The following is a 167,500-nucleotide window of genomic DNA, read 5'->3' on the forward strand; positions in this document are numbered from 1 at the left end:
CCCTGTCACGGCGGAGGTCGTGGGTTCGAACCCCATCCGGGTCGTTTAGATACGACTATTTCAATTCTTTGAAAAATGAATATGGACTGGTGCAGTATCGTAGATGGGGTCTTAGCTCAGCTGGGAGAGCATCTGCCTTACAAGCAGAGGGTCACAGGTTCGAGCCCTGTAGGCCCCATTGTTACCAATGTTTTATGCCGATGTGGCTCAATTGGCAGAGCAGCTGATTTGTAATCAGCAGGTTATCGGTTCGAGTCCGATCATCGGCTTTTTAAAATGGATGGGTTCCCGAGTGGCCAAAGGGGGCAGACTGTAAATCTGTTGCGTCTCGCTTCGGTGGTTCGAATCCACCTCCATCCATTATTATTTTTACAATAATGGTTGTATTTTTCCAGAAATTGTATATAATAATAGAGTAAGAATTAGCGCGGGGTGGAGCAGTCTGGAAGCTCGTCGGGCTCATAACCCGAAGGTCGCAGGTTCAAATCCTGCCCCCGCAATTTTTTTATGCAATGAGAAGTGCACAGATAAAAATATAGAAGTTAAAAACATGCTTGCATGTTTTTTAACAGATATATTTTTAGATGTATACGGCGAATGCCGTAAGCGAAAGACCGCAGGTCTTGAGCTGAGCACTTCGGACTAAAAAAAAGCGACAAGCAAACTTTTAATCCGCATAAAACCAAATAACCATTACGCCCAGATAGCTCAGTTGGTAGAGCAGAGGACTGAAAATCCTCGTGTCACTGGTTCGATTCCGGTTCTGGGCATATGGGGTATTAGCTCAGTCGGTAGAGCACTTGACTTTTAATCAAGTTGTCCGGGGTTCGAATCCCCGATGCCTCATGAAGATGAGAAGCCGTCACACTGGAGACAGTGTGGCGGTTTTTTGTGTAATAGCGAATTCCAAGGAATTTCCTATTACACAAAAAGGCACTAACGTGCCAATGATGCGCACTCACGCGAAGAAGAAATAGGAAATTTCGTTTAACATTCATGTTAAGTAAAAAAGCCATTCAGACAGGAGTCTTTCTTGAATATATAATTTCTTGTTTTCGGATATGGCAGCTGTTATAATTGATTGAAAACAGAAGCAAATAGAAAACCAAAATGGAAGTAAGAATAGAAATAGGCAAATGCAGAAATTTTAAAATGGAGAAGAAAAATGGAGCCAAACAAGATGAAACAGAAACGCCGGAAATATTTATATGCAGCGGCGGCGCTTGGCATGACGTTCCTTTTGAACTTGAGCGGATGCAGCCGCCGGTTCACGAACTATCCGGAGACAGCCGGAACGGTAGCAATCGTGGACAGTACAGAGCGGGAGGCTGTCCGAGATGAAAATGGAGAAAATCCAGATCAGCCGATTGATTTAGATAACCTGGGGGAACAGCAGTCGGCGGCAGAAATGGAAGCGTTAGCTGCGGCGGAGGCGGCGGAGCCGGGCGTGGAGGAGCCGTATCTGGACGGGGGAGAGCTTCGGCTTTTAGCGTGTGCGGATATCTGGCAGAACCTCTCCTGCGTTATGAAGACGAAGGAAGGCGCGGTGATCGTGGTAGACGGCGGTCGTGATGTCGATGCACCGCATTTGATTGAGGTTATTCAGGAGTTGGGCGGTCATGTGGATGCATGGCTTTTAACTCATCCGCACAGCGATCATGTGGGGGCGATCACGGAGATTTTAAACATGGATCCGATGCCGATCTCGATCGGTAAGGTGTATTATTCATTTCTGAATAAAGAATTTTTAGGTCAGGAGCAGGTTTCAAGACGGGATTCAGATTTGGAGTGTTATGATCGGATCACGGAAGCGATTGCGAAACTGCCGGAAGCAGAAAAATGCGGGACGCTTACGAAAGGGCAGAAGATTTCAGTGGCGGGCGCGGAGATCACAGTGATGAACGAGCCATTTGCCTGCACGGAAAATAGTTTTAATAACAGCTCGGTCGCGTACCGCGTGGAGATGGGCGGAAAACGGATCCTGTTTTTGGGTGATATGGGCTGGCAGGCAGGGGAAGATTTTCTTGCCAATCATACGCAGGAGGAACTGAAATCGGATGTGCTACAGATGGCGCACCATGGGCAGAGAGGCGTAGAAGAGGAGCTCTATCAGGAGATTTCACCGGAGGTCTGCTTATGGCCGACGCCGGACTGGCTCTGGGATAATGTGCAGGATGGCGTCGCGGGCGCTGGTTCGTATAAGACGCCGATTGTCCGTGGATGGATGGTAACATTAGGTGTGAAGAAAAATCTTTGTGTCAAGGATGGCGATCAGATACTGCGGTAGTTTTTTATAAAAGATTAAAATAAAATTTTAAAAAGTTGTTTTCAGGGAAATGAAATGCTTTTGGGATGCGGTGCAGCGGATAGAAATAAGACATGAACGAAAAAAGAGAGAAACAGAAGGAAGAAGAAAAAGTGAATAAAGACAGGAAAATGCGGTCGGAAACAATCATCCTACGTCCGGAAGTGCCGCTTTTAGAACGTTTATCCACCTATGCGGCGTCGGATGCCTACCCGTTCCACATGCCGGGCCACAAACGCCAGGTGAAAATGGGGATAACTTCCGTCCCGAATCCATTTTCGGTGGATATCACGGAGATTGATGGATTTGACAACCTGCATCATGCGGAAGATATTTTGAAAGAGTCGATGAATTCGGCGGCTGCGGTGTACGGAGCAGACCGGAGCTGGTATCTGGTGAATGGCAGTACGTGCGGGATTCTGGCGGCGATCGCGGCGGCGGTGAAGCCGGGGGAAAAAATCCTCATGGCTCGAAATTCCCACAAATCAGCGTATCACGCGGTGGTTTTAAACCAGCTGGAACCGGTATATTTATATCCGGAGGAGGTGCCGGAGTTTCAGATTCCGGGAGAGATCGAGCCAGAGCAGGTGGAACGAGCACTTTTGGAGCATCCGGAGATCCGGGCGGTGTTTGTGACTTCCCCGACCTATGAGGGGATCGTGTCGGATATCCAGGGGATTGCAGCGACGGCGCACCGGCATGGAGCGGCGCTGATTGTGGATGAGGCGCACGGCGCGCATCTGCCGTTTGGGGATGGGAACTATTTCCCGGATGGGGCGTTACAGGAGGGGGCGGACCTGGTGATCCAGAGTCTTCACAAGACGCTTCCATCTCTGACACAGACGGCGATTCTGCATCTGAAAAGCCAGATTCTGGATGCGAAGAAGGTGGAACAGTATTTATCGGTTTACCAGAGTTCCAGCCCGTCGTATATTCTGATTGCGTCGATGGAGAACTGCGTCCGGTATATGGCAGAAAAAGGAGCCGGGGAGATGGCGCGGTATGGCGCGCGATTGCGGGAACTCCGGGAAAAATTGGCGAAGCTAAAACATTTCCGGCTTCTGAAAGAGGAAATCTGTGGTGCGGCAGGTGTATATGGATATGATCCGTCAAAACTGGTGCTATTTCCAGATTTTATGACGGGAACCAGACTGGCAGAGGTTTTGCGGACAGAGTACCATCTGGAGGCGGAGATGTCGAGCGGGCGGTATGTGCTTCTGATGACTTCGTTTATGGATACGGAGGAAGGATTTTCGCGTCTGGAGCGGGCACTTTTGGAGCTGGATGCGCGGGTGGAAAAGCTGGAGGCGGAAAGTGTTGGGCTGAAAGATGCAAAACAAGGCAGGCAGGAACCGTTTTCGGGAGCACAATTGAATCAGAAACCGAACCAAGAAAATGATTCAGAAAACTATCCGCAGCAGATGTGTCTCCCCTGGCAGGCATGGCATGGGGATGGCATGCTGGTGCCGCTTGAGGAGGCGGAAGGAAGGGCGGCGCGGACATGCGTTACCATTTATCCGCCGGGGGTGCCGATGCTGATGCCGGGAGAGCGGATTGGAACAAGGGAGATCGCGCGGATCCGTGAGGATTGGAAGCTGGGACTTACGGTGGAAGGAATTTGTGAAAAATCAGACAAATTGGATTTGTGGATAGAGGTTGTTATTTAGGAAATATCAGGTATTGATTCACCAGGTTCGCACATTTACTGTGCGAACCGTACGAAAACCTTGGCTTACAAGGCAAAAATCCTTTGTTGAAGACAAATTCGCACATTTGACATAAGAAACAGAGAAAAATCGGATTTATATATACGATGGAATGCGTGTGAAAATACTGGCTGGAAAGGCATAATAGGAAGATGGGACATATATTTTACGTGATGGGAAAGAGCGCGTCCGGGAAGGACACGATCTATAAGATATTGAGAGAGCGGCTGCCGCAGATCCGGACGGTGGTGCCGTATACGACCAGACCGATCCGGGCAGGCGAGCGGGACGGTGTGGAGTATTATTTTGTGACCGGAAAAAGGCTTGCGGATTTGGAGAAACAGGGAAAGATCATTGAAAAGAGAACCTACCAGACTGTTTATGGACCGTGGAGTTATGCAACGGTGGACGATGGGCAGATCGATCTGGGATCGCATGATTATTTCATGATCGGGACGCTGGAATCGTATGAGGGAACGCGGAATTATTTCGGTGCGGATGTGCTGGTGCCGCTTTACATTGAGGTGGAGGACGGTGAACGCCTTCAGCGTGCGCTTGACCGGGAACGGCAGCAGACAGAGCCAAAGTATGCGGAGCTGTGCCGCCGTTTCCTGGCGGATGAGGCAGATTTCAGTGCCGAAAATATGGAAAAATGTGGGATCCGGGCGGAAAACCGGTTTGAAAACCGCGAGCTGGAAGCGTGTGTGGATACGTTGGTAAGGGAAATTCGGGCTCAGGGATTGGCACTTTTGGAACCGAAAGTGCCGTAAGAAAACGTGGTGGCAGCAGGAATTTGCCGTATTTAAATGCGAAGCCACGGCAAATTCCGTTACTGGGCACGTATGCGTGAACAGTAACAAATTCGGAATTTCATCGTACTAGGCAGAGGTTAAATCTTGTGTTATACTAAGATGATAGAGATTTACAAATAATAAAAGAAGGGCATGATAGAAGGGATCCCAACCGATCCATACGATTGAAACGATTTTAGAATTAAAATCCAGAGTCCAGCCCTGAAAGGAGCATCAAGATGGCAGGTTTTCACGATATTATTGGACATGAGAAGATAAAAGAGCACCTTCAGAAGGCGATCGGGTATCAGAGAGTTTCACATGCCTACATATTGTCGGGCGAGGAAGGAATGGGACGCAAGACGATCGCGAAGGCATTTGCCATGACGCTTTTGTGCGAGAAACATGGGACGGAGCCGTGCATGGAATGCCATTCCTGTAAGCAGTTTTTGTCGGGCAACCATCCGGATGTGATCTGGGTGACACATGAGAAACCGGCGAGCATTGGTGTCGATGATGTCCGGATTCAGATCAATGATACGGTTTCGATCCGCCCGTACAGCAGTCCATATAAGATATATCTGGTCGATGAGGCGGAGAAAATGACGGTGCAGGCGCAGAACGCTCTTTTAAAGACGATTGAGGAGCCGCCGGCCTATGCGGTGCTGGTGCTTATCACGACGAACCCGGAGGTATTTCTGCCGACGATCCTGTCCCGCTGTATCCAGTTGAAACTTCGTCCGCTCAAGGATTCGGTGGTAAGCGATTACCTGACGGAGAAAATGGGCGTTTCGGATGGTCAGGCAGATATTTATGCGGCGTTTGCGAGAGGAAATTTAGGAAAAGCGATTCATCTCGCCTCTTCGGAGGAGTTTGCACTTTTGTACCGAGAGGTGCTGACGCTGCTTAAAAATATCAAGGACATGGATATTCCGATGCTTCTGGATTATATCCGCAAGCTGCAGGAGGACAATCTGGATCTGTATGAGTGCCTGGATTTCATGCAGCTCTGGTACAGGGATATTCTGATGTTTAAGGTCACAAAGGACATGAATTCGCTGATCTTTAAGGAGGAGTATTCAGCGGTCAGCAGTTGCTGCCAGAAGAGTTCCTATGAGGGGCTGGAAGAGATATTGAGTGCGATTGAAAAGGCAAAAGTCCGGCTGAATGCTAACGTCAACACCGATTTGGCGCTGGAGCTGATGCTTTTGACGATGAAGGAGAATTAAATTTATGATAAAGGTAATCGGAGTCCGGTTCCGCAAGGCCGGAAAGGTATATTACTTCGATCCGGCGCAGATGGAAATCAAGATGGGCGACCATGTGATCGTGGAGACCGCCCGCGGAATCGAGTTCGGAGAGGTGGTTCTTGGCGTCCGCGAGGTGGATGAGAAGAAGGTGATCCAGCCGCTGAAATCGGTCATTCGTATGGCGACGAAGAATGACGAGGAGCTGGAACGGAAGAATAAAGAAAAAGAGCATGAGGCATTCCAGATCTGTCAGGAAAAGATCCGCAAGCATGAATTGCAGATGAAGCTGATCGATGCAGAATACACCTTTGATAACAATAAGCTGCTGTTTTATTTTACGGCGGATGGAAGAATCGATTTCCGTGAGCTTGTCAAGGATCTGGCGGCGGTCTTTAAGACGCGGATCGAGCTGCGCCAGATTGGCGTCCGGGATGAGACGAAGATTTTGGGTGGCGTCGGTATCTGTGGTCGTCCGCTCTGTTGTCATTCATATTTATCGGAGTTTATTCCGGTTTCAATTAAGATGGCAAAAGAGCAGAACCTGTCCTTAAATCCGACGAAGATTTCGGGTGTGTGCGGTCGTCTGATGTGCTGCCTGAAATACGAGGAAGAGACGTATGAGGATCTGAACAGCCATCTGCCGAGTGTCGGCGATTACGTCACAACGGATGACGGGCTGAAAGGCGAGGTTCACAGCGTCAGCGTCCTGCGCCAGCAGGTAAAGGTGGTTGTGACGGTAGGACGGGATGAGAAGGAGATCCGTGATTACCGTGTGGATCAGCTCAAGTTTAAGCCGAAGCGCCGCCGTGACAGGGGAAATGTCAACGATGCGGAGCTGAAAGCGCTGGAGGCACTGGAGAAAAAGGAAGGAAAGTCGAAGCTGGATGATAATTAAAGAGGGCGAGCGGATCGATGAACTGCAGCGGAACGGATACCGGATCATCCAGAAGACGAACGGGTTCTGTTTTGGCATGGACGCGGTGCTTTTGTCCGGGTTTGCATCGGTGAAGCCGGGCGAGAAAGCGCTTGATCTGGGAACGGGAACTGGTATTATCCCGATTCTTCTGGAGGCAAAGACGGAAGGAAGCCATTTTACAGGTCTGGAGATCCAGGCGGAGATGGCGGAGATGGCATCCCGGAGTGTGGCGCTCAACAGGCTGGAAGAGAAGGTTTCGATCGTGCAGGGTGATATCAAGGAGGTTCCGACGCTGTTTGAGAAGGCATCCTTTGATGTGGTAACGACGAACCCGCCGTACATGAACGACAGCCACGGGCTGAAAAATCCCGATCTTCCCAAGGCGATTGCCCGCCATGAGGTTCTCTGCAATCTGGAGGATGTCGTGCGCGCGGCGGCTTCGGCACTTCGTCCCGGCGGACGACTCTATATGGTGCACCGTCCGAGACGGCTCATTGAGATTCTGATGGCGATGAAAAGTCAGAAATTGGAGCCGAAGCGGATGAAATTTGTCCATCCGTTTGCAGATAAAGAGGCAAATATGGTTCTCATCGAGGCGGTGCGCGGCGGCGGCGCGCTGATGACAGTGGAAAAGCCGATCATTGTGTACAAAGAGCCGGGCGTGTATACGGATGAGATTTATGATATTTACGGGTATTAATGGAATAGGAGAACGATGGAAGGAACATTATATTTGTGTGCCACGCCGATCGGCAACCTGGATGACATTACATTCCGGGTGCTGGAGACGTTAAAGCAGGTGGATCTGATTGCGGCGGAGGACACGCGGCACAGTATTAAGCTTCTGAATCATTTTGATATTCATACACCGATGACGAGCTACCATGAGTACAATAAGGTCGAGAAGGCGCGTGTGCTGGTGGAGAAGCTGAAATCGGGCATGAATATTGCCTGCATCACGGACGCCGGGACGCCGGGTATTTCGGATCCGGGCGAGGAGCTGGTGCGCCAGTGCTGCGAGGCGGGAATTAAAGTAACCGCGCTTCCAGGAGCGGTGGCGTGTGTTACGGCGCTGATTATTTCGGGACTTCCGACGAGACGGTTCTGTTTTGAGGCATTTCTTCCGACGGACAAGAAGGAGCACCAGCGGGTGCTTGCAGAGCTTCAGAATGAGACGCGCACGATTGTGCTTTACGAGGCGCCGCACCACCTTCTGCGGACGCTCACGGAGCTTTACGAGGCGCTGGGGGATAGAAAGGCGTCTATCTGCCGGGAGCTGACGAAGAAATACGAGACGGCGTTTCGGACGACGCTTTCGCAGGCGGTGGCGTATTATACGGAAAATGAGCCGAAGGGCGAGTGCGTGATCGTCATCGAGGGCAAATCCGTCCAGGAGATCGAGGCGGAGGATCAGGCGCGCTGGCAGCAGATGTCCCTGGAAGAGCATATGGAACATTATGAATCACAGGGAAACAGCCGCAAGGAAGCGATGAAGCTGGTGGCGAAGGACCGCGGGGTTTCGAAGCGGGATGTGTACCAGGCGCTGCTGGAGGCGGAAGAGGCGTAGACACAAACGGAAAGCTGAAAAATGGGTAAGTGGAGTGGCGTTGGTGGAATGCCGGGGCGCTCCGGTTTGTGCAGATAAAAGAAAAATAGAATAAGATTTGAGAAAAGAACAAACTGTACTGGTTAAAATATTTAAAAGTGTATATTTTAATCAGTACAGTTTTTGCTATAATTCCTACTAAGTTGATGCGGAAATGAATGTAAAAATACAGAATGTCAGTGAATTGTTTTTCGCAAGGCAGAATAGAAAGGCAGAAGAGGCGCTTGCCTGTGAATGATTCAGTGGATTCGGGTATTGATTGCAAGGATCGTAAGGACGCTTGGCTTACAAAGAAAAATCATATTCAACCACGGGAGGAATAAAAATGGCAGAGAATCGTTATGAACTGAATAAACAGCTGGCACAGATGTTAAAGGGCGGCGTTATCATGGATGTCACAACCCCGGAGCAGGCGAAGATCGCGGAGGCGGCAGGCGCGTGTGCGGTTATGGCGCTGGAGCGGATTCCGGCGGATATCCGGGCAGCGGGCGGTGTGTCCCGTATGAGTGACCCGAAGATGATTCGCGGCATTCAGGAGGCAGTTTCGATTCCGGTTATGGCGAAGTGCCGGATCGGTCATTTTGTGGAGGCGCAGATTCTGGAAGCGATCGAGATTGATTATATCGATGAGAGCGAGGTATTATCTCCGGCGGATGATGTGTACCATATTGACAAGACACAGTTCAAGGTTCCGTTTGTCTGCGGTGCGAGAGACCTGGGAGAGGCGCTGCGCCGGATCGAGGAAGGTGCTTCGATGATCCGTACCAAGGGCGAGCCGGGAACGGGCGATGTCGTACAGGCAGTCCGCCATATGCGTGCGATGAATTCGGAGATCCGCCGGGTTCAGAACCTGCGTGAGGATGAGCTTTACGAGGCAGCAAAACAGTTAAAAGTTCCGGTTCATCTGCTCCGCTATGTACATGACAATGGACGTCTCCCGGTTGTCAATTTCGCGGCAGGCGGCGTGGCCACCCCGGCGGATGCGGCTCTGATGATGCAGCTGGGCGCAGAGGGAGTCTTTGTTGGATCTGGTATCTTCAAGTCAGGCAATCCGGAGAAACGTGCGTCGGCGATCGTGCAGGCAGTAACGAATTACAAGGATGCAAAATTACTTGCTGCGATTTCTGAGGATCTGGGCGAGGCGATGGTTGGTATCAATGAGAATGAGATTGCGATTTTGATGGCAGAGCGGGGACAGTAAGATGGAGAAAAAACAGATAGGCGTGCTGGCGGTGCAGGGCGCGTTTGCCGAACACATTGCCATGGTACGGAGACTGGGCGCAGAGGCGTTTGAGATCCGGCAGCTTCCGGATCTGGAGCGGCCGATGGACGGACTGATTCTGCCGGGCGGCGAGAGTACCGCGATGCGTAAGCTCCTGGATGAGCTGGGGCTTTATGAGCCGCTTCGGGCAAAGATTGCGGCAGGGCTTCCGGTGTATGGAACGTGCGCGGGGCTTCTGCTTCTGGCCAAGGAGATCGAGGGCGGAACGCCGTGCTTTGCGACGATGGATGTGTCGGCGGTGCGGAATGCCTACGGGCGTCAGCTCGGAAGTTTTTACACGGAGGCTGAATTTGCCGGTCTGGGGACGATTCCGATGACTTTTATCCGCGCGCCGTACATCGCTTCGGTTCAGAAAAATGTTAAGGTGCTGGCGACAGTGGACGAAAAGATAGTCGCAGCCAGACAGGGAAACCAGTTTGCGACGGCATTTCATCCGGAATTGAATGAGGATGTGACAGTGCACCGGTATTTTCTAGAAGAAGTCTGCAAAGGAAATTAAGAGTGTAATTTGGTAGAAATTAGCGTGTGGTTGATGAAAAGTGAAACCTACTGGTAAGGGGAGCGAGAACTGCAGCCATTTAAAGCGGTCAGAATGGATGATATATTTCTGAAATGTGGGAAGATGTCATTGATTCTGACCGTTTTTTTATCTCAGTCGAGAAGACTCCCACCTCTTCAGGTGGTGAGTAATAGCAAATTTGTCTCAGTGGGAGTCCATTCTCCGACTGAGATAAACGCTCCGCGAGGATGCGCAGTGATTCTGTAAAGAATATGTCAGCTTCGCTGACCAGAATCACGCGCCAAGTCTCACGGACGTTCGACTTGAATTGTTTGGAAGGTGCGTTCTGTGAAAAAACAAAAAATGTACCTTGATAGGTTTCTGCGCTGAGGAAGGAAAACGCCCGGGAAAATGGCGGACTGCATGGAATTCCTATTGACAAAGTAGGAATTCCGCATTACAATCACTGATAAACCAATTAAAACAATATGAAATAAGAAAATTATATAAAAAACAAATTTGCTGATATAGCAAATAGACACAGGAGGGTGACATCGTGGCTTATCAGATAGAGACAACTTGTATTTGCGGAGATCCGGAAACTTCTAAAAACCATTCTTTTGGCGCTGTTTCAGTACCGATTTACCAGACGGCGACTTTTGCCCACCCGGGTATTGGGGAATCGACCGGTCATAATTATACGCGTGAGAGCAACCCGACCAGAGATGAGCTGGAAAAGACTGTTTCGGCGCTGGAAGGAGCGGTTGATACCGTTGCCTGCACATCCGGTATGGCGGCGATCTCGCTGATGATGGAGCTGTTTGACAGTGGCAGCCATTTTGTATGTACCGAGGATCTGTATGGCGGTTCCGTCCGTATTTTTGAGGCACTGGAAAAGAAGCGCGGTTTTTCATTTTCCTATATAAATACAGCCGATGTGGAGGCGGTTGAGAAGGCGATCACGGATCAGACGAAGGCACTCTACATCGAGACACCGAGCAACCCGACGATGCAGGTGACCGATCTGGCGGAAATGAGCCGTCTGGCGACGAAGCACGGACTGCTTCTGATCGTGGACAATACCTTCCTGTCCCCGTATCTGCAGAATCCGATCGCGCAGGGCGCGGATCTGGTTGTCCACAGCGGTACGAAGTTTTTAGGCGGTCACAATGATACGCTGGCTGGATTTTTATGTACGCCGATCAAGGCGCTGGCAGAGCAGATCCGGTATCTGTTCAAGACGATCGGAAGCGGACTTTCTCCGTTTGATTCTTTCTTAGTCCTGCGCGGCATCAAGACTCTGTCAGTGCGTGTGGAACGGCAGCAGGAGAATGCGATGAAGATCGCGATCTGGCTGAAAGAGCAGAAAAAAGTAACGGATGTCTACTATGTAGGACTTCCGGAGCATCCGGGTTATGAGATCAACCAAAAACAGAGCCGCGGCGCGGGCAGCATGATTTCGTTCCGCACTGATACAGAGGAGACGGCGAGAAAGGTGCTGGAGCGCGTGAAGCTTATTTCCTATGCGGAGAGTCTGGGCGGCGTGGAGTCCCTGATTACCTATCCGATGCTGCAGACACACGGCGATGTGCCGGTTGAGATCCGGGAACGTCTTGGAATTACGGAGACATTTTTACGTCTGTCTGTCGGTATTGAAAATGTGGATGATCTGATTGCGGATCTGGAGCAGGCGTTAGCGTAAAAAGAGGGTAACTGTTCAGTAGGTCTGCGCATTTACTGCGCTGACCGTACGAAAACATGGGCCAGCAGGCAAAAATCCCATTGCCGTAGGCAATTTTTAATGGATTTTTGCGCGTGACTGTGAAGGTACTGAACAGTTACAAAAGAGGATAGATATGTTTGGTATCGGTCTTGCATGGGCAGTGGGATATGGGCATGGATGACAGGATGCCAGAGTGAAAACCGTTCATTGACAGGAACGATGGATTGTGAGGAAAATGCATGAAATACGATTTTGACAAAGTGGTGGACCGGCATGGTACCAACTGTTTAAAATATGATTTTGCCATCGAGCGAGGAAAACCAGCGGATATTTTACCGCTTTGGGTGGCTGATATGGATTTTCAGACGGCTCCGGCGATTTTAGAGCGGCTGGAAGAGACAGTAAAACATGGTATTTTCGGCTACAGTGATGGAAAAGAGGGCTATTTTGCGGCAGTCCAGAACTGGTACCGGGAGCGCTTTGGCTGGGAGACGAAGCCGGAGTGGCTGGTGAAAACTCCGGGCGTTGTATTCGCGCTGGCGGCGGCTGTCCGGGCGTATACAAAGGAAGGTGACGGCGTACTGCTTCAGCAGCCGGTGTACTATCCGTTTTCGGAAGTAATTACGGACAATGGGCGTAAGATTGTCAACAGCCCGCTGAAAATCACGGATGGCTATTACACGATGGATTTTGACGACCTGGAAACGAAGATCGTCGAAAATAAGGTAAAATTGTTCCTGCTTTGCAGTCCGCACAACCCGGTCGGACGTGTCTGGAGCGAGGAAGAACTGCGCCGGGTTGGCGAGATTTGCCTGCGTCACGGTGTGCTCGTGGTCAGTGATGAGATCCACAGTGATTTTACCCGCGAGGGACATCCACACACAGTATTTGCGAAGCTGGGTGCAGAGTTTGAGCAGAACTGCCTGATCTGCACGGCACCGTCCAAGACGTTCAATCTGGCGGGACTGCAGATTTCCAATATCTTTGTGCCGAACCCAGAGCTTCGGAAGAAACTCTTAAAGGAGATCACGGCGGCAGGCTACAGCCAGGTCGGTCTGATGGGACTGGTAGCATGCCAGGCGGCGTATGAAGAGGGAGCGGAGTGGCTTGCACAGCTAAAAGCGTATCTGGAGGAGAACCGGAAGTTTGTGAAGGCGTATCTGGAAGAGCATCTGCCGGAAATCCGTCTGATCGAGCCGGAGGGAACCTACCTTCTGTGGCTGGATTTTAAGGCGCTTCATTTGAATGAAAAAGAGCTGGAACATCTGATCGTGGACAAGGCACATCTGTGGCTGGACAGCGGCGCGATGTTCGGACCGGACGGCGAGGGCTTCGAGCGGATCAATATCGCATGCCCGCGGGCGACGGTGGAGAAAGCGCTGAAGCAGCTGGAAGCGGCGATCCGCGGATAAAATTGATTGGGTCACGAATCAGAACCCGTATAAATAAAACCTGCCGCAGGCAGACTGTATCCCCCCCATATAAACAGTCTGTCTGCGGCAGGTTTTTTGACTTCATAGGAACATTATTTTATGAGAACCGGAACACCGCAGTTCCATACGCCGGAAGCGGGTACGCGAAGGAGTATGGCTGTCCGTCACATTCGCTCTTGATGGAGCGGTAATGGCTGATCTTATCGCCGCGCTTGTAGTAGCCGTGTTCCTGGTCAAGCAGCAGCGTGTAGGTGCCGCGTTTCGGAACACCGACGCGGTAATCGTCGCGGTCTACCGGGGTGAAGTTGCAGATGAAGAGAAGATTCTTTTTCTGTGTTTCATCGCGGCGGATAAAGCTGAAAATACTGCGGTCTCCGTCGTTGGCGTTGATCCACTGGAAGCCGTCATACTCCTCGTCCAGGCGGTAGAGCGCCGGATATTTGTGGTAGAGCGTCAAAAGCCCTTTCACATAATTCTGGAGGTCGGCATGGAACGGCTCTTTCGTAAGGTACCAGTCGAGGGAGACTTTTTCATCCCATTCATGGAACTGACCGAAATCCTGTCCCATGAAGAGAAGTTTCTTGCCCGGATGTCCGAGCATGAAAGTGTAGCCGACTTTCAGGTTGGCAAATTTATCCTCGTATTCGCCCGGCATTTTGTTGATCATCGAGCATTTGAGGTGGACGACCTCGTCGTGCGAGAGCACCAGAATGAAGTTTTCGCTGGTGCAGTAGGTGATGCCGAAGGTCATTTTGTTGTGGTTAAATTTACGGAAATACGGGTCGAGCTTCATGTATTCGAGGAAGTCATGCATCCAGCCCATATTCCATTTGAAGGTAAATCCAAGACCGTCCTCCTCCGGGCTCTTGGTAACGTTCGGCCAGGCGGTGGATTCCTCGGCAATGATGATGGCGCCGTCCTTCCGGCCGCGGATCACGCTGTTTAAATGTTTGAAAAACTCGATGGCTTCGAGGTTTTTGTTGTCGCCATATTTATTTGGTACCCACTGTCCGTCCTGGCGCCCATAGTCTAAGTAAAGCATGGAAGCGACGGCGTCCACGCGCAGACCGTCGATGTGGTATTCATCGAGCCAGTAGAGCGCGTTGGCGATCAGAAAATTGGATACCTCGTTTTTGGCATAATCAAAGACCTTGGTACCCCAGTCCGGGTGCTCGCCTTTGCGCGGGTCGGCATACTCATAGAGCGCCTGTCCGTCGAAATCGGCAAGTCCATGTGCATCCTTCGGAAAATGCGCCGGAACCCAGTCTAGGATGACACCGATGCCTTTTTTATGTAAGTAATTGACGAAATACATAAATTCCGTCGGGGTTCCGTAGCGGGAGGTCGGGGCAAAATAGCCGGTTACCTGATATCCCCAGGAGCCGTCATACGGATGTTCGGCGATTCCCATGAGCTCTACATGGGTGTAGCCCATTTCCAGGACATAGTCAGCCAGCTCATGCGCGGCTTCCATGTAAGTGTAATAACCGTCCTTTTCCGGGCGGTTTTTCTTTTTCCAGGATCCTAAGTGAACCTCGTAGATAGAGATTGGCGCCTTGACCGGATCGGTGCCCGCGCGCGATTCCATCCATTTGGAATCGTTCCATTTGAAGCCGCGGATATCGGCGGTCACGGAAGCGGTTCCCGGACGGTATTCTGCCGAAAATGCATATGGATCTGCCTTAAATAAAATCGTTCCCGTGTGCGTGGTGATGGCGAATTTGTAGAGCTGTCCCACGCCAAGTCCCGGTACGAAGAGCTCGTAAATGCCGCTGTCTGCGACCGGCTTCATCGGGGTTGCATCCGGATTCCAGGCGTTGAAGTCGCCGACCAGGCTGACGGCGGCTGCGTGCGGCGCCCAGACCGCGAAATAGTAGCCGTCCTGTCCGCGATATGTATAAGGGTGTGCGCCCAGCTTGTGGTAGAGCTGGTAGTGGCGGCCTTCTCCGAAGAGATACCGGTCAAGCTCGCCGATCACGCCAAGTCCCTCTGTCTTTGGTTTTTTCGATGTGGTTCGTTTAGTAGTGGAAGCTGCTTTTTTCATAAGGTTACCCCTCCGTGATTCCGAGAATAACAGCGCTGTTACCCTCTAATTCTATCTGAATTTTGTTTGTATTCTTATCGATCAAAAACGATTTTCCGGTAATCAGATCCGTAGCTTGTTCCGCTGTCGTGTGGAATGGAAGTGGAACTTGTAAATAAGCGGCGTTGTCATCGTTGTTGGCAGCGGTAAGGATCGCCTGGTGGTCACCGTGTCTGGCAAATGCGTACTGCCGGTTTGTCAGCAGAAGTTCCTGATAACGCCCACCGTGAAGCGCCGGTTCGGCGGCGTGGATGGCGGCGAGTTTCTGGATCAGAAGTGTAAGCGGTGTCACGGTGCCTGCGCTGGTATCTGTGTTTGAGCCTGTGGTGCTTGAAGTGGTCTGGCAGCAGGTGTTTGCGCCTGCGTGTATGTTTGGGCCTGTGGCGCTCGAAAAGCTCTGGCAGTTGCCATCTGTGCGGATGCCGGTGTTTTGTCCGTCGCTGGTCTGCATTTCTTCTGCAAGCGGTCTCGGCGGCAGGATTCTCGGACGGAGTTCCGTATCAGAGTTGTGTCCGCGGCGTCCCTGAATGCCCCATTCACTTCCATAATAGATGGACGGAATGCCCGGAAGAGTGAACAGCAGCGTATAAAGCGGCGCAAGATGTGCCGGATTTAACAGTTTGCTTGCGATCCGGTCTTCGTCGTGGTTGTCCACAAAGGTGTAGAGATCCCGCCCCACCGCTTCGAGGCGGCGGACATTGTGTGCCAGTTCGAAATAATTGTGGTCGTTGTGCGCGGAATAGATACTTTTGTGCATCTCGTAGTTGGTGACGGAATGAAGCATCTGCGGATTGACCCAGCGGGCGTATTCGCCGTGGATGACTTCGCCCATCAGCCAGAATTCCGGCTTGATTTCATTTGCCAGCCGGCGCAGTTCCTGCATAAATTCAAAGGAAAGATCGCCCGCGCAGTCGAGGCGGATACCGTCGATGTCAAATTCCTGCACCCAGAAACGGACAGTGTCAAGCAGATAGTTCCGCACTTCCGGGTTTCGATGGTTTAAGCAGGGAAGCTCCCAGATGCCGTGCCAGGATTCATAGCCGAAGGAATCGCCCGGCGGGCTGCCCCAGCCGAAATTGACGTTCCTGTACCATCCGGCGTAAGGGGACTGGTCACGGTGCGCCTGCAGGTCGCGGAAGGCGAAAAATTCGCGACCGGTGTGGTTGAACACGCCGTCCACGACGACGCGGATGCCATGCTCATGGCAGCAGTCCACGAAAGATCGGAACGAAACGTTGGTTCCCAGCCGCCGGTCGATGAGCCGGAAATCGCGGGTATCATAGCCGTGCGTGGATGATTCAAACAGCGGTCCGATGTAAATCGCGGAAATATGCAGGCTCTCTAAATAGGGAATCCACTGCATCAGTTCGTCCATGCGGGAATCGGAGGAAACGTCCCTGGTGCCATCCGCTGTCCCATCGGAGACAGGATAGGGATTGGCAAACGGTGCTCCGGTCATTCCCAGAGGATACATATGGTAAAAGATAGCTTTGTCGTACCAGGCTGTCATGAGAAAGGTCCTCCTTGTGTCGGTTAAATGGTATTTTCCTGTTGTTTAATATGTCGTAAAAGGAACTGATACCGGAGGTGTGCGGCTTTCAGTTCGTAGATATAGCAGTCAATCAGAGTCGGATCGACGACCTCTTCAAAATGGTTGAAAACGGTGTTGATCGTGCTCATGGTCTGTCGCAGTTCTGTCAGCAGCTCCGGGTCAGGGTGGGCGGAAAAAATGTCCGTGCTGGTGCTCCCGGAGCAGTGGGTGCGGTTGTGCTTCATGGTTTGATGCTCTCTTTCTGAATCCTATAAATTGGTACAACGATCAGTATATTCAGAAAATGGAAAGATATGCATCCTGGTTCAGGCGTTCATGGAAAGCACGGATTCCAGCAGATGTCCGAGCTGCATCAATTTCCGGGTGCTGTCTTCGATCGAGAGGTAATAATAATTGCAGGTTCCCTCCCGGTGGACGTCGATCAGCCCGGCTGTCTTTAAGATCTTCAAATGGTGGGAAACTGCCGGGCGCGACAGGCTGGTCCGTTCGGTGATTTCCCGGACATTTAAGCCGTGCGGACGGGGCTGGGTGGGCAGGCTGATTGGACGGTCATCGTTTTTATCCGGCTGATTTGTGTTCATAGGGGTGTTTTTTGTGCGTCCCGTGAGGGCTTCGTCCGTCAGTGCTTCGATGATCGTCAGCCGTATTTCATCACCCAGTGCGATAAAAAGAGGCATACAGGTATGAAAATGCTGTTTAAGTTCTATTCCTTTTTTCATCGCGGCTCCTCCTTCTATAATGGTTTAAAAATTTAAACTAATAGTATTTTACCATTTTTTGTTTCGTCAGTCAATGGAAAGGAAAATGCTGGAATGGGTATTTATAGATAAAAAATAAAGAGATATTTTGGCAATTATTTTCAAATAACGAAATTGTCTAGCTAAAATAATGGGTTCAGATGCACAAAGTTTTTGAGATGTTTTTGGCGCATATTTCGGGTGTTTTGGGATTGACTTTTGACCCAAAACTGTTCATAATGGAGGAACATTCATGGATGGGTTCTTCCATCTGTCACGGGAATCCGGATTTCCCGTTGATCTATTATTAAGATTCTAAAAGTTAAGTTCAGAGAAATGTTCGATAATTTTTCAGGAATGTTTGAAGTGCATACAGGAAATGAATGGAAAAAGGTGGCGGTAAAAGCTGGCGCAGGACTGGCAGCTATCGTTTGCGGCAGGAGTTTTGACAAGAGGACATACTGTGCAGAAATTGTTCGTTTCATGTATGCGAAAGAGAAGGAGGGGATGGATTGACCTTTTTGCTGCTGTTGTTTACTGGCGGCTGTGCGTTTTGGGATTTGAAAAAACGCCGTATTCCCAATGGGATGCTTCTGATTGGCGGCCTGTTGTTTCTTTTGATTCGGTTTGATCTGGGGATGAAGATGGGATATACGGCCGGATGGGGAGGGCGGCTGCCGGGATATGGGGCGGCGCTTATGATGGGGATTGGCGAGACTTGTGGATATTTGATTCGTATCGGGAGTTTACTGATTGTCCTGTTCCCTCTGTATCTGTTTCGCATGATAGGTGCGGGGGACATCAAAATGGCAGCCGTCCTGTTTGGTGCCGCCGGGCTGCGGCAGGGCGGGCGGATTTTCCTGTGCGGGCTGGCAGCTGCCGGAATATGGTCGCTCGTATTACTTATCCGGCGTGGGATTGCCAGGCAGCGGCTTACATATCTTGTGTTTTATTTGTACCGGTCCGCGCTTGGGGGAAGCGTCGAGCCGTACTATCTGGAAGCGCGGGATGGAAAAGAGGCATCTTTTTGTCTGGCACCGTGCCTGTTTTTGGGAGTGATTGGGGCGGAGCTGATTCGGTATCTGTAAGGAAAATGGCTTGTGATTAGGGAGGTGGCGGTGCGATGAAGCATATTCTGGCGGTGTATGATGTGGATCCGGTCTATGCGGCGCGGTTTGCAGAGGTAGTTAACCAGAAGGAAAAAATACCGTTTGAGGTGGTGGCGTTCAGCTCGATCGAGCGGCTGCGGGCATTTGCGGCGGAACATCCGGTAAAGCTTCTGTTGTTGGGCGAGCATGTTCCGGCGGAAGAAAAGGAGTCCATCCGGGCGGAAAAGGTTATTCTTTTATCGGATAATGGGGGAAAACCGGTCAGCCCGTCAGTTCCCTGTGTCTACAAATACCAGTCCAGCGATGCGATTGTGCGCGACGTGATGACCTGGTATGGGGAAAGCCCGGGGGAGCTGCCGGAGGTGTCCGGGCGGGGGCTGGCGAAGGTCTTGGGAGTGTATTCGCCGGTTGGACGGTGTTTAAAGACCTCGTTTGCCCTGACAATGGGAAAACTTTTGGCACAGGAGGAGCGGGTGCTGTATCTGAACCTGGAGGAATTTTCCGGTCTGTCGGTTTTGATGAAAGAAGAATATAAGAGTGATTTGTCGGATCTGTTGTATTTTTACAACGGTGGAAGCTATAATTCGCTTCGTTTGAGCAGCGTTGTCCACACGATGGGGGAGCTGGACTATATTCCGCCGGTGCGCTATCCGGAGGATCTGGATCAGGCGGGAGAGGAGGCAATCGCGGGGCTTATACGGGCAATTGCCGGGGAGAGTGCGTATGATACGCTGGTAGTGGATATAGGAAGCGGGCGCAGGACGGCGCTTTCGGTAATGAAGCTGTGCCGGGTAATTTATATGCCGATCCGGGAAGATCCGGTGTCTTTGGCAAAGCTTAAGGAGCTGGAGCAGTATTTTTCACAGACAGGAAATGGCATGCTAAGGGAACGTATTAAACGCCTGAAGCTTCCGTATCACGGCAGTTTTGGACGGGGCGATTATATTGACCAGCTCTTATGGGGAGAACTGGGTGATTATGTACGGCAGCTGCTGCGGGGAAGCAGTGTGGGCGGATAATGTTCATTGTGGGTTAAATTAGAAGGGGCAAAGTCTTTTGACAGGGATAAATTGAGCGGGATTTTGCCAGTCATTCTAAAGAGTAAACGGTTGTGAGAGAAACAACTGGCAGGGGGAAGTATGCAGGAGCAGAAAATGGTTTTGAGGCAGCGTCTGATGGAGCAGATGGAGAGTCGTATGCAGGTGGAGGATGAGGAGCTGCGCGACCTGATCGACATGGCGATTCTGGAAGCGGCAGAAGGGGCGTATCTGCCGTTAAAAGAGCGGCTTTGTTTGAGAAAAGAGCTGTTTGATTCATTCAGACGGCTGGATATTTTGCAGGAGCTGGTCGATGATCCGACGATCACGGAGATCATGGTAAATGGCACGGAGCACATTTTTGTCGAGCGGCAGGGGCGTGTGGAAGAATTAGAAAAGCACTTTGATTCGGTAGGGCAGCTAGAGGATCTGATTCAGCAGATTGTAAGCCGTGTCAACCGGACGGTCAATCTGGCGTCTCCGATTGCGGATGCGAGACTGGAAGATGGTTCGCGTGTTCACGTGGTGCTGGCACCGGTGGCGTTAAATGGTCCGATTTTAACGATCCGGAAGTTCCCGGAACCGATCACGATGGAACGTCTGATTGAGTTAAAAAGTATCAGCCGGGAGGCAGCGGCATTTTTGCAGAAAGCGGTCGAGCGGGGGCTCAATATCTTCATCAGCGGCGGAACCGGATCGGGAAAAACGACGATCTTAAACGCCATGTCCGGCTATATTCCACAGGAGGAACGCATCATCACGATCGAGGATTCGGCAGAGCTTCAAATCCGCCATGTAAAGAATCTTGTCAGCCTGGAAACAAGGGTGGAGAACCGGGATGGCTCGCAGGAGATTTCCATGCGCGATCTGATCCGGGCGAGTCTCCGAATGCGTCCGGACCGCATCATTGTTGGAGAGGTCCGGGGCGGCGAGGCACTGGAAATGCTGCAGGCGATGAATACGGGGCACGATGGCTCGCTCTCAACCGGACATGCCAACAGCGCAAAAGACATGCTCTCAAGACTGGAGACAATGGTTCTGATGGCGGCAGAGCTGCCGCTTGCGGCGGTCCGGAGCCAGATTGGTTCAGCGCTCGATCTGATGGTCCATGTCGGGCGGATGCGTGACCGGAGCCGGAAGGTGCTGGAGATCACGGAGGTGATAGGCTATGAAAATGGGGAAATCCGCCTTTCTCCCATCTATCAGTTTCAGGAAAGCGGGGAGGCTGGTTCCGGACAGGTGGAAGGAGCACTTGTCCAGGTTGGCAGATTTGAAGGGCGGCGCAGGTTCGCGGGAGGAAGTGCTTTCTGATTACCGGGTTTACCACCTGACGGGGCAGGAGTGGATACGTTACCTTCTGGAGGGAACAGCGGTGTGCGCCGTGACGGCGTATGTATTCTACCGTTCATTTCTGGCGTTCGTTCTGATGCTTCCGGCGGGGATGCTGCGGCCGTTTTTTAAGAGGCGGGAGCTCTGCCGCCGGAGAAAAGAGGAGCTGCGGCTCCAGTTTAAGGAAGCGATTCAGATCGTGGCTTCGGCGCTGGCTGCAGGCTATTCAGTGGAAAATGCGTTTATTGCGAGCGTGCGCGATCTGGAAGAACAATACGGAAAAGAAGGGATGATTACCCGTGAGTTTTCATATCTGGCAAGCCAGCTTAAAATGAACCGGACCGTGGAGGCGCTGCTTTCTTCCTTTGCGAAGAGGAGCGGTCTGGATGAGGTGGAAAATTTCTCTGTTATTTTTACTGTATCCAAACGGAGCCGGGGCGAGCTGGCAAGCGTGGTTCACCATGTCGTTCACGTGATTTCGGATCGCATTCAGGTGCGGGAGGAAATTCTCACGATGACGGCAGAAAAGCAGTTTGAACAGAGAATTATGAACCTGATGCCGTACCTGATCGTGCTCTACGTGGATTTGTCATCGCCGGGCTTTTTCTCACAGATGTATGAGACAGCGGTGGGGCGGGTGGTGATGACCGGGTGTCTGGTGGTCTATCTGCTGGCATGGAGGGTATCGGGAAAAATTCTTCAGATTGAGGTGTGAAACAGCATGGGAAAAATGGGGAAAAAGCAGGTTTTATGCATTCTTTTGGGGATAATTCTGGCAGTTGCGGGATATCTGGTGGAAAAACGGGATGGGGCGCTGGAAGATGGGAACCGGCTGAACCGCTATGCATACGGAGAAGGAGAACGGCAGCAGGAAGTGTGGGTGCGCGGACTGTGCGAGAAGGAGATTCCGGTGGAGATTGCGCTCGGAGAGCGGGAATATGCGGAAGAGGATGCAAAAAAAGCATTGCTGGAGGCGGGAGGTAAACTGGCGGATTTAATTCGGGGAAACAATCTGTCCCTGCAGGAGGTAAGGGAAGATCTACATCTCGTCGGCTGGCTGGAAGAAGAGGGCATCCGGGTCCGCTGGACACCGGAGGATGCGGAATGGATTCAGACGGATGGGACAGTTTTAAATGAAGAATGCCCGGAGAAGGGGATTCAGACAGAACTGACCGCATCCCTGCAGGCGGGGGTATTCAGCCGGGAGTACCGGTTTCCGGTCACGCTATATCCGCCGCTTCGGACGAAGCAGCAGGAAAAAGAGGCTGGTTTTAAGCGGCTGTTAAAGCAGATGGATGAGGCGCAGAGAACGGAAGGGCAGCTGGTTCTGCCAAAGATGTATGAGGGGAAGAATTTATCTTACCGGGTGCGCGGAGACAGGGAATATCTGCTGTTTCCGGTGCTGGGGATTGCGGCGGCAATTCTGCTTCCTCTTTATGAAAAACAGAAGGAGAGTGAGGTGAAAAAGAAGAAAAAGCGGGAGCTGATGGAAGATTATCCGGAGATTGTGTCAAAGCTGACTGTATTTTCCGGGGCGGGGCTTCCGGTCCGCCGGGCATGGGAGCGGATTGTACTGGAATACGAGGCGGCATGCCGGGCGGGAACACAGACGGAGCGGGCGGCATACCGGGAAATGGCAGCGGCATATCACCGGATGCAGCGCGGTGTCCCGGAACTACAGGCATATGCGGAATTTGGTGCGGGCTGCCGTCTGAGACCGTACCGGAAGCTTTCCGGGCTTTTGGAGCAGAATGTCAGAAATGGGGCAGAAGGACTTCGAAAGGCGCTGGAGGCAGAGATGGAGTCGGCGTTTGAAGAAGAGAAAGCACTGGCAAGACGCCGGGGGGAAGAGGCGTCCACAAAGCTGATGCTTCCATTGTTTCTGATGTTGATGATTATTATGGTGATGGTTTCAGTCCCGGCGTTTCTGGCGTTTGGGATCTGAAAAATGGGGAGAAAGGAGAAAAAGTATATGGATAAAGCGTATCTGGTAAGAGAAGTAAAATCGTTTCTGATGGACGAGGATGGCGTGGGGGTCATTGAATTAGTGCTGATTCTGGTGGTGCTGATAGGTCTGGTCATTGTCTTTAAAAAGCAGATTAATACTCTTCTTACAAATATCTTTAAACAGATCAACAGCAAGTCGAAGGAGGTATATTGATCCGGGCAGAACGGCACGTTGAAGCAGAAATGGACGTTTGCGGGGGGATCACAGTTTTCCTAAGTTTGATTCTGACCTGTATCTGTGCGCTGATGGGCGGGCTGTTTGAGTCCGCCCGGGCAGCCGGAAGCGGCTGGTATATGCAGATGGCGCTCAATTCCTCCCTGGATTCGCTGATGAGCTGTTATCACCGGGAGATTTGGGATAAATACCGGATTTTTGTGCTGGAATGTGCGGATAAAGAGCGCCTGGCGGCGGAGATGGAGCCGCAGATGGAAACATATCTGGCGGCAGCGCCCTTTTATCCGGTCAGCGGCGGCAAGGTACAGATCGAAGCGATGGATGCGATCACCGGGCATAATGGGGATTTCTTTGCGAAGGAAGTTACCGATTATATGAAAGTGGGTGTCTGGACGCTGGAAAGTGAGGAGTCTGAACTGCCTGAGATGGAAAAACGGATGACGGAAGCAAGGGCGGTTCATGGGATTGCGGAAGGATATCAGGAAAATGGCAGAAAAGTGCTGCGTCTGGAAGAGTCGATCGAGGCGATCGGAGCCTGCCTGCAAAAACAGGAGAAACATCTGGAGGAGATGGAGGCAGCGGTTCGCCAGGCGGATGGAAGCTCGTTCTTTCAATCGGCGGAAAGCTTAGAGAAAGAATTAAAGCAGATTCCGGGGCTGGTTGCGGCGTATGAAAAACAGGCGGACCGGCTTGCGAAAGAACTGCAGGGATCGGAGCAGGAGGCGCAGGAAGCCCAGCCGGATCTGGAAGAAGGCTCCTGGGGCATGGTACAGGAGGAGATGCGGGGGTATCGTTCGTATTTGGATGCGGATGGAGCGCGCCGCCAGGAGGTAAAAAAGACAGAAGAGACGGCTCACGGAAATGAAGAGGTGGTTGCAGAAGCAGTCCGGAAAGGAAAGGAGATACAGGATTATATCGATGATTGGGAGCCTGACGATGAGGACGATGAGCTGGACGAGGAAGCGCTGTGGGCGCCGGTTCTGACGATCACAGCGGGTTTTCAGAAGGATGGACGTTTCCGGGTTCCGGCAGTCCGAGACAAGAAAAAAATGAATGTGCTGGAAGCAGTCAGCCGCCTGTCGGGGACGGATCTGCTGAGTCTTTGTGTGCCGGCGGGAACTGTGATTTCAGAAAACTGGATTTCGACCGCGGCATTTCCGTCGGTATTGTATGCAGGCGGAGAGAGCGGAAAGCGGGGGACAGCTGGGGATGTCTGGACGGCGGGGCTTGAACGGGCTCTTTTAGATGCGTATGCGGCGCATTTTTTTACCCGGTTCGGGCAGGAAAAGACGGGAAGTGTCCATTATGAGCAGGAATATCTCTTACAGGGAAATGCGTCGGAGCGGGAAAATTTAAAACGCACCGTCAATGAACTTCTGGCTGTGCGCGAGGCGGTGAATCTGGCAGCTTTATATGCGGATTCTGAAAAACGGTCGGAGGCGGAAGCATTGGCGCTGGCAATCACGGGGCTGGCGGGAATCACACCGATCACGGCGGCGGCATCCTTCTTTATCATGACAGTCTGGGCGTTTGCAGAGTCGATGGCAGATGTGAAGGTTCTGCTGGCGGGCGGAAAAATTCCTTTTTTCAAACAGCCGGGGGAGTGGCAGATTTCGCTTTCTGCTCTGACGGAAAAGGGCGCGTCCATCTTTCTGGAAACGGGGACGGATCCTTCATTGAAAAACGGGACAGACGACAGAGGGCTGGACTACCAGGACTGGCTGAAACTCTTTTTCCTGATACAGGGAAAGAGCCGTTTCTGTTACCGGATGATGGATATGATTCAGAACCGCATTTCAGAAAAAGAGCCGGGATTTCGGATGGATCAGTGCCAGTATGGGGTAAGTGTGTCCTATGCGGCACAGGGAACGTTGATACCGCTTCGTAGAACGTCCCAGAAGGAATATTAAACACAATTACAGGGGAGTGGAGGACAGTGTCCTTTTTCAGGAGATGATGCAAGTGAATGTGCCTCTCCAAGTACATAAAGAAAGCCAGTAAAAAAGATGATGACAACTAACCTAACAAAACGAATAAATGAAAGTATCTGTGCGGTCGGGATACCCGTCCTTCGGCGGCATAGAGCCCAAGTAACAAAACGACCCTGGAAAAGGGCATTGTCCTCTGCTTCCCTGTGTGCGAGCCTGACGATTGAGGCGGCGCTTAGTCTGACATTGTTTATGTTTACGGTGATTCTCCTGTCAGTTCCGATGGAAATACTGGATACTCAGAGAAAGGTGCAGACGGTGCTGGAAGTGACGGGGCGGGAACTGGGATGGCAGGTGTATCGGACATCCCATACGGTGCATCCGGCAGAAATGGAGGCGGGAAAAGCGGCAGAGGCAGAAGAAAAGGGAACGGGGGGCTGGTCAGAACTTCCGTCCGGGCTTATCCTGCAGGGATATTTAAAGGAGAAGATTCAGACAGCGGGCGGGAACAAAGTGTCCAATATCCAGTGTGGTGCCAGCCGCGTATCGGAAGATGGAGAATGGATTGACCTGCGCGCCTCCTATCAGGTGCGGCTGCCGTTCTCGGTATTTGCGCTTGACCATGTGACGCTTACTTCCCGGAGCCGGAAGCGGGGATGGATTGGGGCGGAAGGCGGGTATTTCTCAGAGAAAAACGCTTCAGAACCGGAGGAAAAATGGGTCTATGTGGGGCGGGACAGTACGCGCTACCATCTCTCACCTTCGTGCCATTATATATCGAATCAGATCACCGCGGCTGCGTATGCAGATGTAATTTCGGAGGTGCTTAGAAACAGCGGGGGATGCCGTTATAAGGCTTGCAGATACTGTGGAAAGACGGTGTCGGCGGGAGGTCTGGTGTATATTCTTCCGTCCGGCGAGGTTTACCATGGAAAGCAGGACTGTTCGTCATTGGCATATTATGTGCAGAAGGTGCGGCGATCAGAGGTGGAATATATGGGGGTGTGTTCATACTGTGGAAGTGGATAGGTGCGGATGGCGGAAAGAATCAAGGAGGGGTGAGAGGGCGGAGTGATGGAAAACAGTGCAGAGATAAGTTTCATGGGATTTACGCGGATGGATTTGGAAAGTGCAGTATGTTTCCTCTGTGCGGTTGTTTTTTCACTTTTTCTGATGGTCTTTTCCTGGCAGGATTTTCATAGAAAACGGATACGCGTAAGCTGGCTATATGGATTTGGAACGGCAGGAATGGCGCTTACGATGATACGGTGTGTGCTGTCGGTTATAAAAGATGGATGGGATTGGAAAAAAAGTGTGTTGCAGATAACGGTATGGCTTTTGGGAATGCTGCCGGGGATTTTTTTGTTCTGGATGGAGCGGCAGACGAAAGGTGCGGTCGGACTGGGAGATGGCTGCTTTTTTCTGATCACTGGGTGCTATCTGGGGGGATGGCGGACGCTTGAACTTTTGATGGGAGCTGTATTTGTGAGCAGTCTGGCAGGAGGTGTCTGGATGCTTACGGCACTGCTTGGCGGAAAGGGGAATGGTCTATGGGAGAAAATGCGGAAAAAGAAGTTGCCATTTCTGCCGTGTGTGCTTCCGGTGTGGATTTGGATGCTGATAGCATCTCTTGGATGAAGCGGGAGGTTTCTGCCAGTTATACGGTGGAAGCCTCGTTTGTGATGGCGGTTGCATTCTTTTTTATCGCGGCACTGTTAAATGGAGTGTTTGAGGTGCATGGCAGGATTACGGGGCGTTTTGTCCTGCAGGAGGCGATGGAATGGTGCCTGTATCGGGAGGAAAAAACGTTGCGGGGAGATGGAATGACTGTGGGGGAGATAAGCAGCAGAGCTGGACAGCGCCTGCATGGATTCTTCCGGTGCGGAGATGCAGTTTTGACGATCCGGGAAGATGGGGGAGACTTGGACGGAAGGGTAAAGAGCAGTACAGAGACGGAGATATCCCTGCGCGGACAGGAGCCGGAGCGGGCGATCCGTTTGCTGACAGTGTTGGAAAATGCAGAGTGATGGAGGATACGGGATGGAGATTCGGTACAGCCGGGAAATGAATCATAATTATATGATAATCGAAGCGCCGGAGGAAGAAACGGGCTATGCGGTACAGATGCTGTCGGCGAATGCCATCGAAGGGCTTTTGAAGTTCCGGGTCCGCCAGACGGAGGAGGCGAGAGAATATTATTATGAGATAACGTCGAGACAGCCACTTAGACGGGTGTTGGAAAAGCGGACCTTGTCGGGACAAGAACTCCGGTCGATTCTGCTTGGTGTGTTGGCGGTTCTGAAGCGGGTGGAAGAGTACCTGTTAAAAGAGGAACAGCTTTTGCTGGATCCGGAATATCTGTATCTGGAACCCGATCATTTTACTGTGGAATTATGTCTGGTTCCGGGGCATCGGGAAGAGGCGCCGCAGGCGCTCTCAAAACTGCTGGGGTATCTTCTGGAACGTGCGGATCATCAGGATCGGGAGGCTGTTGTATTAGCTTATAATCTGTACCAGATTAGTCTGCGGGAGAATTACGGAACGGCAGATCTGCTGCGCCAGCTTTCGGGGGAAGATCGGATCTTTTCGGCAGAAAAACGAAACGAGGATGAGGGGGATCCTGAGACGGCGGGAGTGTGGGCGGATCGGCAGGAGTGGCTTGAAGCGGAGCAAAATCGGAGGGATACGTTGGAATCTGGATCTGGGAAAATGGCTTTTGACACTCAAACGCCAGCCAGGAAGGATTGGAAATATAGGCAGGAAGCGTTGTATCAGGAGAAAACGACGAAAAAGAACCTGGAGTCGGTAGAGAATTCAGATGAAGTGGGGGAAAAGTCTGAAAGGGCAGGTGGAAAACAAAAGGGACAATGGCAGAACAGGTGGATAAAGGTACTTGGAAGCGCGGTGGCAGCTGGCATTGTGTATTGGTACGTGACGGGAGAAATGGATGTATGGCTGTATGCAATCAGCGGCGGCATCGGGGGAATCGTGTTTTTGAGGGAGATGTTGGCAGCCCGCAGAAAATGGCAGGTATATGGTGGCAGGAAGAAAAATCGAGGTCAGGGAGAGGATAGAGAGGAAAGCACGGAAGTGGATCAGGCGAATGAAGCTGGACGAGGTGGAAAGAGTAGTCGTGTGCGGAATGGTGAGAGGAAAGTGATCCAGAAAAAGAAAGAACGGTCTGGGATAGAAGGGACTCTATCATATCAAGACTGGCAGCAGACAACGCCTGAAAACCGCTGGCAGGTCTATCCGGAGAGTGAAGAAGCTTATCGGCAGGAACTTCGAAGAGAAGAAGAAGCACAGATAGAGCGGGCGAGAGAAGCGGGGACTACGCTTCTGTCTGCCTCAAAGAATGGGGAAGGAACGGTGCGCTTAGAGCCGGTGGAAGCCGGAGGAACAGTGATTCAGATTTCCTATATTCCATTTACACTTGGAAAACATCCGGGGCTGTCGGACGCATGTATTGACCGTCCGACCGTCAGCCGTCTTCATGCGCGGATCGATCAGAAGGAGGGCGTATACATTCTGACAGATCTCAATTCAACCAATGGAACATCGGTCAATGGCTATCCGCTTCAGGCAAATGAAACAGTCAGTTTGGGGAATGGGGATTCCATTTATTTGGCGGATGTCGGATATAAATTTTGGGAACACCGATAAATTGTCTGAAAATATGAAATAATAACCAAAAACACGAAATTGATGTGAATTATTTTGCAAGTACATCAATTTCGCGTTTCTGCAAATTTACATAGAACAAGCCATGGGGATATGCTATAATAAAGGCACTTGACATGGAAGTTTCAAGCCAAGTGACAAAAGAAAATACCGCTTTTCCAGTGAATGGAGAAGCATAGAGAGAAGGAGAGACCGACATGACAGACAAAGAATGTATTTTTTGTAAGATCGCTGGCGGAGAGATTCCATCCTCAACGGTTTATGAAGATGAAGATTTTCGTGTGATTCTGGATTTAGGACCGGCATCGAAGGGACATGCGCTGATTCTGCCGAAGCAGCATTTCAAAGATTTATGTGAGCTGGATCCGGCGATTGCGGCCAAAGCTCTTCCATTAGCTGGAAAGATTGGTGCGGCGATGAAGAAAGCACTGGGCTGCACGGGTTTCAATGTGGTTCAGAACAATGGCATATCCGCAGGACAGACTGTTTTTCATTTCCATGTACACATTATTCCGAGATATGAAAATGGACCGGATATGGTGACATGGGCGCCAGGAAAAGCAACGCCGGAAGAGCTGGCAGAAATTAGCAGCTCCATCCGCGAAGAACTGACGCGATAGGAGTTTGGATATGCACCATGAGAATGAAAAAATGGCGCTTTTTGAAGCGCTTTACAGAGAGTACCTGGTACCGCTGAAGAAATATGCGTATAGAATTGGAGTAGGGTACGATGACATTGAGGATATGGTGCATGAAGCTTTCATTGAATATTACAAGCGCTATTCGTTAGATCTGGATCATAAAGTAAAGTTGGTTTTACTGATCCGCATTTTACGGAGCAAGTGGATCGATAACCGGAGGCAGATGCGGCGCCGCGAGATGCTGCATCTGGAAGATCCGGATGCGGAAGAAGAGATTATGAACCTTCTTTTGGAAGGGGAGATAGGAATTCAGCTTCTGGATCAGGAGGTTATCGATAGGGATATCTATTGGAACGTATGGAAGATTGTCAAATCTATGAAGAAGGACTGGCGGGATGTTTTGATTCTCCGTGTTTTGGAGGGCTTGACGGCGGAAGAAGCCTGTGCGGTTTTGAAAATCAAATCAACGGTATGCTGTACACGTCTTTACAGGGCAAAAGCAGAATTGCAGAAGCGCGTGTTGAGGGCAAAGCTGTTTGATATTTAAAAATCACATCGAAGCAGAGCCGTTTCGAATCTGTCCGATGTGATGATAAGCTTACATATTCAGTGTTTTAGTCTTGTACTATACAAACGTAGCAATGCTACTAACTGCGTGCGCAATCATGAATCAGCCCCATGATGGTTTTGACAGCATTGTTTAAGTGGCTTTCAGACATTTTATCAATGAACTGCTGGCGATTTTTATAGGTCTCTTCGATTGCCTGGCTGAGAGTATCTGCGGTTAAAACTTCTTCTTCCAGAACGGTGCTGAATCCCTGTTTTGCAAAGGAGTTGGCATTTAAGATCTGGTCGCCGCGGCTGGCAGCAGCCGACAGAGGGATCAAAATGTTCGGTTTGCGGAGTGCCAGAATTTCGCAGATGGAATTTGCGCCCGCGCGGGAGATGATCAGATCTGCCGCTGCAAAGAGATGGCGGAGTGGTTTATCCACATACTCATACTGAACATATCCTTCGGTGCCGATGAGAGACTCATCCAGATTGCCTTTTCCGCAGATATGTATTACCTGATAGGTTTTCAGAAGCTGCGGAAGAATGCCGCGGACAGCCTGATTGACCGTGACGGAGCCGAGACTTCCGCCGATGATCAGAATTACTGGGCGATCGGCAGAAAGATGGGCGTACTGGAGTCCCGCCAGACGATCCCCGTGCAGAAGCTCTTCACGGATCGGGGAACCGGTCAGAACCGCCTTATCTTCCGGAAGATATTTAAGTGTTTCCGGAAAGTTGCAGCATACCTTGGAAGCGGCTGGAATACAGATTTTATTTGCCAGTCCTGGGGTCATATCGGATTCATGGATGATGACAGGCACTTTATAATGCTTGGCAGCCAGAACGACCGGAACAGCGACAAAACCGCCTTTGGAAAAGACGATATCCGGTTTGTATTTTTTCATAAGCTTGCGAGCCTCAAAGTATCCTTTCAGAACGCGAAGCGGATCTGAAAAATTCTTAAGGTCAAAATAACGGCGCAGTTTTCCAGATGAGATTCCATCGTAAGGGATGCTGGCTGCCTCGATCAGGCGGCGCTCAATGCCGTTATAAGAACCAATATAGTGAATCTCAAAGTCTTCCTCGCGCAGTGCCGGAAGCAGGGCGAGATTCGGTGTAACATGACCTGCAGTACCACCGCCGGTCAGAATGATTTTTTTCATAGTAGTTTCCTCCACACATCAGCCGCTGGTTACGGTGTGAGGGGACAACCATAACCTGAAAACAACTGTTTTTATGCTTTATCATACCCGCAAAGGGTTACATTTAGTATAGTAAACGGAAAAAAAGAAAAGTCAACCTAAAAGTTAGGACGAGGACAGAGAGGAGGGATAAAAAGTGAGCAGAAGCCGGCGCGGAAAAAAAGCTGGAGAAGATGCAGAGCGCCTGCTGCAGGAAGCGTTTGGAGTCAGCGAAGATCAGCTGTTGAAGGATTTTATCCTTGCACAGACGGAAGTAAAAGACAGCGACATACCTCCAGGATCAGAAGATGGCTTTGAGAGGTTGATGGCAAAGTTAGAAGCGGAGGTGGGAACAAGCCCGGAAAGTGAAAAAGAATCATCCAGCGAGAACATTGTCAAACTGCACGAAGAAGCTCGCAAACCACGCCGGTTGAAATCGATTGTAAAAGTCTCTGTAGCTGCCGCCGCTATCGCAGTGATGGTTGTGGCGATGGGGATTTCGGTTGGGGCGAAGAGGGAGTATCGGTATGTGGTGCGGGAGAAGGACAGTGTACGGAATGAGATTGTCTTAAATAATGTTGAGGCTATTCCTGGAGAGGATGAATTAGATAAAGCATATATAGAAATAACTAAAAAAACAAAGGTTCGTCCGTTGAAACTTGCGTATATGCCTAAAAAGATGAAGTATGTAAAAGCAGATATAGGAGAAACGTGGGTTATAATGTATTTTTCTTATGAAAAATATCGTGTAAAGATATTAGAAGAAGTAGGTGGTACTGGTAATTCTACAAATGTTATATCTGATAGAAAAAAAGAAGAGTATATTTATAATGATTTGTTAAAAGAAAATATTTATTTTGAAAAATCAGAGCTTTCAGATGGGAAATTTGAATATAGTGCTAATATTGTAAAAGGGGATACATACTATCAAATTTCGGGGATAATTCCTAAAAAAGAGTTTAAAAAGATTGTTGAAAATTTATTTTTAGAAAATTATTAGGGGGAAATTTTATATGAGAAAAAAATTATATACACTGATATGTGCAGGAATGATTATAGCTGCAAGTATGATGCAAGTTTATGCAGCAGACACACAGTATATTAATGGAGTTTCGGTTGAAGAGGCGGATTATAGCAATGCTTGTTTATTAAATGAAAATGTTTCGGAGGGAATTGCGAGGGGGATAGAACCAAGGGGAAGTATTATTGATACGGCATTAACAAGAATTAGTAATTTAGGAAAAGGAGATATTGGAATCCTTATTCAGACAGTAGCTCATGTAGAGTGTGATAAAATAAAAAATATTGCAGTTCTGCAAAGAGAAGAGGATGGTAAATGGGTAGAAGTTTCTAGATATATATATGATGCTAGCAAAGAGGATTTTCCAACGGAAGATTTATCAGGAATGTCGAATGATTTTACAGTGAAAAACCAGAAAACAGGATATTATTATAGAGTAGTTGGCGTTCATTATGTAGAGTCAAATGGAAAGGGACAGTCCTTTATGACAAAAACAGAGGGAATCAAAATCACCGAATACGGCGACTAATTCTAAACGGGGACAGTGTTACTAAATTTATATTTGCAACACGAAATAGTATGAAAAAAGCGATCACATAAATACCCCCACCTGCAACCATCCAGGAATTTCTGATTCAAAATTCCAGATGTTTTCAGGTGGGGGTTCTTAAACGGTTTTTCATTATGCCAACAGGCGTGAAAGAATCTCCTCAAAAATTCCTATTTCACGTTCGCTTTATACTCCTTCAACGCCTGTGCCAGCTGATCCGGGCAGGAAGTTGGGCGGAAGCCGCACTGGATGCCTTCGATGCGGGAGATTGCCTCGTCAATATCCATGCCATCGATCAGGCGGGCAACGCCCTGTGTGTTGCCGGAGCAGCCGCCGACGAACTGCACATTCTTTACTTTATTATCTTCTACTTCAAAATTAATCTCACGGGAACAGACTCCCTTTGTCTTGTATGTCATGGTAAAACCTCCTCAAAATGGTATGTGTTTTAATCTGCTGTGGCGGGAATCCACCGCAGTAAAATGATTATAGTCTGCCAGTAAAGGTGTTGTCAAGATAACAAAAATCCAGTATACTTTCTTTTGAGAAGATACGGTGTAACTGTTCATAGGTAGGCACTTTTGGAATCGAAAGTGCCGTAAGAAAACATGGTGGCAGCAGGAATTTGTACAACGTGTGAACTGTGACGATACGGTCGTGTTAAAAAGAATAGAAGGATGAATAATAGAATGTACACTCGGAGTCTTTTCTGCACTTGCTTTTGCGGCTTATTTTCCGCCAGCTGCACCCGAATTTCAGAGGCGGACGCAACGCCAACGCTTCAGAAATTTGGGCGCAACTGACAAAAAATTATCTCACAAAATCAAGCACAGAAAGATTCCGAGAGTACATTTAGAAAAAACAGGAGGATAAACAGATGTTAGGAATCATCGGAGCGATGGATGAAGAGGTGGCTCAGATCAAGGAGAAAATGACGGATGTTACCGTGACAAGCGTAGCCGGTATGGATTTTTATCAAGGCAAACTGGGCGGAAAGGACGCAGTTGTGGTTCGCTCTGGTATCGGTAAGGTAAATGCAGGTATGTGCAGTCAGATTCTGGCGGATCGGTTCCATATCAGCGCGATTGTGAACACAGGTATCGCCGGTTCCCTGCGTGCAGAGATCAACATTGGCGATATCGTTGTATCGACGGATGCGGTGCAGCATGATATGGATGCGAGCGGATTTGGATACCGGATCGGACAGATTCCGCGAGTAGATACCTTTGCATTTGAGGCGGATGAGAAGCTGCGCGAGCTGGCGATTGAGTGCAACCAGAAGGTCAATCCGGAGATTCAGGCATTTCCGGGACGCGTGGTAAGCGGCGATCAGTTTATCTCGGATAAGGCAAAAAAGGAGTGGCTGATCGAGCAGTTTAGCGCAAGCTGTACCGAGATGGAGGGCGCAGCGATCGCACAGGCGGCATATTTAAACGGAATCCCGTTCCTGATTATCCGTGCCATTTCAGATAAGGCGGATGACAGCGCAGGTATGGACTATGCGGCGTTTGAGGCGCAGGCGATCAAGCATTCGGTAAACCTACTGCTTGAAATGGCGTCCCGGTATGAGGCGTAATGAGTCATAGATATGATTCACAGACAGAATTTTTAATAACCCGAAATTTTGCATGATACGCATTATTAATACCTATTTAAAATCGAATTAAGGCAGAATTTGACGAACGATTTTCCCCTTTCTCATCTTCACAAAGACTCTTTCGGCGGCTATAATAAAGCCACGATGCAGGCGGGATTTGACAGGGCGCAAAAAGCAGAATGTGAAAAGCAGAATGTGAAAAGCAGATTGTAAAAAGCAAATTGCAAGAGACAAACTGCGAAGCGCCTAAACCTGACCTGTGGCAAGCCATCCGGAAGTGATCCGGAAGTAGAGAAAGGGGAGCTTTTTTATGCTGGAATTTTTACAAACTGGAAAAGCGCTGTCCGTTCTTGCGGCGATCGGAATGATCGGATTTGTCAGCAAGTTGATTACACGGAGCCTCTACAAAAGATTATTAAAAGAAACTGACAACATGGCGATGACCCGGAACAAGAATCTTCAAAATCTGAAGCAGCGGTTGGAAAATACCTGCCGCCTGGGACAGAACATCGTGAACACGCAGGCATATCTGGACAAGCAGATTGACGGATTTTCATTTTTACATATTTCGCTGGATGCGTGGAACGGCGTGTCAATGGAAATGGTGCTTTTAGGGCTTCTGACCGGAGCAGCGGAGGCATTTCTGGCGTACTGGTATGAGCTGGATGCAAGCTATATTGTGCTGTATGCATCGGCAGCTGTCATGAGTGGTCTGTTTCTGGCATTTATCGAGAGCTGTTTCCAGATTGACCAGAAACAGCAGCGGCTGGAAACGGCGCTTTTGGAGTATGTGGATAATTCGGTGTTCCTTCGGGCGGCACGTGAGAAGGAGACGCGCGGACAGGAAATGTCAGGAGTTTCTGGAGTATCCGGCGGAATTGCTGGCGCGGACTCGAATGTGCGGGAAATGCCGAAACGGCTGCAGAGTGCTTTGCGGGCAGAGCGCGGTGTGAGCAGTCGGGATGGCGCAGAAACGAATAATCGGGATCTGGGAGAAACGGAGTTTGAAAAAGGAAAATCGCGGACAGCGATGAGAGTGAATCCGTTCCGTGAGCGGGATGCACGGGCACAGAATCTGATGCGGGCAGTTCGCACTGCACCGTGCGAATCGGAGGAACGGGACAAGCATGAGACAGATGGGCATCTTGCGGATCGCCGGATGGTATCAGGAAATGAAACGGGAAACAATACGGGTCCCAGGCAGGAAGCAAAGGAGCGTCCCAGCGACAAGGAAATGGAGTATTTGAAGCAGAGCCTCGCTCAGATTGCAGCAAGCCGGGATACGCGGGAAACACGAAATGGAGAGGCAAATGCAGGTGACTGGATGAAAGGTTTGAGCCGCGAGGAGGCGCAGGTCCTAGGAGATATTATGAGGGAGTATTTATCGGGATTGTAAATGATGAATCCAACTGAAAACCGGTTGCACATGGGTGTCCAGATTGCTATAATAAGGATAAGTTAAGTTTTTGACAAAGTAATCACGCCGCCTGCGGACGGCTGAAATGCAAAGGAGAGAAAACGTATGGAAAAAGATGTGATCTTTGATTATTCAAAAGCAGCTGCATTTATTCATGAGGAAGAGATCGCCGGTATCAAGGCGGGCGTGCAGGCGGCAAGAGAGACGCTGGTAGAAAAGACCGGCGCGGGCAATGATTTTCTTGGATGGATCGACCTTCCGGTGGACTATGATAAGGAAGAGTTCGGACGCATCAAAAAAGCTGCGGAGAAGATTCAGAAGGATTCCGATGTCCTGCTGGTAATCGGTATCGGCGGTTCGTATCTGGGCGCAAGAGCGGCGATCGAGTTCCTGTCCCATAGTTTTTACAATAATCTTCCGAAAGAAAAAAGAAAAACACCGGAGATTTACTTTGTTGGCAACAGCATTAGCAGCAAATACATCCATGATCTGATGGATTTGGTCGATGGAAAAGATTTCTCTATCAATATTATTTCCAAGTCCGGTACGACAACGGAGCCGGCGATCGCATTCCGTGTATTTAAGGAGATGCTGATTGAGAAATATGGTAAAGAAGAGGCAAACAAGCGAATCTACGCGACGACAGACCGGGCGCGGGGCGCACTCAAGAATCTGGCAAATGAAGAGGGCTACGAGTCCTTCGTGGTTCCGGATGATGTTGGCGGTCGTTTCTCCGTCCTGACGGCAGTCGGTCTGCTTCCGATCGCGGTCAGCGGCGCGGATATAGATGCGTTGATGCAGGGCGCGGCAGACGCGAGAAAGAATGCACTGGAGACTCCGTTTGAGAAGAATTCTGCTCTGTTATATGCGGCGGTCCGCAACATTCTGCTCCGGAAGGGCAAACAGGTCGAGATTGTGGCAAACTATGAGCCGAGCCTGCACTATGTATCGGAGTGGTGGAAACAGCTCTACGGCGAGAGCGAGGGCAAGGATCAGAAAGGTATTTTCCCGGCAGCGGTTGATTTAACGACCGATCTTCATTCGATGGGTCAGTTCATCCAGGATGGCGCGAGAATCATGTTTGAGACAGTTCTGGAAGTGGCTGAATCTCCGGCGGAGATCATTTTGAAGAAAGAAGATGTTGACACGGACGGTATGAACTATCTGGCTGGCAAGAGCGTGGATTTCGTCAACAAGAGTGCGATGAACGGCACGATTCTGGCACATACCGACGGCAGTGTGCCGAACCTGAAAGTGACGATCCCGGCGATGGATGCATACAGCTTGGGACAGCTCTTCTATTTCTTTGAATTTGCCTGCGGCGTCAGCGGATACCTTCTGGGTGTCAATCCATTCAACCAGCCGGGCGTAGAGAGCTATAAGAAAAATATGTTTGCACTGCTTGGCAAACCGGGCTATGAGGAAGCGAGAGAGGCGCTGCTTAAGAGACTGTAGGGGGCGGACATATAAAAAAGTATGCGTTCTGCGGCATTCTCTCCGGCATGTTCCATGAAGGAAACTGCAGCCCGGATATAAACATAGAAAACGGAACATAGAATAAAAAACGCTTTTATCAGCAAAAACTGATAGAGGCGTTTTTTTGTGTAATAGGAAATTCCTTGGAATTCCCCATTACACAAAAAGGCACATTCTTTTATGCCGCAGAACCTCGAAAAAACAATTTTCAAAAATTATAGATAATTTTTACATAAATCACCTCCTGCATTTTACAAACCATCTTTAAGATAGAATCTGGACACAGCACAAGTGATTTGACAGAAGAGAAGCGCGGCAAAGGACTCCCGATCACGATTTTGACATAGATGGCTGGTTCCAAGGTAAGACAGACTGGGAGATGGGACACCGCAGCAGGAGGAGAACGAATGAAGGTAAGTATGAGACGTCTGATGGCGCTTGCGATGGCAGGCACGATGACATTGATGGCAGGATGCAGCCAGGCATCCAGCTCGGCGACAGGAAGCAGCGACACACAGAGCGCGTCCGGAGAGAGCGGGGCAGAGAAGGCGGCATCCGGCGATAAAACGGTGATTGAATACTGGCACTGTAACGCAGAAACCCAGGGAGGTCTGGTCGTAGACGATCTGGTAAAGAAATTTAATGAGGAAAATGATCACATCGAGGTAGTAGCGAAATACAACCCGGATATGTACAAAGGTCTGATGCAGAATCTGCAGGCGGAAGCGGCGACCGGAAATACACCGGCGCTTGTTCAGATTGGCTGGGCATTTCTGGATTATTTCTCCAATAACTTTGACTATGTGGCGCCGCAGGATGCGATTGATAAATTCGACAGCGAGGATGCAAATTTCTTAACCGACAATTTCCTTCCAAATGTCTTAGACCTGGCGGTCAACAGCAACGGCGAGCAGGTCGGAATCCCGTACTCCTTAAGCAGCCCGGTTCTCTACATCAATAAAGATCTCTTAAAAGAAGCGGGCCTTTCCGAAGATGGACCGGAGACCTGGCAGGAAGTACAGGAATTTGCCGAGGCAGTCAAAGAGAAGACAGGAAAATATGGTTTCTATATGCAGGAACCGGCAGACTTCTGGGCGCAGCAGGCATTGGTTGAGAGCGCGGGAGCGGATATGTTGACTGCGGATGCATCCGGCAAGAAAAAAGCAAGCTTTGCAACCGAGGACGGCATTGCGGCAATGCAGATGATGCAGGATATGGTAAAAGATGGTTCTGCCCTTCATGTTTCATGGGAAGAGGGCTGCCAGAGCTTTATCGACGGCAACTGCGCGATGCTCTACACCACCATTGCGAGACGCGCTTCCGTACAGAAGGGGGCACAGTTTGACGTAGCAACCGTGAAATCCCCGCTGTGGAACGACAAGGAGCGCAAGGTTCCGGCAGGCGGCTGTTTCTTAGCCATCACCGCGCAGAGCGACGAGCAGATTCAGGCGGCATGGGAGTTTGAAAAGTATCTTTACAGCGTAGAATCAATGGCAGCATGGACCGAGGGAACCGGTTATGTACCGCCGAGAAAAGATGTGGCAGAGGCAGAAAATGGATTGAAAGATTTTCTGGCTGAGAACACAATGATGAATGCAGCGATTGAGCAGATGGACGGCGTTGTATCATGGACCGCATTCCCGGGCGATGCAGGCCTTGAGGCAGAGCAGCTTCTTCTGGATATGAGAGACCAGATTCTGGGCGGTCAGGTATCTGCGAAAGATGGTATGACGAGCACACAGGATGCGATCAACCAGCTGCTGGATGCACAGTAGGGACAGGCAGCCTGACGCTTGGAACGGCTTTCGGGTGGCAGAAAAATCATTACAAAATTTAGGACAGAAATGAGAATGGGGTTGTTGCGGAATAGCAGAACGTGTTTTGGCAGAATGGACTGCGTGCAGATAAGACGCAGGAAGCGGCCGGAGCGCGAAAGAGCTGTTTGGCGGCAGCCCCTTCATAAAATGCATTGGAATGGAGGAAATAGTTTGAATCGGGAGGACAAAAAACAGGCAGCGCTTGGATATGTTTTTTTGCTGCCGTCGCTCGTCATGTTTGCGGTATTTATGTTTTATCCGCTTTTTTACACGCTGTATTTGAGTTTTTTTGAGTGGAACATGGTAAAGCCGGTCAAGAAGTTTGTGGGACTGGGGAATTATATTTCCGTTTTGAAGGATCCGAATACATGGAAAATCTTTGGCAATACATTCTGGTACATCGTGATTCTTCTGGTGTTTAACTTTGTGATGCCGTACATTTTATCATTCATTCTTTCGTGCGTCATCAAAAAGGGACAGAGTTTTTACAAGGCGGTCTTTTTCCTGCCGAGTGTGATTTCGCTGGTCGTCGGCTCGATTCTGTATACATGGATTCTGAATCCGATTTCGGGTCCGGTCGCGATTGTGGCAGGCTGGTTTGGGCTGAAACTGCCGTTTTGGTCGAAAACGGAGGGCTGGGTCATCGCGGTACTCTGTATTATCACGACCTGGAAGACGTTTGGCTACAATTTCATCAACATCCTAGCGGGCGTCTCCGGTGTCTCAATGGAGGTCATCGAGGCGGCGCGTCTGGAAAATGTGCCGATGTGGAAGATTTTTAAGGATATCGTCGTGCCGATGAGTTCTGCAACTGGAATCTATGTGTTTATTACGACGATCGTGCAGGGACTCCAGTATGTGTTCACGCCGATCAAGGTCGTCACACAGGGAGGACCGAACTATGCCAGTTCGAACCTGATTTATATGTCGTACCATGAGGCGTTTACACTCTATAAAACAGGAACTTCCTCGGCGGTATCGGTCATGACGATGGCACTCTTTATCATTCTTTTGGTGCTGGAATTCCGGTTTGTAGAAAAGGGGGTTTACTATGAAAACTAAAGACAGACAGATCGGCTGGCATCTGTTTCTGGTGGTGGTCGTTTTCCTCCTTCTGATGCCGATCGTATTTGCAATTTCCAACTCTTTCAAGACGATGCAGGAGGCGTTCAACACGGTTTTTCAGGTGATTCCGCTGCATCCGACGCTGGAAAATTATCGGCATGTATTTGACAAACTGCCGTTTGTGAAAATCACGCTGAATACGTTTCTGATCGCATCGACGGTCACGATTTTTAAGACAATCACGGGACTTCTGGCGGCGTATGCGTTCGTCTATTTCCGGTTTAAGGGAAAAGGATTTTTGTATTTTATTATGTTAAGTACGCTGTTCATCCCGTTTACGGTCACGATGATTCCAAATTATCTTCTGATCTCTAAAATCGGTCTGCGCGATCGTATCTGGGGCGTCGCACTGCCGCAGCTGGCGGATGTGCTGGGAATTTTCCTGCTGCGCCAGGCAATGCGTGGAATCCCGCTGGCACTCATTGAGGCGGCACGGATGGAAAATATCCGGCACATGAAAATCATGCGCGACATTGTGATTCCGCTGGTGCGTCCGTCCATCATTTCCACCGGCATCATTTTCTTTATCAATTCGTGGAATGAATATGTGTGGCCGGTGCTGATCTTAAAATCCAAGGAAAATTATACGCTGTCGCTGGCATTGCAGATGTACATCAGCGCCGAGGGCGGTACGGAATTTACGATGGCGATGGCGGTGTCGGTGCTCACGATGCTGATTCCGCTGGTACTGTATATCATTTTCCAGCGCTATATCATCAATACATTTGCGGCGTCTGGATTGAAGGGATAATGGGAGATTGCGCTGGACATAAGAAAGGGATAGATTAATTCAATGAAAAATATTGTATTTGAAAATGTTAAAAAAGCGTATGGCAAAAATGTGGTCGTGGAGGACCTCTGCATGGAGGTAAAGGAGGGCGAACGCCTGATTTTATTAGGTCCGTCCGGCTGTGGAAAATCGACGACACTTCGCATGATTGCGGGACTGGAAAATGTGACCGCCGGAAACCTGTGGATGCGCGACCAGGTGGTAAATGATGTGCCGTGCGGCGAGCGCGGTGTCTCGATGGTGTTTCAAAACTATGCGCTGTTTCCGCATATGAGCGTCAAGAATAATATCATATATGGTTTAAAAGCGCACAAGATGGATGAGAACGAGATCGATGCGCGCTTAAAAGAAGTCCTCAAAATGCTGGAACTGGAAGGGCTGGAGGATCGGAAGCCGAAGGAGCTTTCCGGCGGACAGCGCCAGAGAGTGGCATTGGCGAGAGCCGTGGTAAAGCGCGCCGACTATTTCCTTCTGGACGAGCCGCTGTCAAACCTGGATGCACAGCTTAGGATGCGTGCGAGAAAAGAACTGGTAAAAATCCATGAAATGTACCACCCGACGTTAGTCTACGTTACGCACGACCAGATCGAGGCGATGACGGTTGGCGATCGGATCGCGCTCATGTACCGGGGCAAGATGGAAATGCTCGATACCCCGTCACACGTGTACAATCGTCCGGCAAGCGTGTTCTGTGCGAAGTTTATCGGTTCGCCGTCCATGAATATCGTGGAGGCGGAATATCATAACGGGGCGCTTGTCATCGGGAAGCAGAAGGTAGAACTTCCGGGTATCTGGCAGCGGATCGCCGCGCAGTGCCCGTCGGGACTGCTGTACGCCGGTGTCCGCCCGGAACACGTGATGATGAGCCGCACCCCGCAGGAGCGGTCGATCGAGGGCATGGTCCGTTACGTGGAGGATTACGGAAACCGGTACGGTGTTTATATTCAGGTCGAGGGAGACAAGAACGAGCTGATTGCCATCCGCGAGGGCGAGATTCCACAGCCGGGTGAGAAGGTATACATCCATGTGGAGACGGAAAAGCTGCATCTGTTTGACCGCGGGACGGAGAAATCGCTCGGTTACCCGGAGATGGTGATCCGCGCACAGGAAAAGCTGGCGGTGCCGAAATTGGAAAAGGCGATCGCCCAGTAAGAATAGAGATAATAGAGCGAAAAAAGTGTTTTCAAAACAAGATTATGAACGTATATTTTGAAGAGGAGACATGCAATCATGAGAAAAATTCTTATCAGCACTAATATGTATAAAGGCAGCGAGTTCGGTCAGGTTCTTCCGTATCTCAAACGGTTTCCTGGACAGGTGGGAGTCGAGGTGTTTCCGATGTTTCATGAGGAATGCTTTGAGAAGAACCTGCGGGACGCCATGCCGCTCTTAAAGGAAGTCCCGGTCAGCTTCCATGGTCCATATTATCAGGCAGAGCATTCGGCAGCGGAGGGGACTGTAGAGTATGCGCGCACGATGGAGCTGCTTGAAAAGACGCTTTCGTATGCGAAAGAGCTTTCAAGCAAATATCTCGTTTATCATCACAACAACTGCCGCATCATACCGGGCGAGAAGGAAGACCGCGTCCGTGTTTCCTGTGAAAATTATTACACCGTGAAACAGCTGTGTGAGGAGGCGGGAACCCAGGTGGTCGTGGAGAATGCCGGAGTTCTGGAGCGCGGAAACCGTCTCTTCGATGAGCAGGAATTTATCGATCTGTGCCGCCGGGAACAGTATGCGGTGCTCATCGACATCGGGCACGCCTGGGCGAACGGCTGGTCGCTTAAGCGGGTCGTAAACGCGCTGGCGGACCAGATTGTGGCGTACCATCTCCACAACAACGACGGTGTCCACGACAGCCATCAGAGGATTCATGAGGGAACACTTGATTTTGACTGCTTTTTAAAATTGGCAAAGCAGGCGACGCCGGATGCCGAGTGGGTCATGGAGTATGCGATGGACGTTTCTGGAAATGTGCGGGGGATTGAGGAAGATCTGCAGTTTCTTTTGAAAATGGGAAGTGCTGCACGATGACACAGTGGCAGTGAATTTTGCCGAAAAGCCCCGCCTTGTCAACTCTTAAAAAAGCTGATATACTGGACATAAGATTGTGAGAAAAGATGTCCGGAGAGAACATCCGGACACGGTAAAAATGAAATTTGACAGCGGGAAAGGAACGGCAGGATGTTTCGTCTTTGGGGAAAAATGATGAAGGAAAACCGGATGCTTAGGGATATTGTGATCAGCAACGGTGATTATACAATGTCGAGAACGGCGATGGTGTTTGACGCGAACGACCAGATTTGCTATGCCTTTGATCTGGGGCATCCGGTCTGGCTGGATAAGACGATCGAGGAGTTCAAACGTCACGATAAGGCGCGTTTTACCCAGGACAACTTTATCGAGAGCATCGATTTCGATTATCTGGAGATACAGGTGCTGGAAGAATAAAGGGCAGGCAGCCGTTACAAAAAGACAAAGACCGGGAGGGGCGAGATGGCACAGGCGATAACGGATGTGAAAACATTTCTGGAAGACGCCAGACAGGCAGTGGTGGAGCTGGCGGAGTTTGAAAAACAGGAGGAGACGCTTGCTCAGGAAGAGAAAAAGCGTCTGCGCGTGCTGGAGACGGAGCGGAAAGCGGTGGCGGATGCCGTGAATTCGACCGTGAAAAAGCGCCGGGATGAGATTGAAAAAAGCTATGACGATGAGCTTGGGAAGCTGCAGGATAAGCTGAAACGCACGCGGACACGCCGCGAAAAGGCGAAAAACCAGGGCATCAAGGAGCGGATTAAGGAAGAAACGCAGGAGCTTCACGCGCACAACCGAGAGCTTGCCGTGCGGATGCGGACGCTGTTCCAGTCGGATCGTGTTCCATTTGTCTGCAAAAGCCCACTGTACTATGCGCTGTATTTTCCGAGGGGATTCAAAGAATTTCTGACGGTGTTGATTACCTTTGCGATCTGTTTCCTGTTGATCCCGTGCGGCATCTACAAGCTGCTTCCAGAACAGAAGACTTTATACCTGGCGATGATCTACGGCGTGGATGTGGTTGTTTTTGGCGGACTGTATATCCTGATTGGAAACTGGACGAAGGATCGCCATCTGGCGGCGCTGCAGGAAGGACGTTCGATCCGCAGTCTGATCGCGGCGAACAACCGCAAGATCGCGGTGATCACCTCCTCGATCCGTCGGGATCGCAGTGAAGCGCTCTACGATCTGGAAAAATACGACGATGAGATCTCCCAGATGGAGCAGGATCTGGAGGAGACGGCGAAGAAGAAAAAGGACGCATTAAACACCTTCGAAAATGTGACAAAAACCATCCTGACCGATGAGATCACCAGCAACAGCCGTGCAAAGCTCGAACAACTCAAAGAAGGCCATCAGGAGGTCGAGAGCCGCCTGCACTATACCGAGACGGTAATCAAGGAAAAGAGAATCTTTATCACAGATACCTACGAGTGCTACTTAGGCAAGGAATTTCTGAATCCAGAAAAGTTGGACGCGCTAAAACATATTCTGGATAACAGCACAGCCGTTAATTTAAGCGAGGTCATCGCAGAGTACCGCGAACGCGGCGGAAAGTAAACTGTGGAAATTATTTCATAAAAATAAATAATTAGATATAGGAACAACCAGAAAAAAGATGTGACACCGGGCGCTGTAAAGCTGCCTTCTGTCACATCTTTTTTCGTCCGTGTATATATCCTTCAATTTTCGCATAATTTCCTGCCACCCCGCCTATAATAAAGGTAAAACAACCCCTGTCCAACAGGCAGGGAGAAAACAGGACGGTGTGGGAGATGAACAGACGGGGACGCAGCCGGTTCGGTGGCAGTCCGGAGATATATTACTACAATTCAGCCCGCCGGGACGCGGTGGGAGAGCTGGCAGGGCAGTTAAGTGGGCTGATTCAGGAAGAAATGACCCGAAGGCATAAAAAGAAACTGGTTTTCCTCTGCATCGGCACGGATCGCTCGACCGGAGACAGTCTGGGACCGTTGATCGGATATAAACTCAAACAGGAACGGCGGCGCGGTACGCTGGTATTCGGAACACTTGATCGCCCCGTGCACGCGATGAACCTGGAACATTACGTGCAGGTTTTAAAAAATGGGTACCCGGATGCGTTGGTGGTGGCGGTCGATGCCTCGGTTGGCGATGAAAACCATATCGGCTATGTCACGCTGGGGCGTGGGGCTTTAAAGCCGGGGCTTGGCGTCTGCAAGGAGCTTCACGCGGTCGGAGATCTCTTTATCACCGGGATCGTGGCGGGCTGCAGCCATTACGATCCGATGATGCTGCAGAGTATCCGCCTGGCACTCGTTATGCAGCTGGCAGACTGCATCAGCGCGGGGATCGGGCTTGTCGAAAATTTTTGCCTGGATGCTGCCTCCGTTTGACAAATTTTGCATGCAATCGGCGTTATGATAGGCGGAAAGAAATTCATCATACTCCTGAAATTACGGAAAATCATGTTACTGTATTTGAGCAGGTATTTTCAGCACTGAAAATGCTGCACGGTGCAGCAATCAAATCATGGAAGCAAGTACAGACCCGGTTTCAGGAGAATCTATCATAGCGGGGTGAACATATGGGAGAATATTCTGGTTCCCGCGCAGAACTGCCGAAAAATATCCGGCAGATCGGCGAGCGGGATGAGGTGGTCCGGTTGTATGTGGAGGATTATGTAAACACGTATTTGAAACAGGTATATCCATCCGGCGGACCGGGACTCCGGGTCGGGCTGCTGCTCGGAAATTCGGATCCACAGCAGGAGGTTCCGTGCCTCTTTGTGGACGGGGCGCTGGAGATGGAGGAGGTTGTGCCGTCCGGGGAGAAGATTGTCTTTTCGGAGGCGGCATGGAAAAAGGCATACCAGCGGATGGAGGAGACATTTCCGAAAAAGACCGTGCAGGGGTGGTTTATCTGCGGCGCGCCGGGGTGTATGTTAAGTCCCCTGACCTACTGGCGGCTGCACAAGCAGTATTTCGGTGGGAAAAACCAGCTCATGTACATAAACAGCGGTGTGGACGGTGAGGCGGCATACTATGTGATGTCGGAGGACGGGTTTTACCGTTTGAAAGGATATCATATATACTACGAGAAAAACCAGATGATGCAGGACTATATGATTCTGCGGAAGGACGCCCGCCGGGTGGAGACAGGCACCGGCGATCGGGTGATCCGCGATTTCCGTAACCGGATGGAAGAGCGGCAGCAGGAGGCGGCGTCGCGTTACGGGACGATCCGGGCGCTGGGGACGCTGTGCGGCGTGCTTTCGGTCGCGGTGCTTGCCGGCGGCGTGGTGCTTTTCGGCAATTACCAGAAAATGCGCGAGATGGAGAGTGTGCTGGTATCCGTCCTCCCGGATGGTGTGCGGGGCACTGCGGACGGGAAAGAGGCGGTCACGGTGGAACAGCTCCGCGGTAGTGTGACGCCGCTTGAGAGCAGCGATGTGGATGCAGACGGAACAACAGCGGAAAACGGAGGACAGGCGCATAAATGGACACTTGAGAGCGCGGCGGATGGAGATACAGAGGGCACTGCCATAGCAGGCAGACAGAATGGACAGGCTTCCGGCGGGCAGAGCGAAGAGGACGGAAAAATGGCGGAGACGAAAGCCCCGTACATTTTGCCGGAGCCGGAGGCACAGCGCGACCTGCCGAATCCGGGCGGCAATTCGACGGCGGGACAGGACTATCCGGTCACAAACTTGAAGCCCGGCGGCACGTACACGGTCGGGGACGGGGAGACACTCTATGGGATCTGTTTTAAGCTTTATGGTAATATCCGTCATCTGGACGATATCCTTGCGGTCAACCATCTGACCGATGAAAACCGCATTATCGCAGGGCAGACGCTGGTGCTGCCGGATGTGTCCGGAGAATAGCAAAAAGATAATGCCAAACCATCTAAAATAGTGTATAATCAAGATGGCAGTCCAGCTACAGGAGATAAAAAAATGAGTGAGATGAACCCGATTGAACGGGAACAGAAGAAAAAGCAGCTGAGAGGGCGTGTGATCGACACCGCCACGCAGGACATGTTTCCCCGCCGGGGCATAAGCCACGGGGAAAATGAGGAAGAGGTGGCGGAGAAAGCCGAGCGCCATTCCAGACGGAAACGTCTCCGCAGGGTGCTGACGGCGGTGTTAATCGCGGCGCTTTTGGCGGCTGGTTTTATGTATTATAAAGATAACCATGCCTACACGGACTATACGGTAGCGTGGGAAAAAGAGATTGCGGCGAGTGAGAGCAGCACGACGGAATTTGTTCCATTTGGGGAAAATGTCCTGAAATATACGAAGGACGGAGCTTCCTATCTGGACAAGTCCGGCAAGGCGGTCTGGTCGATGAGTTATGAGCTGAAATCACCGATCTGCTATGTCAACGGCGATTATGCCGTGATCGGGGACCAGCAGGGCAATGATATTTATATTGTGGACAAGACCGGAAGCCAGGGACAGGCGACGACGCTTCTGCCGATCCTGCGCGTCAGCGTATCGGCATACGGCATCGTGGCGGCGCTGGTGGAGGACAGCAATGCTTCGTATGTGACCTTTTTCAAGAAAGACGGCAGCGAGCTTGACTGGGCGATCAAGACGGTTATGTCGGGAAATGGTTACCTGATGGATGTTTCCTTATCGCCGGATGGTACGCAGGTCATGCTTTCCGACCTGTATCTGCAGGACGGGGCACTCAAAAACCGGATTGTATTTTACAATTTCTCCGAATATGGAAAGAATTATCCAGACCGTCTGGTCGGAGGTTTTGATGAGCTGGGAGACAGCATCTGTCCGCGCGTCCGGTTCCTCGACGAGGATCACGCGTGTGCATTTGCGGATGATCAGGTGGCATTTTTCTCTTTGGAAAATGTAACAAGCCCGGCGCTGGTGCGCCAGGCGGAGATCGACGGGGAAGTCCGCGGCGTGGCATGGTCGAAGGACTATGTGGCGGTCATCTCGGACAACACCGAGGGCGGAAGTGAGAGCCGTTTGAGCATGTTTAAATCCGATGGAACCGCTATGGGTACGGCAGATTTCTCGTATTCGTGGCGTAACATAAATATACAGGGCGATTTCGTCATCCTAAATAACGAAAATTCCTGTCGGGTCTACAGTCTGTCCGGCAAGGAGCGGTTTGCCGGGGAGTTTGATTTCTCTGTGGCGCAGGTAACACGCGGCCGCGCGTTCAATTCACTGATTATCAGCGGCGGCGACCGGATGCGCGAGATCCGCCTCAAATAACACACGTTTAGTTTTTAAAATTAAGATACATAGCAGGAGGTTACTTATGAATCAGATTGACACATTATCCGTAAACGCGATCCGGATTTTATCCGCAGACGCAATCCAGAAGGCAAATTCCGGTCATCCGGGACTTCCGCTGGGATGTGCAGCAGCGGCTTATGAACTGTGGGCACATCATATGAACCATAACCCAGCTAACCCGAAGTGGGAGAACAGAGACCGTTTCATCTTATCCGGCGGTCATGGTTCCATGCTGCTGTACTCTCTGCTGCACCTGTTTGGCTACGGAAATCTTTCCAAAGAAGATCTGATGAACTTCCGCCAGTTAGATTCCAAGACTCCGGGACATCCGGAATATGGTCATACCGTTGGCGTTGAGGCGACGACCGGTCCGCTGGGCGCAGGTATGGGTATGGCAGTCGGCATGGCGATGGCTGAGGCACATCTGGAAAGCGTATTCAACAAAGAAAATTATCCGGTAGTTGACCATTACACCTATGTATTGGGCGGCGACGGATGTATGATGGAAGGCATTTCCTCTGAGGCATTCTCTCTGGCAGGTACCCTGGGACTTTCCAAGCTGATTGTTCTCTATGATTCCAACCGCATCTCCATCGAGGGAAGCACCGACATCGCATTCCGTGAGAATGTACAGGAGCGTATGCAGGCATTTGGTTTCCAGACGATCACGGTAGAAGACGGCAATGATATCGACGCGATCGGCAAGGCGATCGAGGCTGCAAAGGCAGATACCGAGCATCCGTCCTTTATCACCATCAAGACGCAGATCGGCTTCGGCTGCCCGGCAAAACAGGGCAAGGCGAGCGCACACGGCGAGCCGCTGGGCGTGGAGAATGTGGAAGCACTCAGAAAGAACTTAAACTGGCCGAGCGAAGAGCCGTTCTTCGTACCGGAAGAGGTATACAAAAACTACTCCGAGATCGCAGAGCAGAAGGCAGAGGTAGAAGCTGCATGGAACGTGATGTTTGCCGCTTACTGCGAGGAATATCCGGAGATGGAAGCGCTCTGGAACCAGTATCACAATGCAAAGGCGGGCGAGGCGCTGAAAGATGACGCCGGATTCTGGGCAAAACAGGAGAAACCGGAAGCAAGCCGTGCGATCTCCGGACGCCTGATCAACTACATCAAGGATGTTCTGCCGAACCTGTTTGGCGGTTCTGCTGACCTAGCACCGTCCAACAAGACTAACATGAAGGATGCGGGCGACTTCTCCAAGGAGGACAGAGCTGGACGTAACCTGCACTTCGGTGTCCGCGAGCTTGCGATGGCAGCGATCGGAAATGGCATCATGCTGCACGGCGGTCTGCGTGCGTATGTATCGACCTTCTTTGTATTCAGTGATTACTGCAAACCGATGGCAAGACTGTCTGCACTGATGGGCGTGCCGCTGACCTATGTATTTACGCATGACAGTATCGGCGTTGGTGAGGATGGACCGACCCATGAGCCGATCGAGCAGATGGCAGCGCTGCGTGCGATGCCGAACTTCCATGTATTCCGCCCGTGCGATGCGACCGAGACAGAGGCAGCTTGGTACAGTGCTGTTACTTCCGAGCACACACCGACCGCACTGGTGCTGACCAGACAGAATCTGGAGCCGATGGCAGGCAGCAGCCGTGAGGCATTAAAGGGCGGCTACATCATCGACGACTGCGAGGGCACACCGGAGTTAATTCTGATTGCCAGCGGTTCCGAGGTAGCTCTGGCGGTTCATGCAAAAGAGACTCTGGCAGCAGAAGGTCAGAAAGTCCGCGTTGTCTCCATGCCGTGTATGGATCTGTTCGAGGAGCAGAGCGAGGAGTACAAGGAGTCCGTACTTCCGAGAGAAGTACGCCGCCGTGTAGCAGTAGAGGCGCTTGGAAGCTTCGGCTGGGACAAGTACACCGGCTTAGACGGCAAGATCATCGCGATGGAAAGTTTCGGTGCCAGCGCACCGGCAGGGCTTCTGTTCAAGAAGTTCGGCTTTACCGTTGAGCATGTGGTAGAGGTGGCTAAGAGCCTGAAATAATGCTGATTTTGGTAAAAAAATAAGATAAAAGACAGGCACCTGTCTGTCGGCAGAAAAGAATGCGGTACCGCTTAAGCAGAAATGCGCCTTTCTCCGGCAGGCAGGTGTATTTTGCTTTCCAAACCTTGCAAAACGGGGATGCATTGCGTATAATAAGAGCCAGCGCAGAAAAAAGATGAGGGCATAGAAGAAAGGCTGCCAGTGCAGCCGTAAGGGAAGGGATCCAGACATGGAAAAAAAATGTATTGGGATAGACGTCGGCGGAACGACGGTTAAGATTGGTATTTTTGAGACGGACGGAACGCTTGTTTATAAGTGGGAGGTTCCGAGCCGCAAGGAAGAGAATGGGGCGTACATTCTTCCGGATGTAGCCGCTTCGATCAGGAAGAAATTGAACGAGCGGGGAATTCCGATGGATGCCGTGATCGGCGCAGGCATGGGATTTCCGGGACCGGTGCAGCCGGACGGCTATGTGGAGGTCTGCGTCAACTTAGGATGGCGCGATCTGAACCCGCAGAAGATTTTGAGTGAGTTATTAGATGGAATGCCGGTCCGCTCCGGTAATGATGCTAATGTGGCGGCGCTCGGCGAGATGTGGCAGGGCGGCGGCAAGGGCTGCCATGATATCGTGATGGTGACGCTGGGAACCGGTGTCGGCGGCGGCGTGGTACACGATCAGAAGATCGTTGCAGGACGCCACGGACTGGGCGGCGAGATCGGTCATATCCATATCCGCGAGGGCGAGAAAGAAACCTGCAACTGCGGCGGACACGGCTGTCTGGAACAGGTAGCGTCCGCGACCGGTATCGCCAGGGAGGCGAGACGGAAGATGGCGGCAAAGCCGGATGCATCGGTGATGCGTGCCTACGGTGATGCGATCACCGCAAAAAATGTGCTGGATGCGGCAAAAGCCGGGGATGCACTGGCGCTGGAGGTTATGGACACCGTGTGCTATTATCTCGGATGGGCGCTGGCGACCATTTCGATGACCGTGGATCCGGAGATTTTCGTCATCGGAGGCGGCGTATCCAAGGCGGGGACTTTTTTAACGGATTGGATTGACCGCTATTACCGCGAATTGACCCCGATCTCTGAGAATAAGGGCGAGGTTCGCTTGGCAACATTGGGAAATGACGCAGGTATCTATGGGGCGGCGAGACTGATCTTAGATTAGGCGCCTTGTTTTGAGTGACAGAGTGCAGGGTAAATGGTCTGGACGTTTGAAGGAAATAGGGATAGAAAAACGTTCAGATATGCCGAAAAATGCTGTAGACAAGAGGAGACCCCGGAGCGGTCAAGCATCCGGGGCAATTATGAAAAATCTATGTGCAAAATCACTATAAAACAAATTTGAAAAGTGAAATCTTTTATGCTTTTAGTATAAAAATAAGATATGAATAAAATATGAACACCGTGTAAACAGATTATGAAAATTGGCGATTTTGTACAAAAAAGTTTCATGAATCAGAGGTTTCTCTATCAAAACAGAGGATAGAAAGAAAAATGGCAGAATTTGCAGCGCACGGTGCGAATCAGGAGGAAAAAATGGCAGCAGAAAAAGCAAAGAAAACGATTGTAATTGGACATAAAAACCCGGATACGGATTCGATTTGTTCTGCAATCGGCTATGCGAATTTCAAAACACTTCAGACGGGCGGCGAATATGTACCGTGCCGTGCCGGAGAACTGAACCCGGAGACAACCTTCGTACTGGATTACTTTAAGGTAGCTGTGCCGAAACTGATTAAATCCGTCAAAACGCAGGTCAAGGATATTGAGATCCGCGAGACTCCAGGTGTTTCCAAGAATATTTCCCTGAGAAAAGCATGGAACCTGATGCAGGAGGATGGTCTGGTAACACTTCCGGCTGTTACCGATAAGAATATACTGGAAGGTCTGATCACAGTCGGCGATATTACCCGTTCTTATATGAATGTATACGACAGCAGCATTCTTTCCAAGGCATGCACCCAGTATGCAAATATCATCGAGACCCTGGAGGGCGCGATTTTTGTTGGCGATGAGAAAGCGTACTTTGATAAAGGAAAAGTCCTGATTGCGGCAGCTAATCCGGATATGATGGAATATTATATTGAAGAGAACGACCTGGTTATCCTCGGCAACCGCTATGAGTCGCAGCTGTGCGCGATCGAGATGGGTGCAAGCTGTATCATCGTGTGTGAGGGCGCTGGCGTTTCCATGACGATCAAAAAACTGGCACAGGAGCGCGGCTGTACCGTCATCACAACTCCGTATGATACCTACACGGCAGCCCGTCTCATTAACCAGAGTATGCCGATCAGCTATTTCATGAAGACTGAGAAGCTGATCACCTTCGATACAGATGATTTCATCGATGATATTAAGGATGTGATGGCAAGCAAGCGTTTCCGTCATTTCCCGGTACTCGATAAAGAAGGCAAATACAAAGGCCTGATTTCCCGCCGTAACTTACTGGGTGCGCGCGGCAAGAACGTGATTCTGGTCGATCACAATGAGCGCGGCCAGGCGGTAGACGGCATCGAGAATGCCAATATCCTGGAGCTGATTGACCACCATCGTCTGGGTACCGTGGAGACAGTCGGACCGGTCTTCTTCCGTAACCAGCCGCTCGGCTGTACGGCAACGATCATCTTCCAGATGTACCGCGAACAGGGGCTGGAGATCGACAAGACCATCGCAGGTCTGCTCTGCAGTGCGATCATCTCCGATACGCTTCTGTTCCGTTCTCCAACCTGCACACCGATGGATCGGGCGGCAGCGGTTTCTCTGGCTGAGATGGCAGGCATCAAGCTGGATGAGTTCGCAAACCAGATGTTTGAGGCAGGCAGCGAGTTAAAGGGCAAGAGCGATGCAGAGATTCTGTATCTGGATTTCAAGAAATTCTCAGCTGGAAAGACAAACTTCGGCGTCGGTCAGATCAACTCCCTGAATGCAGAGGAGCTTGGAAAGCTGAAGAACCGTATGCTGCCGTTTATGGAGAAGGCGCGTGAGGACGAAGGTCTGGATATGATCTTCTTCATGCTGACGAATATCCTGACGGAGACGACCGAACTTCTCTGTGTTGGACAGGGGGCGGCACAGGTTGTGGCAGATGCGTTCCACGTAGGTGATGCAAATGAAGAGCTGAAGCAGACGGCAACACTGCCGGGCGTTGTTTCCAGAAAGAAACAGCTGATTCCGGCACTGACAGTGACACTGGAGCAGTAAATCAGGTGACAGTGCGCGGACGGGATTGTTTCATACGGAAAATCCAGTGATAGTTCGTGCAGGGCAGGAAGGTCGGACGGAAAGGAAGGATACCATGACATTTGTATATCCGGCGGTTTTTACGCCTAAGAAAGATGGAAAAGGGTATGATGCATATTTCCCGGATTTGGAGTGCTGCGAGGCGGAAGGTCCGGATCTGGAGGATGCGGTGGAAAATGCGCGGGAGGCAGCGTACAACTGGATCAGCCTGGAGCTGGAGGAAGAGGGCGATCTGCCGGCACAGACGCATATCGATGATATGAGCCTGCCGGAAGGAAGCATGGTGAAACAGATCATGGTCCGGATCAAACTTCTCCCGGACAACGATTAAGAGGATATAGGGATGGCACAGAAGAGAGCGGCTGGAAAGCCAGAAGAGCGTCGCCGGGAGGCAGCAGCTTCCAGACGGACAAAACCGGTGAAGCCGGCGGATTTCAAAAAAGGGGAAACATCGGCAAAACGGATGAATCAGGAAAATGTGGCAGACCGTGCATCCCGCCTGCAGACCCGTATCACTCCGGGACCGCGCGCCCAGTGGAAGCCGGGCAATATGATTTATCCGGTTCCGGCGGTGCTGGTCACAGTGGCGGACTGCGAAGGAAACAGCAACATCATCACGATTGCCTGGACGGGCACGATCTGTACGAACCCGCCGATGGCGTACATTTCGGTGCGCCCGGAGCGCTATTCTTACCATATGCTGCGGGAGAGCGGTGAGTTTGTCATCAACCTGGCGACGGAGTCGATGGCGTATGCGACCGATTACTGCGGCGTCCGCTCCGGCAGGAATGTGGATAAATGGAAGGAGACAGGGCTCACACCGGTTCTGGCGCAGACGGTGAAAGCACCGGTGATCGCCGAAAGCCCGGTCGCGATCGAGTGCCGGGTGACCGAAGTCAAGGAACTGGGGTCACATCATATGTTTCTGGCAGAGGTAACGGGTGTCAGCGTGGACGAGCAGTGGCTCAACGAGCGCGGCAGCCTGGAGCTTGCAAAGGCGGAACCGATTGTGTATTCGCATGGCGGCTATTATGGGCTTTCAGAGCTTCTTGGAACATTTGGATGGAGTGTAAAGAAAAAGAAGAGGTGCCAAAGATGAAAAATAATGTAACCTTGATTGGTATGCCGTCCGCAGGAAAGAGCACGGTCGGAGTGCTTTTAGCAAAGAGACTGGGCTATTCCTTTATAGATGTGGATCTGCTGATTCAGGAACAGGAAGGTAAGCGTCTGCGCGAGATCATCGAAGAACAGGGACTGGACGGATTTCTCGATGTGGAGAACCGCGTCAACGCGGGGGTGGAAGCCGAGCAGGCGGTCATCGCACCGGGTGGCAGCGTGATCTACGGAAAGGAAGCGATGGAACATTTAAAATCCATCGGACTGGTTGTCTATCTGAAAATTACCTATGACGAGCTGGTAAAACGCGTCGGCGATGTCAAGGACCGCGGCGTGGCGCTGAAAGACGGCATGACACTTCTGGATCTCTACCATGAGAGGATCTCGTATTTTGAGAAATACGCGGACATCACGATCGACGAGGAAGGTAAAGAGCTGGGGGCGGTGGTTGATGAGCTGCGCGAAATATTGGAAGAGCGCGGTTATGTGTTGGGAAGTGCGCCGGAGGAAGAGTAACAATTTCACATGAGAATGGGGGCAGCCGGTTCTGTCGGACGGGTTTCATAACGGGTTACAGTGAGAAAAAAATCAGTTGCAAAACAGTTGAAAATCCAATACAATAGAATAGTAACCATTTTTATAGAATGTTAACAGTCGGGGGTGCAAAGATGCGGAATCTTTTTTGCATCCCTTTTTTGAAAGGTGTGCGTATATGACTACAGTGAAATCTCTGTCCAGAGAGATGAAATTCTTTCTTCTGGCACTGATTCCGATCTATTTCATTTCAGTGGGGCTGATTATACAGCCGTTTGACTCCATTGTGACTGGTATCTATGAAATCATAAGGGAACCGGATTTCCTGATCACCGATTATATTGCGGTCGGCGGCATGGGAGCCGCGTTTGTCAATGCCGGGATGATGGCGCTTATCAGCATCTACTTTGTCTATAGTCTTGGGATGGAGATGGACGGGCATACGATCACATCCTGCTGTCTGATGTTTGGATTCTCTTTGTTCGGAAAAAATCTGATGAATATCTGGGCGATTTTTCTGGGTGTATTTCTCTATGCAAAATATCATAAAATGCACTTATCCAACTATATTTATGTCGGCATCTACGGAACGAGCCTGTCTCCGATCATCACACAGCTGATGCACGTGGTGGAGCTGCCGCTCTGGCAGCGCTTCTGTGTGACGATTCTGGTGGGAATCTGTATCGGATTCGTGCTTCCACCGCTCGCGACGCATTCCCACTATGCCCATAAGGGATATTCCCTTTATAATGTGGGATTTGCCTCTGGTATCATTGCGACGGTCCTGGTCTCCACGTTTAAGTCCTTTGGAATTGAGACGGAGGCGCGTCTTATCTGGTCCTCCGGCAATGATGCGATGCTTTTAGGGCTGCTATTTGTCCTGTTTGCAGGCATGTCGGTGGTGGCAGTGCTGTGGCGCGGAAAAGATACGCTTTTAGGCTATGAAAAACTCCTTGCGACAACGGGAATCGGCGGTACCGATTACCTGCTGGAATTGGGCGGTGCGGTGACGCTTCTCAACATGGGACTCAATGGTCTGTTTGCGACCTTCTTTGTGCTGGCAGTCGGCGGAAACCTAAATGGACCGACGATCGGCGGAATCTTTACCATCGTTGGATTCAGTGCGACTGGAAAACATTTGCGGAATATTTTCCCGATCATGGCGGGCGTCTGCATTGCGAGTACCGTCCGGGCGTGGGATATCACGAATCCGTCGGCACTTCTGGCGCTGCTCTTTTCCACGACGCTGGCGCCGATCGCCGGAGAGTTTGGAATTTTATGCGGCGTGTTAGCCGGTTTTCTGCACGCGTCGGTGGCGCTCAATGTCGGGATCGTGTATGGGGGCATGAACCTCTATAACAATGGATTTGCGGGCGGTATCGTCGCAATGTTCCTGGTGCCGGTGATCCAGTCGATCCGCGACCGGAGGGCGCGGGCGAAGGGAGATCTGTCGCTGTAAGATTTCCTCTTTTTAATGGAATCTTAACACGAAAGAGGCATAGAGATATTGTATCATTATAAAAACACCACATTTATGATACCTACTAAACATAGAAAGGAATGATACATATTTCAACTTCATTTGCGCTTCTGGTCGTAGCGATTATTATCCTTGTCTGCATCGCGGGAAGCCGTCTTTCGGGGCGGCTGGGGGTGCCGACGTTGTTTATTTTTATTATGCTGGGAATGCTGTTTGGATCGGACGGTATTTTTAAGATTCCATTCGGCAATTTTGCACTGGCGGAACAGGTCTGCTCGGTGGCACTGATTTTTATTATGTTTTACGGCGGGTTCGGCACGCGCTGGAGTGAGGCGAAGCCGGTCGCGGGGCGGTCGATTTTGTTATCCTCGGCGGGTGTAGTGCTGACGGCGTTTTTGACCGGGCTGTTTTGTCATCTGGTGCTTAAGATGGCATTGATGGAAGGAATGCTTCTCGGCGCAGTTCTTGGATCGACCGATGCGGCATCCGTGTTCTCGATCCTGCGTTCGCGCAAGCTGAACCTCAAATACGGCACGGCATCCATGCTGGAGTTAGAGAGCGGAAGCAACGACCCGTTTGCGTACATGATGACGGTGATTCTGCTGTCTGCGATGACGGGGAGTGTGAGCGGCGGTTCGGCGGTTCTGCTTTTGATCCGCCAGCTCGCATTTGGGCTTTTGACCGGCGCGGCGGTCGCGTGGCTGGTGACATGGCTTTTAAAGCGGTATGCCTTTTATGGCGAGGGATTTGACACGATCTTTGTCTTTGCGGCGGCAATCATTTCCTACGCGCTTGCATCCCAGATTGGCGGAAATGGCTACCTAAGCGTGTATCTGACCGGTATTATCCTTGGAAATCAGGAGCTGAAGAACCAGAAAGCGCTGGTTGGCTTCTTTGATGCGTTTACCGGCATGATGCAGATGCTTCTGTTTTTCTTACTGGGACTTCTGGCGTTTCCCTCGCAGATGCCGTCGATCGTGCTTCCGGCGATCGCAATCGCATTGTTTTTAACATTTGTGGCGCGTCCGGCGGCGGTTGGCTTGCTGCTCGCACCGTCGAAACCGCCGATCGGGCAGTATCTGGTTATTTCCTGGGCGGGTCTGCGCGGTGCGGCGTCAATCGTATTTGCGATCATGGCGACGCTCAGTGAGGGATATATGAAATATGATATATTCCACATCGTGTTCTGCGTTGTTTTATTTTCCATCATTTTTCAGGGTTCGCTGCTTCCGAAGGTGGCAGAAAAATGCGACATGATCGACAACTCGACCGATGTCATGCGGACGTTCTCAGACTATACGGGCGATATGCAGATTCAGTTCGTGCAGCTTCCGATCGGGGACAATCATCCGTGGAAAAACCGTAAAATCTGTGAGATTGAGATGCTTCCGGGTATGTTAATCACAGTGATCCGGCGCGGCGCGCAGACGATTGTGCCCAAAGGGCAGACTGTAATTCTGGAAGGGGATACCGTCGTCTTGGGTGCAGAGGGCTTTACGGACAGCCAGGGAATCCTTTTAAAAGAGATTCTGATGACACCCGATCACCGCTGGTGTGGTAAGAAGATCGCGGAGGCGCGCTTCTATAAGAATACGATCATTGTGATGATAAAGCGGGGCAGCCAGATCGTCATTCCAGACGGCGGTACGCAGATACTGGAAGGCGACCGGGTGGTTGTATACTCGCAGAAACTGCCGCAGGTGGAAGGGCGTGTGAAGCACGAAAGCGGACCGTCCGTATCGGCTGCTGTCCACAAATAAGCACGTTTGCGTGAACAGTAACGTGGATTCATCGTTACTGTTCACGGGTAGGCACTTTTGGAACCGAAAGTGCCGTAAGAAAACGTGGTGGCAGCAGGAATTTGCCGTATTTGAATGCGAAGCCACGGCAAATTCCGTTACTGGGCACGCATGCGTGAACAGTAACGATTCATCGCAGGAACATGGAAATTTCAGGCAATACTTGCAGTTTGTTGAATTTTAAACTATACTAAAACAACAACGGTTTGCCGGAGGAAAAGAGTATGCAGCAGGGAAATACGAAGGAACGGATTGTAGAGGCTTATATCGAGCTGGAGTCGGAAAGACCGGTCGAGAAGATCACGGTTACGGCGCTGGTTGAGCGGAGCCGGATCACAAGAAAAACATTTTATTATTACTTTAAAGATATATATGATTTGATGGAATACCGGATGGAACGCGAGATGAAGCGCATCATGGAAGAGACGATGAGCCAGCCAGATCCGGAGAAGGCGCTGACACAGCTGTATATGTATATCATGGAAAACCAGAAGCATATCCGGGCATTGTCCGAGTCGGTACAGTTCATGGCGCTGCGCCGTCAGATGGGAGAAAAGGTGTACCAGTATTTTTATAACCATCTGGAGCGGATTGGTATGTTTAAGAACCTGACGATGCCGGAGGCGGCGATGGCGGTGCAGATCATCATTTTCTCGGTTATGGGAGTTGCGTTTGACGCGCCGTTTAAGGATGAGGCGGATGTGAAGGAGCGCGTCGCCACGTTCATGAGCGTGATCCGCAAATGCACCGGGTGCGACCCTATGCAGGTCCGTTAGGAAAGCAGGTTTCCGGCAGTTTTGAGAATTATTGTAACTGTTCAGTAGGTCTGCGCGTGACTGTGAAGGTACTGAACAGTTACGAATTATTGTCAATTAGAAAATGGAACAAGGAAACGCAGGAGGAATCAGCGGTATTTGGTTGGTTTTTCCTGCGTTTTTGCTGTCATGTACCCCAAAAAACGGTCAGCGGCAGGAAAATTTGGGTGCCATGAAAAAAAGATGAACATAGATGGATACATTTTGACAAATTTGTGTACACACCTGTCCAAACTTGGGAGTGGCAAAGTATATACGAGATGAGTAAAATATAGACTGAGAAAAATTTATACCAAGAACAAGCATAGATGGAGGAAATTATGAAAAAAAGAGGAAAGATTCTGGCGCTGGCTGCGATTGTAGTTGTTGGCGCTGTCGTTTTGTCCCGATGCGGTCATAAGAATACGGCGGTGGAATATGAATCCCGTCCAACCGTAAGAGTAGAAAATCCGGTTCGTCAGGACATCAGCTTGTACACGGATCTGACCGGACTGGTAGAGCCGCAGTCCCGCGCGAGCGTCATGCCGAAGATGAGCGGCGAGGTGCTGGAGGTTTACTTCCAGGCGGGCGATACGGTCCAGGCAGGGCAGGCGCTGTGCAAGATCGATTCCGACGCGTTGACAGCGTTAAAGCTACAGGTGGATGCGGCTTCCGTTGCCTTAAAGAATGCGGACAGCAATTTAAGCCGTACCCAGGCGCTCTTTGCTGATGGTTTTGTCTCCCAGGAGGCGATGGAGCAGGCACAAAACAGCGCACAGAATGCGAAGATTTCCTATGAATCTGCGAAGAACCAGTACGATCTGCAGGTGAAATACACGACCGTGACGGCGCCGATCGACGGTGTGATCGAGTCCCGGAGCGTCGAGCCGCATGATCATGTATCTCCGGCAGGCGAGATCTGCACGATCTCCGGTGCCAGCCAGTTACAGGTTAAATTCGGCATCACCGAGAAGATCCACCAGACGATGGAGTTGGGCGACAGCGTGACGCTGGAGAAAAATGGTGCGGATTACACCGGTACTGTAACCGAAATCGGATCTATGGTCAACGAGAGCAGCGGCCTTTATGACGCGCGTGCGATGGTGCCGGATGCAGCAGGTCTTACGAATGGTTCTCGCGTAAAAATGACGGTTATCATGGATCATGTCAGCCAGGTGCTGACCGTTCCGGTCGATGCAGTCAGCTATGACAACGGTGCCCCGTTTGTATACCTCTATGAGGATGGAAAAGCGGAGAAGACCGAGATCGAAGCAGGTATCTATGACGATGAAAATATGGAAGTAAAATCGGGTCTGACGAGTGACAGCCAGGTCATCGTGAGCTGGAGCAACGAGCTGGTGGATCAGGGAGAAGTCCTGTTAGCACAGGATACCGATGGCGCGCAGACAGACGGAAACAATGAGACAGCAGCGGAGACGACAGAGGCAGGTGACAAAGAATGATTCGACTGACAAAACTCGCACTGCGGCGTCCGGTTACCATCATTCTCTGTCTGATTACCATCGCGTACTTCGGCCTTCAGTCCGTCATGGGCATGAAGCTGGAACTGACGCCAGAGATGGAGATGCCGATGTTAATCATCGCTACGGTGTATCCGGGAGCCAGCCCGGAGGACGTAACCGATCTGGTTACCAAGAAAGAAGAAGATGCGATCACATCATTGGACTCGGTCGATAAGGTACAGTCCATTTCCCGTGAAAATGTATCGATCGTCATTGTCCAGTATGAGTACGGTACCAACATGGATACCGCATACATTAACCTGAAAAAGGCGATAGATGGCATTCAGAGCGATCTGCCGGACGATGCCAACGATCCGAATATCATGGAGCTGGATATCAACTCGATGGCGACGGTTACGCTGGCAGTCAGCGGCGACGCTGATCAGAACCTTTATACATATGTAGATGACAAAATTGTTCCTGAGTTTGAGAAATTAAGCTCGGTCGGCGAGGTTTCGATTGCCGGCGGTCAGGATAGCTACACCCGCGTGGAACTGATTCCGGAAAAACTGGCACAGTACCACCTGAATATGAATACGGTTGCACAGTTAGTCGGTGCCGCCGATTTCACGATCCCGGCGGGCGATGTCCGGGTTGGAAAACAGGATCTCGACGTCAGTGTCGGCAACGAATTTAAGAGCACGGAAAGTCTGAAAAATGTCGTACTTCCGCTGGCAAACGGTGAGACGATCCATCTTTCTGATATCGCAAATGTCTATGAGGCGCTGGAGGATGCAAGCTCGATCGGACGTTACAATGGCGAAGATGTTATCTCCCTGGGAATCAAAAAACAGCAGAGTTCCACCGCGATCGAGGTTTCCAACCAGGTAACCAAGAAGGTGCAGGAAATTGAAAAGCAGTATCCGGGTCTTAAAATCACCGTGGTAGATGATGCCAGTGACACGCTGAAACAGTCTTTAAGCAGCGTAATCCAGACCCTGATCCTGGCGATCATCCTGTCCATGATCATTCTGTTCTTATTCTATGGCGATTTGCGTGCGTCGGTCATCGTAGGTACGTCCATTCCGATCTCCGTTGTATTGGCGATCATTTGTATGGCGGCGATGGGATTCTCAATGAATATTATTTCCCTGACGTCGCTCGTTCTCGGTGTAGGTATGATGGTTGATAACTCGATCAACGTCCTCGACGGATGTTTCCGGGCAAAGGAAAAACTGGATTTCTATGATGCGGCGCTGGAAGGTACGCGCACGATGATCGGCTCGATCACCGGCGGTACGCTGACAACCTGTGTTGTATTTATTCCGCTTCTGATGTTAAATGGTATGTCTGGACAGCTCTTTACACAGCTCGGGTACACGATCATTTTCTGTATGACGGCTTCCTTATTCTCAGCAGTCATCATCGTGCCGCTCTGCTATATGTTCTGGCATCCGGTTGAGAAGGATCATGCGCCGGCAGGACGTATAATCAAAGGCATCCAGGGCTGGTATCGCAAGCATATGCCGCATGTCATCAAGCGCTATGCGCTTGTATTCGGAACGACTGCAGTGCTGGTTGTCCTGTCCATCCTCATGGCGTCCAGACTGAACCTGGAGCTGATGTCTTCGATCGATGAAGGTATCGTCACGATGACGATCAAGACGAAACCGGGTTATTCGGTATCGGCGATCCGTGACACTGTGCTCGATCTGGAAAATATGGTAGAGACAGACGAGGATGTGGATCATTACCTGATGACATATGGAAACAGTGGTGTCAGCATGACTTCCGGAAGTGATGTGACGCTGAATGCCTACTTAAAAGATAAGAGAAAACTTTCCACGGACGAGGTTATCGAGAAGTGGAGATATGCGACACAGAACTACGTTGATGCGACCATTACCTTGGAACAGGGCAGCAGCAGTATGAGCAGCAGCATGAGCAGCGGTGATTCAATTGAGGTGGATCTGCAGAGTACCGATTATGATACATTAAAGAAGGCAGCGGATGATCTGGTAACTGAGCTTCGCAAGCGCGAGGATGTTATGCAGGTACATTCTTCTGTTGAGAATGCGGCGCCGGTTATCAAGGTAAATGTGGATCCGGTTAAGGCAGAGGCAGAGGGACTGACCCCGGCCAGCATCGGTTCGATGGTATACAGTAATTTAAGCGGTGTGAAAGCGGCGACGATCTCCGTCAACGGCAATGATCAGGACGTGAAGGTAGAATTTGCGCCGGATCGCTACGATTCCATCGCGAAACTGCAGGGCATGATGATCACGACGGCGACGGGTAATACGCTTCCGCTGGAGGATCTGGCAGAGATCTACTACCAGGATAGCCCACAGGAGATTTCACGAAAAGAGAAACAGTACCAGGTATCGATCACGATGCAGGCACAGGCAGATTATAAGAAGACGGCTGAAAAAGATGTCAAGAGCTTCGTGCAGAACTGGGAATTCCCGTACGGCGTTGAGATGGCGACCAATAGCCTGGATGAGTCGATGGGCGAGGAGCTTTCCGCGTTGGGAATGGCGCTTGTCACAGCGATCTTTCTGATTTTCATTGTCATGGCGATCCAGTTTGAGTCCCCGAAATTCTCCCTGATGGTTATGGCAACGATCCCGTTCAGTTTGATCGGTTCCTTTGGATTCCTGTTTCTGGCGGACTGCCCGATCAGTATGAACTCCATGCTTGGTTTCCTGATGCTGGTCGGTACGGTTGTAAACAACGGTATTTTATACGTGGATACGGTGAACCAGCTGCGGATGGAGATGCCGTTAGACGAGGCGCTGGTAGAAGCCGGTGCGATCCGTGTACGCCCAATCTGCATGACGACACTGACGACCATCATTGCGATGATCCCGAACTGTCTGGCATTTGGCAAGGCGGGCAAGATGATGCAGGGCTTAGCCCTTGTAAACGTCGGCGGTCTGGTTGCGGCGACGATCCTGACGCTGGTACTGCTTCCATCCTTCTACCGGGTGGTTTATAACATGGGAAAAGGCAAAGAAGAAGAGTATGAGAAACTGGACTGCGACTAAGGAAAAGCAGGTTAAGCAGTGAATCTGTCAGGCGGCGGACCCGGGGCGGGGAAGCTGCCTGTACTGATAGAAAAAGGGGGAGAAGAAGATGCCGTCGGAACGATTTAAGCGGTTGCCGGAGGAAAAACAGAAGAAAATCCGGGACGCGTGTATGGCTGAATATACGCGGACAACGATAGAAAAAGCATCGCTCAACCGTATGATAGAAGATGCCGGGATCTCCCGGGGCAGTTTTTATACGTATTTTGACAGTAAATGGGATGTTTTAGGATATCTGTGTGAGAGCTTTATCAATGAATTTTATGAATGCGGCGAGCGCTGCCTCGAAGCGGCGCAGGGGGACATCTGGGAGATGCTTGACCAGTCCTTAAATGGGTCACTCGCCCTGTGCCGCGACCAGAAACGCGCGGATTTCATCCGCAACATCATGGAGTGCAGCAGTCGGGAGGCGCTGACCTTCGATATATTCAATTATGACCTGGACAGCCCGCGCGCCGTGCGCGGACGCAGGCTGGAGCGCGCCGCTTATGAGGCGTGCGTGGGAAAATCCCTGCGGAAGATGGGCTGGGAGGAATATATGAGCTTTTTTCGCATGGCGATGATGTCGATCGCGATGGAGATCAAGAGCTTTCACGACGGAGTCCCGGAAAACCGTATCCGGGAACGGTTTGTCCGGACGCTCGGCATCCTGAAACGGGGCGCCGGGATAGAATCGGGAGCAGGCGCGCAGAGCGCCGAAAGGAAATGAAGATGAGTAAGATGAAGAAAAACAGGAAGAAACTGTTTGCCATTCTTTTACAGGCGGCGTTAGTCAGCACGGCTATGACGATGCCGGCATATGCGGCTAAAACACCGGGGATCGGCTCAGATGCGCGGATCGGTGACGATGCGACCGGTCCGGTGCTGACGGGCGGCAATACCGAGATGGAGGAGGAGACTTCCCCGTACACCAAAGAGCAGCTTGAGGACGGGACGCTGGAGTACGGTGAGATCGCATGGCGGATCGAGGGCTACAACAGCACGTATTTAAACCTGCGTTCCCAGCTCTACAGCCAGGCGACCAGCCAGTCGGCGGGAACTGCCCTGGCGGCTGAGGCAAGCGCCCTCATGGAAGATGCGATGGACCTGAAGTCCGACGATATGGATGCGGAGACGAGAGAGCTGTTTGAGGGCTACAAGGCGGCAGCGAGAGAGTTGCGCAAACAGGGGGCAAAGCTTACGAACAAGGAGCTTTCCGGCACCTACGCCCGGACCCTGCGCCAGACGAAGAATAAGTTAGTCAAGGCGGTGCAGAACCTGCTCATCCAGTATGAGGAACTGCTCCCGCAGGTGGAGACAGCGAAAAAGAATGTGGAGATGTGCCAGGTAAATGCGGATGCCGCACAGAAGATGCAGGCGCTCGGCCGTGCTTCCGCGCAGGAGGTTCTGACGGCGCAGAAGGCGCTGCAGCAGGCCAATTCCAGCGCCCAGCAGGCAGAAAACGGGGCATTGCAGCTCAAACAGAATATTTTAATGCTACTTGGATTTGACGCGGATGCGCCGGTAACCTTTGCGGATGTGCCGGTTCCGGATGCGTCCCGGATCGCGGCAATGGATCTGGGTACCGATACACAGGCGGCAGTCAGTGCGAATTATGATCTGATGTCGGTACGTGCAAATAAGGCAACGGGTTCTTCCAACCGTACGGTCAAAAAAAGAAACGTTGCTTATACCGAGGATTCGGTGGCGATCACAATCCAGAACCTCTATGCGGCGGTAGTATCCAAGAAGCAGGCGTATGACAGTGCAGCAGCCGGATATCAGGCGGCCGCGCAGAGTTACGAGGCGGCAAAGCGCCAGAACGCACTGGGAATGCTCTCAAGAGCCAATTATTTGGGGCTTGAGTGTTCCTGGCTCAGCAGCGTGGCATCGTATAAGACCGCCGAGCTGGAATATACCAAAGCGGTGGGAAATTATGAGTGGGCAGTTAGAGGCCTGATTGTAAGCAAGTAGTTCGTCAGGAATTTGCCGTATTTAAATGCGAAGCCACGGCAAATTCCGTTACTGGACACGTATGCGTGAACCGTAACGTGAATGGGAACAGAAAGGAAGTAGGAACCGGAAATGAAACATAGAAGAAGGAAAACGGCGCTTCTGAGCGCAGCGGCAGCAGCGGTTCTGGTATTGCAGGGATCATTTGCGGCGCTGGCTGCCAGCCCGCAGTTCGCCTACGATGCGGATACATGGGCGAAGCTTCAGGACAATGTGATGGAATACAGCGAGCTGCCGTATCTGGTACAGGAGTACAACCCGACGTATTTAAACAACCAGACAACCTATCAGGCAGGACGCGATACAAAGAATGCGAAGGAAGTGCAGGATAAGCAGTACAATCAGGCAAATGACCTGTATGACAGCGCGGATAACCTGCGGGATCAGGCAGACCAGATTGAGGATTATCTGGCAGTGCCGGGCATGGCAAGTGCGTATGCCAGCCTGATGTCTGCATCGGCGATGGTCGAGCAGAATGCATTAAAAACGCAGCAGTCGGCCGATGCCTCCTACCGTGACAGCGAGATGGACCGTCTGGACTATATGAATAGCCAGGATGCGGTCGTGGTACAGGTAGAGGCAGCGTTTGCGGCGTATAATCAGGTCAAAAAGACAATTCCGCTGATGGAGAAATCGCTGGAACTGCAGGAACTGACACTGCAGATGACTCAGAAACGCCAGCAGCTCGGTCAGGCGACCCAGATTGATGTGTTAAATGCACAGAAATCGCTGCAGTCGCTTCAATCCACATTGACACAGACGAAAGCGGGGCTTCAGACCCAGCACCAGCAGCTCTGCGTCCAGACCGGCTGGACCTATGACGCGGAACCGGATATCCAGGATCTGCCGCAGGCGGATCTTGGACGGATCGCGGCAATGAACCTGGCGGCGGACACACAGACGGCGCTCGAACAGAACCTGTCCTTACAGTCCAATAAGCGCGGCTATGCCAATATGGCAGAAGGTTCAGCTGATAAGAAAAACATGGACCGCACCATCAAGAACCAGGAGCAGACGATCCGCTCCGGTATGCAGACACTCTACAACGACATCATGCAGAAGCAGACAGCCCTGCAGCTTGCCGATGCGTCCCTGGCAGCAGAGACGCAGACGATGAATGCGATGCAGAAGAAGCTGGAGCTTGGCATGGCGACCCAGCTGGAGTACAAGAGCGAGGAAGTTTCCTTCCTGGAGAAACAGATCGACAAAGAGACAGCTAACATGAACCTGCAGCAGGCGATCGAGACGTATGAGTGGGCGCTGAAAGGTTACATGAAGTAGGGACAGAAGTTAAGTCTCTGGCACTTCCTCTGCGCGGGGGTTAACGTGGCGCTGGAGGAGCTGTGTATATCGAAAATGATATAATAAAATATTTATAAAACAAGAGGCAAAAAGCGGCGTTTTCTTTCGAATCGCCGCTTTTTTTGGGGAAAAAATAGGTGCATATTGTATGGATTTAACAAAAAGTAGCCACAAACTACAGAATACTACCGATTCGGACTGGAAAATACTGGGTTAATAAAAAAATACTTTTGACAATTAACGCAGCATATGAGAGAATAAAAAAGATACTTTCAGTAAGGAGAGAAAATAAGATATGAACAAATCACAACAAAACAAAATCAAGTGGTATATGCTTTCCTTTATGTGTTTCTCCACCCTCTGGGGATTTGGAAACGTTTTAAATGGTTTCGTATACTTCAATGGAACACAGGTTATCTTCTCCTGGATTCTGATGTTCGCACTGTACTTTGTACCGTACGCACTGATGGTCGGAGAGCTTGGTTCCGCATTTAAGAATTCGGGCGGCGGTGTCAGCTCCTGGATTCATGAGACAACCGGCGCGAAGGCTGCATACTACGCAGGTTGGACCTACTGGGCTTGCCATGTCACCTACATCGCATCGAAGGGATCCGGCGGTCTGAAAGCGCTGAGTTGGATGATTTTCCAGAACGCAGAGAAGTATGCGTCCTTTAACACGAAAGCGGTTCAGTTAGTTACCTTTGCGGTACTGCTGTTCTTCTGCTGGGTTGCAAGCCGCGGCTTAAACCCGTTAAAGAAACTGGCTACCCTGGCGGGAACCAGTATGTTTGTCATGAGTATCCTGTACATTCTGCTGATGTTTGCTGCACCGGTCATCAATCCGAACGGTGGTTACCTGTCGGTGGATTTCAGCTTGAAAAACCTGATTCCGCATTTTGATTGGAAGTATTTCAGCAGCTTGTCCATCCTTGTATTTGCAGTCGGCGGCTGTGAGAAGATCTCCCCATATGTAAACAAGGTAGAGGATCCGTCCAAGGGATTCCCGAAGAGTATGATTTTTGCAGCGATCATGGTAATCGTCTGCGCGATCTTCGGTACAATCGCGATGGGTATGATGTTCGATGTATCCTTGGTTGAGGCTAATTTTGACTCTTACAATGCGAATGGACAGTACTGGGCATTCCAGAAACTGGGTGAGTATTACGGCGTTGGAAACCTGATTATGATCATTTATGCAGCCTGCAACGCGATCGGCCAGTTCTCGACGCTGGTAGTCAGCATCGATGCACCGCTTCGTATGCTGCTTGACAACGAGGATGCGCGTCAGTTCATCCCGACCAAGCTCTTAAAGAAAAACAAATTTGGCGCTTACGTCAATGGTATCTGGATGGTAGTCATCCTGTCCGGTTCCATCATTCTGGCTCAGGTTCTGGTTCCGAATGCGGATACGGTTCTGCGCCAGCTGACACAGCTTAATTCGGTTACCATGCCGATGCGTTATCTGTGGGTATTCTTTGCGTACTTCATGCTTCGCAAACATTCAGATAAGTTTGAGCGCGAGTATCGTTTTGTGAAGAACAACGGAGTGGCACTGGGCTTTGGCGCATGGTGCTTTATCCTGACCGCAGCCTGCTGCTTATTAGGTATGTACAAACAGGGTGATCTGTACACAACCATGCTGAATGTCATCACACCAGTCGTTCTGGTAGCACTGGGACTGATTTTACCGGCGATTAAGAAGAGAGAAGGGAAGTCTGCATGATGAATGCTGCGAAGGAATTATTGACTTTTATTGAGAACAGCCCGAGTATGTTTCATTCGATTGAGACGATCAAGGGAATGCTGGATGAGGCAGGTTTTACCTATCTGCCGGAGAGAACTTGCTGGGACGTGAAGCAGGGTGGAACGTATTACACGATCCGCAACCATTCCAGTATCATTGCGTTCCGCGTCGGAAAGGAACTGGGCGATTACCATTTCCAGATGTGCGCCTCCCACAGTGATTCACCGACTTACAAGATCAAGAATGTACCGGAGTTAAATGGTCCGGGCGAGTATCTGCGTCTCGATGTAGAAGCATACGGCGGCATGATCGACAGCACATGGTTTGACCGCCCTCTGACTGTCGCAGGCCGTGTGCTGGTAAAGGACGGTCAGGGCGTGAGCGCGAGACTTCTGTACATCGATAAAGATCTGTTCATCATTCCGAACGTAGCGATTCATTTCAACCGTGAGGTGAACAATGGATACAAATACAACCGTCAGGTTGATTTATGCCCGCTGTTCTCCGCTGGTGAGCTGAAAAAAGGCGCGTTTGACGCGATGATTGCGAAAGAGCTTGGTGTGGCAGCGGAGGATATTTTAGGAAAGGATCTCTTCCTTGTAAACCGCCAGCCGGGTACGATCTGGGGGTATGCGGACGAGTTCATTTCCAGTCCGAAACTGGACGACTTACAGTGCGCTTACGTTTCCCTGAAAGCATTCCTGGAGGCGAAGAATGAGCGCGATGTCAGCGTATACTGCTGCTTCGACAATGAGGAAGTTGGTTCCAATACGAAGCAGGGAGCGATGTCCACCTTCTTACAGGATGTCCTGCACCGCATCAACGGCGCACTTGGCAAGACACCGGAGGACTATTATCAGGCAGTTGCCGGTTCTTTCCTCGTAAGCTGCGACAACGCACACGCCGTTCACCCGAACCACGGGGAGAAGACGGATGCAGTCAACTGCTCCTGGATGAACAAAGGTATCGTCATCAAGGAGAGCGCGAACCAGAAATACACCACGGACGCATTCAGCCGTGCGGTATTTACGAATGTCTGCAATGAGGCAGGTGTTCCGGTTCAGGTGTTTGCAAACCGCAGTGATATTTTAGGCGGTTCCACCCTTGGAAACCTTTCCAACACGCAGGTCAGCGTCCATGCCGTCGATATCGGTCTGCCGCAGCTTGCGATGCATTCCTGCTACGAAACGGCAGGTGTGAAGGACGTTGAGTACGCAATCCGCGCACTGACGAAATTCTACCAGACCGCTCTTCAGATTGAAGGGGCAGAACGGGTTTGCTTTGAGTAAATATAGTTAAAAGAGCAGCCGCTCCGCGAACGATGAAATGAATCGCGGGGCGGCTGTTTTGATAGATTGAAAAAAGCTTTTTAAGAAAATTACCTCCGCAGCAGCTCCGGCGCCATCTCCTGAAACAGCTTCGCGAGCGCCATCGCCGCCCGCGAGCGGTATTTTCCGGCGGGCCAGGCGAGCGCCAGATCGAGGAAAATACCATCTTTCCCGATCCGCAGATAGCGGAACTCATCCCGCATGATGCGGCAGGAACGGTAGGTAAACGCGAGTCCGACCCCCTCCCGCGCCATCGCCGCAGCAAAAGAGGCGGAGAGGTAGGTGTCGAGTCCCAGAGGTTCCACACCCGCCTCGCGCAAGGATCGGCGGGCAGTCCGTCCGAGGACGGTGCTGGGCGGGCCCAGAATATATTCAAATGGTGCGGTGTCCTTTAGGTCGATCCACATCTGTTCCGGATCCGATTCGCATGGCTTCGCAAACCTCATGACCGGGTGATCGGCGGTAGTGGCGATCATGATCTCATCCCGCATCAGGGAATCCACACCGTGTTTGATTCGAACCGGCGGCGCGGCGATCAGCGCCAGATCTAAAAGTCCCTCTAAAATCTTATTTTCCAGATCAATGCTGTCCATCTCACAGATCTCCACATGAACCCGTGGATACAGGGCATGGAATTTTTTCAGAACCGGCGGCAGCAGGTACGTCCCCCGGTAGGTGCTGATGCCGAAGATGACGGTGCCGCCCTTTAAATTTTCAATATCCGAAGCCTCACTGCGCGCCTCCTGGTACTGCTGTAAAATCTGTCTGGCATGGAAAATAAACGCCTCCCCGGCAGAGGTTGGACGGACTCCGCGGGCTGTGCGGACGAAAATCGGCGTTCCCAGATCCTGTTCAAATAGGCGGACTGCCTGACTTAAGCTTGACTGCGCCATAAACAATTTTTCGGCCGCGCGGGAGATGCTCCCCTCGTTAGCGACGGTTACGATATAGTCTAGTTCTTTTAAATCCATGAGAATCCCCCTCACGAGATATCGGAATTTTCGATATCTGGTATAATAAATCTTGCCTTTCTCCTATAACAAAAATAGTATAAGATAAAAACAAGCAAAAATCAATGGCAGAGACTGAAGCAGCGGCTGGAAAATCGAATAGGAATCCGGCGAGGGAACGCAGCTTTGAAAAAGCCTCTGTGGACGATTACAAATAGGAGGAATAAGCAAGATGAAGCAGGATTTAATGAAGGGCATTATAGATATGCACGTTCACACGAATCCCGATCTGCGTCTGCGGGCGTATGATGATTTCGAACTGATGGAGGCAGCTATCCGGGTTGGGGCACGCGCTATCGTCATCAAGACGCATCAGGGAACCACGATGGATCGGGCCTATCTGTGCAACCGCCACAACGAGATTGTACACGGGAAAACGAACAATTTTACGATGTTTGGCAGCATTACCTTAAACAAGGTAGTCGGCGGCATCAATCCGAAGGCAGTCGATGTGGCGCTTCGTCTGGGTGCTAAGGTAGTATGGCTTCCGACCCAGTCGGCAAAAAACCATATGCAGAAGATGAATCAGGATCTGAGCCAGTGTGTGGAAGTAGTGAAAGATGGTAAAATTGTACCGGAGCTGCGTTCAGTGTTGGAGCTGATTCGTGACCACAACGCTGTACTGGGAACCGCACATATTGCACCGGAGGAGATTTTCACTGTTGTGGAAGCTGCCCGGGATATGGGAGTAAAAAACATCGTTGTAACGCATCCGGAATGGTGGATTGTAGGCATGAGCCATGAGGATCAGCTTCGTCTGGTAAAGGATTATGACGTTATCTTAGAGCGCTGCTATGCACAGAACATGGGTGGCGGAAAGTACAAGAGCAATCTGGCAGATAACCTGGAGCTTATCAAAGAAGTTGGCTATAAAAATGTCATGGTTGATACCGATGGTGGCCAGACAGAAAACCCGCATTGGGAGCTGGCACTGGCGGAATATATGCAGTATCTGGTAGATCATGGAATTTCGGAGGAGCAGGTGTACCATATGACACACACTATTCCGGCAAAACTGTTGGGCATCGAAGAATAGGGGGACGCATCATATGTTAAGTGCAGTTTTGGTGGCATCCATTGCGGTTGCCGTTATATTGGGATATAAAACGAAAATCAATACGGGATTTTTCTGTATTGCCTTTGCATACTTGATTGGTTGTTTTGGCATGGGATTAAAAACAAAAGAGCTGATTGGCTTCTGGCCGGTCAGCACCATGTTTGTCATCCTGTCAGTATCACTGTTTTATAACTTTGCAGCTGTGAATGGAACACTTGAAAAAATGTCGGCCAGTCTTCTCTATATGTGTCGTAAATTTCCGGGTATGCTTCCCTTTGCGTTATTTTTTGTAGCAGTTGTGCTTTCTGTTATGGGCGCTGCATACTTTACCGTTCTGGCATTCCTGGCACCGATTACCATCCTTATCTGTGAGGAAGCAAAGATGGACAAGCTGACCGGTGCGGTGGCGATCAACTGCGGTGCACTGGCAGGCGGAAACTTCCCCACGGCTTCGCTGGGCGTCGTATTCCGCGGTCTGATTGATACCGCTTATGAAGCTGAACCGGCCATTGAAGCAACGAATTCCTTTGTAGATGAAATGAAAATTTTCGCCTTTGCAATTGTATTTTCCCTGATTCTGATTGCGATTTTCCGCTTTGGCTTCAAGAGTAACCGCGGTATCGGAAAGGGCGTAACCTTTAACCGTCCGGAACCGTTTGATAAAAAGCAGAAAACAACCCTGCATTTAATGATTCTGATGATGGTAATTGTCCTGGTATTCCCACTCTTAAAGATGGCAGTTCCTGGTAATGAACTGATTGGAAAAATTGCTGGAAAGGTTGATGTAGGACTGGTGGCATTCTGCTTTACCATCATTGCACTGCTCTTTGACCTGGCACCGCAGAAGGAAGTGATTGCACGTGTTCCGTGGAACACCATCCTCATGATTGCCGGAGCCGGCATGCTTATCGCCGTTGCAGTTCAGGCCGGTACCATTGATGCATTATCCGCATGGATTGGCTCTAATGTTCCGACAGCCCTGATTCCGCTGGCATTCAGCTTTGTAGGTGCATTTATGAGTTTCTTCAGCTCTACAACAGGTGTTGTAGCACCGGCCCTGTTCCCGCTGATTCCGGGACTTGCAGCAGCCACCGGATTAAATCCGGCAGCACTTTTTGCCTGCACAATTCTTGGTGCCCAGAGCAGTGCTATCAGCCCGTTCTCATCCGGCGGCAGCCTGATTCTTGGTTCCTGCGGAAACGAGGAGGACCGAAATCACTTATTCAACCGTCTTCTCTTTGTAGCAGTACCTATCAGCGTTATCTGCTGTGCGGTATATAACCTGATTGTAGCAGTTGTTCTGTAAGGGAAATTTAATTGAAAAGTTGTTTGTTCGAAAAGCTGTCAGCCTGTTCTGGCAGCTTTCGATGAAATTTTTAATGGATTTTTGCGCGTGACTGTGAAGGTACTGAACAGTTACGATTGGGAAAATCAAGAAGGAGGATAAAGAAATGAGTCATAAAATTACAGTATTTCGCGGCGATGGTATCGGACCGGAGCTGGTTGATAATGTATTAAAAATCTTAAAAGCGGCAGATGCTCCGCTGGAATATGAAATTTTCAATGTTGGTGAGGATGAGTGGAAACGCAATGGTGCCCTGATTCCGGAGGAAGCATATGCTTCCTTTGAGCGCACCAAAGTACTCTTAAAATCCCCGATTACAACTCCGGTTGGAAAGGGCTTCCGCTCTTTGAATGTAACACTCCGCGGACAGTATGACCTGTATGCCAATATCCGCCCGGTTAAGTCCAACGCAGCCGTAAAAACTCCGTTTAAGAATGTAGATATTGTGATTTTCCGCGAAAATACAGAGGGACTTTATGTCGGTGTGGAGGAGCAGGTAAATCCGGATACGGTTCATGCAATTAAGATTGTCACAAGACAGGCCAGCGAGCGCATTATCCGCGATGCATTTGAGTATGCGAAAAAGAACGGACGGAAGAAAGTAACCTGTATTCATAAGGCAAATATCTTGAAAATGTCCGATGGCATGTTCCTTTCCATCTTTAAGGAGATCGCAAAGGAATATCCGGAGATTGAAGGCGATGATAAAATCATCGACAATACCTGCATGCAGCTTGTTATGAACCCGAACCAGTTTGATGTTATGGTAATGCAGAACCTGTACGGAGATATTCTTTCAGACCTGTGCAGCGGTCTGATCGGCGGGCTGGGCCTGGTTCCATCCAGCAACATCGGTTCTGACTATGCTATGTTTGAGGCCGTACACGGCAGCGCACCGGATATTGCAGGCAAGCACCTGGCAAATCCGACTGCATTCCTGTGGTCTGCCTGCATGATGTTAGAGTACTTAGGTGAAAATGAAACAGCCGGACGCATCCGCAAGGCTGTGGATGATGTGTTGGCAGAGGGCAAGCACCTGACAAGAGATCTGCACGGAACCGCAACGACAGAAGAATATGTAGAAGCAGTCATTTCAAGACTGTAAAACTTCATACATTCATAGCAAAAGCCCCGGAGTTTTGTAATTCCGGGGCTTTAATACAATATATTGTGCTAAATACTAAGCTTTTGCAATCTCCTGAAGGATCGCAATGATCACTTCTTCCATCCGATAGAAGGATTCCACATTTACCTCCTTTTGGCTATAAAATAGGGTGCTCGACCAGCGTATTTGTAAATGCGACAGCCCCCCCCTATTTGTGTATAAAAACAGATGCCAGCATTATTTACCTATCCCCTTTACCATACACCGTTTCTTGAAGAAGGAAATTCCATAACAGAAAAATTCATCATAATTTCCCTCAAATTCTTTTGCATACATGCGTTCATCGATCTGGCGCAGGGCTTTGTCGCAGTCATCGCTGAGTTTTTCAAATGTTTTCGAATATTTCGCCTCGAAAATCGCCATTCGTCCACCGTGCAGATCATATACAACCACATCGCTTCGTCCTTCGCCATGCTCACGGTTTGATTCTACCACATATCCGGCTCCGGCAAAAATTCCGGCTAAAAAGGCGTGATAAAAATCTTCTTTATAATCATGGTAGCTGATTGTCATACGCAGCAGGGCATTCATCTCCTGTGTGAGCAGGTCGGTGTTGCCGTGCCATACAGCATAAAATAATTGTTCCCGATTCCAGGTTTTGGCGCTGTCGTTAAACCATTTTAAAATGGTACTTTCGAAGATTTCCCGGATTTCAGCATTCGGAATCATCAGGGCAGTTAAACCATCTGGAAGGTTATCGATGCGAGCCTGCGTCAGATAGCCGGTAAGATACAGGATACTCCACAGATTATCTTCGGAGGAATGGAGGTAATCATATGTCAGATTTTCTTCCACATGCTGAAGAATATAGCCTCCGGAAAGAAGCGCCTCCAGCTTCATCGTGATATTGCTTCCGGCATAGTCGATAAACGAACGGATGATCGCGTTATCGCTGGTATTTTTCCAGTAACCGATGGGTCTTGCATCTGGCTTTTTCTGGCAGTCGAGAAGATAATTCATTACATCCCACGGACAGTAGACATCCGAAGCACCGAAGTGATAGCCGTCATACCACGCCTTGATTTGCGAATCCCGATCAAGCATATCAGCATCCAGAAGAAGCTTTTCCATGTCAGCCTGGGTAAATCCAAAATATTCATCCAGTGAAGAAGAGGAAATAGTGTCGGAAACAAAATTGTTGGTTCCCGTAAAGATACTTTCCTTTGCGATTTTCAGACAGCCGGTAATAGAGGCAAAACGCAGGGTGCTGTTATCTTTCAGTGCTGTACTCATGAGGGATTTCATCAGTTCCAGCATCTGCGGATAATAACCATTTGCGCTGGCTTTGGCAAGTGGTACATCATATTCATCCAGAAGCAGAATGACGGGCTTTTGGAAATGTGCCTGCATCATACGCATCAAGAGCAGAATGCTGGTTTTTAACATAGTATCCGTCGGTTTCCCATCGACAATATCGGCAAGCTGTATAAACTCTTTCCGATCATTTTCATTAACCGAAGGGCTGTCTGCCAGATAGCTGTGTTCATTGCAGAGACGGGCAATCTGGGAGCGGAGCATATCCCTGGCAGAAGCATAATCCAGTCCGTCTACATCCTTAAAGGTCAGAAAGAGCGTCGGAAATTGATTCATCCATGCCTGGCATAGATCTGGACGAGATTCGATTTGAAGTCCGGTAAAAAGATTCTGGCTTTTTTTTCGAATATCAAAAAAATTGGCAAGCATACTCATCGCCAGTGTTTTTCCAAAACGACGCGGGCGGGTAATCAGGGTGACTTCCGAGTTGTTCGTCAGAAGATCAGCGATCAGCCCGCTTTTATCAATATAATAATAGCCGTCTTCGCGCAGCTTTTTAAAATCAGAAATACCAACAGGGATTTTTAGGGGTGCCATCGATGATGCTCCTTTCTGAAGATACGGAATTGTTACGAATAACTTTATCATATCATGGGGGAAAGTGGTTGGCAAGATTTTAAAAGAAAGCGGGATGCGCCCATATCCGGAAGAGGTGTATGGGTTTGGAAAATAGCTACTGACCCATCTGCTTCTCCCGTTACTGTTCACACACGTGTGCCCAGCAACGGGATTTTGCCGATGCTACGCATTCCAAATCGGCAAAATCTGCTGTCGGAACTGTATCGTACGGAATTTTCAGTTCAGAAAATTCCTACCTGTGAACTGTTACCTTCTCCCCCAGCTCCTCCGGCAGTGCCTCAAAGAAAATATCCTTCCAGGCACGTTTCAGCTGTTTTTCATGAACCACATAGGGCTGCACGCCGATATATTTGGGGACGTTATTGCTGACAAGGGATTTGGCGACTGCAAGAGCAGCCGCTTTTCCCTGGTCATATGGTCTCTGGGTGCTGAGTCCTTTTACAAATCCTTGATTCATTTCTTCTGCAATCTCAAAATCCAGATCTGTGGTAAAGACAGCAATATCTGTCCGGTTCAAAGCTTTCAGGGCCTTGATGGCGAGCAGGGCGGGGCGGTCCCAGCTCACATAGAGCGCCTGGATATCCGGGTGCTCGTTTATCATCTCATAGCATACCTTGTAGGCATTTTCAATTTGAATAAATCCCTTTCTGGCAGTGATTTCAATGTCGGGATAGGATTCCCTTAATATTTTTTCGGCACAGTTATCACGCTCGGTAGTGCCGTAAAACATGGCGCCGTGGATGATGAAGCCGACTTTGGCGTGCGGTTTTTCTTTCAGGTATTCGCCGATCATGCGCCCTGTATTGGTGCCATTTTCCCGCTCATTGACGGAGATACAGGAGACGTAATTGTTCCGGCTGAAATTCTGCGGGACATTGCTTAAAAAGACCAGCCGCGTCATTTTGGACAATTCCTGAAATGCCGGACCCGTCTGGACATCGTCGGTGGGGATGGCGATGACGGCGTCCGGGTGTTGCATTTTGATGCTTTCGAGCTGCATATTCTGGAGGGCAGGATCAAAATGGGCGTCCATGGTGGAAATAATATCGATTCCGTACTGTTCCAGTTCATCCCGGATGCCTTTCTGATGCAGGGCAGCCCAGGCGGTTCCAGTGTAGTGGAAGGAGATGGCGACGCGGTAATTTCCAGTTCGCAAAAGCTGTTTTTCCTCCTTGGAGAGGCGGATGCTGTCCGGGGAGACGGCGTGTTCACCGAGCGGACCGTTGTCGATGATCCGGGTGGAATCACGCAAAATCAGCTCTACATCTGCATAGCGGGTCAAAGGCGCGCCGGAGAGGTGGTTGATCTCGTCAAAGAGTGCCTGCGAGGCGAGTTCTGCCATCTGGTCGATGTCCCGGTGGATGCAGGATAGCGGTGGGGCGGTCAGCTCGCACCAGAGCATATCGTCAAATCCGATGATGGAAATATCGCGCGGACAGTCTTTTCCCAGCTCCCGCAGCGCCTTGAGAAGAAACATAGTCAGCCGGTTTCCACCGGCGATGATAGCGGTGGGGAGATACCGGGTGATGCTTTTCTGAATATTCAGGCTGATGGTATCACTGGACTGATACAGATTGATCTCCGCGATGCAGGAACTGCTCAGGGTATGGTTGGCGGAGAGAAGCGCCCGCTCATATCCGGCAATCTTGTCCTGTTTGGCGAGGCTGTCTGTTTTTTCTACCAGAAACAGCACATTTTCGTGTCCGCTCTCAAAAAAATAGGAAGTAGCGGAGTGAAATGCTTTGGTGTAATCAAAAAGGATCCGTGGAGTGACATCGTCATCGATGAATCGTTCGACACAGACAAACGGGATACCGGATTCATAGAGAAATGAATAGGCAGCCGGATTGCTGCTTGCCGGGGAGAGAAAGATGCCGATGGTCTTGGCACTGGAGATTAAGTTTTGCAGGATGCTTTTCTCCTCTTCCAGGTTGTCGTTGGTGACGGCGGTGTAAAACTGATAGCCCTGGCTGGTCGCGTAGGACTGCAGCTGATTGCACAGATCGCAGTAGAGCGCGCTCTTGATATTTGGAAAGACAGCGACAATCTGTGAACTGCGTCCGCTGCGGATTTTACGCACCTTTTTTTTGATTTTTTCAGAATATCCACTTTCTTCAATAATAGCTTCGATTTTATCCACCAGTTCCGGGCTGACATAGCGCGTATGGTTGATAACATGGGAAACGGTGGCGATGGAGACGCCTGCCTTTGCGGCGATTTCTTTGATGGTCATAAAACTCCCCCTTGCTGGTACGGATTTAGTCCGGCGGTTCCTGCGCGGCTGGATTTGGATTTGCCGCAGTTTTATATTTCTGTTTTTGATTATAGCACAAAAATTGGGGTAAAACGATAAGATGAATGAAATTTACGTAAAAAATTAAAAGGAACGGTAGAAATGCATAAATATCAATAAAACAGGATGAATATATCGCTGAAATTAGTGCAATATGCCACAAGAGTATTGACGAAAGGGCATGGAATAGAGTAATATCTAGATATCAGACAGGGAGACTCCTTCCAGAGAGAAAAATTTTTACGTAAAAATAAAAAGAAAACTATAACAATCCGTTTGAAATGCACTAAACAGTGACGAAGTAAGAGGAGGATCAGATTTATGAAAAAAAGTCTTAGATTTACAGTAGCAGGTCTTTCAGTTTGCATGATGGCAGCAATGCTGGCAGGATGCGGCTCTTCCGGCAGTACCGATACAACAGCGGCAGCTGATGCTTCTGAGGCAGCGGCAGATACGCAGGAAGCTGAGGCAAAGACCAGCGATTTATCGTTTGCATTCTGTACGAATACTTTAAACAATACTTTCCAGAGTTCCATTGATGCAAAGCTCAGCGAGCTGTGCAAGGAAAACGGCATTTCCTACACCTGCCTGGATCCAGATTATGATTTAAACAAGCAGCTCAGCCAGTTATCTGACTGTGCAAACAGCGGTTACGATGCAGTGTTTGTTATCCCGGTTGACTCCGCAGGTATTACCTCCGGACTGGCTGAGATTGCAGACGCAGGCATTCCGATTTTCAACGTAGATACCGCAGTCATCGATGATGATATCGAACAGTTCGTGACACAGTTCGTTGGAACCAACGCATACATGGCAGGTCAGTTAGTGGGCGAGCAGATGACGAAAGATTATCCGGATGGCGCAAAGATTGCAGTTCTGGATTTCCCGTCCAATGAAAGCTGCGTGGATCGTGTCAATGGTTTCCTTGAGGGTCTTGGCGATCAGAAAGATAAATTTGAGATTGTAGCACAGCAGGATGGCGGTGCAGCGCTGGATCAGTCGATGGGACTGGCTGAGGATATCATCACAGCAAACCCGGATCTGGAAGCATTCTTCTGTATCAATGACCCGTCTGCCCTGGGTGCGGCAGCAGCTATCAAGGCAGCAAACAAGACCGGCGAGATCGGTGTATATAGCATCGATGCATCCCCGGATGGAAAACAGGCACTCTTAGACGGCGAGTTCACCGCAGTTGCATGCCAGGTTCCGCTTCAGATTGCAGAATATGCATTTGACGCAGCCGAGAAATATGTAGGCGGCGACACCACAATCGATGAGAAGAAAGTATATCTGGATTCCCATCTGGTAGAGAAAGAAGAGGCAGAGAAGACTCTGAACGATTGGCAGTAATGGACTGCGAGGAAGTTTAACAGTTACGTGAAATAAAATAAAACATGGAAAATGCGGCGATGGGGTTCATTGCCGCATTTCTAAAAAACGGAGGGTTCTATGGGAAAAACAATTCTGGAAATGATAGATATCAAGAAAAGTTTTTCCGGGATCTATGCATTGTCAGGGATCAATTTTTCCCTGGAAATGGGCGAGGTTCATGCGCTTCTGGGAGAAAATGGAGCGGGTAAATCAACGCTTATCAAGGTCCTTGGAGGAATTTATAAACCGGACAGCGGAACAATCAAGATTAATGGTCAGGAAGTTGAGATAAATGGTGTTTCGGACGCTCAGGAGAAAGGAATCGGAATCATACATCAGGAGATCGTCCTGGTTCCGTATCTGACGGTCGCGCAGAACCTGTTCCTGGGACGGGAAATCAAGACGAAATTCGGCACCGTGGATATGCGGGAGACGAACCGCCGGGCAGGCGAGATGCTGGCAAACCTCGGGGTCAATATCCACCCGGATACGCTGGTAGAATCTTTGACGATCGCCCAGCAGCAGATGGTTGAGATTGTAAAGGCGGTATCCTTCGACGGACGGATCATCGTCATGGACGAGCCGACGTCCTCCCTTTCCAATGACGAGGTAGAACAGTTATTTGGAATCATTGAGAGATTAAAAGCAAAACAGGTAAGCATTATATATATTTCCCACCGTATGGAAGAACTGTTCCGGATCTCGGATCGGGTTACCATCATCCGCGATGGCGCCTATGTGGGAACGAAAAAAACATCGGAGACGAATGCGAACGAGCTGGTAGCCATGATGGTAGGACGGGAGTTAGAGAGCTTCTATGCCAGAGATTACAACGATCTGGGACATGCAGAAACGGCGTTGGAAGTGAAGAATTTAACCTGTGAGGGTGTGTTCTCAGATATCAGCTTCCGGGTAAGAAAGGGAGAGATCCTGGGATTTGCGGGTCTGGTCGGAGCCGGACGAAGCGAGATCATGGAATGTATCTTTGGAGCCAGAAAATACCAGAGCGGAACCATTCTTTTAAATGGAAAGGAAGTCCGCTTCACGACACCGATCCAGGCAATCAAGGCGGGCATCGGACTGGTGCCGGAGGATCGGAAAAAACAGGGACTTGTCCTTGGCAATACGGTCGGTTTTAACCTCACGCTGGCATCGATTGACTCTTATATTAACGGAATTGCCATCAGCGACCGGAAATGTCAGGAAGTGATTGATTATTATAAAGAAAAGCTTCATATCAAAGCAGTGGCAGACCGGGTGGAACTGGTGGAAGCGGGAAGCCTTTCCGGCGGAAACCAGCAGAAGATTGTCCTTGGAAAATGGCTGGCAATCAAGCCGGATGTCCTGATTCTGGACGAGCCGACGAGAGGCGTCGATGTCAATGCGAAGTTTGAGATTTATTCCGTTATTAATGAGCTGGCGAAGGCGGGTATCGCCGTTATCATGGTATCCAGCGAGCTGCCGGAGATCATTAATATGTGCGATAACGTATGTGTCATCAAGGCGGGAAGAATGACGGGAATGCTTGGAAGAGAAGAACTGGATCAGGAGAGAATCATGCAGTATGCAGCAGGAGGCGAAGAGTGATGAACGGAAAGAAAAGTACAGCAGGCAATTCGGTACTCTCGGTATTTACCGGAAATACAGGAATTATTGGAGTGCTGGTTATCTTATGTGTGGTAGTCGCACTGGCAACCGATAAATTTTTGACACCGAGCAATATCATTTCAGTGCTCAGACAGATTTCTATTAATACATACATTGCACTGGGAATGACGTTGATTATTATTCTCGGACACATCGATCTGGCAGTTGGCGCGATCGTAGCGATGAGTGGAACTCTGACCGTAGGATTTGTAGTTAATCAGGGACTTCCGATTGGCGTGGCGATTGCGGCTGGCATCATCATCGGTGTTGTGGCTGGTCTGATTGATGGTATGGTTGTATCGAAATTCCGTGTTCCGGCATTTATCATTACGATGGCAATGATGAATGTCTGCAACGGTATCGCGTATGTATATTCGGGCGGACAGTCCACCCGTATTACGGATAAGTTTTTCATTGCAATCGGAACGGGTTATCTCTTTAACATTATTCCGCTGCCGGTTGTCTATATGGTTATTTTAATTATCGTATTTAGTTTTCTGCTTTCTAAAACAAAATTTGGTACCTATGTGTATGCGATCGGCGGAAACCGTGAGGCGGCGCGTCTCTCAGGTGTTCCGATCAAGAAAGTCGAGATCATCGTGTTTACATTGTCCGGCGCCCTGGCGGCGTTTGCAGGTCTGGTTCTGGCATCAAGAATGTATTCCGGACAGCCGTCCGTCGGAAGCGGTTATGAGATGGATGCGATTGCAGCCTGCGTCCTCGGAGGAACCTCCATGGCAGGCGGACGCGGACGCATCAGCGGCACAGTATTCGGTGCGATGGTAATCGGTATTATTTCCAATGGTCTGAATCTGATCGGCGTCAGCTCCTACTGGCAGCTGATTGTAAAAGGTCTGATCATTGCCTGCGCGGTTGTACTGGATTCTCAGAAGGGCAATCTGGCACTCCTCAGAAAAAAGAAATAATTCCAAAAGTACATTTAGAAAGGCAAGGAGAGAAGAATGGATTTTTTCAGAAAAATGTCATTTGCGGATTCGACCGGTGATGCGATTCCGTTTTATCATGAAGGTAAATATCATATTTTTTCACTGACATCCCCGCCAGGAACCACGGTATATCCGGCTAGACTGCGTACTACATGGAGCCACTCTGTTTCGGAGGATCTGGTGCACTGGGAGGAGCTGCCGACAGCACTGTATCCGGGCGAGGGCGATGAGCCGGATGCGTCCGGCGTGTGGACGGGATCGGTTATCTACGGCGAAGGAAAATATCACGCATTCTATACGGGTTACTGCCTGACGGCAGAATATCAGCAGACGATCTGCCATGCGACGAGCGAGGATGGTATCACCTGGACGAAGGACGCGGCAAACCCGGTTATCACGCCGATGATAGAGTTATATGAAAAGCTGGACTGGCGTGATCCGTATGTATTTTATAATGAGGAAGATAAATGCTACTGGATTCTGATCTCGGCGAGACGGCTGGATATGCCGGTGACAAGACGCGGCTGTATCGTCCTGTATCGCTCGAAAGATCTGGTAAACTGGGAGTATTATGGTCCGTTGTATTCGGCAGGCAATACGAATTGTCCGGAATGCAGCGAGATGTACAAGATAGGCGATACCTGGTATCTTTCCTATTCCCGCTTTTCCGAGTTTGTCAACACGATTTACCGCACTTCCAAATCTCCGTTTGGACCGTGGAAAAAGCCGAAGAAAGACGGCATCGGCGGACGCCGCTTCTATGCAGCTAAATCCATGCAGGATGACAACGGGCGCCGTTTCTATTTTGCCTGGGCGCATGACCGTGCAGAAAACAGCGACCGCGGCGAGTGGTACTGGGGTGGCACGTTCTGTATTCCGCATGAGGTCGTTGCAACGGCAGACGGACAGCTGGACGTGAAGCTTCCGGAAGAATATGTAAACTGCTTTAAAGAGAAAGTTGACTGGAAATACCTCCCAGTCATGGGAGAATATAAGCTGTATGGAGATACAACGGTTGAGCTGGATGGATGCGGGACAACCTCATATGGTTTCCTGGAGCAGCCGGAAGAAAAGTTCCTGTTTACCGGCACGGTGATCCCGAAAGAAGCGAATGATTCCTTCGGAATCCTGTTGAAATCTGATTGGGAGGCAAGCGGCTGCCTGTTCTTAGAGTTTGATGTGGCGATGCAGCGAGTGTCTCTTCTGTCCCTGCCGATGGGAGTTGACCCGTTCTGGGAGCAGTCCTGCCAGGCGGTTCCGAAGGCAACGGAACCGGGACCGGATGGCGTGCGCGTGGCAGAGAAAACCTTTGCGATTGAAAATGGAGCGGCAATCGACGTCAAGATTTCGGTGGATCATGACATGGTAGAGGTATTTGTGGGCGAGCAGGTGGCATTTACATATCGTATTTTCCGGAAACCGGAGTACGAGATCGGTCTGCTGGTGCAGGATGCGAAAGTAGAATTTGCAAATATCGCGATTCGGAAGTAAAATTCCTTGTGAGAGACGAACGGATGTGGCTGTCCGCCTGTGAGAGGGCTGGATGGCGGCACCATTGATATAACTTGTAATACGGAGGATGATTCGTATGAGAATAAAAACAGACATCACAGCGCTGGGAGAGCTTCTGATTGATTTTACTCCAGCAGGCGTTTCACAGCAGGGAATGCGTCTGTTTGAGCAGAATCCGGGAGGTGCGCCGGCCAATCTGCTGGCGGCGGCTGCGAAATTTGGAAGGAAGACAGCATTTATTGGCAAGGTGGGTAAGGATATGCACGGTGATTTCCTGAAGGAAACCCTGATCCGGGCAGGTATCAATACGGACAACCTGATTCAGGATGAGAAGTATTTTACCACGCTTGCATTTGTAAGCCTGAAAGAAAACGGGGAGCGCGAATTTGCCTTTGCGAGGAAGCCGGGGGCAGATACGAATCTGTGCATGAAAGAGATCGATCCGGAGATCCTGGAAAATACGAGAGTATTTCATGTCGGTTCCCTGTCGCTGACCGATGATCCATCCCGGACGGCAACCTATGAGGCGATCAATATTGCTAGAAACAGCGGTGCGGTGATTTCCTACGATCCGAACTACCGGGCGGCGCTCTGGAGTGATCCGGAGACTGCACAGCTTCGGATGCAGTCGCTGATTCCCTATGTAGATATGATGAAGATTTCTGATGAAGAAATCTCGCTTCTGACCCCGTATCAGGACCCGGAGGAAGCGATTCAGTATCTGCTCCGTCAGGGGGTGCACCTGGTGGCAGTGACGCTCGGAAGAGATGGCGCCCTGATCGGCAATGAAAATGGAATCGTAAAAGCGGAGGGCTTTTCCTCCCATGCGGTCGATACAACCGGCGCTGGTGATTCCTTCTGGGGAGGTTTTCTCGCTTCCTATCTGCAGGAAGAAACCTCGCCGGAACACCTGACCCGGGCGCAGATGATTCAGTTTGGCAGGGTCGGCAACGCAGTGGCAAGCCTGTGCGTCGAACGCCGCGGCGGAATCTCGGCAATTCCGGAGATGGAGGAGATTGAAGAGAGGCTGAGAGGTTAGAAGAAAAGATAGAGTAAGTAGTTGGTAACTAGCCTCAGATTGGTCATCTGTGAATGACACAAAACCCCAGAGAGCGGCAACTCTCTGGGGTTTTGTTGTGTGACCGTTTGGATATATTAATATTCCTCCACATGCAGCAGATGATGTGCACGATCGGATAACGGAGCTTCAAGATACTCGTCATACAGTGTCTGAACCGCCTTGTTTTCATGGCTGAAGCGGATTGCGCTGTTTACATCATAAGCACGCAGGCAGTGATCGCGGTCTGCACAATCCTTCGGCTTATTCTGGAAGGATGGACGGATCGGCTGGCCGCCGCCGTTGATGCATCCGCCCGGACATGCCATGACTTCAACGAAATCATAGTGGCATTCGCCGCGTTTCATCGCCTGAATGAGGCGTCTGGCCTCTCCTAGGCTGCTGAGTGCTGCACAGTGCAGTTTCACACCTTTGATATCGATTTCCAGTTCCTTAAAGGAACCGATCTGGCGCAGAACCTTCAGCGGACTCTGTTCACCGATCTCCGGATTTTCGCCGGTTACGGTGTGGTAAGCGGTACGAAGCGCTGCTTCCAGTACACCGCCGCTGGCACCGAAGATCACACCAGCTCCGGTTGCTTCACCGAGAGGATCGTCAAAGTCGCACTCCGGAAGTCTGGATACATCGATGTGATCGGCCTTGATGAGACGGCAGATTTCACGGGTGGTCAGAACATAATCAATATCCTGTCCGGTTCCGGCGCTGTCCATGCCCGGAAGAGTCAGTTCACGCTTCTTGGACATACACGGCATGATGGAAACACAGGTGATATTTTCCGGTGCAATGCCTTTTTTCTGTGCAAAATAAGTTTTGATGACAGCACCGAACATCTGCTGCGGGGACTTGGCAGTGGAAAGCTGCGGCAGAAGCTCCGGATACTGGCTCTTTGCAAAGCTGACCCAGCCAGGGCAGCAGGAGGTGAACATAGGCCAGCTGTATTTATCCGGCTGCTGTAAGCGGGCTAAAAGCTCGTTGCTTTCCTCCATGATGGTCAGATCGGCTGCAAAGTCAACATCGAATACATAGTCAAATCCAACGGATTTTAAGGTGGATACGAAACGTCTGTCAGTAGCAAATTCCGGGGAAAGACCAAATTCTTCACCCCATGCGGCACGGACAGCCGGAGCGACAACCGCTACGGTTACCTTGTCATCATTTGCCAGTTCACCGTGGATACCATTGATGGCTTCCACATCATCCCGCTCCTGGAGAGCGGCCGTCGGGCAGTGGGTAACGCACTGTCCGCAGAGAGAACAGTCGGATTCTTTGATTTCCAGATTGTGGGAAACATCGACGGTTGTATGGGAACCGGTTCCGGACACATCCCAGATATTTAAGGTCTGGATTTTGTCGCAGATCTGGACGCAGCGCATGCATTTAATACATTTTCCTGCATCACGGATCAGTGGGAAAGTAGAAGTCCAGATCATTTCCGGATATTCGTTTTTATAACGGTCAACGGTCAGGTTCAGATCACTTGCCACCTGTTTTAATTCACAGTTGGAACTGCGCACACAGGTGGGACAGTTGGTGTGATGCTGGGAAAGAAGCAGTTCCACGTTGATCTTGCGGGCTTCACGGACTCTGGGAGAGTTTGTGAGAATCTCCATGCCTTCCTGAACCTGGTTGTTGCAGGAAGTAACAAGATGGTGGATTCCCTTCACTTCTACAACGCAGACACGGCAGGCACCGATCTCGTTGATATCTTTCAGATAGCAAAGATAAGGAACGTGAAAACCGTTGTCGCGGCAGGCGTCCAGAATCCGGGTTCCTTCCGGAACCTGCAGCGGTATATTATTAATTTTGATGGATACAAGATTCGTATTTACCATGATGTGGTCCGCCCTCCTTTGAAGTTTCCATAACCGAAGTGATCACAGCGCAGGCAGCGTCTGGCTTCCTGGCCAGCCTCCTTGAGGCTCATGCCGCATTCGGTAAGTGTAAAGTCACATTTGCGTTCTCCGGCAGGACGCTCTGTCAGGTTGACACGTCCGCAAGGAGTACGGTCGGAGAGATCCGGTTCCGGAATCTTCACATCGCAGGTAATCTCGTGGTTGTAGCCGAGATACTGGTCGATGTTGGCTGCGGCTACCTTGCCGGCAGCGATTGCACGGATCACGGTTGCCGGTCCGGTTGCACAGTCGCCTCCGGCGAAGATACCCGGCATATTCTGAATGGAGGTCCATCCGGTTGCCTGGATGATGCCCCATTTTGCGTCGATACCCTGTTCTACGAAGTAACGGCTTTCGATGCCCTGACCCACAGCTGCGATGACGATATCACATTCAACCGGGATAGAGTCGGTGCCGATAGCCTTCGGTGAAGGACGTCCGCCGCGGATTTCTCCCGGCATCTGCTGGCTTACCCAGAGAGCTTTTACCTGGCCGTCCTCGTCTGCTTCAATCCGCTCCGGTGCGTAAAGTTCCATGATCTCTACGCCTTCAGCCATGGCACTTTCAACCTCTTCCGGAAGAGCTGTCATATCAGCTTTGCGGCGTCTGTAGGCAACTGCCACCTTGTCTGCGCCCAGGCGGACAGAAGAACGGGCTACGTCCATGGCTACGTTGCCGCCGCCGATAACACAGATCTTCTTGCCGCTAAGATCTGGATATTTGCCGTCACCGATGGCACGGAGAAATTCGACAGCGGAGATAACACCGCCGGCATCTTCTCCCTCAATACCAATCTTTTTATCACTATGAGCGCCGATGGCGATGTAGATAGCATCATATTCTTTGCGGAGTTCTTCCAGAGACAGCTGTCCCGGCTCATTGCCGACTGAAGTTTCGAGACGGACTTCCACACCGGTTTCCAGAATAACATTGATATCATCCTGCAGGCGCGCTCGTGGCAGGCGGTAGCTTGGAATTCCGTACAGCAGCATGCCGCCGAGTTTCTTGCGTTTTTCAAATACAGTGGTCTGATGTCCCATCAGCTGCAGATAATAAGCAGCGCTCAGGCCGCTGGGGCCGCCGCCGATGATCGCGATGCGCTTGCCGGTGGAGGCTGGACAGGCCGGTGCCGGTACATATCCTGCCATATCCACAGCTACACGCTTGATACCGCGGATATTGATAGAATTATCCAGCATGTTGCGGCGGCAGCGAGACTCGCATGGGTGCTCGCATACCAGCGCACAGGCGGTTGGGAATGGGTTGTCCTTGCGGATCAGGCGGACTGCATCGGCATAGCGTCCTTCGCCGGTCAGGGCGATGTAACCCGGAATATCAACTCCGGCCGGGCACAGAGCTACGCAGGGAACCGGCTGATCAAGATTACTGCGGCAGCGGTTGTGTAAGATATGTTCCATAAAATCCTCTTTGAAGCCGTCCAGTCCTTTTAAAACCATATGGGCAGCGGTATAGCCGATGGCACAGTCAGCCGTGCTTTCGATGACACGGGCTGTTTCCTCCAGCATGGTTAAATGCTTCATGGTTCCTTTTCCGTTCAGGATGTCTTCCAGAAGATTGGAGAGCTGCGCGAGACCGATTCGGCAGGGAACGCATTTGCCGCAGGTCTGTGCATGGCACATTTTTAAAAATGCAGCGGTCAGATCGACAGGACACAGGCCCGGCGGGCTGGCGATGATACGCCGCTCCAGATCCTTATAAAGTCCCTCTACGACATTCTGAGCCTCGCTGTTGGTTGGAATGACGAGTCTGCTCATAGGGTGTGTAACTCCTTTCATAAGTGTGAAAAAATAAACGATATATTTTCGATAAAATATTGGTTTTAGTATAACATAAATAAGAGATTAGATACAAGGGTTATGATAAATTATCTAAAAAGATACAATTCATAGTGAGAAAAACAGAAAAAATAGACAAGAAAACAGAGGCAGGGAGGGAGAAAAAGAAGAAAAAACGGAAAAGTAGAAAAATGAAATGATTTCATAATAGAAAAATAGAAGTTCATTTGCATATAAAAAATTAAATTAAAAATCATAAAAGTGAAAATGTTTTTTGACTGATGAAATGTCCAGGCGGGAAACGCGGGTGCAGCTTGGAATAGGTGTGCCTGCAAATTGAGAAATTCAAGTCGAACGTCCGTGAGACGTGGCGCGTGATTCTGGTCAGCGAAGCTGACATATTCCTATCAGAATCACTGCGCATCCTCGCGGAGCGTTTATCTCAGTCGGAGACCCAACTCCCACTGAGACAAATTTGCTATTACTTACCACCTGAAGAGGTGGGAGTCTTCTCGACTGAGATAAAAACGGCAGGAGCCGTCAAGCTGCGCTCCTGCCGTTATGTCCGCCGTGACCATTTTTATCCAGTCCACAGGCGTGTTCAAATTCGCGAAGTTTCTGTTCTGCCTCAGGGGTCAGATGGTTCGGAACATCGATCTGAACTGTCACGTACTGATCACCATGGATGGACGGATTCTTCATGGAAACAACGCCTTTTCCCTTTAATTTAATCTTGGTTCCCGACTGCGTCCCGGCTGCGATCTTGCACAGGACATTGCCGTACAGGGTGGAAACCAGCGCCTCACCGCCGAAGACTGCGGTGGTAAACGGAATGCGGACGGTCGAGTAAACGTCCATCTCCTTGCGCTCCCATCCCGGTTTTGCGGTGACGGTGATATTTAAAAGAAGATCGCCCGCCTCGCCGCCGCCCGTTCCCGGCATGCCCTTTCCTTTCAGACGGATAGATTTACCGGTATCGATGCCCGCTGGGATGTGAACCTGTAAAGACTGGCGCTTGCCGGTCTGTGGGTTCTGCAGGGTAATGATTTTCTCACAGCCGGATACTGCTTCATCGAAACTTACGGTTACTTCGGACGTGAGGTCAGAACCTTTCTCCTGAAAGCCAGCACCGTAAAAGCTCTGGCTGCCGCCGAAGCTAGAACCGCCGCCAAAATGAGCGCTGGAACCACCAAAATCGGAACCGCTGGTAAAATGAGCCCCAGATCCGCCCGTAAAATGGCGGCTGCGGGAGCTGCCACCCGAACTCTTGCCGCGGAACATACCGCCAAACATATCTCCGAAAATGTCACCCATATCGCCCATGTCATCCCCAGTGAAATGGTACTCTGCGTAACCGCCCGGACCACTCTGGTAATGCCAGGCACCACCTTGACCGGCACCGCCGAAGCCAGAGCCAAATGGATCTCCAGAAGCGCCGGAACCGCCAGTTGTGCCGTATGCGGCACTGTTCGGGTCAAACGCAGCGTGACCGAAGCGATCGTAGAGTTTTCGCTTCTCCGGATCACTTAAGATGGAGTAGGCTTCGTTGACATCCTTAAACATCTGCTCTGCCTGGGGATTACCGGCATTGGAATCCGGGTGATACTTTTTGGCAAGTTTCCGGAATGCTTTTTTGATCGTCTCCGCACTGGCATCCCGTTTTATCCCCAGTATGTCATAATAGTCTCTTTTCTCTGCCATCGATTATCACCTCCGTATGTGCAGTGATTTAGGTTTCAATTATTTAGGTTATGATAAAAGATTGGGTATGATAGAAGCTGCCGCATTCCTGCGACAGCTTCTAAACTGGCTGCTGATATTATCAGGTGTGAGCCACAGCCGTTTTTATATTAACCTTCGATGGAAACGAAATGTTTCTCTTCAGCTGCTTTCTTTTTCAGCTCTTTCGGGAAGGTCAGGGTCAGAGTGCCATTTTCAAATTTGGCATGGATATCCTTTTCCTCTAGGTTCTCGCCGACGTAGAAGCTTCTGCTTACGTTTCCGCTGTAACGTTCCTGACGGATGTATTTAACCGGCTTCTGCTCGGCTTTATCATCTTTCTTGGAAGCATCCGACTCTGTGGTTTTGGCATCCTTCTGATTTTCCTTCGGCTCTTCCGTGGAAGAAACTTCCTTCGAACCGCTGACGGTCAGATAACCATCTTTTAGTTCAATCTGGAGCTCTTCTTTCTTAAAGCCCGGCAGGTCGATGGAAACTTCATAATCCTTATCGGTTTCCTTGACATCCGTCTTCATCAGCTGGGAAGAGGAAGCACCATACAGTCTCTGGTTAAAGCTTGGGAAGGAAAAATCCATCCAGTTATCAAAGTTATCAAATACACTATTATTAAAAATACTCGGCATATACATAAGTCATCTCTCCTTTTCGTATTATCTTAACGTTACTGTTCACGCATACGTGCCCAGTAACATCTTAACATCTATGTGAAAACATCGGCGGCAACAAGCTTGTTCTCATTTCCTTGTTCCTCTCCTTTGTTCTAGCTGTAATATAACACACATAATTAGCACTGTCAAGAGGTGAGTGCTAATTTTCTGTGAAGATTTTGTGAACAGCGCAATTATTCAAGGATAGGCACTTTTGAAACCGAAAGTGCCGTGACGATAACAGGCAGACACCTTCGCTCTGAAAGTGCCTGCCTGTTACGGAGCAGTTCCTGTGTTTTTATATGATTTCTTCTACTGGCGGGTGCTGCTGTTTCCGGGTCCAGTAGATATAATATCCGATATTTAGTACAATGCCGACGATCGTAGAAACGGGGGCTGCGAGACCGATCTTGGTCAGGCTGGCATCCGGCTGGATACTCATGAAATACGCTAGCGGGAGACGCACCAGAAGTGTCTGGATGAGTCCCTGTGTCATAACCCAAAGTGTCTGGTTATTTCCGTTGAAATATCCGATCATGCTGAACAGAACCGCGGTCACGATGGACTCGAGTGCGAATCCTTTCAGGTAATCATAGCTGTTCTGGATGACCGCCGCATCCGTCGAGAAGAAGCCGGACAGGACATCGCCTTTTAGGAGAACCAGGGTAAAGACGATACAGCCGACGCACAGACCGACGCCGATTCCCGTAAAAAGGGTGTGCCTGGCACGTTTGACTTTCCCTGCCCCCACGTTTTGGGAGACGAAGGAAGCCATCGACTGCATCAGGGCGCTCGGGACAAGCATGGCGAAATTGACGATTTTGCATGCTACACCGTAACCGGAGGACGCTTCCAGTCCCAGTCGATTGACAAAGGCGCACAGGGCTAAGAAGGAAAGCTGGGTTAAAAATTCCTGAAGCGCCAGCGGCAGTCCGATGGAAAGAAATTTCGGACACTGGGTGTTGAAGCGGAAATCGTGCCGGGTGATCGTAAATGGCAGAGTTTTCTTAATTAAAAGAATAATCGCGAAAATAACGCTGAGCGCCTGCGCGGAGACGGTCGCGATGGCGGCACCGGCGGCGTCCATATGAAGACCAGCTACCAGTGCGAGGTCGCCGATCACATTGACGATGCAGGCAACCAGGACAAAGAGAAGCGGTGACTGGCTGTCACCGAGCCCGCGGAAGATGGAGGACAGCAGGTTGTAGGCGACGATGAAGAAAATGCCGCCTCCGCAGATGCGGATGTAGCTGGCGGTCTGATCCACCGCCGCCTCGGGTGCCTGCATGAGAATGGCGATCGGGCGGGCAAAAAAGACCATGACGACGAATAAAACGGCGGAAATGATCGTAAATACAATCGAAGCTCCGCCGACAACTGCGCCGATCTGCTGCGGTTTCTTTTCACCGAGATAGCGGGCGATCAAAACGGTGATACCCATAGCGAACTGAATTACGACGAAGGTGACGAGGTTTAAGACCTGGCTGCCCGTCGAAACGGCGGAAAGACCGGAGGTCGAACCGAACCGTCCAACCACCAGCAGATCGACCGCGCCGTATGCCGCCTGCAGAATCAGTGCACCGAGCACCGGAATCATGAAAGCGATCAGTTTTTTCAGGATACTGCCCTGTGTAAAATCAGCTTTATCATTATTCATGGGAATCCCTCCGTTTGCACATAATCTGATAAAATGTCTCCATCGTCTGAATCATCTGGCGGGCGTCCTCCTCAGTAATGGTGTCTAAAGACGGGGCGAGCGCGCTGAAGTATTCGGTGTCGTACGTCTGTGAGAGCGTCCTGCCCGCTTCGGTGATGGAAATGTAGGTAACACGCCCGTCGTTCTGCGAGGTTTTCTTTTGGAGATAACCGCCCGCTTCCATCTCCTTGACAGTCCGGGTCACGCCTGGGCGAGGCAGGTTCAGCGCATCGCTGATGTCCGATATTTTTACATGGATGCCGTTTCGCTCCAGCGACTGGATGACATCCAGATATTGAATATAGGAGGAAGTGACTCCCTTCGGCAGCGGCGGAAGCATATCCCGGATTCGTTTGCCCTGATAACAGGCGTCCAACATCCGCTTGATTGTTTCGATGGTCATATGGAAAGTCTCCTTATCAAATAGTTACTTGTGATAATTACCGTGGGTAATTATAGTGGAGGAGTGAGAATTTGTCAAGAAAAAATACCGCCAGCTCCCGGGATGGGCGCTGACGGCGCGTGTTGTTATAATGTAAGGGCAGTTGTGTTACGGTTATTTTACTTCAACCAGCTCAATCTTAAAGTTAAGCTCCTTACCAGCCATCTCATGATTGGCATCAAACGTGATATTTACCTCATTCTTTGCGATAACCTTGACCGGGAACGGCTGTCCCATCTGGTTGGTTAAGTATACCTGCTGTCCAACTTCCAGTTCCTCGGAACCTGGCAGTTTAGCGATCTCCAGTTCCAGAATGGCGTTCGGATCCGGCATGCCGTAAGCTTCCTCCGGCATCAGGTGAATCTCTTTCATCTCGCCTACTTCCATATCAGCGACAGCGGCATCGAAGCCTTTGATCATCTGACCGGCACCGCAGACAAACTCAAGGGGTTCGCCACGATCGTAGGAAGAATCAAACTGTGTTCCGTCATTAAAGGTTCCTTTGTAATGAGTGCGGCAGGTTTTGCCGACATTGCGTCCTGTGATTTCAGACATGATAAAATCCTCCAAAAGATATTGATATGCGGTAATGGGAAAATCCGCCTCAAACGGCCGTTTTCCGGTAAATTCGTGTGCATATGCTACCAGTATACTAAAAAATGCAGGAACATTAAAGCTCTTTTTCAGAACCTTCTTTGGCGGCGCATTCCTGGCAGAGGCCATGCAGCAGATCACCGCTGCATTGGAGCAGAAAGCCATGCTCTTCTAGGAGATGCTGACGGAGTTCATCCATGAAATCGCAGTCAAGGTGAAACAGGCGTCCGCAACGGGTACATTTAAGATGAAGATGCTCCATACAGTGGGCACCTTCTCCGGCATATTGGTAAACGGCTTTGTCATTTTCAGCATCTGGATATTTGATAACGATGTGCTCTCGGCACAGTTTGTCTAAAAATCGGTAAATGGTGGTAGTATTGGTTTCTGCCCGTTTTTCTTTCAGATAATTTTGTATATCGGCAACGCTTACCGTGCTGGAAGCGTGCTCTTTCAGGTATTCGAGAATCTCAGTCCTTGTTTTGGTTGTATATGGTTTTCGGATCGAAGTCATACGGCAATATCTCCTTTGTCTGTTAGCTCCTATTTTAGCGGTGAAGGGAGGAAGCGTCAAGCCGCATAAGAATAAAATGCAACTCATTTGCAAATTAATCTTGACGATGTAAAAAAAGGGTGCTATATTAATAAACGCAAATTACTTGCATTTATTAATGTGTAGAGCAGAAGACACAAAGCCTGCTGTTGACAGGCAGGTGCTTCTGCAAATGCTATGCGATAACCTACAGCTGAAAGGAGCAGACAGAATGAAAAAGAAGAGTGTGTTTATGGGAATGATAGCAATCTCTGCACTCGTGTGGATGACGGGCTGTGCCGGAAGGGCGGTGGAATCGTCCGATATAGAGACCGAACAGGAGGAGAAAGACGGAAGCGGGGAAACAGAGACGGATGTAATAAGCATCGATGGAGACAAGTTAAAGGTCATGGCGAGCTTTTATCCGATGTATGATTTTGCCCAAAAGATAGGCGGCGATCGGGTGGAGGTGACGAATATGGTGCCGGCGGGAACGGAACCTCATGACTGGGAACCGGCAGCTTCTGACATCAAGAAGTTGGAAGAGGCAGATATTTTTATATACAACGGAGCCGGAATGGAGCACTGGGCTGCCGATGTGCTTACGTCGCTGGACAATAAAAACCTGATTGCGGTGGAAGCATCTACGGGAATTGATCTGCTGGAAGGCTCAGAGCATGAGGAGGAAGAAAACGGAGAGAAGGATGAGCATGCAGAAGAGATTACCTATGACCCCCATGTGTGGTTAGCGCCGGAAAATGCGAAGAAGGAAATGGAAAATATAAAAGATGCACTTGTATCAGCGGATCCAGATCATCAGGAGTATTATGAGAAAAACTACCAGACCTATGCGAAGAAGCTGGATGATCTGGATGCAGAGTATCAGGAAAAATTATCGGATGTGAAAACACGGGATGTGATAGCTGCACATCAGGCATTTGGGTATCTGTGCCAGGCATACGGTTTAAACCAGAGCGGAATCGAAGGATTATCCGCAGATTCAGAACCGGATGCAGCCCGGATGAAGGAGATTGTGGATTTTGCAAAAAAACATCAGGTTAAGACCATCTTCTTTGAGGAGCTGGTAAGTCCGAAGATATCGGAAACGATTGCAAAAGAAATCGGAGCGCAGACAAAGATGTTAAATCCATTAGAAGGGCTTAGTGATGAGGAATTAAAAGCAGGGGCGGATTATTTTTCTGTAATGGAATCAAATCTTGAGACATTGGTGGAAGCACTGAATCAGTAAAGAAAAGGGAGCGGGCATGAAGATAGTGGATGTAGATCATCTTTCATTTGAATATGGGAACCGCAGAGTGTTACATAATTTAAATTTTTCAATCCGGCAGGGCGATTATGCAGTGCTGACAGGGGAAAATGGAAGCGGTAAAAGCACATTGATGAAAGTATTGTCGGGAGAGTTGGAGTCGGCAAAAGGAAGGGTTGTGATAGCAGGGAGTGATTCTTTGACAGCAGCGCTTCATCGAATCCGCATCGGCTATATGCCGCAAAATGGAACCAGCCGCAACGCATTTTTCCCGGCAACGGTGGAGGAAATCATGGAAACCGGAATGTATCATCCATTCTGGAAAAAGTGGGCTGTTAAAGATAAAAAGGAAAGAATATGCCGGACATTGGAAGAAATGGGAATGAAAGATGCGTTAAACCGGCGGATAGGGGAACTTTCCGGTGGCCAGCAGCAACGGGTTATGTTGGCACGTGTGTTGATTTCCAAACCTCAGCTTCTCCTTCTGGACGAACCGGCTGTCGGAGTGGATCAGGAGTCCCTTCGGCAGTTGGCAGCGGTATTAAAACGCAGAAATCAAGAAGAGGCGATGACAATTTTTTTGATTACCCACGGAAATCAAGCTGTATTTTCCGGAGCAAATCGCTTTTTTAAGATGGAAGAAGGAGGGGTAGAGGAAAAATGAGTATTTTCGAGTATGGATTTATGCAGAGGGCATTTTTAGTAGGAATTTTGCTGGCTGTTATTACGCCGCTGATTGGCATGACGGTAGTACTTAAACGGATGTCGATGGTGGGAGATGCACTGGCCCATGCTTCTTTAGCAGGGGTAGCGATCGGAATGCTGTTTGGAATCAACCCGGTAGCCGGAGCAGGCGGTATCTGTGTGGTGGCAGCGCTGGCAATTGAGGCGATTCGGCGTCGTCTTCCCCGGTATTCAGAAAATGCGATTGCGATCGTTATGTCTGCTGGAATAGGTCTTGCCGGAGTATTGTCCGGATTTGTTAAAAACAGTGCTAACTTTAACAGCTTTTTGTTTGGAAGTATCGTGTCAATCAGCACAGCGGAACTTTTGGGGGTATGTGCTGTCAGCGCAGCGGTACTGCTGCTTCTTATTTTATTTCGGAAGGAACTTTTTTATATAGGATTTGATGAAAATGCAGCCAGAATCTCGGGAGTTCCGGTGCGTAAGGTGAATTTTCTATTTACTGTTTTAACAGCATGTACCGTATCGATCGCATCAAGAACCGTGGGAACCTTAATTATTTCTTCGATGCTGGTGGTTCCGGTAGCGTTTGGAATGCAGATGGGAAACAGTTATCGGATGACGGTTCTGTGGTCTGTTTTGGCAGCGGTCGGGACAACGATTCTTGGATTGTTTATCTCGTACTATTGGGGAACAAAACCGGGTGGTACAATTGTACTTCTGGAAGTCGCGTGCTTTGTGGCAGCTCTTGGAATCAAAGGAAAGGAGATGGGACGATGACAACACCGGTTTATATCGTAGAAGGGTTTCTGGGCAGCGGAAAGACGAAACTGATAGAAAATAGTCTTCGTCTCAGACATTGCCGGAATGTACTGATTTTTCAGTTTGAAGAAGGAGAAGAGGTACTGGATACAAAGGAGGCAGAGAGGTGCAGTTGGAAAATCCGGAGCTGGGATCGGGATGAGCTGGAGACACATCTGGAAGAGGTAGCAGACAGAGTGGAGGTGGAGCTTGAAATCCACCGCTATGAAGAGATCTGGGTGGAGTGGAACGGAATGGAACGTTTTGGAACACTGGAGAAGCTTCTCCTGTCCAATGCGCTCCGACGAAGGATTCATATCGAAAGGGTAATGTATCTGGCAGATGTGGAAATGGCGGGAATGATGCTTGGACAGACCGGGGAAGGTCCGATTTCACAGGTAGCTTCTAGTGATGTGATTTACTTGAGAAATACGGAAGATGAAAACGCGGTAAAGCAGTTGGAGCATATGTGCAAAGCACTGGCGCCATCGACAGAAGTCTGGGAATATTCAAAAGAAGCCCTGTTGGATGAATTGGGAAAACAGAAGGGAAGCCCGCTGTTAGAATGGCTCGCTTTTGCGCTGCTTGCCTGTTTTTTACTGATGGTAGTGGCACTGGCAGAACAGCGAGGCGTGCCGTTGATCCGCTATTTTACTATTTTTATGGGAGTGTTTTTGCAGGCGGTTCCATTTTTACTCTTGGGTGTCCTGATTTCCTCGGCCATTCAGGTCTTCATTCCGGTAGGGGTTCTGGAGCGGATATTTCCGTCTAATCCGGTCTTTGCGATGGGAATGGGAATTGGAGCCGGATTTTTTTTGCCGGTGTGTGACTGTGCGTCGATCCCTGTTTTCCAAGGATTACTGAAAAAAGGGGTTCCGCTTCCGGCTGCCATCTGTTTTATGACGGCAGCACCAATTGTAAATCCCGTTGTACTTCTTTCAACGTATTATGCTTTTAATGGGAGTTTTCGGGCAGTTTTTTACCGGACCGGTCTGGGAATCCTCTGTTCCTTTTTGATTGGCACCAGCTTTTTCATCCGGAAACCGACGGATTATTTGAAAGGAGAAGCTGGAAACACTTCATTTTGTACCTGTGGCTGCTATCGGGAGAGCAGAAGCGGAAGGCTGGGCAGGGCAGAACAATTTTTGTGGCATGCCCGCATGGAATTTTACTCGGTTGCCAGGTATCTGGTTGTGGGAATTGCGGTATCCACCCTGTTTCAGGCGGTGAATCTGGGAGTTTTAAAAGAATGGGGGGCTTCCTGCCTTCCGGTGGCGTTGTTTGCGGCGATTCTGCTGGCATTTCTGCTTTCTCTGTGCTCGTCCTCGGATGCAGTGGTGGCGAGAAGCATGGCGGGAACTTTTTCAACGGTTCCGCTTCTTGGATTTCTCGTATTTGGACCCATGATGGATATCAAAAACGTGATGATGCTGCGAGGATATTTTAAAGCATCGTTTATTGTCAGGCTGGCGCTTACGGTATTTGCAGTCTGCTTTGGAGTGGTGCTTACAGCAGGACTTCTGGGAGGAGGAATGGCAGGATGAGAAGGCATTATATCAATCCGGGGGCACTCATTGAGGCAGTGATAAGCCTCCTCTTTGGACTGAAACTCTTCTGGATGGCGTATACAGGCCAGTATCTTCTCTTTGTGACTCCCAGGATGAAAGGGTATCTGTATTTTGCGGCGCTGGTAATGGCAGTCTGGGCATTTTCCTGCTTTGCCCGGACCGGGATACCGGAATACCGGCAGCATCTGAACCGGACGCTGGTTCTTCTAATCCCACTCATGGCGCTGCAGCTGCCATATCAGGCGCTGGGGGCATCGGGGAATATGTCCTATTCCAGCCAGGGACTGGTACAGGCGGGGCGTCCGAGAGAAGAAAGCGGACAGAATGAGAAGACGGATAAGCAGGCTGTGTCTGGCGAGAGTGAAGCGGCAGTGACACAGGCAGCGGATATGTATACCGGCTCGTCTGATGACGGGACAGAATCCCTAGAAGAAACACAGGGCGGCAATATAGATGAAACAGCAGGAGCACAGGAAGATTCAGAAAGGATCGAAACGCCTCCTGGGCTGGATACAGAAAACAGGCGGATTGTCGTGGATGGTGCCAGTTTTTATCCGTGGCTGGTGCAGCTCAGCTATTATCCGGAGATGTACGAAGGATATGAAATCCAGATGCATGGAACTGTTTACCGGGATGATACACTCACAGTGGGGCAGTTTGGCTTGATCCGTATGCTGATGAGCTGCTGTGTGGCAGATCTGCAGCCCTGCGGACCGCTGTGTATCTGGGATCAGGCGGAAACTCTTTCACAGGATGAATGGGTGACAGTCACAGGAACCTATCATTATGATGAAGAGAAAGGAATGGAGATTCAGGTCTTGAAGGTAGAAAAAGCAGAGGCGGCAGAGGATGAATACGTATATCCGGTTTATTGATGTCGGCCGTTCGGCTTGAACAGGGAGAGGAAATGTTTGCGGAATATTTCCTCTCCCTGCTTTTTGCTTTATAGGAACGTGTGTCCGGAGTCTTCATACGGTGGGCTGCCTGCCATGCGTGAAGAAGAGGATAGAAGAAAATGCTTCGTCCTAATTCTCCCACCGTATCTGTTCCCTCTGTATCAGCGGAAATCTTGAAAGAGTCTCCCCGTCCAGGTTCTCCCGGTTCATATCCACTGCCGTGATCTGATGGTTTTCATATGTCGTGTAGTAGTAAATCCCCTTATCCGCGTTGCAGCAGGAGGTGTAGAGTGTGATTTCATATTTTCCATCGGAGACCTCGCAGCATCCGCGCTGCTGGTCAACCGAACCTAGGATATGGAAAAACTGGCTGACACTTTCTAGTTCGGATGCGCCGGAGCGGGCATTTGATTTTGTAAAAGCGACCCGTGCAAACCGGGAAGCGGAGGAGAGGTCTCCCGGAAGTCCGAGAGCGCCCATGCCGCGGCTGTAGGTTGTAAGCGGCAGATCGGCAGAAAATGTATTCTGCGGCTGCTTCGGGGACAGGTTCATGTAATTGTTGAGGGAAAACAGCTGCTGCGGGAACGGCGGATTGTTTGTCAGGACACCCACCAGATTGTCGTAGATATGCAGTCCGTCCGCCATCGGCTCGATGACGATGCATTCATTTTTATCGGCAAGAATCCAGTGAAGCTGCGCCGGGGCAAACTGCTCGTTGAATGGGGTGTCGGTCAGTACCATCTGGGCGAGGTGGACGCGAGCCTCTTTCACGGACGCGCACTGGCTGAGAATCCAGGGGATGAACTCAAACTGTGCGATGTTGTCATGATCCTCCTGCGGCTTCTGGTAGGAGGCATTGCCGACGAAATTCAGTCCCGCCATGCAAAGCCCTTTCTCATTAAAAGCATCATAATAAAGCGGATAATCCCCCGCCACATGTGCCATGCCGATGATGGCATAGTGGGTCGAAACCGCGCTTGCGTGGCGGAAAGTAAGTGGATAGTTGCGAGGTGTGACGGTTACTTCGTCCCCGTAAGAAAATTCATAATCTAAGGTTCTGCCGAAGTAGAAATCGGCGGTTTTGTAAGTTGCGGCTGTACACATATATGGTCTCTCCTTTTTATCTCAGTCGAGAAGACTCCCACCTCTTCAGGTGGTGAGTAATAGCAAATTTGTCTCACGGACGTTCGACTTGAAATTAAAATTTTTTGTATTTTTAGTATAACAGATTTTTCAGCGAATATAAAAAAGAATATGAAAGTACATTTAAAAATTTCCGCGTTGCTTACAATCATGTTCCGGTGTATAATACACAAAACAGAGAAAAATAGTAGGAATTAGCGGGAGAGTAAAAAATAGATAGAAAAAAGAATGGAAAACAGGAGGAAGTCATCATGGCACAGATTGAGATAAACGAAGCCCGCATCCGCGCCGAATTCGGCGAGTTGGCGCGGATCGACTCGGAAAGTTTCGGGGAACGCGAGCTGGCGGATCGCCTGAAGGAAAAGCTCACAGAGCTGGGAATCCAGGCAAAGGAAGATGACACAGCCGAGAAAATAGGAGGCAATGCGGGAAATCTGTTTGGAACGTTAAAGGGCGGGCTGCCGGGCACGCCGATCCTGCTGTCCGGGCATATGGACACGGTCGCGCCGGGAATCGGAAAGAAGCCGGTTTTTCATGAGGACGGAACCATCACTTCGGATGGAACCACCGTGCTTGGCGCGGACGATCTGACCGGGGTAATCGCCATCTTAGAAGGCATCCGTGCCGTGCAGGAGGCAGGAATCCCGCACCGGGATATCGAGATCCTCTTTGCGGCGGCGGAAGAGCCGTTTACAAGAGGAAGCTCGGAGTTCGATTTCAGCCAGATGAAAGCGAAGGAATCTTACGTTTTGGATGTAACTGGACCAGTCGGGACAGCGATCCTGCAGGCACCGACGATCCTTTCCTTTGAGGCGGCAGTCAAAGGGCGTGCAGCACACGCCGGATTCGAGCCGGAGAAAGGCATCCACGCGATTCAGACGGCGGCCCGCGCGATTGCCGCATTGAAGCTGGGGCACGTGGATGAGGAAACAACCCTGAATGTGGGCTTGATTTCGGGCGGTTCGGTTGTGAATGCCGTTCCGGAACTCTGCACCTGCCGGGGCGAGATCCGCAGCTACAGCCATGAAAAGGCAATGGAGACCCTGGAAGATGTTCGCCATGTCTTTGAAACCGCCGTCAAAGAGGCGGGGGCAGAGCTTTCTTTCACACACCGCCTCCATGTTAAAGCCTTCCATCTGGAACCGGACGCGCCGGTGGCAGTTCATTTTGCCGAGGCCTGCCGCACCCTGGGAATCGAGCCGAAATTCGGCAGCACCTTCGGCGGCAGCGACGGAAACACGATGATGCAGCACGGAATCCCATGCGCGGTGCTTTCATGCGGTATGTACGATGTTCATTCCGTGCGGGAGTATGCGAAGATAGGCGATATTGTAAATGGGGCGAGATTGATCGCGGAGTTGATTACGCAGGGGTAAGAGGCGAGTATAGAGTAAACTTCACAAGTGTTGATAAGACCGTTTGACGATATGCAGCATAAAATATAGTCGAACGGCTTTATTATTTTATTCAAATAAAAATATAGCCGTTCGAACAAAATTTCAACAAAAATACAGAGAGTTTTATCGTAATGATTTCGTAAGAAATTGTCTATATATTTCGGAGGGGAGATCTGATATTATACGAATAAGAAACTAGAAAAGCAATCTTGTAAAAATAAAAAGCGATAACAAATATTTTATGAGATTTTTTGCTTAGATAGAATCGAGAGGTGATCAATATGAAGAAAAAATTCTGGCTGACATTATACAATATAGGCGTCTCTATTTTATTCTTACTGTCATTGTACAGTTATGCAAAAGGCATGGCAGGCTTTTCTTTATTTTTAGCGCTGGCAGTTTTTGGAGAAATTGCGGCAAGGGCTTTTATTGAATGCAAATACTTGCAGGAGAGTCCAGAGATAAAAGAGGATACAGCTTATCGAATCACGAAAGTATTGCGATTGCTTTCTGAAATTATCTTGATCATAGGAGTATGGCGGATTCGTTTTAAATAGCCACATTCTAAAAATAACGCTTATGATATATTCCATATTCAATGAAAGAGGAGGCATCCGTCCATCAACCTCGGTTGCTTCCTCTTTCTCTATCTATTTCAATCAAAATCTATTTCATCATATCGCGTAAAACCGTCAATATTTCCATCGCCGCTGCTTCCTTACTCATCTGCTCCAGATGGCGGGTCTGCTGCTTATCGATCAGCGTGATGACGTTTGTATCGGTTCCGAATCCGGCGCCGGCTACCTTTAAGTTGTTGGCAGCGATCAGATCCAGATTTTTGCGTTCCAGCTTGCCGCGGGCGCGTTCCTCGAGCTGGGAGGTCTCCATCGCGAAGCCGCAGAGCAGCTGTCCCGGACGTTTGTGTGCGCCGAGGTAGCTTAAAGTGTCCTCAGTGCGCTCCAGCGCCAGGCTCAGATCGCCGTCGGATTTCTTGACCTTTTCATCAGAAACGACTGCCGGACGGTAGTCAGCGACGGCTGCCGCCTTGATGATAATGTCCTGTTCCTCACTCCGGGAGGTGACTGCTTCAAAGAGGTCGTGTGCGCTTTTGATGTGGACAGTATTGACAAATGGAGGCGGAGTCAGTGAAGTTTCGCCGGTGACGAGTGTCACGTCGGCACCGCGCAGCATCGCCATCCGTGCCAGCGCATAGCCCATTTTTCCGGTCGAATGGTTCGTGAGGTAGCGCACCGGATCGACCGCTTCCTGGGTCGGACCGGCGGTCACAAGGATCTTCTTTCCGGCGAGATCCTTCGGGTAGGCGATCGCGCGGAGAATATATTCCAGGATCAGCCCCTCATCCGGGAATTTGCCCTTTCCGGAATCGCCGCAGGCGAGCAGACCGCTTGCCGGTTCGATGATGGTAAAGCCGTAATGTTCTAACAGGTGGAGATTATCTTGGGTAATAGGATTCTCATACATCCGTGTGTTCATCGCCGGAGCAATGATGCGCGGGCACTGGCAGGCTAAGAGCGTGGTCGTTAGCATATCATCGGCAAGTCCGTGTGCCAGTTTGGCGCAGACATTGGCGGTCGCCGGGGCGATGATCGCGAGGTCGGCTTTCTTTGCCAGTTCCACATGCTCTACTTCAAATTTAAAATTCCGGTCAAAGGTGTCCGTCAGGCACTTATTGACCGTCAGGGTTTCAAACGTCAGCGGTGTGATAAACTCCATCGCATTTTTTGTCATGATGACATGCACATCGGCGTGCTGTTTCTTTAAAAGGCTGGCAAGGTTTGCTGCCTTGTATGCGGCGATTCCGCCGGTTACTCCCAAAATAATTGTTTTTCCGGTTAACATAATACATATCCTTTCGGTTTGCACTCTGGTTTTCTGGGTCATTTTCGAACAGCATAGCATCTGGAGGAAAAATTGTAAACCTTTTTTGACTTCCGTTCTCTGTTGGGGCTTTGGTAAGCGCACATAACAGGAGAGGAAAGAAACATGTATTTTGTGAAAAGACAATAAAAAACAGCACATATTCTGGTAGAATTGTTGGTTGTATGTTGAAAAGTGATGTGATATAGTGTGGAGGTGTCTGCTGGCTGACCTGGTTTTCACTGGATGTGAACAGGGACAGGCGGCAGCAGTTGTATTGTATCCCATAGAAAACAGGCACCGAACGTGCTGGCAGCAAATCTGCGGAAAGCGGCAGAAGAAAGAAACTTCTGCCGGAATGTGCGTATCTGCATACGGATCTGTATCTGAGATGGAGAATCATACCGGAAGAGACGGGGAATTAAAATGCCCTGGCTCGCGGCTTTTCTGGATGGTATCGCCGGAAAGAACGGAATTTGTAAGGATTTTATGCACATGATATTGGCGCAGGTGAGCGGCAGTCTGATGAACAAAAGGTGCAGCAGGTTTTCAAATCGGGAATAATAACAAGGAGGAAAATTTCATGAACACAACAAACAACACATCTAAACTTGTCATCTTAGGTCTTATGACCGGCATTCTTCTGCTGATGGCGTACACCCCCCTCGGATATCTGAATATTGGGCCGCTGGCGATTACATTTAATGTGATTCCGGTTGCGATCGCGGCGATCACGCTGGGACCGGCAGGCGGCGCAGCGATCGGTGCAGTTTTCGGCATGACCAGCTTTTTACAGTGCATCGGCATCGGCGGCAGCAGTGCGATGGGCGCGATGCTTTTCAGCATTAACCCGTTTCTGGCATTTGTGCAGAGATTCGTTCCACGTATGCTGGATGGTCTTCTGTTAGGCTACATTTTCCAGTTTGTACGCCGCAGAACCGATGCGTACATGGCAAGTCTGGTAACCGGATTCTGTTCCGCGTTTTTAAATACAGTTTTCTTTATGACGGCTTTAGTCGTTCTGTTTGGCAATACCGAATATATGCAGGGGCTGATCGGCGGAAAAAATATCATCCTGTTCGTATGCGGTTTCGTAGGAATCAATGCAGTATGCGAGATGGTATCGTCCACAATCATCACCGGTGCAGTCGGCGCAGCGCTTTACCGGGCAAAATTTGTACCGGCTCTGGAAAAAAGCAGGGGGTAAGACAGTATGATTTTGGCATTGGATATCGGAAATACGAATGTGGTTCTCGGTTGTATTGCGGATGGGGAAATCCTCTTTACCGAGCGGATGGCGACAGACAGCGGGAAAACAGAGCTTGACTATGCGATTTCCCTGAAAATGGTGCTGGAGTTGCGGGAAATCAAGGTAAGTGAGATCACCGGCGCGATCATCGGTTCGGTAGTACCGCCGGTTACCTCCCTGATGCGGGAGGCGATCCGCAAGGTGACGGGGCAGGAAGCTCTGGTCGTCAATGTGGATATGAATATCGGTCTGGAAGTGCTGATGGACAATCCGTCCTCCGTCGGTACCGATCTGATTGTCGGTGCCGTCGCGGGAATCAACCGGTATCCGGTGCCGCTCATTCTGATCGATATGGGAACGGCAACCACCATCTGTGTGGTGAATGAGAACAAGCAGTACATCGGCGGCATGATTCTGCCGGGAATAGGTGTATCGATGAATTCCCTGACCAGCCGGACCGCCCAGCTTCCGCGCATCAGCCTTGACTCGCCAAAGCGCCTGATCGGCAAGAATACGGTTGAATGTATGCAGAGCGGCGCTCTCTATGGCAATGCGTCCTGCATCGACGGCATGGTAGACCGGATTGAAGAGGAACTCGGCCAGAAAGCCACCGTTGTAGCCACCGGCGGTCTTGCCAGAAAAATCATTCCGCTGTGCCGACATCAGATAGAATTAGATGATGAATTGTTATTGCGGGGGTTGTGGATTATCTATAAGAAGAATAAATAAGATAAAAGCGGCTGGAAAAAATCTAGCCGCTTTTAAAATGCAATTAAAAAAGATGCAGAAGCACAAATATAGTGCGAGTGATTAATTTCTGTGTTATACTGATACAGCTACCACCCCTAGACAGGTGCGGAAAGGGGGTGTACTGTGTGGGAGGAATACTGTCATTCGTGCTCTCTGTGATAGCCAGCATTGTGGCTTACTATATTTGTAAGTGGCTGGATGGAGATGAGTAGGTAGCAAAGGTTTAAGCCTCCTTTTCAAAAAAGGCGAGCCCCCGGTGTCAGCACACACCGGGGGCTTTTTGTGTACTCTGTGAGTACTGTCATTCGTTTGCCTATTGGCATTATAGCATATGGAAAAATTGATTTCAATATGCATATAATATAATTTTAATAGGTAATCTCCCGTCCTTCTTTTCTCCACTCCCTAAACTGTGCCGCTGCGGAAAGCAGAAGATCGCAGGAAGAGTTGAGTGCTGTCTCGACCGAATCCTGTACTACACCGATGATAAATCCGACACCGATGACCTGCATGGCCACATCGTTGGAGATGCCAAACAAGGAGCAGGCAAGCGGAATTAAGAGCAGGGAACCACCGGCAACACCGGATGCGCCGCAGGCGGAAAGTGCCGACAGGACGCTTAAAATGATGGCGGTCGGAATATCCACCGGAATTCCCAGCGTATTGGCTGCCGCCAGCGTCATGACGGTGATGGTAACAGCCGCACCGTTCATATTGATGGTCGCACCGAGCGGGATGGTAACAGAGTAGGTATTTTTGTCCAGTCCCATTTCCTCGCAGACTTCCATGTTGATCGGGATATTTGCCGCTGAGCTCCGGGTAAAGAAGGCGGTGACCGCGCTTCGTTTCAGACACTTGAAAATCAGCGGGAACGGGTTTTGGCGGATGCACCAGTATACGAGAATCGGGTTGGTTACGAAGTAGATAAACAGCATCGAGCCAACCAGCACAGCGAGAAGCCGTCCATATTCGGTAAATACCTGTAAACCGTTGGTGGATACAGTGTCAAACACAAGTCCGAGAATACCGAACGGGGCAAAGTTGATGATCCAGGTAACAACCTTGGACAGTGCCGCTGCAAAATTGTCCATAATTTCTTTCGTGCGTTCGCTGGCGCCGCGCATCGCCACGCCGAAGAGAACCGCCCACGCCAGGATACCGATGTAGTTTGCCTCTGCGATGGAGGTGATCGGGTTCTTTACGACATTTAATAAAAGTGTCTGCAGGACTTCTGCGATTCCCTGCGGGGCAGAGGTTTCTTCTGCAGCCTGTGCAAGTGTCAGGGTGATCGGGAACAGTTTACTTGCGACGACCGCGATCACAGAGCCGAGCAGTGTGTTGAACAGGTAAAGGCAGACAACGGTGCGGATGATGCCGCCGTGGCTCTGCTTTGCCTGACAGAGGGAACTGATAACAAGGAAAAATACGAGCAGGGGCGCGATGCCCTTTAATGCGTTGACAAATAGATTTCCAAGGATTGAGAGTCCGACTGCCTGCGGAATCATCATTCCCAGGACAGCGCCGAGAATCATGCCGCCCAGAATTCGTTTAGGCAGGCTGATGGCTGTCCAGCGTTCATAGAGTGCTTTCATAAAATACATACTTCCTTTGTGATGATGAAATGGGGTTGACGAGTGTCGGGGAGCTGAGTCAAATGTGCAAATGCAATATCTCCCGAATGATTCAACTGTCTGTGCAGCATCCGGCACAAAATCATGTAGATTCTATTATACAGGAGATAGAAAGAAAGGGAAAGTGCTTTTTTATGGCAGAGTGATAGAGAAATAGAGAAAAAATTTTTGCCCGTGTTCCGTGTGGCCAGTGGCAGAACTTGCAGTGGCGATAAGCGAAAAGAAAACTTGTATTTCTATCTGCTCTATGTTATACTCATACCCGTTGCAAAGCCCATAAAAACAAGGTCTTACAGGGCTTCCGCCGATTCCCGGCGTAAAATGAATCGAGTGTTCGTGACCTTCCACTCGTAAAACAAAACTAAAGGAGAATTGAATATGAAAGAAAACAACCTGAAAAACACGTATTTTCTGGCGTATGGCGCGGTGATCGCGGCCATCTACGTAGCGCTGACGATGGCATTCCAGCCGATCAGCTTCGGACCGGTGCAGTTCCGTATTTCGGAAGCACTCTGCATCCTGCCGTTCTTTACCCCGGCAGCGATCCCGGGACTCTTTGTCGGATGCTTTTTATCCAATCTGTTCTGCGGGGCAGCCGGACTGGATATCGTATTCGGAAGCCTGGCAACCCTGATCGGGGCAGTCGGCTCCTATGCGCTCCGCAAGAGTAAGGTTTTAGTATGTGTACCGCCGATCCTGGCCAACACGATCATTGTACCGTGGGTGCTCCGGTTTGCATACGGCTCTGAGGATCTGATTCCGTTCATGATGCTGACCGTCGGGATCGGCGAGGTGCTGGCAATCGGCGTGCTGGGAAGCATTCTTCTGGCGGCGTTAAACCGTTATAAAACCATGCTGTTCGGCAAGTGTCTGGCAACGGGACGCTAAGAAAAAGACATAACTTAAATGATATAAAAGATGCATGTTACAGACGGATCGCAGTGCGATGGCTGGCGTGTATCTTTTATTTTTTTTTGCCTTATATTGACAATTTCATGTAAAAGAAGTTAAATTAAAAGGACGTGAAAACACAATGCCTCGCGGTTCCATATCGTTTTTCTATGGCGTCTGCGAAAACAAAAACCGCCTGCGGCGGGGAAGGAATGCACAAATATGAGTGAGAATGTATATCAGATTGATTTTAATAAACCAGAATCCGTCCATTTCATCGGAATCGGCGGTATCAGCATGAGTGGACTGGCAGAGATTTTGATGGACGAGGGATTCACTGTGTCCGGCTCGGACGCACACCGTTCGGAGCTGACCGATAACCTGGAGGCGCGCGGCGCGAAGGTATATATCGGACAGAAAGCGGAGAATATCCAGGATGGCATCGATGTGGTAGTCTACACGGCGGCGATTCACCCGGATAACCCGGAATTTCAGGAAGTAAAACGGCGCGGCATCCCGATGCTGACCCGTGCGGAACTCTTGGGCGAGATGATGCGGAACTATAAAAATGCGATCGCGATTGCCGGAACACACGGCAAAACGACAACCACTTCGATGGTGACGGAGATTTTCTTGCAGGCGAAAAATGACCCGACGATCTCGGTCGGCGGCATTCTTCCGGCGATCGGCGGCAACATCCGTGTCGGCGGACCGGAATTTTTCGTGACAGAGGCGTGTGAGTATACCAACAGCTTCCTATCCTTTTACCCGACGATGGCGGTCATCCTTAATATAGAAGAAGATCATCTCGATTTCTTCAAGGATCTGGCGGATATCCGCCGCTCCTTCAAGCTGTTTGCCGAGCGCGTACCGGCTCAGGGCGCGGTTGTCATCAACGGCGATATCGAGAACTATCAGGAGATCATAGAAGCGGTAAAAGGCAAGGTCATTACTTTCGGTCACAGCCGCGGCAACGATTACAGCGCTGGTGATATCCAGTATGACGCTTACGCGCATCCGTCCTTCGACCTTTATATCGGCGGCGAGAAGAAAGAGCGCCTGACGCTCGGTGTGGCAGGTGAGCACAATGTATATAATGCGCTGGCAGCTATTGCAGTTTCCCTGGAAAATGGTATCTCCATGGATGCCATCCGTGCGGGACTGGCACATTTTACCGGAACGAACCGCCGGTTCGAAAAGAAGGGTGAGGTAAATGGATTTACCATCATCGACGACTATGCGCATCATCCGCATGAGATCGAGGCTACCTTAAAGACGGCGCAGAACTATCCACACAAGACACTCTGGTGCATTTTCCAGCCGCACACCTACACGCGGACGAAGGCATTTCTGCCGCAGTTTGCCGAGGCGCTCTCACTGGCAGATAAAGTCATTCTGGCGGATATCTACGCGGCGCGCGAGACGGACACGCTCGGCATCAGCTCAGAGGATATCGTGAAACTTCTAAAAGAAAAAGGAAAAGAAGCATGGTATCTGCCGACGTTCGATGAAATAGAAAAATTTGTCATGGAACATTGTACACAGGGCGACCTGTTGATAACCATGGGCGCCGGAGACGTTGTAAATGTAGGGGAAAACCTCCTTGCGAAATAGATGCACTCCGAGTGTACATATAGTTATCCACATTATCCACATAGTTTTCAACATATTATGTAAAGGAACTATGTGGATTTTTTGCGCCTAAATGCGGAAATGGGGAAATGCCGAAAATGTTGATAAAATAAGGATTTTGTCGGAGGAAGGGTTATTTTTTGAGGATTTTTGAAGGCTTTTTCCACATTATCCACATTATCCACAATCAAAATAGTGGAAAAATTGGTCTAAAAGTGTCGGCCGCGAACCATAATTAGGAGTATTTCTTTTTAAAAAAAGGTATGTTATGATAGGAACAGACGCAGTGAACCTGTGATAAATGGATGAAAACTGTCTTGTCCGGAGCAAAATTGTGGAAAAGTCCGGAAACAAAATCAAAACGGTGGAAAAGTAAGAAAACAGGAAGATTTGGATGGAACAAATAGAGAATATTTCAAAATAAAAGTAAAATACAGCAGTTTGAATGGTTTACACAGCCGCAGGCTGCTGATAGATAAATGGTAACAGGAAATGTGAGGACACAGAATGGCTAAGAGGGAAATTAGACGATGGGAATAGGATTCAAAAACCGGCTGGCGGTGGGCGCGACGCCGGTTCCGGACGTATTTATTGATACATATATGGCGGGAGCCAGTGGAGAATATGTGAAGGTATATCTGTACCTGCTCCGCCACCAGCAGGAGGAAGTCTCGATCGGACAGATCGCGGACGCGCTCAACCACACGGAGGCGGACGTGCAGCGCGCGCTGGCATACTGGCAGAGAGCCGGGGTGCTGGGAACGGAAGTCGGTGAAGAGGCACAGCGATCGTTTCAGGAGACGCCGGGACAGCAAATTTCACCGGTTTTTGCTTCAACGGAATCCCAGGCAAGTGCTGGTTCTTTTGCGCCATCTGCCAAAACTGCCGCCCGGGAAGCCGCAGCCTGCGATATGTCACGTCTGACCTCGGATGAGTCGTTTAAGCAGCTCATTTATATTGCCCAGCAGTATTTAAACAAGCTGCTCACACCGACAGACTGCCAGATTCTTGGAAATCTCTATTCGAATCTGGGATTTTCCGGGGAATTGCTGGAATACCTGATTGAGTACTGCGTGCAGAACCACCACACCAGCCTGCGCTATATGGAAAAGGTGGCGCTCGGCTGGCATAAGCGCGGCATCAAGGATGTGGAACAGGCGAAAGCGAGCGGCAGGGGCTACACGAAGGGTTCATTCGCGGTTATGCGGGCGATGGGGCTTTCGGACCGGAGTCCGGCGGAGGTCGAGAGTGAATTTATCGAAAAATGGTTCTGGGAGTACGGTTTCACGCGGGAGCTGATCGTCGAGGCGTGCAGCCGCACGATCCGGCAGATACATAAACCGTCGTTTGACTATGCAGACAAGATCCTGCGGGATTGGAAAAATGCCGGCGTCAAGAGCTTCCGGGATGTGTCAGAGCTAGATAAAAAACGGAAGGAAGAAGGCGGGGCGAAGCGCCGGCAGGCGTCTGCAGGCAGCAGCCGTTCTTCCAACCGGTTCCACAATCTAGAGGAACACGGATATGATTACGACGAGATGGTATGGAGCATGATAAACGGAGCGCAGAAGACAGGAGGGGACGATGGCACTCAGTAATTCGCAGTATGAATCGATCATGCGTGTTTATAACCGGACACAGCTTCAGAAGAAACATGAGCTGGACGCGCGGGTTGACGAGGTCTATGAGAAAATACCGGCGGTCCGGGAGATGAACGACGCGATCGCCGCCGCGGCGGTCAAGAGCGCGAAAGAGCTTCTGGCGGGCGATGCGGACGCGGTGAAACGTCTGCGAGGGACAATCGCAGACCTGAAAGAGCAGCGCCAGGTGCTGATGAGCGCCTACGGCTATCCGGCGGACTATCTGGAGATGCAGTATAATTGTCCGGACTGTAAGGATACCGGGTACAAAGACGGCAAAAAATGCCACTGTTTCCGTCAGCGGGAGATCGATCTGTTATACGCCCAGTCGAATATCCGGGAAGTGCTGGAGCGGGAAAATTTTTCTCATTTTTCCTATGATTATTTTGATGACACGAAGATCGATCCGCGTAGCGGCAAGACTGCCCGCGCGTATATGGAGCAGGTGACGGCGTTCTGCCACCGCTATGTGGACGGATTTAAAGAAGAAAAGGGAAATATCTTATTTACCGGAAAAACGGGGCTTGGAAAGACGTTTTTAAGCAACTGCATCGCGAAAGAGCTGATTGAGCGCTGTTTCAGCGTCGTGTATCTCCCAGCGGTGGAGATGTATGAGATATTTTCAAGGGACCGCTTCGCAAATGATGCGACCGATGAGGATCGCGACCGCTCCCAGTATTTATTAGAGTGCGATCTGCTGATCATCGACGATCTGGGGACGGAACTGGTGAATACGTTTACGACTTCCCAGCTCTTCTATGTGGTCAACGAGCGCTTAAACCGGAAGAAAGGCACGATCATTTCCACCAATCTGCCGGTCAATGAGATGCGCGACGAGTTTACCGATCGCGTCATGTCACGGATCATAAGCCAGTATCAGATCATTCCGCTCTACGGCGAGGATATCCGGATACGAAAAAAGCTGGAAAACCGGTAATGGGTTGACTTATAAGGGACATAATGATATAAAAGAGACGTTAGAATGCGCTAACATATGCAAAAAAAGCGAATTAACAGAGAGTAAACAGGCTGGAGGAAAATGGAAAATGCTGTACGAAGAGAAAATCATTGAGACGATACCGGTAGGTCCGCTGGGACTGATTCCATTAAAGGGATGTGAGGAACTGGTAGGCAAGGTAGACAAATATCTGGTGGACTGGAGAAATGAGCGCGAGAGCGAGCACAAGACGTCGATCGCATTTTCAGGTTATCAGAGAGACTCCTACATCATCGGGGCAAACACACCGAGATTTGGTTCCGGCGAGGCAAAGGGCGAGATCAAGGCGTCGGTGCGCGGCGATGATCTGTATCTGATCGTGGATGTCTGCAACTACAGCCAGACATATTCTCTGTGCGGCATGGTAAACCATATGTCCCCGGATGATCATTATCAGGATCTGAAACGTGTCATTGCGGCAGCAGGTGGAAAGGCACGCCGTATCAACGTAATCATGCCGTTCCTGTATGAGAGCCGCCAGCATAAGCGCTCCGGCCGTGAGTCCTTAGACTGCGCGCTGGCACTGGAAGAGCTGGTAGATATGGGCGTTGAGAATATCATTACCTTTGATGCACACGATCCGCGTGTCCAGAACGCAATTCCGCTCAAGGGTTTTGAGACCGTTCAGCCGATTTACCAGTTTATCAAATATCTGCTGAAAAATGAGAAAGAGCTGGAGATCGACAGCGATCACATGATGGTCATCAGCCCGGATGAGGGCGGTATGTCCCGCGCTGTCTTCTTCTCCAACGTGCTGGGACTCGACATGGGTATGTTCTACAAACGCCGCGATTACACCAGGATCGTCAACGGACGCAACCCGATCGTTGCTCATGAGTTCTTGGGATCCAGCGTAGAGGGCAAGGATGTCCTGATCATCGATGATATGATCTCCTCTGGCGAGAGCATGTTAGATGTAGCGAAGGAATTAAAGAGCCGCAAGGCGAGAAAGGTATTCGTATGTGCGACCTTCGGTCTGTTTACCAACGGACTGCAGAAGTTTGACGAGTACTATGAGAACGGTCTGATCGACCGCGTCCTGACCACCAACCTGGTATACCAGACACCGGAGCTTCTCTCCAGACCGTACTATATCAGCGTCGATATGAGCAAATACATCGCGCTCATCATCGATAACCTGAACCACGATGCCTCCTTAAGCGAGCTGTTAAATCCGACTGGACGTATCAATAAGCTGCTGGCGAAGTATCGGGCGGGAATACGGGACTAAAAATAGACCTTTAAAATAGAAACAAAAAGAACGTCATTTCCGGACCAATACATGTCAGAAAATGGCGTTCTTTTTAATGTCATAGGAAACAGGCAATGTCACGGTTATGTATGAAAGGAGTCCTACAACCGCACTTCATGCACCGCAGCTCCTTCTTCCTTCAGCACCCGCATCTCCCTCTCATGACAAGTAAATACAAGAATCTGCCCGGAATAGGCGGTTGGCAGCCATTTGAGGACGGTTCTCAGGCGCTCGTCGTCGTAGAGGACGAAGCTGTCGTCAAAGATGAGCGGCAGCCGGTCTGCATCGCCCTGGATAAAGTGGGCGGCGGCGAGGCGCAGCGCCAGATAGATCTGGTCGGCGGTGCCGCTGCTGACCTGTTCAAGCGGGATCAGCTTCCGGCGGGTGTTTAAAAACGCATTCAGGTTCTCATCGATGCTGATGCTGGAATAAATTCCGCCGGTAATTCCGGCGATCAGGTCGGACGCAGTCTTATTTAAGTACAGGCCGAAAGAATCCCGGATGGTGGTGGAAAGCTCTTTTAAGGTATCAAGCGCCAGATCCACGGAGGCGATCTCCTGATGGATGCGCTCATTTTCATTTAAAATGTGTTTGAGCGCCGCTGCCCGGTCTTTGCAGGCGGATAGGTGCTCCAGCTTTTTTTCTAACTCCCATTGGACGCGTTGCTGTTCCTCGATGACAAGGCTGCAGTCATTCTGCTTTGCCATCAGCGCCGAGATCTGTTCGGAACGTTTTACCAGTGAATCCTCCGAGTTTGTAACGGCGTGGCAGAGCGTGATGAAGCGGTCCAGCCGCTGGGACAAAAGCTTCATGGATTCATCCGAAATCTCGGATTCGCCCAGGTGGCGGCGCAAAATCTCCGATAAAACAGAGGCACTTTTCTCCGCCTCCTGCCTGCGGCGGCTCCGGTGCCGTGTGACGCAGATTCCCAGCATGAGAAGCACAAGAGCGGCGACGCCAAAGATGAGGGCGGTGGGACCAGCTCCCAGCCACGGAGACGGAAGCGGGAAGAACGCCAGATATCCGCAGTATGCCGCGCAGATGGCGCAGATCGCCGCTGTGACAAAGAAAAACACCTGGAAAAACCGGGATCCCTTGCTGGAGGAAGACACCTGTGCATGCTGATAGTCCTGGTAGAGTGTTTCAGCCTGATTGCGGTACGCCTCGATGGACGCCTCGTCCGTAAAGGAAAACTCATCCAGTACCTGACGGCTCTTCTGCAGCCGGTCGGATAAATCTTCTTTTTCTATTTTCTGATGTTCCAGTTCATTTCGGACCGAGTCACGCAGCCTTGAGTATTCCTGTAACTGATTCTCATATTTTGGCGAAGAAAGCTCGCGTTCCAGCGCGCGGATCTCGCTAAGAAGGGAGGTATAGTTGACCGAAGCCTCCGGGCTTAACTGGGATTCAAATTGTTTGCGCTGATTTTTCAGATAGGCGGTCGCCTTGGTAATATTGAGCGCCATATTGCCGGATGTATTCATGTTGGCAATATAGTTTTTCAGTTCCGAAACCATGCCTTCATCGGTCGCACTCTTTAACTGGCTGATGCTGATGGTGTTGTTGTACATGGTTTCACTCATGCCGCCCAAAATTTCCTGCAAAACGGCGCGGCCGTCCGGTTCCTCGCGTCCGGTCGTCTCGTTGATGACGGTAAATTCCTTCTTATTTTTCTGGAACGAGCGCTCGATCCGGTAAATGGTGCCGTCGTCGGATTCAAGCCGGAGCTGCCCCTCGTAGGTGCCGCTGTTTTCCCATGGCTCATATTTGCTGTAGATGTCGTTTCTGGCGGCGCGCCCCCTCTGACGCTCGATGCCGAAGAGCATGCCGCGGATAAAGGTGTGGATCGTGGATTTGCCGGCTTCATTTTTACCGTAAATGACGTTTAACCCATCCTCAAAGGAGACGGCTGTGTCATGAAATTTTCCAAACCCACTGATATAAAGATCAAGAAAACGCATGGAAGCTAACTCCTTTCATCGGTGGTGAGAAGCAGGGCGTGGATGCCGTAAAACAGCGCCTTTTTCTCCACCGGACTCATGTCCGGTTTTTTCAGTGCCTGGATGTAAAAGCCGATCATATCGCTTGGATGCTCGGCAAACAGGGCGGAAAAATCGTATTGCGGTTCCGTCTCATCGATGATATCCGCGATGCGGAAACGCAGCTTTAAGGCGTCCAGATCGAAGGAAATATCGGGATCGCGCATGCCCTGCACCTTGAAGCGGAAAATATTGTCATTGCCGCGCTGTTCGATCTCATGGGCGATTTTTAAGTACAGCTCCGTGTTGGTCGTATCCGGCGTGACGCGGACGATGAGCGGGATGTAGCGGAGCTTCGCCATCGGAATAAAGTCCAGTGTCGTTACCTGACAGCTTTCCGGGTCGATCTCGCCGTAAAGGATGCCGTGCCTGCCGGTCTCGGTCTTATCAAGCGGCTCCGGGGAACCGCAGTATGCCATCTTTTTGTCCAGTAGGATCTCTGGCCTGTGGATGTGCCCCAGTGCGATATACGAAAATCCGGAGGAAGCCAGCGCCGCCCGGTCAATCGGGACGTGGTTCGCGTCGCCGCCGTGCCCCAGCAGAATGTGGATTTTTCCATCCTCCGGCGCTTCAAGAGCATCGAGGCGCGGCTCCGGGATCTCCGCAGTATAGTAAGAAAAGCCGGTCACCTCGGTGTTGATATCCTCAAAATAGACGGATGAGACATCCTCACTTTCCAGAAACGTCACGTTGGAAGCCCAGGAAAAGCTTAAAACAGCTGAATTTTTGCGGATCCGGTCGTGATTGCCCGCGATGATGACAACCTGTGTTTGCGGGATCGTGGAAAACAGGTAATTGACCTCTTTCAGGTCGCGCAGCAGCGGCTGGCGGTGGAACAGATCCCCCGCGATGAACAGGCAGTCCACGCGCAGTTCTTTTGCCTTGGCGATGATGGCGGTAAACGTATCGCGGATATCGCGGCTGCGCTCCCGGCTCCACGGCTTGTCGCTGTCCGGGGACATGCCCCAGTGGATATCGCCGGTATGGATAAATTTCACATTCTCTCCCCCTTTCAGGAGTCTGTCACTCCGTATGTACATATTGAAATAATAATAGAAAAGGGACTGCTGCAAATAGCAGAAAGCAGATTCCAGTATTTGCGACAGCCCCATAGTTGCTTATTGTTTACAGTTCACAGTTGTTTACGGTTCTCGGGAACGGGATGACATCGCGGATGTTGGAAACGCCGGTTAAGTACATCACGCAGCGCTCGAATCCAAGACCAAATCCGGAGTGTCTTGCGGAACCGTATTTACGCAGATCCAGATAGAAATCGTAGTCCTCCTTTTTAAGTCCAAGCTCGTCCATACGCGCCTCTAACTTCTCTAAGCTGTCCTCACGCTGGCTGCCGCCGATGATCTCGCCGATGCCCGGTACGAGACAGTCCATCGCTGCAACGGTCTTGCCGTCCTCGTTCATCTTCATGTAGAATGCCTTGATCTCCTTCGGATAATCGGTAACGAAGACCGGTTTCTGGAAGATCTTCTCGGTTAAGTAGCGCTCATGCTCGGTCTGTAAGTCACAGCCCCAGAATACCTTGTAGTCGAATTCGTCGTTGTGCTCTTCGAGGATGCGGACAGCCTCTGTGTAGGTTACATGACCGAATTCGGAATTTAATACGTGGTTTAAGCGGTCAAGGAGTCCCTTGTCGATGAACTGGTTGAAGAAATTCATCTCTTCCGGTGCGTGCTCTAAGACGTAGCGGATGACATATTTTAACATATCCTCGGCAACTTCCATGTTGTCGTTCAGATCCGCAAATGCCATCTCCGGCTCGATCATCCAGAACTCAGCTGCATGACGGGTCGTGTTGGAGTTCTCTGCGCGGAAGGTCGGTCCGAAGGTGTAGATATTGCGGAATGCCATCGCGTAGGTCTCGCCGTTTAACTGACCGCTGACAGTTAAGTTAGTTGGTTTTCCGAAGAAATCCTGGGAGTAGTCAACCGTGCCGTCGTCCTTTTTCGGAACATTGTTCAGATCCATCGTGGTAACCTGGAACATCTCACCGGCGCCCTCGCAGTCACTTGCGGTAATCAGTGGAGTGTGGACATACACGAAATCGCGCTCCTGGAAATACTGATGGATCGCGTAAGCTGCCAGGGAACGTACACGGAACACAGCCTGGAAGGTGTTGGTTCTCGGACGCAGGTGGGAGATGGTACGCAGATACTCAAGGCTGTGGCGTTTCTTCTGAAGCGGATAATCCGAAGCGGACGGTCCCTCAACGGCTACCTCGGTCGCCTGAATCTCGAACGGCTGCTTTGCCTCCGGGGTTGCAACCAGGGTACCTTTTACGATAATGGATGCGCCTACGTTTAACTTGGAGATCTCCGCAAAGTTCGGCATTGTATCATGGTAAACAACCTGAAGTGTCTCAAAGTAGCTGCCATCGCTCACAACGATGAAGCCAAAGTTCTTGGAACCGCGCACGCTTCGTACCCAGCCGCCGATCTGAACTTCTTTGTCCAGATACGTCTCTCTGGAACGGTAAATTTCTCTTACAGTGGTTAAATTCATCTCAGTAAACTCCTTATTTTGCAAAATAAACTTTCTCATGCGGACTGCCCTGCAGTGTGCAGACCGTGTTTAACTTTCATTATACTGTATTTTCCTTGTAGATTCAAGGGACGGAGGGAAATTTGCTAGGGGAAGAAACCTGCCCGTATAAAAAGTGACAGCTTTAAAAATTAACAGAAACAAATGCAAAAACAGAAGGAAAGGGCAGAAAACAAGCTGGGTATTGTGTCAACTCTGTGAATACTTGTTTTACAGAGACAAATGCCCGGTGTTAGAATGGGGATAAAGAAAGAAAACCGCGGAATACTTTCAAAGAGTCTATCAAACGGAAAGGGTGTAGACAGAAGAATTATGACTGAACTTGACGCAAATAAAAAAGCGGAAGAGCTTCTGAAAGGTGCGTACGATTTACATGTACATTCATCGCCCTCTGTTTTTCCGAGAGAATTGGATGGATTCCAGTTGATCCGGGAGGCAGACGCGGCAGGAATGGCGGGAGTGATGCTGAAAAGTCATTATGAATCAACGGCTTTGCGGGCAGAACTGATCAACCGCTACAGCGGCTGTAAGGCGAAAGCGTATGGCGGGCTCTGCCTCAACTGCCCGGCGGGCGGCTTGAATGTATACGCGGTGAAAAATGCATTGCGGGCGGGGGCAAAAATTGTATGGATGCCGACCCGGGATGCGAAAAACAGCCTAGTATTCGGAAACATGGAGGGAGATTTCTTCGACCGCAGGGGTATTACCATTCTGGAACAGGATGGAACATTAAAAGAATGCGTCTACGACATCATGGATGCTATCAAGGAAAAAGACGCATTTCTGGCAACAGGACATATCAGCCCGGAGGAATCCCTGATTTTATGCAGGGAAGGACGGAAACGGGGGGTCAATATGATTTTGACACATCCAGAGTTTCCAAGGACGAGGATAGGAAGAGACGATCAGGCGGAACTGGCGAAGCTGGGGGTTGTGATTGAGAAGAACTGGTTTAATCTGGCACAGAAAAGTGTGATGCCGGAAGAGATGGCAGAGACGATTCGGACCGTTGGAAGTGGACACGTATATCTGGCAACGGACCGCGGGCAGAAAGGGGCGCCGACACCCGTTTCGGAATTGAAACGGTTTATCGCCGTGATGCTGACCTGTGGGATTGCGGAAGCACAGATACGGGACATGGTCCAGAAGGTACCGGAAGAAGTGGTATGCAGATAAATTTATATAAATGCACATTTTTTAGAAGGAGGATTTTACATTATGAGGAAAGACAGAGTATTGGCAGGGGCATTAGCGGCAGTGACAGCGCTCAGCATGACAGCGTGCGGCGGCGGACAGGCAGGTGGTACCACACAGGCAGCGGCGGCAGGAACACAGGCGGCAGTCGAGAACACCGCTAACCCGAATGCCGAGACAACACTCAGCATCGGTTATACGACCGCAGCAAACGCAGATGATCCGTATCACTTTACAGCAACCAAATTCAAAGAGATCGTGGAAGAAAAATCCGAGGGCAGAATTGCGGTCAACCTGTATGCGAGCAGTCAGCTTGGTTCCGAGCCGGAGATGTGGGAAGGCATGCAGACCGGAACATGCGACATGGCAGTCATGACGAATGCATATGTTTCTTCTTATGTACCGGCAAACGGTGCATTGGATCTTCCGTTCATTTTTAGCGATTTGGCACAGGCACGTGAGATCGTAGACGGCGATTTCGGTCAGTCCCTGATCGACAATATGGACGGAACAGGCGTTACATGTCTTGCATTTTCTGAGGGCGGATTCCGTCAGTTATGTACAAAGGACAAAGAAATCAAAGCACCGTCCGATTTGAATGGACTGAAGATCCGCTGCATGGAGACAAAGATTTACCTGTCTGCTTATAAGGCACTGGGTGTAAATGCAACCCCGATGGCATGGGGCGAGCTTTTAACTGCTCTGCAGCAGGGTACCGTAGATGGCTGTGATGCACCGTTAAGCGTATTATATACCAACGGTTTCCCGGATATCTGCAAATACATTGATAATGTAAACCTGTTCTATTCTCCACTTCCGGTATGTATTTCTACCAGCGTATATGAGTCCTTATCTGAGGAAGATCAGGCGATCTTAAAAGAAGCAGCACAGGAAGCAGCCAAAGAAACACGTGAAAATAACGATGCAACCGCTGAAAAGATGGAGTCGGATCTGACGTCTCAGGGCATGACGATCGTATCTTCTGAGGATGTAGATACAGAGGCATTCCAGAGTGCCGTACAGCCGTGCTATGACGAGATGGAATCCTACATCGGTTCTGAGTGGGTGGATCAGATTAAATCCCTGACCGGCACGGAGGAGTGATTGCAGAAAGAGGGTTTGACAGCATGAAAAAATTAGAGCAGGTTTCAGACATAATTAATAAGTGCGTCAGTTACATAGGAATGGTGATCTTTATTGTCCTGATTGTTGCCTGTGTGGCACAGGTGTTTTTCCGCTTCATTCTGAATAATTCACTGTCATGGAGCGAAGAACTTGCCCGGTACTGTTTTATTTGGATGCATATGCTGGGGGCTTCCTTGTTGATTGAGGGAAGCGGACATGCTACAGTAACAGCAATCCTGGATCTGATGCATGGAACGCTTCGAAAAATTGTCGATATTATCATTGAATTAGTTATCTTTTTTGATGGAACCGTAATGCTGTACGCAGGCTTAAAGCTTGCGTACAGCTCCAGAACCAACTTGAGCACCGCGCTTTCTGTCCCGATGTGGTGTATCAATTCCTCCGTGGCAGTCGGCGGAATCCTTCTGATGTTCCAGGCATTTGTAGCGATTGCGATGATCGTATCAGCGACAGAGAGAAAGGAGGATAAACCGGTATTATGACACTTGTATTAGTAGTATTATTTGGTCTGATGCTTTTAGGCATTCCGGTTGCATTTGCAATCCTTTCTGCCGGAATGGCATATCTGGCGACAACGGGAGGAAGTATGCTGGTAGTCGCACAGCGGCTGATTTACGGTCTTAACTCTTTCACACTGCTTGCAGTCCCACTGTTTATCTTGGTAGGAAACCTGATGGATTTCGGTGGTATTTCCAAACGTCTGACCGATTGGGCGAAGAGTATTTTAGGCTGGCTTCCGGGCGGACTTGGAATTGTAACCGTATTCAGTTGTGCGATCTTTGCAGCGCTGACGGGCTCCGGTCCGGCGACGGTAGCAGCGATTGGTTCAATTATGCTTCCTTCCATGCTGAAGGCAGGTTATTCCAGAGAAACGAGCGCGGGGTTAGTTGCATCGGCAGGTGCATTGGGACCAATCATTCCTCCGAGTATTCCCATGATTATTTATGGAGTTACAATGAATCTTTCAATTCCGGCAATGTTTATGGCAGGGGTTGTCCCGGGACTTGTTATCGCACTGGCGTTATCGTTAGTCAATGTCGTATTCGCATACAGGAATCCGGAGGTTCTGAAACATGCGAAGACGATGAAGTTTGATTTTAAAGAATCCATGAAATTGTTCTGGAAAGCGCTGGGCGCTCTGGGACTTCCGGTTCTGATTCTAGGCGGTATTTATGGCGGTATCTTTACACCAACCGAATCCGCAGCGGTCGGCATTGTTTATGCGCTGATTCTGGGTTTTGCATTGAAAGAACTGAAAGTAAAAGATTTACCGAAGATCCTGATCAATTCCCTGAAAACATCGACAATGGTCAATTTCATCATCGCGGCGGCGTCCCTGTTCTCCTGGGTTGTATCGAAATCCCAGATCGGAATCGTGATTTCCAATGCATTTATCAGCTTCGTAGGTGGCAGCCAGGCACTTTATCTCTTCGTACTAGTTGTAGTGCTCTTAATTGTAGGCTGTCTGATGGATAATGTAGCGGCAACTCTGATTCTGGCACCAATTTTAATTCCGGTTGGAATTGCACTCGGATGTAATGAACTCCACATCGGTATGCTGTTCTGTATTTGCCTGGTAGTTGGATTCGTAACACCTCCGTTTGGATATAATCTGTTTACGGCGGTTTCGATTTCAGGCTTGAATTTTAAACAGATTGTAAAGGGAGCGCTTCCGTTCCTTTTGACGGAAATATTGCTTCTGTTTGTATTTGCATATGTACCGGGAATCATCACATGGCTTCCGAGACTAATGGGGTACGGATACTAAGTATTAGAAAAATACGTAAGAAAAAGGGGCTGTGAAAAGACAGCAGAAGAGACTTGAAAGGTCAATGCGCTGTTTTTTTACGGCTCCTTTTGGTTAGAATAAGAAAATAGATAGAACTGAGAACTGGCGGAGGAAACAATGAAAATAGGATTCGAAGTTTTTTTGGTGGTAGCCAGAGAAATGAGTATTACAAAAGCTGCAAATGAGCTTCATATTACACAGCAGTGCGCCAGCGATCATATAAAGAGGCTGGAAAAAGAGTATAATGTCGTGTTGTTTGAGCGGCGTCCCAAATTCCGTCTGACGCAGGCTGGCGAGATCATGCTTCATAACCTGTTAAATATCCAGATTATGGAGACGAGTATGAGCCGGAGTCTGGCGGGGATAGCGGAGGGGACGGTGGGCGGTTTTACCTTGGGAATCAGTACATCCCGCGCGCCGATCATACTGCCCCGTGTGCTGCCGCGATATTACCAGTGTTACCCGAAGGTAAATATATCCTTTACGGAGGAGGACACACAGATCCTGGAGGAACGCCTGTTGAACGGACAGGTAGATTTATTTATCGGGGTCAATACGTCACCGCATCCGGATTATAAAATCCAGACCCTGACGACGGATGAGATCATCCTGGTTATCTCCGCCAAGCTTTTGAGGCGGGAATTTAGCAAGCAGGAGATCCGGCAGATGGAGGATGGGATTGATCTGAAACGGTTTTCCAACATTCCGTTTACGCAGAGTTTCAAGACCGGAAAAGTCAACCATGCGATTCAGGAATATCTGGACAGTTATAATGTAAAGCTTAATGTCATCTATAACATCAGTGATAGTGAGACGCAGATTCTGCTCTGCGCGTCCGGCATCTGTGCGGCGCTGTGCCCGAAAATGCTGCTGGCAGCTACTTACCGTCACAATCAGACCTGTAAGCCAGAGGATGAACTCTATATGTTCCCGATCCGGAACCTGGGACGGGAGTTAAAGATTGAGCTGGTCAGCCACCGGAATGCGATGCATCCGATGTATATACAAGACTTTGTCCATATCTTACAGGAGGAGCTGCCGCGGATTGCAGATTCGATGAGTCTGGAAGAATTGAGAAAGAATATACAGTAAAAAAGCCTTGAATCGGAAATGCTTTTGAGTCAAAAGTGTCTCAGATTCAGGGCTTTTTTTCAGTTCACGGGAGGTTCGCTCTTAGATTCCACATCCCGGAATTACGAAAATATTATGTAAAAGGAACGAAAAATGTCGGAAAATGTACAAAATTGGGACAAATTCTATTAAAAATTTGTTCACTATTTTCGTGAAGTATGTTATAATAAAAACAGGTTTAAAATACACATTATATGTGAGCATCGAGGGGTGATATCGTGATTAAAAAGGAAATGATAGCTATGCTGTTGGCAGGCGGACAGGGCAGTCGTCTGGGTGTCTTAACTCAAAAAGTAGCAAAACCTGCGGTTTCTTTCGGAGGAAAGTATCGAATCATCGATTTTCCGTTAAGTAACTGTATCAATTCGGGAGTGGACACGGTAGGCGTTCTGACCCAGTATCAGCCGCTGCGGCTGAATGCACATATTGGAATCGGTATTCCGTGGGATCTGGACCGCAACGTAGGTGGTGTGACGGTACTTCCGCCGTATGAGCGGAGCAAAGGAAGCGATTGGTACACCGGTACGGCGAACGCGATCTACCAGAACCTGGAATACATGGAAACGTACAATCCAGAGTATGTGCTGATTTTGTCCGGCGACCACATCTACAAGATGGACTACGAGGTAATGCTGGAATACCACAAAGCAAACAATGCGGATGTGACGATCGCGGCGATGCAGGTTCCGATGGAGGAGGCAAGCCGTTTCGGTATCGTTATAACCGATGACAACAACCGCATTACGGAGTTTGAGGAGAAACCGGCGAATCCGCGCAGCAATTTAGCTTCCATGGGTATTTACATATTCAGCTGGAAGGTGCTCAAGGAAGCGCTCATCAAGCTCTCGGACGAGCCTGGATGTGATTTTGGAAAGCACATTATCCCGTATTGCCATGCAGCTGGAAAACGTATCTTCGCATACGAGTACAACGGCTACTGGAAAGATGTCGGAACCCTTGGCTCCTACTGGGAGGCAAACATGGAACTGATCGACATCATTCCGGAGTTCAACCTGTATGAAGAATACTGGAAGATTTACACGAAGAGCGATATTATTCCCCCACAATTTATATCGGAGCAGTCCAAGATAGAGCGCAGTATCATCGGCGAGGGCACCGAGGTATACGGCGAAGTCATTAACTCGGTCATCGGAGCAGGCGTTACGATCGGAGAAGGCGCGGTGATCCGGGATTCGATTATCATGAAGGGCACGACGATCGGCGCTGGCACGGTTGTGGATAAGGCGATCGTGGCAGAGGACGTTACCATCGGTGAGAATGCAGAGGTCGGCGTTGGAGAATATGCCGAGAGCAGGTACGACAAGAAGGTATATCAGTTCGATCTGGTAACAATCGGAGAGCGCTCCGTGATACCGGATGGAGTGAAGATAGGACGGAACACAGCGATTTCCGGCGTGACGACGGCAGAAGATTATCACGGCGGCGAGCTGGAGAGCGGTGATTATATCATAAAGGCAGGTGGAATACAATGAGAGCGATCGGGATTGTTTTAGCTGGCGGCAACAGCAAGAGAATGAGAGAATTATCCAATAAGAGAGCCATCGCAGCGATGCCTATCGCAGGCAGCTACCGCAGTGTCGATTTTGCTCTGAGCAATATGAGCAATTCCCACATCCAGAGTGTGGCGGTGCTGACGCAGTACAACTCCCGTTCCCTGAACGAGCACTTGAGTTCTTCCAAGTGGTGGGACTTCGGACGTAAGCAGGGCGGCATGTATGTATTCACACCGACGATCACGGCGGAGAGCAGCGACTGGTATCGCGGTACTGCAGATGCGCTGTATCAGAACCTCGATTTCTTAAAGAAGAGCCATGAGCCGTATGTAGTCATTGCGGGCGGCGACTGTGTCTATAAATTGGATTACGGCAAGGTACTGGAGTATCATATTGAAAAGAAAGCGGATATTACCGTAGTATGCAAGGAGATGCCTCCGGAGGAGGATGTTACCCGCTTCGGTCTGGTGAAGTTAAATGATGACGGACGTATCACAGATTTTGAGGAAAAACCGATGCTGGCGACCTCCAGCACGATCTCCTGCGGTATCTATGTGATCCGCCGCCGTCAGCTCATCGAACTTCTGGAGCGCTGTGCAGCAGAGGATCGGTATGACTTTGTTACCGATATTTTAGTCAGATATAAGAATCTTAAACGCATTTACGCGTATAAGTTAGGAACTTACTGGAGCAACATCGCTTCGGTTGATTCGTACTACAAGACGAACATGGATTTCCTGAAACCGGATGTACGCCACTATTTCTTCAGGGAATACCCGGAGATCTACTCCAAGGTAGATGATCTTCCGCCGGCAAAATACAATCCGGGTGCAAATGTCAAGAACAGCCTGGTATCCAGCGGCTGTATCTTAAATGGTACGGTGGAGAACTCGGTTCTGTTTAAGAAGGTATATGTAGGCAATAACTGTATCATCCGGAATTCTGTTATTTTAAATGATGTTTACATCGGGGACAATACAGTGATTGAGAATTGTATTGTAGAGAGCCGTGATACGATCCGCGCCAACACGACGCACATCGGTACGCCGGAAGATGTAAAGATTGTCATTGAGAAGAACGAGCGGTTTACATTATAGGGTACATCAAAGAACAGACGGAAGGGGTAAATGGGTATGCAGATTACAGACGTAAGAGTGCGGCGGATAGAGAAGGAAGGTAAGATGAAAGCCATCGTATCCATCACACTTGACAATGAATTTGTGGTTCATGATATCAAGGTTATTGAGGGAGAGAAAGGACTTTTTATTGCTATGCCGAGCCGTAAGGCTGCGGATGGAGAATACCGGGATATTGCCCACCCGATTAATTCGGAAACCAGAGACATGATTCAAAATGTCATTCTTGCCAAATACGAGGCGACAGCTCTGGAACTGGCAGAGCTGGAGAAAGCAGAGTAAAAAGCAGGAAAAGAAAGTAAAAAGAGAGAAAATATGAAAAAATGTCCCCGGACGCTGGACAAAGTGCCCGGGGACATTTATTATGTAGATATAGTGTGCTCAAAAACGGGCAGAATTTGCCCGAATGTGTACAGATAATCCATAAGGGGGTAATTATGAGCGGTACGATTTTTTCTTTAATACCGCCTATCGTAGCCATTGCGCTTGCATTGATTACGAAAGAGGTGTACCTGTCTCTGCTGATAGGTATTATGTCGGGCGCGTTTTTATTTACGGGTCCAAATCCGCTTCATGCGGTGGAAACAATGATCGCGATCATGGGCGAGAAGATCGGGGGCAATGTCAACATTCTGCTTTTCCTGGCATTTCTCGGCATCGTGGTAGCACTGATCACAAAGTCTGGTGCGTCGAAGGCTTATGGTGAGTGGGCGTCCCACGCGATCCGCACGAAGAAGGGCGCGCTGTTTGCAACCATGTTCCTCGGAATGCTGATTTTCGTGGATGACTATTTTAACTGCCTGACCGTCGGCACGGTTATGCGTCCGGTGACGGACAAGCACAAGATCACACGTGCGAAGTTAGCCTACATCATCGATGCGACGGCGGCGCCGATCTGTATCATCGCGCCGATCTCAAGCTGGGCGGCAGCGGTCGGTTCTTCGCTTCCGGAGGACAGCGGAGTGGACGGCTTCAGTCTGTTCCTTCACACGATTCCGTTTAATCTGTATGCGCTTCTCACGATCTGCTTCATGCTCTTTTTGGTAGCAGGCGATTTTGATTTCGCGGCGATGAAACGCTATGAAGAACAGGTGAAAAAGACCGGAAAAGAGACGACGGTCGAGGCGGAGGCGATGGAGATCTCCGGCAACGGAAAGGTTATCGATCTGATTCTTCCGATCCTGGTTCTGATTGCGTTCTGCGTCAGCGGTATGCTGTATACAGGCGGCATCCTGGACGGCGTTGGTCTGGTCGAGGCGTTCGCCAACTGTGATTCGGCACTGAGCCTGGTGCTTGGTTCCTTCTTCACACTGGTGTTTATCTTTGCATTTTACATGATCCGCCGTGTCATCCGGTTCAATGAGTTCTGTGAATCCTTCACGATCGGCGTCAAGGCGATGATCCCGGCGATCATGATTCTGTGCCTTGCCTGGACTCTGTCTGGTATCTGCAGTGCGGATTACTTAAACATCGGCGGCTATGTCAAAGAGGTAGTGGGCGGCAATGCGCTGGTCGGCTCCCTGATGCCGGCCCTGATGTTCGTCATCGCGGCGGGGCTGGCGTTCTCGACCGGTACGTCCTGGGGTACCTTCGGTATTCTGCTTCCGATTGCATTTGCGGTGGTTGGCGCTGAAAATATGAACAGCCTTACGATCGTGACGGCTTCGATTCTGGCAGGTGCGGTCTGCGGCGACCATGTTTCCCCGATCTCGGATACGACCATCCTTGCGTCGGCTGGCGCCCAGTGCCACCACATCAACCACGTATCGACCCAGATCCCGTATGTGCTGTGCGTAGCGGCGTGCTGCTTCCTCGGTTATCTGGCAGCCGGATTTACCGCCAATGGCTGGGTGGGAACCGGTGTGGGATTCGTAGCGCTGATTGTGGTTCTGGTTATTCTGGATCGAAAGAATAAAGGGACGAAAGAGGCGTAAAAGCATCGGCAGTAAACGAAAATTGGTTCGTTTACTGCCGATTTCTTTCGTTTCATCGGAGGAAGCGGTCGTATCTTCCGCTGGGGCATCGGTAGCAGCTGCGGTTGTTTCTGCCGGAGCAGAAGGTTGTCCGCACCCTCTTTATGAAATAGCGGTGGCATGGAAACTTTGGAAAAACGCATTCCCCACCAGCGATAAACTCCGTTCCTTCCGTTTGACCAGACAGATACTTGAGTGGATCTGGGGCTGGGTGATGATCCGGCGGATCAGGGCGGGATCGGAATTTAAACAGAGGGCAGATTCAGGCGCGAGCGCGATGCCCAGCCCTTCGGACGCCCATAAAAGGGCGGTTCTGGCATCGTCGGCAATGCAGACGATGTTCGGTTCCAGCGCCTGTTCCTCAAAATATCCCAGAATCAGCGGCTGCCAGCGGCGGTAAAGGATGAGCGGCGCGCGGGTGAGGGCGGAGAGGGGAAGAGATGTGGGCGTATGGCTTTTTTGTGGTTCGGAAGCGTCGGATGCAGGCATAGGGTGGGAACTTTGAATCACAGAACCAGTGTCGGATGGAGGAATATCGGTCAGAAGGGCATTCGGGCATTCCTGGTAATGGCTCCAGATCATTTCGCGCCCGATCGCCAGAAATGCCTCCGGCGGCAGTGTCTGCATCTCCAGCCCGGCTTTGGCAAATGGCGTCCGGATCACGGCGAGGTCGATCTGGTTGGAGTGAAGCAGATCGAGCAGGTGGTAGGAATTGGACTCATGGAGTTCAAACAGGGCTTTGGGATAGGATCGCCGGAATGGGGCAAGATAATGCCGGGTCACAAATTCGACGGCGGAGGAGATGATGCCAAGGCGCACAACGCCCTGAATCTCCTGTTTCTGTGCAGTCAGCTCCGTGCAGGCAGCCTGGCTCAGATCGAGGATCGCAAGCGCCCGGTCGTAGAACGTCTTTCCAGCAGGTGTCAGTCGGATGCGGCGGGAACCGCGTTCAAATAGCGTCACACCCAGTTCTGCCTCCAGAAGCTTCATCTGGTGGCTGAGCGGCGGTTGTGAGATATTCAGTTTTTTGGCTGCCTGGGAAATATTTCCCTCGTTGACGATGGTGGTGAAGTAGGATAACTGGCGAAGTTCCATAAATGCTCCTTCCTGTTCGGATTCGTTGTAAAACTGTGTATACGGCAGATATATTATATAACAAAATCCGATAGAATAACAGGCGAACTATATTTTTCTGATATATATTCTATATCCGAATGGTATTTTTCAGGCTCCTTGAATTCTGGTATGATACATAAGCAGGTATATACTGGAAATTCCAGAGAAATAAAAGTGTAGGGATAATACGGAAGGGAGTGGGCAGAAATGAAAGAACTGCTGGATATGTTTCTGACGTTTGCCAGAATCGGAGGGTTTACCTTCGGCGGCGGATATGCGATGCTGCCGATGCTGCAGAAAGAGGTAGTCAATGGACGCCATTGGGCGACGGATGAAGAATTGATGGATTACTACGCGATCGGTCAGTGTACACCGGGTATCATTGCAGTCAACACGGCGACGTTTGTCGGCTACAAGAACCGGGGGATTCCGGGGGCGATTGCGGCGACGCTGGGAGTCATTGCACCGTCGCTTGTCATCATTATGATTATCGCGGCATTTATCTCGAACTTTATTGAACTTAGCGCTGTGAGCAGCGCCTTTGCAGGCATCCGCGCCTGCGTCTGTGTGCTGATCGGCAGTGCGGTTGTCAAACTGGCAAAGAAATCGCTGGTTGATAAAGGCGCGATCGCGATTGCGGCGGTTGTGTTTGTACTGTCACTGTTTACATCGGTTTCCCCAGCGCTTCTTGTTGTTGTGGCGGGTGCGATCGGGATTGTACTGAAGGGCGGAAAGGGGGAGAAGAAATGATGCTGATACTTGAATTATGCTTCCGCTTCTTCTGCTGCGGACTGTTTGCGATTGGAGGCGGACTGGCGACCCTCCCGTTCCTTTACAATATTTCCAAGGAGACGGGATGGTATACCTTTAATGATATTTCCAACATGATCGCTGTCTCCGAGTCCACACCGGGACCGATGGGAGTCAATATGGCGACCTACGTCGGCTTCCATATTAAAGGGATTCTCGGCGGACTGGCAGCGCCTCTCTCACTGGTGCTGCCGTCGGTCATCATCATTGTGATTATCTCGAAGATTCTCGATAAGTTTAAATCCTCTTCGATCGTACAGAATGCCCTCTATGGTCTGCGTGCGGCATCTACCGCTCTGATTGCGGCAGCAGGTATCGGCGTGGCAAAGATAGCGTTCCTCCATGTCGGCGAGGATGGCAGCCTGGCGTTTTCCGAGCTGTTTTCCATCATCAACTGGAAAGCGATCGTACTGTCGCTTGCGATCTGGTACGGCTTAGTTAAATGGAAAAAGCACCCGATCCTCTATATCGTGGTGGCGGCTGTGGCCGGAATCGTGTTCCAGTTCCACTAGGGAAGATAGAAGAAAATAGAACCATTTCCAGAAGAGGTAGTTCGGTATCGGCATATTCTTTTGGGGTGGTTCTTTTTTGTCATAGGAAGCTTCGTCCTATGACAAAACGCTCTGCGGGATGCGTACTCACGCGAAGAAGAAACATGCCGCAAGCGGCCGTGCGAGAAGCCCGGATGTGTCAAGGCACATGATTTGTTCATGGGACTTTCTTCATTTTACAGGAAATTGCGTCCTATAAAACAAGAAATACAAGAAATTGCGATCGAAAAGCGCAATAATAGTTAGAAACAGAATAAATAAAACAGAAATACACAACAATTACAAAAATATAATCAGATAAATAAAGAAAAATATGAAAAATAATTAGAAATAATACTTGACAAAATGGAAATTATCTAGTAAAATAAAACCATCAAAAGAAACAGAGATAACCCCAACAAACGGTTACCATAGTTTCTAGGACGAAATAAGGAACAAGGAGGACAGTCCAATGGGATAGTTAGTTACTAAAAAACATGATCATGATTTTAAAAACCGAATTTATCAAATAAATAAAAAGATAAAAATCGGTATTGATGGAATCCATCATCATACAATCTCTAAAAGAGTTTACATAGATACATGTAATCAAAGGAGGAGATTCATATGAAAGGAAGAGGTCCATAGCACATTTAAAACAAAATATAAAAGGAAGAGAGGTTATATAGTGAAACTTCGGGATATTTCATAAAAGAGCTGTCTGATGACGAGAAAGTCGGACAGCTCTTTTTTTGTGCAATAGGAAATTCCTTGGAATTCCCCATTACACAAAAAGGCACATCCTTTGTTTTGTTTACAGAAAATCGAAGCAAGCGCGGCAGAAAGGTTGACGAATGAAGTCAAAAAGGATATTCTGGAAAATGAAAATGATGTACATTATAAAATGAAGGGAATTGTTGGAGGTATCTATCTAAAATGAATGAAAACGACATGGTCATTAAAGACGCCAGAACACTGGGTCTGCCGAAGATGCTGCTTTTAGGTTTGCAGCATATGTTTGCGATGTTCGGCGCGACGATCCTGGTGCCGATTCTGGTCAATACCTATTTTGAGGGAGAGGGACTTTCGATTCAGGTAACGCTGATGTGTGCGGGTCTGGGAACACTGTTTTTCCATGCCTGCTCTAAGTTAAAAGTCCCGGCGTTCCTCGGTTCCTCGTTCGCATTCCTCGGTGGATTTGCGACGGTGGCAAACTTGGACAGCGGTATTTTTGCAGATATGACGATGGGCGAGAAATTGCCATATGCCTGCGGCGGTATCGTGGTAGCGGGTGCGCTGTACCTGATTCTGGCGCTGATCATCAAGCTGGCAGGCGTGGAGCGCGTCATGCACTATCTGCCGCCGGTTGTGACAGGTCCGATCATTATCTGTATCGGACTTTCACTGGCGCCGTCCGCGATCGCCAACGCATCGACAAACTGGCTGATTGCGTTGATCGCGCTGGGAACCATCATCGTTTTTAATATCTGGGGCAAGGGAATGTTCAAGATCATTCCGATTCTGATGGGCGTTGTGATCTCCTATGCAGCGGCAGCAGTCTTCCAGATGATGGGAATGACAAACCCGGACGGAAGTGCGATCCTGAATTTCTCAGAGGTAGCGACGGCTTCCTGGGTCGGACTTCCTCCGTTCCAGCTGTGCAAATTTGACCCGACGGCGGTCATGGTAATGGCGCCGATCGCGCTTGCGACGATGATGGAACATATCGGCGATATGTCGGCGATCTCCGCGACGGTCGGAGAAAATTTCCTTGCGGATCCGGGACTGCACCGGACGCTGGTCGGCGATGGTATCGCAACATCTCTGTCGGCACTCGTTGGCGGTCCTGCCAATACGACTTACGGTGAAAATACGGGCGTTCTGGAATTAAGTCGTGTTCATGACCCGCGTGTCATCCGGATTGCAGCTGTCTTTGCTGTGATTCTGAGCTTTATTCCGAAGATGGCAGAGGTCATCGGTTCGATGCCGTCTGCAATCATCGGCGGCGTTAGTTTCATGCTATACGGTATGATCTCCGCGATCGGTGTCCGCAACGTGGTCGAAAACCAGGTGGATTTAACCAAATCCAGGAACTTGGTAATCGCTGCGGTGATTCTGGTCTGCGGGCTGGGATTCTCCGACGGTCTGACCTTTGAGGTGGCAGGAACTTCGGTTACTCTGACAGGTCTTGCGATCGCAGCGATTGCGGGCGTTCTGCTCAATGTGATTCTTCCGGGTAATGATTACCAGTTCGGCAAGAATTTACAGGGCGACATCAACCGCGGTGTGGCGATCAATCCGAATCCGAAGAAACGGCAGGAATAAAAAACGCAAAAATTTTCAGTTCTAAAATTAGGACGAACCATTTCAGATGTATAATCCGCCTGCATTTCCACATACTACCCATAAGACACACGATATGGCAAACGTGGTATGCAGGAGGAAGAATCATGAAAGCTACAGGAATTGTGAGAAGAATCGATGATCTGGGTCGCGTTGTCATCCCGAAAGAGATACGCCGGACGCTGCGCCTTCGGGAAGGGACGCCGCTTGAGATATTCACGGACCGCGAGGGCGAGATTATATTGAAAAAATATTCACCGATGGTGGAGCTGGCGGCATTTGCCGTGCAGTACGCGGAGGCGATGGCGCAGTCCACGGGGCTGATGGTCTGCATCGCGGACCGGGATCAGATCATCGCGGTATCCGGGGGACCAAAGAAGGAATATTACCAGAAGACGATCAGCCGGGCGCTGGAGCTGGCAGTCTCCGAACGTCAGAATATCTGTGCGGCGCGGGGAGAAAAAGCATTTATCCCGATCACCTCGGATGAGGTGGAGGAGAGCAGCGCCGAGGTAATTGTGCCGATTTTGAGCGAGGGAGATGCGATCGGGGCGGTGATTCTCCTCAGCCGGGAGGCAAAGCAGGCGCTTGGAGGGGCGGAGATGAAGCTGGCAGCGACGGCAGCCGGATTTCTGGGACGTCAGATGGAAGGATAAAAAAAGATAAATGAGATAAATCTGCCTGGAAACAGGCGGTGAGAGAAAAAAGAAGACGGGATCGATGGAAAACGTAAAGAGAGATAAAACTCCTGGGCGGTTGTCCATCGATCCTGTTTTTGATAGTCCTGTATTTGATAAAAACTTGTATTTGATATAACAGATATATCGAAAAACAGACGAAAGCGCAAGAAAGTTCACAGATACTCCATGATTTTTCACAGAAAAAGCACAGCAAGGCGCACGACAAACGCATGAGTAAATAAATTGTGAACACGCCCCCTTTTTTGTTAAAATTAAGAAAGAGAGGTTATATAGTGAAACTTCGAGATATTTCATAAAAGAGCTGTCTGATGACGAGAAAGTCGGACAGCTCTTCTTATGTTTAGCTTTTTATGTGTACAGTGGAAAGGGTTCCGCTGTTATTTTTTTGCTTTGACACGGTCTCCGCGCTCTGGAAGCAGAAAGATACAGATTAAAGAACTGATAAACAGCATGCTTGGATAGAACAGAAGCGGCATGACCTCAAAGGCAGACAGTTCATAGCCCAGCTCATGAACCGCCGATAATGCTACCAGCATCTGAGCACCGTAAGGCAGGATTCCCTGGGAGATACAGGAAAAGGTATCCAGAAGGGAGGCTGTCTTTCTGGCACTGATGCCATAATCTTCAGAAATTTCCTTTGCAATAGGGTTGGCCATAACGATAGCTACTGTGTTATTGGCAGTTGCGATATCCAGCAGGGTAACTAAAAGGCCGACACCAAACTGACCGCCGCGTTTTCCGCGGAAGATGCGATGAATAACGTTAAGAAGAACATCGAAGCCACCGTTTTCACGGATCAGTGCGCACATAGCTGCAACTAAGATGGCAACCATACTGGTCTCAAACATGCCGGAAGTGCCGGACCCCATGTTGGTAAGCATTTCCCAGGGAGTAGTCTGGCCGGAGCCCAGCATAATGATGGCACCGGATACGATTCCGACTAACAGAACGACAAATACCTGAATACCGGCAATGCCGCCTGCTAATACCAGAAGATAGGGGATCAGCTGAATCAGGTTGTATGGTTTTATGATGGCAGCTCCCGGATCCTGATGGAAGGAAACGACCAGGATAAGTGCCAGGGAAGCGATGGCAGCCGGAAGTGCGATGCCGAAGTTCTCACGGAATTTATCCTTCATAGCACATCCCTGACCGTTGCAGGCTGCGATGGTTGTATCGGAGATGAAAGAGAGATTATCTCCAAACATGGCACCGCCGATGACAGATGCGACGCAAAGGGCCAGAGAGAAACCAGAGGTCTCAGATACGGCAGTGGCAATCGGAACAATCAGGGTGATGGTTCCAACGGAGGTTCCCATGGAAGTAGAGACAAAGCACGCTACCACAAAGAGAACAGCAACGGAAAAACGGGCCGGGATAAGAGACAGCATCAGATAAGCAACGCTTTCAGCACTGCTTCGTCCTACGACACCGACAAAGGTTCCGGCTGTCAGGAAGATGAGAAGCATGGTGATGATGTTCTTATCTCCGATGCCTTGCCCCATCAGCTCCAGTTTCCGGTCAAAGGAAAGAGAACGGTTCTGGAAACAGGCCGTCAGGATCGCAAGCATAAATGCGACAACAATCGGAATGTTGTAAAAGCCCATCGGGATCTTCATGATATATTCTGACCAGATTCCTAGCCCCAGATAAAAGATCAGAAATACAGCGATAGGCAGAAGGGAAGATAGTTTTTGCTTTTTCATAATAATTTTCAGCCTTTCTATATGTTTGCCGTAATAGACCGGATATACATTATTTGATCTTACCATAAGAATGGGATTCAGGCAAGTAAAGAAGACAGTGTAACTGTAACGAAAAGGTTGACGAAAGCCTGTAAAAACGATATTCTGAAAGACGGAGAAAAGCATGCAAAAACGATAGAAAATATGATCGGAAATGTGATAAAAGCACAAGGGATTTCACAGATACTACACGGGTTTTCACCAAAAAATCACAGTGTGAAGTGCTTGCGTGTGCTTCACACTATGATTTTGGCGATGCTTCGCATTTAAAATCGGAATAATCTGCTGCCTAAACGGCATCGTACGGAATTTTCAGTTTAGAAAATTCCTATTTGCGAGTCGTAACGATTGTCGGTTCGGAATGTGAGGAAAAGTGCAAAAAACCTTGACAAAGCAAGGAGAAATGTATATAAATGTAAAGTAAGATTTGCGGGCATGTACGAAGAAAACTAAGAGGATTCATGTGCAAAGATATAAGCTAGGAGGAATATACGATGAACAAGACAGAATTAATCGCAGTTGTAGCTGAGAAAGCAGAGCTTTCCAAGAAAGACGCAGAGAAGGCAATCAAGGCTTTCACAGATGCAGTATCCGAGGAACTGGTTAAGGGCGGAAAGATTCAGCTGGTTGGCTTTGGTACTTTTGAGGTAGCTGAGAGAGCAGCTAGAGAGGGAAGAAACCCGAAGACCGGCGAGACCATGCCGATCGCAGCTTCCAAGACTCCGAAGTTCAAAGCTGGTAAAGCATTAAAGGATATGGTAAACGCATAATTATCTCAGACATATATGTGTGACAGACAGCCCTTCGTGATGAAATATCATGGAGGGCTTTAGTATTATAGGAGCGAAGGGATTCCGCCAGGATATGAAAGTGCCCTGCAAGGGGGTATGGAAAGGAAAAATATGAGGCTAGATAAGTATTTGAAAGTGTCCCGCATCATCAAGAGAAGAACCGTAGCCAATGAAGCGTGTGACAGCGGACGAGTGATGCTGAATGATAAAGTGGCAAGAGCCAGTGCAGAGGTTAAGGTTGGGGATGTGATTGAAATTGCCTTCGGCAATAAATCGGTGAAGGTCCGCATTACAAGCGTACAGGAGACCATCCGCAAGGAAGATGCCAAAGAAATGTTTGAATACCTGTAAAAATCCAAGAGACGTCAGTAAAAGGCGCGGAGGACGAAATGCCAAGAAATATAGAGCGGGATGAAAAAGAGGCGATGCGCCGGAAAGAACAGCTGATGGAAGCTGGATTCAGGCTGTTTTCGCAATATGGGATCGAGAATGTCAGTTTACAGAGGGTGGCGGACGCTGCGGAAGTGGGCGTTGCGACCCTATATAACTATTATCAGACGAAGGTCAAGCTTGTGATAGCGATCAGCGGAAAAATCTGGGGCGATCTCTGGAAGGAGATTCTGGAAGAAAAGGGACCGGAGATATTTGAATCATTCACGGCGTATCAGTACATTGAGTTTTATACGGACCAGATCATCCGGATTTATCGGGAACGCCCGGAAATACTCCGGTTCAGTAATAACTATAAAAACTTTATCTCCCGGGAGAAAGTCAAGGGGGAAGCGCTGGCTGAACATCTGGATGTTTTGAAGCCGGCAGGAGCGCTGTATCATAAGTTCTATGAGCAGGCGAGGAGCGATAAAAGCATCCGGACCGATATCCCGGAGCAGCAGTTATTTACAAGCGTTGCGATTGCGATGCTGGCGGTGGCTGAGCGCTATGCACAGGGAATTGTGTGGGCGGACGATCACAAGGAAGACCACACGCAGGAACTGGAATTTTTAAAAGGAATGCTCCTGACATGGTGCAGAACCCCGGAGAACCTGGGAAAACAATGATATAAAGAACGGAAATAAAAAAAGAAGTCAAGAGAATGAGGTGCCCCCTCAAAGTTAGACTTTTACGAGACGACTTCGGTCGTCTCGTTTTTCTTTATGCGCTTAAAAGAACAGATTCTGTCTTGAATTTGTGAGAGTTGATTATTATAATATAAATATAGTGACGACTCATTTGTGTATACACACTTTATGACGGATAATCAACATTTCGAGAATGAGAGGAAAAAGCGTATGAGAAGGAGAAAAAGAAGAATCCTGGCAGCAGGAATGGTGGTAGTGATAACGTGCAGTTCATATGGCTCTGTGCCTAGAGTTTATGCGAACACGAATTTTTATCAGATCAGGGAGATCGAGAGTTTATCGGAACAGGTTCTGTATCAGAAAGTTCCCTATGGCACCCGGTATCAGGATCTGGAGATGCCGGACAGCATAGACGTTTTTGTCAGCGGGGGGGGGGCAAAATGAAGATGTGCCTGACGCAGGGAACGATGAGAATGTAGCTGCGTTTGCCAACCGCACAGATGATGATGCCGTGCTGGAAAAACTGGACAGCGAAGAGAAGGGAGAAAACGAAGATACCGAAGGAAAAGATGCTGGAGAGAATAGCAAAGACAAAAGCGAAGGTGGAGAGGGCTTAGAGAAAGCGGAATCCGGTTCAGGTGAACAGGGAGATTCTGGGAAAGATGGAAATTCGGCGGAAAATGGGGACTCTCAGGATGAAAATGCAAATCCGGGGAACGGTGAATCCGATGAGAAAGACGATTCCGGTAAGACAGATTCTGGTTCTTCAGGTGGAAATGCAGATTTGAATGAAGAGGGCAGTTCTTCGAACGGAAAAACGGATGAACCGAGGGAAGATGTCAAGACGGATGAGAAGACCGAGGAAGAGATTGACGAAAAGGAAGGTTTCTGGCGAAAAGTAAAGGTGCGCTGGGTTCTGGATGCAGAAGAGAGCCAGGCATCCCGTTATGATGGAGAAAATCCGGGTATCTACCTGTTCCGTGCAGAGCTGAAAAGCAGCAATTATGAGGTAGATGAGGACGAACTTCCAGTGATCCAGATCACGGTCCTGGAAGAAGAGCAGGCGAAAACGACGCTGGAATTTGCACCGTTGGAAGAATCCATCGCCGATCAGCTTCTCCCGCTGGGAAGCAAGGAATCCGACATCCGGTTCCCGGAGACTCTTACCGTGCGTGAGACGATGGGAGAAGAAACCACCGAGCGGACTTTGTCGGGTATCACGTGGAAACTGGATGCGGAAAACAGCGACTATTCTGAATTTCAGGGCGGACTGGCACCGGAGGACTATTTTGACCGCTTCGATGAGGACGGTGAACCAGAAGAAACTGAAGAAAAGACCTGGGAGGGCTACGATAAAGCCAATGAAGAATACAATGGGGCGATCTATACCTATATTCCGGTGATTCCGGAAAGCGAAGAGATACCGGAAGACACTGCTTTGCCGGAGATCCATGTGCAGGTGGGAGACGCGGGGATTGCGTTGTATGCAGATGAAGGAATCACGGGAAAAGGTACGAAAGAGTATCCCTATGTGATTTGTAATGTAAAACAGTGGTTTACTGTTATGGGTGAAAACCAAAAGAATCAATATAATGGAAATCAATCCTCTGGTGTAAGTAAATATATTAGATTGGGGGCTGATATCGATCTAAGCGGTGAGTCGTGGGAGTCAAGAACACTAACGGCTGGTTTAGATGGTAATGGATATGAGCTGAGTGGAATTTCGCAGCCGTTGTTTAATGTTTTGGCGGGAACTGTTAAAAATTTGATTTTGTCCAATGTGACCATTACGGGAGATGGAAAGCATGTAGGAGCGATTGCGAGAACTGTAGGTGCTGATTCGCAGATTGAAAATTGTTATATCAGTGGCAGTCTTGCTACTACAGGAAATTGTGCCGCAGGTGGATTAATTGGACAGGTTCAGTCGGGGACGCTGGAAATTCAAAATTGTATTGTTAATGCAGAGATTGAAAACAAAGATAATAATAATAGGGAGTCTTTAGCTGGAGGCTTGGTTGGTTCGGTTAAAGTGAAAAATGGCACGCAGTTGAATATTATGAACTGTATTGCAATGGGAAGTGTTTCGACAAATTCAGGTCGCGGTGCAGGTGGATTAGTTGGTGGACAAGGAAAAACAGTTACAATTAATAAGAGCGCAGCATTGCAAGAAGAGATTTCCACAAACAGTTCGCAATACTATGTAGATAGAATTTTTGGCTATTTCGGTGATTATCAAGTTCATGTAGTTGGTGGACGAAATTTCGCCTATCAGGGTATGAGGGTTAAATGTGGTGAAACCCTTCTTGATAAAGAGAATGATAAAGATAGAAAATGGCCAGAGTTGCATCGTGGCGAGAGTGTTTTCAAACCAGACCTTTTAACAACCAATTTCTGGAAAAACACGATTGGCTGGGGAAGTGATGCGGAAAACTGGGAATTTGCCGCTAATCAGCTTCCGACGCTAAAGATGCAAAGAGATAATAAAGAAGTAATTATATTCTCCGGCACAGACATACCAGAGTATCTTGAGGCAACCGAGATAAAAACAGGCTCAGTAAAGTCTGGAGAAACCGGAATCGCAGACGCGGAGATTACTTTTAAGAAGGGCAGCAGCGAGAAAAAGGTGAAAACGGATTCAGAAGGAACCTTTTGCATTGATCTTGCCAATGGAGACTATGACGTAACGATCAAAAAGACTGGATATCTTACGGTTAAGAAAAAAGTTACGATTTCGGATGCCGATCCAGAAGCTCTTGATTTCACCATGGAAACAAACCCGGTTTCCATGATTTCGGGACAAACGGTGACAGGAACTTTCCAGACAACAGATGCGGACACCGCCATGGCAGATGGAGAGATTGCGCTTACGTATACCGGAAATGAAGATTTACGGTTGGAGGATTTTAAACTTTCATCCGAGGAAGATGGAACGGCATATGACGGAGTTACACTTCTTGCAGTGAATACTGAAAATGGAACTAGCAGTATTAAGATTCAATTTGCTAAATCGCTGAATCTTGGCAATACGAATGAAATAACCTTATATGTCCATTACAAGGGAAGTTCGATTGGTTCGATTGTGCTGAAAAAAGAGGTAAACCTTGTTCGGCTTGCGGCACCTGAGAATGTCAAATGGGATGAGATAGTAAAAGGAAAGGCCGTCTGGCGTCCGGTTACGAATGCATTGGGTTATAAAGTACAGCTCTATAAGGATGGTTCAGCACTGGGGGGTCCGGTAACACTTGGGGCGGATACAGCTGGTTACGATTTTACCGCCCAGATTGCAGAGGGCGGAATCTATACGTTTGGAGTTCAAGCAACGGGAGATGGTTCAACCTATGGTGACAGCGAGGAGACGAAGAGTGGAAATTATGAATTTTCAGAGCAGACCTTAGAGGATGTCAAAACAGCGGCACGGGCAGCGCTGCAGGCGATGACAGTGACAAATGAGACAACAGCGAATGAAATTTTGCAGGTTGTACAGAACGTTATCACAAATCAAAAAATTCATGCGGACTGGTCCGCTGAAGAAGGGTTCCATCTAACACCAGCAACGGATGGCAAAGAACCGGGACAAAACGGAAGTATCACGGGAATGATTGTTTTGAGCGATACCTCTGAGGGCGCGTCAACAGAAACAATCGAAATAAATCTTCCAATCGCGGCGAAGTATGCAATTACCTTTGCATCCGGACGCCAGGATTCACAGGGAGATGCGCCGACCCTGGGAAATGCCGCAGCCGGAACTGTGATTACGCTTCCGGAGAATACCTTTAAGGTATATGGCATGAATTTTAAAGGCTGGAGTGACGGAAGTACTACATATGCCAGCGGTGCAGATTATACAATGCCAAATAGAAATGTAGCATTTAAGGCGGTATGGGTGCAGGATCAGTGGGATGGAATAACGGCTGTGGAACCGACCAAAGACGAACATGGTTATTATCAAATTAGTACAGGGGCAGAGCTTGCGTATTTTAGAAATACGAAGATTTCAAACTGGAAAGCGAAACTGATGTGCGATATTGATATGGGCGGTCACGAGTTTACTTCGATTCCTAATGCCGGAGCTGAATTTGATGGATGCGGACATATGATTCGAGGCTTGAATGCGGTCGGCGAAGTTTATGTGGGATTGTTTCGAGCAATTTCTTCGAATTGTGAAATTAAGAATCTGACCATAGAAAATGCGGTGGTTAAAGCTTCCCGCGATGGGGCGAGAGTCGGCATCCTGGTTGGTGATGTATATGGTTCTCTGACGGTAGAAAATTGTTACGTCAGTGGAACAATCGAAACTGCAGATGGAACGAATAAGATTGAATCGGCAGGTGGTTTGATTGGAAATGTAAGGGGGAAGTATAATTATTCGGTAAATATTAAGTCCTGCTATGCAGATGCTGAAATCAAGGGAACCGCCAGCAGTGGCTTTGCAGGTGGTTTGGTCGGTTGGACCGGTGGAAGTACAACAATTGACAACAGCTATGCAGTTGTGGATATGGACGTTGAAGCGGGAAATTCTATTGGCGGACTGGTAGGATGCGGAAATGACAGTAAAGTAAAGATCTCCCACAGCTACGCGGCAGGCGAAGCTCTGCCCAAAAATCCCATTGGCGCATCCGTGGCAGGCATTTCCGCCAACGGTTCGATTTCCTCTTGTGTCAGCATTTTCCCGGAGATGCGATCGCTCAACCGGATTGGCGGAACAACGGGAAGCTGCCGGGATAACTACGGCTTTGCCGGCACAGTTGCGAGAAAATCAGATGGAACGATTTTGACCCCGGATCCAGATACGATGGGGGCAGACAAGCTATATGGAGCGGACGCAACGGCGGAAGACCTGAAAGATCCGGAATTTTATAAAAAGCTGGGCTGGAATTTTGATTCTACCTGGACGATGGATTCAACCGGCGAGTATGCTTTCCCGATTCTGAAAAACCAGACTTTACGTCCGGATCTGACGCTGGATCTGACACCTTCGGTTACCGGAATTACGCTGGATAAGACCAATGAGACGATTTACCCGAGAGGAAGCGTCCGGCTCACTGCGACCGTCGATGTGGTAAACGGAGCGTCCAGAGATGTGGAGTGGAAAAGCAGTGATCCGGCAGTCAAGGTAGAGGACGGACGGGTAACTGCTGCGGATGTGGCAAAAGCGGGAATCTATACGATCACGGCCACCAGCGTGGCGGATTCTTCCAAGGAGGCAGTATGCAATCTGACAGTTGATACGGCGGAGCACACCGTTACAGTAGAACGGGAGAATACGATAAACTCCCTGAATGCAGTCGTGAAAGCGTATGCATCCATGGATGATGCAAAAAAGGGAACAAATCCAATTCCTACGACAGGTAGTGAAACTAGTACATTTACATTTTCACAGAAAGCCGGAGAAAAAGTTTACCTTGCATTTACGGGTCTGGATCGGGATGATATCGTAAGCAAAGTAACAATTACCGATGGGAATGATTCAAATGTGGATGCGGCAATTTGCAATCTGGAGAATCCAACGGTGTATTGCTTTACGATGCCGTGTTCAAATGCCTCCGTACAGGTTTCCTATGCGGAAAATATGAACGCGTACCAGTACACCTGGTTCGTAGGGCAGGAATGGGGTACCTGGGGAACAACGGCAGCCTTTGAAACCAGGGAGTGGAGTGGAGGCGACCATATTGGTTCTCTGAAAGTAACAAAGATTATCAATGGCAAGCGGTTTAAAGAATTTAATATAAAATCAATGTCGCTGTATAAGAAAGGTTCAGTTACACCGAACAAGGTAAATAGTAGAGCAGAACTTAAAAAGAACGGCGATTATTACATCGAAAAAGATAATACAACCGGTCTCCCGACTCTCTATGTATACTTAGATGGACCGGGCATGGTAGCTGTGGATATCGAGGTCCAGGATGATCTGAATGCAGTATTTTCAATTACGCAGAAGCTGGAAAGCAGTTCTTATTATACGTTGGACAAGATTACGGCAAAAGCCGGGGAGCTGGTAACGGCGACCTTGACAGATGCAGGTGTTGAGCAGATGAAGGAGATGCAGAACAAGAATGCATGCCTTACATACAGCGGTGGTTTACTTATAGTTGTTTACCCGCCGAAATTTACCGAATCAGGCGGCAAATGGACCGCTTCCTTTAAGATGCCGGCGCAGGATGTTGAGACACATGTGTATTTTGGGGACAAAGATAAGGTTGCACTGAATGGTACGGATAAAGAGGTTGATTACGATGGCACGCCGAAGTCTGTTGGGGATGGAATTCAGGCAACCATAGGCGAATATGATCTTTCGGAACAGTTTCAGGGTCAGTATGAGGTGCACTATGAAGGTGTGAATGGAACCGTTTATTCCAGCATGACACCGCCGACCAATGCGGGAATGTATTCCTGTAGGATTAAGATCCCGGACAGTAACGTAAATTATAAGAGTGATCCGATTACAGTGCGCCTGACGATCAAAAAAATAGGAACAAAGACCCCGAAAGCACCGCAGGCAGCAGCGTGGACAGACACCAGCGTGACCCTGAAAGCGCCGTCTGCATTTGTGGATGGAACCGCGATTCCGGCGGGATATGAACTGGAATACTGCGCGGATCAGGGAGAATGGCAGGATTCACCGGTATTTACCGGGCTGACACCGGAAACAACTTACAAGTTCTATGTGAGACTCAAAGAGGGTGTTAATACGATGGCATCAGCAGCCAGCGAGGCGGTCGCGGTCCAGACAAAGAAAGCATCGTCTGCCCCGTCCAATCCGACGAAACCGGATCCATCGAATCCGACCCCGTCTACTCCAGGCAATCCGCAGGGAACGGCCACTTCCGGCCGCGACAGAAGTACCAGCACATGGGTAAAAGAGAGCACCGGATGGCGCTACCGCCTGTCAAATGGTACATATCTGTCGGGAAGCCTGGTCCTAGATCCGGCGACCGGCAGGCAGGTTGAACAGGTTGTGTGGAAACAGCTCCGGGGCGCATGGTGGGCGTTTGGAGCCGACGGATATATCCGGACGGGCTGGGTCTATGATTACAGCGCAGGCGAATGGTACTATGTGGACGAAAACACAGGCATGCGGACGGGCTGGTATCTGGATCCGCAGGACGGCAGATGGTATTATCTGGATCCGGCAACGGGAGAGATGCTGACGGAGTGGCAGCTGATTCCGGATTTAGGATATGTATACTTAAATCCGTATGCACCGCAGCCGACCTGGGCGTATGATGAAGCATTAAAAACCTGGGTTTACATGGAGGGTGCAGGGCGTCCATACGGCTCCCTTTATATGGCTGAGTGGACACCGGACGGCTATTATGTAAATGCAGACGGTGTCTGGGAACCGGCCAGATAATCATTCATAAACCGGAAAACCTCCCAATATATTTAACAATAGGCAGCTATAGGCTATAAGTTAGATAAATTGGGAGGTTTTTTGCATGGAAGAAAAATTGGATGCCAGACCTCACAAGCTGGAGCTTCTGAACCGGGAAAAGGGGAGTGTGACGGGGATCCAGGATGTGGTGTCATTTGATGAGAACCAGATGATTCTCGATACAAACATGGGGCTTCTGACGGTGCGTGGGAAGGCGCTGCATGTGAGCCGTCTGACGTTGGAAAAGGGCGAAGTGGATATTGAGGGCGAGTTTGAAAGCTTTTCGTATTCCTGCAACGAGTCCCACCGGAAATCGCAGGAGTCGTTCTTTGGACGGCTGTTTCGTTAGGCGGTGGCGGATGAGCGGGACGGTGAGAGGGGAAATATGGCTGCTTGGCGGCAGTGTGTGTACGGGAATCGCGCTGATGATGATGTATGACGGGCTTAGGATCTTCCGGTGGCTGGTACGGCACGGCTCATTTTGGACAGGCATGGAGGATGCGGCGTATTGGCTCTTTGCCAGCTTTGCGACGTTCCGGCTTTTGTTCGGGCAGAATGACGGAGTTCTGCGCGGCTATGCGGTGGCGGGCGTGCTCGGCGGCATGGTGTTTTATGACCGGACGGGCAGCCGTCTTTTGTTTGCGGTATTGAAAAAATGCAGCGGATGGATTAAAATGAAAAGAAGAGGCAAAAAAAGCCAGAAGACCGGAAAGAAACGTACAACAAGGGGACAGGCAGAAAACATGGAAAGGAAGTGAGATGAGAATGCGTAGACAGATGTCGGAAGGCAGACCGGGTGGAAATGTGCGGAAAAAGAAAAAGGATAATTTAAACAACCGGATGGCGCTGGTGGGCGTTACGATGGTAGTGCTGAGTCTGGCGGTTGCCGTGCACATCAAGGGCATCGATCTCAAGGAAAAGGATAGGAGTTATTCAATTCGTGAGGAAAATCTGGAGGCGCAGGTTGCGAAAGAAGAAGAACGTGCCAAACAGCTTGAGGAATACCGCGTATACGTGCAGACCAAGCAGTATATCGAGAAGGTAGCGAAGGAGAAGCTGGGGCTTGTAAACCGCAATGAGATCCTGCTCAAGCCGTCGAATCCGAATTAGACTTGCAGCACATCATAGAATGCCTGGAGTATGGCACACGGGGGAGCAGTGTTCATAGATAGGTCGGAAAATGTCGAAGTTTTCCCTGGTTTTGCTCTGTCCGTTTGACAAATATTTCTCTCCAGCCTGTATATAATGGCGTTATACAGGTTAGGAGGGATTTTTTGTGCTTAAACGGAGAACTTTACATAGAGATATGGCGGATGTCAACGTCTACACGGCAAGACGTTTAAAGAGCATGGCACTGTCGCTGGGCGGTCTGGCGCAGGCGTTTGCGGATGAGATCGGCGGGCAGGGGCATCTGACGAAGGAGGACGGGCTGGCGGCAATGCAGACGGCGGCGTCGGCGGTATGCGGCGATTGTACACGGTGCAACCTGTATTATGGCAGCCGCCGGGACGACAGTTATTATCTCTATTATCTGCTTCGGACGTTCGAGCAGAAAGGGAAAATCGACCTGGAGGACATGCCTCGCCTGTTTCATGAGATCTGTTCCCAGAGAGAGGCATATTTGCGGGAATTGAACCGGAGTCTCGGGCGGGCGACGATGAATCTGGGGTGGAAAAACCGTTTTCTGGAAAGCCGGGACGCGGTGATCGTCCAGTTCCGGGAGCTGGCGGCGATTCTGGAGGAATTTTCCAACCAGATGGAACAGGCGGCGGATGTGACGGCATCTTGGGAGGAGATGCTTTCAGGGATGCTCCGCAGAAGCCATCTGCGCGTGGACAACATGCTGGTGCTTCAATATGAAAATCAGCAGAAGGAGGCGTTTCTCACACTCCGCAGCGTCAACGGGCGATGCATGACGGCGCGGGATGTGGCGGAACTTCTGGGACGCGCGATCGCCGGAAGCCACTGGAGTGTGGCGAAAGACAGCAAAAGCCTGATCACCCGCAATGCGGCGACCTTCCGTTTTGTGGAAGAAGGTAAATACCGGGTGGTGTACGGCATGGCGTGCAGCCCCAGGGAGGGTGAACCGATTTCAGGCGATACGTGTACGGTGCAGACCGGACTTCCGGGGCAGGTGATTATGAGCCTGTCGGACGGCATGGGAAGCGGCAGAAGCGCCAGTGAGGACAGCGAGAAGGTCATTGAGCTGACCCAGCGCTTGCTGGAGACGGGATTTTCGGCACGATCGGCGCTCAAATTGGTAAATACGGTGCTTTTGCTGGCAGGCACGGAGCAGAATCCGGCAACAATCGATCTATGTTGTATCGATCTGGGGACAGGTGTGCTGGAAGCGATGAAGCTGGGCGCGGTGCCGACCTTTATTCTGGGGCGTGAGGGTGTTGAGTTTCTGGAAGCAGGCGGACTGCCGATGGGAATTGTACAGAACGCGGAGCCGGTTCTGATGTCGCGGAAAATGTGGGACGGCGAGAAAATCATTATGATAAGCGACGGTATTCTCGAAGCGATGCCGGGGGAACACAAGGAAGAGACGTTCATGGAATTTGTATCAAACCTTTCCGGCGGCAACCCGCAGGAACTGGCAGAACAGATCCTGGCGTTTGCGTCCGGGCTTTCGGACGGGGGTGTGGTGGATGACTGTACAGTGTTGGTCGGGACGGTGCTGGAACGTGGGTAGTTACTGTTTACGGGTAGGCACTTTTGGAACCGAAAGTGCCGTAAGAAAACGCGGTGGCAGCAGGAATTTGCCGTATTTAAATGCGAAGCCACGGCAAATTCCGTTACTGGGCACGTATGCGTGAACAGTAACCGTGGGTAAACGGTAGAATCTGGCAGGTTGAGAAATAAGGGGAGATCCGTTATACTGTGAAGGTATTGAACAGTTACGAGTGGATTTATTTTTAAGAGGGATAAAAAGAAATATAAAAGAATGCAGAAACAAACAGAAATTTATATGAGACAAAATCATATGGCCAGGCCGGGGGATGGCGTTCTGGTCGGTTTATCCGGGGGAGCGGATTCCGTCGGTCTTTTGCTGGTGCTCTGGAAGCTGCGGGAGACGTTTCAGATTTCCCTGCGGGCGCTCCATGTCCATCACGGGCTGCGCGGCGCGGAGGCGGATCGGGACGCGGCATTTTCACGGATGCTGTGTGAACGGCTGGAAGTTCCTTTTTATGAGTTCCGTATCGATGCGGCGAAAGAGGCGCTTGACCGGAAATGTTCCGTCGAGGAGGCGGGACGGCAGGCGCGGTACCGCCTGTATGAGGAGACGGCGCTTGCGTGGGAGGAAGAGATGTGTCCGGATTTGACATCGGAGAATGCGGGGGAAAAAGAGGCGGCAGCCGCCCGGGTTCACATCGCCACCGCCCACCATGCGGATGATAATGCGGAAACGGTTCTTTTTAACCTGTTCCGCGGAAGCGGTCTGACCGGGCTTTCCGGCATTGCTCCGGTGCGGGGGCGCATCATCCGTCCTCTTCTCTGGGCGCGGCGAAGCGAGATTCAGACCTGGCTGCGGCAGCAGGGACAGGACTGGGTCGAGGACTCGACGAACCAGGAGAGTGAATACAGCCGCAATTGGCTTCGGAATGAACTGCTTCCGGCGGTAGAAGAGCGCCTGAATGCACAGGCAGTCCGTCATATCGACCAGGCGGGCAGACGCATCCGGCAGGCAGATGCCTATCTGGAAGAGGTGGCAGAAGAATGGCTTCAAAAGCATGCACCGGACGGAAAGGCGGATGCCAAAGCGCTGGCAGAACAGGCGGAGATTGTGCAGGGTTATATCGTGCGGCGGCTGTTTTTAAAGAGCAAAATGCCGCTCTGGGACGTGACGGAGACGCATGTGCAGGCGGTTCGGGAACTTCTGTACCAGGGAACCGGAAAGAGTATTTCGCTGCCGCATGGGTTCCGGGCGGTAAATATATATGGATTTCTTGAAGTGCGCCCGCTTAGTCATCCAGGGGAAAGAAAAGGGGGTTTGCTTCCGGGCATCCAGAATGAGAATCTTTTGCAGATGCATACTTTCCCCTGTGAAAATGGGGATGAATTTCCGAAAAACCAGTATACGAAATGGTTTGACTATGATAAAATAAAAGGTACCTTATCGCTGAGACACCGGCAGCCGGGGGATTACCTGACATTGCCGTCCGGCGGTCGGAAGACGCTGAAATCCTGGATGATCGATGAGAAAATTCCGAGACAGGAGCGGGAGGAAATCTGGCTTTTGGCGGAAGAAAAACATATCCTGTGGATAGTGGGGCACCGGATCAGCGCATATTATAAGATAACAGAACAGACAAAAACCATCCTTGAGGTGGAATTTAACGGAGGAAAAAGCAGTGGCTGATAAGATTCGTGTATTATTAACGGAAGAAGAAGTAAACAAGAAGATCAGTGAAGTGGCAGCACAGATCAACAAAGATTATGAGGGAAAGGAAGTCCACCTGATCTGTATCTTAAAGGGCGGCGTATTCTTTACCTGTGAACTGGCAAAACGCCTGACTATTCCGGTTTCCCTGGATTTCATGTCTGTATCCAGCTACGGTTCCGACACCAAGTCAAGCGGTGTGGTAAAGATTATCAAGGATCTGGACGAGCCGCTGGAGGGCAAGAATGTCATCATCGTGGAGGACATCATCGATTCCGGACGCACCCTGGCATATCTGATCGAGGTATTAAAACAGAGAAATCCGAAAAATATCGAGCTGTGCACCCTGCTTGACAAGCCGGAGCGCCGTGTGAAAAAACAGGTTCAGGTTAAATATACCTGCTTTACAATCCCGGATGAGTTTGTCGTAGGTTACGGCCTGGATTACGATCAGAAATACCGCAACCTGCCGTACATCGGTGTTGTGGAAGTATAAGGAGGAAGCCAGTTGAAACAACGTCAGTCGATGGGAGGCGTGGGGCTTCTGATCCTCATGCTGCTCGTTATCATGTTTTTCTCGTTGAAAGTCCCTGGAATGGCGACGGAGCGGGAATTAAGCTATCCGGAGTTCATGGTATATCTGGAAAATAAGACCGTAGAGAGTGCACAGATCCGCCCGAACCGCGAGGTGCCGACCGGTGAGGTTGTTTTTGAGACAACCTCCGGCGACCGGGAGGAATTCAATGTGCTGGACGTGAAGGAAGTAGAGATGGCGCTTCGCAAGGCGGGGGTTCCGTACACGACCACCAGCGTCCGCCAGGACAGCTATTTTATGACGGTGATCCTGCCGATCGCTTTGTCCGCAGGCGTCCTGATTTTCCTGTTTATGTTTATCAATTCCCGTTCCGGCGGCGGGGCAAATGCCAAGATGATGAATTTTGGACGCAGCCGTGCCCGGATGGTATCGACCAGCAAGGTCAACTTTACCAAGGTTGCCGGTCTGGAAGAGGAGAAGGAGGAACTGGAGGAGATCGTAGATTTCCTGAAAAATCCGCAGAAATACACCGGTGTCGGGGCGCGCATCCCGAAAGGCGTGATCCTAGTCGGACCTCCAGGAACTGGTAAAACCTTGCTTGCTAAGGCCGTAGCGGGCGAGGCGGGTGTCCCGTTCTTCTCGATTTCCGGTTCGGATTTTGTTGAAATGTTCGTCGGTGTCGGTGCATCCCGTGTCCGCGACTTGTTTGAGGAAGCCAAGAAAAATGCCCCGTGTATTGTCTTTATCGATGAGATCGATGCGGTTGCCAGACAGCGTGGTACCGGCATGGGCGGCGGCCACGACGAGCGCGAGCAGACGCTCAACCAGCTCCTGGTTGAGATGGATGGTTTCGGCGTCAATGAGGGCATCATTGTCATGGCGGCGACGAACCGCGTGGATATTCTCGACCCGGCGATTCTGCGTCCGGGCAGATTTGACCGAAAGGTGGCAGTCGGACGACCGGATGTCAAGGGTCGCGAGGAGATTCTCGGCGTCCATACGAAAGAAAAACCGCTGGGCGAGGATGTGGATTTACACCGCATCGCGCAGACAACCGCTGGATTTACCGGAGCCGATCTGGAAAACCTGATGAATGAGGCGGCGATCAATACCGCAAAAGAGGGACGTAAGTTCCTGACCCAGACGGATATTGAGAAAGCCTTTATTAAAGTGGGAATCGGCGCTGAGAAGCGCAGCAAGGTAATTTCCGAAAAAGATAAGAAGATTACCGCATACCATGAGGCGGGTCATGCGATTCTGTTCCATGTCCTCCCGGATGTGGGACCAGTTCATACCGTTTCGATCATTCCGACCGGTGTCGGTGCGGCAGGCTATACGATGCCGCTTCCAGAGCAGGATGAGCTTCATATGACGAAGGGCAGAATGCTTCAAAATATCATGGTTTCGCTGGGCGGACGAATCGCCGAGGAGATTATCTTTGACGACATCACGACCGGCGCTTCCCAAGATATCAAGCAGGCGACCTCGATGGCGCGCGCGATGGTAACCGAGTATGGTATGTCAGAGAAACTGGGCATGATCAACTACGGCGGCGACAACAACGAGGTCTTTATTGGCCGCGACCTGGCGCATACGAGAACCTACAGCGAGGAAGTGGCGAGCGAGATCGACAGCGAGGTAAAGCGCATCATCGATGAGTGCTACGCCAAGGCAAAACGGATCATTCTCGACCATGAAGATGTGCTTCATTCCTGCTGTGCCCTGCTGATGGAGAAAGAGAAGATCGGTCAGGCTGAGTTTGAAGCGCTGTTCCAGGATGGAGAAAAGCCGTCAGGGGAAGCTGAAACTCCGGTGACAGAAGCATAAAAAGTTCAAAGCATGAAACAGGTCTGGAAATAAGCCTGAAAAAAGGTGCCAGTCAGCTGCCAGAATGTGCGGGAGACATCCCGGACAGCCATCGGATAGATGGAAATGGCAGTGGTGGCACCTTCTTTTATGCAAATTTCAGGCGGATTTTGTTGGACATTTCGGGAGAGAGTGCTGATTTGCACAAAAAAGAAATCGAAATAAAACGATGTTTGTGCACACTTATTTTCACTCCTATGCTATTATAATAGACGTAACCCCCCCCAATACATTATATAGTTTTTGCTACACCCCATAAAACGAAATACCTTCTCCTAAAAAGGTCAGCTACCCCGCTGACCTTTTTTATTTCATAGGAAATTACGTACTATGAAACAAAAAACGCTCCGCGAGGATGCACACTCGCGCGAAGCAGAAACATGTCGCAAGCGACCGCGCTCGGCGCGAGAATGTGCCAAGGCACATTCTTTTTTATTACCTAAAATTAGGGGCGTGAAAATAACTTGTGTAATTTTGGGAAATCCTGTAAAATATGGGCAGAAAATAACATGATTGTGAAAGCGGTGAAACCGCTGGAAAGGGAAACAGATGGAGCAGATCAATCGCGACGCGCTATTTTGCGACGAGACAGAGGATTACCGTTGTCCTTCGGAGGCAGATGCGGGTGAAGTCGTTACATTTTATTTCAGAACAGAGAAAAATGGAGCAGATGCGGTTGTACTGCTGGAATATGACCCAGAGACCGGGGCGCTTTTGCAGGAGTGGCAGATGAAACGGCTTTCGTGGGAGTGCTGTGCTGGCAGCGTTGGGAACGGTGCAGATACAAATCGAGGCATAGATGGTAGCGGTATGGCTGACAAGTCAGACAGCCGTTTTGATTACTACAGCTGTGCGCTGACTCTGGGAACGAAAACATTTTCGTATGTATTTCAGGTAACCTGGGGCGAGAACGTCTGTCTTTACAACCGGATCGGGCTGACAGAGGATGCGGCGGCGCACCCGTTCCGCCTGATTCCGGGATTTCATGTGCCGGAGTGGAGCAAGGGCGCGCTGATGTATCAGATCTATGTGGATCGGTTCTGCAACGGCGATCCTACAAACGATACGGAAACCAATGAATATATTTATCTGAAAAAGCCGGTCACCCGGGTGACGGATTGGAAGGAACCGATCAGTACACTCGATGTGGGACGGTTTTACGGCGGTGATCTGCAGGGTGTTTTAGATAAACTTGATTATTTAAAGAGTCTCAAGATAGAAGCAATCTACTTAAATCCGGTATTTGTATCACCGTCGAACCATAAGTATGACTGTCAGGACTACGACCATATCGATCCGCATTATGGAGTGATTCTGGAGGACGCAGACGGGCTGGTGTGCCCGGAAGACACGGACAATGACCGCGCACATAAATATATGACGCGGACGGCGGATGAGCAGAACCTGGAGGCGAGCGATGCCTTTTTTGCCCGCCTGATTGAGGAAGCACACAAGCGGGGAATCCGGGTGCTGGTGGACGGTGTGTTCAACCATTGTGGTTCTTTCAATAAATGGCTGGATGCGGAACTTCTGTACCAGCACGCGGGCGGCTATCCGCAGGGGGCATATGTCTCGGAGGACAGCCCGTATCGCTATTTTTTCCAGTTCCACAATGAAAATGCCTGGCCGTTTAATGACAGCTACGACGGCTGGTGGGGACACGCGACGCTTCCGAAGCTCAATTACGAGGAATCGCCGGAATTGTACCAGTACATTCTGGGAATTGCGAAAAAATGGGTGTCGGCGCCGTTTGGAGCAGATGGCTGGCGGCTGGATGTGGCGGCAGATCTGGGGCGGAGCGCCGGGATGAACCATCAGTTCTGGCGTGATTTCCGCGCGGCAGTCAAGGAGGCAAATCCGGAGGCGGTCATGATCGCGGAACATTATGGCAGCCCGTATGACTGGCTGAAGGGCGATCAGTGGGATACGGTCATGAATTATGATGCGTTTATGGAGCCGCTGTCATGGTTTTTGACCGGGATGGAGAAGCACAGTGACGAAGAAAATCCGGCGCTGTTTGGGGATGGATGCGCCTTTTTTGAGGCGATGCGCTACCATATGAGTGAAATGCCGACGGCTTCCGTGCAGTGTGCAATGAACGAGCTGTCCAACCACGATCACTCCCGCTTTATGACGCGGACAAACCGCCGGGTGGGCCGTCTTGCGTCGGCAGGTGCAAAAGCAGCGGAGGAAGGCATCAGCTATGGCATTTTCCGCCAGGGTGTTGTCATGCAGATGACCTGGCCGGGCGCGCCGACGATCTATTACGGCGACGAAGCGGGCGTCTGTGGATGGACCGATCCGGACAGCCGCCGGACGTACCCGTGGGGCGGGGAAAACCTGGAGCTGATCGAGTTCCACCGCTACATGAGCGGCATCCGGAAACGCTGTCCGGCATTTAGAAATGGTTCCCTGAAAGCGCTGGCGGCGGGAGATGGCTATATTGCCTATGGACGTTTTCAGAGTGCTCAGAGAGCTGGCGGCGCGTGCTGCGGAGTGACGGCGGTCAATACAGGTGATGACTGGCTGACGCTCGAGATTCCGGTCTGGCAGATCGGGGCGCGCGACGGGGCGGTCCTGCGCCGGGAAATGATGACCTATGAGGACGGTTACAACGCCGGACAGGTTGAACATGAGGTAAAGGACGGCTATATCGAGGTGAAAATCCCACCGGTCGGAAGTATCGTTTTGACGGGAAATGATACGGCATTGTAGGAAATGCGGCTTCGACAAGATATATGATTTCTGGCAGTTGAACGAGAAGAATCAAAAGCAGGAAAAAATGGAAATAAAAATATTAAATAAAATATATAAAAACACTTGCTTTTTTGAGACAGCCATGTTATAATCTTCAACTGTCAGAGCAATTTTGGATGGGTTCCCGAGTGGCCAAAGGGGGCAGACTGTAAATCTGTTGCGTCTCGCTTCGGTGGTTCGAATCCACCTCCATCCATTTGGCTTTGTGCCAGTCATGAGTAATCATGATGCCGGCGTGGCGGAACTGGCAGACGCACAGGACTTAAAATCCTGCGAGGGTTAAACTTCGTACCGGTTCGATTCCGGTCGCCGGCAGTATCGGGAACAGTTTTTAACTGTTCCCGATTTTGCGTTATACGGACGTATTTGCAGCGTTGGTTTATATCAGGATATAGAAATCCTGTCATAAACCGGCGCTTCTTTTGCATATAATACAAAGCAAAGGAGTGAAAACATGTCTGCATATCATCGGTTAATATCATATATCTATGCATACGAGGGCGGAATCAAAGGGAAAAATACGGGATTTGCGAAATTGGAGACGCGGGGAACTTCCTGCCGGATTCAGGTCAGCGTCCGCCGTGTCTTTGCGGGCGGCAGCCCGATCGGCGTATACCTTCTGGCAGGGCAGGAGGAGATCCGTATCGGCACCCTGTTTGTCCGTGGCGGAAATGGGGAGTTCCGTGCCGTCGTCAATTGTGAAAATATTGAAGGAAGCGGCTGCAATATGGAAGAGTGCTGTGGTCTGACTCTTCATGAGACGGACAGCGCATGGCGTGCCTATACGACGATCTGGGAAGATGCCGTCGCGCATGCGGCAGAGGTTGAGCTGGCGGATGTGACTGCTGAGAAAGTGCGGGAGCAGGAAGCGGAGAAGGAAGAGGCAACGCGGAAACTGGCAGAGAATGTATCTGGGGAAGTGAACAGCGCGTCTGTAGGGAAAGAAAAATTGGATGAGGCGTCAGAACTTACCCGGTCGGGAGAAATGGAGAGTCAGGACACATCCACGGAGACAGAGAAGAAAGAAGCTGTGAATATAAACGAAACGGACTTCGGAATCAGCCAGCCCCAGCCAGAAAAGCTGGAGGATTCAAACCTGGAGATTTTCGAGGACACGGAAACCATGGAAGCGGTTCCAGATATCTCAGAAACATCCGATCATCAAGAGGCAGAAGTTGTTCAGGAAACGCAAACGGAAACACCGCAAGAAAGTTTTCAGGAATCCACTCAAGAAGTGCAAACGGAGACACCGAAGGAAAGTTTTCAGGAATCCTATCAGGAAGCACAGACAGAAGCACGGCGGAAAGATTCTCAAGAATCCACCCGGGAGGTCCGGAAAGAGGCGCTTCCAGATTCTCCACCAGACCATCAAGAAGCATTTCAGCCAGGCTCTCAAAATCAAAAACAACCGCAACCAGATTCTTCCAAGGAATTTCCCAAAGAAGATCCCGCCGAGACTCTCTGGGACCGCCTGCGCGTTACCTATCCGAAAGTAACCGCCTTCGAATGCGCCGACGGCTGCGAGATTCTGGTAATCAAACCGCAGGATATCGGGCTTCTGCCGCGGGAAAACTGGGTGTATGGAAATAACAGCTTTCTTCTGCACGGTTACTACAACTACCGATATCTGATTCTGGCGAGACTGGGGAAACCCGGCGAACGGGGGCGCTACATTCTGGGCGTGCCGGGACATTATGGAAACAATGAAAAATATATGGCGGCGATGTTCGGCTTTGACCGCTTTGTCCGTTCCACCCGCCAGCCGCCGCGCGATAGCCGGTTCGGGTACTGGTATACAGATTTGAATTTTACATAAAAATGGGTTGCTCCTTTTGGAGAGCTCTTGACAAAGGATAGCTTTTCTGGGTAGGATGGAAGAAGAGATAAAACAGAAAGAGGAAAAAAAGTGGCAGCAAAATTGACACGGGAAGAGAAATATATGAAAGCGGCGATCCGCGAGGCGAAGAAAGCCTGGGCGCTCGGAGAAGTGCCGATCGGCTGCGTGATCGTGTATGAGGACAAAATCATCGGCAGGGGTTACAACCGCCGGATGGTCGATCATAGCGCGCTGGCACATGCGGAGATCGCGGCAATCAAAAAAGCGTGCAAGCGCATGGGCGACTGGCGCCTGGAAGAATGCGAGCTGTATGTGACGCTGGAACCGTGCCCGATGTGCGCAGGGGCGATCGTGCAGGCGCGGATTCCAAAAGTTTACATCGGTTCCATGAACCCGAAAGCCGGCTGCGCCGGTTCGGTACTGAATCTTCTGGATGAAAAAGGATTCAATCATCAGGTGGAGACAGAAGAAGGACTTTTGGGCGAGGAATGTTCGATGATGTTGAAAGAATTTTTCAAAGAATTGCGTGAAAAGAGAAAAAAGAAGAAAGAAGAAAAAGCTGGTGAATGATTTCCACCAGCTTTTTGCATTCTATATTTCCCGTTCAAACCGAAAAATACAGTCCTTATTTGATTACGTGGATCCAGCCCTCCGGAGCTTTGATGTGACCCATCTGGATGCCGGTCAGTGTCTCGTAGAGTTTCTGGGTAACCGGGCCCATCTTCTCCATACCTGCCGGGAAGCAGATTTCCTTGCCGTGGTCAACGATCTTGCCAACCGGGGAGATAACAGCTGCGGTACCGCACAGGCCGCACTCTGCGAAATCTTTTACTTCGTCTAAGTATACTTCACGCTCTTCGGTCTCCATGCCAAGGTAATCTCTTGCAACCTGCAGAATGGAACGGCGTGTGATAGACGGAAGGATGCTGTTGGACTTCGGAGTTACCAACTTGCCGTCTTTGGTGATAAAGATAACGTTTGCGCCGCCGGTCTCCTCGATCTTGGTACGTGTCTGCGGATCCAGGTAGATGTTCTCATCGAAACCGTTCTTATGAGCATCGACGATCGCATGCAGGCTCATCGCATAGTTTAATCCGGCTTTGATGTGACCGGTTCCGTGAGGTGCTGCACGGTCGAAATCGCTGACGCGGATGGTGATCGGTTTAGCGCCGCCCTTGAAGTATGGGCCAACCGGTGTACAGAATACACGGAACTGATAGATGTTTGCCGGTTTAACGCCGATGATGGAATCATAACCGAACATATACGGGCGGATGTACAGGGTTGCACCGGAACCATACGGCGGTACGAATGCTGCGTTGGCTTCTACTACTTTTGTGATGGCGTCTACGAAGCGCTCCTTCGGGAATGGCGGCATTTCAAGACCTTTTGCGGAATTCTCCATACGCTCGCCGTTTAAGTCAGGACGGAACGTAACGATATGGCCGTCCTCGGTCGTATACGCTTTCAGACCCTCGAAGCAAGTCTGTGCATACTGCAGAACACAGGCACATTCATTCAGGGTAATATTCGGGTCGGAGGTAAGGGCGCCTTCGTCCCAGGAACCATTCTGGTACATGGAAACATAGCGGTAATCCGTTGGCATATAGCCGAAACCGATGCTGCTCCAGTCGATATTTTTCTTTTCCATAATCGTTGCTCCAATCTTACAGAATTTTATGATTTAGTAACTGTTTGACTTTTTGCAGTCGCTAGATTTATACCTATTATAATGATTTCTTTCTTCTGTTGCAAGATTCTGGGATAAAAAATGATAAAAAACAATAAAATGTATTCTTGTGTATTTTTATACAATGCTTGTTAGTCAAGCTCCGGCTTGACAAAACGGCGGCTGCCATGTATACTAAACAGGCTGACGGTCTGCAGGTCATTCCGTCATATAAGATCAAGTCATAAAGTTTCCGCACAGCCGGGGAGTTAGCGGTGCCCTGTACCTGCAATCCGCTATAGCAGGGGTGTTGTCCGACCGAGGGCGTTTTTACTGTGGGGCTGCCCCTGAAAAGTGGCGTTGAAGTCTGGGTCTTGCGCAACAGAAATCTGTGAACCGTGTCAGGGCAGGAATGCAGCAGCACTAAGCAGAAGCTTCTGTGTGCCGCAAGGCAGCCTGGACCGAGTTAACTGTCAGGGTAACGTCCATGGCATACGTTCGAAGCCGGGCGTGCGGATTTTTTTATTTCATAGGAAATTGCTTCCTATGAAATAAAAAATAGAAAATAATAGATACAGAAACAAGCATTTTTGCAGGTGTGTGAATATAGCCGGGATATGTGGAATTTGATTTGCCAAGGGGTAGGAATACCGTGCCGGAGCAGATTAAAAGCGCGTATCCCGGTATTTTTATGTCTATGATATTTGTAAGGAATTTTTTCTTGCCCGCGGGATATGATTGTATTATAATTACAAAATGGGTGTAGTTTATCCTGATATGGGGGTTGTTGGAAACTTAGAATAAGGGTAACTGTGAAGGTACTGGACGGTTATGAAGAAAGGGAAAGCGCTCATGAGAAGAATCGGTATGTTAACCAGCGGTGGCGACTGTCAGAGCTTAAATGCGACGATGCGAGGCGTGGCAAAATCGCTGTACAAGATGTTCGATGACATAGAGATAGTTGGATTTGAAGACGGCTATAAAGGTCTTATGTATGCAGACTACCGGATTATGAAACAGTCGGATTTTTCCGGGATTCTGACACGCGGAGGTACGATTCTGGGAACTTCCAGACAGCCTTTCAAGCTGATGCGGACGCCGGACGAGAATGGTCTGGATAAAGTGGAAGCGATGAAACACACCTATTACAAGCTGAAACTGGAATGCCTCGTCATTTTAGGCGGCAACGGCAGCCAGAAGACGGCAAATCTGCTGCGGGAGGAAGGACTCAATATCGTTTCTCTTCCGAAGACCATAGACAACGATCTCTGGGGCAGCGATCTTACGTTTGGATTCCATAGTGCGGTTGATGTAGCGACCAATGCCATCGACTGTATTCATACGACGGCGGCGTCTCATGGCAGAGTCTTCATCGTGGAGATCATGGGCCACAAGGTGGGATGGCTGGCGCTCTATGCAGGCATCGCGGGCGGAGCTGACATCATTCTCCTGCCGGAGATCCCGTATGATATTGATGTGGTGGTAAATGCGATCCGCAGCCGTACTAAAAATGGCAAGAATTTCACGATTCTGGCGGTCGCAGAGGGCGCGATTTCCAAGGAAAATGCAGCCCTGACCAAAAAAGAATTAAAAGAAAAGAAGAAAAATGGACCGGTTTATCCGTCGGTCGCTTACGAGCTGGGCGCCCAGATTTCCGAGCGGACGGGACAGGAGATCCGTGTGACGGTTCCGGGGCATATGCAGCGCGGAGGCGAGCCATGCCCGTATGACCGTGTGATTGCGACGCGCCTCGGCGCGGAGGCAGCAGAGATGATCCGCCGCAAAGAATACGGCTATATGGTCGCTTTAAACAACAATAAGATTGAAAAAATTCCGCTCGCGGACATTGCCGGTAAATTAAAGATGGTCGATCCGAAGAGCGATATTATCCGGGAAGCTAAGGATGTAGGCATCAGCTTCGGCGACGAATAGTAAGGAAGTAGTAGTTTATGTCATATACAGCACTGTACAGAAAATGGCGTCCGACGTCCTTTGAAGAGGTCCGGGGTCAGGACCATATCGTAAAGACCCTGAAAAATCAGATCAACTCCGGGCGGATCGGGCACGCGTACCTCTTCTGCGGGACGCGCGGAACCGGTAAGACGAGTATTGCCAAGATCTTTGCACGGGCAGTCAACTGTGAACATCCGGTGGACGGCAGCCCCTGCGGCGAGTGCAGTATGTGCCGCCAGATTGCGGAAGGAGCTTCCCTCAATGTGGTGGAGATCGATGCGGCATCCAACAATGGTGTGGAAAATATCCGCGATATCCGGGAGCAGGTGCAGTACCCGCCGACGGATGGGCGCTACCGCGTCTACATCATTGACGAGGTTCATATGCTTTCGATCGGCGCGTTCAATGCGCTCTTAAAGACGCTGGAAGAACCGCCGTCCTACGTTATATTTATCTTGGCGACGACGGAGGTCCACAAGATCCCGATCACGATCCTGTCCCGGTGCCAGAGATATGATTTCAAGCGGATCTCGATCGATACCATCGCGGGACGGCTGGCGGAGCTGACGCAGGCGGAGCAGATCGATGTAGACGACCGGGCACTTAGGTATGTGGCACGTGCGGCGGATGGCTCGATGCGAGATGCGTTAAGCCTTCTCGATCAGTGCGTGGCGTTCCATTTCGGGGAAAAGCTGACGTATGACAATGTGCTCGAGGTGTTGGGCGCGGTCGATAACCGCGTGTTCAGCAAGCTGTTTCAGGCGGTGCTTGCAAGTGATACGAAGGCGTGCATCCGTGAGATTGAGGAAATGATCATCCAGGGGCGCGATCTTTCGCAGCTCGTCAACGATTTCGTCTGGTATATGCGAAATCTCCTGATTGCCAAGACGACCGACGAACCGGGCGATATGCTCGATATGTCGGAGGAAAATCTGGCAGTTTTAAAGGAAGAGGCGGCAGGCGTTGATACGGAAACGCTGATGCGTTACATCCGTATTTTCTCGGAACTTTCCGGGCAGCTGCGCTACGCGTCACAGAAGCGGATTCTGGTGGAGATTGCCTTTATCAAGCTGACGACGCCGTCGATGGAACAGAATCTTGATTCCATTTTACAGCGGATTACGCTATTAGAGCAGAAAATGCAGGAAATGCCGGACAATCTACAGAAACTGGCGTCCCTTGCACCGGCAGCGGGGCAGGCGGCATCCTCCAAAACGGCTGTGGTGGAAACGCCGCCTGAGCCGAAGACGGTATCCCTTCCGCCGGCACAGTACGAAGATCTGATGCTGATGCGGAAAGAATGGGGACGGATTGCGTCCCTGAGCCAGCTTGTGGGTTCGATTAGACTCAGTCTTCCCAAGACAAGTGTAGAACCGGCGGGCGAAGGCTGCCTTTGCATTGTGTGTACAGATGAAAATACGTTTGGAATTATCAATCGGGAGCCTGAGCTTAAGAATTTGCAGGAAGTAGTGCAAGAAAAATACAAAAAGACTCTGCAATTTAAAGTCCGTTTAGAATCATCTGCTGTGCCGCAAAGAACGGTTTATGTCAGTGATGAGGATTTAAAGAACGCAATCCATACCGATGTGATTGTCGAAGAGGATGATTCCGTGTAGTGGAGCTTGCTAAAGATGAGCCTTGTTTTGTAATGCAAGAAGCTGTGATTAAATGCAGATAAATGATATTAGTGGGTTTATATGATATATAGAACCGGCTGCAATCGGCAGCCAGTCTGAATATAAATAAAAAGAAGTGAAAGAGAGGAATGACACCATGGCAAAACGTGGCGGTTTCCCAGGCGGTATGCCGGGCAATATGAACAATTTAATGAAGCAGGCGCAGAGAATGCAGCGCCAGATGGAAGAGAAGCAGAAAGAGCTGGAGGAGAAGCAGTACAGCGCATCCGCAGGCGGCGGCGCTGTAACCGTGACCGTATCTGGTAAAAAAGAGGTTCTTTCCGTGAAACTGTCTGAGGAAGTAGTGGATCCGGATGATATCGAGATGTTAGAGGATCTGATCGTGGCGGCGACCAACGAGGCATTCCGTCAGGCGGAAGAGGACAGCAGCCAGATGATGTCCCAGTTGACCGGTGGCCTTGGCGGTCTGGGAGGCGGATTCCCGTTTTAAGCGATGGATTATTACAGTAGCCAGATTAGCAAGCTAATCGAAGAATTGTCAAAACTTCCCGGAATCGGAAGTAAATCGGCGCAGCGTCTTGCATTTCATATCATCAATATGCCGGAAGAACAGGTCAGGCACTTGTCCGGCGCGATTCTGGAAGCCAAGCAGAATGTGCGTTATTGCAAGGAGTGCTGCACATTGACCGATAAGGAACTGTGCCCGATCTGCAGCAGCGACCGGCGTGATCATGAGACGATCATGGTGGTGGAAAATACGCGCGATCTGGCGGCATATGAGAAGACAGGAAAATACAACGGGGTCTATCATGTGCTGCATGGGGCGATCTCCCCGATGCTGGGGATCGGACCGGGCGACATCCGGCTCAAGGAGCTGATGACTCGCTTGCAGAAAGAGGAGGTTCGTGAGGTCATTATCGCAACCAACTCAAGCCTGGAGGGCGAGACGACCGCGATGTATTTGAGCAAGCTGATTAAGCCGACAGGGATCCGGGTGACGCGAATCGCCAGCGGCGTTCCGGTCGGGGGCGACTTGGAATATATTGATGAGGTAACGCTTCTGCGCGCGCTGGATGGGCGTACAGAGCTGTAGCCGGTGAGCAAATAAAACGTTACTGGGCACGTATGCGTGAACAGTAACAATAAAACTTCTGCCGCGGCAGGAAGTTAGGAGATGCATAAGATGGATAAATACGAGTTTAACATCAAGGTAGAGCAGATTAAGAAACTGGTTAACAAGGGAGATTTCGAGACGGCGATGAAGATCGCCGATACCATCGACTGGCGTCGTGTACGCAGCACCAGCCTGCTTACGATGATTTCCCAGATTTATGAGAAAAATGCAGAGTATCAGGATGCCAAGGATATTTTATTGCTGGCATATGAGAGAGCGCCGCTTGGAAAGGGGCTTTTATATAAGCTGACCGACCTTGCACTGCGTGAAAATAATATTCAGGAGGCAGAGGCGTATTACCGGGAGTTCTGTGAGCTGTCCGGCGATGACCCGCGCCAGTACCTGCTTCGTTTCCTGATTCTGGAGGCGAAGGATGCGCCGTTAGAGCAGCAGATCAATTCTCTGGAGAGATATTGTCAGGAAGAGCTGGATGAGAAATGGCTGTACCACCTGGCAGAGCTTTATCATCAGGCGAACCAGGCGGACGACTGTGTGCGGATCTGCGACAAGATCATGCTGATGTTCGGTCTTGGCAAATATGTGGACAAGGCAATGGAACTGAAACTTCAGTATGCGCCGCTGACGAAATATCAGATGGATCTGGTGGAAAACCGCGAGAAGTACGAAGAAAAGCTGCGTGCGGTGGAAGAAGAGTACAAGAACGGTACATACCGCAAGCCAGAGCCGGAAGGAGAGTATCTGGATACGGATGAGCCGGAGGCAGAGCTGGACGACGAACCGGAGAACGAGCCGGAGGGACAGCCGGAGCAGGCAGAGCCAGAAGAGAAGGCTGGAAAACCGAAAGCTGAGACAAAACCGGCGGACGAGAAAGTAGAAAAGGCTGCGCTGGACGAGAATGTAGTAGCAAGCCTTCATGAAGCACAGGCGGAAGAAGCGCTGGCAAAAGAAGTGTCCAAGATCAAGCCTTACGATGAGGAAGAGGGCGCATCCGAAGGGGAGACACGTGTTTTCAGGAATCTCCGCGACCTAGAGCCGGCAGAGGCAGAGGAAAAGAGCGAGGAAGCTCCGATTCATGAATTTGAAGAGGAAGAGGAAACCATAGTGGAAGACTGGGATTTCGAACCGGAAGAGGAAGAAGAGGAGATCAAGGAATCGAATCATCTGATGATCGAGGCGGAAGATCCGGCAGCCGGTCTTGCGATGGCACTTGATTCCCTGAAAAAGATTCACCGCGAGCTGGGGACCAAGCATCCGGTTGCCAAGATCAGCGGCGCAAACCTTTCCCATCGCGGCATCGCATCGGTGGCGGAGCGCCTGGCAGGCAAGGATCTGGTGGTCGAGCATGCAGCCGATCTGGACGATTTGACGGTGGAAGAGCTGGAAGAACTGATGACACAGGATGAAACCGGCATGGTCGTTGTTCTGATTGATACGCAGGCGCGTTTAGAGCAGATGCACCGCGCATATCCGGCATTAGCAGAGCGTTTCCAGTATATCGGCTGTGAAAACCAGAAAGACGATGCAGCGAAGCTGGCACAGGCGCGCGAGGAAGAGCTGAAACGCCAGCAGGCGCAGCAGGAAGCAGAAGCAGCCAGAAAACGCCAGGCAGAGCGTGAGGCGGAGATCCGCCGTCAGGCAGAAAAAGAGGCAGAGGAAAAACGCAGACAGCAGGAAGCAGCAGCCCGCCGTGAGGAAGAAGAGCGCGCCAAGGCAGAAGCACAGGCACTGGCAGCCAAAGAGGCAGAAGAAGCGCGTAAAGCGGAGGAAGATCGCCGTCTGGCAGAGCGGCAGAGAGAAGAACTGCGCCGTCAGGAAGAGGCAAGACGCGATGACGAGCCGGAGTATGAAGACGAAGAAGATCACTACGAGAAGGATGAGTATGAGCCGGAGGATGATTATGCGCGTGACGGCTATCGTGATGATTATAAGGACGATTACAAAGACAGCTATAAAGACGAACGCGAGGACGACGAGTATTCCAATTATCCAGAGGATGAGTCGGAAGAGAAACCGTCCAAAAAGTCCGGCGATATGGATGTTGAGGAGTTTGTTCAGTATGCCTGCAAATATGCATCGGAGATCGACTGCAGTATTTCGGGAAAGAGCATGCTGGCTCTGTACGAGCGCGCTGAGATGATGGAGGAGGACGGAGAACCGCTTACCAAGACAAGTGCCGAAGATTTGATCGAGGAAGCTGCAGATAAGGCGGAGAAGAAATCCTTCAGCGGACTGTTCTCATCGAAATATGATAAGGATGGACTTCTGATTCTGAAAGAGAAACATTTCTTTGATTAATTAAAACAATTCGAGAAATTTTAAAATTAAAGCTAATTAGTAAAAGAGAGCGCTGCGGGGGAATGCTTCCCGGCAGCGTTTTCTGGTAGTGGACAGTAAAAAGAGATACGGGAGAGAAAGATGGGAACACGGTTAATAGCCCTCGATTTAGATGGGACACTGTTAAATGAAAAAATGCACGTGTCGGAAAAAACAAGACAGGTGATGGAACTGTGCGCGCAGCGGGGGATTGAGATTGTCCCGGCGACCGGGCGCGCGCTCCCGGCAGTGCCAGAGGAGGTTTTGAGCCTGCCGGGCGTCCACTATGGCATATTTACAAATGGGGCGGTCGTCCGGGATTTCGGGAAAAATATCTGGGTGTCGGAAAGCTGCCTGAGCTGGGAAGAGACGATCCGGGTGATTGAGGTGCTGCGCCGGCATCCGGTTATTTACGATATGTATGTATCGGAGGGCGGCGTCAGCGAGACGCGATTGCTGGCACAGCTGGAAGAATACGGGATACCGGAACGTGAATGCGCCTATATCCGGGCGACGCGCCGGGCAGTTACTGACATGGTGGAGTATCTGCGGGAGAAAAAATGCCCGGTGCAGAAGATGAATTTAAATTTTAAGGACCGGGAGAGCAAACAGGCAGTCCGGGCAAAGCTGGAAGCGATGCCGGAGGTTCTGGTGACCTCCTCGCTTCCGTGGAATCTGGAACTCAACGCGGCGGGCATCACAAAGGGGAGCGGGCTGCGGAATCTCTGTCAGTATCTGGGAATTGAAGCGGAGGAGACGATGGCATTTGGAGACGGCGAAAACGACTGGCCCATGCTGGAGGCAGCAGGAATCGGCGTGGCGATGGAAAATGGCGCCCCATTTTTAAAGGAACGCGCAGACCGGATTGCCGCTTCGAACCGGGAAGAGGGCGTAGCGGAGGCGATCAGACAATGGGTGCTTATATAAAAGAAAACTGGCTGTTCGTGGTGGTGGCAGTCTATCTGGTTTCCATGGTACTGTACGGGCATTACCGCGGATTCGTCCGCCTGGCAGTCTCAGCCGTTTCCCTGGTGCTGTCGCTGGGGGTGGTTCATTTTGGTGCGCCGTCTGTCGCGAATCTGCTTCGCAGCAATGAGGTGGTCTATCAGGCGGTGGAGGACAGCGTGACGAAATTTATCCAAAAGGACGATGAGGCGGAAAATGAGGCAGTTGACGCGGCGCCGCCATCCGTACAGCGCAGTATTATTGAAGAAATGGAGCTTCCGGAACAGTTAAAGGATGCGCTTCTGGAGAATAATAACAGCGAAGTTTACGAGGCGCTGGGTGTAAGCAGCTTTACCCACTACGTCAGCCGTTATCTGGCAAACAGCCTGATCAATATTATAAGTTTTTTTCTGCTGTTTGCAGCCGTGTTCGGCGGACTGCGTGTTCTGTCCGTATCGCTCAATGTGGTCTCCCGGCTGCCGATCATATCGGGGCTGAACCGTCTGGCAGGTGCCGTGTTGGGGGGCGCGGAAGGGATCTTTTTCGTCTGGATTGCAGCACTGCTTATTACACTGTTCTCGGCAACGGCGATTGGTGAACTTTTCCTGAACCAGATAGAAAGCAATATCTGGCTGACCTGGCTGTATGACCACAATATGCTTGGAAGCATCCTGATGGGTGTTGTGA

General features: G+C 50.1%; 139 protein-coding genes, 8 tRNA genes and 1 other RNA gene (1 of these 148 cut by a window edge). 122 read left to right on the top strand and 26 right to left on the bottom strand.

All coding sequences use genetic code 11. The features are described from left to right. Positions 1–105 precede the first annotated feature (105 nt). The 17 genes from DWV73_RS09925 to DWV73_RS10005 all read left to right on the top strand — a co-directional run bounded on the left by DWV73_RS09925 (position 106) and on the right by DWV73_RS10005 (position 13,490). Positions 106–178 (top strand) — tRNA-Val (locus DWV73_RS09925). Between the two features lie 18 nt (positions 179–196). Continuing rightward, positions 197–269, top strand: a tRNA-Thr gene (locus tag DWV73_RS09930). 9 nt (positions 270–278) lie between these two features. Continuing rightward, positions 279–360, top strand: a tRNA-Tyr gene (locus DWV73_RS09935). Between the two features lie 66 nt (positions 361–426). Beyond that, a tRNA-Met gene (locus tag DWV73_RS09940) sits at positions 427–500 on the top strand. 197 nt (positions 501–697) lie between these two features. Next, positions 698–770, top strand: a tRNA-Phe gene (locus DWV73_RS09945). A 3-nt stretch (positions 771–773) separates the two neighbouring features. Further along, positions 774–846 (top strand) — tRNA-Lys (locus DWV73_RS09950). A 319-nt stretch (positions 847–1,165) separates the two neighbouring features. Then, entirely contained in the window at positions 1,166–2,287 is a 1,122-nt protein-coding gene (locus DWV73_RS09955; RefSeq protein ID WP_117796590.1) for an MBL fold metallo-hydrolase, read from the top strand. A gap of 92 nt (positions 2,288–2,379) precedes the next feature. Next, the gene (locus DWV73_RS09960) at positions 2,380–3,972 is read left to right on the top strand and encodes an aminotransferase class I/II-fold pyridoxal phosphate-dependent enzyme (protein WP_242995790.1); all 1,593 of its coding nucleotides are present in this window, start codon (positions 2,380–2,382) and stop codon (positions 3,970–3,972) included. A 191-nt stretch (positions 3,973–4,163) separates the two neighbouring features. Continuing rightward, positions 4,164–4,781, top strand: a complete 618-nt coding sequence (locus DWV73_RS09965) for a guanylate kinase (protein ID WP_117796591.1) — start codon at positions 4,164–4,166, stop codon at positions 4,779–4,781. Positions 4,782–5,041: 260 nt separating this feature from the next. Further along, a complete protein-coding gene (gene holB, locus DWV73_RS09970) occupies positions 5,042–6,031 on the top strand; it encodes a DNA polymerase III subunit delta' (protein WP_117796592.1) in 990 nt (329 codons plus the stop codon). A 4-nt stretch (positions 6,032–6,035) separates the two neighbouring features. Then, positions 6,036–6,947, top strand: a complete 912-nt coding sequence (locus DWV73_RS09975) for a stage 0 sporulation family protein (protein ID WP_022360400.1) — start codon at positions 6,036–6,038, stop codon at positions 6,945–6,947. Then, positions 6,937–7,668 carry a tRNA1(Val) (adenine(37)-N6)-methyltransferase gene (locus tag DWV73_RS09980; RefSeq protein ID WP_107001771.1) on the top strand — a complete coding sequence of 244 codons (732 nt, stop codon included), beginning with the start codon at positions 6,937–6,939 and terminating at the stop codon, positions 7,666–7,668. The genes DWV73_RS09975 and DWV73_RS09980 overlap by 11 nt, the downstream gene beginning before the upstream one ends. Before the next feature lie 15 nt (positions 7,669–7,683). Beyond that, a complete protein-coding gene (rsmI, locus tag DWV73_RS09985) occupies positions 7,684–8,535 on the top strand; it encodes a 16S rRNA (cytidine(1402)-2'-O)-methyltransferase (RefSeq protein ID WP_107001770.1) in 852 nt (283 codons plus the stop codon). A gap of 364 nt (positions 8,536–8,899) precedes the next feature. Then, a complete protein-coding gene (pdxS, locus tag DWV73_RS09990; protein WP_107001769.1) occupies positions 8,900–9,775 on the top strand; it encodes a pyridoxal 5'-phosphate synthase lyase subunit PdxS in 876 nt (291 codons plus the stop codon). A 1-nt stretch (position 9,776) separates the two neighbouring features. After that, positions 9,777–10,355, top strand: coding sequence for a pyridoxal 5'-phosphate synthase glutaminase subunit PdxT (pdxT, locus tag DWV73_RS09995; RefSeq protein ID WP_107001768.1), 579 nt, complete (start codon positions 9,777–9,779; stop codon positions 10,353–10,355). A gap of 556 nt (positions 10,356–10,911) precedes the next feature. Beyond that, positions 10,912–12,057, top strand: a complete 1,146-nt coding sequence (locus tag DWV73_RS10000; protein ID WP_207661076.1) for a PLP-dependent aspartate aminotransferase family protein — start codon at positions 10,912–10,914, stop codon at positions 12,055–12,057. A 260-nt stretch (positions 12,058–12,317) separates the two neighbouring features. Next, a complete protein-coding gene (locus tag DWV73_RS10005; protein ID WP_117796593.1) occupies positions 12,318–13,490 on the top strand; it encodes a MalY/PatB family protein in 1,173 nt (390 codons plus the stop codon). Between the two features lie 118 nt (positions 13,491–13,608). On the opposite strand, the gene glgB is transcribed toward DWV73_RS10005, so the two are convergent. The 4 genes from glgB to DWV73_RS10025 form a co-directional block, all read right to left on the bottom strand. Beyond that, positions 13,609–15,555, bottom strand: coding sequence for a 1,4-alpha-glucan branching protein GlgB (glgB, locus tag DWV73_RS10010; RefSeq protein WP_117796594.1), 1,947 nt, complete (start codon positions 15,553–15,555; stop codon positions 13,609–13,611). 4 nt (positions 15,556–15,559) lie between these two features. Beyond that, the gene (locus DWV73_RS10015; RefSeq protein WP_242995791.1) at positions 15,560–17,104 is read right to left on the bottom strand and encodes an alpha-amylase family glycosyl hydrolase; all 1,545 of its coding nucleotides are present in this window, start codon (positions 17,102–17,104) and stop codon (positions 15,560–15,562) included. Between the two features lie 23 nt (positions 17,105–17,127). After that, positions 17,128–17,370, bottom strand: coding sequence for a YaaL family protein (locus DWV73_RS10020; protein WP_107001765.1), 243 nt, complete (start codon positions 17,368–17,370; stop codon positions 17,128–17,130). An 81-nt stretch (positions 17,371–17,451) separates the two neighbouring features. Beyond that, positions 17,452–17,865: a metalloregulator ArsR/SmtB family transcription factor gene (locus DWV73_RS10025; protein ID WP_242995792.1), complete on the bottom strand. Its 414-nt coding sequence runs from the start codon at positions 17,863–17,865 to the stop codon at positions 17,452–17,454. Positions 17,866–18,240: 375 nt separating this feature from the next. Here DWV73_RS10025 and DWV73_RS12770 point away from each other — a divergent pair, with 375 nt between their 5' ends. The 14 genes from DWV73_RS12770 (at position 18,241) to DWV73_RS10095 (ending at position 30,337) form a co-directional block, all read left to right on the top strand. Continuing rightward, positions 18,241–18,399 (top strand): hypothetical protein, encoded by a 159-nt coding sequence (locus DWV73_RS12770; RefSeq protein ID WP_207661078.1) that lies wholly within the window; start codon positions 18,241–18,243, stop codon positions 18,397–18,399. After that, the gene (locus DWV73_RS10035) at positions 18,396–18,971 is read left to right on the top strand and encodes a prepilin peptidase (RefSeq protein ID WP_181986247.1); all 576 of its coding nucleotides are present in this window, start codon (positions 18,396–18,398) and stop codon (positions 18,969–18,971) included. The genes DWV73_RS12770 and DWV73_RS10035 overlap by 4 nt, the downstream gene beginning before the upstream one ends. Positions 18,972–19,006: 35 nt before the next feature. Further along, positions 19,007–20,011, top strand: coding sequence for a hypothetical protein (locus DWV73_RS10040; RefSeq protein ID WP_022360412.1), 1,005 nt, complete (start codon positions 19,007–19,009; stop codon positions 20,009–20,011). A gap of 120 nt (positions 20,012–20,131) precedes the next feature. Beyond that, a complete protein-coding gene (locus DWV73_RS10045) occupies positions 20,132–21,340 on the top strand; it encodes a CpaF family protein (RefSeq protein ID WP_333549896.1) in 1,209 nt (402 codons plus the stop codon). Further along, the gene (locus tag DWV73_RS10050) at positions 21,291–22,073 is read left to right on the top strand and encodes a type II secretion system F family protein (protein ID WP_242995793.1); all 783 of its coding nucleotides are present in this window, start codon (positions 21,291–21,293) and stop codon (positions 22,071–22,073) included. The genes DWV73_RS10045 and DWV73_RS10050 overlap by 50 nt, the downstream gene beginning before the upstream one ends. 6 nt (positions 22,074–22,079) lie before the next feature. Further along, positions 22,080–23,303: a hypothetical protein gene (locus DWV73_RS10055; RefSeq protein ID WP_117796597.1), complete on the top strand. Its 1,224-nt coding sequence runs from the start codon at positions 22,080–22,082 to the stop codon at positions 23,301–23,303. Between the two features lie 27 nt (positions 23,304–23,330). After that, on the top strand, positions 23,331–23,519 hold the full coding sequence (locus DWV73_RS10060; protein WP_022360416.1) for a Flp1 family type IVb pilin: 189 nt from the start codon (positions 23,331–23,333) through the stop codon (positions 23,517–23,519). Positions 23,520–23,548: 29 nt separating this feature from the next. Beyond that, positions 23,549–25,450, top strand: coding sequence for a DUF5702 domain-containing protein (locus DWV73_RS10065; protein ID WP_117796677.1), 1,902 nt, complete (start codon positions 23,549–23,551; stop codon positions 25,448–25,450). A 207-nt stretch (positions 25,451–25,657) separates the two neighbouring features. Beyond that, positions 25,658–26,497 (top strand): hypothetical protein, encoded by an 840-nt coding sequence (locus DWV73_RS10070; protein WP_117796598.1) that lies wholly within the window; start codon positions 25,658–25,660, stop codon positions 26,495–26,497. Between the two features lie 45 nt (positions 26,498–26,542). Next, on the top strand, positions 26,543–27,106 hold the full coding sequence (locus DWV73_RS10075) for a prepilin peptidase (RefSeq protein WP_117796599.1): 564 nt from the start codon (positions 26,543–26,545) through the stop codon (positions 27,104–27,106). Beyond that, positions 27,103–27,495, top strand: a complete 393-nt coding sequence (locus tag DWV73_RS10080) for a hypothetical protein (RefSeq protein ID WP_117796600.1) — start codon at positions 27,103–27,105, stop codon at positions 27,493–27,495. Before DWV73_RS10075 ends, DWV73_RS10080 begins: the two co-directional genes overlap by 4 nt. Before the next feature lie 13 nt (positions 27,496–27,508). After that, the gene (locus DWV73_RS10085) at positions 27,509–29,131 is read left to right on the top strand and encodes a DUF6382 domain-containing protein (protein ID WP_117796601.1); all 1,623 of its coding nucleotides are present in this window, start codon (positions 27,509–27,511) and stop codon (positions 29,129–29,131) included. A gap of 215 nt (positions 29,132–29,346) precedes the next feature. Next, positions 29,347–29,769 carry an HIT family protein gene (locus DWV73_RS10090; protein WP_022360422.1) on the top strand — a complete coding sequence of 141 codons (423 nt, stop codon included), beginning with the start codon at positions 29,347–29,349 and terminating at the stop codon, positions 29,767–29,769. A gap of 10 nt (positions 29,770–29,779) precedes the next feature. Next, positions 29,780–30,337: an RNA polymerase sigma factor gene (locus DWV73_RS10095; RefSeq protein WP_227589698.1), complete on the top strand. Its 558-nt coding sequence runs from the start codon at positions 29,780–29,782 to the stop codon at positions 30,335–30,337. 100 nt (positions 30,338–30,437) lie between these two features. Here the strand turns inward: DWV73_RS10095 and DWV73_RS10100 are convergent, their stop codons facing one another. Further along, entirely contained in the window at positions 30,438–31,505 is a 1,068-nt protein-coding gene (locus tag DWV73_RS10100; RefSeq protein ID WP_117796602.1) for an undecaprenyldiphospho-muramoylpentapeptide beta-N-acetylglucosaminyltransferase, read from the bottom strand. Positions 31,506–31,680: 175 nt separating this feature from the next. Here DWV73_RS10100 and DWV73_RS10105 point away from each other — a divergent pair, with 175 nt between their 5' ends. Both DWV73_RS10105 and DWV73_RS10110 read left to right on the top strand, forming a co-directional pair. After that, positions 31,681–32,523: a hypothetical protein gene (locus DWV73_RS10105; RefSeq protein WP_117796603.1), complete on the top strand. Its 843-nt coding sequence runs from the start codon at positions 31,681–31,683 to the stop codon at positions 32,521–32,523. Between the two features lie 13 nt (positions 32,524–32,536). After that, complete coding sequence (locus DWV73_RS10110) at positions 32,537–33,073, top strand: hypothetical protein (protein WP_117796604.1); 537 nt, start codon at positions 32,537–32,539, stop codon at positions 33,071–33,073. A gap of 191 nt (positions 33,074–33,264) precedes the next feature. On the opposite strand, the gene DWV73_RS10115 is transcribed toward DWV73_RS10110, so the two are convergent. Then, entirely contained in the window at positions 33,265–33,513 is a 249-nt protein-coding gene (locus DWV73_RS10115) for a TIGR03905 family TSCPD domain-containing protein (protein WP_022360027.1), read from the bottom strand. Positions 33,514–33,971: 458 nt separating this feature from the next. Between DWV73_RS10115 and DWV73_RS10120 the strand changes: the two genes are divergently transcribed. The 29 genes from DWV73_RS10120 to DWV73_RS10260 all read left to right on the top strand — a co-directional run bounded on the left by DWV73_RS10120 (position 33,972) and on the right by DWV73_RS10260 (position 70,448). Continuing rightward, entirely contained in the window at positions 33,972–34,670 is a 699-nt protein-coding gene (locus DWV73_RS10120) for a 5'-methylthioadenosine/adenosylhomocysteine nucleosidase (RefSeq protein WP_022360026.1), read from the top strand. 331 nt (positions 34,671–35,001) lie between these two features. Then, entirely contained in the window at positions 35,002–36,087 is a 1,086-nt protein-coding gene (locus tag DWV73_RS10125) for a hypothetical protein (RefSeq protein WP_117796605.1), read from the top strand. Positions 36,088–36,213: 126 nt separating this feature from the next. Beyond that, positions 36,214–37,563: a glucose-6-phosphate isomerase gene (locus DWV73_RS10130; RefSeq protein WP_117796606.1), complete on the top strand. Its 1,350-nt coding sequence runs from the start codon at positions 36,214–36,216 to the stop codon at positions 37,561–37,563. A 428-nt stretch (positions 37,564–37,991) separates the two neighbouring features. After that, a complete protein-coding gene (locus tag DWV73_RS10135) occupies positions 37,992–39,359 on the top strand; it encodes an ABC transporter substrate-binding protein (protein WP_117796607.1) in 1,368 nt (455 codons plus the stop codon). A gap of 213 nt (positions 39,360–39,572) precedes the next feature. After that, positions 39,573–40,463 carry a sugar ABC transporter permease gene (locus DWV73_RS10140; protein ID WP_022360022.1) on the top strand — a complete coding sequence of 297 codons (891 nt, stop codon included), beginning with the start codon at positions 39,573–39,575 and terminating at the stop codon, positions 40,461–40,463. Beyond that, positions 40,453–41,277, top strand: coding sequence for a carbohydrate ABC transporter permease (locus DWV73_RS10145; protein ID WP_117796608.1), 825 nt, complete (start codon positions 40,453–40,455; stop codon positions 41,275–41,277). Before DWV73_RS10140 ends, DWV73_RS10145 begins: the two co-directional genes overlap by 11 nt. 42 nt (positions 41,278–41,319) lie before the next feature. Then, on the top strand, positions 41,320–42,468 hold the full coding sequence (locus DWV73_RS10150) for an ABC transporter ATP-binding protein (protein WP_117796609.1): 1,149 nt from the start codon (positions 41,320–41,322) through the stop codon (positions 42,466–42,468). A 78-nt stretch (positions 42,469–42,546) separates the two neighbouring features. After that, positions 42,547–43,350, top strand: coding sequence for a sugar phosphate isomerase/epimerase (locus DWV73_RS10155; RefSeq protein ID WP_227589700.1), 804 nt, complete (start codon positions 42,547–42,549; stop codon positions 43,348–43,350). Positions 43,351–43,500: 150 nt separating this feature from the next. Next, entirely contained in the window at positions 43,501–43,767 is a 267-nt protein-coding gene (locus DWV73_RS10160; protein WP_117796610.1) for a hypothetical protein, read from the top strand. A gap of 45 nt (positions 43,768–43,812) precedes the next feature. Continuing rightward, the gene (locus tag DWV73_RS10165; RefSeq protein ID WP_117796611.1) at positions 43,813–44,907 is read left to right on the top strand and encodes a hypothetical protein; all 1,095 of its coding nucleotides are present in this window, start codon (positions 43,813–43,815) and stop codon (positions 44,905–44,907) included. 215 nt (positions 44,908–45,122) lie between these two features. After that, entirely contained in the window at positions 45,123–45,722 is a 600-nt protein-coding gene (gene yyaC, locus DWV73_RS10170) for a spore protease YyaC (protein WP_117796679.1), read from the top strand. A gap of 191 nt (positions 45,723–45,913) precedes the next feature. Beyond that, the gene (locus DWV73_RS10175) at positions 45,914–47,212 is read left to right on the top strand and encodes a LysM peptidoglycan-binding domain-containing protein (protein ID WP_117796612.1); all 1,299 of its coding nucleotides are present in this window, start codon (positions 45,914–45,916) and stop codon (positions 47,210–47,212) included. Between the two features lie 72 nt (positions 47,213–47,284). After that, positions 47,285–48,568, top strand: coding sequence for a DUF5711 family protein (locus tag DWV73_RS10180; protein ID WP_022360015.1), 1,284 nt, complete (start codon positions 47,285–47,287; stop codon positions 48,566–48,568). A gap of 46 nt (positions 48,569–48,614) precedes the next feature. Next, positions 48,615–50,600, top strand: coding sequence for a transketolase (gene tkt / locus DWV73_RS10185; RefSeq protein ID WP_022360014.1), 1,986 nt, complete (start codon positions 48,615–48,617; stop codon positions 50,598–50,600). A 229-nt stretch (positions 50,601–50,829) separates the two neighbouring features. After that, positions 50,830–51,774 carry an ROK family glucokinase gene (locus DWV73_RS10190; RefSeq protein ID WP_117796613.1) on the top strand — a complete coding sequence of 315 codons (945 nt, stop codon included), beginning with the start codon at positions 50,830–50,832 and terminating at the stop codon, positions 51,772–51,774. A 371-nt stretch (positions 51,775–52,145) separates the two neighbouring features. Further along, the gene (locus DWV73_RS10195) at positions 52,146–53,810 is read left to right on the top strand and encodes a putative manganese-dependent inorganic diphosphatase (RefSeq protein WP_117796680.1); all 1,665 of its coding nucleotides are present in this window, start codon (positions 52,146–52,148) and stop codon (positions 53,808–53,810) included. 94 nt (positions 53,811–53,904) lie between these two features. Then, positions 53,905–54,180: a type II toxin-antitoxin system HicB family antitoxin gene (locus tag DWV73_RS10200; protein ID WP_107001743.1), complete on the top strand. Its 276-nt coding sequence runs from the start codon at positions 53,905–53,907 to the stop codon at positions 54,178–54,180. A gap of 12 nt (positions 54,181–54,192) precedes the next feature. Then, positions 54,193–54,948: a flavin reductase family protein gene (locus tag DWV73_RS10205; protein WP_333549898.1), complete on the top strand. Its 756-nt coding sequence runs from the start codon at positions 54,193–54,195 to the stop codon at positions 54,946–54,948. After that, positions 54,945–55,481 (top strand): shikimate kinase, encoded by a 537-nt coding sequence (locus tag DWV73_RS10210; RefSeq protein ID WP_022360009.1) that lies wholly within the window; start codon positions 54,945–54,947, stop codon positions 55,479–55,481. Before DWV73_RS10205 ends, DWV73_RS10210 begins: the two co-directional genes overlap by 4 nt. A 196-nt stretch (positions 55,482–55,677) precedes the next feature. Then, positions 55,678–56,958 (top strand): DUF1576 domain-containing protein, encoded by a 1,281-nt coding sequence (locus DWV73_RS10215; RefSeq protein WP_107001742.1) that lies wholly within the window; start codon positions 55,678–55,680, stop codon positions 56,956–56,958. Between the two features lie 101 nt (positions 56,959–57,059). Next, positions 57,060–58,739, top strand: coding sequence for a potassium/proton antiporter (locus tag DWV73_RS10220; protein WP_117796614.1), 1,680 nt, complete (start codon positions 57,060–57,062; stop codon positions 58,737–58,739). 263 nt (positions 58,740–59,002) lie between these two features. Continuing rightward, positions 59,003–59,554: a TetR/AcrR family transcriptional regulator gene (locus DWV73_RS10225; RefSeq protein WP_117796615.1), complete on the top strand. Its 552-nt coding sequence runs from the start codon at positions 59,003–59,005 to the stop codon at positions 59,552–59,554. Positions 59,555–59,913: 359 nt separating this feature from the next. Further along, complete coding sequence (locus DWV73_RS10230) at positions 59,914–61,035, top strand: efflux RND transporter periplasmic adaptor subunit (protein WP_227589701.1); 1,122 nt, start codon at positions 59,914–59,916, stop codon at positions 61,033–61,035. Beyond that, positions 61,032–64,082 (top strand): efflux RND transporter permease subunit, encoded by a 3,051-nt coding sequence (locus tag DWV73_RS10235; protein WP_117796616.1) that lies wholly within the window; start codon positions 61,032–61,034, stop codon positions 64,080–64,082. The genes DWV73_RS10230 and DWV73_RS10235 overlap by 4 nt, the downstream gene beginning before the upstream one ends. Before the next feature lie 88 nt (positions 64,083–64,170). Beyond that, on the top strand, positions 64,171–64,830 hold the full coding sequence (locus tag DWV73_RS10240) for a TetR family transcriptional regulator (RefSeq protein ID WP_117796617.1): 660 nt from the start codon (positions 64,171–64,173) through the stop codon (positions 64,828–64,830). A gap of 2 nt (positions 64,831–64,832) precedes the next feature. Next, a complete protein-coding gene (locus tag DWV73_RS10245) occupies positions 64,833–66,074 on the top strand; it encodes a TolC family protein (RefSeq protein WP_181986248.1) in 1,242 nt (413 codons plus the stop codon). Positions 66,075–66,185: 111 nt separating this feature from the next. Then, positions 66,186–67,394 carry a TolC family protein gene (locus DWV73_RS10250; RefSeq protein WP_117796619.1) on the top strand — a complete coding sequence of 403 codons (1,209 nt, stop codon included), beginning with the start codon at positions 66,186–66,188 and terminating at the stop codon, positions 67,392–67,394. A gap of 316 nt (positions 67,395–67,710) precedes the next feature. Then, positions 67,711–69,138, top strand: coding sequence for an amino acid permease (locus DWV73_RS10255; RefSeq protein WP_107001735.1), 1,428 nt, complete (start codon positions 67,711–67,713; stop codon positions 69,136–69,138). Then, entirely contained in the window at positions 69,135–70,448 is a 1,314-nt protein-coding gene (locus tag DWV73_RS10260) for a M18 family aminopeptidase (protein WP_333493401.1), read from the top strand. The genes DWV73_RS10255 and DWV73_RS10260 overlap by 4 nt, the downstream gene beginning before the upstream one ends. An 89-nt stretch (positions 70,449–70,537) precedes the next feature. Here DWV73_RS10260 and DWV73_RS10265 read toward each other — a convergent pair whose 3' ends face one another. Then, positions 70,538–71,458, bottom strand: a complete 921-nt coding sequence (locus tag DWV73_RS10265) for a LysR family transcriptional regulator (protein WP_117796620.1) — start codon at positions 71,456–71,458, stop codon at positions 70,538–70,540. Between the two features lie 211 nt (positions 71,459–71,669). On the opposite strand from DWV73_RS10265, the gene DWV73_RS10270 reads away from it, so the two are divergent. From DWV73_RS10270 to DWV73_RS10280, 3 genes are all read left to right on the top strand, one after another. Continuing rightward, positions 71,670–72,533, top strand: a complete 864-nt coding sequence (locus DWV73_RS10270; RefSeq protein ID WP_117796621.1) for a DUF6282 family protein — start codon at positions 71,670–71,672, stop codon at positions 72,531–72,533. 13 nt (positions 72,534–72,546) lie between these two features. Next, a complete protein-coding gene (locus DWV73_RS10275) occupies positions 72,547–73,860 on the top strand; it encodes an SLC13 family permease (protein WP_117796622.1) in 1,314 nt (437 codons plus the stop codon). A 145-nt stretch (positions 73,861–74,005) separates the two neighbouring features. Beyond that, complete coding sequence (locus DWV73_RS10280) at positions 74,006–75,004, top strand: isocitrate/isopropylmalate dehydrogenase family protein (protein ID WP_117796623.1); 999 nt, start codon at positions 74,006–74,008, stop codon at positions 75,002–75,004. 237 nt (positions 75,005–75,241) lie between these two features. On the opposite strand, the gene DWV73_RS10285 is transcribed toward DWV73_RS10280, so the two are convergent. Together DWV73_RS10285 and DWV73_RS10290 are read right to left on the bottom strand one after the other, a co-directional pair. Beyond that, positions 75,242–76,915 (bottom strand): AAA family ATPase, encoded by a 1,674-nt coding sequence (locus DWV73_RS10285; protein WP_117796624.1) that lies wholly within the window; start codon positions 76,913–76,915, stop codon positions 75,242–75,244. A 274-nt stretch (positions 76,916–77,189) separates the two neighbouring features. After that, positions 77,190–79,190, bottom strand: coding sequence for a LacI family DNA-binding transcriptional regulator (locus tag DWV73_RS10290; RefSeq protein WP_117796625.1), 2,001 nt, complete (start codon positions 79,188–79,190; stop codon positions 77,190–77,192). 381 nt (positions 79,191–79,571) lie between these two features. Here DWV73_RS10290 and DWV73_RS10295 point away from each other — a divergent pair, with 381 nt between their 5' ends. From DWV73_RS10295 to DWV73_RS10315, 5 genes are all read left to right on the top strand, one after another. After that, positions 79,572–80,600 (top strand): sugar ABC transporter substrate-binding protein, encoded by a 1,029-nt coding sequence (locus tag DWV73_RS10295; RefSeq protein ID WP_117796626.1) that lies wholly within the window; start codon positions 79,572–79,574, stop codon positions 80,598–80,600. A 99-nt stretch (positions 80,601–80,699) separates the two neighbouring features. After that, positions 80,700–82,208, top strand: a complete 1,509-nt coding sequence (locus DWV73_RS10300) for a sugar ABC transporter ATP-binding protein (RefSeq protein WP_117796627.1) — start codon at positions 80,700–80,702, stop codon at positions 82,206–82,208. Then, on the top strand, positions 82,208–83,194 hold the full coding sequence (locus DWV73_RS10305; RefSeq protein ID WP_107001726.1) for an ABC transporter permease: 987 nt from the start codon (positions 82,208–82,210) through the stop codon (positions 83,192–83,194). Before DWV73_RS10300 ends, DWV73_RS10305 begins: the two co-directional genes overlap by 1 nt. A gap of 36 nt (positions 83,195–83,230) precedes the next feature. Continuing rightward, positions 83,231–84,706, top strand: coding sequence for a glycoside hydrolase family 32 protein (locus tag DWV73_RS10310; RefSeq protein ID WP_117796628.1), 1,476 nt, complete (start codon positions 83,231–83,233; stop codon positions 84,704–84,706). Positions 84,707–84,803: 97 nt separating this feature from the next. Further along, complete coding sequence (locus DWV73_RS10315; protein WP_181986249.1) at positions 84,804–85,766, top strand: carbohydrate kinase; 963 nt, start codon at positions 84,804–84,806, stop codon at positions 85,764–85,766. Positions 85,767–85,882: 116 nt separating this feature from the next. On the opposite strand, the gene DWV73_RS10320 is transcribed toward DWV73_RS10315, so the two are convergent. From DWV73_RS10320 to DWV73_RS10355, 8 genes are all read right to left on the bottom strand, one after another. Continuing rightward, complete coding sequence (locus DWV73_RS10320; RefSeq protein ID WP_117796629.1) at positions 85,883–87,637, bottom strand: [FeFe] hydrogenase, group A; 1,755 nt, start codon at positions 87,635–87,637, stop codon at positions 85,883–85,885. After that, a complete protein-coding gene (locus DWV73_RS10325) occupies positions 87,631–89,472 on the bottom strand; it encodes an NAD(P)-binding protein (RefSeq protein WP_117796630.1) in 1,842 nt (613 codons plus the stop codon). Before DWV73_RS10325 ends, DWV73_RS10320 begins: the two co-directional genes overlap by 7 nt. Before the next feature lie 561 nt (positions 89,473–90,033). Next, positions 90,034–91,194, bottom strand: a complete 1,161-nt coding sequence (locus DWV73_RS10330; protein WP_117796631.1) for a J domain-containing protein — start codon at positions 91,192–91,194, stop codon at positions 90,034–90,036. A 149-nt stretch (positions 91,195–91,343) separates the two neighbouring features. Further along, the gene (locus DWV73_RS10335) at positions 91,344–91,862 is read right to left on the bottom strand and encodes an Hsp20/alpha crystallin family protein (protein ID WP_117796632.1); all 519 of its coding nucleotides are present in this window, start codon (positions 91,860–91,862) and stop codon (positions 91,344–91,346) included. A 316-nt stretch (positions 91,863–92,178) separates the two neighbouring features. Then, complete coding sequence (locus tag DWV73_RS10340; protein ID WP_117796633.1) at positions 92,179–93,537, bottom strand: MATE family efflux transporter; 1,359 nt, start codon at positions 93,535–93,537, stop codon at positions 92,179–92,181. Beyond that, complete coding sequence (locus DWV73_RS10345) at positions 93,530–93,979, bottom strand: MarR family transcriptional regulator (RefSeq protein WP_117796634.1); 450 nt, start codon at positions 93,977–93,979, stop codon at positions 93,530–93,532. Before DWV73_RS10345 ends, DWV73_RS10340 begins: the two co-directional genes overlap by 8 nt. A gap of 153 nt (positions 93,980–94,132) precedes the next feature. After that, positions 94,133–94,573, bottom strand: a complete 441-nt coding sequence (locus DWV73_RS10350) for a peptidylprolyl isomerase (RefSeq protein ID WP_117796635.1) — start codon at positions 94,571–94,573, stop codon at positions 94,133–94,135. 115 nt (positions 94,574–94,688) lie between these two features. Further along, on the bottom strand, positions 94,689–95,126 hold the full coding sequence (locus tag DWV73_RS10355) for a transcriptional repressor (protein WP_117796636.1): 438 nt from the start codon (positions 95,124–95,126) through the stop codon (positions 94,689–94,691). 250 nt (positions 95,127–95,376) lie between these two features. Here DWV73_RS10355 and DWV73_RS10360 point away from each other — a divergent pair, with 250 nt between their 5' ends. From DWV73_RS10360 to DWV73_RS10380, 5 genes are read left to right on the top strand one after another with little or no spacing between them, the layout of a single operon-like run. Beyond that, complete coding sequence (locus DWV73_RS10360; RefSeq protein ID WP_117796637.1) at positions 95,377–96,393, top strand: metal ABC transporter substrate-binding protein; 1,017 nt, start codon at positions 95,377–95,379, stop codon at positions 96,391–96,393. Between the two features lie 16 nt (positions 96,394–96,409). After that, positions 96,410–97,075, top strand: a complete 666-nt coding sequence (locus DWV73_RS10365; RefSeq protein WP_117796638.1) for a metal ABC transporter ATP-binding protein — start codon at positions 96,410–96,412, stop codon at positions 97,073–97,075. Then, on the top strand, positions 97,072–97,875 hold the full coding sequence (locus tag DWV73_RS10370; RefSeq protein WP_117796639.1) for a metal ABC transporter permease: 804 nt from the start codon (positions 97,072–97,074) through the stop codon (positions 97,873–97,875). Before DWV73_RS10365 ends, DWV73_RS10370 begins: the two co-directional genes overlap by 4 nt. Further along, entirely contained in the window at positions 97,872–99,440 is a 1,569-nt protein-coding gene (locus tag DWV73_RS10375; protein WP_117796640.1) for a permease, read from the top strand. The genes DWV73_RS10370 and DWV73_RS10375 overlap by 4 nt, the downstream gene beginning before the upstream one ends. Next, entirely contained in the window at positions 99,437–100,339 is a 903-nt protein-coding gene (locus DWV73_RS10380) for a TIGR03943 family protein (protein ID WP_117796641.1), read from the top strand. The genes DWV73_RS10375 and DWV73_RS10380 overlap by 4 nt, the downstream gene beginning before the upstream one ends. A gap of 150 nt (positions 100,340–100,489) precedes the next feature. On the opposite strand, the gene bsh is transcribed toward DWV73_RS10380, so the two are convergent. Further along, on the bottom strand, positions 100,490–101,464 hold the full coding sequence (bsh, locus tag DWV73_RS10385; protein ID WP_117796642.1) for a choloylglycine hydrolase: 975 nt from the start codon (positions 101,462–101,464) through the stop codon (positions 100,490–100,492). A 290-nt stretch (positions 101,465–101,754) separates the two neighbouring features. Between bsh and DWV73_RS10390 the strand changes: the two genes are divergently transcribed. Both DWV73_RS10390 and DWV73_RS10395 read left to right on the top strand, forming a co-directional pair. Further along, positions 101,755–102,879 carry a M20/M25/M40 family metallo-hydrolase gene (locus tag DWV73_RS10390; RefSeq protein ID WP_117796643.1) on the top strand — a complete coding sequence of 375 codons (1,125 nt, stop codon included), beginning with the start codon at positions 101,755–101,757 and terminating at the stop codon, positions 102,877–102,879. A gap of 302 nt (positions 102,880–103,181) precedes the next feature. Then, positions 103,182–103,457: a hypothetical protein gene (locus tag DWV73_RS10395; RefSeq protein ID WP_107001717.1), complete on the top strand. Its 276-nt coding sequence runs from the start codon at positions 103,182–103,184 to the stop codon at positions 103,455–103,457. 109 nt (positions 103,458–103,566) lie between these two features. Here the strand turns inward: DWV73_RS10395 and coaBC are convergent, their stop codons facing one another. Further along, on the bottom strand, positions 103,567–104,760 hold the full coding sequence (coaBC, locus tag DWV73_RS10400) for a bifunctional phosphopantothenoylcysteine decarboxylase/phosphopantothenate--cysteine ligase CoaBC (RefSeq protein WP_117796644.1): 1,194 nt from the start codon (positions 104,758–104,760) through the stop codon (positions 103,567–103,569). Positions 104,761–105,361: 601 nt separating this feature from the next. On the opposite strand from coaBC, the gene DWV73_RS10405 reads away from it, so the two are divergent. Then, positions 105,362–105,985 carry an ECF transporter S component gene (locus DWV73_RS10405; RefSeq protein ID WP_107001715.1) on the top strand — a complete coding sequence of 208 codons (624 nt, stop codon included), beginning with the start codon at positions 105,362–105,364 and terminating at the stop codon, positions 105,983–105,985. A 6-nt stretch (positions 105,986–105,991) separates the two neighbouring features. Further along, positions 105,992–106,756, top strand: coding sequence for a type III pantothenate kinase (locus DWV73_RS10410; RefSeq protein ID WP_117796645.1), 765 nt, complete (start codon positions 105,992–105,994; stop codon positions 106,754–106,756). A gap of 389 nt (positions 106,757–107,145) precedes the next feature. Here DWV73_RS10410 and sstT read toward each other — a convergent pair whose 3' ends face one another. Beyond that, the gene (gene sstT, locus DWV73_RS10415) at positions 107,146–108,369 is read right to left on the bottom strand and encodes a serine/threonine transporter SstT (RefSeq protein WP_117796646.1); all 1,224 of its coding nucleotides are present in this window, start codon (positions 108,367–108,369) and stop codon (positions 107,146–107,148) included. Positions 108,370–108,786: 417 nt separating this feature from the next. Here sstT and DWV73_RS10420 point away from each other — a divergent pair, with 417 nt between their 5' ends. From DWV73_RS10420 to DWV73_RS10440, 5 genes are all read left to right on the top strand, one after another. After that, positions 108,787–109,296: a QueT transporter family protein gene (locus DWV73_RS10420; RefSeq protein ID WP_117796647.1), complete on the top strand. Its 510-nt coding sequence runs from the start codon at positions 108,787–108,789 to the stop codon at positions 109,294–109,296. Between the two features lie 225 nt (positions 109,297–109,521). Next, a complete protein-coding gene (gene murC, locus DWV73_RS10425; RefSeq protein ID WP_117796648.1) occupies positions 109,522–110,913 on the top strand; it encodes a UDP-N-acetylmuramate--L-alanine ligase in 1,392 nt (463 codons plus the stop codon). Positions 110,914–111,461: 548 nt separating this feature from the next. After that, complete coding sequence (locus tag DWV73_RS10430; RefSeq protein WP_117796649.1) at positions 111,462–112,526, top strand: DnaD domain protein; 1,065 nt, start codon at positions 111,462–111,464, stop codon at positions 112,524–112,526. Beyond that, complete coding sequence (locus DWV73_RS10435) at positions 112,513–113,505, top strand: ATP-binding protein (protein ID WP_117796650.1); 993 nt, start codon at positions 112,513–112,515, stop codon at positions 113,503–113,505. The genes DWV73_RS10430 and DWV73_RS10435 overlap by 14 nt, the downstream gene beginning before the upstream one ends. 109 nt (positions 113,506–113,614) lie before the next feature. Next, a complete protein-coding gene (locus tag DWV73_RS10440) occupies positions 113,615–114,796 on the top strand; it encodes a ribose-phosphate pyrophosphokinase (RefSeq protein ID WP_022359580.1) in 1,182 nt (393 codons plus the stop codon). Between the two features lie 122 nt (positions 114,797–114,918). On the opposite strand, the gene DWV73_RS10445 is transcribed toward DWV73_RS10440, so the two are convergent. The 3 genes from DWV73_RS10445 to asnS all read right to left on the bottom strand — a co-directional run bounded on the left by DWV73_RS10445 (position 114,919) and on the right by asnS (position 119,373). Continuing rightward, positions 114,919–116,778 (bottom strand): AAA family ATPase, encoded by a 1,860-nt coding sequence (locus tag DWV73_RS10445; protein WP_117796651.1) that lies wholly within the window; start codon positions 116,776–116,778, stop codon positions 114,919–114,921. Between the two features lie 5 nt (positions 116,779–116,783). Continuing rightward, positions 116,784–117,854 (bottom strand): DNA repair exonuclease, encoded by a 1,071-nt coding sequence (locus DWV73_RS10450; RefSeq protein WP_117796652.1) that lies wholly within the window; start codon positions 117,852–117,854, stop codon positions 116,784–116,786. Between the two features lie 127 nt (positions 117,855–117,981). Then, positions 117,982–119,373, bottom strand: coding sequence for an asparagine--tRNA ligase (asnS, locus tag DWV73_RS10455; RefSeq protein WP_107001706.1), 1,392 nt, complete (start codon positions 119,371–119,373; stop codon positions 117,982–117,984). A gap of 351 nt (positions 119,374–119,724) precedes the next feature. Here asnS and DWV73_RS10460 point away from each other — a divergent pair, with 351 nt between their 5' ends. The 9 genes from DWV73_RS10460 to DWV73_RS10500 all read left to right on the top strand — a co-directional run bounded on the left by DWV73_RS10460 (position 119,725) and on the right by DWV73_RS10500 (position 129,256). Beyond that, on the top strand, positions 119,725–120,588 hold the full coding sequence (locus DWV73_RS10460; RefSeq protein WP_107001705.1) for a DUF6282 family protein: 864 nt from the start codon (positions 119,725–119,727) through the stop codon (positions 120,586–120,588). Positions 120,589–120,630: 42 nt separating this feature from the next. Beyond that, on the top strand, positions 120,631–121,710 hold the full coding sequence (locus tag DWV73_RS10465) for a TRAP transporter substrate-binding protein (RefSeq protein WP_107001704.1): 1,080 nt from the start codon (positions 120,631–120,633) through the stop codon (positions 121,708–121,710). Positions 121,711–121,733: 23 nt separating this feature from the next. After that, a complete protein-coding gene (locus DWV73_RS10470; protein ID WP_107001703.1) occupies positions 121,734–122,234 on the top strand; it encodes a TRAP transporter small permease in 501 nt (166 codons plus the stop codon). Further along, the gene (locus tag DWV73_RS10475) at positions 122,231–123,520 is read left to right on the top strand and encodes a TRAP transporter large permease (RefSeq protein WP_207722853.1); all 1,290 of its coding nucleotides are present in this window, start codon (positions 122,231–122,233) and stop codon (positions 123,518–123,520) included. Before DWV73_RS10470 ends, DWV73_RS10475 begins: the two co-directional genes overlap by 4 nt. Positions 123,521–123,658: 138 nt before the next feature. Continuing rightward, the gene (locus DWV73_RS10480; protein ID WP_117796653.1) at positions 123,659–124,633 is read left to right on the top strand and encodes a LysR family transcriptional regulator; all 975 of its coding nucleotides are present in this window, start codon (positions 123,659–123,661) and stop codon (positions 124,631–124,633) included. Positions 124,634–124,890: 257 nt separating this feature from the next. Further along, positions 124,891–126,165, top strand: a complete 1,275-nt coding sequence (locus DWV73_RS10485) for a glucose-1-phosphate adenylyltransferase (RefSeq protein ID WP_117796654.1) — start codon at positions 124,891–124,893, stop codon at positions 126,163–126,165. After that, positions 126,162–127,283: a glucose-1-phosphate adenylyltransferase subunit GlgD gene (glgD, locus tag DWV73_RS10490; RefSeq protein ID WP_117796655.1), complete on the top strand. Its 1,122-nt coding sequence runs from the start codon at positions 126,162–126,164 to the stop codon at positions 127,281–127,283. Before DWV73_RS10485 ends, glgD begins: the two co-directional genes overlap by 4 nt. Positions 127,284–127,319: 36 nt before the next feature. Beyond that, positions 127,320–127,604 (top strand): septation regulator SpoVG, encoded by a 285-nt coding sequence (spoVG, locus tag DWV73_RS10495; protein WP_107001781.1) that lies wholly within the window; start codon positions 127,320–127,322, stop codon positions 127,602–127,604. 155 nt (positions 127,605–127,759) lie between these two features. Further along, positions 127,760–129,256, top strand: coding sequence for a Na+/H+ antiporter NhaC family protein (locus DWV73_RS10500; RefSeq protein ID WP_117796656.1), 1,497 nt, complete (start codon positions 127,760–127,762; stop codon positions 129,254–129,256). A gap of 141 nt (positions 129,257–129,397) precedes the next feature. On the opposite strand, the gene DWV73_RS10505 is transcribed toward DWV73_RS10500, so the two are convergent. Then, the gene (locus tag DWV73_RS10505; protein WP_117796657.1) at positions 129,398–130,390 is read right to left on the bottom strand and encodes a LysR family transcriptional regulator; all 993 of its coding nucleotides are present in this window, start codon (positions 130,388–130,390) and stop codon (positions 129,398–129,400) included. Positions 130,391–130,618: 228 nt separating this feature from the next. Here DWV73_RS10505 and DWV73_RS10510 point away from each other — a divergent pair, with 228 nt between their 5' ends. The 4 genes from DWV73_RS10510 (at position 130,619) to spoVT (ending at position 134,750) form a co-directional block, all read left to right on the top strand. Next, the gene (locus tag DWV73_RS10510) at positions 130,619–131,161 is read left to right on the top strand and encodes a chromate transporter (RefSeq protein ID WP_117796658.1); all 543 of its coding nucleotides are present in this window, start codon (positions 130,619–130,621) and stop codon (positions 131,159–131,161) included. After that, entirely contained in the window at positions 131,158–131,733 is a 576-nt protein-coding gene (locus DWV73_RS10515; RefSeq protein WP_242995794.1) for a chromate transporter, read from the top strand. The genes DWV73_RS10510 and DWV73_RS10515 overlap by 4 nt, the downstream gene beginning before the upstream one ends. 954 nt (positions 131,734–132,687) lie before the next feature. After that, positions 132,688–134,076 (top strand): uracil-xanthine permease family protein, encoded by a 1,389-nt coding sequence (locus tag DWV73_RS10520; protein WP_117796659.1) that lies wholly within the window; start codon positions 132,688–132,690, stop codon positions 134,074–134,076. A gap of 125 nt (positions 134,077–134,201) precedes the next feature. Then, the gene (gene spoVT / locus DWV73_RS10525) at positions 134,202–134,750 is read left to right on the top strand and encodes a stage V sporulation protein T (RefSeq protein WP_107001695.1); all 549 of its coding nucleotides are present in this window, start codon (positions 134,202–134,204) and stop codon (positions 134,748–134,750) included. Between the two features lie 422 nt (positions 134,751–135,172). On the opposite strand, the gene DWV73_RS10530 is transcribed toward spoVT, so the two are convergent. Beyond that, on the bottom strand, positions 135,173–136,501 hold the full coding sequence (locus DWV73_RS10530; RefSeq protein WP_117796660.1) for a Na+/H+ antiporter NhaC family protein: 1,329 nt from the start codon (positions 136,499–136,501) through the stop codon (positions 135,173–135,175). 533 nt (positions 136,502–137,034) lie between these two features. Here DWV73_RS10530 and DWV73_RS10535 point away from each other — a divergent pair. The 17 genes from DWV73_RS10535 (at position 137,035) to tadA (ending at position 157,731) form a co-directional block, all read left to right on the top strand. Next, positions 137,035–137,310, top strand: a complete 276-nt coding sequence (locus DWV73_RS10535; RefSeq protein ID WP_022360642.1) for an HU family DNA-binding protein — start codon at positions 137,035–137,037, stop codon at positions 137,308–137,310. Between the two features lie 132 nt (positions 137,311–137,442). Next, entirely contained in the window at positions 137,443–137,682 is a 240-nt protein-coding gene (locus DWV73_RS10540; protein ID WP_022346712.1) for an RNA-binding S4 domain-containing protein, read from the top strand. A 38-nt stretch (positions 137,683–137,720) separates the two neighbouring features. After that, the gene (locus DWV73_RS10545; RefSeq protein WP_117796661.1) at positions 137,721–138,389 is read left to right on the top strand and encodes a TetR/AcrR family transcriptional regulator; all 669 of its coding nucleotides are present in this window, start codon (positions 137,721–137,723) and stop codon (positions 138,387–138,389) included. A 231-nt stretch (positions 138,390–138,620) separates the two neighbouring features. Next, a complete protein-coding gene (locus DWV73_RS10550; RefSeq protein ID WP_117796662.1) occupies positions 138,621–138,854 on the top strand; it encodes a hypothetical protein in 234 nt (77 codons plus the stop codon). A gap of 4 nt (positions 138,855–138,858) precedes the next feature. Continuing rightward, complete coding sequence (locus tag DWV73_RS10555) at positions 138,859–145,761, top strand: carboxypeptidase regulatory-like domain-containing protein (protein ID WP_117796663.1); 6,903 nt, start codon at positions 138,859–138,861, stop codon at positions 145,759–145,761. 85 nt (positions 145,762–145,846) lie between these two features. Beyond that, entirely contained in the window at positions 145,847–146,131 is a 285-nt protein-coding gene (gene yabP, locus DWV73_RS10560) for a sporulation protein YabP (RefSeq protein WP_022360387.1), read from the top strand. Between the two features lie 10 nt (positions 146,132–146,141). Then, positions 146,142–146,540, top strand: a complete 399-nt coding sequence (gene yabQ / locus DWV73_RS10565; protein WP_022360388.1) for a spore cortex biosynthesis protein YabQ — start codon at positions 146,142–146,144, stop codon at positions 146,538–146,540. A gap of 7 nt (positions 146,541–146,547) precedes the next feature. Beyond that, positions 146,548–146,892 carry a septum formation initiator gene (locus tag DWV73_RS10570; protein WP_181986250.1) on the top strand — a complete coding sequence of 115 codons (345 nt, stop codon included), beginning with the start codon at positions 146,548–146,550 and terminating at the stop codon, positions 146,890–146,892. A gap of 166 nt (positions 146,893–147,058) precedes the next feature. Beyond that, on the top strand, positions 147,059–148,477 hold the full coding sequence (locus DWV73_RS10575) for a SpoIIE family protein phosphatase (protein ID WP_117796664.1): 1,419 nt from the start codon (positions 147,059–147,061) through the stop codon (positions 148,475–148,477). A 276-nt stretch (positions 148,478–148,753) separates the two neighbouring features. Further along, positions 148,754–150,145, top strand: coding sequence for a tRNA lysidine(34) synthetase TilS (tilS, locus tag DWV73_RS10580; RefSeq protein WP_242995795.1), 1,392 nt, complete (start codon positions 148,754–148,756; stop codon positions 150,143–150,145). Further along, on the top strand, positions 150,138–150,662 hold the full coding sequence (gene hpt, locus DWV73_RS10585; protein ID WP_022360393.1) for a hypoxanthine phosphoribosyltransferase: 525 nt from the start codon (positions 150,138–150,140) through the stop codon (positions 150,660–150,662). Before tilS ends, hpt begins: the two co-directional genes overlap by 8 nt. Before the next feature lie 57 nt (positions 150,663–150,719). Continuing rightward, positions 150,720–152,528, top strand: coding sequence for an ATP-dependent zinc metalloprotease FtsH (ftsH, locus tag DWV73_RS10590; RefSeq protein WP_333549125.1), 1,809 nt, complete (start codon positions 150,720–150,722; stop codon positions 152,526–152,528). A gap of 588 nt (positions 152,529–153,116) precedes the next feature. Then, positions 153,117–155,282, top strand: coding sequence for a glycoside hydrolase family 13 protein (locus DWV73_RS10595; RefSeq protein ID WP_117796666.1), 2,166 nt, complete (start codon positions 153,117–153,119; stop codon positions 155,280–155,282). A 156-nt stretch (positions 155,283–155,438) separates the two neighbouring features. Then, positions 155,439–155,520: transfer RNA gene (locus DWV73_RS10600), tRNA-Tyr, on the top strand. Between the two features lie 33 nt (positions 155,521–155,553). After that, positions 155,554–155,639, top strand: a tRNA-Leu gene (locus DWV73_RS10605). Positions 155,640–155,778: 139 nt separating this feature from the next. Next, entirely contained in the window at positions 155,779–157,140 is a 1,362-nt protein-coding gene (locus DWV73_RS10610; RefSeq protein WP_117796667.1) for a DUF6128 domain-containing protein, read from the top strand. Between the two features lie 102 nt (positions 157,141–157,242). Next, entirely contained in the window at positions 157,243–157,731 is a 489-nt protein-coding gene (tadA, locus tag DWV73_RS10615; protein ID WP_117796687.1) for a tRNA adenosine(34) deaminase TadA, read from the top strand. A gap of 55 nt (positions 157,732–157,786) precedes the next feature. Here tadA and DWV73_RS10620 read toward each other — a convergent pair whose 3' ends face one another. Beyond that, positions 157,787–158,812, bottom strand: coding sequence for a branched-chain amino acid aminotransferase (locus DWV73_RS10620; protein WP_117796668.1), 1,026 nt, complete (start codon positions 158,810–158,812; stop codon positions 157,787–157,789). A gap of 271 nt (positions 158,813–159,083) precedes the next feature. On the opposite strand from DWV73_RS10620, the gene ffs reads away from it, so the two are divergent. The 8 genes from ffs to DWV73_RS10660 all read left to right on the top strand — a co-directional run. Next, an RNA gene (gene ffs, locus DWV73_RS10625) (signal recognition particle sRNA large type) lies at positions 159,084–159,346 on the top strand. Between the two features lie 336 nt (positions 159,347–159,682). After that, positions 159,683–160,762, top strand: coding sequence for an ATP-dependent 6-phosphofructokinase (locus DWV73_RS10630; RefSeq protein ID WP_117796688.1), 1,080 nt, complete (start codon positions 159,683–159,685; stop codon positions 160,760–160,762). A gap of 17 nt (positions 160,763–160,779) precedes the next feature. Further along, positions 160,780–162,399: a DNA polymerase III subunit gamma/tau gene (gene dnaX, locus DWV73_RS10635; protein WP_022359049.1), complete on the top strand. Its 1,620-nt coding sequence runs from the start codon at positions 160,780–160,782 to the stop codon at positions 162,397–162,399. Positions 162,400–162,556: 157 nt separating this feature from the next. After that, the gene (locus tag DWV73_RS10640; protein WP_022359050.1) at positions 162,557–162,910 is read left to right on the top strand and encodes a YbaB/EbfC family nucleoid-associated protein; all 354 of its coding nucleotides are present in this window, start codon (positions 162,557–162,559) and stop codon (positions 162,908–162,910) included. Between the two features lie 3 nt (positions 162,911–162,913). Continuing rightward, a complete protein-coding gene (gene recR, locus DWV73_RS10645) occupies positions 162,914–163,513 on the top strand; it encodes a recombination mediator RecR (RefSeq protein ID WP_022359051.1) in 600 nt (199 codons plus the stop codon). Between the two features lie 90 nt (positions 163,514–163,603). Continuing rightward, a complete protein-coding gene (locus tag DWV73_RS10650) occupies positions 163,604–165,850 on the top strand; it encodes a hypothetical protein (protein WP_117796669.1) in 2,247 nt (748 codons plus the stop codon). A 120-nt stretch (positions 165,851–165,970) separates the two neighbouring features. Further along, positions 165,971–166,795 carry an HAD family hydrolase gene (locus DWV73_RS10655; RefSeq protein WP_117796670.1) on the top strand — a complete coding sequence of 275 codons (825 nt, stop codon included), beginning with the start codon at positions 165,971–165,973 and terminating at the stop codon, positions 166,793–166,795. Then, positions 166,780–167,500: the 5' portion of a CvpA family protein gene (locus DWV73_RS10660; protein ID WP_117796671.1), read on the top strand. It continues 14 nt past the right edge of the window; 721 of the gene's 735 nt are visible here — the first part of the coding sequence; the start codon lies at positions 166,780–166,782; the stop codon falls past the right edge of the window. The genes DWV73_RS10655 and DWV73_RS10660 overlap by 16 nt, the downstream gene beginning before the upstream one ends.

Origin of the sequence: Clostridium sp. AF12-41, assembly GCF_003461685.1 — a bacterium.
Lineage (GTDB): Bacteria > Bacillota > Clostridia > Lachnospirales > Lachnospiraceae > Otoolea > Otoolea fessa.

Coding starts and splice junctions, on each gene's coding strand:
- DWV73_RS09955 (WP_117796590.1), top strand. CDS start 1,166: ATGGAGCCAAACAAGATGAAACAGAAACGCCGGAAATATTTATATGCA.
- DWV73_RS09960 (WP_242995790.1), top strand. CDS start 2,380: ATGAACGAAAAAAGAGAGAAACAGAAGGAAGAAGAAAAAGTGAATAAA.
- DWV73_RS09965 (WP_117796591.1), top strand. CDS start 4,164: ATGGGACATATATTTTACGTGATGGGAAAGAGCGCGTCCGGGAAGGAC.
- holB (WP_117796592.1), top strand. CDS start 5,042: ATGGCAGGTTTTCACGATATTATTGGACATGAGAAGATAAAAGAGCAC.
- DWV73_RS09975 (WP_022360400.1), top strand. CDS start 6,036: ATGATAAAGGTAATCGGAGTCCGGTTCCGCAAGGCCGGAAAGGTATAT.
- DWV73_RS09980 (WP_107001771.1), top strand. CDS start 6,937: ATGATAATTAAAGAGGGCGAGCGGATCGATGAACTGCAGCGGAACGGA.
- rsmI (WP_107001770.1), top strand. CDS start 7,684: ATGGAAGGAACATTATATTTGTGTGCCACGCCGATCGGCAACCTGGAT.
- pdxS (WP_107001769.1), top strand. CDS start 8,900: ATGGCAGAGAATCGTTATGAACTGAATAAACAGCTGGCACAGATGTTA.
- pdxT (WP_107001768.1), top strand. CDS start 9,777: ATGGAGAAAAAACAGATAGGCGTGCTGGCGGTGCAGGGCGCGTTTGCC.
- DWV73_RS10005 (WP_117796593.1), top strand. CDS start 12,318: ATGAAATACGATTTTGACAAAGTGGTGGACCGGCATGGTACCAACTGT.
- glgB (WP_117796594.1), bottom strand. CDS start 15,555: ATGAAAAAAGCAGCTTCCACTACTAAACGAACCACATCGAAAAAACCA.
- DWV73_RS10015 (WP_242995791.1), bottom strand. CDS start 17,104: ATGACAGCCTGGTACGACAAAGCTATCTTTTACCATATGTATCCTCTG.
- DWV73_RS10020 (WP_107001765.1), bottom strand. CDS start 17,370: ATGAAGCACAACCGCACCCACTGCTCCGGGAGCACCAGCACGGACATT.
- DWV73_RS10025 (WP_242995792.1), bottom strand. CDS start 17,865: ATGAAAAAAGGAATAGAACTTAAACAGCATTTTCATACCTGTATGCCT.
- DWV73_RS12770 (WP_207661078.1), top strand. CDS start 18,241: ATGTTTGAAGTGCATACAGGAAATGAATGGAAAAAGGTGGCGGTAAAA.
- DWV73_RS10040 (WP_022360412.1), top strand. CDS start 19,007: ATGAAGCATATTCTGGCGGTGTATGATGTGGATCCGGTCTATGCGGCG.
- DWV73_RS10045 (WP_333549896.1), top strand. CDS start 20,132: ATGCAGGAGCAGAAAATGGTTTTGAGGCAGCGTCTGATGGAGCAGATG.
- DWV73_RS10055 (WP_117796597.1), top strand. CDS start 22,080: ATGGGAAAAATGGGGAAAAAGCAGGTTTTATGCATTCTTTTGGGGATA.
- DWV73_RS10060 (WP_022360416.1), top strand. CDS start 23,331: ATGGATAAAGCGTATCTGGTAAGAGAAGTAAAATCGTTTCTGATGGAC.
- DWV73_RS10065 (WP_117796677.1), top strand. CDS start 23,549: ATGGACGTTTGCGGGGGGATCACAGTTTTCCTAAGTTTGATTCTGACC.
- DWV73_RS10075 (WP_117796599.1), top strand. CDS start 26,543: ATGGAAAACAGTGCAGAGATAAGTTTCATGGGATTTACGCGGATGGAT.
- DWV73_RS10080 (WP_117796600.1), top strand. CDS start 27,103: ATGAAGCGGGAGGTTTCTGCCAGTTATACGGTGGAAGCCTCGTTTGTG.
- DWV73_RS10085 (WP_117796601.1), top strand. CDS start 27,509: ATGGAGATTCGGTACAGCCGGGAAATGAATCATAATTATATGATAATC.
- DWV73_RS10090 (WP_022360422.1), top strand. CDS start 29,347: ATGACAGACAAAGAATGTATTTTTTGTAAGATCGCTGGCGGAGAGATT.
- DWV73_RS10095 (WP_227589698.1), top strand. CDS start 29,780: ATGCACCATGAGAATGAAAAAATGGCGCTTTTTGAAGCGCTTTACAGA.
- DWV73_RS10100 (WP_117796602.1), bottom strand. CDS start 31,505: ATGAAAAAAATCATTCTGACCGGCGGTGGTACTGCAGGTCATGTTACA.
- DWV73_RS10110 (WP_117796604.1), top strand. CDS start 32,537: ATGAGAAAAAAATTATATACACTGATATGTGCAGGAATGATTATAGCT.
- DWV73_RS10115 (WP_022360027.1), bottom strand. CDS start 33,513: ATGACATACAAGACAAAGGGAGTCTGTTCCCGTGAGATTAATTTTGAA.
- DWV73_RS10120 (WP_022360026.1), top strand. CDS start 33,972: ATGTTAGGAATCATCGGAGCGATGGATGAAGAGGTGGCTCAGATCAAG.
- DWV73_RS10125 (WP_117796605.1), top strand. CDS start 35,002: ATGCTGGAATTTTTACAAACTGGAAAAGCGCTGTCCGTTCTTGCGGCG.
- DWV73_RS10130 (WP_117796606.1), top strand. CDS start 36,214: ATGGAAAAAGATGTGATCTTTGATTATTCAAAAGCAGCTGCATTTATT.
- DWV73_RS10135 (WP_117796607.1), top strand. CDS start 37,992: ATGAAGGTAAGTATGAGACGTCTGATGGCGCTTGCGATGGCAGGCACG.
- DWV73_RS10145 (WP_117796608.1), top strand. CDS start 40,453: ATGAAAACTAAAGACAGACAGATCGGCTGGCATCTGTTTCTGGTGGTG.
- DWV73_RS10150 (WP_117796609.1), top strand. CDS start 41,320: ATGAAAAATATTGTATTTGAAAATGTTAAAAAAGCGTATGGCAAAAAT.
- DWV73_RS10155 (WP_227589700.1), top strand. CDS start 42,547: ATGAGAAAAATTCTTATCAGCACTAATATGTATAAAGGCAGCGAGTTC.
- DWV73_RS10160 (WP_117796610.1), top strand. CDS start 43,501: ATGTTTCGTCTTTGGGGAAAAATGATGAAGGAAAACCGGATGCTTAGG.
- DWV73_RS10165 (WP_117796611.1), top strand. CDS start 43,813: ATGGCACAGGCGATAACGGATGTGAAAACATTTCTGGAAGACGCCAGA.
- yyaC (WP_117796679.1), top strand. CDS start 45,123: ATGAACAGACGGGGACGCAGCCGGTTCGGTGGCAGTCCGGAGATATAT.
- DWV73_RS10175 (WP_117796612.1), top strand. CDS start 45,914: ATGGGAGAATATTCTGGTTCCCGCGCAGAACTGCCGAAAAATATCCGG.
- DWV73_RS10180 (WP_022360015.1), top strand. CDS start 47,285: ATGAGTGAGATGAACCCGATTGAACGGGAACAGAAGAAAAAGCAGCTG.
- tkt (WP_022360014.1), top strand. CDS start 48,615: ATGAATCAGATTGACACATTATCCGTAAACGCGATCCGGATTTTATCC.
- DWV73_RS10190 (WP_117796613.1), top strand. CDS start 50,830: ATGGAAAAAAAATGTATTGGGATAGACGTCGGCGGAACGACGGTTAAG.
- DWV73_RS10195 (WP_117796680.1), top strand. CDS start 52,146: ATGGCAGCAGAAAAAGCAAAGAAAACGATTGTAATTGGACATAAAAAC.
- DWV73_RS10200 (WP_107001743.1), top strand. CDS start 53,905: ATGACATTTGTATATCCGGCGGTTTTTACGCCTAAGAAAGATGGAAAA.
- DWV73_RS10205 (WP_333549898.1), top strand. CDS start 54,193: ATGGCACAGAAGAGAGCGGCTGGAAAGCCAGAAGAGCGTCGCCGGGAG.
- DWV73_RS10210 (WP_022360009.1), top strand. CDS start 54,945: ATGAAAAATAATGTAACCTTGATTGGTATGCCGTCCGCAGGAAAGAGC.
- DWV73_RS10215 (WP_107001742.1), top strand. CDS start 55,678: ATGACTACAGTGAAATCTCTGTCCAGAGAGATGAAATTCTTTCTTCTG.
- DWV73_RS10220 (WP_117796614.1), top strand. CDS start 57,060: ATGATACATATTTCAACTTCATTTGCGCTTCTGGTCGTAGCGATTATT.
- DWV73_RS10225 (WP_117796615.1), top strand. CDS start 59,003: ATGCAGCAGGGAAATACGAAGGAACGGATTGTAGAGGCTTATATCGAG.
- DWV73_RS10230 (WP_227589701.1), top strand. CDS start 59,914: ATGAAAAAAAGAGGAAAGATTCTGGCGCTGGCTGCGATTGTAGTTGTT.
- DWV73_RS10235 (WP_117796616.1), top strand. CDS start 61,032: ATGATTCGACTGACAAAACTCGCACTGCGGCGTCCGGTTACCATCATT.
- DWV73_RS10240 (WP_117796617.1), top strand. CDS start 64,171: ATGCCGTCGGAACGATTTAAGCGGTTGCCGGAGGAAAAACAGAAGAAA.
- DWV73_RS10245 (WP_181986248.1), top strand. CDS start 64,833: ATGAGTAAGATGAAGAAAAACAGGAAGAAACTGTTTGCCATTCTTTTA.
- DWV73_RS10250 (WP_117796619.1), top strand. CDS start 66,186: ATGAAACATAGAAGAAGGAAAACGGCGCTTCTGAGCGCAGCGGCAGCA.
- DWV73_RS10255 (WP_107001735.1), top strand. CDS start 67,711: ATGAACAAATCACAACAAAACAAAATCAAGTGGTATATGCTTTCCTTT.
- DWV73_RS10260 (WP_333493401.1), top strand. CDS start 69,135: ATGATGAATGCTGCGAAGGAATTATTGACTTTTATTGAGAACAGCCCG.
- DWV73_RS10265 (WP_117796620.1), bottom strand. CDS start 71,458: ATGGATTTAAAAGAACTAGACTATATCGTAACCGTCGCTAACGAGGGG.
- DWV73_RS10270 (WP_117796621.1), top strand. CDS start 71,670: ATGAAGCAGGATTTAATGAAGGGCATTATAGATATGCACGTTCACACG.
- DWV73_RS10275 (WP_117796622.1), top strand. CDS start 72,547: ATGTTAAGTGCAGTTTTGGTGGCATCCATTGCGGTTGCCGTTATATTG.
- DWV73_RS10280 (WP_117796623.1), top strand. CDS start 74,006: ATGAGTCATAAAATTACAGTATTTCGCGGCGATGGTATCGGACCGGAG.
- DWV73_RS10285 (WP_117796624.1), bottom strand. CDS start 76,915: ATGGCACCCCTAAAAATCCCTGTTGGTATTTCTGATTTTAAAAAGCTG.
- DWV73_RS10290 (WP_117796625.1), bottom strand. CDS start 79,190: ATGACCATCAAAGAAATCGCCGCAAAGGCAGGCGTCTCCATCGCCACC.
- DWV73_RS10295 (WP_117796626.1), top strand. CDS start 79,572: ATGAAAAAAAGTCTTAGATTTACAGTAGCAGGTCTTTCAGTTTGCATG.
- DWV73_RS10300 (WP_117796627.1), top strand. CDS start 80,700: ATGGGAAAAACAATTCTGGAAATGATAGATATCAAGAAAAGTTTTTCC.
- DWV73_RS10305 (WP_107001726.1), top strand. CDS start 82,208: ATGAACGGAAAGAAAAGTACAGCAGGCAATTCGGTACTCTCGGTATTT.
- DWV73_RS10310 (WP_117796628.1), top strand. CDS start 83,231: ATGGATTTTTTCAGAAAAATGTCATTTGCGGATTCGACCGGTGATGCG.
- DWV73_RS10315 (WP_181986249.1), top strand. CDS start 84,804: ATGAGAATAAAAACAGACATCACAGCGCTGGGAGAGCTTCTGATTGAT.
- DWV73_RS10320 (WP_117796629.1), bottom strand. CDS start 87,637: ATGGTAAATACGAATCTTGTATCCATCAAAATTAATAATATACCGCTG.
- DWV73_RS10325 (WP_117796630.1), bottom strand. CDS start 89,472: ATGAGCAGACTCGTCATTCCAACCAACAGCGAGGCTCAGAATGTCGTA.
- DWV73_RS10330 (WP_117796631.1), bottom strand. CDS start 91,194: ATGGCAGAGAAAAGAGACTATTATGACATACTGGGGATAAAACGGGAT.
- DWV73_RS10335 (WP_117796632.1), bottom strand. CDS start 91,862: ATGTATATGCCGAGTATTTTTAATAATAGTGTATTTGATAACTTTGAT.
- DWV73_RS10340 (WP_117796633.1), bottom strand. CDS start 93,537: ATGAATAATGATAAAGCTGATTTTACACAGGGCAGTATCCTGAAAAAA.
- DWV73_RS10345 (WP_117796634.1), bottom strand. CDS start 93,979: ATGACCATCGAAACAATCAAGCGGATGTTGGACGCCTGTTATCAGGGC.
- DWV73_RS10350 (WP_117796635.1), bottom strand. CDS start 94,573: ATGTCTGAAATCACAGGACGCAATGTCGGCAAAACCTGCCGCACTCAT.
- DWV73_RS10355 (WP_117796636.1), bottom strand. CDS start 95,126: ATGACTTCGATCCGAAAACCATATACAACCAAAACAAGGACTGAGATT.
- DWV73_RS10360 (WP_117796637.1), top strand. CDS start 95,377: ATGAAAAAGAAGAGTGTGTTTATGGGAATGATAGCAATCTCTGCACTC.
- DWV73_RS10365 (WP_117796638.1), top strand. CDS start 96,410: ATGAAGATAGTGGATGTAGATCATCTTTCATTTGAATATGGGAACCGC.
- DWV73_RS10370 (WP_117796639.1), top strand. CDS start 97,072: ATGAGTATTTTCGAGTATGGATTTATGCAGAGGGCATTTTTAGTAGGA.
- DWV73_RS10375 (WP_117796640.1), top strand. CDS start 97,872: ATGACAACACCGGTTTATATCGTAGAAGGGTTTCTGGGCAGCGGAAAG.
- DWV73_RS10380 (WP_117796641.1), top strand. CDS start 99,437: ATGAGAAGGCATTATATCAATCCGGGGGCACTCATTGAGGCAGTGATA.
- bsh (WP_117796642.1), bottom strand. CDS start 101,464: ATGTGTACAGCCGCAACTTACAAAACCGCCGATTTCTACTTCGGCAGA.
- DWV73_RS10390 (WP_117796643.1), top strand. CDS start 101,755: ATGGCACAGATTGAGATAAACGAAGCCCGCATCCGCGCCGAATTCGGC.
- DWV73_RS10395 (WP_107001717.1), top strand. CDS start 103,182: ATGAAGAAAAAATTCTGGCTGACATTATACAATATAGGCGTCTCTATT.
- coaBC (WP_117796644.1), bottom strand. CDS start 104,760: ATGTTAACCGGAAAAACAATTATTTTGGGAGTAACCGGCGGAATCGCC.
- DWV73_RS10405 (WP_107001715.1), top strand. CDS start 105,362: ATGAACACAACAAACAACACATCTAAACTTGTCATCTTAGGTCTTATG.
- DWV73_RS10410 (WP_117796645.1), top strand. CDS start 105,992: ATGATTTTGGCATTGGATATCGGAAATACGAATGTGGTTCTCGGTTGT.
- sstT (WP_117796646.1), bottom strand. CDS start 108,369: ATGAAAGCACTCTATGAACGCTGGACAGCCATCAGCCTGCCTAAACGA.
- DWV73_RS10420 (WP_117796647.1), top strand. CDS start 108,787: ATGAAAGAAAACAACCTGAAAAACACGTATTTTCTGGCGTATGGCGCG.
- murC (WP_117796648.1), top strand. CDS start 109,522: ATGAGTGAGAATGTATATCAGATTGATTTTAATAAACCAGAATCCGTC.
- DWV73_RS10430 (WP_117796649.1), top strand. CDS start 111,462: ATGGGAATAGGATTCAAAAACCGGCTGGCGGTGGGCGCGACGCCGGTT.
- DWV73_RS10435 (WP_117796650.1), top strand. CDS start 112,513: ATGGCACTCAGTAATTCGCAGTATGAATCGATCATGCGTGTTTATAAC.
- DWV73_RS10440 (WP_022359580.1), top strand. CDS start 113,615: ATGCTGTACGAAGAGAAAATCATTGAGACGATACCGGTAGGTCCGCTG.
- DWV73_RS10445 (WP_117796651.1), bottom strand. CDS start 116,778: ATGCGTTTTCTTGATCTTTATATCAGTGGGTTTGGAAAATTTCATGAC.
- asnS (WP_107001706.1), bottom strand. CDS start 119,373: ATGAATTTAACCACTGTAAGAGAAATTTACCGTTCCAGAGAGACGTAT.
- DWV73_RS10460 (WP_107001705.1), top strand. CDS start 119,725: ATGACTGAACTTGACGCAAATAAAAAAGCGGAAGAGCTTCTGAAAGGT.
- DWV73_RS10465 (WP_107001704.1), top strand. CDS start 120,631: ATGAGGAAAGACAGAGTATTGGCAGGGGCATTAGCGGCAGTGACAGCG.
- DWV73_RS10470 (WP_107001703.1), top strand. CDS start 121,734: ATGAAAAAATTAGAGCAGGTTTCAGACATAATTAATAAGTGCGTCAGT.
- DWV73_RS10475 (WP_207722853.1), top strand. CDS start 122,231: ATGACACTTGTATTAGTAGTATTATTTGGTCTGATGCTTTTAGGCATT.
- DWV73_RS10480 (WP_117796653.1), top strand. CDS start 123,659: ATGAAAATAGGATTCGAAGTTTTTTTGGTGGTAGCCAGAGAAATGAGT.
- glgD (WP_117796655.1), top strand. CDS start 126,162: ATGAGAGCGATCGGGATTGTTTTAGCTGGCGGCAACAGCAAGAGAATG.
- spoVG (WP_107001781.1), top strand. CDS start 127,320: ATGCAGATTACAGACGTAAGAGTGCGGCGGATAGAGAAGGAAGGTAAG.
- DWV73_RS10500 (WP_117796656.1), top strand. CDS start 127,760: ATGAGCGGTACGATTTTTTCTTTAATACCGCCTATCGTAGCCATTGCG.
- DWV73_RS10505 (WP_117796657.1), bottom strand. CDS start 130,390: ATGGAACTTCGCCAGTTATCCTACTTCACCACCATCGTCAACGAGGGA.
- DWV73_RS10510 (WP_117796658.1), top strand. CDS start 130,619: ATGAAAGAACTGCTGGATATGTTTCTGACGTTTGCCAGAATCGGAGGG.
- DWV73_RS10515 (WP_242995794.1), top strand. CDS start 131,158: ATGATGCTGATACTTGAATTATGCTTCCGCTTCTTCTGCTGCGGACTG.
- DWV73_RS10520 (WP_117796659.1), top strand. CDS start 132,688: ATGAATGAAAACGACATGGTCATTAAAGACGCCAGAACACTGGGTCTG.
- spoVT (WP_107001695.1), top strand. CDS start 134,202: ATGAAAGCTACAGGAATTGTGAGAAGAATCGATGATCTGGGTCGCGTT.
- DWV73_RS10530 (WP_117796660.1), bottom strand. CDS start 136,501: ATGAAAAAGCAAAAACTATCTTCCCTTCTGCCTATCGCTGTATTTCTG.
- DWV73_RS10535 (WP_022360642.1), top strand. CDS start 137,035: ATGAACAAGACAGAATTAATCGCAGTTGTAGCTGAGAAAGCAGAGCTT.
- DWV73_RS10540 (WP_022346712.1), top strand. CDS start 137,443: ATGAGGCTAGATAAGTATTTGAAAGTGTCCCGCATCATCAAGAGAAGA.
- DWV73_RS10545 (WP_117796661.1), top strand. CDS start 137,721: ATGCCAAGAAATATAGAGCGGGATGAAAAAGAGGCGATGCGCCGGAAA.
- DWV73_RS10550 (WP_117796662.1), top strand. CDS start 138,621: ATGAGAAGGAGAAAAAGAAGAATCCTGGCAGCAGGAATGGTGGTAGTG.
- yabP (WP_022360387.1), top strand. CDS start 145,847: ATGGAAGAAAAATTGGATGCCAGACCTCACAAGCTGGAGCTTCTGAAC.
- yabQ (WP_022360388.1), top strand. CDS start 146,142: ATGAGCGGGACGGTGAGAGGGGAAATATGGCTGCTTGGCGGCAGTGTG.
- DWV73_RS10570 (WP_181986250.1), top strand. CDS start 146,548: ATGCGTAGACAGATGTCGGAAGGCAGACCGGGTGGAAATGTGCGGAAA.
- tilS (WP_242995795.1), top strand. CDS start 148,754: ATGAGACAAAATCATATGGCCAGGCCGGGGGATGGCGTTCTGGTCGGT.
- ftsH (WP_333549125.1), top strand. CDS start 150,720: ATGCTGCTCGTTATCATGTTTTTCTCGTTGAAAGTCCCTGGAATGGCG.
- DWV73_RS10595 (WP_117796666.1), top strand. CDS start 153,117: ATGGAGCAGATCAATCGCGACGCGCTATTTTGCGACGAGACAGAGGAT.
- DWV73_RS10610 (WP_117796667.1), top strand. CDS start 155,779: ATGTCTGCATATCATCGGTTAATATCATATATCTATGCATACGAGGGC.
- DWV73_RS10620 (WP_117796668.1), bottom strand. CDS start 158,812: ATGGAAAAGAAAAATATCGACTGGAGCAGCATCGGTTTCGGCTATATG.
- DWV73_RS10630 (WP_117796688.1), top strand. CDS start 159,683: ATGAGAAGAATCGGTATGTTAACCAGCGGTGGCGACTGTCAGAGCTTA.
- dnaX (WP_022359049.1), top strand. CDS start 160,780: ATGTCATATACAGCACTGTACAGAAAATGGCGTCCGACGTCCTTTGAA.
- DWV73_RS10640 (WP_022359050.1), top strand. CDS start 162,557: ATGGCAAAACGTGGCGGTTTCCCAGGCGGTATGCCGGGCAATATGAAC.
- recR (WP_022359051.1), top strand. CDS start 162,914: ATGGATTATTACAGTAGCCAGATTAGCAAGCTAATCGAAGAATTGTCA.
- DWV73_RS10650 (WP_117796669.1), top strand. CDS start 163,604: ATGGATAAATACGAGTTTAACATCAAGGTAGAGCAGATTAAGAAACTG.
- DWV73_RS10655 (WP_117796670.1), top strand. CDS start 165,971: ATGGGAACACGGTTAATAGCCCTCGATTTAGATGGGACACTGTTAAAT.